This window comes from Edaphobacter sp. HDX4 (genome assembly GCF_036877565.1).
GTDB lineage: Bacteria > Acidobacteriota > Terriglobia > Terriglobales > Acidobacteriaceae > Edaphobacter.
In genome coordinates, this window is the sequence record NZ_JAEDXW010000011.1 from 1 (window position 1) to 172,400 (window position 172,400).

Consider the following 172,400-nt stretch of genomic DNA (forward strand, 5'->3'; position numbering starts at 1 on the left):
AGCAGGGAATTTTTCAGAGGAGAACTACTGGAATCATGATCGATCTCAAGGGTAAAGTCGCCGTCGTCTTCGGCCTCGCAAACAAGCGCAGTATCGCCTGGGGCATCGCGCAGAAACTCGCCGAGGCCGGCGCGACCCTCGCGATCTGCTATCAAAGCGAACGGCTGCAGCGCGATGCCGACGCCCTCGCAGCGGAGCTACCCGCCGCCAAGACCTACCAGTGCGACGTCTCTTCCGACGCCGAGATCGATTCCCTCTTCATCAAACTCAAAGATGACTATGGCAAGCTCAACATCCTGGTCCACGCGGTAGCTTTTGCCCCGCCTGACGAGATCAAGAGTGATTTCCTCTTCACCAGCCGTGAAGGCTTCCGCATCGCGCACGATGTCAGTGTGTACTCGCTCATCGCGGTCTCGCGAGCCGCGGTCCCTCTGATGACCGAAGGTGGTTCCATCATCACGCTCACCTACTACGGCTCTACGAAGGTCTTCCCCAACTACAACGTCATGGGTCTCGCGAAGGCTTCTCTTGAAGCCTGTGTGCGCTATCTCGCTGCGTCCCTGGGATCGAAGAACATCCGCGTCAATGCGATCTCAGCAGGTCCGATCAAGACCCTTGCAGCCCGCGGTATCGGCGACTTCACAAAGATTCTCGACGCCGTCACCGAACGCGCCCCCCTGCACCGAAACGTCGATCAGCTTGAAGTGGGCAATACCGCGCTCTTCCTCGCGAGCGATCTTGCCAGCGGCATCACCGGCGAAACCACCTTCGTCGATTGCGGTTACAACATCACCGGCCTCTAGCTTTCTCCATCACACCAGGAGCGAAAATGACTATCTCTGAAATTCTGCTGCAGGACTTCGATACCGAAATCTCAAATACGCGCCGCACCCTCGAGCGGGTTCCGGAAGGCAAGAACAACTGGAAGTGTCACGACAAGTCCATGGAACTCGGCAAGCTCGCCATGCACTGCGCCAGCCTTCCTCTCTTCGGCTCCTACATCATGCTCGATGACGGCATGGACATGGCAAATCCGAAACATCCACGGGCATCTTTTGAATTCACCACGCGCGAGGCGGCCCTGAAGAGCTTCGACGAAAACGCAAAGGCATGCCGCGACGCTCTTGCAGCTGCGACGGACGAAGCACTCTCCACTCCATGGAAGTTCTCCTTCGGCGACCAGCTCATCTCCAATCGGCCGCGCTCTGCCACCTTCCGTATGATGTTCTTCAACCACCTCGTTCATCACACGGCACAGCTGGGAGTCTATCTGCGTCTCAATGACATTCCTGTGCCCGCGCTCTACGGTCCCTCCGCAGACGAACAGTGGTCTCCCAAATAGATCTTCAGGGACGGCGGTAGATCACGCCATCCTTCATCACAAACCGAACCCTCTTCAGAGCGCCGATATCGTCCAGCGGATTGCCTTCGACTGCGATGATATCGGCGAAGTAGTTTGCCTTTAGCTCCCCTACCTTACCCGACCATCCCAGCAATTTTGCTCCGTTCAAAAGGTCCGCTCGAAGCACATCCGGGGCCTTCATCCCGTACTGCACCATCAATTCCATCTCCCTTGCCTGCGTCCCATGCGGGAACGGCCCAACATCGCTGCCTACCGCAAACGGAACTCCTGCAGCCATCTGCTTTTTGAACTCGGCTGCGTGCAGCTCCTGTTCTGCCTTCAGGCTTTGGACACGTTCAGGGGTCTTCGCATGTTCCGCAAAGTACTCGCTGATGGCAAAGGTAGGCACGGCGTAGATTCCCTTCTCACGCATCGCCTTCATCGTCGCCTCGCTTAGTACGTACGCATGATCGACTGAGCTGACACCCGCTTCCACCGCGAATCGGGTTCCCGGTTCGCCTGTAGCGTGAACGGCCACGCCTCGCCCCGATCCCCTGTCTCCTCCAGTTCGCTCCGCCTCCCGAACAGCGGCTGCGAGTTGTTCCCCGGTGTACTGGTATGGAGTTTGGAAGCGGCCTGCACTGATTGAATCCCGCCCTGTCTCATAGATCTTCGTGAAATCCGCTCCACCCTTCCTCTGTTCGCGAATCACCTTCACCAGATCTTCCGCTGAGTTGGCGTAATCTGCATTCGAGAGAACCTTTTGCGCGGGGTTGTAGCCAATCGCATCCTCGTGGCCGCCGAGAATGTCGATAGCGTTGCAACTCACCCGCATCCTGGGTCCGGGAATCAGACCCGTATTGATCGCGTTCCGGACAGCGACATCGGCACAGCCAGCGCCTTCCGTCCCCATATCGCGCTCTGCCGTAAAGCCTGCCATGAGATCCTGCTTCGCCGCTTCGGCAGCCATCAACACTCGCTCCGGAACGCTCTCCTCCACCGTCTGCAGGTCCTCTGCACCCGGATGAAGAAAGAGATGGACGTGCGCATCGATCAAGCCGGGCATCAGGGTCAAGTCACCGAGATCGATCCATTCAGCGCCCGCTGGCCGAGTCACAGAACTACCGATCGCAATAATCCTGCCACCCTCAACCAGAATCTCCGCCGGCGCAACCACCTTACTGCCGGCAACATCGAGCATCCTGGACGCGTGAAGCACCACAGGCTTTCCCGAGGGAGAAAGCTGCCCCTGACACGCAATTGCTAGAAGAGCAAAGATCGCAGATGCTGCAGACTTCTTCATGATGCCAGCAGCATACAGCAGCCCACAGCTCTAGCCTCGAGGAATCACCCTGCCTTCTCAGTAAGCTCAGCCCATCGAGCGTACAGGGTGTCGAGCTCCGACTGAGCCGACTCCATCTCACCCAGCGCCGTCGTCAACCTCTCCGCATCGACCGCAACCTCTGGGTCGTTGACCCTGTCCCGTGCCGCGTCCAGCCGGGCGTCCGCTTCCTCAACTCGCACTTCGATCGTGGCAAACTCCCTGGCTTCGAGATAGGAGAGCTTCTTTTTCGCCGATGCGACTGGCTTCGCCTCTTCGCGGTCGGCAGCCACCGCCTGTCTCTCCGGAGATTCTTCCTTTGCACCTGCCTGACCGCTTAAGAACCACTGTTCCCACTGGGGGTAATCCGCAAACACAGCCGCGTTCCCTCTTCCGTCAAGCCCGAGCACGGTCGTCGAAACACGATCGAGCATGTAGCGATCGTGCGTTACCAGTACCAGCGCGCCCTTGTACTCCAGCAGGCTCTCCTCTAGCACCTCGAGCGTCGTGATATCCAGGTCGTTGGTAGGCTCATCCAGCAGCAGAAGATCCGCCGGCTCCAGCATCAGCCTCGCAATCAGAACCCGGGCACGCTCGCCTCCGCTAAGTCGCTCCACCGGCTGGTTCAGCTGATCGCCCGAAAACAGGAACTTCTGCGCATAGCTCGCCACATGGACGACTCGCCCTTGATACATCACCGAATCGGAATCCGGTGCCAGGGCACGCCGCAGCGTCACTCCCTCCGGCAGCTCCCGCATCTGGCTGAAGTACACAATCCGCAGCGACCCGGCCTTCTGCACTTCTCCGTCAGAGGCAGATAACTCTCCGGTCAGCAATCTCAAAATTGTCGTCTTGCCGCTTCCATTCGGCCCAACCAGGCCGACCCGCGTTCCGTTCGCGAAGAGGAAGCTAAGGTGCTCCACAATCTGCTTGCCACCCAACTCAATGGAGACATCCTTCAGCTCAACCAGCCGTTTCGTCTGCCGGTCCGTCCCTTCAAAGCCAATCGTCGCCGTCGTACTTTGTCCCCTGCCGGAGACCTCCTTCAGCTGGCCGATCAACTGGTGCGCATTGTCGATCCGCGCCTTCGCCTTTGTGGCCCGTGCTTTCGGTCCACGGCGAAGCCACTCGATCTCCGTACGTACGCGATTCCGCAGAGACTCTTCCAGTCGCGTCTGCGACTCCAGGTAAGCCTGCCGCGCCTCGATAAACTTTGAGTAGCTCCCCTGCACCCGCAGCAGCCCATCCGCATATACGCGGTTCAGCTCTACGATCTCCGTCGCCACGTTCTCAAGGAAATAACGGTCGTGCGTAATAATGACCGAAGCAAAGCTTCCAGCCTGCAACAATCCTTCAAGCCACGCAATTCCTGCAAGGTCCAGGTGATTGGTCGGCTCATCCAGCAGCAGTACATCGGGCGCGGAAACAACCGCTTCTGCAATCGCCAGGCGCTTCCGCCAGCCTCCGCTCAACGTCGCTGCTTCAACATTCAAATCCGTCAGACCGATCCGTCCGCTGGTTTCGCGAAGCTTACCTTCACGCTCCCCCTCAGGGACGTGGCCTTGGACCAGCGCCGCCTCTAGAATCTCGCGCACAGTCTTGCGCGGGGCGAACGTGGACTCCTGCCTCACATAACCGATGCGCGCCCGCTTCCGGACCGCAACATCGCCCGAGTCGGCATCTTCCTCACCAGCCAGCACCTTCAGCAGCGTGCTCTTGCCGGCCCCATTGGGCCCAATCAGACCGATACGGTCATCATCAGAGACAGTAAATGCAATATCGCGAAACAGGGCAGTCGCACCAAAGCTCTTCGACAACCCTTGCGCATTCAGAATAGGAGGCATAACTCAGTTTAACGGCTGCAACCCGCCTGACGCCATTAGTCAAGATCGAAATCGCGCAGCGGCTTCTCTCCGAGAGGCGTCTCTTTCGCCTTCTTCACCGCCTCGGCGAACTTCTTCGCCAGCACATCGTCCTTATTCTTTTGCGCTTCGACCGACTGTTGAAAGATGCTGTCGCGCCGGGCATCTGCCTCGCGCAAAGCTTTGGCGGCCTCACCGAAATCTTCAAACATCTTCTTCTTCGGCGCAGACTTGTGCGAGATGATCGCTCGGCTGACCGGATCGACCTTCAGCATCGCCCCGCAGTCAGGACACATCACCTCAAACGGCTGATCACTCAGACCCATGACAGACTCCTCGTGCGTCATTCTAATGCTCTCGCCACCGAACCGGAAGCTCAGGCGAATCCCTCGCACGCATTTCCGTGCCTTCACGCAGCAGGACGTCTCTTCTTAGCGGCCGCCAATAGAAAATGCGGTCCCGAATCACAGGCCCGCATCGACGATGCTGCTCAAAATTGATATCCAGCGGAGCTAGAGGCGTACCACCACGTGGCCTGGACACTGATTGCTGGCCACTTGCACCAGTCGCTCGATCAATTCATCTCCGTAACGCGCCAGGAACCACACACCTGCGAGAAGCCGCTCCTGCGGGTGTCCATCCGGAAACAGATTCAACGTGATTGCAGCGGCATGCTTGCTCAGCGAAGCCTCTTTCTGCACCCCGTAGGTCGCCGCCATCCGCCGCAACCGATCCATCTGGTACCGCATCTTCGAGCCTGATGTCTCCGCCGCGGTCCCCAGCGACGAGTCGATCCCCCGCAGATACTCCGTAAGCGCATCCAGCTCCGTCTCCAGCGCATTGCCTACAGCAGCTAGCTTGCGCTTCAACGGAATCGGCATCGCGCGCGCACCCAGGCGCAGCGTCAGATCTTCGGCACTCGTCATAGCATCCGGCAACTGCACTTCATCCTTGTCCATGACAGTCGCAATCGACGGCTCAATCAGGGTTGCACTCAGGCGAGGCAATACAGGCGTCACCCGGCCCAGAATCTCGCGATACAGCACCTCGCTCTGCGCGAAATACGCAATCTCCGCCGGTCCGCCGACATAAGCCGCGGTCGGCAGCACCGTATCCTGGAACACCGGGCGCAGAAGTGCGTTCGGGCTCAGTCGCTCCGGGGCGTTCTCCAGAATCTCCAGCAGCGCCTGCTTCGTATACACGTGAGACCCGGCACGCCACTGCACCTCGGCCTCCGAACCCTCGCTCACCGGACGAAGCGCGACCCGCTCCCCCGTCCCCTCGTCCAGCAGAAAGAGCAGTGATGACGACTCAGACACCAGCACCTGTGCGTGATATCCGTGCTTCGTCAACTCCTCCGTCCGATCGATCAGTCGTCGACGCAGGCTATCCGAATGCTCAATTGCATGGCGCAGCGTCGATGCTCCCATTGCATGGAACTCACGACCCGCGGCATCCACGACGATCAGCCCCTGCGTGGCAAAGATGCGGGCGATCAATCGCCCAAACGCGTTTGCCAGGGTAGCGCCGCTCGAAAGATACGACTCGCGAATCCATTCACTGACAGGCGCATACTCCAGCAGCTCTGTCGCCCTCTCGACTGCCTCCTCCAGCAGCGGAGCTGTCTCTGCATTCAGCTCAACATCTCCCACCGGAACCGGGACCGGAACTCGCAGTCCCGCCTTGAGAATCTCTACGGCTGTCTTGGTAAGCAGCGCAGCCTGATCCACCTCAGCCAGATCGTGATCCTCGGTCGCCATCCAGAAGATCGGAACATGCTCCACGCCGGTGATGCGCGTCGCCTCCCGCGCTCGGGAGATAGCGGTGGATGCCTTCAACAACGTCAGCAGCGGGCCGCCAAACAGCACCACCTGCTGTCCCGTGACAACTGCGCGTGCCCCCGCTCGTAACTTTTCGATGTTGGCGATCGTCTCCGCACTGGCGCCGAATTCCTGGTTCTGCCGGAGCAGTTCGTTCGCTAACCGATCCCCCTCCACCGTCCGCAGAGAGCCCCTCATCCATCCGCCTGAAAACGGTCCACCTGACTCGCCTGATCCGTACCAGGAGCGAACCGGACTCTCCGCGTTGTCCCCCATCACCAGATAGTCGCGGTAAAGCTGCGATATGTGGGGCAACACCGTTATCGGATAACACTCAACGCTCATCCCGGTCCTTTATCCTCGAGTCGAGGTTCAAACGCCCGCAGACTCGATCTCAATCCGCGAAAGACTTACCTTGCCAATACTTTGCTTGATGTTCTTTATCTGATGCAACTGAAAGAGGCTGGTCACCTTAACTTCTGCTTTTGTTGGATGCCGATGGCGAAGCTCCCGATGCAGGATGATACCGTAGCCATATGGCAGCCAAGACAAAGATTACAAAGAAAGCGACGGCGGCCCACCCCGCCTCTGATCTCAAGGCAAAAGCCGGGAGCGCCTCCTCGAAACCAGCCGTTACTCGGTCCAAAGCCAGAACGAAGGTACTGTCATCCAAAGTCGTCTTCAAAGGTAAGGTCTTCTCCGTCTTTCGGGACGAGGTGATCGAGCCTGGCGGCAGCAAAAACATCCGAGAAGTCATTCGTCACAACGGCTCTGTCGTCATCCTCGCGATCGACGAGTCCAGGAACCCCTCAGACCCCGACGTCATCCTCGAACGCCAGTATCGCCACGCCGCTGGTCAGTTCCTGCTCGAGCTGCCAGCTGGCCGGGTTGAACCTGGCGAAGCCACCCTCGCTGCCGCCAAGCGCGAGATGATCGAAGAGACCGGCTATCGAGCCAAACGATGGAGCCTGCTCACCAAGTACTTTGCGAGTCCCGGCTTCCTCGGCGAATGGATGCAGATCTATCTCGCTCGCGACATCCGCGACGGCAACGCCCAACCCGAAGCCGACGAGAACATCGAGGTCATCCGCATGCCCTTGTCCGAAGCTCTCGCTCTCGCATCGCAGAACAAGATTCACGACGGTAAAACGTTGATCGCACTCATGCTTTACGATCGCCTGCGTCGCGAAAATCGTCTATGAATGACATCTTCCCGACAGACGTTAATCACGAACCGCCAGCAGTTACAGGGCCGTTCGCTCTTTTACAGAAAACCCGCCTCTGATCTTTTGCGTCACATTGACTGATTCGATAATGTCGCCTATGGGCCGAGTCATCGAATCGAATTGATTGCAAGGAGTAAGGGTCTTGGCACAGTACAAAGGCACCGTAAAGTGGTTCAACAACGCAAAGGGATACGGCTTCCTTGGCCGAGACGGAGGAGCCGATGTCTTCGTTCATTACACCTCCATCCAGCGAGATGGCTACAAGAGCCTGAAAGAGGGCGATGAGGTAGAGTTCGATATCATCCAGGGAGCAAAGGGTCCGCAGGCCGATCAGGTGTTCCGGGTTAAAGAGCAGCATCAGCAGCAGCTGGCCAGCTAACATCTTCTGTTCCGGCAGAGGCTGCGAAGATCCAGCAGGATCTTCTCACCGCGACCGGTTTGAACATCTTTTCCCAGGTAGACCGCAGGCAAAGTTTTACGTGTCTCCGCAAAACGGAGAGGATGCGGCATACTGACTCAGGAGCTTAGGCACGAAATAGCTCCGGTCAAACCTTCATGGACAATATCTCGATTGCACGTGTGCTGGACGAGACGGCTGCTCTGCTTGAAATCGATGCAGCCGATCCATTTCGCATCCGATCCTATCGCCGCGCTGCCGAAGCCGTCGAGCAGCAAACCACACAACTGGCTCTCCTCGCTGACGATCCCAAACAACTCCTCGGCATCGCGGGAATCGGCAAGGCCATGGCGGCCAACATCGTCGACATCCTCACGACCGGCTCCACTCCCCTCCGCGATGAGCTCCTGAAAAAATATCGCCCTTCGATGCTGGAGCTGCTCCGCCTTCCGGGCATGGGCCCAAAGACCGTCGCCCTCATCTGGTCCGCCCTTAACGTCTGCGACCTCGACGCCCTCGAAGAAGCGGCCAAGGCGGGCCACCTGAATAAGCTTCCCCGCATGGGCGAGAAGTTCACCACGAAACTACTCAAGGGAATCGAAGACTACCGCAAGAACTCCAGCCGTTTCCGCATCGATCAGGCTCAGGAGCAGGCAGAGCGTATATCTGCGCTCATCCGCGAGTTCCCCGGCATCGACGAGATAAAACCCGCCGGCTCGCTCCGCCGTGGCCGTGAAACCGTCGGCGACCTCGACCTTCTCGTCACCGGTCCCGCCTGCGAGCCCGACGTCGTAGCCGCCGCCGTGGAGCACGTCGCGACCCTCCCCCTTATCGACAAGCTCATCGCCCGCGGACAGAACAAGGTCAGCTTCACCCTCCGCAACAATCTTCAGGTAGATGTCCGCCTTCTCCCCCGAGCCAGCTATGGAGCCGCCCTCCAGTACTTCACCGGCTCCAAGATGCACAACGTGGCCCTGCGCCAGCGAGCCATCAAGCGCGGTCTGACCCTCAACGAGTACGCTCTCGTCCGCGTCGAAGACAACTCCATCGTCGCCGCTGCTACCGAGGAGCTCATCTACCGCGCCCTCGACCTCGACTACATCCCGCCCGAACTCCGCGAGAACTGCGGCGAGCTCGAGGCCGCCGCCAGCCACGCTCTGCCCGCCCTCATCACCCTGACCGACATTCGCGGCGACCTTCACATGCACACCGTCGAGACAGACGGCTCCAACAGTATTCGCGAGATGGCCCAGGCTGCCCTCGACCGCGGCCTCAAGTACATCGCCATCACCGATCACTCCAAAAATCTCGCCATGACCAACGGCATGGACGACCGCCGCGCCCTGGCGCACATCCAGCGAATCCGAGACGTCGACGCCGAGATGGAGGGCCGCATCCGTGTTCTGCCCGGCATCGAGGTCGACATCCTCGCCGAGGGAGAGCTCGACCTGGCCGACGAGACCCTTGCCCAGATGGACATCGTCGTCGCCAGCGTCCACAGCCGCTTCGATCAGCCCATCGAGCAGATGACCGACCGTATTCTCCGCGCGCTCGAAAATCCCTACGTCCGCATCCTCGGCCATCCCACCGGCCGCAAAGTCCTAAAGCGCGATCCCTACGCCCTCCATATCGAAACCGTCCTCAAGCGCGCCTCCGAGCTTGGCGTCGCCGTGGAACACAACGCCAGCCCCGCCCGAGCTGACCTCAACGATCTGCACCTCCGCCTCGCCAAACAGCATGGCTGCAAAATCTCCGTCAACACCGACGCTCACTCCACCTCTGAGCTCGACCAGATCCGCTACGGAATCACCCAGCTCCGCCGCGCCTGGCTCACCGCAGCCGACGTCCTCAACACCCAGCCATCCGCCGAGGCTCTTTTGCAGAACTTGCGAAGAACGGCTTCGTAAAGCATCACAAAGTTTAGCGGAGATTTGTCTTGGCAGAGTCAGTGATGTTCGATAGACTCCTTCCACACTAAAGATCAGGAAATCTCCATGAGTTCGTTCGCGGCCCGTAGCCGTTTTGTGTCTCTTTCTGCCCTCGTCCTGCTTCTCTCTCTGCTTCCCGTTCTTCAGGGATGTGGGGGAAATAGTAGTAGTCCATCGACATCAACGCCGACTACGACGACCCCACCGAACAATTCTACGCAGGCCGCTCCTGTTATCGCGAGCATCTCGCCTTCGACAGTCCAGACTGGTTCACCGGATTTCAAGCTGACAGTGACCGGGCAGAACTTCTTGCCTAGTTCCATTGTCCAATGGAATGGCGTATCGCTCACGTCCGTAACCACATCCGCAACAGAGATCACTGCAACGGTTACCGCGGCCAATGTAGCGTCCGTGGGTAATAACGCGGTCACAGTGGTAGATCCTTCCCCGCTGTCTCTGACATCCAACTCAGTCAACTTTGCCGTTACCGCTCCTGTCCCGACGATTACCGCACTCACTCCCTCCACGGCCATCGTGGGATCGCAGACACTGATAGTAACGCTCGCAGGAAGAAACTATGTCAGCGGATCGGTAGTGCAATTTGGCACGACGCCCCTCGCGACTACAGTTCTAAGCTCTACTCAGATCCGGTCCACTATCCCGGCAACGTTATTGGCCACGACCGGAAGCTATAACATCACCGTCGTCAATCCTGCCCCCAATGCGGCAACGTCGGTACCCTTCGTCTTCACCGTAACCCCGGTTCCTCCGCCCAGCATCACATCGCTCAGCCCTGCAACGGTAGTCGAGGGCGCTGGAGGATTCACTCTTACCGTAAATGGGCAAAATTTTCCGGCCGGTTCGACGGTCCAGTGGAATGGCACCACTCTGAGCTCGAATTATCTGGGCACCTCCACCGTCATGGCTACCGTCCCGGACAGTCTTGTCGCGACAGCAGGTACCTATCCAATCACGGTAGTCTCTCCCGGAAGCGGGTCGGGTAGCATCGTCAGCGCTGCTGCGAATTTTTCCGTCACTGCGTTACCCGAGGGAATGATGATTCTGGGGCAAACGGCAAATGACATCGTCGCCGATCCGATTCACCCTGTCATCTATGCCTCTGTACCAAGCACTGCGACGCAGAATGGAAACAACGTTCTAGCTATCGATGCCGCCAGCGGAACCATAATCAAGAAAGTTCAGGCAGGCAGCGAACCCAATAGAATGGCCGTCTCAGACGACGGTCAGTTCCTCTATGTCGCACTCGATGGCTCTTCCTCGGTAAAGCGCTTTTCGCTGCCTGACTTGACGGAAGACTTCACTGTTTCGTTAGGCTCAGATGCCTTTTTCGGAGCGAATGTCGCCCTCGATCTGGCCGTTGCTCCCGGCTCTCCTCATGTGTGGGCTGTAACATCGGGAAACCTTGGGGTCAGCCCCGCCGCACAGCAGGGTGTTTCGATCTACGACGATGCGGTCCGGAGAGGACCGAGCGTAGGCCGCAACTCTCCGCACGGTGGTTTCGACCTTCTCCTTGGGATCATCACATGGGGCAAAGACGACTCCGTCCTCTATGGCGCAAACAATGAATCCACGGGGTTTGATCTATACGTATTGCCAATTGGGACGGGTGGGATCGGAACGATTACCGATTACTCAGGTGCGATGCCGGGCTTCAATAACGGACATATTCGCTATGAGAAGTCAACCGGATATGTTTATGGAGAAAGTGGTTACATCGTCAACCCAGCAACAGGAAATGCCGCCGGCAGAATTGCCTTCAATGGCTCCATGGTCACAGACGGAAACTTGAAGCTGGCTTTCTTTGTGGGAGGAGCCTACGGAAGCGTGCCGAGCGGAACACTCGCTTCCTTTGATCTGTCCGCTCTAACCCCGGTCAATACACTACTCTTTCCAAATGTCAGTGGAACACCCGGCCGCCTCATACGCTGGGGCGCCAATGGCATCGCGTTCAACACCATCAACTACAACTACTCGGGAACAACCACAACGAAGACAGGTAAGATCTACCTCTATTCGGGAACCTTTGTGAAAGCGAATTAGTGATGGATCACATAGGTTAGGCCTGGATCGCGTTATCCTTATTACGTGGCACAATCCGCGACAACCCCGGCAGCACTCTCTTCTCGCAAAGCTGTAGCCGGCTCAAGCCTTCTTTCCGATTACGCGACCCTCTTCAAACTGCGTGTCTCGGTGATGGTTGTCATCACAGCGGGGGCAGGCTTCTATCTTGCTTCTCTGACCAGCGGAATCAGTCCCTTTCACGCCGGACTCATCCAGGCGCTTGCCGGTATCGCCGTCGTCACCTGCGGCTCCAGTGCCCTCAACCAGGCCCTTGAGCGCCGCACGGATGCTCTCATGCGCCGGACCTCCAACCGCCCCATGGCCGCCGGTCGAATCTCTCTCGCTCACGGCCTTCTCGTTGGGTTCGCCGCAATCTTCTTCGGTTCCCTCTATCTGGCGCACGTCACCAACCTGCTCACCGGAACCCTTACCCTCCTCACCGCCGTCGGCTACGTCGGAATCTACACTCCTCTCAAGCGCATTACCGTCGTCAACACCTTCATCGGGGCCTTCCCGGGCGCGCTTCCCCCGCTTATCGGATGGACCGCCGTCCGGGGCATCATCGAGTGGCCCGCGATCGCTCTCTTCGCCATCCTCTTCGTCTGGCAGTTCCCTCACTTCATGGCCATCGGCTGGATGTACCGCGAAGACTACGCCTCCGCCGGAATTCGCCTCACCCCAACCCAGCCGACCGGGACTTCGCCGCCCGTTCAACGGTCATCCAGTCCCTCTTCTATGCCGTCATCATGATTCCAGCCAGCATGTGGCCCACCTGGCTGGGGATCACCGGGAAGGTCTACGAAGTCGTCGCCGCCATCCTCTCCATCGGCTATCTCTGGTACACCATCCGCTTCGCCCGCATCACCCGCGACCCTGCCTCGCCAGAGTCTCGCAACTACGCCCGCGATCTTCTTAAAGCATCCGTCATCTACCTTCCTCTTCTGATGGCTGCCATGATGCTCGATGCGAAAGGACGTCTGCTCTTCTAATGAACGTACGCACGACCCAGCCGCCAGCGCACCTGCGCACGCCCCCCTCGATCATCGCCGCCATCATCGCAGTCAGCGCGGCAGCCAGCGCCTTCATCTGCTGGCTTGTCTACTTCCACGCCCCTACCGATGTAGCCGGAACCCAGCTCCGTTCGCTTCCGCTCGTGAATGCCATCCTCAACGCGCTCTCGACCGTGGCACTGGTCATCGGCTACCGGTTCATCCGCGCCAGGAAGATCCCGCAGCACCGCGCGGCCATGTTCACGGCCTTCGTCTTCTCGTCCATCTTTCTTGTCTCCTACCTGGTCAACTTCACCCTTCATGGGGAGACTCACTTCAACCGCCTCAGCGCCTGGTGGCCCTTTTACTGGAAGCTTCTGGCCTCCCACATCATTCTCTCCATCCTCGCGCTGCCGATGATCCTCATCACCTTCTTTCTGTCGCTGACGGGCCGGTTCCCCGCGCACAGAAGGCTCGCTCGCTACACCTGGCCCATCTGGCTCTACGTCTCCGTTACCGGCGTCATCGTCTACTGGATGCAGTCTGCGATCCACTAACCAAGCACGTTCTGATCTCATGACATCCCGGTCCCATGCAATCTGATACCCGAAAAATACTTCGAACCGGCCTCTGGATCTTCGGAACCGGAGTCGCCGCCGTTCTCGCAATCCACCTCTTCTTTGGTGGCATCGGCCGTCAGGGACCCCATACCAACTCCGGTTGGCTGGCCCTCATGGTCGCCATGGGCTGCCTTCCTACCGGCTCCCTCACCCTCATCCTCGCCCTCCTGAAACTCATAGGCGACCGGCGTCGTTGACGCAGTCACACATTCATCGCGCATCCAAACGCCCGTTACCCTCCCACAGCCAAGCGCTCGCTCCACCCCGCAGTCACCTCCCCGCCCGAACCTCGTATCCACACGCCGCCCTCACCAAAGTGTCATCCTGAGCGAAGCCCGAAGGGCGCAGTCGAAGGATCTGCGGTCCACAGCCGAAAGATCACCCAGGCACCAGTCCCAGCCATCGGCTCACCGGTGGAATCCGGCAAAAGACAAGCCTCTCCAGAAGCACAACCGCGACCAGCGATGCCGCCATCGCTGGCAGATAAAGCGCGAGTGCAACGACTACCGCGACCAGCCCAAACGTGAAATGTGGTCTGCCCAGTGGCAAAGGTGCCCCCAGCACCCCCACATTCCGCCGTCGCCACCACATCACCGTCGCGGAAACACTCAGAAGCACCAGTCCCATCGCTGTCGCGAGACTGATCAGCTGATTGACGATTCCAAACAGCTGCCCCTCATGCGCGGCGATTCCCACTCCCACAATGCGGTCGATAAGGTGCCTCTGATGAAAGTCTTCCCGGCTCAGAATGGTTCCTGTCGCTGAGTCAACCGAGATCGTCGTACGCAGCGTTCGATTCTGTGCATCCGACTTGATCGTCCAGGGTCCGTTCACCGCCATCGCAGGCATGACCTGTACCGGATAGGCCAGATTCAGTCTCGCCGCAACTGGAACAATCGTATTGAGCGGCCTGTAGGCTCCTTCCCCTTTCATCCGCGCCATCGCATGCCCCATATGTCCGGCATGCTCCGACACCTGTGCCGCCATGCTGTTCCGGTTCATCGCCTCGCGTTCTGCCAGGACACCGGAGCGGCCAGTGGTCCAGTCCTGTCGACTCACCGCAGTCCCCGTGAGAGAACGGATCTCCTTGAAGTACGCTCCCCAACCCTTCGCCCACGGCAGGCCGGTCAAAAGCAGAAACAATGCGAAGCCAGATACCCAGATCCCCGTGACCGCATGAAGATCTCTCCAGAAGATCCGTCCTCCTTTGTTCAGCCTGATCCACAACACACCGGCAAGCTTCTCCGTTCGCCGCGGCCACCACAGGTAAAGTCCGCTCACGATCAGCACAATCGCCCACGACGCTGCCAGCTCCACCACTCGCGAACCCCAGTCTCCCGCCAGCAGCTCCCCATGCAGACGGAAGATGATCTGCATCGGCCGCTTATCCTCGCTGATCACTTTAAGCACCCGCAGGTTCTCCGGATTCACATAGACCCGATACTCCTGCTTTCCCACCCCCACGATGACCCTTGCCGCCGCGTCCTCAGATGGCGGAAGCTCATAGTAATGGAGGCTCGAACCGGGCACGGCATCCATCCCCGCATTTGCAATCTGTTCAGGAGTCGCCCGCCTGCCATCCAGCGCAAGGTGATCGTACGGGCGGTCCAGCCACCGCTCAATCTGCGGCTTAAAAAGGTAGATCGAGCCCGTGCAGGCGAGCCAGATGACCAGCGGAATGCAGAACACGCCTGCATAGAAGTGCCAGCGCCACACCGCACGATAGATACGCCGCGACTGATCGGCGGCCGCTGGATGGAAGGACATCGTTGCCATACTTATCTCCCGGCAAACCGGCACGGCTATACCTCCGCCCTGCCGTCTGGTGTAGAAGCCAGATCCTGCGCCGCCGCACGTCAGGAAGATCATCTGATCTCCCGCGTCCGCCAGGTCAAGGACACGCTTCTGTGCAAAAACTTTTACTTCGCTATTGGGAAATCAGGAGAGAGAAGATGCCGGAGGGCCACGCTTCAGACGGCTGCGGTCGCGGGAGATGCGCCACTTGGATTCCGTCTGCGCCACACCGCAGGGATGACTCACAAGAGAGACCAGTATCACCCCGGCCCCGTCAGGCGTAGAGAGCTCCCGGTGCACCGCCGTCATAGCTTGAGGATAGAAGGGACACCTCTCCAGCGGGCTTCGGAACGTCGGTGTAGGCGACGAAGCAGTCTCGCCTGCCAGTGCCATACCGCCCATGCAGTGATGCTTACCACCCCGTCGGCAGCAGGCGGGGAGACGTTCGGCCGTGCTCCCGCTGCTTGCGAACAGCGGAGACGCAAGTGGCATCCCGAAGACAATCAGCAGCAAAATGGCGAGAGTTCGCTTCAATGATTTCATTGAATCACCCCAGCTCCCGGGCGGCAAGCAACGAATCGATCACCCCATCGCGCGATCTTCCACCATGGACTGCATCGGCGGAACCGTGCTCAGTTGCGTAAAGTAAACATCACCGTTGTGAACAGCCATCTTCCCCAGCAAGCTTCCCGCCATTTCAAACATCAAGGCCCAAAATGGGACATTGCTCTTCGGCTACTCTTGTCGCCAAAGCCTTCAAGCAACCCGTCTTCCAACACTTACAATCAAAGCATCTTATAGATCTGATGCAGATCTGAGAAAGAGGAGCAAGCACGGTGACCGGTCAGACGGAGGGATCTAATAACTCAAAGGAATCTAAGCCTCTGCCGACGGACGACGTACAAACCACTCCACACGATCCCGAGACGCACGGTCCCGAGATTCGGCTCCATACCGGAATCGCCGGTCTCGATGACCTCCTGCAGGGAGGTCTCCCACAGGGACACCTCTACCTCGTAGAGGGGGACCCCGGAACCGGAAAGACCACGCTCGCGCTGCAATTCCTTCTCGAAGGGGCAAAGCGCGGTGAGACCGGCATGTACATCACCCTCTCTGAGTCCAAGCGCGAGCTGGAACAGGTCGCGCATTCTCACGGCTGGTCTCTGGACAGCATCTCCATCTACGAGATGGTTCCCTCAGATGAAGATCTAAGTCCGGAAGCCCAGTACACCGTCTTCCACCCCTCTGAAGTCGAGCTGTCCGATAGTGTCACCGCCATCCTCAAGCAGATCGAGTCGGTAAATCCCCGGCGCGTCATCTTTGACTCCCTCTCCGAATTCCGCATGCTGGCCCGGGACCCCCTTCGCTATCGTCGCCAGATCCTTGCCCTCAAACGCCACTTCGCCAGCCGAAACTGCACTGTCATTCTGCTCGACGATCGCACCGCGGAAGGAAGCACCAGCGACCTTCAACTCGAAAGCATCGCTCATGGCGTCATCAAGATGATGTCCCTCGAGCGCGACTTCGGCATCAAGCGTCGCCGGATGGAAGTCGATAAGCTCCGAGGCTCAAGCTTCCGCGAAGGCTTCCACGACTACACCATCAAGACCGGTGGCCTTGAGATCTACCCGCGGCTGATCGCATCCGAGCACAAACCAGGTTTCGAGCGCAAAAATGTGCCCAGCGGCCTGCCTGAGCTTGACGAACTCTTCTGCGGCGGAATCGATACCGGCACCAGCACTCTTCTTATCGGCCCTGCCGGCTGCGGCAAGTCAACCATTGCTCTGCGCTACGCCGTCTCTGCGGCACAACGTGGAGAAAAGGCCATCATCTTCACCTTCGACGAAGCCCTCGCTACCCTTATTGAGCGGGCACGAGCGCTGGGAATGGACCCGAAGCCCCTCATGGAGGCTGGCCTGCTCGATATCCAGCAGGTCGATCCCGCCGAGCTCGCCCCCGGCGAATTTATCTCGCGCATCCGCAATCAGGTGGATCACGATCACCTTCGCGTCCTAGTCATCGATAGTATGAACGGCTTCCTCAACGCCATGCCACACGAGCAGTTCCTCGCCATGCAGTTGCATGAGCTGCTCGCCTATCTCGGCCAGCAGGGGATCGCCACACTTCTCACCCTCGCGCAACATGGATTCATCGGAGTTACGAACACCCCGATCGACGTCAGTTATCTTGCAGACACTGTGCTGCTCTTCCGCTACTTCGAACGCGCAGGTGCAATTCGTCAGGCGCTCTCCGTCGTCAAAAAGCGGAGCGGCCCCCACGAACGCACCATTCGCGAACTTCTGTTCCAGGAAGGAACCATTCGTGTAGGCCCGGCTCTAAGTCAGTTCGAAGGTCTACTCTCCGGCACTCCAACATTCACCGGAACGAAAGAGAATGCATCCGTCTCCGGTGAATGACACCAGCTCGCTCGAACGTCGAACCCTCGTCTTTGCTCCTACCGGGCGAGATGCCCGACTCATGGCTTCCTTCATGGAGCGCGCCGAGAAGCCATGCCATATCGTCAACTCTGTCTCCGAGTTGTGCCAGGAGATCCAGAACGGCGCTGCCGCCGCCGTCGTCACCGAAGAGGGCATAAACGGAACCGCCATCGATCAGCTCAGGCAGGTCCTCGAGCAGCAGCCTCCCTGGTCCGACTTCCCGCTCATTCTTCTGATCTCCGGTGGACGAGTCACCGCTGAAAGCGAGCGCTCCCGCGTGCTCCGCCTTCCCCTGGGCAATGTCCTTCTTCTTGAGCGTCCACTCCGGCCTGAAACTCTCCTCAGCACCGTTGAGATGGCCGTCCGTGGAAGACAGCGTCAATATCAGATCCGCGACCAGATCCAGCAGGTAGAGCGCGCACACGAGGCTCTTCGTCGATCCGAGAAGCTCGCCGTCACCGGCCGCCTCGCCGCCAGTATCGCCCACGAGATCAATAACCCGCTCGAGGCCGTAACCAACCTTCTCTACCTCATCCGCAGCGAGGCCTGCTCCCCGCAGATGCTCCACTACCTCGACATTGCAGACCAGGAGCTCGCCCGCGTCACTGAAATCTCCAAACACACCCTGCGCTTCTATCGCGAGCCCAATCAGCCCGTGCAGATCAACGTAGCCGATGTGCTCGAGTCCGTCCTGGCCCTCTACCACTCCCGGCTTGCTGCGGCCCACGTCAAAGCGGATAAGCAGTTCTTCGCTCAGTCCGTCATCGTCCGCGCAAGCGTAGGCGAGCTTCGCCAGATCATCGCCAACCTCGTCGGTAACGCTCTCGACGCCATGCGCAACGGCGGCACGCTTTGTGTCCGTCTCTCCGTCGAGAGCAGCCCACTGGATCCAGGTGCCAAGCGCGCCCGCATCACCATCGCCGATAACGGAACCGGCATCCCCGCCCCTCTGCTCTCCACCATCTTCGAGCCCTTCATCACCACCAAGGGCGAGACCGGGACCGGTCTGGGCCTCTGGGTCTCCGATGAGCTCATTAAAAAGAATGGCTGGTCCATGCGCGTCCGCAGCAGCACCTCACCTGAAAGCCACGGAACCATCTTCTCTCTGCTCATTCCGCTCCGCGAGCGGCAAACCCTCCATCAGGTCGACCCTCCCACTACAGATCGCGACTGATAGCATTCTCCAAACCTCAACTGGAGAGATGAGCGATCGATGAGCATCACCCGTAGAACTCTGGCCAAGCATGCCGCTCTAACCGCTCTTGCAGGAGCAGCTCCCGCCGGAGCCCACGCAATGGCGGTCGAAACCCCTGCACTCGCGCATTGGACGGAAGTCCACCCAGGCGTCTGGAAGGCTCGCATCGGTGTCCCCGAAAAGCACACGCCGGTATCCGGCAGAAACATCGCACCCCAGCTCGACGCATTTGACCGGCTGCCTCACTCACGTCTCCACTCCTCCTCTTTCCCCGCTTTCAGGCTCCGTTACCCAACGCGGCTGTCTTCTGCAGATTCCTTTGCAGCCACACGAGCTCGTCTACGGATTAGGCCTGCAGTTACTCTCCTTTGCACAACGCGGCAAAAAGAAGGTCGTCAGGGTCAACGCCGATCCCAAGGTCGATACCGGCGATTCGCACGCACCCGTTCCCTTCTACGTCACCACCGCCGGCGTCGGAATCCTGGTCGACACCGCTCGATACGCAACCTTCTACTTCGGCGACGCCAGGCCCAAGCCGGAGCAGGCCATCTCCAGCGTATCCAGTGCGAACCCCGATCCTGCCTACACCCACAACCTCGAAGACGCGGCCGCAGCCCAGGTAACCATCGAAGTTCCGCGAACCCGTGGCGTCGACGTGTACCTGTTTGCCGGCCCCACCATGCTCGACGCGGTCCGCCGCTACAACGTCTTCTCCGGCGGAGGCCATCTTCCTCCCGAGTGGGGACTGGGGTTCTGGTATCGATGTGACGCCAGGTCCACCGAAGACTCTGCGCTCGCTCTGGCAAGATCATTTCGCGAACGAAAGATTCCCTGCGACGTGCTCGGACTCGAGCCGGGCTGGCAAACCCACGCCTACTCCTGCACGTTCGTGTGGGAGAAGGAGCGATTTCCAGATCCCGCAAGATTCCTCGCACAAGCCAAGCACAGCAACTACAGGGTCAACCTCTGGGAGCACGCCTTCACCCACCCCGCCTCTCCCCTCTTTCCGCCGCTGCAGAAAAAATCCGCCGACTACGGCGTCTGGGGTGGGCTCGTTCCCGACTTCGCCGATCCGGCAGCGCGACAGATCTTCGGCAACTATCACGGCACGCAGCTTATCGACCTCGGCGTCAGCGGATTCAAATTGGACGAGTGCGACAACTCGGACTTCACCGGCGGATGGTCCTTCCCCGAGACGAGCCGGTTCCCCTCAGGACTCGATGGCGAACAGATGCACAGCCTCTTCGGGCTGCAATATCAGAAGACCATCTGGGATCAGTTCCTCTCCCGCGAACAGGCCACCTACAATCTCGTCCGATCGAGCGGAGCCCTCGCCGCTCCCTATCCCTTCGTTCTCTACAGCGATCTCTACGGGCATCGCGACTTCATTCGTGCGCTCGTAAACTCAGGCTTCAGCGGCCTCTCCTGGTGCCCCGAGGTGAGGGATGCCGTGAGCGTGGAAGACCTCCTCCGACGTCTGCAGAGCGTCGTCTTCTCTCCACTCGCAATGGTCAACGGCTGGTACATCAAAAGTCCGCCGTGGCATCAGCTCAATCGCGAGCTCAACAACTCCGGCCAGCAAATGGAAGACTGGGAAAACGTCGAAGCCCAATGCCGGGAGATCATCGGCTGGCGAATGAGCCTGGTGCCCTATCTCCTTTCCGCCTTCCATCGCTACCGACTCGATGGAACACCACCGTTCCGCGCGATGATCCTCGACTACCCCAGCGACCCCACCCTTCAAAAGGTTGACGATCAATATATGATCGGCGATCGCATGATGGTGGCTCCCATGTTCGCTGGAGAACCCTCACGCTCCGTCGTAATCCCCGCCGGTGAGAGCTGGCATGACTTCTGGACGGGGAAAGCCATCCCCGGCGGCTCCGTTCTCAAGCTCGATGCGGCCCACGACAAGATCCCTGTCTTCGTGAAATCCGGAAGCATCGTGCCCTGGGCAGACGTAGGACTCCATGCAGAGGCTCCCGAGGGCAAACGAATCTCGGCACGTCTCTACGGCGATGCCTCCAGGACCTTCACCATGGGCGACTCCCCCGATACCCTGCACCTGGACGGGAACCACTCTCACTCCACCATCCACTCCCCTCGCTACACCGTCTACGAGTGGAAACAGATCGGATAAACCTCGCTCACACCATAAAAGGCCTCCGCCAGCACTCGGCCTCCGGAGACGACCGCAGTCACCGTCTTAGCCAGAAGCCGCCCTCCGGCTAAAAGCAGTCATCGCAGCCGCACACAGCCATCGCAACCCATACAGCCGTCATTCTGAGCGCAGCGAAGAATCCCTGTATCTCGCCCGTGTCCGCCCACCATGCCTCCCCACAAAGACAGAAGAAAAGCCGACACGGAAAGCCTCTCACCCGCCTCCCTGACTCATCCTCTCGGAAAGTGTCGTCCTGAGCGAAGCCAATGGCAGTCTCATCGCCATGGGCGAAGTCGAAGGATCTGCGTTTTCCCTCCACCGGCACCGCACCAACGCAGGCGCGTCATCAGCATCCACCATCACCTGCTCGCTGAGATCACCGTGGTCCAGTGCCCCACCTTCACCACGAAGCGGCTAAGGTAGCTCCAGCGGAACACCTCTCCCGGCCACAAATGACTCTCAGCCAAAAGAGGCCCTGCCTCCAGCGACCCGTCGCCCCATCTGCTATCCTCAACCTTCAGAACTGAAACAAATCGGAGTATCTCCTCATGGCAAAAGGCGTAAACAAGGTATTTCTTCTCGGCAACGTAGGCAAAGACCCCGAGATCCGCTCCACCGCAGGCGGAACCATCGTCGCCAGCTTCTCGCTTGCAACCGCTGACCGCGCTAAAGACCAGCAGGGCAACTGGCAGGACAAGACCGAATGGCACAACCTGGTCGCCTTCAACCGTACCGCTGAGATCATCCGCGACTACGTAAAAAAGGGGACCCAGATCTTCGTCGAAGGCAAGATCCAGACCCGCTCCTGGGACGATAAGGACTCCGGCCAGAAGAAGTACAAGACCGAGATCCTCGTCAATGAGATGAGCCTCCTCGGCGGCGGACCCGGCCGCGGCGAAGGTGCCTCCTCCGGTGGCAGCAGCTACTCCCGCTCGAGCTCCAGTTCCAGCACCGGCACCTTCGATCAGCGCACCCCCTCGCAGCCCGACTACGCCGACCAGGGAATCACCGACGACGACATCCCCTTCTAAATCTGGAGTCCTTTCATCTGAAGGCCCTTCCGTCGAAGTTGCTTCCATCCGAAGTTGCTTCCATCTGAAGGTCCTTCCAACTAATGTTGCTTCCATCTGAAGTTCTCTCCAACGAAGAAGTGTCATCTTGAGCGAAGCCCCTGGCGGTCCTCCCGCCAGGGGCTAAGTCGAAAGATCTGCGGTTCGCTTCCCCCGGCACAAATCAGTCCGTATCTTTATCCCGGTGAGCCGCGTAAAGATCAATATGGATGACTCCGTCTTCGAATCCCGCGGCCCCTTCGACGCACGCTACCTCGCCTTCCTTGAGACGATCCCTCAGCTTCGCCCACGTCTGCACCGCTACTGTGCCCGCATGACCGGCTCGGTCATGGACGGCGAAGACATCGTTCAGGAGACCCTCTTTCAGGCCTACCGCAAGCTCGAAACCTTCGACGACACCCGCGATCTCACCCCTTGGCTCTTCCGCATCGCCCATAACCGGTGCATCGATCTTCTCCGCCGCCGTAAGGTTCGTCAGCAGGCGGAAGCCACCGCCATCCAGCCGGAGGTCTATCTTCCTCCCGACCCTGCCGAGCCGATCCCTCCGCAGTCCATCGAGCATCTCGTGCTTGCGCTGGCGCCCCGGGAGCGGGCCTGCGTCCTGCTAAAAGACGTCTTCGACTACTCGCTCGAGGAGATCGCCGCCCTCATCGATTCCACCATCGGAGCCGTCAAAGCAGCTCTCAGTCGCGGACGATCGAAGCTCGCATCCCTCCCACGGCAACCGGCTGCACCACGTATCCGTAAGCCCGAATCCTCGCGCCTGCTCCATCTCTACGTCGAGCGATTCAACCTCCGCGACTGGGATGGAATCCGGGAACTGGCCACAGCCGACGCCCGCCTCCTCGTCGCCGACCGCTACACTGGCCCACTCACCTCCGCACCGTACTTCGACCGCTACCAGCGCTCCACGACACCGTGGCGAATGGCGACCGGCACCGTCGACGGCCAGCCCGTCATCATCACCCTCCACCAACACAACGGCCAGTGGGCGCCTCACTCCATCATTCGTGCGGAGATCGAAGACGATCGCATCGTTCGTGTCGTTGACTACCTGCACTGCCCCTGGGTTCTCGCCGCTGCCGCCTCGGCTGACATCGATCCATCCTGGCGAGCTGCAGCTGCCGTGTAAGCCTTCGATGGCTGCACACAAGGTGTCATCCTGAGCGGAACCCCTCGCAGTCTCATCGCGAGAGGCATAGTCGATGCATCTGAGCGGAGCTTCTACCAGCAGTGTCATCCTGAGCGAAGCCAATGGCTGTCTCATCGCCATTGGCGAAGTCGAAGGATCTCCGGTTCGCCAGCTGCCGGGAATCTTCTCTCGGAAGTTCACATCCATTCAGAATAGGTCCCGCTCCAGCCCAACCATCTCCGTATCCTTCCCCACCCCACAGCCGTAATAGCGGGTAGAAGGAGAAAACATGCACACCACCGAAGCCATACGATTCGCCCTCACACTGTCCGATAAGGCCGTAATGGGAGCACTCGATCAGATCAGCGACGACCCCACCAGATTCCCTACTCCCAACGGCGGTTGCCATCCCCTCTGGGTCCTGGGACACCTCACACTCATCGAAAGCTTTCTCCCGGGAGTTCTCTACGGAGAGACCAACCCCGTCGGCGGCTGGCAGAAACTCTTCGGCGAAAACTCAGAACCGGTGGAGGACGCCAGCGCCTATCCTCCATTCTCCGAGATTCGCAAAAAATATCGCGAGCTGCGGGCCCGGAACCTCGAGATCCTCGCCTCCCTCACCGAAGCCGATCTCGACAAGCCCACCCTCGCCCCGCCTGCAGGACGCGAGCACGAATTCGCTACCTTCGGGTCCAGCTTTCTCACTATCGCTCTACACCAGGCGCTGCATCGCAGCCATGTAACCGATGCACTCCGTGCAGCCGGTCGCCTTACTCCGGCATTGCAGGCAGCCAGCTAACCGGGTGCTTGGCCCGCACGCATCCTTCATCTTCAAAATGAAGGATGCGTGTACGTCAGCCGGTAAACCGCACCGCTTCTGCGCCACAGGAGCAGCTCGTTTGCCAGATGGCACCGCTTCGTTTTGCGCAAGAGCGGGGCTCGTTTGCTTGAGGGCAGGCTCGTTTTGCGCAAAGAAGAGACCCGTCTTGCTTAAGGGCACGGCTTCAGCCGTGCCGCAAATTGCGCGACTTCCACGCGGCTTTAGCCGCTGAGATACTCTTCTCGCCGCCGACGACCAATCCGAGACTTCAACCCTCCGATCTACTGAAAACCGAAGCTGTCAAGCCACTTTCCACGTAAGCCGCACAAACCGGCCAAGATCCATCTGCCGATCAGTTTCCCCTACCCTGTTAAACTGAAATAACCACTAAGAAGCCCCAGAACACTCTGGGGCTTCTTTCATTCATATCGATAAGACATTTGGATTGAATAGTTTGCACGCAAACCATTTGGTTACAAGAATTTACGTTTTGGTCCAGACCTAAGTACCCTAATTTGAAGATTTTGCACAAAACCGACGGAGTGGCTAGAAGACAAACCGAACGCTGGTAGAGAACGCGTTGTTATAGGTGTGGAAGTTGGTGACAGCGGTCTGGAATCCCGCGCCCACCGTGATCCCCAGCCGGCTTCCCTCCACTCGACGGATGGGAAGCTTGCCGACGATGATGCTGGGCGAAAGAAACGTCTGCGTCTTCCCGTCTCGTGTTCCGCCGAAGTAACGCGTCGTATTTATCTCCAGCTCCGGAGAGAAATACTTCCCGATCTTGTATTGCGCGACAGAGTTCCACTGTACCGTCCGCCCGCTGGTTGCACTATGCGAGGTCGGCAGGCCTCCGCCAAGCGAGCTGAACAGCGCCAGCTTTCCAAAGCCCTTGCCGCCAATCACGCTCGGATGCAGCACCGAACTCGCAGAGCCGTTCTTGTAACTTCCCGTGGGGATCGTCCATGCCAGCGCCCCGCTCAGGATGTAGTTGCCCTGCTTCTCCGTCTTTGAGAGAAAGCGGTACTTTCCCAGCAGAGTCATATCGCCGAACCCGTCCTGCTGGCCGTTGCCGCCATGCATGACCCAGCCCGGAACCAGGATGTCAATCTGGGTGTTGGCAAAGGGAATCAGGTTGAAGCCCTTGCCGGCGCCAAAATGCCAGTCCGTCTCGCCGGCGGAGGTTCGCTGACGTGTGAAGTCACTGCGAAACACCTGCGCAAGGACCGGGAAGGGAGAGAACATGGGCACCGCCCACTTGGGCTGCGCCGCCTGGGTCTTGGTTGCACGGGCCTCCCACTTTGAAGCGAAGTCGTTAACGAAACCGTCCTGACCTTCGGCTGCGGAGGATGTAGCCAGCAGGATTAACGGCAATAGAATTCTGCGCAAAAAACAGCTCCTTCTATCCCGTTGTTTCATTTTTTCCTGCAGTGCCGGGATCCCTGTCTCCCGGCTTATGTCCGTTCATTCTATCCCAGACCGTCCAAGGCATCGCAATCTCCTGAACTACCGCTAAACTAATCTCATGCTCGACGAAGCGACCTTCCGCCGCGAATCTGACCAGGCTCTGGAATCCCTCAAACAATCCCTCATCCTCGCCGAAGAACAGAGCGATGCCGAGGAGATTCCCTTTGAAACCGAAGAGAAGAACGGCGTTCTCAACGTCCTCTTCGAGCACGACGGCAGCAAGTTCGTCTTCACGCCCAACACTCCCGTCCGCCAGATCTGGATCTCCGCCCTCACCACCAGCTTCAAACTGGACTGGTCGGAAGACGCTCACGCCTTCGTTCTTCCCAGGACCGGCGAGAATCTCAAATTGCTCACCCAGCGTCTGCTCCGCGAACACTTAGGTGACAGCTCCATCACGCTTCCCTGATCTCTCCAATCGGGGAAGCCTCGATGAAAAACGTGCGCGGGTCTGGACATCTGTGCAGAATATGTCACAATCCCTCTATTGCCTCTCGACCACGAAATCCCGCTCAAGCCGCCTTCGGAGCTTCCCACAGGTCACTCCGGTGAAGCCGCAGCCGAGCCGTCGACGAGGCAGACGCTTTCCGTTGCAATCATCACGCTGAACGAAGAGCAGAATCTGGCTCGGACTCTCTCAAGCGTGCAGTTCGCCGACGAGATCATCGTGGTCGATTCGGGCTCGACCGATCGCACCGTCGAGATCGCGCGCGACTACGAGGCAAAGGTCTTCTTCGAACCGTGGAAGGGATTCGCCAGCCAGAAGAACTCCGCCATTGAGAAATGCAGCGGAACCTGGGTTCTTTCTCTCGACGCAGATGAAGAGTTAACGCTCGAGCTGCAGCAGGAGATTCGCATCCTGCTGAGAAAAAGGCCGCCTGCGGACGCTTACATGATCCGCCGCCGCAATCTCTTCCTCAACGCATGGATGCGCCACGGCGGCTATTATCCCGACCCGAAGCTTCGACTCTTTCGCCGTCACGCGGCTAACTTCGCGCCGCCTGCCCGCTTCACGGAGCGGCCCGTCCACGAGACCATCGCCTTCGACGGCGTTCTCGACATCCTCCAGCACGACCTGATCCATCACGCGTATCCCACGATCGAAAGCTACCTCGATCACATGGACCGCTACAGCACCCTTGGCGCCCAGATCATCGTCGACAAGGGCAAGACCAGCCGCTCGTGGTGGAGCTTTTACTACAACATCTTCGTCCTTCCAACCTTCACCTTCCTCTGGAACTTCGGCTTCCGCCTTGGCTTCCTGGATGGCCGCGAAGGCTTCCTTCTGCATCTCTATCACTCCACCTACACCAGCTGGAAGTACGCGAAGGCCTGGCAGACGACCCGCCGATCTTAGCCCGCTCCATGCTACAAAGGACGCATGCCTCTGCGTCGCGCTCTTTGCGCTCTTCTGCTGACTGCTGCCCCGCTTCTTGCTCAGACCTCAAATCCGGCCATCCTCAAAGGAGCCGATCGCATAAAGGTCGACGATCTCAAGGGCGACATCTTCTTCCTCGCCTCTGAAGATATGGCAGGCCGAAACTCCGGCAGCCTTGAAGACCACATTGCGACCGATTACATTGCGTCCGAGTTCCTGCGTCTCGGATTGAAGCCCATGGGCGACAATAGCACCTTCTTCCAGAAGATGGACATCCTCACCGGACGCCCCGATCCCGAACACATCACGCTCAGCGCCACCGTCGACGGCCAGAAACACAGCTTCCGCTTCAACGAGGACTTCACGCTGGCACGCCAGAGCCTGCGCTCAGCCTCCAGCTGTGGTGATCTTGTCTTTGCCGGCTACGGCATCAGCGCTCCCGAATTTGCCTACGATGATTTTTCCGGCGTCGACGTCAAAGGGAAGGTCGCCCTGGTCTTCACCCGGGAGCCGCAAGCGGACGACCCACGGTCGAAGTTCATGGGAACCCTCGACAGCTATCACGCCTTCAACTGGCACAAGATCGAAGAGCTGAGAAAGCGAGGCGCAGCCGCCGTCCTCATCATCCAGGATCGCGTACCGCGCGACGTGAAACCCATTCCTCCGACGTCCCCCCGGCCCTCAGGAGAGCCATCCTACGCACTGGATGGGCAGATGTGGGATATTCCCGTCTTTCTTGTGAAGCGAACTATCGCCGATCAGCTCCTTGCTCCGAGCGGCAAGACCGCCGACCAGCTGCAGGCTGCAATCGACCAATCCGTTCATCCCGATTCCTTTTCGGTTCGCCAAAGTTCTGCCTGCCTCACGAAAAGCTACACTGGGGTGGCAAAGCACGAAGGACGCAACGTAGTCGCCATGCTGGAGGGTTCCGATCCCCGCCTGAAGTCTCAGACTGTGATCGTGACTGCACATCACGATCACATGGGTTCCTACAACGGCCATATCTACTATGGAGCCGATGACAACGCCTCGGGGATAGCCGGCCTTCTTGAGGTCGCCAGAGCGCTCACCCACAATGGAGTCCGCCCCAAACGCAGCGTGCTCTTCCTTGCGTATGACGCCGAAGAGCGCATCTTTCTCGGATCCTATTTCTACGTCACTCATCCGGTAGTTCCGCTCAACCAGACCGTTGCGACCATTAACCTCGACATGATCGGCCGCAACGAAGACGACGCGAACTGGCCGCCCCCTGCGGATCACAACGTCAACATGGTCAACGTGCTTGGTACGCGCTATAACCCCGCTCTGCGCCAGGTTATCGATCGGGAAAACGGTCGGGCTGGCCTGAAGCTTGACTACAAGATGGACGTCGTCGATCCCGACTCGCTCTGGTCCCGCAGCGACCATTTCTGGTTTGCGACCCTGCACATCCCCCAGGTGGAGTTTCAGACTGGCCTGCACCCGGACTATCACACGCAGAACGACACGTGGGATCGGATCAACTATCCCAAGCTGACCAGGATCGCGCGTCTCGTCTATCTCTCCGTCGCCGACCTCGCAAACTCCGATCGTAAAATCCCTTTTCTTGCCACCGGCCAGCAGACACAGAGCAGGCACGATCTACAACCTAAGTGAACTCGCGGTCGATTTCCAAACCGTATACTCTCTTCGAATGAGCCCCTCACCTATCCGCGTCCTTGTCGCCAAACCGGGCCTGGACGGTCACGACCGCGGTGCCAAGGTTATCGCGCGGGCATTGCGCGATGCCGGCATGGAGGTCATCTACACCGGCCTGCGTCAGACTCCGGAGAAGATCGTCTCGGCTGCAATCCAGGAAGACGTGGACTGTATCGGGCTCTCCATTCTTTCGGGTGCGCATAATGCCATCGTTCCCCGCATTGCGGAGCTGCTGCAGGCGCAGCACGCCGATGACATCCTGCTCGTTCTTGGCGGAACCATCCCCCAGGAAGACTTTCCCCAAATGAAGGAAAGCGGCGTCGCGGCCATCTTTGGCCCCGGCACGCCGCTTGAAGATACAGTCCAATTTATCCGCAGGCACGTCAAGCCGCGGGAGATGCTTACCAGCTGATCGCTTCGCCAAGGTGGAAGAAGCCAGCCGTCGGGCCATCAGGACCCAGGGTCGCCAACTCCACTTCCGTCTTTGCGCCGTCCACCACGTCCATCGGCGCAGCGTCCGTGCCAAGATCCGTCTTTACCCAGCCGGGATGCGCGGAGTTCACCTTGATGCCAGTCTCCTTGAGCTCATGGGCAAGGTGGACGGTGTACGAGTTCAGCGCCGTCTTCGAAGAGTCATACGCGAGCGCCTTGGCGCCGTAGATCGGCGAACCTTCGTTAGCGTGCAGCGTAAGAGAACCGAGGATGCTCGAGACATTCACAATCCGGCCTGCATCGCTCTTCTTGAGCAACGGAAGAAACGCGTTGGTGACTGCAATGACGGAGAAGAAGTTGGTCTCGAAGGTGTCGCGGAGTACCTGCTCTGAAACCGTCGAGCTGTTATTGCCACCGATCGGCTCAGTCATAACGCCCGCATTGTTGATCAGGATGTCGAGCTTTCCGTATTCCTTCTCCACCTTCTCGGCAGCAGCCTTGATATCCGCTGTATTGACGACGTCGAACTTGATCGCCTTCGCGTCGATACCGTCCTTCTTTAGGCTTTCGGCTGCAGCTTCGCCCCGGGCAAGATCGCGAGCCCCCAGAAGAACCGTGATTCCCTTCTTCCCCAGCTGACGGGCTGTCTCCAGACCGATTCCCTTGTTCGCGCCGGAGATCAGCGCAACCTTCTTATCAGTGCTCATCGTCATTTATCCTCACGGCGCCGTTGCTTCAGACACAGCACCTTCTAGCTTGAATTTAGGAGTTAGATGAGCCTCGCTGAAAAACGACTGGCATATTTCTCGGGCAGGGACTGCTTTTTCATCTCTCTGTCAACGACGACATGGATCGTTTCGCCTTCGCACAGCACAACGTCGTCTTCCACCCTGATGACCCTGTATGCGAACTTGATGACAGCACCGCGAGCGGCCGTCAGGCGCGTTTCAATCTTCAATTCGTCGTCATAGCGTGCCGGAGACTTGTACCGCGCCGAGACATCGACTACGGCGATTCCGAGGCCGTCCTCCCGCTCCATGGAGCGGTAGTCCATGCCCATACTTCGAATAAAGTCGACTCGTCCAACCTCGAACCAGACCAGATAGTTGGCGTGATAGACGACGCCCATCTGGTCGGTCTCAGCATAGCGAACCCGCACTCGTGACTCGCTCGTCACGGGCTTCTTCTCTGTTCCTTCGGTCATCTCTCCAGTTTATCGAAGAACAGAGCGGCTAGCGCTCCCAGACGGGCTTTCTCTTCTCCAGGAAGGCCGCCACGCCCTCCTGAAAGTCGTGCATCGCCCTGGCCTCGGCATTGGCCGTCATCGCATGTGCGATGGCCATGTCGAGCCACGCCTGGTTCTGCTTCGCCATCAGGCGCTTGGTGGCAGCCATCGCCTGAGGACTGTTCGCCTTCAACTTCTCGGCGAGCGCATAGGTGTGCTGTGCAAGCTCCTCTGGATGCAGGACAGCATTCACGAGCCCCATCTCCTCAGCCTCTTCTGCGGAGAAGAACCTTCCACTCAACATCAGATCGCGCGCACGCTTTTCACCCACCTGCAGCGTCAGAAACGCGGAGACCAGCGCAGGCACGAAACCTATCCTGACTTCGGTGAAGCCAAACTTCGCTCCCGGCGACGCAAGCGTGAAGTCGCAGATGGTCGCCAGTCCAGTCCCGCCTGCGATCGCAGGTCCCTGCACCATCGCAATCGTCGGCTTCGGCAGCTCATACAAGGTTCGAAACAGACGGGCCACCCGCTCCGCATCGGCCACATGGTCTGCGGCAGACTTATCGGCCATCTGCTGCAGATGCACCAGGTCCAGTCCCGCGCAAAAGGCATCCCCCGCCGCGCTCAGAACGACGACGCGGCAATGGCCATTGGCCGCCTTCTGCAATGCGGCGATAAGCTCTTCCTGCATCTCCGGAGTCATCGCGTTGCGGCGCGCCGGGCGGTTGAGCATGATCGTCTTGACGCCGTTCTCTTCACTTACCAGGATCGTCTTGTAGCTCATCTATCCTTCATCCCCTCATACCCGCACCGAATCCTACAGCAGTCGCAGCGCTATTGCACCTTGGCTCCGTACTTGCGCGCAATCTCCGCGTTTGCGGATTGCAGAGCGTCAAGCGGACTTATCGATGGAAGCTCGGCGCCAAGCGCGCGTAACTCTTCCAACACCATCTCGGTCGGCAGGTTGCCCACCAATACATCCTGCGCGAGCGGGCAGCCGCCCAACCCGCCAATCGCCGCGTCGAAGCGACGGCACCCGGCGTTGTACGCTGCGCGAACCAGCTCGCGAGCGCTCTCGTAACGCCCATGCAGATGGACGCCGATCTCTATTCCGTCATGCACCGCCATCACGTCGCTCACGACATCGGCGATCAGCTTCGGAGTCGCCATGCCCACCGTATCGGCCAGCGATATCTGCGTCACGCCGGAATCCACCAGCAGGTCACAGGCATCCACCACCTCATCGATCGACCACGCATCTCCATAGGGATTTCCAAACGCCATGGAGATATACGCCACCACATTCAACCCGGCCTTGTAGGCCAGCGTCCCGACCTGCTCCAGCGCTTCGAGCGATTCTTCCGGCGTCTGGTTCTGGTTGCGCTTCAAAAACTCCGGTGAGATGGAATAAGGAAACCCTAGCGTCTTTACGGCATCGGTCTTGATCGCGCGGTCAGCACCTTTAGCGTTCACGACGATCCCGATGATCTCGGTGTCGTCCGGCGGATCGAGATAGTCCAGCACCTTCTCGGAATCCGCCATCTGCGGCACCGCACCCGCCGAGACAAAGCTGACAGCGTCGATGTGCTTGAAACCCGCCGCAATCAGCACACGCAGGTAGTCCGCCTTTACCTCAGCAGGAATGTGCAAGGGCAGGCCCTGCCATGCATCGCGCGGGCATTCGATAATCTTTACAGCATTCGCCACAACAACATCCTTTCGTATTCCAGACACACATCATGTCGTCATTCTGAGGCGAAGCCGAAGAATCCCTGTATTTTGCCTTTGACGGAATCCAGCCCCGCAGAGAACGTTCTAGCTTTTGAATCTCTCCCACAGCATAATTGTCGCGATGAGTGCGACGTAACATGAGGCTACGAGGAGAGCACGTCCCCAGCCGTTACACACCTGGTCCCACTGAAGGTCTACTTTTCCAACCACCTTTGTCGATCCATCTCTTTTGGAGCACATGACCTTATAAGAACCAATTGGAATGAGTGGCATATATGCGACCTCAATCCATCGAGTAGCAATTCCAATAGTTCGACTTTTCCCGCTTTCGGATAAAGACTTACTACCTCTAAATCGCAAACCTGTACCACGGTTATATGGGTTACTACCTACTTGACTTTGAAGCTTTCCCTGCAGCATTTCATGCTGCATCGCTCGAACGTCTTTCGCAGAAAGATGGCGGAGGGCCAATTCTGCGTGCAATGCCGCATCCGCTTCGGTTATAAATCCACCTTCGGCTGCAAGACGGAGGAGTTCGGAGTCCGACATCTTTTGATATTGAGCTGCAAAATAAAATTGGTCTTTTGGGATTTCTACATTCATGTCTGCAGCACCCCCGGATTAAACTTCGCTACCTCCGGATTGACCGCACAAGCTTCCAGCGCCGTCATCAGCACCTCGCGCGTCTTCGCTGGATCGATAATCGCATCCACCCACATTCTCGCTGCGCCGTATCGCGGATCCGCCTGCGCGTCATAGGTCGCCTTGATCTCCTCGAAGATTGCCTTCTTCTCGGCTTCGGAGAGATGCTTCCCGCCGCGCTCCATCTGCTTCACCCGAACCTCAACCAACGTGTTTGCCGCCGAAGCTCCACTCATCACCGCATACCGCGCCGTCGGCCACGCGAAGATGAACCGCGGATCATACGCCTTGCCGCACATCGCATAGTGCCCCGCGCCGAAGCTGCCGCCCACAATCACCGTAATCTTCGGCACCACGCTGGTCGAGACCGCCGAGACCATCTTCGCCCCGGCGCGAATAATCCCGCTCCACTCCGCGTCCTTGCCCACCATGAAGCCGTTTACATCGTGCAGAAAGATCAGCGGCACAAGACTCTGGTTGCAGTCCATGATGAACCGTGCCGCCTTCTGCGCGCTCTCGGTGTAGATCACCCCGCCGAACTCTGTGCGCTTCGACCCCGCCTGCGGCCCCATCGCCACCGTCTGCTGCTGGTGTACCTTCTGATTGGCGACGATCCCCACGGCTCGACCGCCGATCCGCGCATACCCGCAGAGAACCGTGCGCCCAAAATCAGCCTTGTACTCGTCGAACTCCGACCGATCCACGAGCCGCGCGATCACCTCGCGCATGTCATACACGTTCGTCGCTGCCTTGGCAGGATCAGGATCAATCAGGCCGTACATCTCCTCCGCCGGGAACCTCGGAGCATCCTTCCCCTCGTCGAACGGAACCACACTGAACGGAGCCCCCGGCCTCACCCCAATCTTCCCCACCAACGACCGAAGCCGCGCGATGCAAAGATGGTCGTTCGGCTCTTTAAAGTCCACCGTGCCCGAGATCTCCGCGTGCATCGCCGCGCCGCCCAACTCCTCCGGATCACTCTTCTGACCAATGGCGGCCTGCACCAGCGATGGCCCGGCGAGAAACAGCCCTGAGCCCTCGGTCATCAGCACGCTGTCGGTCATCACCGGAAGATACGCTCCGCCGGCGACGCACATACCCATGATCGCCGTGATCTGCGGCACGCCCAGCGAACTCATCACCGCGTTATTGCGAAACACCCGCCCGAAGTCATCCTGATCCGGAAACACATCCTCCTGCAGAGGCAGAAACACACCCGCGGAGTCCACCAGATATAGCGTGGGAATACGGTTTTCGAGCGCGATCGTCTGGGCGCGCAGCACCTTCTTTGCCGTCATCGGGAAGAACGCCCCCGCCTTGACCGTCGCATCGTTGGCGACGATCATGCACAGCTTGCCGCTCACCCGCCCCAGCCCGGTCACGACTCCCGCCCCGGGAGCGCCGCCGAACTCCTCGTACATGCCATGCGCCGCCCACAGGCCAAGCTCCAGAACCTCCGTGCCTTCATCCAGCAGAAGCGCCAGCCGCTCCCGTGCCGTCAGCCTTCCCTTGCCATGTTGCGCCTCGATGGCCTTCCCCCCGCCGCCCTGCCGGATCACCGCCTCCTGCTCGCGCATTCCCTCGAGCAAAGACAGCAGCGCCGCCCGGTTCGAGGCAAAGCGTGCTGCCCTGACGTCCAGCCTGGACTCCAGCCGTCCCTCCGATCCCACATCCTCCGCCATCGCCACCGCCCTCAAAAGACTCGTCAGCATAGCATCTTAGCCAATGCAGCCGCCGCTTACGATCCATACCAGCGCGACTCATCCTGTACCCTGTCTCTGCGGAGGGCTCAATGCGGAGTACAATCTGCCTCGCTGGTCTGCTGGCTCTGGCAACCACCATGGTCAGCTGCCATCAGCCCACCGCACCGCAACAGGAGCCCACAGACAAACCGACCTCCGCTCCGGTCCAGACCGATACCCCTGCGCATCAGCCCGACACCACCGCCATCGATCAGTCCGTCTCCACCAACATCGGTGACCCGGCAAAGCTCCGTGAGGTCATGGCCACACTCCAGCAGGCCACCCGCAAGCACGACGCCCCAGCCGTCGCCGCACTCGTCAGCTACCCCATCACCATCGATCCCCACACCCCGCACGCCGTCACCATCCGTACGCCGCAGGCCTTCATCGCCCGCTACGACCAGATCGTCACGCCTCAGATCGGCCAGGTCATCGAGAATCAGAAGTACGAAAGCCTTTTCGTCAACGACCAGGGAGCGATGCTCGGAGACGGTGAGGTCTGGATCTCCGGAATCTGCAAGGACAACTCCTGCAAACAGGTCGACATCAGGATCAGGACGATCCAGAACACCGCAGGAAAACCGAAGTAGTGGGTGCCCCATCTTCGCCGCGCAGCGGCTAAGGTGGGCATTCGAGCGGGCCGGACCCGTTCTCTTATCATCAGAACCAGATGTTTACCCTTACCCCAACCGACGCCCTGCTCGTCATCGACGTCCAGAACGACTTCTGCCCCGGCGGAGCGCTTGCCGTCGAGCGCGGTGATGAAATCATCCCTCTCATCAATCTCCTCGGCCGACGTTTCGAGCACGTCATCCTCACCCAGGACTGGCACCCCGCCGACCATATCTCCTTCGCGTCACGCCACCCTGGCAAGCAGCCCTTCGAAACCATCGAGGTCGCTTACGGAAATCAGACCCTCTGGCCCGATCACTGCGTCCGGGGCACCCCCGGCGCCGAATTCCACCCCGGCCTCGACATCCCGCACGCCGAGCTAATCCTCCGCAAAGGCTTCCGACGCGAGATCGACAGCTACTCCGCCTTCCTGGAAGATGACCACACCACGCCCACCGGTCTCGCCGGATACCTGCGCGAACGCGGCCTCCAGCGCCTCTTCCTCTGCGGCCTCGCCTACGATTTTTGCGTCCGCTTTTCTGCTATCGACGGCACGGCGACGGGATTCGAATGCATTGTGATTGAAGATGCGACGCGGGCGGTCGGATTAGGTGAATCCATTGGGTCAACTCAGAGACATTTCGCAGATGCGCGAGTTCTGCAATTAACCGCACGGGAAGTGAAAAATGAGTTGGGTTGAACTTGATACCGTTGCAATCACGGAAACAATCATGTTTCTGAAACCGAAATTAGAATTGCTTGCCATTGCGGTCTTACTTACCGTTGCAACAACCATACTCATTCGGCGGAATAGGCTCTCATCAGGATGGGCACATAAAGTAGCTTTCGGTTTGGGACTTTGTCTTGCTGTTCCCACCGCATTGTCTATTCTGATCGCCGGTTGTTCGCTGATCTATATGGATAAACCTCACGTCTTCGTATCGCCAGATCGGAAGCACGTCGCCGACCTTACATACGAAGCAGGATTTCTTGGACGCGATTCCACGGTCGTGTCCATTCGGTCAAGCAACAACATGCATTCAGAGGAGGCATATCTCTATTTCGGTCCAAGTTCCTGGGAAGATACAACTATTCGCTGGCTGGATAATAAAAGTTTGGAGATCGGCTACTATCCTGACTCTGGCGGCCGAAGACAGGAATGCAACAATGCTGCTGCAGGAGTTCACATCTACTGCAAGCTTTTAATTCCCCGCCAGCCCTAATTCCCCTGCTCGTTCCTGCATCGCCTTCAAACAATTCCCCAAATGCTCCTCGAGCGAAATCCCCAGCAGCTCCGCTCCACCCGTAATATCCTCGCGCTTCACCGCCCGGGCAAACGCCTTGTCTTTCATCTTCTTCTTCACACCCGCCACCTCAACATCGTTGATTGACTTCGTCGGCTTCACCAGGGCGCACGCCGTCAGAAATCCTGCCAGCTCATCGCATGCAAACAGCGCACGCTCCAGGTGCGACTCCCGCGCCACACCGGAGTAATCCGAATGCGCCAGAATCGCATTGAGCACTGTCTCCGGCCAGCCCAGCTCGCGCAGATGATCGACGCCGACAAACGGATGCTCTTCGAGCGAAGGGTGCCGCTCATAGTCCATGTCGTGCAGCAAACCCGCGCAGGCATACTGCTCCACAAACGCCGCAGCCTCTGCACCGCTCAGCCCAAGCCGCTTGGCTCGCGGCGCCCGTAGCTCTCCGTGCATATCGATACCGCCATGCCGTGCTTGCGAAGCGAATCGCTCTTCGTCCATTCCTGCAGCAACTCCATGGCCTGCGCTCGTCCAAAGTTCATGCTCCGTCCCCTTTCGCTTTCACACTTCCCGGTACACTCCACAAGTTACTACTTTGGTTCCCTTCCGGGTTTTTCTGGCATTCTACTAAGAATCGGCGGTTTTCCTCTTGACTCCTCAGGAACCCCAGTGTCACTCTAGGCACATCCCATGCTTCGTTATCGGACATGGGTCGCGGTCCTTGCTCTGGGTCCGCCCGCGTCAAGACAACTTATGGCAACCATGATGGCACCCGTCGAGCAGCGTGAGGTCCTGCGCTGCGACCACTGCAGCCTGGTCCAGTTCCGCACAGTCAATTCCCTGTGCCGCCGCTGCCACAAATCGCTCGAGGTCGAAGAGCCCGAGCCGACGCCGGCACCGCTTTCGATTGTTTCCCCAGCCAGCGTATCGTCCGAAGGCCTGCAGGTAGCGAGTGCCGTGCGCGATCTTCGCCACGTTCGCAACCTGTCCCAGCGCCAGCTCGCCGCACGCATGAATGTGCCGCGAACCTACATCTCCAAGATCGAGAACGGGAAGGCCATGCCCACCCTCTCTTCGCTCGATCGCCTGGCTAAGGCCCTGCAGGTGGACATCTCCACCCTGCTGCGCGACCCCAGCACCCGGCATCGCGATGAGACCGCCGTGCTCATGAACGATCCTTTCCTCGCCGAGATCGCTGCCTATGTCTCGCAGCTCGATTCCCTGCAGCGTTCCATCTTCCTTAACCACGTTCGCGAACTGGCCGCAGGCCGCCGCCGCACCGCCTGACGCGGAGGTCCTCCCCGGGCTGCCGTACGTAACCTCCTTTGTGCCGCGTCTGACCCATTCCTGCAGGAAGCAGGTCAGGCGCGGCACCCTCCGCTCTCCCGCCTCCAAAACCTCTCCCAATCCGCAATCCACATAGGCGGTTCGTTGCGCAGCCCTTCCCGGTGTGCTAGCGTCTTGCTTTGTGAGGTAGTTTTTGCCGTCCAGTTTGCCAAGCCGCGTGCACGAGCTTTCCGCCGAGGAACAAAGTGTCTACCGGCAACTCGATCCCGACCGCATTCCCCAGCACATTGCCATCATCATGGACGGCAACGGACGCTGGGCGGGCAAACGTGCGCTAAAGCGCTTTCTCGGCCATCAACAGGGTGCCGAAAGCGTTCAGTACGTCGTCGAGACGGCATCGCGCATCAACCTTCCCTGGCTGACCCTCTACGCCTTTTCGCTTGAAAACAATCTTCGCCGTCCCAAGTCCGAAGTCACCTTCCTCATGAAGCTCCTCAAGAGCTACCTGATCGGCAACGTCAAGCGGATGAACGACAACAACGTCCGCATGGCCTACATCGGCCGCACCTACGACCTCCCGCAAGAGGTTCAGGAGACCATGCAGTGGGCGATGGAGTCGACGGCCAAAAACACCGGCACCACGCTCACCCTTGCACTCAACTACGGCTCCCGCTCCGAGATCGTCGATGCCGTCCGCCGCATCTTGACTGACCTGACCACCGAGGCTCACACCCGCGGCTGTTCGGTTGAAGACCTGCTCGGTGCCGGAGCCCTCGATTCTCTCGACGAGGCCACCATCTCGCGAGCCCTCTACACCGCGCATATGCCCGATCCGGACCTCATCATCCGCACCTCTGGCGAGCAGCGCATCTCGAATTTCCTGCTCTGGCAGATCGCTTACTCGGAGATCTTCATCACCGACCGGCTCTGGCCCGACTTCCGCGGAATCCATCTGCTTGAGGCTATCGCAGACTACCAGCGCCGCGATCGCCGCTTCGGTGGCTTAAGCGACAACTCTGACGAGAAGATCGACACCCTCCAGCCCGTCTCCGAACTCGAAAACGAGATCGCCACGGAGCTCCAGCCCCCGCGCGAACTCACTCGACGTTAGATATTTCTTTTTGAGGACAGTAACATCCGTATCATTTCAGCATGTTACATCTGCTGGCATCGATCGCTTTGGTGTTGTTAATCTCATCTGGCCCATTCTCCGCTCAAGTCTCGCAACCTGCTTACACAACTTTCACGCACCTGGAACCGCGTTCTTCGGGAAACTACAAACCGCCACCGCTTTCGCAGAACTCCATTGATGATGATCCTGGAATCCAGAAAGCAGTCACACATCTCTACACCGGCGATCTCCTCGGCTTTCGGACCGAGCTCCTGACACAGGCCAAAGCTGGCAATCCCGCAGCGCATCTTATGCTCGGAATACAGTACGTCCCGAAAGAGACGTTCGCACTACCCAGCCTCTCTAAGTGGCAAGCCAACATGGATCAGCGGCCGAAGATTGTTCCCGAGACGAAAATCTCGCCACTGTCTAAGATCTTTCCTCCGTCTTACTCTGAAGCGCTCAAGTGGTTGACCCTCGCCTCAGCTCAAGGTTCCGGTGAGGCAAGTGAGCTTGTAGCTCAAATCATCCTGCGTATGCTTGATGAGCATCAGGCTTCAACCTACACAGCCATCGACGCAGCCCACTACCGCAGCCTGGCGGTTCAGCAAGGCTACGATCTCGAAGATGTTTCAGTGCGCTGCCTTCGACTCACACGCAGCACCCGCGCCCTCACCTGCGACGCCCGTCCAGGCTCTTGTCCGACACCGGACGAGATGCAGGGGCTTCGGGGAATTGGTCTAGCCGGCACTCTTGAACCTGAGGGTGGCGCATCCAGCAGTATGACCTCAATTACGATGCACCCGGGCGGCCCTCCCGCGCGCGCCATCGTCATCATCGACCACAATATTGACGCAAAGCAGCGGCTTCCTCTTCCACGTCACGCTTCCACTATCTATGTCCAACAGGCCAAAGGATGGCTCGCCCTGCCCAAAGACGGCCCCGTGCTCAACCGGGACATCATTCTCACGCCAGGGGAAGATGCCTTCAACGCCGTAATGGTCTACGTCGAGGATGTTAACGGCGATGGTAGCGGTGGTATGTGCACACCGTCAATCGGTCCTTTTGCACGCTAATGGTTGACCCCAAGGATTGTGTCTTCAGCTCCTAGATCTTTCCCAATCACTGCTCTCCGGCAACTGCTTCAGCTGCTGAACAAACGGGAGTTGTCCAGGCGCTGAAGCTGGGATGTGCGCCAGCTTTCCGGTGGCTACCTCAGATAGCTCCCGAGAAGTGCCAGTGAAGCCGCTGATGTCGTCAGCGTAGTCCCCCACCCCAGAACATTCACTAGCAGAGTGTTCGTCTTATCCCCCATGACACGGCGGCTATTGGTCAGCAGCATGATCAGCAACATCAGCGGAGGCGTCGAAAACCCCTGCACGATTCCCGCGATCACCAGGGCCTTCATCGGATTAATCCCCAGAAAATTCATGGCCGCCGCCACAAGCATCACGCCCAAGATCGTTCCGTAAAACGTCTTTCCTTCGCTCAATTTAAGATTGAGTCCATCTCTCCGACCCAGGCTCTGACACACGTCATAGGCCGCACCCGTCGTCATCACGGGAATCGCAAGAAATCCCACCCCTACAATCCCCAGCGTAAACATCAGGCCGGCCGCGTGACCGGCTACAGGAGCCAGCGCCTGCGCTGCCTCCGCCGCTGTCTCGATCTCATGCTTACCTGACGCATGCAACGTCGCCGCCGTCGCAATGATGATGGAGTACATCACCAGCGCCGAGAAGAACATCCCCAGCGCGACATCCACCGCCGTTCTCCTGAGATGACGCTTGGTTGTTCCTCGCCGGTCCCGCAACTTCACCTGACCTGTAGCGATCTTCTCTTCCACCTCTTCGTTCGATTGCCAGGTAAACAAGTAGGCCGAAAGCGCTGTCCCGATCATCGCTACCAGAATCGCCAGCGATTCCCTGTTCAGCCGTATCGTCGGCCGGAAGATTGCCCTCACAATCTCATGAACGTCAGGATGCGCAAGAAACATGGAGGCGACATATGCCAACAGCGTAAGAGACAGCGCTCGGAAGACATTGGAGATCAGCCGGTACGATCCCCAGAGCTGCAGCGCAAGCGAGACCGCCGCCACGCCTGCCACCAAGAGTTTTGAAGAGACGGGGATAAGAAGATGGAGTGCCGCCGCAATTCCGCCGATATCCGCTCCCGCCTCAATCGTATTTCCAACGATGACGCAGGCCATAATCCCGTAGAGCAGCCAGCGGGGATAATGGCTCCGGATCACCGCGAACAGGCCCTGGCCCGTAACCTGTCCCAGCTTCGAGGAGAGATAGACCACCGCCACCATCATGGGTGGAAGGAAGGGCACGGTCCAAAGAAACGCGTAGCCGAACCCCGCTCCTGCCTGGGAGTAAGTCCCTACCGCAGAGCAGTCGTCGTCCGCTGCTCCGGTGATGATCCCCAGCCCGAACGAGCGCAGCAGGTTCCCACCTCTGCTATTCCTGCGCTCTCCCGCATCTACCGCTGTCTCGGGCACTGCAATAGGACGCTGCGATGGCGCCCAACGGTGGGCTGAGTCTCTCCTCAAAAACTGGAGGCTTACCTTGCTCACCAGACACAAACGACTTACCGAGACCTGAAGCAGGAAGGGTTAGACGGTCGCTATGCTTTTGTCCTTCTCCGGCAACTGCTTCAATTGCTGAATGAACTCGCTCAGCGCCGGGCGGATCTGCGCAAACAGCGGATCGTTGCGACGCGTCAGCGTCACCTCGCTGAAGAGCTTCAGCCCCACGCCGAGCGATGCAGCCGTTCCAGCGTCCATCGGGAACTTCGCCTGCACTCGCTCCACAATCGCCAGAATGTCATCGTGGTTCGCCGTGTAAAAGCTGAGGCTCTGGCCGTGAACTGCCTCGCCCTTCGCGTCCGACAGCTTCTCCACCGTTACGCGATAGCGATAGGAGTTCATCCGATCCTCTCAATCTGCTTGGCTGCAGCGTCGATGATGTCGGTAACCGCGTGGACCTGTTCCGTCGTCAGCGAACCCATCTTCATCCGCAGCGCCATCCGCAGATTCTCAAGGGCACGCTCGATCTGCTGGGGCCGCTGTCGGGCCGACTGCTGGCGCACGTTTTCAATCCGGGCGAACAGGGCATCGACGATCTCCTTGTTCTCGGCCAAAGCCTTGGAGCCCTCGTCCGTAATGCTGTATTGCTTGCGCGATCCCTCTGAAGCTCCAGTGATGTGTCCCATCTCCTCCAGCATGGTCAGCATCGGATACACCACTCCCGGGCTGGGAGCATACGTTCCCCCGAGCCGCTCTTCGATCGACTTGATGATCTCGTAACCATGACTCGGCTTCTCCGAGATCAGTTGCAGGATCACGTAGCGCAGATCGCCGGATCCGAACATCCGTCCCCCAAACGGCCCTCCGAAGCCTCTCCCACCTCGACCGCCATGCCTGCCTCGGCCAAAGTCGCCATAGTTTGCGCAGAATCGCTCCTGCAGTTGTTCTTTCATCCTGTGGAAGTCCCGGCCCCCACAGAACCCTTGTGCGTGTTCGTATTGATATTGATCTCTCATGTATCGAAATGTATCAAGATATATCTTGATACGTCAAGATGCTTAATTACTGTTACTTCACAACCGTGGATATACTTGTCTGAATCTCCATGAAGCGCATCCTCACCGCCATCGTCCTCATCCTTCTCGTCTTCGGCCTCATCTTCTTCGGACAGCTCTGGATGATCACCTTGGCGGCGGCCGTCGTCGCCGAGCTGGCAGTCTACGAGTTCCTCAAACTCGCCGCTGTCGGAGCCAAGGCGCACAACGCACAGCTTGGTATTCCCGTCTGGTGGATGGGCTTAGGTGCCGCGCTGGCCTTCGTCGTCACGCTGCCTAACTTTCCGGTGGAGGCACAGCTTCCCGTGCTCTCCGCGCTGACCCTTATCCTCTTTACCTGGAATGGCTTCCGGGCCCCGCTGGTTCAAGTCCTTCCCGACACTGCCCAGGGAATCTTCGGACTCATCTGGATCGCCTACCCGCTCACGCTGGTTCCCATGCTCTGGAAGCAGGAAGACGGCCCCGCGCTGTTGGTCTTCCTGATGATCTGTGTCTGGTCAGGAGACATCGCCGCGCTCTACATCGGCCGCGCCTTCGGCAAGCACAAGCTCGCACCCAGAATCAGTCCCGGAAAGACATGGGAGGGCTCCATTGCCTCCATCGTCGGCAGCCTTATAGCCGCCTCTCTTCTGCTCGGGGCCAGCGACGCCCTGACCGCGCGCGGTAACCTCATCCTGCACATCACGGAGCCGATCTGGCAGACGCTTGTCCTCGCGGCCATCCTCAATGTGGCGGCACAGGTCGGCGACCTCCTCGAATCTGCCATCAAGCGCGGTGCGGGTGTAAAAGACTCCGGAACCATGCTTCCCGGTCACGGCGGCATCCTCGACCGCATCGATGCCCTTCTGGTCGCCGCTCCGGTATTATGGTTCGCCCTGCTCCTCAAGGACTACTTCGGCCTGGGCAGATTCTAAAGTCCTCCAGGTCGCGTATCTGAGAAAATAGATCTCGTGAAAAAGCTCGCAATCCTCGGCTCGACCGGCTCCATCGGAACCTCTACCCTCTCCATCTGCGAGTCCTTCCCCGACCGCTACCAGCCCATCGCGCTCGCAGCGGGTCAGAATATTGACGTTGCCTTCGCCCAGTGCCAGCGTTGGCGGCCGCAGGTCATCTCCGTCGCGACCGAGCAGCTGGCGGCAACCCTGCAGCAGCGCCTCTCGACCGCCGGAATCACCGGCATCGAAGTCATCCACGGCATCGCCGGGACCGTCAGCATCGCCACCCTTCCCGAGGTTGACTTCGTCGTCTCCGCGATCGTGGGTGTCGCCGGTCTCGAAGCCACCTATGCCGCAGTGAAGGCAGGCAAGACCATCGGCCTCGCCAACAAGGAATGCCTCGTCGCCGCCGGAGAACTCATCATGGCAGCGGCGAAGGAGCACAACGTCGCCCTGCTCCCCATCGACTCCGAACACAACGCGGTGCACCAGTGCATGCGCGGCGGAACCCCGGCCGAGGTTCGCCAGATCTGGCTGACCGCCTCCGGAGGTCCCTTCCGCAACACCCCGCTTGCCGGCTTTGAGCACATTACTCCGGCTCAGGCTCTCAAGCACCCTACCTGGGTCATGGGACAACGCATCACCATCGACTCGGCCACCATGATGAACAAGGGTTTCGAGGTCATCGAAGCCTGCCGTCTCTTCTCCCTGCCCGCGGCACAGGTGCGGGTCTCCATTCATCCGCAATCGACCGTTCACTCCATGGTCGAGTACATCGATGGCAGCATCCTTGCCCAGATCTCGGTAACGGACATGCGCCTTCCCATCCTCTACGCGCTTGCCTATCCCGAACGGGTCGACGCCACCCCCGCTGCCGGCTTGCAATTTGACCTTGCGGCGTTGAGCCAGTTGGACTTCTCGGCTCCCGACCTCGACCGTTTTCCCTGTCTTCGACTCGCCTACGAGGCCGCCGAAACCGGCGGCGAGGCTTGCATCGCTCTCAACGCCGCCGACGAGATTGCGGTCGCCGCCTTCCTCGAAGGTCGCATTCCCTTCCTGGGCATTCCACGTACAATAGAACAGGTGTTGCAGCAAACCTCAGGCCGTCGCCCTTCGTCTATTCAGGACGTGCTCGACGCTGATCTTCGGGCGCGAGCGTGTGCCCGTGATGTAATCGCTCACCAGTTTTCAGGCGTAGTCCGATAAGCCGTATCGATTCTCCGAGCGAGGTCCCTTCTCTCCCATGTCTACAATCATTCAACTAGGTATCGTGCTCGGCATCATGGTGCTCGTCCACGAGTTCGGCCACTTTGCCGTCGCCAAGCTCTGCGGCATCCGCGTCGAGACCTTTTCCATCGGCTTTGGCAAACGGCTCATCGGCTTCCGCCGCGGCGAAACCGACTATCGCCTTTCTCTGCTCCCACTTGGCGGCTACGTCAAGATGTCCGGCGACAATCCGGGCGAGGCCCCCACTGACCCGGGTGACTTCAACGCTCATCCCCGCTGGCAGCGCATGCTGGTCGCCCTAGCCGGCCCCTTCGCCAACTTTATCCTGGCCTTCGGCCTCATGACCGGCGTCTCCATGCTGCACAACGAGGTGCAGGAGTACGTCACCGCCCCGGCCCGCACCGACTACATTCCCGCCAATACCGCCGCCTCCCGTACCGGGATCCACTCCGGCGATCTGATCGTCCACTACGACACCGTCGAGAACCCCACCTGGGATCAGGTCGCAATCCGTTCGCTCCTCAATCTCAACCAGACCATCCCCTTCTCGTATCTCCACGACGGTCAGAGGGTCGATACGAAGCTCTTCGTGGAATCCAAGGGCGGTCCCGACAACTTCTCGCTCGACGTTCTCGGTCTCATCCCCAAGATGCAGAACGTTCCGGTCAAGGTCGATGCGCTTGAGCCCAACATGCCGGCGGCTCGCGCAGGCCTCAAACCCGGAGACCAGATCGCCTCAATCGACGGCCTCCAGCTTCACTCTGTTCCCGCCCTCCTGGCATACCTGCAGGATCAGGCCGGGAAGCCCGCCTCTCTGATCGTCCTGCGCGACGGTCAGTCGGTGCCCATCCAGATCACGCCACAGTTTGCCGAGGTCGGCGACGGAACCAAGGACTACCGTCTCGGCTTCCGTCCGGTTCAGCCTCCGGTTAAGGTTGAGCGGCTTCCCTTTGGCAAAGCCCTTGCCGCGTCGTGGGACTACAACAAGAAAGGCTCGATGCTGATCGTCGAGGTCCTCAAGCGGATGTTCACCCGGCAGGTCTCCGTACGCTCGCTCTCCGGTCCCATCGGAATCGGCCAGCAGATCCACCAGGCCGCGTCCATGCCCGGCTGGATGCCGATCATCGGCCTGATGGCGTACATCTCGCTCAATTTGGGAATCTTCAACCTGCTGCCGATCCCCATTCTGGACGGCGGCATGCTCCTCTTCCTTGTCGTTGAATCGATCATGCGCCGCGACCTCAACCAGCAGCTCAAGGAGCGCGTCTACCAGGTCGCCTTCGTCTGCATCCTGGTCTTCGCCGCCATGGTCATCTTCAACGACATCAGCAAGCTCGACCTCTTCTCCAAGGTCAAGCCGTAGCCTAAACAATCCTCATTCTGAGGCAGAGCCGAAGAACCCCAGTATTTTGCTCCGGCTGCTGAAATTCAGGCGCCGCACTCACTGGCGAAGGAGAGAGGGCTATGTTGTGGCGCTAACTCGTTAACCTTGGGGTCTAGGCGTGATGAGCTTCCGCTGATTTCAACTTTGAGGAACTGCCGAGAGTGCCTTTGTCGCTGCGGCGCGCACACTCGGCGTCCTTCCGGTATCCGCCGCAATTCGGGAAAGAGACTGCTGATTATCTAAAACGACATCCTTCCCCATCGATTGGAGAGTTTCTATTGCAAGGGAGCTCGTCTGTTCGTCGGGATCATCCGCATAACGGGCAACTTCCTTTCCGATCGCGCGGTTGTGGGACCTTGCAACATGGGCGATAGCGTTCAGTAAGGTACTGCGACTAGCTGAGGTTTGATCCGTGCGTCTCATGAATTGCACAACAGCATTTGTACTATTGGCATCGTTCGGAGCAGCTTTTATAAGCAGCGTAGCTACGCCCGCGCCAATGGTTGAGACGGCGTCCTCTCTGGCGAGATAGTTTTGGAGAACTGGCACGAGTGGCGAGTTGGCGTCCAATCGCAAATTATCGATCGCCAACCCGGTAATTCTTCTGATTGGAATATCCGGGTCAGTAAGAAGTGCGGTGAATGTCGCGGTTTGTGCTGAGAGTAATGCCTGACCGTCAGGACGAGTTGTTATTTTCCATAAGGCCAACGCTGCTATACCACGGACGGAGGCATGGGGATCGCTGGTTGCGTTGAGAATCACCGGCAGGTCTCCTGCAACGGTTTCTCTACTAGCTTGCGCGAATCGGTCGAGTACGGGATCAGCTTCGTCGGTGTTCGTTATTCCGGCAGCGGCCTTTGCTCTTAGGTCGCGGAAAAGATTCTCAATTTCGTTTGTCTGAGCAGGCATTTGAGTGACTGCGACCGTCAACATCATGAATAGCGTGAAGATGAGTCGCATCTTGAATCTCATTTGACCACCGGGCCTATGGTTTAGGATTCAGTTTGTACTTTAATGGATCGGCCGGATGCCCCATTCATGCGGATCCATCGCATGAGTGGGCCATTCGCGCGGAAGCGCGAACCGCAGTCCATAGGCGCAGCGGTTTTCTCATGCAGGAACACAACCGCTCAAGCAATTCGGAGATGAACTGGCCTAATCATCATCATGTCCACTGACACGGCCACGGTTGTGAGGCAGAGCGGTCGGGCGCTCATCCAGCCCGGATCTCCCCCATCTGGTCTTGCTCATCGTCACCCCGGCGATCACGATCAGCAAAACAACGACAACTCCACCCCACAGGACAGGATTCATCTCAGACCTCCAGGCGTTCTGAGCATCGTCGTCCGACTCCGGTTGCTTCTCCCGCTCAGCCGGCCGTCTCTCGCGCCCGCAGTTCGGCAACAATCTCCTGTGCCGCCTTGCGTGCATCCTCCTCCCGGTCCGGAGGAAAGCTGATGGCCCCCACCCTGGCGTGCCCGCCGCCGCCATAGCGCTCGCAGATTGTGGCCAGGTTCGCCAGCTTCTCCGCAGGCAGCGGTGTCCAGGGATTCGTTCCCACAGCCACCTTCGTCCGGAAGGACGACTTACTCAGGCCGACATTGTACGTCCCATCCGGAAATAAATAATACGGAATAAATTTGTTGTATCCCTCGGTCGGATGATCAGTGATATCGAACGTGATTACGCCTCGCTCCATCGAGGCGCGCTCGCGAATCAGCTCGAGCGATGCCCTGTGCTTTTCCATCAGTGGTCCCAGCAGCTCCTGCACAAACGGCTGGTCTAGCACCTCCTGCAGGGGCATCTCCGTCAGTAACGGAATCAGCTTCTCGCCTAACGAAGCATCCTGTGTGCTCTCGATCACCATCGTCAGCTTCATCGCCGGAGCCGCCATGTCGACCGCCGCTGTCGCGTTATCGTACTTGGCCCCGTCGACGATATCGGCCCAGTAGATCAGCTCCTGCAACGGCTCTACATTGAAGCCGAACTTCGTCGCACCGATATGTGCAATCAGGCTCGTGCACGAGATGTAGTTGGGGTCGTAGAACTTCCGCATCGTCTCTGAGCCGTCCGCCTGCCCCCGCTGAAAATCCGCGTGGTCCTCCGGCGTCAGAAATGCACTCAGGTGATGGTCGAACCACCACGTCACCTTCTTCGAAGAAGAGTATTTGAAGTCGACGATCGCATTGTCGCCGTCGATAAACTCGCCCTCGTCAAACAGCGCACCGGCCCGGTGCACCAGGCCGTGATACGCGAACTCCGTACCCGTCTTTATGCACTCCCGGTAAAACCGCGTAAACACCGACGCCGAGCATGCGCCATCGAAACACTTATCGTGATAAAAGACCTTGCAATCCAAACGAAATCCCTCATGAGACGAACGCAATCATGGCCGCGTCCGAAGCCTCTAGCATATCCGATCCCCTCGACGAGTCCTCAAGTCCCGCAGGCATCGTCATCGGCAACTGGTCGAGTGCGGAAGCTATCTTCGCACCAGATCTTCTCCCCGAGATCAAAGCCCCGCACCTCTGGAGATACGCTCCCCTCGATGCACGGCTTCCTGTATTCTCTCCTGAAAACCAGGAGAAGAGGCCCGTTTGTCCGAGATCATCCCCATCGACCAGGAGCAGCATCCGCTCTCGCGCATCTTCTTCGGCCCCTTTGGTCTGCGCGCCGGGTGGAGCCTTCTGATTGCCCTCATCCTCTTCCTCGCGCTCATGTGGGGATTCTCCTCAGCGCTTCGCATCACGCATCTCGTTCCCGCCCACACGGTAGAGCACACCCCGGGACCGCTGTCCGTCTTCCTCTCCGAGGCCACCGCCTTCCTCGCCATCGCAATCGTCACCGTGATCATGTCCCGGGTAGAACACCGTCCGCTCGCCGTCTACGGTCTTGGAGGCAGCCGCAAAGCCTCGCGTATGCTCTACGGCGTCGTCACCGGCCTGATTGCGATCTCGCTCCTCGTCTTCATCCTCCTCAATTCCGGCCTGCTCATCATCGACCAGCGGCTCCTCTTCGGCTCCGAGGTCGCCCGCTACCTTCTGCTCTGGATACCTGGCTTTCTGGCCATCGGACTCTTTGAGGAGTATCTCTTCCGCGGCTATCTCCAATACACCCTCGCCCGCGGCCTCTCCGGAGTCGCACCGCTTCTTCCCGGTGACCCCGATCCCCGCACCGTCGGCTTCTGGATCGCCGCAGTCGTCGTCTCCTTCGGCTTCGGTGCCGTTCACGGATCCAATCCCGGGGAAAGCCCCGCAGGCCTCATCTGCGCCGGCGCAGCCTCGCTCGTCTTCTGCTTCAGCCTCTGGCGAACGGGATCGCTCTGGTGGGCCATCGGTCTGCACGCCGCCTGGGACTATGGCCAGTCCGTACTCTTCGGTGTCTCCGACTCAGGGGCGCTCTTCGATCACCGCCTGCTCCAGACCCATCCCGTCGGCGCTCCCCTGCTGAGCGGCGGAGCCACAGGCCCTGAGGGCAGCATCTTCTGCCTCATTCCGCTCCTTCTCCTCGTCGCCGTCATCCACCTCTCGCAGCGACGGCCCGAAGAGAGCTACGCCCTCCAGATGCCTGCACTCTCGCATCAGCTAGAAACCACCGCGGAGACCTTGCCACCTGCCTCGACCCCTACTTCTTGAGCTCGAACCTTGTCTCTTCCAGATCCAGTTCGCGCTCCAGCCTTCGCAGCACGTCATCGCTGATCCGTCCCTCATCTCGCAGCCCGATGATCGTCGTCCGCTCCACCTGCACCGCTGCTTGTGCCGCGCGACTTAGCGCGTGATACACCTCTGCTTTCGATGCCTCACGATCCTCTTCGTCGCTCACCTCGGCCAGTCTGTGCTCGTAGCGATCGATCAGGTCCTCGTACGCATGCTCAAGACCGTCCGCCGCCTGACGCTTCCCGTCTTCCAGATAAGCGATTGCGTTCCTGATCGCCTGTTCGCGAGCATAGCGCTCCTCCGGCTCAATTCCATGTTCTCCCGCCAGCCCCAATGCCCGGATCACCGAAGGCAGCGTCAGTCCCTGCAGCACCAGCGTTACCAGGATCACCGAGTAAGTCAGAAAGACGATCAGGTTCCGCTGTCTGAACTCCACTCCGTTGATGAACTCCGGAATCGAGAGACCGGCAGCCAGCGCAATAACGCCCCGCATGCCCGTCCATCCGATGACGAAGCTCTCCCGCTGCGTAATGTCCTCTTCTTGCGGATACCGCCACTTCCGCATTGCGTTCGAGAATCTGATCGCAGGCGTCACCCATACCAGTCGCAGCACAATCAGCATCCCGCTGAAGATCGCGCCATACTCTACCAGCGTCAGCCGGGTAAACCCGCCCTGGATTCCTGCCAGCACATACGGAATCTGCAGCCCGATCAGCAGAAAAACGATTCCGTTCAGCACAAACGTCATCGCCTGCCAGGCGCCCATCACCTGGATCCGCACCGCGGGTGAGAACAGCCGCGCACTCTGCCGGCTCAGGTACAGTCCTGCCGCCACTACTGCGAGCACGCCCGAAGCCTTCGCCTCCTCGCCCGCCAGGTAGGCGGTATAAGGAATGATCAGGCTCAACACCAGCTCGATCGGTCCGTTATCGATGAAGCGCTCGAACTTCGAGACGATAAAGCCGATCAGCAACCCGATCCCCAGCCCTCCGAGGATCAGGTAGATCAGCCGGAATATTCCCTCTTCCACCGACGGAAGATTCCCCTGCTCCAGCAGGCGCAATCCCACCTCCAGCGCCAGCAGGCCCGTCGCATCGTTCAAGAGACTCTCGCCCTCGAGGATGTCCACGATACGGCGCGGCAGTCCCAGCGTCTTCGCCACCGACGTCGCTGCAATCGCGTCCGTAGTCGATAGCACCGCACCCAACAGGAATCCCGCCTTCCAGTCGAGCGCTGTAATGAAGTGGTCTGAAAATTCGGCAACTCCCCACACCGTGAACCCGACCAGCCCTATTGCCAGAAAGGAGATGATCAGCAGGTTCTTCCGAAAGTCCCTCCACGAGACCGTCCACGCCGCGGAATACAACAGCGGCGGCAGAAAGATCACGAATACGAGATTCGGATCCAGCGGGATCTTCGGCATGTGAGGCACAAAGCTCAGAACCAGCCCCGCAAGCACCAGCACGATCGGATACGGCACCTTCAGCCGATGCGCCATCACCGCAAAGCCCGCCACCATAAGCAGCAGCAGCAGCCCGACTCTCTCTACTGCATGCAGACTGACGACTGACTCCAAAGTGGCTCTCCCCTTTTATCTGTATGTGCTGTCTCGACCTCAGTAAAACAAACTTGCCCCCCTCGTGTCGCGCTCTCTTCCGCAGCAGTGCACAGCAAAGCCTTCCGTTCCACCATCGCCCTGCATTTAGACTTTCCATAACACGATGAGTCTTCCTCAGCCCCAAGATGAGCCGATCCTGATCAAGCGTCGACGACGCGACGATTCTGCCCAGCCGCACAGCCTCTCACGGTACTTCACCATCGGCCTCTCCATCCTGCTCATCCTCGGACTCACGGCCTTCTTCGCCGCCCGCAGTTACGTTCACTACATCCTCACATCCTCGCTCCCGCAGATCGAAGGGGCTCTCGCCGTTCCCGGCCTCTCCGCTCCGGTCGCCGTTCAGCGCGACGCTCACGGAGTTCCCCACATCCGTGCCGCCTCCATGGACGATCTGGTCTTCGCTCAGGGCTTCGTCACCGCGCAGGACCGTCTCTTCCAGATGGATCTCCTCCGCCGCCACGCAGCCGGCAATCTCGCCGAGATCCTGGGGCCGTCTCTCCTGCAGCACGACCGCATCCAGCGATTCCTGCAGCTTCGCGCCACCGCCGACCGCGCCGTCTCCGCCCTCCCCAAAGAGCAGCTTCACTTTCTCGAGGCCTACGCCCGTGGCGTCAACGCCTCCATCGCCATCCAGCAGAACCACCTTCCCCTCGAGTTTCGTGTCCTGCGCTACAGTCCGGCCCCCTGGACCCCTCGCGACTCCATCCTCATCGGACTGGTCATGTATCAGGACCTCACCAACCGTTTCGCCACCAGTCTCAGCCGCGAGGCCATCACCGCGCGCCTCCCGCCGCAGCTCGTCGACGATCTCTATCCTGTAGGCTCCTGGCGCGACCACCCGCCCGAACAGCCCGTCGTCGATCTCACCGCTCCTCAGGAGCTCCCCGACATCCCGCTGGACGAGTCCCAAACCAAGCTCCGCCGCCCCCAGTTGCCCGGCGCGTCCCCCGCCGATATCCTCGCGCTGTCCCAGGCTCTGCGCACTCCGGCCTGCGACGGGTGCGTTGCAGGCTCCAACGATTGGGCTGTCTCCGGGACCCGCACCGCCACTGGAAAGCCGCTGCTGTCCAACGATATGCACCTCTCGCTCTCGGTGCCGGGAACCTGGTATCAGACCGACCTCGCCGCTCCCGCTGCCTCCGGCAGCTTCCACGTCGCGGGAGCATCCCTGCCCGGCTTCCCCTTCGTCATCGTCGGCCATAACGACCACATCGCCTGGGGCTTTACCAACCTCGGCGCCGACGTTCAGGATGTCTTCATCGAGCATCTCCGCGGCTCCGGCTCCTCAGCCGAGTTCGAATCAGCCGACGGCGCCTGGCACTCCATCCTGCACCAGACAGAGATCATCCACGTTCGCGGCAAACCTGACGTCGAGCTCGATGTCACCTCAACCCTCCACAGCGGTGAACCCACCCCCATCATCTCTCCCCTCCTCCCCTCCGAGAAGCGATCCCTAGCGCTGCGCTGGACCATCTACGATCCATCGACTCTCTCCGCTCCCTTCTTCCACATCGCCTCGGCCACTGACTGGCCCAGCTTCCTCGCCGCCTTCGCCGACTTCGGCGGCCCCTCTCAGAACGTCGTCTACGCTGACGATCAGGGGCACATCGGCTACCACGCCGTAGGCGCAATCCCCATCCGCGGAAACCCTCTCGCGCATTCATCTCTAACGACGCCACCCCCGGCACCCTCTCCACAGCCTGTCCCATCCACCCCGGATTCGGGGGCTGCCGCGACTGCTGCTCCGTCGACCCCGCCATCCAGTCCGCTCAGCCCTGTACCCGTCGATGCGGTCACCGGGCACTATGACTGGCTCGGCTACGTTCCCTTCGTGCAACTGCCGCAGTCCTTCGATCCTCCAAACGGCGTCCTCGCCACCGCGAACGCCCGTATCTCGCCCGACTCCTATCCCTACACCCTCACCCTCAACTGGGCCGCGCCTTACCGCAACGAGCGTATTTGGAAGGTCCTCCTCAGCCGCGAACACCTCACTGCGGCCGACATGCTCACCCTCCAGACCGACGTCTACTCCGATCTCGATCACAACATCGCCCAGCGGCTCGCCTACTCCATCGACCACTCCACGACCAAAGACAAGCGCCTCCACCAGGCCGCCGACCTGCTGCGAAACTGGAACGGGCAGGTCGATGCCAGCTCCCCCGCGCCTCCCATCGTCAACGCCGCCCGCGAGGCCTTGTGGCGGCTTCTGCTCGAGCCCCGTCTCGGCTCGCAGCTCCAGACTGACGTGCAGGGCGACTCCCTTCCCCTCTGGAAGCTCTACACCTGGGGCGAGAAGAGCTACGCCGCCGAGCAGATCATCATGCACACACCCGATCGCTGGCTGCCACCCGGCTACACCAACTGGAATGAGCTTCTCACCGCGGCCGTCGACCGCGGCCTCGCCGACGCCCATGCTCCCAGCGATCTCTCCCGCTGGCAGCACGGGCAGGCCTACCCCATCGACCTCGAGCACCCGGTCTTCTCCCGCTCTGCCTTCCTGCGCGCGCTCATTCACCTTCCCATCGGCACCGGCGTCAAACCGCTCAGCGGAGACACCAGCACCATCAAGCAGGTAGGCCGAACCTTCGGCCCCTCCGAGCGCTTCACCGCCGACCTCTCCGACATCGACCGATCCACCTTCAATCTCGTCCTAGGAGAGTCCGGCAATCTGGCCAGCCCCTGGTTCATGGATCAGTGGCCCGCCTGGTACAACGGGACCACCTTCCCGATGCCCTTCACCACACCCGCCGTCAACGCGGCCACCCGCCACACCCTGACGCTTCAGCCCCAGTAGACCGGGACTCTTACTCCCCGCGATCGGGCCACCCATCCCACAGCCTGCGGGGCCGTGGGCGTCTCTACACTCGAAATGCCCGAAGCAAAACTTCCCATGAAACGCCAAGTAAGAAACTGAAAAACGGGCTATGGATGAGCGCCAGGCGGGTAAGAAAGCGCAGAGCGGGAAGAAATGGCCAAACCAAAAAGTGTCATCTCGACCGGAGCGGCGAAGCCGCGTAGTGGAGAGATCTGCGTCTCCACCCCATTTCCCCATCACGAGAACCAACCTACCGCCACAGCTTCCCGCAAAGACCCAGACGATTTAGCGCCAAGCAGACAAGAAGCACCAAACCAAAAGTGTCATCTCGACCGAAGCGCCAAAGCCGCGTAGTGGAGAGACCTGCTTCTCCACCCCATCCTCCACCAAGAGAACCACTCCAACAGCCCCCGTGCAAAGACACACGCCAGCCAAGCCGCCAAACCTCCCAACCGACCACCCCTTCGCGATACCCTGAATCCATGCCTCGAGACCGCCGGCCCCTGATCCTCATTCCCGTGGCCGCGCTCATCGCTATCGCACCCCTCATCCTCCACGGCTGCTCCTGCGGGCACGACTTTGACTTCCACATCATCAACTGGTTCGAAGCCGCCCGCCAGCTCGCCCACGGAACCTTCCCCCGCTGGGCCGACACCCCCGCCTGGAACGCCGGCGAACCCCGCTTCGTCTTCTACCCTCCCCTCTCCTGGCTCCTGGGAGCCGCCCTGGGCCTACTCATGCCGTGGACATGGACTCCCATGGCCTTCACCTGGCTCGCCCTCACCCTCGCCGGACTCTCCCTCCACCACGCAGTACGCAGCTACGTCTCCCCCAATGCCTCTCTCATCGCGGCTGCCGTCTATCTGGCCAACCCCTACATCCTCTACACCGCCTACGAACGCACCGCCTACGCCGAGCTGCTCGCCGCCATCTGGCTTCCGCTCGCTCTGCACGCCGCTCTCGAGAAGCGAGTCAGCATCCCGGCCCTCGCCGTTCCTATCGCCCTGCTCTGGCTCAGCAACGCCCCCGCCGCCGTGATGGGCTGCTATGGAATCGCATTCATCGTCCTGATCCGCATCGTCCTTCCCGGGGAGGCCTCACCCCTTCGGCTGGCCCTGAACTCCGCCATCGCAACCCTGCTCGGCCTCGGGCTCAGCGGGTTCTACCTTCTGCCTGCGGCGTGGGAGCGAAGATTGGTCCAGATCAACCTCGCCATCCTTCCCGGCCTCCGTCCCTGGGACAACTTCCTCTTCCAGCACACCGCCGATCCCGAGCATGACGCCGTTCTCCGCATCGCCTCCATCGTCGCCGTGACGCTGTTCGCTCTTAACGCGCTGGTTCTTCTCTGTCTCTTTCTCGCGCGCTCGAAAGCCACGGAACCGACCTCCTCCACCGACCTCAGGCTCACCGGACGCCTTCGTACCATCCTCCTGCTCCTGCCGGTCGTCATCTTCGCGATGCTCACCCCGATCTCCGCTCCGCTCTGGCGTCACCTTCCCGAGTTGCAGTTCCTCCAGTTCCCCTGGCGCCTCCTGGCCGTGCTCGGCGTCACCTTCGGATTCAGCCTCGCCCTGACGCTCTCCCGCGTCCGCCTCCCCGGCACTCTGGTCGCCCTCGTTGCCGCCACTGTTCTCAGCCTGACCGGGTATCACGCCTTCCACCAGTACTGCTATCCCGAGGACACCGTCGCCGAGCGCCTCGCCATCTTCCAATCCCCAAACCCCGGTACCGACCCCACCGACGAGTACACCCCCCGCACCGCCGACAACGACTTCCTTAACCAGCAAAACGCCGGATACTGGTTAGCAGAAAATCCCTCGCTTCCCGCTCCCGCCTCCCCTCATCCCGAACCCGCCCCGCGAGACCTAAATCTCGCTCCGGCGACTCCAACCAATCTGATCCTCAACCTTCGCAACTATCCCGCATGGGAGATCACCCGCAACGGAAGCCTCATCACCACCCGCCTGCCCCGCCGGGACGGCCTCATCACCATCCCCCTGCCTGCAGGACCATCGCACATCGAGGTCACCTACTCCACTCTCCCCGACCAGAAGCTCGGCTATCTCCTCTCCGCACTCTCAGGAATAACGCTGGCTGGCCTGATTCTGAAGAAACGTCGGCAGCATCGCCGCGTCTAAACAGGAACGACCCTTCACCCTGATTTATCATCACCATCAGATGAACCCCTCCGTAAATGATCTGCTTCGCTCTGGTGTCGAGCTTACTGACGCCGCTCTCGAGCGCCTTCTGCCCTCTCCCGATACCCTGCCCCACTCCATCCATCGCGCCATGCGCCACTCCATCTTTGCCGGAGGGAAGCGTCTTCGCCCCATCCTCGCAATGGAGGTCGCACGCATGACCTCAGGAGCCGGAGAGATTCCCTCGGGCGCAGCCGATCTCGGCGCAGCCATCGAGATGATCCACACCTACTCCCTCATCCACGACGACCTGCCCGCGCTCGACAACGACGACCTTCGCCGCGGAAAGCCCACCTGCCATGTCGTCTTCGGCGAAGCCATCGCGATCCTTGCCGGCGATGCTCTCCAGACCCTCGCCTTCCAGACCATCGCCGCCCTTCCCGTACCTCCGGCAACGACCGTCCCCATCCTCCGTGAGGTCTCCCTCGCCATCGGCACCGGCGTCGGTCCCAACAGCCCTCTTCCTCCCGGTATGATCGGCGGCCAGGTCGTTGATATCGAATCGGAGGGCAAAGCTCCCACGGCGGAGCTGGTCGAATCCATCCATCGCGCCAAGACCGGAGCCCTGATCACCACCAGCATCGTCTCCGGCGGCCTCTACGGCCTCGCTCAATCCGAACATGACCACCACGCCGACACCATCGGCCGCCTGCGCGTCTTCGGCGAGAAGGCCGGTCTCGCCTTCCAGATCGTCGACGATGTTCTGGACATGACTCAAAGCTCCGAGGAGCTGGGTAAAACCGCCGGTAAGGACACAGCCAGCATCAAGGCCACCTGGCCCGCCGTCTTCGGTATCGAACGGTCGCTCGAAGACGCCGAGGAACTGATTGCCGATGCGTTCGCCGCCCTCGAACCCTTTGGCAAGGATGCGGAGACCTTAAAGGCGCTGGCGAGCTATCTCGTGGAGCGCAAGCACTGAGGTTTCGGCTCGCGCATCCGGAGAGGCATCGCTCCGGATGGCTCAGCTAATCCTGAGTCTTGGAATGGTGGGTAAACCGGGGCAGAATAAACTCTTGGGCCAGCGCATTGGCGATTCGTCCGCCGGTCGTGACCGCCACACTGGTGAGAGTCTGGCTCGCTCCACGGTCCGCAGGCGGATAGTAGATATTCGATAGCGAAGCCGAAGCCAGATCACCCCCAATGCTGGAGTAGTTGAACCCGTATTTGCCGTTATCCCCCTTGCACCAAAAGGGAGCCGAGATCGCATGACTAAAACGGGACTTCTTCGTTCCAGTCCCCTGATAGAAATAACGCGGATCCTGGTGCAGCAGCGAGGGAAGAATCGCGCCGCCGATCATGATGTCGGTGACGCCACTGGCATACACAGCTCCGAAGCGCTGGCCATAGCCCTTCGCTCCCTGGACAAAAGCGGTATTATCCGACGCCTGGTACACGCCGGCAAGAAACGCAGCTCCGCCGATTGTGACTGCATCCGTTGCTGTCCGGGTCGCAAGCTGGAACTTCAGCTTGGTCGTAAGCGGCACGGTTCTGGGATCGTAGGCGACGTAGAAGTTTGGAATGACGCCTAAGACGCGTTGCTTCTCTGCAGCCTTTACCTGCTCCGCAGCAAGCTGCTCTATGGAGACCGCACTTACCGTAGTCTCGACCACGGCAATTGTCAGCTTGATCTGCGCCAGGTCGAAGTCCTCTCCCGGTTTCAGGGTAACTGCAGGTGAGGTCCAGTCCGCAAAGTTCTTCGCCGTCACTCTAACTCGATAAGGGACAGCGGAATGAACATCCTTGAGTACAAAGAATCCATCATCGTTTGTGGAGACGGCAGCTCGGCCGGATGCGTCCGGTCCATCAAGCGTAACGGTCGCGCCCGGCACGATATCGCCGTTCGTATCGGTTACGGTGCCGATAATACTTCCGGCCTGAGGCTCCGGCGCGGAGACTTGCTCGCATAGCGCAGGAATCGATGAAAGAAGAAGAAGAGAGATGCAAAAAAATCGAAAGATGCGCATAGTTAAACTGTCTTTAGACAAGACGATGCGACATCCTCGAACGATTCAGGATTTTACCGGTTTGGTAGAAAAGAAGGCAATTTTTAAGTTTTGGGCCGAAGTCCCTGCCACCCTGCGACCGAAAGGATGTCAGGCAACGGTATCTCCGTCCAGTTGCCGCGCTCCACGGTACTCCTCGTCGGTCACGTGCCTGCCCCAGACCACGTTCTTGCCGGACTCGTCCGACTCCTGCATTGCCAGGTGCACCATCGTGTGAGTGGCATCCGCTCCGTGCCAGTGATTCTTGTTCGCCTCGATCACGACGACATCCCCCGAACGGATCTGCTGCGCCGGCTGCCCCCCAGCTGGACCCAGCCGATGCCCGAGGTGACATGCAGCACCTGCAGAATCTCCATGCCGCAACTTTAGCACCCGTTCGCTGCAGCACAGGCAACAGCTATCATCAGAGCAGGAATGCTGACCGAATCTGACATCCTCTCCGCACTCGGCGACTGCTACGATCCCGCACTGCCCTGCAACATCGTTGACCTCGGCCTTGTTCGGTCGGTGCAGGTCGCTCCCGACCCACAAGCCCCTGGCGCAGGCATTGCGGGTGTGCCCCAGAAGCACCGTATTCGCGTGGAATTCTCGCTGACCAATCCAACCGATGACTCCGAGGCACAGCTCGGCGCGCAGATCCGCAATCGTCTGGCAGGATTGGAAGAGGCTGGAGACGTCACTGTAGCCTTCGTCCCGGAGCCGGTCTGGAACCCCCAGCAGATTACTCCCGCAGGCCGCCGTATTCTAGGTCTGGACGGCAACCGCAATCTCGTTCAGATCCGCTAGGAGCTTATGTCTTCGAAGTCCACCCGGTCCAAGGTGCAGCCCATCCGTCCCCGCGATCTCCTGAAACCCACCTCGATTCCCATTCATCCCTTCGACCAGACGTATGGAACCGATACCAGCGGTCTCGTTCCGGCGAAAGATCTCGTCACCGGACATCCCAACGACGAGCATGTCACCGCGTACTATGCCGTCGCGCCCTCAATCCTTCGTTCCCTAGTCGAAAAGTGGAGAGAGACCGCACCTTCACATCACATCACCGACTACACTTTTCTCGATTTCGGTGCTGGCAAGGGCAGGGCCGTTCTCCTCGCCAGTCAATTTCCCTTTCGGCAGGTCATCGGCGTGGAGCTGAATCCTGCCATGGCGGCGATCGCCGAAGCCAATGCAGCCATCTGGCTTCAGGCTCACTCTTCTGACCCAACCTCCGGCGCAATCACGCCCATTCAGATCATCGAGGACGATGCCCTCAACGTGCCCTTGCCCGCGATGCCTGCGATCATCTTCCTCTTCCACCCATTCGAAGATCCGGTGCTCAAAGCGCTGCTCCGCCGCATCGAGTCGGCGTTCCTTGGCCGCGCCGGCGATCTCGACATTCTCTACGTGAACGCGGAGCATGGAGCAGTCCTCAACCAGCATCCGGCTTTTCAGCTTCTGTGGCAGGGACAGGTTCTCATGAGCCCGGACGATCACGCTGCGGATCTCGAGGCCATCGCCCAGCAGACGGAATACGGCTCAACCGGAGACGAGCTCTGCGCCATCTACCGCTTCGTCGGCCGCGGCAACAAAACCTGATCTTTGACGGAAGGCGCGCTAAAAGGAAAAAGACACCTGGTTCTATCCAGGTGTCTTCTCCGAAACTCGTTGATGCTCTATCGAGCGCTCTTAGGCGAGAACTTCAATGCCCATCGAACGAGCGGTGCCACGAATGGTCTTGGCGGCAGCCTCGACCGAAGCGGCATTCATGTCCGGCATCTTCTGCTTGGCGATCTCGAGAATTTGCTTCTCGGTGACCTTGCCCTTCTTCTCCTTGTTCGGAGTTCCGGAGCCCTTCTCGATGCCCGCAGCCTTCAGCAGAAGCACGGGAGCCGGAGGCGTCTTGGTGACGAAGCTGAAGGTGCGATCTGCATAGACAGAGATCACGACGGGAACCGTAAGGCCAGTCAGAGCCGGGTCCTTGCTGGTGCGCTCGTTGAACTGCTTGCAGAACTCCATGATGTTGACCTGCGCCTGACCAAGCGCGGGACCGACCGGGGGAGCAGGAGTAGCCTTGCCCGCCATAATCTGAAGTTTGACGTATCCGGTAATCTTCTTCGGTGCCATTCGGGTAAATCCTCTTACGATTCCAGCGGCAGCCTCGCGGCCGACTCGCTTAATTTAATATTTCCAACTCACTTCCAGATCGCCAGACTTCCGGCGACCCCAAATCTTTACTCGACCACTTTGTCGACCTTCGAAAACTCGATCTCAACCGGGGTAGAACGGCCGAAGATGCTGACCATAACCTTGAGGGTCTGCTTGTCTTCGTTGATCTCATCGACTGCGCCGGTGAAGTTGGCGAATGGGCCTTCGTTGATGCGGACCTGCTCGCCCCTGTCGAACTTAATCTTGAGGCTTGGCTTCTCCTTCGAGACATCCGAACGGAAGATGATGGAGCTGACTTCCTGCTCGGAGAGGGCGACCGGATTGTCTCCGGTACCAAGGAATCCTGTGACCCGGGGTGTGTTCTTGATCACATGCCAGAGATCGTTGTCGAGATCCATCTCGATCAGAACGTAACCAGGAAGAAAGACGCGCTCGATGGTGTACTTCTTACCGTTGCGAAGCTCCGTCACCGGTTCGGTCGGAATCATGATGCGTCCGATTTTGTTCTGCAGACCGAAGGCACTGATGCGGCTCTCAAGCGATTCACGGACCTTCCGCTCGAAGCCCGAGTAAGCGTGGATGATGTACCACTTGAAGTTCTCGTTAACCGGAGGCGCCAGTTGATCAGTCGGCTGCTCGGAGGACGAATCCTCGCCTGCAATTTGCGTGTCGGGGTTCTGCTCTTCCGGATTCTGCTGCTCTTCCGCCATGGTTATGCCTTTTTCACGCATCGTGGTTCTGTCTCTGCCTCTCCGCCGCTAAGCGGAAACCCTTATTTTGAAGCTACGCCGAGGACTGCTTCGACCGCGCGCCCGATGATGTTGTCTACCAGCCAGAAGTAAGCCGCGAAGATGAAGACAGTAACAATGACCACGCCCGTTGTCGACTGCACTTCTGCACGCGCCGGCCAGACTACCTTGCGCATCTCGCTTCGTACGTCTCTTAAAAAGCTGCTTACGCGATCCGGCAGCGACTTCATCTGCTGCATGCCGGTGTTGGTCTGTTCAGCTACCGCTACTGTCTTGGCCATAACGCCGCCTCAAATCTTCTGTAACTTCTGACTTCTTTTTCCCAGCCTGCCCGAAGATCCGGGAAGGTGGCGGGGGAGCTCGGATTCGAACCGAGAAGTTCGGTTTTGGAGACCGACAGTTTAACCGTTGAGCTTACTCCCCCGGTTTGCGCCTGGAGTGTCCATTTTCTGGACGCTCCAAACGACGAAGACGGTTAAGAGCTGTTATTTCGTCTCTTTGTGTGCCGTGTGCTTGCGGCAGGTATTGCAGAACTTCGAGAACTCAAGCCGGCCCGTGGTCGTCTTCTTGTTCTTGGTGGTGGAATAGTTCCGGTTCTTGCAATCGGGGCACTGGAGGGTGATGATCTCGCGCATGGTTGTCTTCTCCTTCAAACGTGGCCAGTCACTTCGACTGGCAAGCAACTTGCCGGAATTGCTCCCGACACGCCGCGACGCAGGGGATGATGGTCCCTGCAACCAACTCCTGAGTTTTAGTACGAAAGAAGAGCGGTCAGGCCACGCTCATCCTTATTTATTATCCACCAAAACCAGGATTTCGGAAAGCCGATTCAGTTCAAAAATCATCTGGCACAGCGACCGATTTGAATATCCTCCACGTCCATTGTCACATCATAAAAATCCAGTGGGGCGACGCCATGATGGAGCTGTCCCACCAAGGTTACGGAACAGGTGGATGGCGTATGTAAGAGAAGTTGGCAATCAGGACGTTCAAAGCACCAGAGACGAATCCTGGGAACATTCTTTTCGATCTGCGCGTCAGGATCGTCGTCGGGCACGCCAGCGTTCGGAGATACTTCGATCGATTGATCCAAAGCTATGTAGACAAAGGAAACTTTAGGGTCGGTTTTCGGAGTTTCTCCAAATCCAGGAGGTCCGTACTGCCAACTGGCATGAAGATGACCTGTCAGCGTTGTTTTCGGTGTTCCGTAGTGCAACATCGCCGGTGCAGACCTGGCGCTCAACCCAGCGAGCATTGCAACTAATGCCAGCGCTAATTTTTGGGATTCCATATTCGTGCTTGAACTGTATCTACCACAAAACAGCGGCGAGCCGGAGCTCGCCGCTTTCCTGATTCAATTTCGCATCCAGCAGAACATGCGCGAAGCGCGTCTCCTGCCGTCCGCAAAGGACTACTTGATGATCTCGGAGATGGTACCGGCGCCTACGGTTCGTCCGCCCTCGCGGATCGCGAAGCGCAGGCCCTTCTCCATGGCCACCGGGGTGTGCAGCGTGATCTCCAGCTGGATGTTGTCGCCCGGCATCACCATCTCGGTGCCCTCAGGAAGCTTTGCCGATCCCGTCACGTCCGTCGTGCGGAAGTAGAACTGAGGACGGTAGCCGTTGAAGAACGGGGTGTGACGTCCGCCTTCTTCCTTGCTCAACACGTAAACCTCGCCCTTGAACACCGTGTGCGGTGTGATCGATCCCGGCTTGGCCAGAACCATCCCGCGCTCCACGTCTTCCTTCGCCGTGCCGCGCAGAAGAAGGCCGGCGTTGTCGCCTGCAAGACCCTCGTCCAGCTGCTTCTTGAACATCTCAACGCCCGTGACCGTCGTCGCCTGCGTGTCGCGGAAGCCGACGATCTGTGCTGCATCGCCAACCTTGATCTTGCCGCGCTCGATACGGCCCGTCACCACGGTGCCACGGCCGGAGATCGAGAAGATGTCTTCGATCGGCATCAGGAACGGAAGGTCGACCATGCGGTCAGGCTGCGGTACGTTCTTGTCCACCGCCTCCATCAGCTCGTCGATCTTGTCCTCCCACTGCTTCTCGCCGTTCAGAGCTCCCAGTGCAGAGCCACGAACCACAGGAACGTCGTCGCCCGGGAAGTCGTACTTCGACAGAAGCTCGCGAACTTCCATCTCCACCAGGTCAACCAGCTCCTCGTCTTCTACCGCATCGCACTTGTTCAGGAACACCACGATGTACGGCACGCCAACCTGGCGAGCCAGCAGCACGTGCTCCTTGGTCTGCGGCATCGGACCGTCGGTCGCTGCCACCACCAGGATCGCGCCGTCCATCTGCGCCGCTCCCGTGATCATGTTCTTGATGTAGTCGGCGTGGCCAGGGCAGTCCACATGAGCATAGTGACGGTTCGCCGTCTCGTACTCCACGTGCGACGTCGCAATCGTGATACCGCGCTCGCGCTCCTCAGGAGCGTTGTCAATCGTGTCAAACGATCGAAACGAGTTCTTCGGGTTGTGCTTCGACAGCACCTTCGTGATCGCCGCCGTCAACGTCGTCTTGCCGTGATCAATGTGACCAATCGTCCCTATGTTCACATGCGGCTTCGACCGGTCAAATTTTTCCTTCGCCATTACTCTCTCCGTCTGGTAGTTGGCCGGCACAAGCCGGCGGGGTTCACATCAAATACTTCCAAAACCGTCTCAGTAGTACGCGTACAGCCGGAAGAACCTCTGCCGAAGCTCAGGAGCGACACGCTCCAGGCTGGCCAGATACAACTCTCGAATCTGTCCCTGATCGCCGTCGGGGATGCTGGCATACTCGGCTGCCGTCTTCTTTCCCAGGAGGCCCTTCTTGAGGACCTCTTCGAAGTCACGGATACGAACTCCCTGACGATCGAGCGACCTCAGGAACTCTGCGACCTTGCTCGTGGAAAACGCCGACTCGATCGCCGACTTCACTGCGCCGAAGGCGACAGGGTCTGCGATCGGAAGGACCGGTTGCTCATTTAGCGTGCTCAACTAATTCTCCTGCGGCTACCTTCAACTCTTTGGAGCGGGAGACGGGAATCGAACCCGCGACCAACAGCTTGGAAGGCTGTGACTCTACCACTGAGTTACTCCCGCATCACTACAGAACCGTCCATTTCGGACGGTTCGGAAAACTGGAGCTGATGATGGGGCTTGAACCCATGACCTCTCCCTTACCAAGGGAGTGCTCTACCACTGAGCTACATCAGCATGCTGCAACGAAAACCAATCTGCCAAACTCTTTTATCCTATCGCGAACGGAGCCATCCGAGCGCTACGCGAAAGGCAAAAAAACCTAACAGGACCATCGTAAGCGACTGATACTTTCCCGGCTCCATGGTCCGCCAGGCAAGTATCGCCAGAACCCCAAGCACGGCCAGCGCAACTGCCATTCTTCCACTGCCGGAGGGGCTGAAGTCCACTTACGTTCCCCTGTCACTTCCTGCAACTGCTTCTACCAACTACCCAAACTTAGTGGTGCACAGGGAAGGATTCGAACCTTCGTAGCGCATAACGCGGCAGATTTACAGTCTGCTGCCATTAACCACTCGGCCACCTGTGCACACTCCCTGCCCTGCCTTGCGCCGCACAACATCCTCAACCGGTCAGGACTCGCTCCCGACCAAGCTCCCGTGCAGGCAAGCTTTCCATCCCTGAAGGTCTCCGGAGGTCTGCATGGCCAGAACGGCCGGACAGTACAACCAAATCCAATCTCTTCTTCGGCTGTGGAATCTGGAGCTGGCGAAGGGACTTGAACCCCCGACCCTCTGATTACAAATCAGATGCTCTACCAGCTGAGCTACGCCAGCCCGAAACAGCCTTGTTTGCCCTCTGTGACACTTGCTGGCTGACGCGCAGACGTGCCTGCGCAGAGTGCGCCGCAGAGCTAACTTTAGCACAGCAGCCGGTCAGTCGCAAACCACTGCAGGCAGGCAGATTCAGCGGTTTCCCACAGCCTCGGCCAGCAGCAGCTCCTTAGCGGCAGCGCGCTCCCACGGAGCGGCGATTCGAACCGAGGCCATGCCTGCAGCCGTGGCCGCATCGATGCCCATCTGCGCATCCTCGAACACCAGGCAATGCTCCGGCGCAACGCCAAGACGATCCGCCGCTAGCAGGAAAGGCTCGGGGTGCGGTTTGCCGTGCTTGTAGTCTCCGGCGCACACAAGGGTCTCGAATCGATCCAGCAGATTCAGTGCCGTCAGCGAGGCACGTACCGAGTCGTGAGTGCTTCCCGAGACCACCGCGAAGGGAACCTTGCCATGACCGGCCTCGATATGTTCAAGGACCTCGGGAACGGGTCTCATCAGGGGCAGATTCGAGTAAAATAGCTCCTCTTTGCGTCGCTGCAGCTCCTCAATGGGCATCGACAAGCCGTGCCTTTGATTGAGCGTGGAGATAATCTCCACTACAGGCATGCCGCCCCACTCGTAGAACAATTCTTCCGCGAACTCGCAGTTCCACTCCGACAGCACTTTCTTCCAGGCGAGGTAATGGAGTGGCATCGAGTCGGCGATGGTACCGTCGCAGTCGAACAGATATGCCTTGAAATCCCCTTCGGGCAGTTTCAACCTGATCAAGAAAATCTCCCGGCTCTCCCTGCTTGCGTCGAAAGCCTATCTCTATGATGACAGATGATGCAATGGGATTCATCGCAAAAGATGACGGTAGCTCCTGTCATCTCCGTTGGTTGCGGCGCAGGCTCTGGCCCGTCCAACATCCCAGGATCATTGCTCCGGAGGTCGTTTTCCATGTCGTTTCTCTCCCGGCTGATGACCGGTCTGCTGTTTTTTGCTCTTTCCGGGTTGGCCTGCTTTGCTCAAAACGCCGAGCCTCCGCAGCCGGCTGAGGGCCCGATGGTGACCTCCCCTGCCCACGCGAAGACTCTCACCAACGACTCCATCGTTCGGATGGTGGGCGCCGGTCTCAGCGACGATCTCATCCTGCAGGCAATTGCGGCACAGCCCGGCCAGTACAAGACCGACGCAGACGCCCTGATTGATCTCAAAGATGCCAACGTATCCGAACGCGTGATCACAGCGATGATCAACAAGGGACGCAAGCGCCTCACGACGGAGACTACTGCTCAAGAAGATCCGGCTCCGCCTCCAATTTCGGAAGTGAGCGAGATCGGCGCCTATTACAAAGATCGAAGTGGCGCATGGCAGCCTCTGCAGACAGAGGTGGTGCACATCAAATCCGGTGGCTGGCTGAAATCTACAGCGACCCACGGAATCATCAAGGAGGATCGCAACGGGCACCTCAACGGGCGCGAATCAAAGCTGGCGCTGCAGGCGCCGATTGAGATCCTCATCTATGCCGCGCCCAGCGTCGATATCGCCGAATACGATTTCCTCCGCTTCCGCGTGCATTCCGATAATCGCGAGTTCCGGTCGCTGACAGGGGGAGTCTTCCACTCCACCGGCGGGGCGGACCGTGACGAGGTTCCATTCCACGCCGTCAAAGCAGGCGCCCGCACCTGGAGGTTTACCGTCGGTGCCGCAGTCGGAGGTGGCGAATATGGCATACTTCCGCCCGGCACCGGCAACGTGACCAACGGCGGAAAGATCTATACCTTCGCCATCACGGAATAGATCCCATTGCTCTCTTGCTCCGGACGGAGTAGAAAACAGAGAGGATGCCAGATTCCTCCTCTCTGACCCGACGCTGCGATGCGTAAGTCAACACGATATTCCCTGCTGCTGGTGACAGCGCTGATCGTTGCGCTGATCGTCGCTATCCTTCTGCGCAAGGCCGCGCCTCCTGAAGCTGCACGGCTGCTGCCTGAATCCGACGCGATCGTCTACGTGAACCTCAAGCCCCTGCGGCTGGCGACACACTTCGATCGCACTCCCGTCACACGCACATCGGAGTATCAGCAGTTCGTCGACGCCACGGGAATCGTTCCCGAACGCGATATCGACGCGGCCGCCTTTGCACTGCATCGAATGGACGATCCAAATGGACCGAACGGACCCGTCGGCTACTCTGAGGTCTTCGAAGGTCGATTCGATGGCGAGCGCCTCTCGCGCTATCTCGACTCCATTGCCACCGCACGGGAGACCTACGCGGGTCACACGATCTACACCGTCACCATCCACGATGGTGAGGTCACCCGGCCCCTGCGCGTCGCCCAGCTCGGTTACGACTCCATCGCCGCCTCGAATATGCCGACGGAAGAGCAGATCCACTCCATCCTCGATCGGCATCGCTCGGCAGCTTCACCCTTCTCCGGCTCTTCCCTGCTATCGGAGCGCTATCGCGACGTTCCCATCCTGTCCAGCGCCTGGGGCATAGGACACATCGGCCTGCCCTTCTCCGACCGCGGCTACCTCAGCATCTTCGGATTGCAGCTTCCCCTGCCAGAGGACACAACCTTCGTCGCGAGCCTGCGTTATACCGGTACGCTGCGGCTGCGCATCGAGGAGATTCTGCCTTCGCCCGAAGAGGCCGCTGCATCCGCGCAGAAGCTGTCCGTACTCCTGGGGCTTCTGAAGTCGTTGCAGCAGATCCAGCCACGCAATCAACAGGACGCAGCCGTTATTCGTTTGCTGACATCCATCAAGATGGACCAGCGCAAGGATCGGGCGATCCTGACCGCAACTGTTCCAATGGAACTGCTGCAATCGCTTTCGAGCAACGCTGGGCCTGCGCCTTCAGACATGCACTAGGCTGCACAACCGGCAGCGAGTTTCCTGCTTAGTTGAGTGTGTGAATTCTCAGGCACAGAAACGAGTGATCCGACGGGCACCCACTTCCGCACTCACGTCGATCGGTGTGTGATCACTGAGATAGGACAGCAAGGCACCGATGCAGCTCTCATCGAGCTTGCGGCCAGACAGATCATTCAGGATCGGTAGTATCTCGGCAAAGCTGAGCCCGGGGCGATAGGGCCTGTCTTCAGACAAGGCTCCATAGACGTCCGCGACCGCGATGATTCGGGATTCGATCGCAAGATCACAGGCCGAGAGCCGGTTGGGATATCCACTGCCATCCAGCTTCTCGTGGTGCTCCCCGGCGACCACCGCGATCTCACGGAAAGGCGCGATCTGCTCGAGAATTTGCCGTGTGAGGCCGGGATGCTGCCTTACGATATTCCACTCTCGATCGGTCAGTTGCGTCTTCTTATCGAGAATCTTGTTGGAGATGCTGAGCTTGCCCAGGTCGTGCAAGAGAGCGGCTCGCCAGACCAGTCGTACACGATGAGGCGGGAGGTGAAGATATTCCGCAATCCCGCGAGCCAGCTCGGCTACCCCGATGGAGTGCCGGAAGGTGAAGTGAGATTTCGCATCCACGATCTCTGCGAATGCCTCGCAGATTCTGTCGATCTGATCTTCGTCCAGGCGGTGCTTCTTGTTTGGGTCGAGAGCCAGGACGGCGGCTCGTGTCGCCTGCGGGTCGTCTTCTCCCCTGCACCCCTCCCAGAGAACGCCTCGGCGGTGCAGCGCGACTGCCGCATCCACTAACTCCGGATCGAACAACCTTCCACTCCACTCCTCAAGCGTTTCAATCGCGACACGGGAGTTGCGGCCGATGGAAAACATGTCCAGGTGCTGGGCGACCGCAGCCACACGCGCGAGCTTCGGGATCTCGCCACCGCACAAACCATGCGGAGTTCCGGATCCGTCCCAGTGCTCTTCAAGATTATTAACTGCATCTGCAGCAAGGGACCCCATTCCCAGCTTGCTTACGATGCTGGCGCCTCGATCGCAGCGCAGGCCCAAGACCTCTTCATTGCCGACGTCCTTGAGCAGAAGCGCGTAGTAGAGGCTTGCTTTCTGTTCAGAGGTGAACCCTGCCTCTACCGCGATGCGCATGCCCAGCACACAGGTTCGAAGCGCATGACCGTGCACAGCCCCGTCCGTCAGCTCGATGGCGAACGAAAGTGCGGAGATTATCTCAGAGAGGGAGATCGATTCCCCTGACTCCGGGATCAACTTGCAAAAAGAGGCTGATGTCTCGCCCATAGGTTGATTCCACTCCGCAAAAAGCGCTGCTGGCGACGTTGGGAATCTGTGAAGGCGAAATCACGTCCTAACGATCGGTGGCCGTCAAAGATCCACTCCCGACTATAGGGACGGTGATTACGTCTGCCACTAGCACGAAAGATGCAGGACTCGCGGCATCGGGTGGCCCGACAATCCGGAAATACATGAAAACGCAAGACAAGTTCGTTCAGGCTTCCTTTCAGGTGAGGAATACCTGTCCTCCTTGTCGACAAAATTTGCCGTACCCACGATAAGACCCACGCTGCTCAATGAGACTTGCGCATCGTCTTTTCCGCCCCGTACAGCGCGAGCAGTGGATGACGCACGACCGCGCGAAACTCATAGTTCGCCGCTGGGGGAAGGCCAGTCAGCTCCGCGGAGAAGGTTCCCGGATGCGTCAGGTTCTGGAGCGGCATGGCGACCCACGGCGCGGTGCGGGCATGGACATCTTCGCCATCGATAGAGCGGTATTCGAAGCCTACCTCCAGTGATGTTGCTTCTCCCATATTCAGCAGCTCACCTTCGAGCTTGTAGCTCCCCGTAGAAGGGTTCCACTGATAGGCCGCCGTCTGCACTCGCGGTGGCACCAGCGCAGGCTCTGCGTGAGTGATTCGCAGCACGATCGGATTTGGCCACTGCTTGTTGTCCAGCATCCGCTGTGAGCGCATAGTGTGAATGTGCAGGCCGTCGCTCTCCATCCGGAAGGTCGTCTTCGGAATCACCTTCGGGGCATACTCCAGGACTTCACCGTTGGCTCCCAGCACGCTAATCTCGGTCTGGGGCGTGGCTTTGACCGAGTGAAGCACCACATCCTTCCACTCGCCTATCTTCCACGGTGTAGCGGGATCCACGATGGCATACAGGGCGCTCCCATCCTTCTTCTTCGTAAACCAGACATCGCCCTCGTTGGTGATGATCCATGGCCGCACGCTGTAGATAGCTTCGGAGTTCACGAACATCCACGCGGCAATCTCACGCAGTCGCTCCTCCTGCTCGATCGCCAGTTCGCCGTTCGGCTTGGGCCCCACGTTCAGAAGAAGGTTGCCACCCTTGGCACGCGTCTCAATCAGCAAACGGATCAACTCATGCCCGGACTTGTAATGATCGTTCTGGGGCTGGTACTGCCATGCATCTCCCATGGTGATGCACGACTCCCAGGGTTCGTCGAAGGCCTGCCCTGGAATGGTCTGTTCCGGCGTCCGCATGGCTCCGCGAGTCACGACAATGTTCGGCTGCAGCTTCCACGCCAGCTGGCGGAGGCTGGTCGCCTCACCGTCGAAGAAGAGCGCATCGATCGGGCCGTAGTGAGTCAACAGCTCCTTCAGCTGTGCACTGTCATACTGCAGCAGCCCGGGATTGTGGCTTGGCTGGACAGCTTCCACCCCACGCTGCAGCATCTTGCCATTTTTGTGCAGCCAGTAAAAATCGTCAGGAGAGAAGTAGAGCCCCGGCGCAATACCCTGCTCGCGAAACGCCTTCAGTACCTCGGCCGTGATATCGCGATGGAAGGGCGTGTTCATGATGTTGAACGGCGTCGTGTCCGTCGCATACATTCCGAAGCCGGAGTGATGCTTTGCCGTAAAGACCACGTAGCGAACCCCGGCTAGCCGAGCCAGGCGCGCCCACTCGGACGGATCGAATCGGGTGGGATCGAAGGTCTTGGGCAGATCGTTGAAGAAGTGGTCGACGTAATCATTAGAGGCGCCCACGAGAGAGTGGCTGATGCTCAACCCGAGCTGGCTGTCAACGCTCCAATGAATAAATAGACCGAACCCCTGATCCCGAAACCATTCCACGCGATCCGGCTTATTCAGCGAGCTGGTGTAGTCGGTATTCTCACCGACAATCGCCTTTCCCTGCGCGAACACTCGCTGCGCAGGAAGGCCGCACATCACCGCAATCAAAAGGCTCTGCAGGGCGTTGTTCACCATGATCGCTTTCTTTCCTAAACCAGAATCCAGACAAGCACCGAGCCTGCCTTGGAAGTCAGATCTCTCTTGCCGGTAAGTCATCACTCTAAAAGTTGTTTCACGGGCAGTATATGGCTTTTACAGAAAACAGTTGAGGCAGGCTCCGCAACGAAGCCTGCCTCAAGTTCTCTTGTGACTTCTAAGGACGCCTAGCGGTCGAATCCCGCGGCCTTCGCCGATCCGATCGCCGGGGCGGAGGACACAGCGGGCGCAGTGCCGTCGTCACCGAGCTGCGCCATCGTCATCCGTAGATATTTGTGCGGATTGACAGGTGTATTGCGAATCCGGACCTCGTAGTGGACATGGTTTCCGCTGGGACCGGTGACTCGTCCGCTGTGCCCGACATATCCGATTACCTCGCCGCGGGTCACCGTCTGCCCAGCCATGACCGCAAAGCCAGACATGTGGCCGTAGAGGGTCTCCAATCCGTGACCGTGATCGATCGTTACCTCGCGCCCGTAACCGTTCTCAACCTCTGCCGACTTCACCACGCCATCCGCCGTTGCACGAATCGGAGTTCCGCCCGGGGCGGAGATATCAATGCCCTTGTGAAATTCGCCTTCGCCGTTGCCGAGGACCGGATCTTCGCGCTGGCCGAAGCTGCTGGTGATCGGCCCCATCACTGGCCAGAGGGAGGGAGCGTAGGCTGCAGCCTCCCGATCCAGCGGGGAGAACCCACCAAAGGCACTGGGTCCGGTCCCATATCCCGGCCGATTGATTCCAGTAAGCGCTCTGGCCGCAGCCCCACTCAACGCCTGGTTCCGCAGAGAGTAGAACGCGTCGACCGACTTGTAATAGCTGTCATCGTTGAGACTCGCCGTCTCAGCCAGGGGAGCATTTGCGACAGCATCTGCAACTGCCGCGGCGTGACGATGCCCGGCTCGGCCCGTCATTCTTCCCATTGGAATCGCCAGCTTGCTTGCGGTCAGGCCATAAAGAGCCGAGACTTCGCTTGCCAGTGAACCCAGCGAAGCAGCCTGAACGTCCTTCTCATGGGCGGCCTCTTCGAGATGCACATAGTCCTTCTGCAGCGCATTGTGGTCCTGGCGCAACTGATTGAAACGAGCCGTCTTGATCAGCATTCGGGAATAAGATCCTGCAAGCCCGGTGATCGTAAACATGCCGATGATCGCTGCGGCCACGAAGAGATACGCGTAGTGCAGAGGCACCGGAACCTTATTCAGGCTTCCATCCTCGTCGCGGCTCACGAACATGATGTAATAGCGCTTTTTAAGCTTCAAAACACGACCCGGGCTCGAATATGACCACAACTACGGCACGAAAAGTCCGCACTCCCGTATCCCGACCAACAAATGAGGTTTACCAATCGGTATTCTGGAATCGCGAACTCTCTTGAGCGACCCCTTCAGGGTAACAAACCCACGATTAGCCATGCAACCAAATCTCCGCAGCTGTCGTCTCAAGTTGCAAAATTTGCATGGTTGCCAGGAAGGTCTTAAATTAGGGCTATCGGCTCGTCCATTTATCCTCTTCAGAATGTTCAAAAAGAAGGCAGAACCCGCTGGAGAACTGGCGCTGATCGAACAGATCCGTCGCACATTTCCCGTCGGACGCACGAACGCTGTCACGCTAGGTATCGGGGACGATTGTGCCATTCTTAGGCCCCCTGACGGGCACGAGGTCGTCGTCACGACGGACTTCACCCTGGAGAACCGGCACTTCCGGCGGGACCTCCATCCGGCTTCCTCGGTTGGGCATCGATGTCTGGCTCGCGGTCTCAGCGACATCGCCAGTATGGGCGCAAAGCCCCTGGCGGCCTTTCTTTCCATTGCGCTTCCCGGAACCATGCTCACCACTGCGCGCGGCCGCCAGTGGATGGCGGAGTTCTTTGCCGGTATGCGGTCGCTCGCTCGTCGGCACAACACGCCGCTGGCGGGTGGGGATACCTCGCAGTCGCCCGACGACCTTATCCTCGCCGACATCATCCTTATCGGCGCCGCGCCCCCTGGGCGATCCCTCCGGCGCTCCGGAGCCCGTGCAGGAGACCTGCTCTATGTAACCGGGTCGCTGGGCGGTGCCCATACGGAACTCACCGCCCTGCTCAAGACAAAGCGCAGATCTCAGGCCCGGAGCTCCGAGGTACATCCTCACCTCTTTCCGCAGCCTCGGCTCTCTGTCGGCGCCTACCTTTTACACCACAGACTTGCCACGGCAGCCATCGATCTGAGCGACGGCCTCTCCACGGATCTCACCCATCTGTGCGAATCTTCGAGGGTCCGCGCCGAAGTTGACGCCGGCGCTCTTCCGCTCCATCCCCTGACCAGCCGACTGGATCCCCAGCAAGCCATGCACGCCGCCTTGAACGGTGGGGAAGACTACGAACTTCTGTTCGCAGCAGATCACGGTACTGCCATTCCTCGCAGAATCGCCGGAGTTCCAGTTACCCGTATCGGAACCCTCTTGCCTCGAAATGCGCGCAAACCCCTCCTCACACTTAGTACCCCGGACGGAAGCTCTGTTCCCCTGAGGGCCGCGGGTTGGGAGCACTTCGTCTCCTGATCGCGCGTCCATCTCACTCCGCGCATCGCCTTACAATCGACTCATGCGCGAAGCGACAAAGATCATCCGCTCCACTCTCACCCGCGCCGCCGCTGGCGAGCCTCTCCACGCCGGTCCCGTCTTTGCAGCCCCTTACCACGCGCCCGGAGATCCCTCCTCCATTCCCTACACCTATGCGCGCTCACATAATCCAACGTGGACGCATCTTGAAAAAGCGATCGGCCAGATGGAGTCCTCCGAGGGCTGCCGCGCCTCCGCTCTGGTCTTTGCCTCAGGAATGGCCGCCTGCACCGCTGTCTTCGGAGCGATTCTCCGGCCGGGCGATGTCGTTGTGCTTCCTTCGAACGCCTACTTCGCCGCGCGCACGCTGGCTCAGCAATACTTCGGTCAGATGGGAGTAGAGATTCGGCTTGCCCCTACTGCCGGCAACGCTCAGCGGGAGCACCTGGAAGGCGCGAAGCTGCTTTGGATCGAGACGCCAAGCAATCCCACCATGGACGTCTGCGATATCGCTGCACTATCGCAGGCCGCACACCGGGCGGGAGCGCTCGTCGCCGTGGATAACACCACGCCCACTCCGCTGGGGCAGCTTCCACTCGCTCTCGGAGCCGACATCTCTGTCGCCTCCGACACGAAAGCCATGACCGGCCACAGCGACATTCTCATCGGTCACGTCGCCGTGCGCGATCTCGAGCTGCGCCAGAAGATCGACCAGTGGCGCACCCTAACGGGAGGCGTTCTTGGCCCCATGGAGGCGTGGCTTGCTCTGCGCTCCATCGCGACCCTGCCCCTTCGGCTCGAGCGCGCCTGCAGCAATGCACAGCGAATCGCGGAGTTCCTCATGACCAGATCCGAAGTGGAGCAGGTTCTTTACCCGGGCCTCACCTCACATCCGGGCCACTCCATCGCCAGGCAGCAGATGCGATACTTCGGCCCCGTCCTCAGCTTCATCCTGCGCGACAAGGCCTCCGCCGAAACCTTCCTCAGTAAATCCAAGCTGCTTACGGACGCCACCAGCTTTGGAGGCGTTAGCTCCTCCGCAGAACGCCGCGCCCGCTGGGGAGGAGATCAGATCGCGGAGGGCTTCATCCGCATGAGCGCAGGCTGCGAAGATATCGACGACCTTCTGGAGGACATCTCGCTGGCACTGGACGCAACGCGATGAGCCTTATCGATCGTTCTGGCTCTGCCTTTTCGCACACATGGTCGGCAGATGTCCTGAAGGCGCCCCCGATGATCGCGCCTGCCCGGCAGTTCACCTATCCAAGGCAGATCGCGGGAGAAGAGGACGCACTCGCGCGGGGTGCCCTCATCCTGATGGTCCGTCCGACCAGTGGAGGATCCTTTCTCGCAACCTGCGCTCTCGGCTTTACCGATGCATCGATGCCGACGGGCGTGTATGCCTGCCCGAACCCCGCCGAGCTCTGCGCAGTCGCAGGAGGATATGCATACATCATCGATACAGAGCAGCCGGAGCGCTCGACCCACATCCCCCTCAAGCCCGTCGTGGAAGTGCTCTCGATTCCTTCTCACCATCTGCTTGTCTTCGTGGGCTTCCACAAGCTCTACGCATGGGGTCCTGAAGGTGAAGCGTGGAAGACAGATCGTCTGAGCTCGGAGGGAATCCGCATAACCGGTACAGAGGACGACACTCTCCATGGCATGGGCTGGGATATGTTCATCGATCGAGACGTACCCTTCACTGTTGATCTTAAGAATGGCCAGCATCAAGGCGGCGCCCTGTCGAACCGCTGAACGCTTCCCCTTGGAACCGAGCGGCAGATTGCCTGCACTCTCCGTTACTCCTGCGGCTTTCTCGCGAAGAAACTGAGTGCAGCATCTCCCTGCTTCAGAACTCGCACCCGCTCCAGTGCTCCATAGCTTTCCTCAAGGGCTGAGCTTGCGCGGTGCTCACTGACGACCCGTGCATCTTCCGCCAGGATGACCGCCCCGCGTCCCCCCAGGAAGCTGAGAATGCGGCTGTACTCCTTGTCTTCCTCGTAAGGCGGATCGAGAAACACCAGATCGGCCTTCTCTCCACGTCGAGTGAGTTCTTCGAGCAGCGGCATGGCTCCGCGAGCTTCGATGACATAGCCGCCGGTAATCTTCAGGCCCGCGAGATTCTCTCGAATCGACTTCACTGCAGGCGCAGCACTCTCGGCAAACCATACAAAAGCCGCATCCCTGCTCAGTGCCTCTATCCCTACCGCTCCTGAACCGGCGTACAGATCGACAAAGCGGGCCTCCGCCATTCTTTGTGAAAGGACGTTGAACAGCGTCTCCCGCAAACGATCGCTCGTTGGCCGGGTCTTCATTCCCTTTGGCGCCACAAGCGGACGTGATCGAAACTTCCCGGCTATCACACGCATCTTTCCCTCACATGAAGTCGCGCGCATACAATGATAAGTATGCGCGCGTGGTCTTTCTCGATCGGCAAACTTCTGGGCGTGGAGATCCGCATCCACACATTCTTTCTTCTGCTGCTCGGGCTCGCCATCAGTTACTCCTCGGTCTCCGGTACAACCGGCGCTCGCGGCTTCGCGCTCTGGCTGATTCTTGTGCTTGCGGTCGTCGTTCGCGAGGTCGCTCGAGCTATCGCGGCCGCGTGGTTCAACCTGGATCTGCGCACCATTCTGCTTCTTCCCACCGGAGGACTGCAGCAGTACGGAACCCCAGAGGCTACGGAACACGCAGCCACGTCCGCTATCGGTAAACGCCTGGGACTTGTCGGGCCCATCGCCAATCTCCTCTTCGGACTCTTCCTTGCCGGCGTCATCCTCACGGTAGCGCCTGAGCTCAACCTGCTCGAACGGCCGTGGCTCACGCCAGCCCACCTGGTGCGGGCTCTCGTATGGATCAATTTGCTTCTTGCGGCGGTTAACCTGCTCCCTGCGGCTCCGCTGGACGGTGGCCGTATCTTCCGCGGAGAGTTCGCGCGCAACCACGGCATGATGAAGGGCTCCCGTGCAGCGGCGGGCCTGGGACAGATCCTCGGAGTCGTGCTCGCCATCGCGGGCTGCATCCTGCCCAACATGTGGCTCATCATGATCGGAGCTTTCGTCTTCATCGGAGCTCATATGGACGATGCCAGCATTCTTCTGAGCTCCGAAAACGATCCCGTTCTCATGCGCGATGTCATGCTGACCGACTACAGCACACTGTCAGCCTCCGACACCCTTGAGGAGGCGCTGCAACGATCCGTTCATACATTGCAGGATGTCTTCCCCGTCGTTCGCGGCAGCAGCCTTGTCGGGGCGGTCTCGCGCCAGGGCATCGTCGAAGCCCTCCAGTCCGAGGGCAATGGCTACGTGCAGGGCGTCATGACACGATCCTTCCAGATCGCCCAGCCTGACGACTCTCTGGTCAAGACACTGCGACGCATCATGGGCGGCAAAGGCGCCCAGCTCGTTCCAATCATGGACGGCAATCGCATGGTCGGCATCATCACGCCCCAGAACCTGGCCCATTCCATGGGTCTGCTCAGCGCACGGCGTCGCCTGACACAGCAGGAGCAGCGCCAGGACTAGTTTTGCCGTTGCACCCCGCTTTCCCACACTGCCGATGAATTTCTCCTCCTCGAATCAGGATCACGATCCGCCGCTGGCGCCCGGACTCTATCTTGTCGCCACGCCGATTGGAAATCTGGAAGACATCACACTGCGAGCACTGCGCGTTCTGCGCTCCGTGGATCGCATCGCCTGCGAAGACACGCGACAGACGCAGAAGCTCCTGAATCACTTTGCAATATCCACCTCGACCGTGAGCTATCACCTGCATAACGAGGGCTCACGCGCGGAAGAACTGGTCGAGCAATTGCGGCAGGGCGCGCGCATCGCGATCGTCTCCGACGCCGGAACCCCAGGCATCTCCGACCCGGGTCACGAGCTTGTCACCGCAGCCATCGCAGCAGGTGTTGCGATCTATCCCATTCCCGGTGCGAATGCAGCCACCAGCGCACTGATCGCCAGCGGCCTCTCAACGGAACAGTTCCTCTTCCACGGCTTTCTGCCCTCCAAGGAAGGCCAGCGCCGCACTGCGCTCGAGCAGCTCACCCGCGATGAGGTGACACACATCTTCTACGAAGCTCCGCATCGGATCGTCGCGACCCTCGCGGACTTGGAGACTGTCTTCGGAGCTTCACAGCCAGTTGTCATTGCGCGCGAGCTAACCAAGCTGCATGAGGAGTTCCTGCGCGGTTCGGTCGGAGAGATACGCACGCAGTTGGCTGCGCGTGCCTCTGTCCGGGGAGAGATCGTCCTGCTCTTCTCTCCCGTCCGGCAGACATCGGCGCCGTCCGCGCGCAGTATCGCCAGCGAGGTTGCGGCGCTTATGCAATCCGAGTCTCTCTCCGAAAAGGATGCGCTCAAGCGAATAGCCCGCGAGCGCGGGATCGGCAAGAGCGAAGCCTACCGCGAGCTGCAGCGCGAACAGAACCGCCTCCGCTAGTTCGGGTGCGGCTCCTGAAGACGGGAGAGCCGCCTACTCGCGCCCTTTTACCCGGTCGTACATATACAGATCGCTGGTCGTTCCCAGGGACTCGTTATAGAGGCTCAGGCCGCCGATCGCCTCTTTCAGCTCTTCGGTGAACTCATGGAGCGAGCGCAGGTGGTCCGCCGTCGCCGGAATCTCCAGCTTCGAGGTCTTGAAGAACTTCTGGTAACCGCGGTCCAGCAGGCGGGCGATCTCGCCGTTCAGCAGGATTCCGGGGCGCACCAGGATCTCCGGCGTCCCGTCGGGAGCCGCGGCAATATCAGCCGCGCACCCATATTTCCGCACCTGGAACGCGTTGGGCGTCCGCCTTGCACCATCTTGCGCCGGAGCCACATCAAATCTTTGACCGCCAAGAACGGAGAGAACATCGTTGAAGCTTCGCTGCTGGGACTTTTTAGCCATAAGTGCCATCATTTAGACTCAAAGTTAACTGTCGCATATCCGTGGACAGGCATCAATCTACGGACAGCATCAGATCGGGAAAACATGATCGCCACCGTCAAACAGCTCGGCTCGACCATCCTTGAACGCATCGGCAATACACCGCTGATCCGCCTCGACAGGCTGACCGCGCACCTTGGAGACGCGGCATCCGGGATCCAGCTTCTCGGCAAAGCGGAATGGGCCAATCCAGGAGGCTCCGTAAAAGACCGCGCCGCCTCCTCTATCGTCACAGATGCTCTCAACCGGGGACTCCTCGGCAACGGCAAGGGGCTCCTCGACGCCACCAGCGGAAATACCGGCATCGCCTACGCCATGTTAGGTGCCGCCCTGGGGTTTCCGGTCACCCTCTGCATGCCTTCCAACGTCTCGCCGGAACGCAAGAAGTATCTGGCCGCCTACGGCGCCAACATCATCTGGACCAGTCCGGCCGACGGATCGGACGGAGCCATTCGTAAGGCACGCGAGCTTGTCGCCGAACAGCCCGACCGGTACTTCTACGCCGATCAGTACTCCAACGACGAGAACTGGCGTGCCCACTATCGCGGGACCGCCAACGAGATCTGGCACCAGACCGAAGGACAGATCACCCACTTCGTCGCAGGCCTGGGAACCTCCGGAACCTTCATGGGAACGACGCGTCGGCTCAGAGAGCTCAATCCCGCGATCCGCTGCATCTCCATGCAGCCCGATTCGGCCTTCAACGGACTCGAAGGACTCAAGCACATGGCCACCGCGATTGTGCCGAGGATCTATGACCCGTCGCTCGCCGATGCCAACATCGACATGGACACCGAGGTGGCCTACAGGATGGCCCGGACGCTCGGCCGCAAGCACGGCGTTCTGGTAGGAATCTCGGCCGCAGCAGTCGTCGCCGCTTCGCTTCAGGTCGCTGAGCAGGAGGCACGCGCCGGCCGCGATGCCGTCATCGTCACCATTCTCCCCGACTCCGCGGAGAAATACATGAGCGACCGCTTCTGGCAGGAGCAGAACTGAGGAACATGCTCCATATTCATTACAAAGACTATGGCGCTCTTCGCGCCCACGGCGAAGAGACCTATCCGCACGAGTGCTGCGGTGTGCTGCTCGGCAAGTCGGCCGAAGACGGCAACCACGTGCACCAGATCATCCGCGCAGGCAACACCCGCACCGACTCTGCCCACAACCGCTACAACATCGCTCCGCAGGAGCTGGTGAAGATTCAGCGCCAGGCCCGCTCGCTTGGACTTGATATCGTGGGCTTCTATCACTCCCACCCCGATCACCCGGCGCAGTGGTCTCCCACCGACTTTGCCGAAGCCCACTGGATCGGCTGCTCTTACGTCATTACAGCCGTCGAAAAAGGTAAGGCCGCCATCACCAACTCCTTCTTGCTTACCGGTACCAGCGAAGAAGACAAGAAATTTGAAGATCAGCCCGTTGAAATCGACGTGGTTGAAGCTATATCCGCACAGAAAGGTCAGCCATGAACATCCACATCCCAACTCCGCTCCGGACGTACACCGGAGGAGCTGAGACTGTCGCCATCCCCGGCGGTACCATCGCCGAGGTCTTCAACCAGCTCACCTCGCAATATCCCGAGCTCAGACAGCAGCTTTTCAGCAACGACGGCAAGCTTCGCTCTTTCGTCAACGTTTACCTCAACGACGAAGATCTCCGCTATCTTCCTGAAAAAGAGGCCACTGCCGTCGCCACAACCGACGAGCTGACCATCATCCCCTCCATCGCTGGCGGTTCCGACCGCATCTCGTCCACAACCCTTTGTTGTAGCTGTTGTTCCCTCCTCTAGCTCCATCCCCCACACAATTTGTGAGTCGTCATTCTGAGCCGCAGGCGAAGAATCTCTGTAGCTCTTTGCAGGATGCCAAAGGCATATCAGCGTACAGACGAATGACTTACGACCGCTGAAGGCGTTTGAGCCCTTCCAGCCGTAAAAGCATCTAGAATTAAGGAACACCTCGAAGGAAAATCCGAATGCCAACAGCCATCGAAGAAGCCGTCCAGCTCCCCAAGCTCTCCAACGAAGAGATCGCCCGCTACTCCCGCCACCTCATCCTTCCCGAGGTTGGGATGGAGGGCCAGCAGAAGCTTAAGGCCGCGAAGGTCCTCTGCGTCGGCACCGGAGGCCTCGGCGCTCCGCTCGCACTCTACCTCACTGCCGCGGGAGTCGGAACCATCGGCCTCATCGACTTCGACGTCGTCGACGAATCCAACCTGCAGCGCCAGATCATCCACTCGCAGTCCACCGTCGGCATGCTCAAGGTCGACTCCGCCGAGCAGATGCTCAAGGGCCTCAACAAGAACGTCAACATCGTCAAGCACAACACCATGCTGACTTCGGCCAACGCCCTTGAGATCTTCAAGGAATACGACGTCATCGCCGACGGCACCGACAACTTCCAGACGCGCTATCTCGTCAACGACGCCTGCGTCCTGACCGGCAAGCCCAACGCCTACGGCTCCATCTTCCGCTTCGAGGGCCAGGCATCGGTCTTCGCCACTGAGGAAGGTCCGTGCTACCGCTGCCTGTATCCGGAGCCGCCACCGCCCGGACTCGTTCCCTCCTGCGCAGAGGGCGGCGTCCTCGGAATCCTGCCCGGACTCGTCGGAGTCATCCAGGCGACAGAGGTCATCAAGCTGATCCTCGGCATCGGCGAGCCTCTCATCGGTCGCCTTCTGCTGGTCGACGCCCTCGGCATGGGCTTCCGCACGCTGAAGCTGCGCAGGAACCCCAACTGCCCCGCCTGCGGAACGCACGAGATCAAGGAACTGATCGACTACGACCAGTTCTGCGGCATCGAGAAGCCCACCTCAGTCGGCCCGCTCGAGGTCTCCCGCGACAAGGCGGTAGCAGATGCAGCCATCGTGGACGGCATCCCGCAGATTACCGTCGAGACGCTCAAGAAGAAGCTCGACGCCAAGGAGAACATCTTCGTCCTGGACGTCCGCGAGCCGCACGAGTACCCCATCGCGAACCTCGGTGCTCCGCTGATCCCGGTCGGAACGATCGAGTCGCGCCTCAGCGAGATAGCCGAGCACAAGAACGACGAAGTCATCGTTCACTGCCGCTCTGGCGCCCGCAGCCAGAAGGCCGCACTGGCCCTCAAGGCCGCCGGCTTCACCAACGTCTCCAACCTCAGCGGAGGCATCCTGGCCTGGGCCGACAAGATCGACCCGTCGATGCCGAAGTACTGAGTCGCATCCTCCATCTGAGAAAAGCCCGGCGCTAATGCCGGGCTTTTCCAGTTTTGCCCCTGTCCACATCGCGTCCTGCATCTGATAGGCGTGCCCTATGCGCCATCGTTTCCAGGCCGAGCAGTGGCTGCCATTTCCGATAGAGGATGTCTTTCGCTTTTTCTCCAAACCAGACAACCTGCCGAAGCTCATGCCCCGCTGGCAGCATGCCCGCATCGAGAAGATGCAGCTCGTTCCCCCTCCCCTGCCTGACCCCGACAAGGATGCCGCCCTCGCAGGCGCAGGGTCACGCATCCTGCTCAGCTTTCGTCCGTTCCCTTTATGTCCTGTCCGGCTCCGCTGGGATGCACAGATCGCCGAGTTCGCATGGAACCAGCACTTCAGCGATCTGCAGATCAAGGGACCCTTCGCCTATTGGCTCCATCGGCACTCCGTCCAATCCTCGGCCAGCAACGGACCTACGGGGCCAGGAATCCTCGGTACGCTCCTCCACGATGAAGTCACCTATGAGATCCCGCTCGGCGCACTTGGCGCGGTTGCCAACACCCTATTCGTGAGGCACCAGCTCCGTCGCATGTTCGCCTATCGGCAGGCGCGCACCCTCGAGTTACTCTCTGCTGGCAAGCACTCTCGATGAACCGCCAGACAATCTCAGCGATTACTAGAGCGTCCCTCAGCAAGCCTTCATCGAAGCGAATAGCTCCGCATGCGCCGTCAGCTTTTCCTTCACCGTCGCCTGGTCCACAGCGAGCGACGAGTTGCCTTCCTCGTGCGTTCCTCCCAGCAGAATTCCATCATGACGCGAGAACATATATAGGTCCTCGAACAGCGCAGCATAGGTCACCTCGGGCTGGGGCAACAGGAACGTCAGCTGACCGCGAACCGGCACCAGCTCCTTGTCGTCGAACAGCGTCTTCGCCCCCAGCCCCGTGCAGTTGAAGACCAGCTTCTCCTTCAGCGACCTGACCTCTGCCGTTGACTTCAGTTCGCGTCCCACCACCTTGCCGTCCGCCACGCGGAAATCCGTAATCAGCGCATTCAGCAGCATCGGCGGCTCCATGATCATCCCGTCATACTGTGCTGCATATCCAATCCGAAACGGATTCTCCTCCTGCTTCAGCAGGCGATGTTCCGGCAGCAGAAGATCGAGTCCGCTTACAATCCTTGGCCGGTCCCGGCCGCGATTCGATTGGATCGGTGTGCGCGACACGGAATAGTTCCTCATCCAGCGAACACCATAGCGCGGGTCAGTCGTTATCTGATAACGCTCATAGGCATACTTCGCAGCCGCCAGGTACTGATCGGTAAAGCTCTCGCTCACCTTGAGCGCATCGTCATACACGCTCGCCGGATACCATTGGCCTCCAGCGATGTTCGACGTCGTGTCCGGCGGCATCGCCTTCGTATAGATCGTCACCGGGAATCCTGCATCCTGCACCATCCGCGCCGTCGTCAGCCCGATGACACCACAGCCCAGCACCGCCACAGGCCCGGTGTGTCCCTTCAGGGCAAGATCGGTGGCTAGCTTAGCCGTCCCCCAGCTCAGTGTGATTCCACCGCCGCCATGACCGTAGTTGTGCACCACAACCGTATCTCCCAGCTGTTCGCGCTCGACCCGGAACCCCGACCGCCGATGCGGACGCAGCCCCACAACCGTCCGGATCACGCGATCTTCCGAGACATGCACCGGAGGAATATGGCATGCGCTCTCCGGCAGATTGACCGGCGCCAGCGCCGCCTGGTTCATCGCAGGGTTGAAGATCGCCGGATTCTTCCGGGCACATCCCGACAACATGGCAGAGGCTGCAGCAAGATTTGCGGTACGCAAAAAGGTACGACGGTTCACACGGTCTCCTGGCACATCAAGAATTGAAGTTGGAAGGCTTGCAGCCATCTGCTCGGACAGCCACAGCTTTGTTTGTGCAGTGCGAACATCTGCCCTAGCGGCGGGCAGCGCGCAGCACTTCCTTGTTCCCATCATTTTTCGCGGGCTTCAGTCCCAGAATGCCACATACGAAGTCATACACGTTCACATTTTTGAACGACGCCAGTTTCACTCCGGGTTCGATATCAGGACCCTCCGCGTAGAAGATCGCCTTCATCTCAGGAAACTTCGCTGGATCGAACCCGTGCGCCCCCACGCCCTTGATCTCCGCAGTCTTCGCCTTCGCTGTGATAGCGACCAGCTCCGTCGGCACAATCACCGGGTCGCCTTCGCGAGGATTGCCATCAAATTCAAGTCTTCCTGGAACCTGCTTCCTCCGATACACCTCAAACCGCGGATCGTGAGTTGCCTTCAGCTGCTGATAGATTCTCTTCTTTTCCGATTCAGTCTTCGGATAGATCCTCTCTCCTGCCGTCGGCACATCCTTCAGGTCCACCAGCTTATTCAGCGACAACCATCTTCGATCTCTAAGTCTTGCCATGCCATGGTCCGAGACCACAATCATGTCCACAGGCAGCCCGGTAGCCTTCAGCTTCTCTTCCAGCTGTCCCATCAGCGCATCCATATGGTGCACGGCATCGCGGCACTCGGTTGAATCCGGACCGAAGTCATGCCCCGCATGATCCACGTTGGAGTAGTAGACCGTAATCAGATGTGGCCGCTCCGTCTCGGGGAGCGACAACCACTCCATTACCTGTGCAATGCGCTTCTCGTCGTCGAACTTGTCATCGAACGGCACCCAATAGCTGGGGCGCTTTCCTGCAATCTTCGCATCCGCCCCCACCCAGAACATTGCTGCCGACCGCATCCCCTGCCGCTCAGCCAGCGACCACAGAGGCACACCGCCATACCAGCTTCCGTCGCCGTTTGAGGCAGGGTCCTTGTAGTAGTACCTTGCGTCGTTCCGCTTGGGATCGAGAAACTCGTTATCGACAATTCCGTGATGCTCCGGATACAGCCCGGTCACAAGGGTGTAGTGATTAGGGAAAGTAAGAGAGGGAAAGCTCGGAATCATCCCCTCAGGTGCGCTCGCGCCCTCTGCGGCCATCTTCAGCAGGTGCGGTGCGCCCCACTTCTCTGCGTAATCCCAGCGAAAGCCGTCCAGAGATACCAGCACCACATAATGCGCCTTCTCGGTCCGGGTCGAATTCAGCGCGTTCGGCTCATGTCGCACCGGCGCCACATCTGCGGCCGCTGCAAATCCTGCCAGCAGCACGATGGCGAAACACACTCTTAAACCCAACTTCATCTCCGTCCTTCTCAGCGCTGTCTCCATCCTTGCGCACAGAAGCCGAACATTACTCCGGCTTGTCTTCCGCAACCAGCATCTGCAGATTCAGGGGACGCTCCAGCATGCAGTCCAGCTTCGCAATCGAGTTGATCGCCTTATCGATCACACTGGTCAGGCAAGGTTCGGTCGTCACTACAAACGGCAGCCTGTGCTTCGGATAGCCCGGCTTCTGCAGCAGCGAATCGATGTTCGCTCCCACCTTCGCCAGCGCACCCGCAATCGAGGAGACGATGCCCGGCTTGTCATCCACAACAAAGCGCAGATAGTGCGGCGCCAGAAACTCGCTCGTCACCTGTCGCTTCCGGACCGGCAACTCCACTGCCTTTGCACCCTGCGACACCGCCAGCAGATCCGATACCACCGCCACTGCGGTCGGCTCGCCACCGGCGCCATGGCCGGAGAACACGACATCGCCGCCATAGCTTCCACTCGTCACCACCATGTTCTGCGTTCCGTGCGACCACGCCATAGGCGAGCTCAAGGGAATCAGCATCGGGGCCACCCGCGCATGCACCACCGTGCCATCCGCCTGCGCGCGCGACACCTGGCGAATCGTGCAATTCAACTCCTTCGCATACACAAAGTCGATCGCCTCGACCGTCGAGATCGTCTGCGTCGCGACCTCATCGGGATTCAGTTCCGCATGCAGCGCAATCCTCGACAGGATGCAGAGCTTCGCTCGCGCATCGAATCCATCCACATCAGCCGAAGGATTCGCCTCGGCATATCCCAGCTGCTGCGCGTCCTTGAGTACCGTCGCATACTCGGCGCCAGCCTCCATTCTGCTGAGGATGTAGTTGCAGGTCCCGTTTACGATTCCGCTCAGGCGGGTGATACGGTCGCCGCCCAGACCCTGCAGGATTCCCGGAATCACCGGGACTCCACCGGCCACAGCCGCTCCATAGACCAGTTGCACGCGGTGCTGCGCCGCCAGCTTCTGCAGACTTACGCCGCGATACGCGATCAGCTGCTTGTTCGCCGTGACCACATGCTTGCCCGCGGCAAGCGCCTTGCGCAGCCATCCCTCAACAGGATTCAGACCGCCCATCAACTCGATCACCACGTCCACATCGGACTTCAACACATCGTCGATGTTCTCGGTCCACTTCGCGGTCGCAGGCACAAACTTCGCCGCTGCCGACTCGCGCTTGCGGCCGACATTGCGGTTATAGACATGCGTCAGCGTAACTCCCGCAAACTTCTGCCCGGCCAGCACCTTTGCGACAGAGCTGCCCACCGTGCCGAAGCCCAGTAACGCTACCTTCACTCCGCCCTCACTCTTTCGAGCCGCAACCTTCGTCTGCTTCTTCTGCTTTGTCGTCATCACCCTCGCCCAGTCGTTCGTCTCAATATTCCACACGCGCGGTAGATCTCCTCCACGCCTCGAAGCTCTCTGTCGCCCGTTCTTCAAGAAGTCGCTCTTCAGGAAGCGTCCTCTGACCGGTCATCTTCTTCATCTCGCTGTAGAGAAAAGCATCGTCAAATCCCGCCGCAGCAGCGTCATTCGCCGTCGCGCTGTAAAAGATCGCGTCCATACGTGCCCAGTAGATCGCCGCCAGGCACATCGGGCACGGCTCGCAGCTCGTATAAATGGTGCATCCCGTCAGGCAGAAATCGCCCAGTTCCCTGCACGCATTCCGAATCGCCGTGACCTCTGCGTGGGCCGTCGGATCGTTGGTCGCCGTCACCTGGTTGGCGCCTGTTGCAATGACCTGCCCTTCGCGGACGATCACCGCCCCAAACGGCCCTCCGCGTCCCGAGGTCACATTAGCGGTTGCAAGCTCAATCGCCTGCCTCATGAACTCTGGATTGCCTTGCATCTGGGATCCGTGTCCTCGCCGCGCACGCCATCACGAAACAGCGGGCACTTCCAACCTGAAATCTAACCCAATTATTCCACAGCGAGTTAAGGCCACCGCATCGGCAGCACCTCAATCGGCTTCCATAGCAAAACGACTTTAGTCCCTGAAGGACGTATCTTTGCTAAGCTGCTTGCTAAGCAGCATGGCCATCCAATCCATCAATCCGGCGAACGGCAAACTGCTCCGCAGCTTCGAAACTCTCTCCGACGAGACTCTTTCTGAAAAAATAACCCTCGCGGCCGAGACCTCCCGCACCTTTCCCTCCGTTCCGCTTGAGCACCGCGCCCTCTGCATGAGCAAGCTCGCATCTCTGCTCGAGCAGGAGGCCGACGAGATCGCCCCCATCCTCACCCTTGAGATGGGCAAGCCCATCCACTCCGCCCGGCAGGAGGTCTCCAAGTGCGCCATCGGCTGCCGCTACTACGCCGAGAACGCCGCCCGCATCCTCGCTCCCGAGCCCATCCATACCGAAAACTCGAGCTATGTCCGCTGGGACCCGCTCGGCGTCGTCCTGGCCATCATGCCGTGGAACTTTCCCTTCTGGCAGGTCTTCCGCTTTCTCTCACCCGCCCTCATGGCAGGCAACGTCGGCCTTCTCAAGCACTCTCCAAACGTTCCCCAATGTGCTCTCCTTATTGAATCCCTCGTGCGCCGCGCCGGCTTCCCCCGCGGCTCCTTCCAGACACTTCTCATCGAGGTCAATCAGGTCGAACGCGTCCTCGCTGACGCCCGCATCGCCGCCGTGACCCTCACCGGCTCCGTCGCCGCCGGGCGAGCCATCGCAGCCCAGGCCGGGTGGCTCATCAAAAAGTCCGTGCTCGAGCTCGGAGGCTCCGACCCCTTCCTCGTCCTTCCCTCCTGCGATCTCGACGCCGCCATCGAAACCGGCGTCCGCGCCCGCCTCATCAACAACGGCCAGTCCTGCATCGCCGCCAAGCGATTCATCGTGCACGAGTCCATCTACGACGCATTCGAGCAGCGCTTCATCGCCGGTATGGAGGCCATGAAGATCGGCGACCCCATGAAGGAAGACACCGACATCGGCCCGCTCGCTACGCCAAAGATCGCCGAGAATCTCGAGGCCCAGGTCAACGCCGCCATCCAGGCCGGTGCCCGAGCGCTGACGGGAGGTCAGCGCATGCTCGGCGACGGCAACTACTTCGAGCCCACCGTGCTCGTCGACCTTCCCCGCTCCAGCGCTGTCTACCGCGAAGAGTTCTTCGGACCCGTCGCCCTCCTCTTCAAGGTCTCCTCGCTCGATGAGGCCATCGAGATCGCCAACGACACTCCCTTCGGCCTCGGAGCCTCCGCCTGGACCCGCGATCCCGCCGAGCAGCAGCGTCTCGTCGCCGAACTCCAGGCAGGAGCCGTCTTCATCAACGCCATGGTAGCCAGCGACCCCCGCCTTCCCTTCGGAGGCATCAAGCACTCCGGCTATGGCCGCGAGCTCTCCGCCGCCGGCATGCGCGAGTTCCTCAACGCCAAGACCGTCGTACTGGCTTCACCCGCACCAAACTCGCGCTGAACTCCCGATCGCCCGGATCAGCATCCTCAGCAACGACGGACGAAATTGGTAAACCTCACAACATCCATGCCCCACTTGCTTATCCTTCTCATCTCAGCCATCAGCATCGCCCTGATGTTGATCCGGCCCAGAAATATCCCTGAGGTGTATTGGGTCGGATCCGGCGCTCTCCTGCTCGTCGTGCTCCGTCTCATTCCCCTGCGCCTCGCCGGGAAGTCCATCGCGGAAGGCACGGACGTCTATCTCTTCCTGATCGGCATGATGCTGCTCTCCGAGCTTGCACGAGAGAACGGAGTCTTCGACTGGCTGGCCTCAGTGGCCACACAGGCAGCCCGGGGCTCCTCCGCTCGGCTCTTTACGCTCATGTATGGCATAGGCACCATCGTCACCGTCTGCATGTCGAACGATGCCACGGCGGTCGTGCTGACTCCTGCCGTTCTGGCGGCGGTGCGGCGCTCGAAGGCGCAGCCGCTCCCATTCTTATTCGCGTGTGCGATGATCGCGAACGCCGCCTCCTTTGTGCTGCCCATCTCCAACCCCGCAAACCTCGTCGTCTTCCGCTCCGGAATACCGCCGCTCGGCAGCTGGCTCCTGTCCTTCCTGGTGCCGTCCATACTCTCGATCATCGTCACCTTCCTCGTGCTCCGCTGGTACTTCAGAGAAGACCTTGCCCAACCGATCGAACTCTCCAGGCACGAGGTAAACCTCAGCGGGAACGGCAAACTCGTCCTCGCCGGACTCGCGTCTGTCGTCGTCGTGCTCCTCGTCACCTCTTCGCTGGACAACGACCTCGGACTCCCCACCTGCATCGCTGCACTCTGCGTAACCGCGGTCCTCTGCCTCAGGACCCGATCCAATCCGCTCCCCTTATTGCGGCAGATCAGCTGGGCCACACTCAGCCTCGTTGCTGCCCTCTTCATCCTGGTGGATGCCATCGAGAGCATCGGCGCTCTCCATTACACCCAGGCTGCTCTCCATCGTGCCGAGACTCTCGGAACAACCATCGGAGCGCTCGCCACCGCCTTCATCGTCGCAGTCGCCAACAACCTGACGAACAATCTCCCGCTCGGTCTGATCGCGGGAGCCACACTCACCGCAACCCACACTCACGGCGTGCTCGCCAACGCCGTCCTGATCGGAGTCGATCTCGGGCCCAACCTCTCCGTCACCGGCTCGCTCGCGACAATCCTCTGGCTCCTCGCCCTTCGCCGGGAAGACCTCCATGTCAGCATGTTGGACTTCCTCAAGGTTGGCGCAATCGCCATGCCTGCAGCCCTGTTCGCAGGCATGGCCGGTGCCCTCGCAATGCATGCCATCTTCCCTGCAACCGCAGCGGGCCCAAAGCAGACACGCCAGGAAAGCAGGTTGAGATACTATCCTTCCTCACCTTTGGTAGAGCCAACGGAACCAGTTTTCAGCCCTGGCAAAATCAGCTCTGCGCCTTGATGATGCTGATGTCTCCCTTGCGTTCGATGACCGCGTATTTGATCTGATCTTCCCGTTCCAGTCCCTGCGCGCGAGCAGCCGCCATCACGTCCGCCTCCTGCACGCCGTGGTGCATCATGCGTTTCCGGTGCCACTCACCGTTCTCGAAGATCAGCACCGGAGTTCCGTCCACAACTCTCCCGAACTTGGGAAACCGCTGCTTCAGCGCCGTCACCACCACGTGCATCAGGGCAACCGTAGCAACCGCAGTCACTGCATTGGTCAGCGAGCGATCGTCCGTAACGACCGCCTGGATGCTGATGCCTCCGATAAAGAAGATCAGCACAAACTCGAAGGGCGTCATCTGCCCTCCCGGGCGACGGCCGATCGCCCTTACGACAATGATGAGTGCCCAATAGGCAAGCGTGGCTCGAACGACAGTTCCCATGACGTCTCCTATGGAAGAGCAAGTGCCCGAAGGAACAGATCGTGCTGCGGATCCGTCTTCAGCTCTTCTTCATAAATTCCCGGCGAACTCACCTCGTTGGCGAAGAAGATCAAGGTCGGCTTCGTAGGGTCCGAGACCGGAAAGACATAGCCGATGCCATCATCTCCCGGCAGCGAAACCGCCGGTTGCGGGATGATGCGCTGCAGTCCCATCCGCTCGATCATCGCTCGATTCAGCCAGAGATAAATCTTGCCGTCGCGATACAACTGTGGCTCAACCCGAACCGTCATCACACCAGGAGTCTTGTACCGGGCAATACGCTCGTAAACTACCGTCAGCGCTCCATCCGGTGTGCCGCTCTGCTTGTGTGCCAAGGGTCCACGTCCACTTAGTCCCGTAAGCCCCAGGATCATCGCGATCGCAAGAAAGACCCACAGGCCCAGTTCGATACGCCACCACTGCGCTTCAAAGTCACGATCGTATCCCAGAGTCAGTTCGTCATTGACCTTCGAAAGTCCCGACTCCTCCACACTCCGCTCTTCTTTGGAATCCTGTACCTCTGGCATATCTCAATCCCCATTTTTAAAGGGGCTTGCCATCTTCTCCAGCCTTACCGTGCAGGCCACGTCGCGTGTCGTTCCTGGCCAGCCGTTCTCATGGCCAGGTAGATACGGCATATAAGCCGTTCAGCAATGAACGATCATCACGGGCAGAAGAAGGTAACACCCTGTCCGAGGACATCCTGGCGACCCGCCTCTGGAAAGGTCGGCATCTGCCTTATGATGTGCGTTCAACGCCTCGGAAAAATTCCCTCTCACTGCCACAGAAAGATGCAAAGATGACGCGAAACGTCGTATGCCACACACCAACTTTAGGCAGGTCAGCACTCACGCGCTGAACGGCTCCATCCCTGTGAGGACACGCCGAAGAACACACCCGCTGCCGCGATGCCTCCAATAAATTGATTTGACTGCAGTCACGGCCCAGCTTACGATTCATCCGTCGCACGATCGAGCATCTTCGCTGCGAGCACCCCTCCGGCCCATCGCCATCCATCTCAGCTCCCGGCCAGCAATACTCCCGCGAATCGGGATAGCACCGGCCCTTCGTACGCCACCTCCCGGCCCCGGCCCAGAAATTACGATCACGAGCCTATCAGGACCATCCTGACGCCTCTTCGTGCGTCCAGCATCGTTCCCGGCTCACGAAACGGAGAGAAGAATGAAGCGTAGAGAATTCATCAAGTCAACCGCCGCAGTTGCAGGCGCAGGTGTCGCCAGCCGCCTTGGCTTCGCGCAAAACCAGACCGAGCCGGGCCCCAAACCGAACATCATCTTCATCCTCGTCGACGAGCTTCGGTGGCCGTCCGTCTTCCCCATCGGAGTCAATGACGCTGAGACTTATTTCAGGCGCTTCATGCCCAATCTCTACAAGTACGTCTGGAGAAGGGGAGTCAAGTTCTCGAACTATCACACTGCGGCGAACGCCTGCACCCCGGCACGAGGCACCATCATCACCGGCCTCTACTCCCATCAGAGCTGGTTGATGACCACCATCCTTAACAATCCTCTCTGTCCGGTCCTCAACCCTGCGTTTCCTACCTACGGCAGGCTGCTTCGCACCGCAGGCTACACCACGCCATACTTCGGCAAGTGGCACGTCTCCGTTCCCTCCGGCCCCAGCGATACCCAGGCCTATGGATTTGACTGGAACAGCCCTCCGGATCCTACGGGAAGCAATCTGCAGGGAACCTACGGTGACTTCATCGACAGTCCGCAGTTTCACAACGACGCCTATACCGCCGATCAGGCCGTCTCCTACCTGCAAAACGTCAAGACCACCGACGCACCGTTCTGTCTGACCGTCGGATTCGTCAATCCGCATGACCGGGAGTTCTTCCCCGCCGGAACCGAGTTCGTCACCTACACAGACCTCTTCGCTCGCTACAACGATCGTCATCCTTCCAATCAGCTTGCCCAGTTCATCGACTTCTCTTCCACCCCGCCGCTGGTCAATTGGAGAACCAACAAGCTGAAGTCACCCCCGCCGTATGGGTATCCGCTCCTCCCGCCAAACTGGGAGTCCCCCAACCAGTACGCCCAGCGTAAAAAGCCCACTACCCACACCTATATCCAGGAGTTCTCAACCGCTGTCTGGGGAGGCATCACGCCCAACCCGCTCCAGTTCGGCTTTCAGGTCAAACCCTACGGCAAGGGCGATCTCGGTGTTGGAATCGGCGAGTCGCCCTTCTACTACTGGCAGCGCGGACTCGACAGTTATACCCAGGTCACCCAGATCGTCGATCAGCAGATCGGAGCCGTCCTCGATCAGCTGCAAAAGCTGCCGCAGAGCGTCATCGACAACACCGTCATCGTCTTCGCCTCCGACCACGGCGAATACAGCGGCGCTCACGGCTTCGTCCAGGGGAAGATCGGCACCGTCTACGAGGAGTGCCTCCACATCCCTCTCATCGTGATGGATCCAAGCGGTCGCTTCACCGGAGACACCAACACGGTCCGCACCGGCCTCTGCTCCTCGGTCGATCTTCTGCTCATGCTGGTAACCATGGGTTACAAGGGCAACACCCACTGGCTCACCCAGGCACCCTATAACCAGATCTATGCCAACCGGCACGACATGTACTCCATGCTCAAATCCCGCTGGGCTCCGGGCAGATCCTACGTTCTCTTCGCCACCGACGAGATCGCGCCCGGATACTACAACTTCAATCAGTCGCCCACCAACATCCTCGCGCTTCGCACCAACACGTCCAAGGTCGGGGTCTACTCCGACTGGAAGCCCGCCTCAACCACCATCGACCCCAGTACCGTACAGCTCGAGTTCTACGACTACTCCACCCGGGGTGGTCAGCTTGAGCTCGACAGCCGTCCCAACGACTACCGCGCGGAACAGGGCTACGACCAGCTCACCCAGAACTACATCCCCAACGAGTTGGCGGCTCCCCTCCCCGGGAGTCCCCTCGATCCCAGCTCCCTCCGTTTCCAGCAGATCAAATCCGAGATCCAGCACCTGGTCTTCCGCGATCTGATCGAGAACGAGTCCGACAGTACGTGGAAGACCGGCAACGGTCTCTTCAAACTGCTGGGCTATGGCGGTCCCTTCTAAAACAAAGTTCCAGATGGAGTTCCTCTTCAGAGGACTCCATCTGGAACCAACCTTCTGACGCAAGCTTCCCTAAGCTCCGCCCGACGAGTTCCCATCTCTAGCTGCGAATAAACTCCAGCAGGTCCGGATTGAGAACATCCGCATGCACCGTCAGCATTCCATGCGGATAACCCGGGTAGATCTTCAGCTTCGCGCCCTTAATAATCTTCGCCGACAGGACCCCCGCATCCGCGTACGGCACAATCTGGTCGTCGTCGCCATGCATCACCAGCGTCGGAACCGTGATCGCCTCGAGGTCCGAGTTGAAGTCCGTCTCCGAGAATGCCTTGATACACTCATAGTGCGCATTGGCCGCCCCGATCATACCCTGACGCCACCAGTTGTCCACCACTCCCTCAATCACCTTGGCTCCCGGACGATTGAAGCCATAAAACGGCATCGGCACCTCACGGTAGAACTGCGCGCGGTTCGCTGCAAGCTGCTTGCGGAGATCGTCGAAGACCTCCATGGGGAGTCCGCCGGGATTCTTGTCACTCTTCACCATGATCGGCGGAACCGCGCTGACCAGAACCATCTTGGCCACACGCCCCTGACCATGACGCGCCACGTAACGTACCACCTCGCCACCACCTGTCGAATGTCCGATGTGAATCACATCCTTCAGGTCGAGCGCCGTCGTAAGCTCCGCCACATCCGCCGCATAGGTGTCCATCTCGTGGCCACCCGAGGTCTGGGTCGAACGTCCGTGACCGCGCCGGTCATGCGCAATCACGCGATATCCATGCTGGAGGAAGAACATCATCTGCGCATCCCAGTCGTCCGCGCTCAAGGGCCAGCCATGATGGAACACAATCGGCTGCCCCGTGCCCCAGTCCTTGTAAAAAATCTGAGTTCCGTCTTTGGTCGTGATAAACGGCATATCTTTCTCCTTATGGTTCTGAATAGGAAATGGTTGGAATGGGCCTTTGGAGGAAACTCATCTGATTATGCTGCAGGTCGGTCAAGATACAGTGACAGGCACTCCACGCTCCTGCCGCTTCTGCCGGGCAGGCCGCCCTTGGGCGAAGACCCGGCTGTCAAGACCGTATAAGAGCTAACCTCCACAAACCAGTACCGATACAAGATGCCGATTCATTGTTGGTATCCCGATATACTTTAAGAAGCCGAAAGCCCGGGCTCACCTGAAGGATGAGTCATCAAAGATTCTGTTGGGACGAGTTCGCCCATTAGCTTTGCGGAACCTTCACTTCGATGTTGGTCCAGACCTAAGTTCTGTCGATTGAAGATTTTGCGCAATAAATAGGGGGAGGGGTCCCCTCGGCCCGGACAGTGAGAAAATAGAAGAGATGTCCAGCGAGCCAAACAACACGATCGCAGTCGCCATGTCCGGCGGAGTCGACTCCTCGACCGTCGCCGCCATCCTGCGCTCGGAAGGACACGACCTCGTTGGCCTCACCCTCCAGCTCTGGAATCAGCGCCGCCTCGCGGGGCATGAAGGCATGCCGGAAGCGGTTCAGGGCCGCTGCTGCTCGCTGGATGACGTCTACGACGCTCGCGCCGTCGCCGAGCAGCTTGGTATCCCCTACTACGTCGTCAACCAGCAGGAACGCTTCGAGGCCGATGTCGTCCGCCCCTTCGTCGACGAGTATCTCGCCGGGCGCACGCCGATTCCCTGCACCCTCTGCAACAACCACCTCAAGTTCGACCAGCTCCTGCTCACAGCGCGCCAGATCGGCGCCGACCGCATCGCCACCGGTCACTATGCGCGCAATCACTTCGATCCCGCGCGCAATCGCTGGATCCTCTCCCGCCCGGCCGACCATACCAAGGATCAGACTTACTTCCTCTTCGGCCTGACCCAAGAGCAGCTTTCGCGAACTCTCTTCCCGCTCGGAGAGATGCAGAAGCCCGCAGTTCGCCAGATCGCTCAGGACTCAGGCCTCTATGTCGCCCAGAAGCCCGACTCGCAGGAGATCTGCTTCGTTCCCGGCGGCGATTACAGCACCTTCCTCAAGGCCTATCTCGAGGAGCAGCATGAGGCGATGCCCGATCTCTCGGGCGAGCTGGTATCGAGCTCAGGCGAAGTCATCGGGCATCATCAAGGCATCCACAGCTTCACGGTCGGCCAGCGCAAAGGACTCGGCGTAAGTTCTCCGAATCCGCTGTACGTCCTCGCGATTCATCCTGATTCTCACCGCGTCACCGTGGGCGCAGACGAAGAACTGCTATCGCGGGAGCTCACGGCCAACCGCCTCAACTGGATCTCCATTCCTGGTCTTGCTCCGGATGAAGAGGTTCGCGTAACCGCGAAGATCCGGCATCGTCACACACCCGCCCCCGCAACCCTCAAAGGTGTCGGGCAGGACAAAGTTGCCGCGGTGTTTGACGAGCCTCAGCGGGCCATCACTCCAGGACAGTCAGTCGTCTTCTACCAGCAGGATGAGGTTGTAGGCGGAGGCTGGATCCTCTGATCCAGACGAGAACAGCCTGGCAAATCAGAGCCGAGGCTCTTCTTCGCGGAAGCGTCGCGCACCCGACGCAAACGGACTGACCTCGCCCGCTGCCGGCTCTGGATAAACAGCATGCTCTGGATAAACAGTATGTGGTTTCCGGCGGCCGCCGACGAGGACGTCGATCCCGGCCTTGAGACCGTTCATCAAACCGTGAAACTCCTTCACCGGAACGGAGACGCTCTTCTGCAACGTAGTAGCGATCCCCGCAGTCGAGTCCAGAACTGAGGTCACCATGCCGTCAACCCGGGCGGTCTGAGCTAGCGCACGGTGATTAACCTCGGAGAGCGTGGAATCGAACTCGGATGCCTTTTCACGCACGATATTGGTGGTTTCAACGAGATTGTCGGTCAGGGTACGAAACTTCGGCTGCAGCTCGTGAACCATCCCCTGGGCGCCTTCGATGACCGGAAGCGACTTCGACCTGATCTCTTCAGCGATGGAGAGCAGTTGTTTCCTCGTTTTAGCGGCGCCAATGGCCGCCACAATAACAACCGCGGCCTGGGCCACCATGGCTACTGCAACCATGGCAACAAAGAACATCAGGAGCCGCGAGTTGCCGGACGAGATTGATCCCGGATCCTCGAGCCAGTTTGCGAAGATCATCATGCTGCCTCTCTCATAAACCTGCCAATACGAAGAACGGGGCTGAGCACCTCATGGTGCTTAGCCCCAATTCAAAGTTTCCGTTTAGGACTGCTCGGTCGAACTGGCATACGCCTGCTTGCCCGCATCGATCGCCGCACTCACCTTATCCTGCTGCTCGTGAATCAGCCCCTTGCCTTTTTCAACGTACTCGGACCACTGGCTTCTGCCACGGTCGTAGTATTCCTTGCCGCGATCCACGTACTCATTGACCTGCTGTTTTCCCTGCTCGGCGAGCTGAGTTGCGCGGTCGCGACCCTGAGCCGCGTATTCCGCTGCGCGCTCCTTCGCGTCCATAGCGCTGGCCAGCAACTCATCCCTCGTCTCACGCCCCGACTTTGGCGCGTAGAGAACACCGACCAAAGCTCCTATGCCCAGACCTGCGAGAAACCACCCCAGTCCATTTGCGCCGTTGTCGATATCTGACATTGCCTATCTCCTCTTTCTTTCTCTTATCTCAGATCGGGAGCCGATAGGGCCCGCTGTTCCACTGAACCTGTTATATCTCAATAACTCTTCGGAGTTGAACAGTTTACGTGCGCTCCGGAGGTTTGAGAGGCTTCAAGTTCCGGTTCCCATCGTGCCGTCTAACCCTGGCAAACCGTCTTACGAGTGGATGCCCCCGGCATGCGGAGGGTTGCGCGCGCCCGCTTGTGGCCCGGATGGAGCTCCTTCTGACGCTTTCTAAGCCACGCTATTCCGGGCGATGCCAAGAGCTAAATGTTGGTCAAAGAGGCTCACCCCAACTTTTTTCGTTACAGTCCGAGTCCCTGAGACTGATTTAGAGTCTTTGAAGGTAGCAAAGCTTTGCTTTGCATGAAAGAGATCAACTCTGATGAACATTCACGATATCGGTATCTCCCCACGCAACTTCGCTGTAGCAGCTCTTCTCACGGTGGGCCTTGGACTTACGGGGTGCAAGAGCAATACCCCCGCCGCACCTGCCGTCGATGATGGGAGCCTGAACAAAGAGGTCCAAAGCCGCCTCTCCTCGGATGGAGCACTCGCATCCGAATCAATCCAGGCCGGGGTTGAGAATGGAGTTGTCACGCTTAACGGAAGTGTCAGCAGCGAGGCCGCACGTTCCTTGGCAGCTGCCGACGTCGCGCAGATCTCCGGCATCAAGACCGTCGTGAACAACCTGTCGGTCCAGGCACCGGCCCCGATGGCCGCAGTTCCACCTCCTGCCGTGGCTCCGAAACCCAAGGTTGAACGGAAGCCGGAAAGCGCGGAAAACAGCTCTGCCGAACGGCGACGAGCCCACCACCCTGCTCCCATAGAACGCGAGACGGCCGAGACGGCACCGCCACCGCCTCCTCCTCCGCAGCCAGCCCCTGCACCAATCGCGGCTCCCACACCCGCTCCTCCTCCGCCACCCGCATTTCGGACAGTCACGATCCCAGCCGGAACAACCATTCCTGTGCGGATCACCCAGCCGCTTGACAGCGGGACAACACAGCAGGGACAGAGCTTCTCAGGCACGGTTGCCACCGACGTCATGGCGGACGGGTTGGTCGCAATCCGCCAGGGCACCGGCGTAAACGGGCGCGTCACCGCCGTTCATGAAGCAGCCCACTACAAGGGCAGCTCTCTTCTCTCCATCGAACTGGTCAGCATCAACCGCCACGGCGATTCACTTTCCGTCGCTACTGAGCCATACACCGTGGAGGGCAAGGGACGAGGCAAGAATACGGTGGCGAAGGTGGGCGGTGGTGCTGCAATTGGCGCAATTATCGGTGCTATCGCAGGCGGTGGCCGGGGTGCGGCTATCGGTTCAGCCGCCGGCGCCGGCGTAGGTGCAGGAGCCAACACCGTCACCCGTGGCGAACAGGTAAAGATACCCTCAGAAAGCCTGGTTAACTTCGCTCTGACCAACACTCTAACGTTGCGAGTTCCCACATCGGACACCCTGAGCACCCCCAGCAACCATCAGAGGCGCCGTCCGATCAGTTCTGACCCGGCAGGACAGGACCAACCCCAGTAACCATCGTCTTGTCTGGAGCATCATAGCGTTTAGCAGAGTGGGCCCCTTCCGCAAGGAGAGGCCCGCTTTTCCCGCTGGGAATCTGCCACTCGTATCGGTGTAGACTCAGCTTTTTCAGCAGCAAACATGAGCGACCGTGGTGGACATTTACCACCACAACCCATGCGAGGTATCTGCCTTGACGCAGGCATCGAACAAATCGGGGAAGCAGCCAAAGGGATATCTGACCTTCACCCTGCATGCGCATCTTCCCTATGTCGTAAACCACGGAACCTGGCCGCATGGCATGGAGTGGCTCCACGAGGCTGCGGCAGAGACCTATCTACCCCTCCTTAGAGTTCTCCGGAATCTGGAACGGGACCAGATCCGGTTCCAGTGCAATCTCAATCTCTCGCCCATCCTGCTGGAGCAGCTCTCTCATCCTGTCTTCATCGCCGAATTTCCGAAGTACCTGACCCGGAAGATCGTCGCTGCCCGTGAAGATGAGGCCTTCTTTATGCAGTCGGGAGAGGCGCATCTCGCCGAAACGGCACGATTCTGGCATCGCTTCTTCCAACAAGCTCTTGATGATTTTCGTGCTCTTAAGGGAGACATCGTCACCGGCTTCCGACACTTCAATGAGACGGGCCTGATTGATGTCATCACGTGTGGTGCAACTCATGGCTACATGCCCCTGCTTGGCACAGATGAAAGCCTGCGAGCACAGGTTCGAACGGCAGTAAAGACCCACATCCGCCACATGGGCCGTCATCCCCGGGGCATGTGGACTCCGGAGTGCGGCTATCGACCAGCCGGCTTCTGGAACTATCCAGTGGGTTTTGCCGATGGGTCTCCTGCGCTGCCAGGTTTTGAACGCATTGGTGTGGAAGAGGCTCTCTCTGAGAGCGATATCGAATTCTTCTTCGTCGACACGCATTTAGTGGAGCACGGGAAACGGATTCCGTCACCCTATCAACTTCTCCATGAGCTTGCCGTCGCGGGCGAGCAGACGAAGGTCGATGCGGACTATCGTGCACTTTATCAGCCCTATTATGTGGATGGTCCGTACGATAAGCGCCATGCCACTACAGTCTTCCCCCGCGATCCACGCACCGGAATCCAGGTGTGGTCCGGTGACTCCGGCTATCCAGGAGACGGTGTTTATCTCGATTTCCATAAGAAGCGATGGCCGGGCGGTCACCAATACTGGCGTGTAACCGGTCCCCGCGTCGATCTTGGAGATAAGCAGCCCTACAATCCGAAGGAAGCAGAAGAACGAGTCAAGTCTCACGCCTCCCATTTCGTCCATCTTGTCTATGAGGCGCTGAAGTCCGGCTTCGACGATCCGGTACCGCCCATTCTCTGTGCGCCCTTCGATGCCGAGCTATTCGGGCATTGGTGGTTTGAAGGCACATTGTGGCTGGAAGCGGTTGCGCGGATTCTGCACGACTACGATACGGGGCTCGAGATGATCTCGTGCTCAGAGTATCTTGACCGCTATCCGCGGGCTGGATTGATCGCCCTGCCGGAGGGATCGTGGGGCGCTGGTGGTCATAACGATGTCTGGATGAATCCGGAGACGAGCTGGACTTACACCCACCTCTACCCGGCTGAGTTGTTCACTCGGGAGGTTGCGACCAACGGTGCATGGCGCAGTTCGGAGCTGGGCTGCCGGATCGCGCAGCAGCTTTGCCGGGAACTTCTGTTGTTGGAGTCTTCGGACTGGCAGTTCCTTGTTACCACGGGTGCAGCGAGAGACTACGCGGAGATGCGCTTCACCACGCATCACGACCAGTTCAACGAGGTGAAGAGCTTCTGGCAGACGTTTGAAGCGACAGAACATCTGACTCTGGCGCAGGAGGCGCGGCTTGCAGAGATCGAGAGGCGGGACAGCGTGTTTCCCGATATCGATCCGGGTTTCTGGGCCAAAGGCGCGAAGGAGGAGCAACACCGCGCCTCACCGGAGACTGAGGGATCGCGTCCTGCCCACCAGGCGCACGTCGTCGCTCCTGGTTCATCGGCAGCTCGAGAAGACACACCGTCTGCCACATAGAATGTGGAGGTGACGGAGATATCCTATCCAGGGAGAGGTGAAAGAAGGAGGTCCGTTCTGGCTCTCTGGCACCTTCTCTCCCTGGATGCTCCGTCTGTGGCTGTGATGTGGACATGGTTTATCGCGCACCTGAATCATGTACACCTTCGCTGGTCTTCTCTCGCTGCAATGGCCGCTGCTGTCTGGACGCTCTACGCTGCGGATCGGCTACTCGACGCTCTTTCTCCGACGAGCGAAACGCTTGAAGCGCGCCATCATTTTCATAGCGACCATCGTGCCGGATTTATGGCTGGAATCGCGATCGCCTCCGTCCTGCTGGCATTTCTTCTGCCGGGTATTCCAGAGCAGGCGATTCGGCTTTACCTGGTGCTGGGAGGTCTGGTCTTTGGCTACTTCGTCATCATTCACGTGGTCGGAAGCGCACATCGTCTACCGAAAGAGATTGCTGTGGGGGTGTGTTTCGCTTCGGCGACGTTTATCCCGACGGTCGCACGGGATCCCGCTCTCCGAATACCACTACTCCCGGCGGCACTGCTGCTGGCAGCGCTGTGCAGCCTGAACTGTCTGTTTATCTATGCCTGGGAGCATCCGCAGCCGGGAGCTCAGCAGCCTCACCCAATCACAGCGCTGGCACTGCGTCATCTTGCTGGACTGACGGTCATAGTGCTCGTCATCAGCACAGGTCTCACGGTATTGGATCACGGGGTCTCGGTATTTCTCCATGCTGCCCTTGCACTCGCGGCATTAGCTCTTCTGCTGGTGCATCTGCGGCGTCATCAGATGGAAAGGGTGGAACTTCGCGCAGCGGCAGACCTGGCATTGCTGACTCCGCTGCTGATGGTGCCGTTCCTATGATGGATCGTACGAGCTTCGATCGCATTGCACGGCCGTATCGCACGCTTGAGTACCTTACCCTTGGCAAGAAGCTCGCACGGACACGGATGTACTTTCTGCCCGACTTGGTTCACGCGCGGAAGGCGCTTGTTCTGGGAGATGGAGATGGCCGGTTTCTTGCAGCGCTGCTCGCTGCGAACAAGAATGTGGAAGCGACAGCGATCGACAGCAGCAACGAGATGCTCCGGCTTTTGCGCGATCGCTGCTCAGCTTTTTCGAGCAGGCTCAAGACCGTTCAGATGAACGCTCTCTCCTTTACACCTCCCCAAGACGCCCGATACGACCTTGTTGTAAGCCATTTCTTTCTGGACTGCTTTACGGAGCCTCAGCTCAACGAATTGATCCGGTGTATCACTCCGGCGCTCGAGCCAGGCGCTCGATGGGTGGTCTCTGACTTTCGCATACCAACGGGGATCATGCGGCTGCCGGGATGGTTCCTTGTGCGCAGCCTGTACCTCGCCTTCCGTCTGCTCACGGGACTGCGCACGACGAAGCTGCCGCAGTACTCATCGTGCCTGTTGGAAGCTGGATTCACACTTGTCGAGCAGCGATTGTTTCAGGCAGGAATGCTGAGTGCAGAATCCTGGCAATTCTCTGAGCGATCTTAAGAAAGCAAAGCTAACCGCACATCTGCAAAAGCGTAGTATGGGTGTCACTCGGGGTAGGTTTTCCGCATCCCATTGAAAGTAATCAGACTTCGGCCTATGACGCGTCCTTATCTCGCTGCCGCTCTTCTGCTCGCCACGCCGGCGTTGCTGGCGCAGCAGAGCATTGCTACGAACTCTCCCGATGGAAGGCCGCTTTCCGAACGTGTGGTCGCCTACACGATCGATGCGCGGCTGGATACAGATAAGAAGACCCTCGATGCGACCGAGACACTGACTTACCGCAACCTGACAGGTCAGCCCCTGACGAGCTTCCCCTTTCATCTTTATCTAAACGCGTTTCGACCTGAGTCCACCTTTACCGCGGAGACACGGGCTGGCGGTGGGATTCGAGATTCGCTCGGTGATACCTATCCGAAGGAAAAGATCGGTGGGATTACTGTCTCACACGTCGATGCTGATGGATTTGGCGATCTGACTGGCACTCTTCACTTCACGGCTCCCGACGATGGCAATCTTAACGACCACACCGTTGCCGAGGTTGTCCTTCCCCGCCCGTTAGCGCCGAATGAATCGGTCACCTTCCATCTGACCTTTCATGACAAATTTCCGGTCTCGGTTGCACGAAACGGCTATAAGCGTGACTTCATCATGGGAGGGCAGTGGTTTCCAAAGATCGGCGTGTTTTGGCATGGCTCCTGGAACTGCCATCAATACCATGCGACGACCGAGTTCTTCTCGGACTTCGGCACCTACAATGTGCGTCTGACGGTTCCTCGTCGCTACACCATCGGAGCAAGTGGAGTTCCCACCGGCACTCAGCCGAACTCCGACGGGACGAAGACGCTCAGTTTTTATGGTGAAGACATCCATGACTTCGCCTTCGCAGCCAGTCCGAACTTTGTAGTGTCCGATTCGATCTATCTCTCTTCACTAGGACCGGTCCAGATCCGTATCCTTGCTCTTGCTGCGCATCCGCGAATTGGGCAGCGGTATATGGACATCACGCGTGGAGCGCTGTCGGAGTTCGAACGACGATACGGGCCTTATCCCTACAAGATCATCACCGTGGTCGATCCCGAGCCTGGCTCGGAGATGGAAGGCATGGAGTACCCGACGCTGGTGACTGGAGATGGCTCGTGGACGGGGATCTTCGAGGCTGCGGAGCTAACGGTTGAACATGAGTTCGGCCATCAGTACTGGTACGGCATGGTGGCCTCAAACGAGTTCGAAGAGGCGTGGCTGGATGAAGGAATCAACTCGTATACGGAGGTGAAGGTGCTTGCCGCGCTTCTTGGCGAGAACACCTCCGCGATCCGTCAACGCTATGCGAATCTGAGCGATCGGTCGCTGCAGCGCTTCTCTTATCTGACAGCTCCGGACTACGATCCAGTCACACGCTTTGCATGGAAGTTCCGCAACGAACAGTCCTACGGTGCCGTGACCTATGGAAAGACCGCAACCTTACTGACAACGCTGGAGGGAATTATCGGTAAGGACACCATGGATGAAGCGATGCGTACTTACTTTGAGCGCTACCGCTTCAAGCATCCGACGACCGAGGACTTTCTGCGAACGATCGAAGAGGTCGCTGTCGCTCGCGGCAAGGCGCAGCCACTCTCCGGCGGCAATACATCGAGCCAAGCGAATGTAGTTACTCCCTGTACGATAGAGATTCGCTCACCGGCGGCGGGACCACTAGCGACTACCACACCGTTCACTCGCCTCAGTCCCTTCATTCCCGCGGAGACCTCACCGGGCACATCGATCCCCTGCCCTCCCGCTGTGCCTCCATCCAGTTCTTCAGGCAAGTCAACCTACGTTCCTACGACGCTTCGGCCATTCTTCGATCAGGCAGTTTATGGAACCGAGATGCTTGATTACGCCGTTGACAGCTTCTCATCGGAGCGCGCCCGCTGGTGGGAACCGCCGGTCGCGAACGCCAAACAGGCTCAGTATCTTTCCACCGTAACCCTCCGCCGGAAGGGGGACTTTATCTTTCCTGTAACCGCTGAGGTCACATTCGACGACGGCACTCATCTTCGCGAGCATTGGGATGGCGCTGACCGCTGGAAGCGTTTCACCTATTCGCGTCCAGCGAAAGTTGTTACGGTCGAGTTGGATCCTGACCACGTCATTCCGCTCGACGTGATCTCTTCAACAATAGTTTCTCTGAAGTTGGCAACAGCATCCCGGCCCACAAGCTGACTGCTCTCTGGGCAGCGTTCCAACAAGTCCTGGCTCAGCTGGTCTCCTGGATCGTCTGAGCCATCCTGTATTAGAAATCGAAGGACAGCTTCTGAAAGGCACCGCCAATGCCCCGAACCCGCAGCATCTTCTTCCATGGTCTCGGCATCGCCCTACGCCGCTTTCCGGCATTCCTCTGGACCTATGCTTTCAACCTCGGCCTCTCGCTGGCGTTTTGCTTTCCTCTGTACAGGCAACTCTCAGGCATTCTCAACCATTCGCTCGCTTCTCAGCGAGAAGCTTCAGGGTTTGATGTTTCCGTTGTGCTGAACACCGCAATGCGCATTCGCGGCGATCATCCGAGTGACTTGAATGCCATGACAAGTCATGGCTCGGTTCTTGCATATCTTCTGATCTATTTCCTTCTGGTTCCCGGAACGCTATCTATTTACCTGCGTCGCAAACCGGCCAAGCTGAGTAGATTGCTTCGGCACGGAATCCTTCACTTCTGGAGATTCGTGCGCATCACCATACTCACTGTGCTTGCCGGTTTAGTAATCCTCGGTCCGCTCTTCGTTCTGCAGAGACATTGGGCTGCTTTCATCGACGATCGCTTCGTAGGGCGAACGTCCCTGATCCTCACTTTTGCCGGTGCCGTAGTAATTCTTCTGATCGCTTCCCTGCTCCGGCTCTACTTCGACCTCGTCGAGGTTTACACGGTTCAGCTTGGTATGCACAATCGATTCTCAGGGCGCCCCGATCGCCGGGTTCGGCGGACGCTTGGGCCGGCATTTCGTCTCCTGCGCGCTCACCTGGCCCGTGCGTGGATCGTCTTTCTGGTTCTCGCGCTGGCAGGTTTCGCCTCTGCCTTCCTCGCTTCGCGGATTGCCATGCATATGCTCGCGCAGCCACGCTCCTGGATGATGTTCCTCGTTGCACAGCTCGGTTTGTCCATCCTGTTGTTTATGCGCTTCTGGCAGCGTGGAGCCGAGACATCCCTGGTAGCGCAGCACCCCATTATGACCGACGAAGACAGCTACCCTGCTCACGAAAGCTCTTCCTACAAGCGTTCGATTCCCATCGCAACGAAGATCCCGCCCCCGCCACATGAATCGTCCTCAGATCATCCTCACCATGTTGAGATGATCTACAACTCCGATCCTCTCAACGCCATCTATCCTGCTCCGTTGTCAGCGGACGACCCGCTCGTACAGTCAGGAGAGCGAGAACAGCCTCTCGCGACTCCGGACCCGATACCCAACCCGGAGCCCGCTTCTCCCTCCCTGGAAGAGCCGGACCCCGGAGTCTTCCATCATGAGCCCGCACATCCAGACAGCCGGCGGGAACGACTGTCGCAAGACAAAGATGACGATCACAGAATAGGCTAGGCAGCGATCTGTTATAGACCCTGAGATCCTTACTGGGATTAGAAAGGTGTCTGCTTTAAAATCGGTAAGACGATATGAATCTTTATATTCTTCGACATGCATCTGCCGGTGAGCAACGGCCAAATCCTATTCTCGATCGCAAACGCCCGCTCGATAAAGATGGCAAGCGATACTGCCTGCAGTTGGCGAATGTCCTCAACGAACTTAAGCTGCAATTCGACCTGATTGTGTCGAGTCCGCTGAAGAGAAGTGTGCAGACGGCTTCACTGGTCGGAACAGAGATGGGCTACGAGTCCCAGATTCTTATATCGAATGCACTTTCGCCCGATGCATCGTTTCGCGATTTTCAAAGGCTGCTTGCCGAGTGCCGTGGGTATGAGAATCTGCTGGTGGTCGGCCACAATCCTAACCTGGTTCAGTTTCTCGCCGGTGTAGTGGTCGGTCCCGATGCGACTACACTCCCCCACCTCCGTCTGCGGAAAGGTTCTCTGGCGCGAGTCACGTTCGACCGTGGCCCAGCAACGCTGCAGTGGCTGCTGGACCCGCGACCTGTGCGCGCTCTCTACACCACTTCGACGAAGAGCTCGCGCCGAAAGATTTCACGGAAGTAAGCGGCCTCTTTTTTGACCGACCAGGCCTCCAACTCCGCTCCGCCGCGGGTGGGAGCAAGCTCCAGCACAATTCGCTTGGGATAAACGTGTACGCGGATCCGCAGGGTCGCGCTTGCACGGTCCTGGTTGAGCGCAACCGCCAGTCGGAGGAGCACGATGCCGCGGATCACATTCATATGTTCTTCAAGAGGGATGGTCCTCATGACCCGATCCATGGCGTCGGGGCGAGTCTTCCCAAGATAGCGGGCCAGAGCGCTTACGATCGACCTCTGCTCGGGAGAGAAGCCAAAGATCTCGGAGTTCGCAATGATGTATTGCGTGTGCCGGTGATGCCCCTGGTGGTTCATGAACTTGCCCACATCCTGCATCATCGCTGCCGATTCTAGCCACAGCCGATACTCTTCCGGAAGATCGTGGACACGCGCGAGAGCACGGTACAGCTCGACAACGTGCTGCCTTACCGGCTCGACCTGCCTCTGCTCAATACCATAACGACGGCACACCTCGAGAACGCCGGCCCAACGTTCACTCTCAATCTTCTGATGAACGGATGCACGAAGGTCAACATCGCCCAGCATCTGGGCCAGCATCCCATCTCGTAGTCCCAATGCAGAGTAGCGAAAGGTCTTGAGACCGAACCTTTCCATCAGAGTTGCGTAGACGAGCGCGCCGCCAACGATAATCTCGGAACGGCGCGGTCCGATACCGGGAACAGCAGCTCGCTGCTCGTCACGCATCTTTACCATCCGATCTGCGAGCGCCCGAACCTCATGAACCTCCGCAGTCAGCGCGCCCACATGTTCAACCCGTCGGTTGGCCAGAGACTTCTTCTTCTCTTTGAATCCTGCTTTCTTGCGAAGGTAGCCGCTGGCTTCGGCAAGGGCCGCCGCCGTTCCCGATGTCGCAATGACGAGGCTGACTCGGGGCGTTCCTATTTTTCGGGCGGCCTTTTTTAGTTCCCGGTCGATGAACTGTTTCAGACGAACCACATCTTCTCGAGCAGGCGGGTCGGTCGTAAGAAACTCCTGCTGCAGCCGAACCGCACCCAGCGGGAGACTGACCATCGATTTGATACGGCCACCGTCGGAGATCGTAACTTCGCAGCTGCCTCCGCCCAGGTCGATGAGCACACAACGTCCCCGGGCTCCGACCTCATGCGTTACCACTCCCAGGTGAATGAGGCGCCCTTCTTCCAACCCGGAGATGACTTCGACGTTCCAGCCAGTGGCGGACCGTACCCACTCTGTGAATGCGTCGGCGTTGCGTGCGTCGCGCATGGCGCTGGTTGCGACCACGCGAACCTTATCGGCGACATGCAATTGCACTGCTTTGTGAAATCGCTTGAGGGCGCGGATGGTCGCTGCCATCGCCTCCGGCGAAATTGCACCTGTCTGGAAGACGCTCTCTCCAAGGCGCGTAACCTCACGATCTTCGTGCAGGGTCTTCAGCCGGTGCATCTGCACCTCGGCGATCTTCAAACGACACGAGTTAGACCCGATATCCACCGCTGCAAATGTGGGCATCTCACCTCACCTTCCGAAATGCGCGAAATCTATCCCCACAAGCAAGATACATCTCTAAAACAGAGATCACACGAAACTGGTCGAGGATTCCTGATCCAAGCGAACTCCCCGTTTTCGAGAAGCGCGATTTATCCTGAAAGAAGCACTCTCTACGATGACAAGCCCAACCATCTCCGCCCCGGCTACCACCTCACCCTCTTCTCAAACCCAGTCTTCGGCTGGGCCGACAAGATCGGTAGCGTTACTCGTAATCTCTTCGTTGTGGATGGTGATCTTCTTTGCATCGCTTTTCGCGCCTCCTCTATTGGACGACGCTGACGCTACTCACGCGAATGCGGCTCGCAACATGGTCCTCACAGGGGATCTCGTTACCCTAAAGGTGAACGGGATCCGTTATCTTGAGAAAGCTGCGCTGCCATACTGGCTCGATGCGATCAGCTTTCGCATCTTCGGCTTCAACACCTTCGCTGCGCATTTGCCGGAAGCGATTGGTGTTCTTCTGCTCGGCCTACTGGGATTTCATTGGAGTCGCCGTGCCTATGGCGACCGCACTGCCTTCTATACCGGCCTGATGATTCTTACCTCGACCGGTGTATTTCTCTTCACGCGTATCTACATCCCTGAAGTCCTGCTGACGCTGTTTCTCTCCATATCGCTTTACTGCCTGCTGCGTGCGCTTGAGAACCCCTCTCCTCGTCGCAGCCTGCATGCCTACACGATGTGGGCTGCTCTCGCATTGGCTGTCCTCACGAAGGGGCTTGTCGCACTTGTATTTTTCTTTGGGGCAGCGATGATCTACCTGCTGCTGACAGCACAGTGGCGCAACCTGAGCAGAATCAAGCCAGTCACCGGCCTCTTGCTTTTTCTGCTGATCGCAGCTCCCTGGCACATCCTCGCGGGTCTTAGAAACACCGGTGGCATGAACGGCCATGGGTTCTTCTGGTTTTATTTCGTCAACGAACACTTCCTCCGGTTTCTGGGCAAACGCTATCCGAAGGACTACAACAAGCTGCCGGGTTATCTTTTCTGGAGCCTGCACCTTGTCTGGCTTTTTCCCTGGAGCCTCTTTTCTCCACTCGCGGTGATCCAGGGTTGGCGACTTCGAAAGCGTTCTGCAGCGGCGAACAGCTTCGCGTCGAACACCACATGGCTCCTCGGCATCTATGCCGGACTTGTTCTCGTCTTCTTCTCCATTTCAACCAATCAGGAGTACTACACCTTTCCCGCGTATCTGGCTCTGCTTACGTTGATGAGCGCAGCCGTTGTGCTGTCTGAGAAGACCTACGATCAGGACCAGGCATCACGTCGATGGATTACCGTTGCCCATGCCACCTATACCATCATTGGACTAGCTGCCGCGGTCGCGCTCGGCTATGGGCTCTGGAGTTCTCGCAAGCTGCCATTCGTTCCGGATATTGGCGAACTGCTGGCACATCGGGGAGTTGGAGACTACACGCTCTCCATGTCCCATTTCTTTGATTTAACCGGTCCCAGCTTCGCTGCCCTTCGCCTTCCTGCATCGCTGGCTGCCCTTTCGTTTGCCTTCGGTCCGGCGATCGCCTGGTTGCTTCGCAGCAGACGGCGTCACCTCGCTTCGACCACAACGATTGCACTTTCTTCAGCGATCTTTCTGATCGCTGCTCACATTGCGCTCATTCGTTTCGCGCCTATGCTTTCTTCTGCAAATCTCGCACAGAAGATCCAGAAGCTGGAAGACGATCATCTTGTTTCGCGAGACAGTCAGATTCTTCTGTTCGGTGACCAGGCCTACGGATCCTCAATTCCCTTCTATCTTGGAAAGATCGTCTACCTTGTGGACGGCCGATCCACGTCAATGCTCTTTGGCTCCACCTTCCCCGATGCTCCGCCGATCTTCCTGACTCATGAGCAGCTTCTGAAGAGTTGGGGAACTGGCCAGCGCAAGATCCTCTTCGTGCCGCTGGAAAAACGCGACGAGATCGACCTCCTTCTCGGTAACAACAAGGTCCTCCTCGCCGAAACCTCCGGTAAGGCTCTCTTCACAGACCGTCCCCTCGATCACCCGTTGAATCATCAGTGAATCCAGGCATAGCCCAATTCGCCGTGACTCATCCACAACCGACTGCTGAGTTTTCCGCTCCTACGCCGGCTGCAGGATTCGCTCGCGATTCGCGCCCCTGGAGCCTGCGATCGGTCGCAATCATCGCGCTCGCGTGGCTCATCCTTCAGATTGGCGGACTCTTCACCCCAGGTCTGCTCGATGACGTCGACTCGATCTACACCGAAATTGCGCGCGAGATGCTCGTGCGGCACGACTACGTCACCCCCTACATAAACGGTGTGCGGTTCTTCGATAAACCGCCCTTGATGTACTGGATGGCCGCTGCCTCCATGCGTGTCTTTGGGTATCACGACTGGGCGGCACGTCTTCCGCTTGCGATGGGAGTGCTTGCACTCCTTCTTGCGGTCTACGCGCTCGGCATCCGGTTCTTCCGCGATGTGTCTCCCGCACACGCCCCGGACCGCGGAGGCTTCTACGCGGCCCTCGCGCTGGCCACAAGCATCGGCCCCTATCTTTACACGCGGTTCTACATCCCTGACATTCTTCTGGCGCTGTGGATGACACTTGGAGTTCATCTCCTTCTGATTGCACTTGATCGCGTCCGCGATCAACGATCGGCGCTTCTGCCCTGCCTCGGTTTTTCCGCTGTGATGGCGCTCAACGTCTTGACCAAAGGCCTGATTGGCCTTGTGTTTCCAATCACGTTCGTTCTCGGTTATCTCGCAATCACGCGACAGCTTCGCGTTCTGTCGCGGCTTCATCTAGCTACGTCGAGTTTGATGTTTCTCGTCATCGCAGGACCATGGCATGTCCTGGCTGCGCTGCGCACGCCTTCTATCTCACTCCCCGCTGGTCAAGGCTTGCCTGAACACGGAGGCTGGGCATGGTTCTATCTGTACAACGAACACATCGCCCGCTTCCTTGGACGCCGCATCCCTCATGACTACGGGCAAGTTCCGGTTCCACTCTTCTGGGTGCTCACCGCGCTCTGGGTCATGCCGTGGACGCCATTTCTTTTCCCCGCAATTCAGAGCCATATCCGCGATTTGCGCAACCGTAAGACTCTGGGATTGCGCCATCGATCCGAGGCTGCGCGATCGCTGCTTCTTTGGGCGGCCATCGTTCTTGGCTTTTTCACCGTCTCGAGCCGGCAGGAGTACTACAGCCTTCCTGCGATTCCTGCCCTGGCTCTGATGGCAGCCGGACTCCTCGCCCGCGCCGAGGCTTTTAACGACAAAGACAGTGCCTTCGCGCGCAAAGCCACTCTAGGCTGGACCCTCTGGTTCCTCCTCCCCTTTACAACACTGGTTGCGCTCGTCTGCGGTTATTTCGCTATGACAGCGCCGCGGCCACCGGCAGGCACCGATATCGCTGCCCTGCTTGCGGCGAATCCTGAGTTTTATAACCTCTCACTGGGCCACGTCTTCGATCTCACCACAGCCGCCATGGGCTTGTTCCGCGGCCCCCTGATCGTCGTTGCTTCAGGCATGCTGATCGTCGGAGTCGCCAGTTACCTACTTCGCCGACGAGCTCTTCCTTACGCGGCCAACCTGACCTTGGCCGCAGCAATGACAGTCACCTTACTGGGAGCTCACGCGGGACTGAGCCGCTTCTATCCAATCCTGGGCTCGAAAGATCTCGCTCTCGCCATTAACCATGCGGGACTTCAGCCGCAGGATCAGATCATTCTGGATGGCGAGCTCACCTCAGGCTCATCGCTGATCTTCTATACCCGCCATCAGATCCATCTGATCAACGGCAACGTCAATGGCCTGTGGTATGGAGCCTTCTGGCCCGACTCACCTCACATCTTTGAGACCGAAGATACGCTTCGGAGTCTGTGGTCAGGTCCAGGCCGTGTCTTTTTGTTCACCTATCATCCGGCGGCCAGAACCAGGGATCTTGCCAGCTTCCGCAACGTACGGACTATCGCGTCTGCCGGCGGCAAGACGGTTTTGACCAACCGCTAACCCGAGTTACCCTGCGCAATGTTGCGGGAAAGCTCTCGATCAACCGATCTCTGAGTGAGCAATGCGTTCGCTAGCGGCTCTCGACGCGACCGCCCTCGCCGAGCCGATACGTCTGCCCGCGATAGTAGAAGCGATCTCCGCCATAGCTTCCCAACCAGAGCACACTTCCCAACAGATCGCGGAATGGATAGAGCAGCATTCCGTGGAGCCAGTCAGCATCTCCCATCATCTTGAGAACGGTTCCGGCCTGCACCCAGCGATTTACGATCATCGCCAATAACCATGCCACTCCAAGAGCTGGATGTCCGCTAAGCACTCCCCAAAGTAGCCCCATGATGCCGAACGGCATCGCAAACGTCAGGCCGCTGCCAAGGTGTCCCCAGGGCCTTGACCGGCGCGTGCTCTGCATCCAGCGCAACTGGTTTCGGAACGATACCCAGAAGGGCGTATCTTCGACCAGCAATCGGATAACGTGACTCGCCAGCAGAACCCCTATGCCTCGTGTAGCGAGCCGATTTCCCAGTACAAAATCGTCTGCATAGAACTGACCCAGTTCTTCGAACCCTCCAGCCTCAGCAAAAGACTGCTTCCTGACTGCCATGGTTACGCCGAGCGCAAACTTGGTCCCCTCGAGCATATCGGCAACCATCACGCCAGAACTCATCTCGACGCTCTTCCCGACAGCATCGAGACGAGACGAGAGCCGAGCCGCGGAGCCGCGATGCACCGTTCCCAGGTAGATGCTCGAAGCCAGACCTACCTTCGAATCCTTGAGGTTCTGTACCATTTTGCGCAGGTAGTCTGGCGCGACTCGCGCATCCGCGTCACTGGTGATGTAGAGATCGTGATCTGCAATGGAGTCCAGCTTCGCAAGAGAGAACACCTTCGCGTTATGAAAGTGGGCAGGCGGTTCGCCACAGGTTACATACTTTGCGTTGACGTGCGGGAACCGTTGGCCCACCTGCCGGGCAAGTTGAAGGCCAGGATCGCTGTCGTGCCGCGCACAGAAGAGCAGCTCAAAGGAGGGATATTGCTGCTCAAAGAAGGACTCGATGTTCCTCTCAAGTCCGTCTTCCGTACCGTGCAGCGGTTTGAGGACGCTGACTGGCGGCAGGAAGGTCGAAGTTATGGCAGCCTGTTCCTCTCGCCTGCGGCGCAGACCGAACCGGATAGCTGCGACCAGTACCATCATGCAGTAGATGGTCGAGGTCACAGAACCAATAGCGGCTATCCAGAACACAATCTGTACTAACAAACTCATTTCGTTCCCTACAGACCTGCAACTTACTCGCAAACTTCGAGTTTATCGCAGCCGGTGGGGAGGAGACCGGCGCAACCTGCTTCACCAAAATGGAACGACCGTCTGGGACCTAGTGGGCACCAACAGGAGCTTTCCCTGGTTTGACCTTTTTCAGCATCCACACTGCAACCACGCAGGCAAAGCTTAGCAGCGAAAGCCAGCGAAAGACATCGACAAATGCCCAGTTCGACGCCTGTCGCTGCAGCTCGCGGTAAAGTGTCGCCTGCGCCGGGGCAGTCGCATTTGCCGGACCGAAGAAGCCTGAGAGAAATCCGGTCGTACTTTGCAGTGAATTTTGAAACTGCTGCCCTGTGACCGGCACCGAGTTGATGATCAGGTTCTGATGCACGGCCGACCGGCGCGTCAAAAGCGTCTGTGCGACAGAAATTCCGATCGACCCGCCCACATTTCGCATCAGGTTGAACAATCCGCTGGCATTACCGATCTGCTCATTCGGAAGCGTTCCGTATGCAGCCGTAGTGATCGGAACGAAGACAAAGCTAAGGCCAAATCCCGTAATAAGGATGGGAATCAGAAGCGACGTCGGCGAGAGCTGCAATGTGACGTTCCCGAAGTACAGGGTCGTGAGCCCAAAGACGACAAATCCGAAGGTCAGCAGGAGACGCGGATCTACCTTGTTGGACAAAAAACCAATGATAGGCATTCCGCAGATGGCTCCCAGGCCGCGGGGCGCTACGACAATTCCAGCCGTGAAGGCCGTGTATCCCATCAGTTCCTGGAAAAACAGCGGAAGTACGGTAACGGTGGAGTAGATTGCGACTCCAAACAGAAAGATCAGAAGGCATCCGATAGCGAAGTTCCGGTCCATCAGCACCCGCAGATTCACCAACGGGTTCTTCTTACGCCACGATATCCAAATCCACCATACGAAAGCGGTAATCATGAAGCAGAATGCCCAGCGTATCCAGGTAGCGCCAAACCAGTCATCCTCCTGCCCCTTATCGAGTATGACCTGCAGGCATCCCGTCCACACCACCAGGGTCCCGAAGCCAAGATTATCGAAGGGAGGAACCTTGGCATTCTTGATGTAAGGCGGGTCGTGAACGAAGCGGCTGATCATGAAGACCGCAAGGATCCCGACCGGGATATTGATGTAGAACGCATAGCGCCAGGAGTACGTATCGGTTAGCCAACCTCCCAGCGTGGGTCCAAGCACGGGGGCGACGACGACACCAAAGGCAAATACGGCTGCTGCCGCTCCTCGCTTAGCCGGTGGAAATGACTCAAACAGGATGGCCTGCGAGAGGGGCTGCAGAGCCCCGCCCCCCGCACCCTGGACGATGCGGGCAAGCAGCATCAGTCCCAGAGTAGGCGCGGCTCCGCAGGCAAAACTAGCGATGGTGAAGACGATGACGCAACCCACAAGGAAATTTTTGCGACCAAACCGCAGCGAACACCAGTTGCTGGCCGGGAGAACAATCGCATTTGCAACCAGGTAGCTGGTCAGCACCCATGTTGCCTCGTCATTTGAGGCGGAGAGAGATCCTGCAATGTAAGGGAGCGCGACCGAGGCGATCGCCGTATCCAGCACCTCCATAAAAGTCGCGAGCATCACCGAGGCTGCGATAAGCCACGGGTTTACTCCTTGCGTGACTTCGCCGGAGTGATCGGCTGGTGCGGTCGCAGCAGTGGACATCGGGGAGTCCTTCCGTTAGGGAAAAAGTAACAGATGTAGGGTTCGTATTCGAAGAATCGACGCCGAAGGGAGCAGCGATACTCCAAAATCGGATATGACGCAGAAATCTAGTCGTGGGGTGGATAACGGGCGGCGAAAAGCCTTTACTATGAGCAGATTTGTTCGTATCTACCCTTTCCTCGCCGGGATGCATCCAATTTGAAGGTACCTTTGCTCCTCCTGAGGCGGGCTCCAGGATCCAGATCCGTTTAGACCGAACGCTAGATAAAAGCATAAATTGCTATAGAACAAGTACTTATAACCTATGGGGGAACTGCCAGACAGGTTATGAGTTTCGATGCATCTTCCTGCTTGAAATCACATCATATATATTGACAGTAAGTGACTCAAGGTGGAATGATCCACTTGTGCAACAAGTTTTGGGCAGCTTGGCTGCGATTGGGAGAGATTAGCGATGGGAAAAATTATAGGTATTGACCTGGGAACCACGAACTCGTGCGTGGCTGTTATGGAAGGCGGCGAGCCGAAGGTAATCCCGAATGAGGAGGGCGGCCGTACGACCCCTTCGATTGTGGCTTTCACGAAGAGCGGAGAGCGGCTCGTGGGTCAGGTGGCGAAGCGTCAGGCCATAACAAACCCTGAGAACACCGTGTATTCAATCAAGCGCTTCATGGGTCGCCGTTACGACGAAGTTAACGATGAGATGAAGATGGTCCCCTACAAGGTGGTCAAGCAGGGGGACCACGTGGCCATCAGCGCTCAGGGCAAGGAGTACACTCCGCCTGAAATTTCGGCCATGATCCTGCAGAAGCTTAAGAAGGCGGCAGAGGATTATCTGGGTTCCAGCGTCACCGAAGCGGTCATCACCGTTCCGGCCTACTTCAATGATGCTCAGCGCCAGGCCACTAAGGACGCCGGCAGGATCGCTGGACTCGACGTTAGACGTATCGTGAACGAGCCAACGGCAGCGGCTCTGGCCTACGGTCTGGATAAGAAGAAGGACGAGACGATCGCCGTGTATGACTTCGGCGGCGGCACGTTTGATATTTCGATTCTTGAGGTTGGTGAGGGCGTAATCGAGGTGAAGTCGACCAACGGCGACACCCACCTTGGCGGCGACAATCTGGACCAGCGCATCGTCGACTGGCTCATCTCGGAGTTCAAGACGGAGAGCGGTCTCGACCTGACCTCCAAGGGCAATGAAATGGCCCTGCAGCGCCTCAAGGACGCAGCGGAACGTGCCAAGATTGAGCTTTCGACTGCGCAGGAGACCGAGATCAACCTGCCGTTCATCACGGCAGACGCCAGCGGACCGAAGCACCTTGTTCGCAAGCTGACCCGCGCCAAGCTCGAGAGCCTGGTGGACGATCTGCTGCAGAAGTCCGTCGGACCCTGCAAGCAGGCGATGAAGGACGCCGGTGTCGACGCCAGCAAGATCGACGAAGTCGTACTGGTTGGCGGACAGACCCGTATGCCCGCGATCCAGAAGCTGGTGAAGGACCTCTTCGGGAAGGAGCCTCATAAGGGCGTAAACCCGGACGAGGTTGTTGCAATCGGCGCAGCGGTTCAGGCCGGCGTGCTCGCAGGCGACGTGAAGGATCTTCTTCTGCTCGACGTTACACCGCTGACCCTCTCGATCGAGACGATGGGTGGCGTGGCAACTCCGATGATCGCCCGCAACACGACGATCCCGACCAAGAAGACCGAGACCTTCTCCACGGCAGCCGACTCGCAGACCGAGGTCGAGGTTCACGTTCTCCAGGGCGAGCGTCCGATGGCAGCGCAGAATCGCACTCTGGGTAAGTTCAAGCTGAGCGGCATCCCACCGGCTCCGCGCGGCGTACCGCAGATCGAGGTGACCTTCGACATCGATGCCAATGGAATCCTGAACGTAACGGCGAAGGATAACGCCACAGGCAAGGATCAGAAGATCACGATCACCTCGAGCTCGGGTCTCAGCAAGGACGAAGTCGAGCGCATGGCGAAGGACGCAGAGGCTCACGCAGCCGAGGACAAGGAGCAGCGAGACACGATCGAAGCTCGTAATGGTCTCGACTCGATGGTCTACAACGTGGAGAAGATGCTCAAAGACGCTGGGGACAAAGTCTCCGGATCGGACAAGAGCGATGTGGAAGCTGCTCTCGAGGACGCGAAGAAGACGCTTGCAGGCACGCCGAAGGCAAGTGAGCTAAATGAGGCCCGTGAGCGTCTAACAACTGCGAGCCATAAGCTTGCCGAGGCGATGTATAAGGCCAATGCTGGTCAGCCCACAGAGCAGGCAGGGCAGGCGGCACCGGCTGAAGAGCCGAAGAAAGATGAGGAAGTGATCGACGCCGAGTATGTGGACGTCGACGAAAAGAAGTAACCACCATAGATCGTTTTGGTGGTTAGCGGTCGCAGGAAGAGAGGGGCAATCCTCTGGCAGGTTTGCCCCTCTTGCTTTATCAAGGCCCCGATGGATTGTAGGTTTGCACCACTTACTTCCAGGAAAGGTAGTTAACGTGAACAACGGCAGGAATCGTAATGAAGTCTCCGATCTGAACTGGTTAGACAGCCTGGAATTCAATCGATATACAGGAGGCAGTGCGATGACCGAGACAATGTGGAGATGTGATCAAGTTCGTGCGGGCCAACTTTACAACCGCATGATGTTCGATACGCGCGAGGAAGCGGAGCGCTTTGTCCGCAAGATGCAGCAGATGGAACCGGACCAGATGTTCTCGATTGAAGCTATCGAAGCCAGGCAGGTCTGGAACTAAAGCATCACCTCGGTTAGGAAGCGATTTTTCAATTCGAAAGCGCTAGTGGTTTTCAGGCGACGGTAGTCTCTGGCATGGACCAGTACCGTCGCCATCGCTTCTTCTGGGAGCCTTGGAGACAGCACGAATGCCTGAAGGAAATGAGATTCACCGCTGGGCCGAGCGTCATCAGGCCGCCTTCGGTCAGAAGACCGTTCGAGTGGATGGTCCGCAGGGGCGCTTTACAGATGCGGACGTAATTGACGGCCGTAAGCTTCAGCGCGTGATGGCAGTCGGGAAACATCTGGGCTATGACTTTGGCAAGGACCGGATCCTACACGTCCACCTCGGATTACAGGGAGACTTCACGGAGGGATCGGGACCTCTGCCGCCCGCAAAGGGAGCTCTCCGGCTTCGGATGTGGAGCGCAGCGGCGATCAAGAAGGCTCCTGTACCCGGAGAGGGTAAGCGTCATGCGTGGTATTCGGACGATGACGGCACAGGACATCTTGAACCTGAGCAGATCGGCTGGATAGAGCTGCGCGGTCCCACGGACTGCTCCATCTACACGCAGGAAAAGTGGAATCAGCTTCTGGAACGTCTTGGTCCCGATCCTTTGAACGGCGACGAGCCGGACAGGATGCTCGCGAAGGTGCGCAAGAGGCGCAAGTCGATCGGAGAGCTGCTGATGGACCAGACCCTGTTCGCCGGAGTCGGAAACATCTTCCGCGCAGAGCTGCTGTACCGAGCGCGGCTGAGTCCATTTCGCCCCGGCAAGGACGTAGAAGAACAGCTTCTGAGGTCGATATGGAAGGATGCAGGGGTACTGATGCCTGCAGCAATGATCGACCGAAGGATTGTGACAACCCTGCCGGAACATCGTCCGCATAAGAAGGGGAAGGTGCTGAAGGAAGAGGCTCATTACGTCTATCGGAGGAACGGGCTTCCCTGCTTTGTATGCGAGACGGTGGTCAAGAAACAGGAGGTTGCCGGGCGAAATCTTTTCTGGTGTCCGACCTGCCAGGCAGAATAACGCACCTATTGCATGACGAGGTAGGTATGAAAGGTTTTGTTGAGGGTGTAGTCGATCGGATAGTAGGGATAGGGAGCCCTGGACTGGAGAAAAGCCTGTTGCTCAGCGCTCTGAGGCGACCCATCCGGGAGGAACTCTCGTTCTGTGAGCCTGGAGGGCGGAAGAGCAGCAATGAGCCTGCGATTAAGGAAGAAGCGGATGCCGTGTATATAAACCGGCCTGTATTGAGTGAGGAATTCGGGATATTCGCCCAGTTTCGTGGCCTTGGTAAAGACCTCATGGACTTCGATGATGTCGGGCTGACGCTGCTGCAGGATATAAGGCCGAATGGCGGCAAAGCGCTGGTGAGCCAGCGTGCGATCACACAGAAGTCCGAGATCGATGACCTGCACATTCCTGGAAAAGAGCATCACGGCTCCCATATCGGGAGCGGCGTAGGTCAGGTTTTTCCTGCCGGATATCCGCTGGAGATCCGCGAGGATGGGTGCTGCAACGCCAACCCGGTCAACAGTGATCCGAGGCATGTACACAGGAGCTTTCTCAGAACGTAGCGGCTGGATACGAGCCTGCATGCGAGCAAGGGTAAGGATGCACAGAACAACCGTCACCCATCCCAAGACCCTGGGATTCAGTTGAGGCAGGACTGGAAGGAGCAGCAGACCGATAAGGAAGGGCCAGGCGCTATAGAAGGAACGGGATGGTGGCCCCCAGTTAGGCCCTATCGCAGTGCTGAGCACAAAGGAAAAGACGAGATACCAGAGAAGGAAGCGCAGCTGCCAGGAGTTCGAGAGAGACTGCCTGATTCGGACGACCGGAGCGAAGGAGCCGGGAGCTGTGAGATATCGATAGAGGAGAAAGCCCGCCAAGAGCAACAAGAGCACCTTGCAGGTATAGAGGATAAGAAGCGGTTCGAGAAGATGGAGAACGATCCCCTGATGAAGACTGGCTGCAGAGTACGGGAAACTCTGCTTGGCTATGACAGTGTTCGGTAAGAGATCTCCAAAGTAGAGCCAGCGGGCAAGATTGGAGGCGACGAAGAGAACGGTCCAGCATAGAACGGGATACCTGTTACGCGAGAGGCTCCGTTCGGCCAACACAAACGGTACGAGCAACCAGGCTGCCTCCCATCGAGTGAGAAGGAGAGCAGAGCCGGCAAAGATGTACCAAAATCGCCCGGCTCGACTGGTCGCAGGCAATAGAATCAACATCATCAGCACGAGGACAAGGATGATAGGAGTTTCCATTCCGTTAATGGTTTCGTAGAACATCAATGTGCACCCAACAGTTCCCGCGACCATGTTGGCGAGTACCTCTGAGGTCCACGAAGAGAACCAGTACCGAATGAAAAGAATATTTGCGAGATTTAGCAGGAGAGTAGAGATTTTGGCGAATGCGAGCAGTGCGGCGGGGCTGGCGATAAACTTCGCAGCTGCAGCCATGAGCAGCATCCAAAGCGTGGTGGAATATCCTTCCACGATCCCTGAGCCGGGCGTGGGTTCGATTCGTCCTGTATGGGCAAACGTCTGCGAGAAGCCTAAAGTGATGGCAGCGTCATCCCAGGTAATTGCCCAAAAGCGCCATGCTACGAAGATTTGAGCGAAGAGGCCGATGAGAACAAGGACACGGGAGGACCACAGCGCCAGGCGAGATGAATCTACCGGGTCGTTGGTGCGGTCGACAACAGGACTGACAGCGGCTTCGGCGAAGCGCATAACGGCGCCCTCTCTTGTAGATTATCGAAGATGTGGGAATTAGTAATTGGAACAGACCTGTAATTCAGGTAAATGAGCGAAGAGAACTATGGCGACGACAAAGACAAAGGATTACTACGGAATACTCGGTGTAAAAAAGACGGCTACTGCGGATGACATCCGAAAAGCGTTCCGCAAGGCTGCCCGCAAGTACCATCCGGACGTCAATCCGGGGGACAAGAAGGCGGAAGAGAAGTTCAAGGAGATTTCGGAAGCCAACGACGTTCTGAGCGACGAGAAGAAGCGGAAGATCTACGACCAGTTTGGTTTCTACTCGGACTCGATCGACCCGGCTGCGGCGGAAGCTGCAGCTCGTGGGGGCTATGGCGGGCCGGGAGGGTTCGGCGGAACAGCTCAGGGAGGTCGAGGCGGCGGCCAGGAGGTTCCCTTTGACTTCGAGGGCTTCGACTTTTCGGATTTTGCCGCAGGCGGTGGCCGTCAGGAAGCAGGGGGCGGTGGTTTCCGGGACATCTTCAGCCAGATGTTTTCCGGCAATCGAAATGCGGCAGCGCGGGGCCCACAGCCCGGGACTGATCTGGAGTACCAGGTCAGCGTAGACTTCTGGACCGCGATTCGCGGTGGTGTGGCTCGGCTGGAGATTCAGCGGCAGGAGGTTTGCCCGACCTGCAAGGGTAAGTCCACTACAGGCGGAAGCATGGAGTGCCCGGAGTGCCACGGATCGGGCCAGGTCACCCAGATGGGCGGCCGGATGAAGTTCAATATTCAGTGCCCACGCTGTGGAGGCTCCGGCAAGATACAGAACACGTGCCCTACCTGCGATGGGGAAGGAGTGGTAACTCGGCGAGAGCCACTCGAGTTCCGCATCAAGGCCGGAACACGGGACGGTCAGAGGATAAGGCTGGCCGGCAAAGGCAATGCCGGGATCAACGGCGGCGCAGCGGGTGATCTTTTCCTCATTATCAAAGCGGGGCCACACCCGGTCTTCACACGTTCGGGTGATGACATTTATGTGACTATACCCGTGACGATCACGGAGGCCTCGCTCGGGGCGAAGATCGATGTTCCGACGATCGATACTCATGAGGGCGCTGGAAGAACGCAACTTAAGATCCCACCGGGAACCCAGACAGGGCAAAAACTTCGACTGCGCGAAAAGGGAGTTCCCTCTGCGGTTCACGAAGGCAGACGCGGAGATCAGATCGTCGAGGTACGGATCGTCGTTCCCAAAATCCAGGATGAACGTTCGAAGGAGATCTTGCGGGAGTTTGCCAAACTCAATCCGGAGACACCACGGGAAGAACTCTTTACAAAGATCTAACTACATAACAGGCTGATTCGACGAATGAGCCCAGGGAGCAGTCGTCACGCTCCCTGGCTCATCTCCAGAGGCATCCTGCTGCGATTTAGGCAAGGTAGATCCGGCCGCACGAGGGCTGGGCAGTACGAACTCGTTAGCTAGAGAGGCGAGGCGCTGAACGGCCTCAGGTGCGACGCCCACCGCCCGGGCTGCGAGCCATGCCTGCGGGGTAATCGTGATCTCAGCTCTTCCCTGCGCAACGGCGCGATAGATGCTGTTCGCCGCGTGCTTTACCGAGGCGGCTACGATCGGAGTAGTAGCGGCCAGGTTGAACCATCGCTCTTCCTTTCGCCTATCGCCGACAAACTTCGCGTGAGTATGTCCGCCGGTCCGCATAAGACCGGGGCAGACGGTGGTGACAATGATGCCTTTGTGCCGTAGTTCAGAATGAAGACCCTCGGAAAAGCCTACGAAGGCAAACTTACTGGCGGTGTAAGGAAGCATGTGCGGCACGGCGACCTTACCCCCGATAGAACCGATGTTGACGATAGCGGCAGGATTGCGACGGTCGCGCTGAAGCATGAACGGAAGCGCTGCCTGGATGACATAAAGACCGGCGAAAAAATTCGTCTCCATGGCGTCGCGATAGGCCCGGATGGGTTGGTCTTCGACCGGTCCTACCTCGATGATCCCGGCGTTGTTCACGAGGACGTCGATACGGCCAAAGTGGCCTATCGCGTGTTCGACCAGATTTCTGGCCTGAGATTGATCTGTCAGGTCTGCGGGAATGAGAAGGACATCTTCCTCTGCCAGGATCGCGCCGCGCTTTAACAGGCTATTGCGAGCCGCAGTAAGCTCATCGACATTGCGGGCAGTGAGTACAAGTTTGTTCCCAGCACGGGCAAACCGCTCGGCAATGGCGAAGCCGAGGCCACGTGAGCCCCCGGTTACAAGGACGATGCGGTTTTCGGTTCCACGTGTATTTTGGCTTCGGCGTCGCTTGATATCCAAAGCGCAAGCGACTGATGCAGCCGCAACTCCAGTGAGCACTTGAAGAAGATGAGTTCGCCTCATGTTTGGTATCCCGTCCCTTGCCAGCGTCTGACCAGCATAGCTAATTTTGTTTGACGCCGATTTGAATCATCAGGCTAGACTTCTGCTTAAGAAAAGATTTAGGACGAGAACAGAGGCGAGAGCAATGGCAACCAAGCGCAAGAGCAAGGGTGCATACATGATCTCGGCAGTCGCCGAGATGTACCAGATCCATCCTCAAACGCTGCGGCTGTATGAGCGGGAAGGACTGCTGCGTCCCTCTCGCAGCGAGGGAAATACGCGGCTTTACACAGACGAAGACCTGGAGCGCCTGGAGTTCATTTTGAATCTGGCGCGCGATCTGGGCGTTAATATTGCGGGGATTGCGGTGATTCTGCAGATGCGGGAACGCATGGAGGAGATGAATCGGCAGATGCAGGGATTTGTAGACTACGTCCGCACCGAGATGCTCTCAAGGATGCAGCAGGAATCTTCCTCCGGGCTGATTCCGATGCGTCGGCCGGTTGTGGTTCCTCCGTCTGCGACCACAAAGAAGCGAAGGCCTTCCGAGTAGCGGCCCGGTTCTTGATGGTTGTGGGTCCAACGGGTGCTTCGGTCGCACTCTGGCAGGCGAAGGAGGGGCAGAATAGTTGATCCAGGACCGCCAGTCTGCTCCGGCCACTACTGGGGATTGGTCGGGGATGATGTTCCCGAACTTCCGGAGCCGAAGCCGAAAGAGGAGCCTCCTCCGGGCGAGGAGTTCTGGCCAGGCGATGAACCGCTCGGAGAACTCGAGCCAAAGCCAGAGGTGGATGAACCTGACCCAAAGGCGGAGTTTGTGCCGCCCCCCAGCAGAGCCGCTTTGGCTTTCATCTGTTCGATACGTGGATCGTAGATAAACTCCCACTTCTGATAGCTGGGCTGCTCGTTAAGGACTGTGATTGACGTCCCGGAGTGAGAGAGGCCGACACCGACGATGGGCGCACCTCCACCGGAGAAGCTGGTCGCCGACTGGCTCCCGATGCCAGTGGAAGAGCCGGTGGATTCCGAGGTTCCGCTGGATGACACTGTTGGTCCAGAGGCAGACGGGGAGCCCGGACTGGAGGTGGACGATGGACTGAGGCTGAATCCAGTCCCTGAGCCGCTGGAGAGCGCTGTTCCACTGGAGGTACCCAGCCCTGAAGAACCGGCCTGAGTTCCATTCACTGTAGAGCCTGGCTGGCCGGAGACCATGGACGAGGCAGCTCCAAGACCACCTGCCCCTCCGGCGACCCCCGCCAATGGCTGACCGAAGAAGCCCTTGACCGTGGTTTTAGCCTCGCCGACATGGATCAACCTCCAGTCGGCCTTTCCTGTCATCGGATCGGTGTATTTCTGCCGCAGGAACCGGATATTTGAGGTCTTTTCCAACTGATCCATGGTTCCTGGATAACGTCCGAACTTGCGATAGTAGAGCTGTACCGCACGCACATACTCGTTTCCACGGTGAATCGCCTCTACTTCGCGCTGTCGACGGAGATCACGGGCGACCTTAGGGGCGGCGACGCTCAACGCCAAAAATACGAGAAAAATCAGGACGATAACGCCAACCAGCATGAAACCCTGCTCGTCTTCTCGCTGCGAATTTTGCTCGATGAAGTGCATCGCGGATTCCTAGCGCGCAATCAAAGGCAGAGATTGCCGATTGTTGTTGGCCATATCTTCTACTAGAACAGAATTGGCCGAGACGGTCAGAATTCTATACCGGCGTTGCACAACATCTCCATCCGCGGCCAGGAATACATCGTCCCCGTGCAGCAGAAATGCCTTCCGCTTTCCTGCGGATGTTGTCTCAGTGCCAAAAAACTTTAGATCGATGGGTGGCGGCGGCGGGGGACCGGCAGGAGGCGTGTACACAAGTGCGTTCGATTTGGGACGAGCCGGCGCAATCGGCTTCGGAATCTCGACCGGGGCGGAGGCAGCAGAGAAGATGTTGCGCCCTGTACCGGAATAGACCAGCCGCTCAGCGACGAGCATCGGCCCCATGTTTAGCGTCGGATCAAGCTGCGTCGCAGCGCTACCTACATTCTTTGCCACGCCGGTTGAATGGGAGGCGGAAGAGGGAGGAGCCTGCTGTACGACCGGCGACGCAGGATGCGGGACAGGCGAATCGTCAGAGAGCTGATAGTAGAGAATTCCGGCTGCCAGCAGAAGAAATACACCGATGGAGAGTGCCTTTTTTTGTGTGTCGGGAGTCAATCTCATCGTGTCTCCCTTCCCGATGCCGGATCGGTGGCGTCGGCGCGGCTCTCGCGTGCGGGTCCTTTTGCAGGTCGCAAATACGTTGTTAGCCCAAGCCGAAGGCCCACCGTGCCGCTTTGTTGTCCTGTAAGCGTGACCCCGCGAATCAAAAAGAACATCTTGTCGCGTTCGAGCGAATTGATGAAGAGAACGAGAGGACGATAGTCTCCGCTGAGACTCGCGTCCATACGAATCTCCGTCATAGCTCCGGCAGCCCCGGTGAGTACCGGCGAATCAACATACTGCACACGTGTGAGTTTGACTCCCTGCTTTTGAGTCAAGGCGCCAAGCTCGGCGAGGACTTCGGAGTAAGCTACGGGCAATCGCTTTTCATAAAATTCATCGGAGTCGGTGGTCGCCTTCGACAGCTTGTTGTCGAGACCTTGAAGTGGTCGTGTAGCGATCTCGGCAGTCTTCATCGCGACCGTCTGTTGCTCAACAGCGGCAGGATTCTGGCTGCTTGCGGTTCTCCAGGCAAATGCCATCTGAACCAGGAGATACAGATTGACGAGAACAAGCAACGCAATGACAGCGTAATAGAGGTTAAGCGGCTTGAGAAAGAGACGTGCCCTCTGCGAGGCGTTCTGCATGTTGGCGAATGCTGTGACTTTCGTGGAGGTCGTCATCGCCGTTCTCCCGTCTGGCGTCGAGTCGAGGGTGAGCCTTTGGGAGCACTCGCTCGTGAAGAGCCTGAAGGCACAGTTGAGTGGGTCGACTGCTGATGTTCGTTCGCTTTGTTCTTTATGTCTGCTGCTGTCGCCTCTGGCAGCGGATTATAGCCGCTATAGATATCGAATTCGACCGCGCCAGTTGCCGTTGAGGCTGCTGTGGCGCTTCCCTCCTGGACCTGTGAGGACTCGTTGGCAAGACGCGGGGAGATAAAGCGCTGCGACTTTTCGAGGTTTCGCACGAGCTCGACGGCTCGATCCCGTTCACCACTTACACGCAAGCGGATATTTACTTCGCCCGATTTCGTCGCTGCAGGTTCGATACTGGTCACTTGGACGCCTGCAGGCAGGACTCGTTCAAGGTCCATCATGACGGCCGTCCAGCTGAAGCTCTTCTTGGCGAACAACGCATTGAGGAAACGACTGCGCTCGAGGACTGCCATATTTTGCGGCTGCCGCATCCGTGCTTCATTGCGCTGCCGTAGCTGCTGATAGCCCTGGGTTCTCGTCTTTAGGGCATTCATCTGGGCCTCGGCTTCGCGTGCCTTCACGTTCAGAAAATGAAGGGCAACGCCCAAGGCAACAGCAGCCAACGTGAGCGCGGCAATGGACAGACGAAGTTTTGCATAAAGCGGGCGCAACTCTATAAACGGACGCGTTGCAAGATTGACCGTAATTCGCATCAGCTTTTCAGCGCTCCCCTCACGCCTGCGAGCCAGCTTAGAGATACATGGCTGGTAGCGGCACCTGCTGCCAGGATTTCCGGACGGGAAACCTCTCGGACCTCCGCGCCTTCGAAGCCATTCTCTTCAAGGATCGTCCGCAGTGTGTCTGCCTTGATGGTGCCAGCGGAAAGGATGATCTCCGGAGCAGACGCCAGCGTGTCTTCATAGTAGGCCACGGCTACGCTGACTGCCTGTGCAACCTCGCGGGCAGCCATCGCCGACTCGGCGGAGGCAAGCACATGAGCCTCGATAGCAGATTCGGTCGCGATTTGGTCGTCTCCTGCGCTCAGTAGGCTGAGCGTTGAGGCGCTCGCAGCTTCGAAGCTCGCGGGGAGTTCGTCAGCAAGCTCGAGAAAGCGATGAAGCAGAAGACCCCCCCCATGCACGATCGCGGTGGTGATGCCTCCACGGCCGGCATTGACAACAAGCACAGGAGTCACCTGCTGCTCAACTCCGGCCAGGGTAGCGAGCGTACTGGGCAGTACAGCGCCTGCGCGATACCCCGCGGCTGTCACCGCCTCTTCATACTCCTCCAGAATCTCGCGCGGCATTGCGACTGCGAGGACTCGCACGAGGTTCTTCTCCGTCGCCATGACCTGATAGCTCAGGGCTGCATGCTCGCTGTCAAACGGCAGCAGCTTCTTGAGTCGGAAGCGAATGACCGCCAGCGCTTCTACCGGTTTCGCTGGAAGAGCATCGAAGTCCAGCAGCAGAACACGGACGGTTGCATCTGGAACGACAAGGGTGACGGGGCGACCCCGATCGCCCGAGCGTCCTCCAACAGCGTCGAGAGCCTCTCGCAAAGCCGTGACGACCTGATTACGATCGAGCAGGTTACCCGGCCTGAGGCCCACCGCAAGCGCTGTGTGGTCCAGCGGACTTGCGGCGATCTCCGTAATGACCGCAGCGGCATTCTCGGCCCTGGCGGCCACAATACCTTCCGGCCTCAGCTCTACCGCAAGCCGGGGTCGTATGCCCAAATTTTTCGGGAAGATCTCCATTCCGTCTCAGCTTACCTTGTTCTTCATCCTGACTGCAGTGTCCTGAGACTAACGTCCCGACTCGATGAAAGTTACCTTGTTGATCTCTTTCAGGGTTGTGATACCGTCGCGCACACGTTCGAGCGCTGAATCGCGCAAAAAAGCCATTCCTTTATCCCTGGCCTTCTTGCGGATCTCGCTGCCGGGTTTTTTTGCCAGCAGCATCTCGCGAATTTCATCGTCCAGTTCGAGCAGCTCGTGGATCGCCGAGCGACCCCGATAGCCCGTTCCTCCACACTCTATGCAGCCGGCTCCCTCGCGAAAACGGAAGTTACGCCATTGGTCGACATGAAGCCCGCTTGCGAGCAGCTCCTCATCGGAATAGTAGACATCCCGGACGCAGAAGTCACACACCTGGCGCACCAGCCGCTGCGCAAGAATGCAATTCAAAGCCGATACAAAGTTATACGGTTCCACCCCCATATTCAGGAAGCGCCCGAGAACATCGACCACATTGTTTGCGTGCACCGTCGTGAAGACGAGATGACCTGTAAGGGCAGAGTTGATCGCGATCTGTGCTGTTTCCGCATCGCGAATCTCACCGACGAGTATCTTGTCCGGATCGTGCCGAAGAATAGAGCGCAAGCCCCGGGCAAAGGTGAGACCCTTTTTCTCGTTGACCGGAATCTGGGTAATGCCGCGAATCTGGTATTCGACAGGATCCTCGATGGTAATGATCTTGTCTTCTTCGCTTTTGATCTCGTTCAGAGCAGCGTAGAGCGTGGTCGTTTTACCGGAACCGGTGGGCCCGGTCACCAGCACCATTCCGTAAGGTTCTTTGATGTAGCGGCGGAAACGCTCCAGATCGTGCTCAGCGAAGCCGACCACATCGAGCGAAAGCTTCTTGAACTTTTCGCTCATCGATTCCTTATCCAGTACGCGCAGCACGGCGTTCTCTCCGTGAACCGTGGGCATAATGGAGACGCGGAAGTCGATCAGGCGTCCTTTATACCGAACACGGAAACGGCCATCCTGAGGGACGCGGCGCTCGGCGATATCCAGTTCGCTCATGACCTTGATACGGGAGAGAATCGTCTGGTGGTGCTCTCGTGCAATTGGTGCCATGGCCTGCTGCAGTACACCATCGATACGGTACTTGACCAGAAGCGAGTCGTCGAAGGTTTCGAGATGAATATCGGAAGCGCGACGCTCAAGGGCAGTGAAAATCGTGGTATCAACCAGACGGATGATCGGGGAGATGTCATCCTCGCTGGTCAGACGCTCGATTGAGATGTTTTCGTCTGGATTTTCTTCACTGGAGAGAACATCGAAGGCGAGACCTTCGCTGGCTTCTTCCAGAACACGCTGCGATTGCTCTGTCTTCTTGAGCAGCTCGGTAATCTGCGACAGGGTTGCGACACGTGTTACGAGCCGCATCCCGAGAAGGCCCGCAATCTCATCCAGCACCATCAGCCTGGATGGGTCGGAGACAGCAATGGCCAGACGCGTGCCCACCTGTTCCAAAGGAACGAAGTTGTAGCGGAACATCATGTCCACCGGGACGCGCTTGAAGAGATCGTGTTGGATCTTGAAGTTCTTCAGGTCGATAAAGTCGGCATGATATCTCCGCGCCAGAGCCTGTGCACGCTCGAGTTCATCCATCCCCAGATCATTGATCGGGATCGCCAGCGGAATATTTGCCATACCTCTAAGACTCCTATGCTTGTGGAACCGTCAACCCTGGAACCGCAGGGCTGGCTTCAGACAACCTGAAACCCTTGGTTTGCAACTCAATAAACAACCGTTTTCAGGTCTCTCTCAGCTGGTCCCCTTTACCGGCCCCTCTTCACCAGCCATTGAACTAGTTAATGGTACTATCCGGCTCCCCCGCTTTGCCTGAAGTATTCGACCCTGAAAATCCTTTTTTCGGAGGAATTCGACATGAGCGACGCCGTATCTCCAATTCCAAATTTCGCCAACCGGACACCTAACTGGTCTATTTTCCTAAGCATCCTCCTCATTCTGGCTGGTTTTTGTACGCTGCTGATTCCCTTCATGGGGGGAATTGGAGTCACTCTATTTGTCGGCTGGGCGCTGATGATAAGCGGAATCGCCCACCTGGTATTTGCCTGGAAGGGACATACCACCGGCACTCGAATCTGGGAACTTCTCGTGGGACTGGCATATCTCCTTGCGGGAATCTACCTGATCGCGCATCCGGTAGCAGGGCTGGCCTCTTTAACCCTCCTGCTCGCCTTCTATCTGTTTTTCGAAGGTATCTTTGAGGTTATCGCGTTCTTCCAAGTGCGCTCCCGGCCGGGAACAGGTTGGCTCCTCTTCGACGGCCTTGTAACCCTCCTGCTCGCCATCATGATCTGGCGCCAGTGGCCCTTCAGTACAGTATGGGCAATCGGCACTTTGGTGGGTATCAGTATGATTTTTAGCGGCTTCTCCCGCCTGATGCTCTCAATGGGAGCCCAGAGAGTGTTGAAAGCTTTTTAGAAGACTACTCGCCGGAAGAGTTGAGAGACTGAATCAGAGCGTTGGCGCTTGAGCGATAGAGCCGTCAAGGCTGATCAGAAGCACGTCGACATCAGTCGAATCTCCTTTTGAGGGACCCGATCGCTCGCGCATTCAGGTTGTGCTTCAGAAAGGCATGGATTTGATACAGGAATGACGTGAAGTTTAGCGAAGCTCTGCCTTAGTGACCACTCATTCCACTTGCGCCGAGGCTGAAGATTGGAAGATACAGTGCGATGAGGATAGTGATAACCACAATGCCCATGACGACCAGGATGAGAGGCTCAATCAGACTCATGGCTGCAGTGAGATTCGTCTGTACGTCTTCCTCGAAGAACTCTGCAACCGAGTTCAACATCTGAGGCAGAGCTCCCGTGGATTCACCCACTTCAATCATCTCGATCGCAAGCTCGGGAAATACCCGCGTGTTTTCCAGGCTCCGTGAGAGTCCCTTGCCTTCGCGAACGGTCTCCACGGAACGGATAATGGCACTTGTGACCTGGCGCGAATCGATAGACCGCGCCGCGGTTTCGAGAGAGGGCACCAAGGGCAGACCTCCCGTGAGCAGGGTCGAGAGCGTTCTTGCGAAGAGACCTACCTGATACTTGAGCCATACGTCTCCGAAGACAGGGATGCCTATGCGGATGCGATCGATCAGCATCGCGCCAGCGGCGGTCTTCGTCCATCGAAAAATCAGATAAACGAGAGCACCGAGCACAACGGCGAAGTAGATTCCATAGTGTTGGGCATTTCTCCCGAGATCCATCAGGAAGAGGGTCAAGGCCGGAAGCTGCGTGCCAAGTTGGTCGTATAACTGCCCAAACCTCGGAACCACGAAGCTGATGAGAAAGATAAACAGGCCGATCACCATCACAACGAGCAGAGCTGGATAGATCAGGCTTGCCTTCAGCTTTTTGCGGAAGGTAAGCGAAACCCTCTGAAAATCAAGATAGCGCTGGAGCACTTCTTCCAGATTTCCTGAGCGCTCACCCGCCAAGAGGGTCGTCGTATAGACGAGCGGGAAGCCGCCCTGCGCCTCAAAGGCCTGAGAGATAGACTCCCCCGTTTTTACGCGGGCCGCGACATCCTCGAGCTGGCTGCGGAACTGGGGAAGTTTCTGCCGGCGGCCCAACAACTCGAGCGAGCCGAGAATAGGAAGGCCAGCTCGGATAAGAGTCAGAAACTGCTGGTTGAAGATGAGAAACGTCTCGAGCTTTACCTTCTTGCGGCTACCCGCAAGATTCCCTCTCGACTTGACGGAGTAGACGTAATATCCAGCCTGCGTAAAGCGGGTTCGCAGTTCCTCGGCAGTGGCAGCCATGTGGGTCTGCTCCATCACACGCCCACGCTCATCCGCCAGTCGAATTACAAACTCATTCATGGAAAGCTACGAGACCTGCTTCTCTAAAACTCTATGTTAGACGTTAGGAAAGGGCCTTATACAACAAGAGCCCCGGACGCCGGGGCTCTTGTTGTTCGATACTGATTTAGAACTCCTGCTTTAGACGCTGAAACTGGAACCGCATCCGCAGGTCGACTTGACAGCAGCATTCTCGAATTTGAACCCAGCTGCTTCGAGCGTTTCGACGTAATCGACAGTACAGTTGACCAGGTACATGGCGGAAGTGGCATCGACGAATACCTTTAAGTCGTCGAATTTCAGCACCTTATCCATCATGCCCGCCTGATTCTCGAAGGACATTGAATATTGAAAGCCTGAGCAGCCTCCACCGACTACGCCGATCCGCAATCCGGCGGGAACCGGATCCTGCGTCGCCATGATCTCCCTCACCTTTGCAATCGCGTTGGCGGTGAGAGTGACAGGGTGCGTGGAAGCAGGAGTACCAGTAACGACTTCAGCGGTAGGGTTGACGGTTGCAGTTGACATCGAATCTCCTTGTCTTTTCTCCAGACAGTTTAAGTGTATGCTCCCTGTATCACAGCGGCAAGCGTACTGGCAGCCGATGGGCGTCGCATAGTCGTTAGATGCTTTTCGAACGATACGGATGCAGGTTCCGAAACTGCTAACCTTTATTTCGGCGCTGTTCCGGCTAGTCGTAATCCTATGAAACCACTCCTTTTCCTCGCCAATGCCTTCATCAATACGTTTGGGATCACTCAGCCCTCGGAAGCAGCGGCTAAAAGAGCGTCGCAGTTTATCGCGGTCCTGATCGGGCTCGTGATCTTCGTCTTTCTGGGAGTAGCTGCTTTTGGCATCTATCTGATGTCGCGACCTTAAGTCATTCAGCAAGACTCCGGAAGAACAGCCACTAAGAAACCAGCCTCGTCTTTCCTGAGGACAATAGGTGGTGATCGCTCTTTGTCTAGGGGAGAGTCGCCAGGAACCTTTGTAGGCAATCGGCCACAAAAAGCTGGTTCTTCTTCGATGGACCGGAGTAATATGCGCTCGGACGGCCCTCGCTGCCATCCGAGCCTGCTGCCGGCCCGTCAATGGCCCAGCCCGGATCGCCCAATTTCGCTGACCCTGAAAAGGGCGGAGGGAGATGTTATGAGTGCAATACCCGTGATGCTCATTATCTGGGGAGTTGTGGCAGCCTGTTTCCTGGCGCTGCTTGCCTACCGCGGACAGCTGACTCGTTATGAGGAAGATCAACTTTTCCTCGGCGAGAGCGAAACGCACGAACAACAAGAACAGAACGAAATCATTCGGAAGGTTAACAAGATCGGCCCGGCCATTCGCGTTCTGGGATTTGCCGCAGCCGCGATGACGATCAGTATCGTAGGAGTGTTCACCTACGACGCGTGGCAGCGGCTAAGATAGTCGCGCCCACAGGACGTTTACTCCCCCAACAAGAAAGGGGCAAGCCAGAAGGCTTACCCCTTTCACCCATCGATCAGACTAGGCGTTATAGGTGGTCGAAGAAACCCGGCCGCCCGTCCCGGTCCAGTTAGTGTGGAAGTATTCTCCGCGAGGCTTGTCGACACGCTCATAGGTATGAGCGCCGAAGAAGTCGCGTTGCGCCTGCAGCAGGTTTGCCGGAAGGCGCTCAGTACGGTAGCCGTCGTAGAACGAAAGGGCTGTTGAAAAAGCCGGCGTGGGAACACCGATCTCAATGGCGTGCACAATTGCCTTACGCCACGACCAACCATACTTATTCAATGCACTCGAGAAGAAATCATCGAGCAGCAGGTTCTGCAGCTTGGGATTTTTATCGAATGCAGCCTTGATGTTTCCGAGGAATGCGCTGCGAATAATGCAGCCACCACGCCACATCAGCGCGATGCCCCCCATATTCAGCTCCCACTTCTGCTCCTGCTCGATTGCGCGAAGCAGCATGTATCCCTGCGCATAGCTGACCATCTTGGAGCAGTAGAGGGCGCGGCGTACGTCCTCTATAAACTCCTTCTTCTCGGAGACGGTACGCACCTTCTTGGGGCCTTCAAGGACCTTCGATGCAGCGACACGCTCATCCTTGAGCGCCGAGAGGCAGCGCGCAAAGACGCTCTCGCCAATCAGTGTTACCGGCTGCCCGAGATCGAGCGCCGAGATAGCGGTCCACTTGCCAGTTCCCTTCTGTCCCGCAGTGTCCAGAATCTTGTCGATCATTGGAGATCCGTCTTCGTCTTTCTTTGCGAAGATCTTGCTTGTGATCTCTATCAGATAGCTGTCGAGCTCGCCTTTATTCCAATCGGTGAAGATCTCGCTTAGTTCATCCGGCGTCAATCCCAATGCGTCCTCGAGCAGCTGGTACGCCTCGCAGATCAACTGAATGTCCCCGTATTCAATGCCGTTATGAACCATCTTGACGTAATGTCCGGCACCATCTGGACCGACCCAGTCGCAGCAGGGCGAACCGTCTTCCACCTTGGCTGCGATCGCCTGGAAGATCTCTTTAACGTGCGGCCATGCGGCAGGATCTCCACCGGGCATGATCGACGGACCGAACCGCGCGCCTTCCTCGCCTCCCGAGACGCCGGTGCCAACGAACAGGATTCCCTTCTCCCCGAGTTCTTTTCTACGGCGATTGGAATCTGTAAAGAGCGAATTTCCTCCATCGATGATGATGTCGCCTTTTTCCAGGTAAGGAAGGACATGTTCAATAGTCTGATCGACGACATCGCCGGCTTTGACCATCAGCATGACGCGACGCGGACGCTTGAGCAGTTTACAGAGTTCCTCAGCAGAGTGAGCTCCGACGACCTGGGTTCCCTTCGCCTCATGATTGATAAACTCATCGACCTTCGAGGTCGTGCGGTTGAACACGGCCACTTTGTACCCATGGTCATTCATGTTGAGCACAAGGTTCTGGCCCATGACAGCCAGACCGATAAGACCTATATCGCAAGTTCCATCAGACATTCAATTTCTCCACAATGATTCCTCGCCGTCGAGGCGAAAGAGATTGGATCAGGTTTCACGTAAGCAGCGAAGCGGACCGGCCAGAATCGCTACCGGTTTTGTCTTTTTATCATAGGGAGATGACGGCAGGACAGAGCCGGAGTCTTCTCCTGCGCTTCTCGCAAAAGGGAAAGACACCGCGTTAGCGATGTCTTTCCCCGGAACAGACGGTTCTTCACGAGCTTAGAAATAGAGTCTCGCTCCCAACTGGACCAGTCTCGGGAAGCCCAGCGTACCGGTAATCTGGCCGGCGGAGGCATTGCGGGTGGTACCGCCGCCGACTGAGAGGGTCGGCGTGGAGAATTGAGGAGTGTTGAAGGCGTTCAATGCTTCAGCGCGGAACTCAGCGTGTACCCGCTCTGTCACATGGAAGTCCTTATTAAGCGAGAGATCGGAGTTGATGTAGCCCGGCCCGTAGCAGCTGCTGGTACGCGCTGCGGAGCCGTAGGAGTATTGGGGTGAAATCGAGTAAGCATTGGCGTTGAAGTAGCTCTTCAGACGATCCTCAGGGCGCCCGGACTTACAGGGATTCATTCCCGGAATCAGGCTCGGCCGCTGGGCGCCGTTCCCAAACGCGGTGTTCGCATTGGTTTGCGTAATGGCAAGAGGCGCTCCATTCTGCATGATCATGACGTCGTTGAACCGCCATCCACTGACAACGAGATCCATCCAGCGGTTGACGCCTCCCAGGAACATCTTTCCACGACCGAAGGGAAGCTCATAGGTTCCGGAGACGGTGAAGCGGTTGGGAATGTCGTTGATCGCCCGCGAGTACTCCGGCGCAAGGTTGTAGGAGTCCTGAGGGCCATTGTTTCCAGAGTTGAGAGTGCTCGAAGCCCCCCAGAGGTTATCCCAGTTTGAGGACCAGGTGTACGAAGCCAGGATAGTCAGGCCCCTGTTGAAGCGCTTCTGTACCTTGACGGCGAGCCCGTTGTAGTCGGACACGCCGGTGCTCTGCGCCAGGGTGATGCCTTGATACTGCGGGAACGGCAGAAGCGTCTGGTAGCGAGCGACAGTACCTCTGCCCCAGCCGCCCACACCTGCATAAGGATTGGTAACGCCAGTGCTCAGAGCAGAACCCAATGCGTAGCGACCATCCGGAAGTTGGTTGATGTTACGGCTGTTGGTGAGATTACGGCCATGGCCGCCAATGTAGCCGATCTTGAGTGCGAATCCGAGCGGAAACTCGTGCTCCATTGCCAGCGAATAGCTCTGAAAGAGGGGCGAGCGCCGATACTGGTCGATCAGCGATAACGTGCTTCCGATGCTGGTCGCGAGTCCGTTGGCGTTGCCGGTTGGCGTGGTCTGAAGGGACGGATAGGGATTGCTCAAGCTGATAGGCGCATTCGTAGCTGTCTGCGTAGGGATCGAATTTGTCAGGTTATAGCCCGGGGCGTAGCTGTTGCTGTTGCTATAAACCTGCGGGATATAAAACACTCCATAGCCGCCCTTGAGGACGGTACTGCTATCGAGGGCGTAGGCGAAACCAGCGCGGGGATTATATTCGCTTCCCATGTTCCCGGTATTGGTACCATAACCGTTCTGACCGGCGAACATCACACCACCCGTCGCCTGGATTCCGCTGTTGTAAGCGTTGTAGGTCGCCGTCCGATCAAAGCCAACCGAAATCTGGTTGTTCCGCTCGTGAATTCCGTTTTCGTGCTCATAGCGGAAGCCAAGATTCAGGGTCAATCTCGGAGTCATACGGTAATCGTCTTGGAAGTAAACCGCCTGGTAGGGGGTGTTGTACGCCAACCTTGACGGAACGATGATGGAACCCGTCGTCGGATAACCTTGCAGTATGTCTGCAGCGGCGGCACCGGAAAGGGCGTTGAACGTGAACGTCCCTGATGTATCGCTGAGGCTGGTGAAGGTAACACTGATCGACCGGTAGTTATAGCCGACTTTGAAGTTATGCTTGCCCCACGACTTGGCTACACCGGCGACGAAGTTGCGAGAGAAGAATACCGCCGGTCCCGAGTTCGAGGTACCCTCGCAAACGAGGGTGGTTCCGTTGGGGCAGCTTCCATCGGTTACGATTCGAGGAAACGCCTTCTTCGACATGGCAGAAGTGTAGTAGCTCGGAAAGCCCAGCGTGGACTGATCGAAACCGGAGCTGATGTCCTGCGTGTCATTGGGAAAGCGATTGAACCCAAAGCCAACCGTCAGTACGGTAGTGGGATTCAGCGTTATGGTGTTCTGAATACCGGTTGCGTCGACTTTGCGGTAAAGAAGGTACGAGCCAGAGTAGCTGGCCGCCGTCTGTAACGGATTGCCGCCCGGTTCCTTGCTCCCGTAGTGCATGTAGTAGAAGTCAGCCAGCCACCAGTTGAAGAACTGGTGCGTCACCTTGCCGATAAACTCATCAGCGCGGTCGCCGAGCGTGTCGCCACCATTGAAGTTGGGCTGCCCAAGAGCAGTGATGGAGGTGTTAGGAACAGGGTAAGCCTGAATGAGCTTAAGGCCAATGGGGTTGACGTTGGTGATCTTGTTGCCCGGATAGTAGGTGGTTCCGCCTGCCGCAAGATTCTTGATACAGGTGCCACTCAAACAGGTCTTTCCATCCGGGGACACGGTACCGATTTCGGAGAAGTCACCTGTGCGCTGAAGATTCGTCGGAACAGCAAACGAGGTGTTGTTCACGAATGGCGAACGCTGCCGGTAGCCCTCCTCCGTGATAGCGAAGAAGGTCTTGTCCTTTCCGCCCAGCCAACGAGGTAGAGGTATCGGACCGGAGAGGCTGCCGACGTAGGAATAAAACTCTGCGGCGCGCGCGGTGTGTTGTTGCGATTGTTGAAGAACGTGTTTGCGCCCCAGTTGGTCTGGCGGGTCTCGCCCATCAGTACGCCATGAAGTGCGCTGGAACCAGACTTCAAGGTGGTATTGAACATGCCGCCGCTGGTGCGGCCGATCTCGGCGTCATAGGTGTTGGACTGAATCTTGACTTCTTCCACCGACTCCAGAGATGGAATGATGACGGCGCGGTTATTGAAGTCGGTGATCGGCACACCGTCAACCGAATAGTTGTTGGAACTTGCGGGAGCACCCGCAATAGAGATCGTCGAAGAACCGCTTTGATCCTGGAAACGTACAAAACGCGGGTCGCCGACCGGAGCAACCGCGTTGTCGAGCTTGGAGAAGAGGAACGGATTGCGACCGGGATTCGGCAGATTCTGCAGCTTCTGCGCGTCGATCATCTGTCCGCCGTAGGAAGTCGTATTGTCGACCACGGGATCTGCAGCTGTCACCTCGATGCTCTGACTGGTGGAACCGAGCTCAAGCGCAACATCGTGGCCGATGGTGTTTCCCGCATCGACCGTGAGCCCTTTTGCCTCGGATCGCTTGAATCCGTCGCTCGTGACCGTGACGGAATAGGTGCCAGGCTGGACGGCGCTGAAGGCATATTCACCGGATCCGTTGCTCACCGTAGTTCGCGAAATCTTGGTGGTATCCGACGTCAGAACGACGGTCGCTCCCGGGATACCGGCTCCCTGAACGTCTGCAACGATTCCACGAACCGCTCCGTAATTCGACTGCGCAAAGGCAACAGTTCCGAACGTCATCAGGAGCACAACCACTAGTAGATAGCTGTAAAAACTCTTTTTTAAGCAAACCATCATTCGGCCTCCAGCGGGGAATTCAACACATGTGGGGGTCACAGCCTGTTCGTCCAGGCCACGGGAGAAAGAAATTTCAAAAGCAGACAGAGAATCAGCGACGTCCGTTTAGAGACACCGGGGTCGCCTGCGCGTTCAAGCACAGTAGCGCCATCGTCCGGATATCAATACGGACCAAAACGTATGTTTTAGCGAATGCTGTAGATAACTGCGGGGGTCTCTACAATCTGCTCACCGGCTACGCCGCCGGCTTCTTTGTCAGGCAAATTGAACGGAGCAGGAGGACTGACGTTGTCTCTGCTCATCCCTTGCATCAGTACGAAAGGGAGCTAAAGATACACTTCTTAGAGCAAGGCTCTCGCAGAAGCGGCGACCTTACCCAACGTGGACAATAGCCTTTGTGGTATTGCATCTAAGCGTATCGGACACGGTATGAGGTGTCAATAAAAATGTTCACCCAATCTTGAAGCGCGCCGGTCGGAAACTATGCCCAAACGAACTGCTCTCCCTTTCATATTTTCTTCTGGAAGGCTGCAAGTGATGTTCACTTCGCCTTTCCATTTGCCTTTATGGTGTAAGAAACGGAATTGAATCTAGCTGCTCAGAAAGGCACCTTCTCCTTGCTAACGCAACGTGTGTCTGCCGCCGCTTTTGCCCTTCTTGTTCTTCCTCTTTCCGCCCAGCCGCATAAAGTGACTCAAGCAGAGGTAGATCGCATCACCAGAGATGCCATTCTCATAGATACGCACAATGACGTAACTTCGCGCACCGTCGAAGGGTACGACATCGCTACTCCGAATACTCACGGACAGACCGATCTTCCCAGGATGAAGGGTTTCCTGGGGGCAGAGTTCTTCGCGGTCTTTGTGGGAGCCGATTATGTGAATGGCAACCATTCAGCAAATCGGGCTCTCGAGATGATCGACACGGTACGAACCGACGTCATCGCAGCTCACCCCAACGATTTTGTATTCGCGACAACTGCTGACGACATCGTGCGCGCTCACAATGAGCACAAGATTGCTGCACTGATGGGAATCGAGGGTGGCCATGCTATCGAAGATTCGCTCCGGCTGCTCCGCGACTACTATGCCCTGGGTGTCCGCTATATGACCCTGACACATTTCAACACCAACAACTGGGCAGATTCGCAGGGCGACGTTGACAATCCCAAGGTGGTCCATCACAACGGCCTCACACCGTTCGGTAAGGATGTTGTGAGAGAGATGAATCGGCTGGGAATGATGGTTGATATCTCCCATACCGCTGACAAGACCTTCTGGGATGCGCTCGAAACTTCTTCGGCACCCATCATCGCTTCGCACTCAGGATGCCGCGCCGTCACCAGCTATACCCGCAATATGACGGACGAGATGATCAAGGCGCTTGCGGAAAAGGGCGGTGTTGTCCAGATCAACTTCGGTTGCGAGTTCCTCTCGCAGCGCTACTTCAATGATTCCAAACCGCTGCAGGCCTCGATGCGGGAACAATACATGGAAGCGATGAAGCTCGAAGACCCTGCAGCTCGATCTGCCGCGATCGGAAAGCTTCGTGCTGAGTTCAGCGGCAAAGTACCACCGGCTACCCTGGCCGACGTAGTCGCGCAGGTCGATCACGCAGTGAAGGCAGGAGGTATCGATCACGTCGGCATCGGAACCGATTTCGACGGTGTGGCATGTGTACCGCCAGAACTCGATTCTTACAACAAATTTCCGGCTCTCACGCGAGCTTTACTTGAGAAGGGTTACAGCGCAGAGGACATCAAAAAGATATATGGAGGAAATCTTCTGCGCGTGATGCGAGCTGTAGAACAGCGCGCTCGAGAGCTTCGCTCCACTCCAACGATCCATTCTGAAATTTCGAAGAAGTAACTCGAGCTGAAAAAGCCGGGGCCACGTGGCCCCGGCCTTTCTTCTTGCCTTTTAATTACTCTTCACTGCGATCACTTCAATCTCAAGCGCTGCCCAGGGAGCTGCAAGCGCCGCGACCTGAAACGCAGACCGTGCCGGTTTATTGGGCTGCTCTTTCGTACCGAAGAACTTCACGTATTCGGATTGCATTCCAGCGAAGTCCAGCTTACCGGTCTTTGGATCTGGCCCCAGGAAGACTGTCATCTTGACAACGTCTTTCATGTCGAGACCTTGTTCTTTGAGCGCGGCTTGGATCTTGGCGAAGACGCTGGCCGCCTGCACCTTCGTATCGCCGTACTCTGCTGCTGTGCCCTTTGCAGGATCCGCAGGAGTTACAGGCGATGCGAGTTGTCCGCTCAGGTAGTACGTATCTCCAGCCCATACGCCTTTCGCAATGGCGCCTTTTTCATCCTGGATATGTTTGACCACTGTCTGCGCGTAGCTTGGTGCAGACGACAATGCGCACGTCGCCAGCAGGGCTACGGCTAACTTCATGTTCTTCATCACACAAATCTCCTTATCGATCGTTTTCTGTCGTGAAGCCCCATACCGGCGACGCTATGCTGAAACTGCCTGGCGATGATTGCCTTCCAGTCGTGCGGCTTTGACCTTATCGCATATCATCTGGACTGCTCGCCTGCCACTGAGCGCGGCGCCCTCCTGCCAGCCGACAACGTGGCTGGTGTGATCGCCTGCAAAGTAGATGGGCCCGTCGGGCTGTGTGATGACGTCATAGTCGGCTGGAGAGATCTGGCCGATCCAGGAACCTTCATTCCACTTGATATGCTTCCAGCCGCAAAAGATGGGCTTTTCAAGCTCTTTGCCGTGGCCAGGGTGCAGCTTCTCAATGGAAGCGCGCGAGGCCTCAAACTTCTCCTGCATACTGAGCTTGTCAAACCCGCCGGTCGTCTCATCCATATAACCTGCGACGACGATACCGCGATCGCTGAACATGGATGCGCTGGGATACCAGACAGGGCTTGGACCTGCTGACAGGAACGACAGGCCCCCGTAGATGTTGTAATCCATCTCCCAGAAGCGCCGTGATTCCCACGGAACCTTACACGAGCCACGGTACGCAGATCCGCCGCGGTCGACCGCACCACGATGTGCCGGATCGAGATCCGCTTTAATCTTTTTGAGAATCGTCAGCGGCATTGCGCACACTGCGTAATCCGCTTCGAGGCTCTTGCCGTTGCCGTATCCGATGCGAACGCCTTTGGCGGTCTTCGCAATCTCTGTAACCGGAGCATCGTAAACGACCACTGGGCCAAGATGTTTTGCAAGCGCGATGGAGATCTGTTGCATGCCGTTGACTGGCTGGAACATCGTCGCCTGCCAGTCCCAGGCTTCCTCGTAGAGCTCTGCATTCCAGAAATTCGCATCCAGCAGTTCATGAATGCTCAAGGGGTGGTTGTCCACCACCATTGTCTCCGGGCCAGCGCCGGGATACCGCGTGATGGCAGCGCGATCCGACCCGACATATTTACCGCTCTTATCGAGGGGACCGTAGACCTTCAGAACATCCGTCAAACGCTGACGATCTTCCGTACTCAGCTCCTGATCGAGTGCACCGCCGGCGATTGCCTTCGTCAGCAGTTCGCTCACCTGGCCGCGCGTGTCGTTGATGGCCTTGCGCTGACAGATTGCCTTGCCGCCGTTGACCTTATCGCTTTGCAGCAGCGTAGAACGCGAGGTGTTGACCTCCACTTCCAGAGGGACCTTGAGCTCGCGACAATAGCCAAGCATGGTTCCATGGACCGAAGGAAGCCGCGCCGGACCCATGTTTTGATAAAGCCCTTCGCTCCAGGTGATCGGCTGCTTGGTTCCGTCAACAAACTCGACGACGTCACCATTTCTGGCGCTCCACGCTCTTCCACCGGGACGCTGACGTGCTTCGAGCAAGACCACGTCGTAGCCCAGCTTCTTCGCCTCGTAGGCGGTCACCAGTCCGGCGACTCCGCCGCCCAATACGACCAGCTTTACTCCCTTGCCTGTTCCTGCTGCAGCGGCAATCGGTTCGGGTGCCAACGCCTTCATTGGCATCAGTCCCAACGACTGCATGGTTAAGAACGCAGCGCTGTATCCGCCAGCCTGCCCTACACGCATAAGAAAATCGCGTCTGCTGATTCCCATCGAAAGACACCTCGCCCTGGAAGGATTTGTCATCAACTCCCCTGTCGCCGGAGAAAATTGAAAGACCTGATTGTCGAAAGAGATGGAGCTTCGCCGGAGAGGCATCGTGGCCAGTCGCGAAGAGCTGTATAGATTCAAATAGCTGTAGCTTCACTGTAACGTAATCGACAGGAGCTCGCCACCAAACTCTTCCTAAAAATTAGGGCAAAGATCTGCAATGAATTCATTGCCATACCTCTCCGCAGCCACCCAACTTCCGGGGGTCCGGATGGATCCCTTCCTCTTCGCGGCCAAGAATAGACTTAAGCCGCGTGGGAGGGTTCATCCGATATGAATGACTCCCTGACTGCCGGGCAAGTGCCCGTCCACAGCTTGCCATACACGTACTTCGCCCAATGCCGAAGGCCGCGCTCGGGAGTCTCCTGCATCCATTCCCGTACCGGCACGCGAAACCCGCTCTTCGGCCGGTTCAGAATCTCCGCGGGAAGCGGCTTTTGTAAAACCTTGGCCATCGTCGACTTCCGCGGAGACAGAAGGCTGGCCCGCAATGGCGCTAATTTTTGCAGCAGCGCCATATCCACGAAGGGCACACGAATTTCGAGAGAATGCGCCATGCCTGCCCAGTCCGCGTCACGCAGCAGCTGAGTGCGCATGTAAAAGCTCATCTCCAAAGCGGAAACACGCAGAAAGTTCGCCTGCTCTCGGGAGGTACCCTGCAAATCTCCGAGGGGCTGAACCAGCGCATTCATCTTCTCAATCGACCCAAGCTCCCGCCATCCCGTTCGCACCATCTCCGGATCCAGAAACTGCGGCAGCTCCCACGGCATGAACAGGCCTCGGCGCAACAGGTAAGCTCCACCCCAGGACCCGCCGTATTCGAACAGGCTGGCGTACTTGGGCGAAGTAAAGCGCTGCATAAGCGGCGCGGTTACTCTATGCCAGGCGTGCGCGACCACAGGAACTGAATTGACCGCGCTCACCGCGTAGACCGTTGGAGGAATCTGTCTGAAGCTCGGATATCCCCCGAAGATCTCATCGCCGCCAAGACCGCTTATCGCAACCTTGAACCCGTACTCCCGCGCCAGCCAGCTGATGAAATAGGCATTTACACCGTCAATCGTGGGCTGGTCCATCTGCTGCAATAATCTTTCGCGATGTTCGACAAACGTAGCCTGATCGATAAAGCGCGTGGAATGGGGCAACGCATATTCCCGAGCGACTCGAGCTGCGAGGGAAGTTTCGTCGTGGTCAGTCCCCCGCAGCAGGTCGAAGCCAAGGGTCAGCGCCTCCACATGACGGCCGTTCTCCGAGGCCAGCGATGCGATCACTCCCGAATCGAGCCCTGCGGACAGGAAGACCGCCACTGGAACATCGGCGATCTCATGCATCTGTACGCTCTCCTTCAGGGCATCGTGCAGACGCGAATCGCGTTCAGCCTCGCTCTTCGGCAGCTCGCTCGGATGAAACTGCGTGAACGCTTCTACCGGAGAGCTGAATCGTCGCGGCCCAGAGATACCATCCCTGCCTGCGCATAGCCATGTGCCGCTGGGAAGGCAGTGAATGCCGCGGTAGAGAGTAAACGGCTCCGGCACCGATCCCCACACGAAGAATCCCACATGAGCCGCACTCTGTTCCCGCAGATCTATGCCGGGAGCGTCGAGCAGCGCTTTCACCTGCGACGCAAAATACAGGCAGCCGTTGCCCTCCGCATAATAAAGCGGCTTAATCCCGAACGGATCGCGGGCCAGAAACAGCTCTTGCGCTTTCTCATCCCAGATACCGAACGCGTACATGCCGCGCAGTCGGTGCAGCATGGCCGCTCCATACTCCGCATACATCTGAAGCAGGACTTCTGTATCACCCGTCGTTACAAATTGACACCCCTTTCCCTCGAGTTCCCGGCGCAGCTCTCGATAGTTGTAGATCTCCCCGTTGAACACTACCGTATAGCGTTGATCCGCCGAATGCATGGGCTGATCCGATCGGGTATCCAGGTCGATGATCGATAGGCGGCGATGGCCAAGCCCCACCTTCTCCTGAGAAGAGATCCATTGACCCATCGCATCAGGGCCGCGAGTCGCCATCTTGTGAGTGATGGCTGTAAGACTCTCCCGCAGATCTACGGAATTTGATCGAGAGCTGAAGATCCCTGCAATGCCGCACATCCCATACTCCATGACAACATCTGTCTATGAAGACTCCCGGTCAATCGCTGAAAGCGAGCGCTCAGGGGAACTTCATGCAGGGACTATAAGGCTCCGCTTTCCCGAAAAACACCGGAAAATATTCCGGGTTACCAAAGATTCGGCTCTTCTGAAGGTGATTATCCAGTTGCTCTCACAGGCATCGTCCTCTGCTTCCGCTCGAAGAATCGCGCCCGATCTGGACCCGCACTTGTGCCGTGCTGATTGCGATGGGCCGTTGAGACCCGCATAGTCGCATCGCTCCCCCAATCACAGTACAATTCAGATGGCGGGGCGTCAGTTCCTGACTCAGGCCGCAACCAGAGTTATTGGAATGGCTGTCCGTCAGACGCTTGACCCATCAAACAATGCAAGACCATGTGCGAAAGTGGCGAAATTGGCAGACGCACCAGACTTAGGATCTGGCGGGGCAACCCGTGGGGGTTCAAGTCCCCCCTTTCGCACCAACTCTTTTGGAAGTGACCGGATGAATCAGCAAAAACCCACCGTAGAACCCAGGCTCAACCTCTCCCACACCCCGGACTACCGCGAGGGATACGCAAATAGCGTTCAGGTCCGCATGTCAGTGTGGGACTTCCAATTGGTCTTCGGAACTATGAGCCAGGACTCTCCAGATGAGCTTACGGTCAAAAACTTCCAGGGAATTTATCTGAGCCCCCAGCAGGCCAAGGCGCTGCTGAACATACTCACCCACAACGTGGGACAGTATGAGCAGACCTTCGGAGCCATTGCTCTCGACCAACAGGTTCCACAAGCTGGCGGCCCTGTCCACTAAGAGGCGCGTGCGATCCTCTTCGAATCCCCGCCGCAGCCCTGCCGACCTTTCAACTGGGCTGCTGTTCCCTCTTTTCTTTGCGGCTGTCTACCTCAGCCACCTCACACTGCTGCGTCTTCCCTACTTCTGGGACGAGGCTGGCTACTACATTCCCGCCGCCTGGGACTTCTTCCGGACCGGCTCCCTGATTCCCCAGACGACACTTTCGAACGCTCACCCTCCTCTTCCTTCCATCCTTCTCGCTTCATGGTGGCACCTCTCAGGTTTTGTCATCAGCGGCACACGAACTCTGATCGTCATGGTCACGGCGACGGCACTGGTCGCGATCTTTCGTCTTACCCGTTCCCTGCTCAACACTTCGGCTGCGGCAGCGACCGTTGTCCTCACAGCAACCTATCCCATATGGTTTGCTCAAAGCACGCTGGCTCATGCCGACATGTTCGCTGCCGCATTCACTCTCTGGGCGATAGCGCTTTACCTTGAGCCAGACGCTGAAAATCAGATCCTCGTCTCGGGACTCTTCTCCTTCGCCGCGCTCTCGAAAGAGACCGCCATCGTTACCCCGCTCGCTCTCGCCGGCTTCGAGCTCTACCTCCTGGTACGTGAGAAGAACTCCTCAGAGCGTCGCTCCCAGATGCTCTGGGTTGCGTCGCTTGTCTCTCCGGTTCTTCCACTCGCAGCCTGGTACGCCTATCATCGCCATCGCACGGGATTCATCTTCGGCAATCCCGAATACCTTCGCTACAACGCGACCGCAAATCTGGGACCGGCACGAATCCTGCTTTCCCTCTGGCACCGGCTGCTGCACCTGACCACACACATGAATATGTACGTGCCGGTCGTGTGCGCGATCGCCGTCCTTTTCGTACCTCTGAAGCCATCCACCGCCCGGCATCTGTCGCGCCGAACCACAGCTGCGATATTCACAGTGATTGCTGCCAACTGGGTCGCTTTTTCCGTGCTGGGCGGAGCTCTACTCACGCGTTATCTGCTACCCATCTATCCTCTTATCCTTCTCTTGTGCGTCGCTGCCTGGCAGCGGCATATCCGAAAGTGGTGGTTGCTCTTTGCGCTCAGCGCTGCAGCGTTTGTTGCCGCCATCTGGATCAACCCACCCTACGCCTTCGCTCCGGAAGACAACCTCACCTACCGCGATATGATCGTTCTGCACCAGCGGGCCATCGCGCTAATCGAACATCGCTATCCAGCCGCCACCGTCCTCACCGCCTGGCCTGCCAGTGCGGAACTGACCCGGCCCGAGTTGGGTTACGTCCACAAGCCCCTCAAGGTAGTCTCACTCCAGAACTTCGCTTTCGATCAGATTGCCCAGGCAGCGCAGGACCCCGGAAGCTACGATACGGCGCTCATCTTCTCCACCAAGTGGGAACCTCCACCCAATCAGCTCAATCTGGGCAAAGCGAACACCAGCGCAGACGCAAAGTACTTCGACTTCCACCACGATCTCACGCCCTCCGAAGCTGCCGCGATGCTCCACGGAGAGATCGTCTGGCAGGCACGGCGCAAGGGAGAGTGGGCCGCGGTGCTTCGGTTCCCTCGCGCCGTTAATGCATCGGTGACTCTGCCGACAAGACCCTAGTAATCACTCTGCGCTTCGGTTTACAAGGATCTGATTGAGCGCCTTGCCGTCAATATCTTTCAGATGAAGATTCAAGAGCTCAGCAATCGTCTCCTCAGCCTCAGCTTCCCTGCGAGCCAGTCTTCGCTTCATGCCGCAATCATCCTGCGCTGTGATGATTACCAGTCCATAAAGGGCATGTTCCCGTCCCCTTACACCTCGTCTGAACCCCCTGTCTGTCACGCATGGAAGCTCTATACTCTAGCTGTGCTCAGGTTTCCCTCATCTCGTTTCGTGTCTCGCGGTCTCTTGCTCTTCGTCGCACTCCTTTTGTTCACCAACTCAGCCTTACTGGCGCAGCAGACCGACCAGGCGGCGGCACCCACCGGTCGAGTCATTCTGGTGCTTCCTTTTGAGAACCGTTCGGGACAGGCAGACTTGGCCTGGATCGGGGATTCTTTTCCCGACACACTCAACCAACGACTCTCTTCCGCGAGCTTCTTCACCATATCTCGCGAGGATCGCCAATATGCCCTCGATCACCTCGGATTTCCCGCCAACTTCCGCCCCACACGCGCAACCACCATCCGCATTGCCCAGACGCTTGATGCCAACTACGTAGTGATTGGTTCTTATAACGTCGCAAATGGCCGTATCTCTGCCCGGGCACAGGTGCTTTCAGTCAATGAGTTGAAGATGTCCCGGCCCTTGGAAGACTCCAACGATCTGCGCCGGCTCTTTGACGTGCAGAACACCATCGCCTGGAAGATTGCCAAAGATATCGACCCGCAGTTCAATGTCGCGCAGCAGACCTTTCTCGCCGGCTCCGGTCAGGTCAAGCTAAGTGCGTTTGAAAACTACATTCGCGGTATCGGCACCGCCGCGCCACAGGAGCGGATCAAGCGCCTCCAGCTCGCCGTGCAGGAATCTCCTGGTTACGCTGCGGCACTGCTTGCGCTTGGCAAAACTCAGTACATGGAACGCGACTACGATCGCGCCGCCGCCACGCTCGGGAAGATTCCACACAATGAGCGTCTCGCGCTCGAGGCCAACTTCTATCTCGGCCTCGCACGGTTCAACTCTGCCCGCTATGCTGAGGCGGAACAGGCCTTCAGCTTCGTGGCCACTCGTCTTCCCCTGCCAGAGGTTGTCAATAACCAGGCCGTCGCTCTCAGTCGCCAGGGCCATAATGCGACAGCTTTGTTCCAGCGAGCCGTTGCCGCCGACCCGAAGGACCCCGACTATCACTACAATCTTGCGGTATCTCTGTATCGCTCCGGGAACCTTGGCGAGGCGCAACGCGAGTCGATCTGGTTCTTAAGCTTCGGCCTGCCGATACCGAAGCCTCCAGTTTAAAGTCCCTCATCGCTCGCGGAGTTCCTTCGAAACCCGCAATCTCGGCTAATGTCCCGACGGCAAAGACCAGCAATTCAGCAGATCCCAGCTTCGAGCCTCTCGAGCGCATCCGCCGAACCTACTCCGAAGCCTCGTTCCGCCAGGCCGCCTTCCAGATCGACCAGTTGCGAGCCGCCCGCATGGCAACGCTGCCTCCAGCGGAGCAGGCTACACAATACGTACAGATGGGGAGCGACTACCTCGCCCAGGGGCTCATCCCTGAGGCTGAACGAGAGTTCCAGTCCGCACTCTCCGCGAGCCCCACCAGCGCGCAGGCTCGTGCAGGACTGGCCGAGGTCCGCGAGCAGAGCGGAGATGCGGCCGCCGCTCGCCAAGAGGCACAGGCATCCATCAGGCTGAAGCCCAATGCTCCCGCGTATCTTGTTCTCGCTCGCCTGGAGCTGAACGGAAACCAGGCCGCTGCCTCCGCCGCCGACGTTGCGCAGGCGCTAAAGATCGATCCCACCAACACTGCCGCCCTCGGGATGAAACAGGCTCTCGCCGCACGCGGACAAACTCTTCCCTGAGACCCTCATGACACGAAGCTGCCAACGCGACCTCTTCTTCAAGCAGATCTGTTGGCTCGTTCTCCTGCTCCTCTCTGCACCATGCGCGCTTGCTTCACCCGAACCGGTCCTCAAGCTAACCCTGCACGACACCATCCAACCTGTCTCGGCCGGTTATCTGGAGCGCGGACTCGCTGAGGCAGATCGCCGTCATGCGCCAGCGGTTCTTATCTCCTTGGGAACCCCCGGGGGGTTGCTCAGCTCAACCCGCGAGATGGTGCAGGCCATAGAGCGCTCCCGCGCGCCCGTCATCATCTACATCTCGCCCTCAGGCAGCCGAGCTGGCTCTGCCGGATTCTTCCTGCTCGAGGCCGCCGACGTCGCCGCAATGGCCCCGGGAACGAATGCAGGAGCAGCCCATCCGATCGTCGAAGGCCGGCAGCTCGATCCCATCCTCAAGGAGAAGATCGAGAATGACGCTCTTGCCTTTCTTCGCTCCTATATCTCCCGCAGAGGGCACAATCTGTCTGCGGCGGAAGATGCGATCCGGACCTCCAAATCCTACAGCGATGACGAAGCCCTCGAGCTCAACCTCATCGACATTACGGCTCCTGACGACGCCACTCTTTTGCGCAAGCTTGACGGAAGGCAGATTCATCGATTCGATGGCTCTCTCCAGACGCTTTATCTGGCGGGCGCACCCATCGTCCTACTTCCACCCTCCCTTCGCGAGCGCCTGCTCAGCCGTCTCGCCAACCCCGATCTGGCAGTCCTTGTGCTTGTGCTCGGCGCGCTGCTGATCTACCTCGAATTCAACGTTCCGGGTACCATCGTTCCGGGAGCGCTGGGAACGCTGTTTATCGTGCTTGCACTCTTCGGCCTCAACCTGCTCCCGATCCATCACACGGCAGTCTTCCTTCTGCTCGCCGGTGTCGCCATGTTCCTCCTCGAGGCGCAATTCCCCAGCCACGGTGCTCTGGCGCTGGCAGGAACCCTCAGTTTCACAGCGGGGCTTATGACGCTTGTCGATGGCCCAATTCCGGAACAGCGAGTTCATACCTCGACCGCAGTCGCCGCCGGCCTGGGTTTCGGCTGCATCTCATTCCTTCTTGCATGGATCGCCCTGCGAGCCCGTCGCAGCAAAGTCCTCACTGGTCCTGAGACGATGATCGGAGCGATCGCCATCGTCAGAACCTCAGCCATCGAAGACCAGTCTGGGAGAGATTTCCAGGTTGAGATCCGCGGCGAACTTTGGGAGGCCCGGGTTATCTCCGAGGATCTCTCTCCACCGCTCCCGAACTCTGAGGTTCGCGTGAAAGCCGTCGAGGGACTCATGCTGCTGGTCGAGCCGGTCCGTCACAAGGCGCAGCACAACACGTCAACCGTCGATCCAGAGTAGACTAATTAGGCAACACTTTTCGTTTCAAGGGAGTACTTCGCTGATGTCGATCGCGTCTTGCCCACTGCGTGTGTGGAGCCTCGTTTTTTGTCTGTTTGCAACCCTTGCAACATCGTCGGCCAACGCCCAGGCCACCGCAGGCAATCCCACCCTCGACAAGCACCTATCCAGGCTTGACGTTGCCGTCAGCGGCATCGGATCCTTCACCAAAGATGTCAAGGGGAACAACTACCTCGACCAGAGCATCGATCAGAAAGCCAGCTCTACGCTCGGGGCCCTGGTGACAGTGCGGTACACCAAATCGGCTTACATCGGCGGCGAGTTCAACTATACCTACGCCCGTTATACGCAGAACTTTTCGAACTACATCATTGGCGGTGTTCAGAACAACGCCAGCGAATTCTCTTTGGGCTACGTCATGCATCCTGACCACGAGCTCCTCGGCACAAAGCCCTTCATCGCGGTAGGCGCGGGAACGACAGAGTTCAAGCCCACCCCCAACGGCGGACAGGGACTCCGTACCCAGGCTCGCGCGACCTACTACTATTCCGTCGGTCTGGAGAAGGAACTCACGCCTCACTTTGGACTCCGCGCTCAGTTCCGCCAGGCATTCTTTAAGGCTCCCGATTTCGGTCAGAACTTCCTGACCATCCAGCAGCAAACATGGACCATTGAGCCTGGTTTCGGATTCGTCATTCACTTCTAGGAGTAAGCTGTCATTTGCCGAGACCGTGCCAGTTGCCAGGCTCATCCTCGAGATCGAGATCCCTCACGCTCAGTCTCTCAAGGACCGACGGCAGGTGGTGCGCTCACTTAAGGATCGTTTGCGTCATTCGTTCAACCTCGCGATTGCAGAGCTGGATTCCGGAGAGATCTGGAATCGCGCCAGCCTCGGCATCGCCGTCATCTCAGCTTCTCAAAGCTATCTCGCTGGGCAGTTGCAGCAGATTGACCAGGCCGCAAACCGCCTGACCCAGGCCCTGGGAGCGGAAGTAACAGATTCTTATGCTGAATTTCTTCAGGATTAGCGGAGTTATCCACGAAACGGACCCTGAAATCCACCTTTCGCATTAGATATACAAAGCTAGGTCTGATAGTCTAACGAGTTCACTAAGGCAGAAACCGTATGGCAGAACAACGAGCTCGAGCACATCACCGCAATCGCGTCGCAAATACTTTCTCGGAAGAGATCGGGGCAATGCTGGAAGGCGAGCTCTCCGATCCAAGGATCGCTCCGAGCTACGTAACCGACGTCGTCCTCGCCCCTGGGGGCAAATCTGCTCGCATCTATGTTGCGGTCCACGGCAACGAGCAGGAAGAAGAGTCCACGCTTGCGGGCCTGATGACCGCCCGAGGCTACATCCGCTCACAACTTCGCGATCGCATGGGCGTCCGCCACGTTCCCGACCTCACCTTCGCCATCGACCGATCCCAGAAGATGACCGGCAGAATGGAAGAGCTTCTGAGCCGGATGAAGAAACGAGAAAAGAAACAGGCCTCCGCGGATGTGGAAGCTTCACAGGCGGCGACCGGCTCATGAAGATTGAAGAACCCATTCCTGCTCTTCTTGAGCAATTCCGGTCTCATCCGCGTTTCCTGATTACCTCGCATGCGCGGCCGGACGGCGACGCAATCGGCTCAGTTCTCGCTATGGCGGAGATACTTGAGCAGATGGGGCGTGAGTGCATCGTCGTATTCGCAGACGAAATTCCCGGCATCTATCGCACAATGCCCAACATACACCGGGTCCGGCTTACGAGAGACGCGCGCGCGGTCGAGCCCGATCTCGCAGTTCCGGCGGTTGTGCTCGAATGCGACGGAATCCCTCGAACCGGCCTCGCCGGTCTCGAAGGACGTCCCCTGATCAACATCGACCATCACGCCAGCGGACGTCCGTTCGGAGTAGCGAACTGGATTGAAGAAGACGCGTGCGCCGTCGCTGCCATGGTCTACAAGCTGGCCATCGTCGCGGGAGTCAAGATCACTCCCTCCATGGCGACCTGCCTTTATACCGCAATCATCTCCGACACCGGATCGTTTACCTATTCGAGCACTACGGCCGAGACCTTCGCCATTGCGCATGATCTTTCGGCTCACGGCGCTAACCCGAGCCAGATCGCGCGCGACATTTACTTCTCCAATCCTGAGAGCAAGATTCGTCTGCTTGGGACTGCCCTCTCGAACCTGCAAACTGAGGGCCCGGTAGCATGGAGCTGGGTGACCAGTCACGACATGGATCGCGCAGGAGCGGGCGCAGAGGACTGCGAAGGGGTCGTGAACTATCTGATCAGCATCGCCGGCGTCGAGTCGGCCGTCTTTCTGCGGGAGATTCCCTCCGCGGATCAGTACCGTCTGAGCATCCGCAGCAAGGGTAAGATCGACGTCGCTCAGATAGCCGAAAGCTTCGGCGGCGGAGGCCATCGAAGCGCCAGCGGCTGCACTCTGGATGGACCTCTCACGGTCGCGACAGAGCGAATCCTTCAACAGCTTAGAACTGGACTCTGTTAGCCTTGTCTCGTTTCTCTTCCGAAATGATTGATTCTTCACCATCGACCGGACAGGGCCCGAAGGCCACGCATGCATCGCACGGTCGACTGTATCGTCTCTGGCATCGTCCGGAAGCGGCCGTTCCTCGCGAACTCCTGATTCTCGTTCTGGTCAGCGGCTTTCTCCTCCTCTATGGCCTCGTTCCGATGTTTGGAGGCGACCAGCTTGGCCTTGTCGGAGCCGACGAGCCTCGCTATGCGCAGGTGGCGCGCGAGATGCTGGAGGCGCATTCGGCAGCCTGTCATGAGGTCAACGCCAAGATCGTACCGCGCAGCCTCCGCCTTGCGGATCTCAGAGCCTCCTACCACTGCCTTGCGGGAGGGACCGTCACCCCCATCCTCTATGGGCAGCCCTGGCTCGAAAAGCCCGCGCTCTACTACTGGCGCGCCATGGGATTCTTCAAAGAGTTCGGGGTTTCGGACTGGTCCGCTCGACTGCCATCCTCTTCCGGGGCATTCGCCCTCATCGTTCTTATCTATCTGCACATGCGCAGATTCCGCCCCGGAGGTCATCTTGCTGCGGCCCTGATTACGACCTCGTGCATCGCCATCGTAAGCTTCGCCCGGGGTGCGTCGACCGACATGCAGCTTGCCGCGCCATTCTGTATCGGAATGCTGGGCTGGTATGCGTGGTACGAGACAGGCAAGAAGTTCTGGCTCTTCGATCTCTACTTCTTCGGCGCTGCGGCGACCCTTGCGAAAGGCCCGGTAGCTCCCTTTCTTGCACTCGCCATCATCCTGCTGTTCGCCGGCCTGCGCCGTGAGTGGTCCGTTCTGCGCCGGACAATCTGGCTACCCGGCGTGGCGCTCTACTTTGCGATGGTGCTCCCCTGGTTTCTAGCGGTCCAGCATCACAACCCGACCTTCTTCCGGGTCTTCTTCAAGGAACACAATCTGGAACGGTTTGCGACGAACCGTTACCAGCACCACCAGCCGTTCTGGTACTACGTCGCCGTGCTAATTATCGGGCTGATGCCGTGGACGGCGATCGCCATTCGAGCCCTGATCGATTCCATCGAGGTTTCGATCGCGGAGTGGAAGGTGCGGCACAATCCCAAACGTTACCTGGGCCATACCCGAGCCGGGGATGCCTTCCCGGAGTTTCTGGTTCTCTGGGCTCTGTTTCCGATCGTCTTCTTCTCTTTCTCCGGCTCCAAGCTTCCTGGCTACATCCTTCCCTCCATTCCTCCTCTGACGATCCTTACCGCCGACTATCTGAACCGTGTGCGCCACTGCGGCCTGCCTCGCTGGCTTCTGTGGGCTCACTCAGGCACCTGCGCTGTGCTGGTGTTCGTCCTGACGCTGGCTCCGCAGCACATGAAGTACGAGACCCTGGTGCCTGCGATGGGCTGGCTTGTGGCCGCTGGCGCTGCGGCGCTCGCATTTGCGCTGCTGGTCTTCCTGGTCATCCGGCGCTGGGGAGTCTCCCAGGTCACCAACGTGACGCTGCTGCCGGCGCTGGCCGTGCTGGTCTTCCTTCTCGGGTTTCACGGAAGGGATCTGGACATCAACTACTCGGCCCGTCCGCTGGCCCAGGAGATTGCGCAGAAGGCGCCGGGCATCAAGATCGTCGCTGTGGAACAGGTCCGGCGCGACATCGATTATGGAATCGCTTTTTACAGGAATGAGGCGACCGTTCATTACGAGCAGGACGGCGTTCCTGCGCAGGAGCACGTGCTGGTGATTCCGACCAAGGACAGCGCCACTCTCGAGCATTATCTTGCCGGACGCATGTATACTCCGCTATTCCTGTACGACTCGCAGGGACTTGAGGCCTATCGGGTTGCCGCGCGGCCCTGACGAGGAAGCATCCCGGCCGAAGGATTTCGTGCCGGAGCAGGATGAATTTCTGTAAGCTCAACGGAGACTTCCGCTCCCGTTGCGGTGTAGTTCTTTCCGATGCCGGTTGCTACCCAACTCGAACTGCTGGATCTGCGGCAGTTTTCCGCGCGCCAGCTTCGTCCGCTGCTGGAGGCGGAGGCTGAGTTGTGGCAGGCGAGGCTTCGCTGGGATTATCGAAGCTCAACCGAACTTCTGCTTCAGTATCTGGATTCGCGCATTCTCCCCGGCTTTGTCGCCCTTGACCGCGGACGGATCGCAGGCTACACCTTCTGTGTCTACGAAGGACAGAAGGCGGTCGTCGGAGATGCCTTCGCCCAGACGACGAGCGAGGAGCAGAGCCTGTATGTTGCCGATGCCCTGCTGCGGAAGCTGCTGGACCTGCTGCTGCACTCGCCCAGCATCTCGCGGATCGAATCGCAGCTCCTGCTCTACGACGCCGGGCGGATGGATGCCGGGTTCAACGAAGCCGGTTTTGTTCGTCATCCACGGCTGTTCATGGAACTTGAGTTGAACCGCAGAGAGCAGCCACGCACCAGCCGGATAGAAGGCGTGGAGCTGATGCCGTGGTCATCGCTCTATTACCAGGCCGCGGCTGAGCTGATCCATGATGCGTATGGGCGACACGTGGACGCGGAGATCAACGACCAGTACTGCACGCTGCACGGCTCTCTTCGCTTCCTGCACAACATCGTCCGCTTTCCGGGCTGCGGAGTCTTCGAAGAGCGGGAATCATGGCTGCTGCGCGACGTGGCCACGGGAAGGCTGGCGGGGATGATCCTCTGCTCGCGAGTCGGGCACGATGTGGTCCATATCACCCAGCTTTGCGTCGCTCCATCGCATCGAGGCAGAGGCCTGGGTCGAGCCCTGCTGAACCATACCATCGAGAGCCTGCGGCGAGGGGGCACGGCAGCGATCACTCTGACCGTGACCGAGTCGAACCAACCGGCAGTGACGCTCTACGAGGAGGCAGGATTCACAGTCCGGCATCGCTTCGACGCCATGGTCCTGTCCCGAGACTCCGCGAAGTGGACGCGAAGCTAGCCACCCCCTGATATTTGCGCAAAATCTTCCAAACAAATAGCTTAGCTTCGGACCACCTGCGTAAATTCCTGATTCTAAAGGGCGAATCTTGCAAAATCTTGATTGCGCAAGACTTACAGGAAATCCGTCAAGCCCAGATCACGCCGAGGTACCGACCCCTCTATTTGCTTGCAGGGTTCTCGGCTACTTCCATTTTACCGAACAGAGGAAATTGATCGGCAATGGATCGGCGTGTGTTTTCTGTAGTTTGCCTGGGAATGAGCTTGACAGGTATATGGCGGCGGCCGCTCTCAGAACAGCCGAACGCGAGGCAACCTGCTGGCGGTTCTCCTCGCGTTCAAGGCTGTGGATGACTACTCGACGTGATAGTTGGGAGCTTCGCGGGTGATGATGACGTCGTGTACGTGACTCTCGCGGAGACCGGCCCCGGAGATGCGAATGAAGCGCGCGTTGTTTTGCAGCTCTGTGATCGACGCGCAGCCGAGATATCCCATTCCGGAGCGGAGACCACCGACCAGCTGGTAGACCATGCCTTCGAGCGGCCCACGGTGGGGCACGCGTCCCTCGATTCCCTCAGGGACGAACTTTGCGAGGCGGTTGGAGCTGGAGGTCTCGCGGGCCGTCAGGTTCTGGCGCTCAGTGGAGGCCTCGGAGATATCGTCCTTGCTCTGGAAGTAGCGCTCGCCGGAGCCCTGGGCCATGGCCGAGAGCGAACCCATGCCGCGGTAGGCCTTGAAGGAGCGGCCCTGGTAGAGGATGGTCTCGCCGGGAGACTCGTCGACTCCGGCGAAGAGCGATCCCATCATGACGACGGAGGCTCCGGCAGCGATGGCCTTGGTGACGTCGCCCGAGTACTTGATGCCGCCGTCGGCGATGATGGGGATGTCATTCTCCTGCCCTGCCCGGAAGGCCTCGGAGATGGCTGTGATCTGCGGCATGCCTGCGCCGGTGACCATGCGGGTGGTGCAGATGGAGCCGGGTCCGATTCCAACCTTGACGGCATCGGCACCTGCCTTGATGAGAGCGAGAGCGCCTTCGTAGGTGGCCACATTTCCGGCGAGAACATCCATCTCGGGGAACTTCCGCTTGGTGTCGCGAACGGCCTCCAGCACGCGAGAGGAGTGCCCGTGGGCAGAGTCGATCGCGAGGGCATCTACCCTTGCGCGAACCAGCTCTTCGGCACGCTCGAGGAAGTCTCCGGTCGCCCCGATGGCTCCGGCGACGCGCAGACGTCCCTGGGAGTCCTTGCTGGCGTTGGGATACTTCAGCTTCTTCTGGATGTCCTTGACGGTGATCAGGCCCTTGAGCTCGTACTCGTCGTTGACCACCAGCAGTTTTTCGACGCGATGCTTATGGAGGATCTGCTCGGCCTGTTCGAGGGTCGTTCCCACCGGGACGGTGATGAGGTTTTCCTTGGTCATCACGTCGGAGATGGGAATGTCGGTGCGGGAGACGAAGCGGAGATCGCGGTTGGTGAGGATCCCGACCAGCTTCTTGTTCCTGGTGACAGGAACGCCCGAGATCTTGTAGCGGCGCATGACATCGAGCGCGGCGGCGATGGGTTGATCAGGATCGATGGTGACGGGATCGACGATCATTCCGGACTCGGAACGCTTGACCTTGTCGATCTCACCGGCCTGCTGCTCGATGGTCAGGTTCCTGTGAACCACTCCCATTCCACCCTGCTGCGCCATGGCAATGGCAAGACGCGACTCGGTAACCGTATCCATGGCAGCCGACAGCAGAGGGGTGTTGAGGATGATGCGGCGGGTCAGCTGGGTCTGGGTGCTGACCTGGGTGGGAATGACTTCGCTGTAGGCAGGTACGAGGAGAACGTCGTCGAAGGTAAGGGCTTCGGGAAGCGGAAGATTGATCATGTCTCTTTTAGGTGATGGTAGAGGCCTTGTGGAAGGCGCGTGGCCGTTGGAGTTTTAATATTCGATTGTATGGGAGGGGTGAGGATGCAGCAAACCGCACCAGCTTTGGGGTCCGGAATCCGCATACGATTTAGCCATCTCCTGAAGGCTGCCCTTCGGCGGACCGGGGGTTATTCTTGCCTCGGCTTTCAGGCCATTGAAATGAACCGGGCTATCCGGGCGTGGCGCGGGGCGGTTCTCCAGGCGGATACTGGTCGGAGAGCGTTATTCTTATCTACAGAACGTTCGGTTCGGCCGGGCTTCTCCGATTCATCGGAGTTGGCCATGAGAACGACAGATCTCACGGATCTGCACAACAGGGCCTCTACGCCCTCGACACATTCCCACAGCAGCTGCCCGGAGGCATCGGCTCCTTGAACCCATCGATCGGCTTCGTTCTGCTTACGCACCAGAATCCCTCGCAGATTCTGTTTCTGTGCCAGCAGCTCACCCGGCTCTTCGATGCCGCTCCTATCGTGATTCACCACGACTTCAGCAAATGCGACGTGAACACGTCGCTGTTTCCGAAAAACGTCAGCTTTGTGGAGGACTGGGAGACCACACGGTGGGGGGGATGGGGCGTTGTGGGAGGGCAGCTGAAGGCGACCCGCCAGCTTTACTCCCGGCATAATCCCGACTGGTTTGTGGTGTTGAGTGCTTCCGACTTCCCTGTTAAATCGGCCAGCTACATCCTCGAGGATCTTTACGGCGGCGGCTTCGATGCGTACCTCTATCATCGGCCGATCGGACCGTGCCGGCTGCCTCTACCTCCGGAGGGATTCGGCGAGGAGAACTTCGCCCATCCGGCATGGGAACGTCTGGCCTTCGAGAGATATGTGGCGATCGGGTTCGGGTTTTACAAGCTTGCGACGCGCCTGAAGTGGAGGAAGAAAGCCGTCTATCTGCGGCAGAGATTCTTCATCGAGCGGTTTACGCCGTTCGACGGCTCGATCGGCAGCTTCGCAGGCGACTTCTGGCTGACGGGTAATCGTGCGACGGCAGAGGCCATGCTCGAGGACAGTGCGTTGAATCGCAAACTTATCGATCACTTCCGTCGGCGCCCAAATCCCGATGAGGGATTTCCGCATACGCTGCTGTGCAATGTTCCGGGCCTGAAGATCTCGGCGGATAACAAGAGATTCACGGACTGGGCGGGGCAGGTCAATCATCCGCGCACACTGACGCGAGACGATTTTCCCCGCCTGCGGAGTTCGTCCGCTCACTTTGCTCGCAAGTTCGCCTTCGACCCGGAGGCGCTGCTTGAGCTGAGTCTGTCCCTGACGCCCGAGCAGGTGGGGTGAGAGAGGCCGAGAGCGAAAAGGCGACCGACGCAGACGCGCCAAGGAGAAGGCTGGGCGGTTGGAGCTGGTTTGATATCTCGAAAAACTCGATGTATCATACAAGTTGCAGCGTTTTTTCCGTTGTCCGACAGAGGCCGTGAACGTACCGGCGAAGGACGGAAGAGATGAGTGGGCCAAAGCCCACTTTTTATTTGCTCTGAAATATGTCCTTCTCCGAAGCCGGGCGAGGACGCGGGACAGGCGGCAAGAAGAACAGGTATGGCGCTGAATCTAGACACAATTCGGACCACGGCAGAGCGCGTCGCCGCCTCCCACCACCTTGAAGTGGTGGACCTGGAGTTTCAGGGCGGGGCCAAGTTCCGCACCCTGCGGGTGTTCATCGAGAAGGACGCGGAGGAGCGTGCAAAGCTGGCCGCCAAAGCGTCTGAGAACGCAGAGGGAGATGAGACCCTTCCCCGCGGTGTTCCGGCAGAGATGCTGTCGGGCGTAACCCATGAGGATTGCGCAGCGTTTGCCCAGGACTTCGGCACGGTTGTGGATGTCGAGGACCTGATACCGGGAGCGGAGTATACGCTCGAGGTTTCGAGTCCCGGATTGGAGCGGAAGCTTCGCGGTCCGGAGGATTACGTAAGGTTTAGAGGCAGCCTGGTGAAGGTGCAGACGTTTACGCCGGTGAGTGACAACCGGCACTGGCAGGGGCGATTGACAGGATTTGCAGGAGACGTTTTGACTCTGGACCTGTCGGCAGTGAAGCAGAAGGGCAAGGCAAAGAAGGCGGTGACGGCCACAGTGGTCGAGATCCCGCTGGCAAATGTGGAGAAGGCGCAGTTAGTGGCTGAGATTTAGCCCGGCTGCAGCATCAGAAGAAAACAGGAAAGACGAACGCCCCGGGGAAGAAGCTCCACCGGGACCATGAAGGGCAGATAACGATGGCAAGTGCTTTGTATCAGTCGATTGAGATGTTGAGCCGCGATAAGGGAATCGATCCGGGTATCGTTATCGGCGCGGTCGAGGACGCAATCGCGCTGGCGACCCGCAAGTACTACAAGACGCAGGAGAACATGCGCGCCGAGATGGACCGCGAGAGCGGCGAGATTCGTGCTTATGTGTTCAAGACGGTAGTTGAAGGTCCGGAGCAGGTGGAGGACGAGACCAACCAGATGACGCTGGAGGAGGCTCGAGCGCTGGCTCCTGAAGTGGAAGTGGGCGCAGAGCTCAGGTTTTACAAGGACACGACTCCGCTGGGCCGCATTGCGGCGCAGATGGCGAAACAGGTGATCTTCCAGAAGGTTCGCGAGGCCGAGCGCGACACTGTATACAACGAGTACAACCATCGCGCGGGCGAGGTGCTGACCGCTACCGTCAAGCGTCTGGAGCCGATGGACGTGATCTTTGACCTGGGCAAGGCCGAGGCGAGGATGCCCAAGCGTGAGCAGAGCCGCCTGGAGCAGTTTGCCGTGGGCGAGCGCGTCCGGGTCGTCCTGCTGCGCGTGGATCGCGCGGCAAAGGGACCGCAGGTGATTGTCTCGCGCGCCGCACCCACTCTTGTGCAGAACCTGTTCCAGAGCGAAGTTCCAGAGATTTATGACGGGACGGTAAGCATCAAGGCCATCGCTCGCGAGGCGGGTGAGCGGACCAAGATCGCCGTGCAGAGCCGCGACAAGGATGTAGATCCGGTCGGAGCCTGCGTCGGTATGAAGGGCATGCGCGTCCAGTCGATCATCCGCGAGCTGCGGGGAGAGAAGATCGACATTATCGAGTACTCCGACGAGATTACGACGTTTGCAGAGAAGGCGCTGCAACCGGCGAAGGTGAGCCGCGTCTCAATAACAGACCTCGGCGAGAAGCAGCTTGAGGTGATCGTGGACGACACGCAACTGTCGCTGGCGATCGGCAAGAAGGGTCAGAACGTACGGCTGGCGGCGAAGCTGCTGCAGTGGAAGATCGACATCAAGAGCGAAGAGGAGAAGCGCCAGGAGGTCGAGCAGCAGATGACGGCCATGGGCGGCGGACCTTCGACTCCGATCGAGCAGGTGACGGAGCTTGGTGATGCGATCCTCGAGAAGCTGATTGCAGCAGGTATTACGACGGTTGAGTCGCTGGCGGATATGACTCCGGAGCAGCTGGAAGAGGTTCCGGGCATTGGAGAGAAGACGGTCGAGAAGATCTCGGTCGCGGTTCGCCATTACTTTGGCCAGTACGAAGAAGGGGAAGAACGGCCGGCGGGAGCTGAGGCTGCACCTGCCGCGGAGGAGGAAGAGTCCATGGAGAAGACACCAGAAGAGATTCTTGCCGGTGAGGCAGGACAGGGACGGGCGGAAGAGGTCGGCGGCCTTTCGGCTGAAGATCTGATTGACGCAGAGGAAGAGAATTCTGAGTCGGATGCATACAGCGATGCAGATGCCCGTGAGGAGGCGATCGAGTTGAACAACGATTCGGTCGACACCCTTGTGGACGAGTCGCAGGATCTTTCCGACGAAGGCATTGACGATGGACGCGACCGTGGCTAGCCGCGGAACCGAGGCGCTGTACCGCGGGTACAGCAAGTTCAGAGATAATAGATGTATTGACTATTCCTACCTCGAAGAGGCGTACATGAGCAGCTAGGGCGATAGGGAAGCGAAAAAGGGACGGATGAGCAAAGTTCGAATCAACGATCTGGCACGTGAGCTGGAAGTGAAAAGCAAGTCGATTCTGGATGCCCTGACGGCGGTTGGCGTCACGGAGAAGAAGACCCACTCCAGCTCCATCGAATCTGATGAAGCTGACAAGGTACGTGGGTACCTCAGGGGTGGAAGCCGCGGAAGCGGGCAGTCGAGGCAGTCGGCCGATCGGCCGAAGTTTGACCTGTCGAAGGTATCGAAGCCCGGAGACGCGCTGAAGGCGATCCTGGAGCGCAAGCAGGCAGAGGCGGCTGCAAAGGCAGCTCCGCCGGTGATGGCACGGCCTGCGGTCGTCCATCCTCCTGCGCCGCCAGCAGCCCCGCCCCAGCAACGGCCCGTGGTAGCGACGGTCACCAGCAGTGCGGCGAGCACACCTGCTCCCAGCACTCCGGCAGCGACTACGCCACCGGCGACTCCGGGGCCGCGAAGAATCGTTCCCCAGCCCCGCCAGGCAGTAAACATGGTGGCACCGCCGCCTGCGGCTCCTGCGATTGCTAGCAGGCCCCCTGCGGGTCCTGTGGTTGCGCGTCCTGCTGCGGCTCCTGCTGCCGGTCCCTCAACGGGATCACCGGCACAGACTGCTCCACGTCCCGGAACCCCTGCTGGTGTCCCACCGGTGGTTGCGACACCCCCCAAACCGGCTGCGCCAGCGGCGGCACCCGCCGCTCCTGCTCCTGTGGCAGAGGCTCAGGCGAGTCAGGCAGCTCCTGCTGCACCGGCGGCCCCTGCCGCTCCCGCGGCGGCAACTCCTGCGCCAGCGGCGACAACCCAAGCTCCGGCACAGCCCCAGGCTGATTCTGCGCCTGCGGCCGCTCCGCCTGCAGCCACTCCGCCCGCAGCACCTGCTGCTGCAGGGCCACCGGCGCCACCCGCACGCCGCGTCATTATGCCGCAGACGGGTCCGCGTCCGATTTACACGGCTCCGGTGCCCGCTCCAGGAGCGCCGCCACGGAACCGCCCCATCTTTGAACGCCCACGGCCGCAAAGCGGCGGTCCGGGAGGACGCCCGACGCTGCCTCCGGGAGCACGGCGCCCGATGCATCCTACTCGCACCTTCCCCGGTGGACCGGGCGGTGGCCCCGGAGGTCCGGGAGGACGTCCCGGCTTCGGCGGACCGGGCGGTCGGCCCGGCTTTGGTGCACGTCCCGGCTTTGGTGGACCTCGGCCCGCTGGAGCACCAGGAGGATTACTTCCTCCGGGTGGAGGTGAGGCCCCCGCCGGACGTCCAGTGGGTCGGCCAGCCCAGAGGCGTGGTGGCAATCAGCGCTACGAAAAGAGCAAGGAAGGCCCGATGAAGGGCTTTGCACCGCCGCCGCGTTTTGGCGGTGCCCAGATTCCGCAGCAGCCATTGCCGATCACCCGTACCATCACGGTGACAGAAGGCATCTCGGTAAAAGATCTGGCCGAGAAGCTGGATATTCGCGGTAAGGACCTGATTGCAACGCTGCTGATGCGGGGCGTGTTTGTGACCGTGAACCAGTCGCTGGAAGGCGAGCTGGTGAAGGACGTCGCGCGCCAGTTTGGTGCCGACACGAACATCATCACGGTGGAAGAGCAGCTGGAGAACGAGGCGATCGAGGGCTTCCTGGAAGACACGACGGGAATGACCGAGGTCGTGCGCTCGCCGGTAGTCACGGTGATGGGTCACGTCGACCATGGAAAGACCTCTCTGCTGGACGCCATCCGTCTGACGGATGTGGCAGCCGGAGAAGCTGGCGGAATTACACAGCACATCGGCGCGTACAAGGTTCACGTGACGAAGCCGGACTCCCCTGCTTTCGGACGCGAGATCGTGTTCCTGGATACTCCGGGTCACGAGGCCTTTACCCGCATGCGTGCACGCGGCGCGAAGGTGACGGATATCGTCGTCATCGTGGTCGCAGCGGACGACGGCGTGATGCCGCAGACGCTTGAGGCGATCGATCACGCGAAGGCGGCCAATGTGCCGATCATCGTGGCGATCAACAAGATCGACAAGCCTGAGGCGAATCCTGATCGCATCAAGCAGCAACTGGGCGAGCGCGGTCTGCAGCTGCAGGGCTGGGGCGGCGACGTTGAATATGTCGAGGTCTCTGCGAAGAAGCGCATCAACCTGGACAAACTGGAAGAGATGATCTGCCTGGTCGCAGACGTGAACGAGCAGAAGTCGCAGCCGGATCGTCCTGCAGTCGGAACGGTCATCGAAGCGAAGCTCGATCGCGGACGCGGCGTGGTCGCCTCGATCCTGGTACAGAACGGCACTCTGCGTACCAGTGACAGCTACATCGTCGGCAACACCTTCGGCAAGGTTCGCGCCATGTTCGACGACCGTGGACGCGCGATCAGCGAGGCAGGACCCTCGACCCCGGTCGAGATCCTGGGCCTTGAGGCCATCCCTGACGCGGGCGATACCTTCCTCGTCATGGCTGACCGCGACCGCGCGAAGGAGATTGCACGCTACCGCACGATGAAGGATCGCGAAGCACAGCTGGCCAAGAGCTCGCGAGTTTCGCTCGAAGGATTGGCGGAGCAGATCAAGCAGGCCGGCATGAAGGACCTGAACCTGATTCTGAAGGGCGACGTGCAGGGCTCGGTCGAGGTTCTGGCCGATTCGCTCGAGAAGATGTCGACCGAGAAGGTTCGCGTTCGCGTCCTGCGTGCAGGCGTTGGCGCGATCACCGAGTCGGACGTGCTTCTGGCTTCGGCATCCAACGCTGTCGTGATCGGCTTCAACGTACGGCCGGATCGCAAGGCCGCCGATATCGCCGAGCGCGAGAACGTCGAAATCCGTCTCCACTCCATCATCTACGAGCTGCAGGACGAGATGAGGAAGGCGATGTACGGGCTGCTGGAGCCTGTGTTCAAGGAGAACTACCTTGGACGGGCCGAAGTGCTCAACGTCTTCAAGATCACGAAGGTCGGCCAGATCGCAGGCTCCATCGTTCGCGACGGGCTTATCCGACGCGATTCGCAGGTGCGTCTGCTCCGGAACGGAGACGAGGTCTGGAAAGGCAAGATCTCTTCACTCAAGCGATTCAAGGACGACGTCGCGGAGGTTCGCCAGGGTGTCGAGTGCGGTATCGATCTCGGCAACTTCAAGGACATTCAGGTCGGGGACATCATCGAAGCCTTCACCACCGAGCGCCTGGCGGCGGAGCTGGGCCAGACTGCCGCGGAACGCAAGGCAGCTGCTGCTGAATCCGTCAACGCATAACAGCATCTACCAACAAGCAAGTGAAGAGGCCGGGAGAGATCCCCGGCCTCTCTTTTTTGGCGGCTATCAATGCCCATCGATACGCGCGGGTTTGAGATATATGCTCAAGCTGAAGTAAGACAGAAACGGCAGAGATTCTCTCCCTGGTCAAAGCTCTCCCCAAGAGGGCTATGTCCTGCTTCAGGTGGCGCAACGAGGTTATGAAAAGCAGAGTGCTGATCGCAGCCAAGGAGTTTCAGCAGGAACAGGGTACTCCTAGTTGCCAGTTGCGGATGAATGAGTGGCTTGGCGATTTAGCAGCAATTGAGAGTTGTTCCAGCGAAAGTTCCGTGTTGCCGACCACACGCTTGGAACTCGAATAAAAACCAGATTGCGGACACGAAGACCACACTTACGCGGCCCTGTCCTGTTGCTTTCAGCCCCTGACAGGCGGTACGGTGGAGCCGTGGCGGCGATCCCATTCACGCGTCTCTTCGGCACGGGCGGCGGCCGCCGCGCGGTCAAGTCGATCGTGTCGCGCCGGACATTCGACGATGTGATTCTGCCGCCCGCGACTAGGCGCGCGCTTGACACCGCCCTAGCGCAGGTGACACAGCACGATCTGATCTTCAACCGCTGGGGCCTCGGCGACCGGCATCCCACCGGGCTCGCGCTCGCCTTCAACTTTGCTGGTCCTCCGGGCACTGGCAAGACGATCTGTGCCGAAGCCATCGCGCACTCGCTCGGCCGGCGGCTCCTGCTCGTCCGCTATGCCGAGCTCGAGTCCATGTGGATGGGTGAGACGCCGAAGAACGTAGCGGCCGTTTTTCGGGCGGCGCGTGACGAGCGGGCCGTGCTGCTGTTCGACGAAGCCGACGCCATCGCCGCGCGCCGGTCTAAATCAGTCGATCACGGGACTCAGCGCGAATCGAACACCACCGTCAGCGTGCTGCTGCAGGAGCTGGAGTCATACAACGGCGTAGTGATATTCGCCACGAATCTGGCGGCGAATTTCGACCCGGCATTCGAGCGGCGCATCCGGACACATGTCCTGTTCGAGATGCCAGGGGAGGCCGAGCGCGCCCAGATTTGGCGCGTGCAGTTGCATCCTTCGCGGACGCCGCTCGCGGCCGACGTCGATTTCCAGGCGTTGGCGCGCCGGTACGATGTGAGCGGCGGTGACATCCGGAACGCGGTGCTGAAGGCGGCGCTTGCGGCCGCGGCTGAGCCCGTTCCCGATTCGGCGAAACGGATTCATCAGCACCACTTCGAGGCGAGCATCGAGGAAGTGATTGCCGGCAAACGGGTAATGCGGCAGTCGCTGTTTGCAGACGAGACACTCGTGGTGCCGGAGGCGAACCTCCTCGGCGGCGCGACGACGTCCCCCGCATCGCCGCTTGTGACGTACGCCCTGCCCGGCGCCGCGCTGCTCGTGGCCCTCATTGCACTCGCGGTGGCCCTGCTCAAGTAAATTGAAAGCGGTAGTTATGGGCCCACTCGTGTCCGGATGACCGGCAACCCGGAAGTTTGGACCCCAATTGATGAGTTCAGGGCGAAGCACTCATTGAGGCCATCTTGGCGAGCACATCGTGGATTTGGCGCTCATCGAGAAGACGAGCATCAAGCTTGCGCTAGATTATCCTGGCCTTGTTGCACATACGAAAGCCCAGACGCGTTCCCAAGAATCTTTCCCGGGTGCATCTGGGTTTGGTGTTACGCTCGCATCCCATGAACCCTCCGAGCGCCCTCGGAGAGGGTCGACCCAACCGGATAGAGTTCAGATCGAGCCAGCCGGCGTAACGGCGGGAAAGTCCTTCTTGGGATCGAATACGTTATTGAAAAAGTTCGTCAGGGAGTACATGGCCACCAACGCGACGATCTCCATGACGTTCGCATCCGTGTAGCCGACGTCACGGACGGCTTTCAGATCGGCGTCACTGACCTTGCCGCGGGTCTCGATGACTTTGCGTGCAAACTGGACGGCAGCGTCTCGCTTAGGGTCGCTGGCATGGCCCTTCCGAGCGAGAATGATTTCATCGGCCGGCAGCCTGGCCATATGCTCGGCCGTAAAGCTGTGAACCGTCAGGCAGTAGTTGCAGCCATTCACTTCGGAGACAGCGAGGCCGATGCTGTCACGCGTCTTCACGTCGAGCGCCTTGCTCAAGGAGCCGAGCAGGGCGGCCCATGAGTTGAACGCGATCGGGCTCTGCGCGAAGGTCGCCATCATATTTGGGGTAAACCCGATGTTCTTGGTGAATGTATCGAGGATCGGTTTCGAATGCGCCGGCACCTGTTCCGGCATTAGAGCTTCAGCTCTTGGCATCATAGGCTCCGCTAGTTATCGGTTTAACGAGAAGTTAGACGAGTTCCAGCACATCGGCCACCGGCCGACGCGGCTTCTGCGGCCAGTTTCCCGGACGCTCGGCCCCTATGGACAACAGCATGACCGGCACTTCGTTTTCGGCCAGTGCGAACTCACGATGCACCGCTTCGGCATCGAAACCGATCATCGGCGTCGAACCCAGGCCCAGCGAGCGGGCCGCATAGATCATCGCCGTCGCGCCGATGGCGCCGCTGCGTACTGCCTCGTCACGTTGGCGATGCGGGTAATCGAAATACAGATCGCGTGCGGGGATTTCCCATTCCGGCACCATCGCTTCCGGCATGATGCCCGCTTCCACCAACGGTGCCAGGCGCTCTGGTATTACGCTGGAATCGGCCAACTGGCCGCAGACGATAAAGGTAACGGCAGCATCTTTGATCGGGGGCTGATTCCAGGCGATCGGACTCAGTCGAGCCTTGGCTTCAGGCGTGCGAACGGCGACGAAGCGCCAGTTCTGCATGTGGAAGGATGTAGGAGCGCTGGTGCCGATTCGCACTAGTTCGCGGATTTGATCGTCACTCAAGCTGACGGCAGGATCGTAGTACTTGGTGGCGCGGCGGCTCAAGATACATTCGATGACGGCATTGGTCATGGTGTTGGTCATGGTTATTGCGTCGGTCATGGTGATTCCGTTGATCATGGTGACTCCTATGGGTGAAGGGAGAGGTTGAAGTACAAGAGCGTTTTCGCGTGTCGCTCAGGAGCGAACGCGGATGATCGTCTTCCCTTTGGCAGGCTCAGTCCACTGCCGGGCTGGCGCGCACCCGCGGAACGATCTTAGTTGTCAGATAAAGCGGGAATGTCGATCTCGATGTCTGCCACGTTGTTCAAGAAGTTGGTCAGGGTGTATCGGGCTGCCAATGTAGTCAGCTCAACAATCTCTGTATCGGAATACCCAGCTACCCGGACCGCCGCGAGATCAGCATCGTTCACCTTTCCGTGTGTGTCGATAATTCGTCTGGCGAATGCAGCAGCAGCCGCTCTCTTTGCATCGCCGGACTTTCCTTCGAGATTGAGCGAGATCTCGTCAGGTAATGTCTGAGAATTGGCATGGGTGATGAAGCAGTGGGTGGCAACACAGTAGTTGCAACCATTGGCCATCGAAACAGCTAACGCGACCGCTTCTCGCGTCTTCGCGTCGAGGACATGCGACATCGTGGTTTGGATGTCTACATACGCCTGCAGAACACTCGGGCTCAAGGAAAGCAATCGAAGTCCATTTGAAAGAAATCCCAAACGCTGTTGCATTTCGTCGAGAATTTTGTGCGTTTCGGTGGGAGCTTGCTCCCGTGTGGGAAGTAGGATTCGTGCCATGGCTCGTAATTCCTGTGAGTTCAATTGATAGAGGTTAAGATCTGGTCGCATGTACAGGCGGGGAGAATAGACCTTGGGCTTAGGCAATCCCCGCGTCCCTACGGACGAACTCGGATGATTGTCTTTCCCTTTCGTTGCTCAGTCCGGTTGAAGGCAGCAACAGCATCATCAAGGGCAACCACGTTGCCGATATTTGTCCGCAGCCGTCCGTCGCGCAAACGCCGGACGATCTCATTCAGTTGCGCCCGATCGGACTCAACAACAAAGTCGACCGTCCGTCCATTGGACGGCCGTGCCTCGGTCGGACTGGTGATAGTCACGAGCGCTCCTCCCGCGCGAATCACCCCCGCAGACCGCTTTACGATGTCGCCGCCAATGACATCGAACACCAGATCGACTTCGCCTATGTCTTCCAAAGTGTCGTTGTCGAGGTCGACGAACTCCTGTGCGCCAAAGTCGAGAGCCGTCTGACGGCCTGCAGCGTGCCCGGTGCCGATGACGTATGCGCCCGCATCACGCGCGAGCTGGGTCGCCATCGAACCGACTACGCCGGCCGCACCGTGTACGAGGACGCTCTGCCCCGCCTGAAGACGGCCGTGTTCGAACAGCCCCTGCCACGCGGTCAGGCCCGGCATCACGAGGGCCGCGCCCACGGTGAAGTCAACGTCACCCGGAAGCGGTGCGAGGTTGCGTGCCTCGACGGCTACATACTCCGCCAGCGCGCCGTCGCGATACCAGTCCGTGAGGCCGAACACCCGTTGTCCGATCGACAGCCCCGTCGTGCCGTAGCCAAGAGCGGTGACTACTCCGGCAAGTTCGTGTCCGGGGATTGAAGGCGTCCGGTCGCGGCCGACGCGATCGGTCCAGGTCGAGGGCCATGTCAGCTCATCCCCGGTAAATCCCGACGCATGAACCTGAACAACGACGTCGTTTATCGCCGCCTGCGGCTCGGGGCGCTCTACTAGCTTAACCCCGGCCATTCCTGCTGCTTGATCCGTAGCTACAATCCCCTTCATCGGTCACCTCCACATGTCGAGTTCTCGCCTGTAAGATCGCCGCTCCATGCTTGTTTCATAGGAATTGTCCCCTTGGTAAATAGAAGTTGGTGATGTTCATGTTCGATTCAAAAGCTTGTCTAACGTGAATCTGTCAGGCTCCCAGAAGGCCAGTAAGAATGCTGCAGCGGCCGCCGAGAAGACCGAATAGTCGAATGGCGTCTTGAGGCCAAGACCTGTGACCATGCCTATTGCAAATGACAACAGGAGAAGACCGGAGAGGACGGAGGCCATTCATATTTTGAAGCCTGCGACGAGCAATATCCCTAAGAGCGTCTCCGCGACGGTAGCTGTCCATGCGAACGATACCGTCAATGAACTGGGGAACAGAGACGTCACCGCGCCCGTGTATCCTACGAAACGAGCGAAATTTCCCCAAGATACATTCTTTGCTCCATATGGCCCCCAAAAGCCAAAACGATCAGCCACAGCAGATAGAAAGGAAGCTCCTAACGCAAACCGTGCGAACAGACGGACAATCTCTCTACCTGTCTCGGTGAGTTGCTCGGTTTTTGAATTCATACGTGCCTCCACGTAAGGAATATCGCTTTAGGCAAAATGGTTTCCATCGGAGAAATACAATGCTCGCGTCCAAAGCTAGTGAACGGGAGTGAGAATCGGTGCTCCCTCATTTTTGATAAAAAATACAACGAATTTCGCTGGTTTCGTCTTACTCGCGTTACGGCTTACGGTATGAATGTCTTCAGGTGATTCGTAAAATACCTGCCCGGGACCAAGCCGCTGAAGCGTGCCTCCGCGAACCTGCATCTCAACTTCCCCTTCGAGAACATAGACAACTGCATGCGCATCATGCCGGTGGATCGCGTCGACGGCTCCTGGAGCGTAATTGACAGTAATGACTTCAATTTCTTTACCCGGTGCTTCCGGAAGCTCTTTCGTCAGGAGCGTATTCACTTGCTGGCCATGCGTCACTGTGGCGAAACCGAAGATAAAGATGGACATAGATAGGATGAGCTTCTTCATGTTGGGCATCACTTCTGTCCTTTCGGGATGATGTGCTGCGGTAACCGACTTAACTGATCTTGGGTGGTTGATACTCACCTGGGATCGTTCGGAAACCTATCGCAAGTCGATTCCAACCGTTGATCGTGATGATCGCCAATGAGAGGTTGACCAGTTCTTCTTCGCCAAACTCCTTTCGGACTTCGGCATAGACTTCATCCGGCGCGCGGCCCTCCGTGATAAGAGTTAGCGCGTTGGTCCATGCGAGAGCTGCGCGTTCGCGGTTGGTAAAGAAGGTGGTTCCTCGCCATGCAGACAAGGCGTTGAGACGTTGCTCCGTCTCACCATTCAGACGTGTGTCCTTGGAATGCATATCAATGGAGAAGGCACACCCATTGATCTGGGAGACTCTCATCTTGACCAGTGCCAGGAGAGATTGCTCAAGCTTCGATGACTTATTTACGAAGCTCTCCAATCCAAGCATCGCATGGTAAGCAGCGGGTGAAACCTTCGCGGGCTCCAATCTCATCTTCAAGACGTGTTCCCCTTCCACAGTCAGGCTATACTGAGGTGGAATGACCAAACAGGCCATAATCTTCTAGACGACCAGTCCATAACAGGTGCCCAAAACCGTGCCGAAGATAGAGACATTTCAAGATCTGCTTTTAGCACCACGACAGGATGGCCAGGAGATTTGGCGTTGGCTCTATACGGAGCTGCGCTCCGCAATTATTGATGGTCGATTGAAGTCTGGAGGGCGATTGCCGTCCACGAGAAACCTGGCAGCACAATACGGCATTGCTCGCGCTACAGTCGTGGCAGCATTCCAGCAACTTCAGGATGAGGGATTCGTTTCGTCCGAAGTGAGTGCTGGAACATTTGTCGTACCGGCGCCGGGATGGGAGATGGCCTTTCCGACGAAACGAAGATCTTCCCAACAGGTGATGTCCAAGGCAACCATAGCGAAGCGTACGCAGAGTCTTCTGAAAACCACATTCTTCTTGCAAGCGTCGCATTCCATCGGCAAGGCTTTTAGGGGCTACGAGCCGGCTATCGACCTGTTTCCAGTCGAACTGTGGGCGCGGATTGCGGCGCGCGTTTATCGCAAAGCACCCCGTTCCTTGTATGGGCAAGGTGATGCTGGTGGTTATCCGCCGCTGCGAAGAGCCATCGCCGAATATGTGGGCCAGTCCCGCGGAGTACGATGTTCCGCTGAACAGATCATCGTGACTTCGGGCGCGCAGCAGGCGTTGGACCTCTTGGCGCGAGTGCTTCTCGATCCCGGCGACGAGGTGTGGATGGAAGATCCCGGGTACCCTGGAGCTTGTCAAGCCTTTCAGAGCGCTGGCGCGAGTGTGATTCCCATTCCAGTTGATGGGGACGGTATAAATGTTGCAAGAGCGATCAAGTCATCTCCTGCCGCCCGCGTGGTGTACGTAACACCAGCCAATCAGTTTCCCCTTGGAACTGTCATGTCGGCAGAGAGACGAGTCGAACTTCTCTCCTGGGCCGCGCGTGCGGGGGCATGGATTATCGAAGATGAATACGACGCGGAATATCGTTATTCCGGGAAGCCGATTGCCTCACTGCACAGCCTCGATAAATCTGGATCGGTCATTTATGTTGGAACATTTACGAAGATGCTCTTCAACGCTCTTCGCATTGGGTTCATCGTTGTTCCGGAACGGCTAGTCGAAGCATTTAGAATCGCACGAAGCTTCCTCGATCGACATGCCCCGACGTTAGAGCAGGCCGTGCTCACGGAATTCATCAACGAAGGTCACTTCGGCCACCACGTTAGAAAGATGAGGCAGGTCTACTCGGACCGTTCGCTGCTACTTGCAGAAGAAGCAAATCGGCGTCTTTCCGGTTTGCTCGATGTAGAGCACGCGCAATCTGGGATGCGTACCGTGGCCTGGATCAAAACACGTGTCACCGAAAGGGTGTTGACTCGACGGGCAGAACAGCTGGGATTGGAAGTAGTTCCAATCTCCTCATATGTAAGCATGTACGAGCAGAAGCCCGCGTTGCTACTGGGCTTCGCTGGATGTAGCGCAAGTGAAATAAAGAGGGGCGTTTCGGTTTTGGAAGCTATGCTCTCTCGATGAATCCGTACTAACGGACGCTCCAAGCGTATTGCCCTTTCATTTCCTCCAAGTATTGTGTAAAGTGCTGTTTCAGCAAACCGCTGCCAGATTCGACCGTTGTTTCGTCCTGCTTGTGATGGAAGACCGTCTATCCTCATGCGTGCAGAAATGGTCGGCATCTCAACCATGATTTGCCAAGAAATGCGGAAGACGACGGACTCTCAAATGACGATTTGAGGACAAACCGCTTTTCCAGAACTGCCCGTCTGGAAACGCGGTTTGGCGATAATGCACTCACCGGGGGCCAGTTCCATCTCCGGATGGCGACACACTGTCCGGAACCACCCTTCGGCACTTCCCAGAGACCCGGTTTGGGATAACTTCCGGGTTGCCGACAACTCGGAAGCCAACGGACAACATCCTGATTGTGCGGGTAGTGCTGGAGGCGAACTGGAACAGATCCAATTCCTCTTGGGTCAAGTTTCGATCCAGACCACAGAGCGGTATCTGGGCTGCAAGCAGCGCACTCGGTCTGCGGTGAACGACAGAATCGGGATCGAAGTCGGCGCCACGGTTGCCGAGCTCTTACCGCGTATCTCCGCAGCGC

At 58.6% G+C, this 172,400-nt stretch carries 158 protein-coding genes and 6 tRNA genes; 87 read left to right on the forward strand and 77 right to left on the reverse strand.

Translation table 11 applies throughout. The annotated features are described in order from the left end of the window. Positions 1 to 35 precede the first annotated feature (35 nt). Together JAO29_RS11815 and JAO29_RS11820 are read left to right on the forward strand one after the other, a co-directional pair. Positions 36 to 803 carry an enoyl-ACP reductase FabI gene (locus JAO29_RS11815; RefSeq protein ID WP_334268579.1) on the forward strand — a complete coding sequence of 256 codons (768 nt, stop codon included), beginning with the start codon at positions 36 to 38 and terminating at the stop codon, positions 801 to 803. Between the two features lie 26 nt (positions 804 to 829). Continuing rightward, complete coding sequence (locus tag JAO29_RS11820; RefSeq protein ID WP_334268425.1) at positions 830 to 1,342, forward strand: DinB family protein; 513 nt, start codon at positions 830 to 832, stop codon at positions 1,340 to 1,342. 4 nt (positions 1,343 to 1,346) lie between these two features. On the opposite strand, the gene JAO29_RS11825 is transcribed toward JAO29_RS11820, so the two are convergent. The 4 genes from JAO29_RS11825 to bshC all read right to left on the reverse strand — a co-directional run bounded on the left by JAO29_RS11825 (position 1,347) and on the right by bshC (position 6,690). After that, positions 1,347 to 2,645: a metal-dependent hydrolase family protein gene (locus tag JAO29_RS11825; RefSeq protein WP_334268426.1), complete on the reverse strand. Its 1,299-nt coding sequence runs from the start codon at positions 2,643 to 2,645 to the stop codon at positions 1,347 to 1,349. A gap of 44 nt (positions 2,646 to 2,689) precedes the next feature. After that, positions 2,690 to 4,507: an ABC-F family ATP-binding cassette domain-containing protein gene (locus JAO29_RS11830; protein WP_334268427.1), complete on the reverse strand. Its 1,818-nt coding sequence runs from the start codon at positions 4,505 to 4,507 to the stop codon at positions 2,690 to 2,692. 35 nt (positions 4,508 to 4,542) lie between these two features. Further along, a complete protein-coding gene (locus JAO29_RS11835) occupies positions 4,543 to 4,872 on the reverse strand; it encodes a hypothetical protein (RefSeq protein ID WP_334268428.1) in 330 nt (109 codons plus the stop codon). A 165-nt stretch (positions 4,873 to 5,037) separates the two neighbouring features. Continuing rightward, on the reverse strand, positions 5,038 to 6,690 hold the full coding sequence (gene bshC / locus JAO29_RS11840; protein WP_334268429.1) for a bacillithiol biosynthesis cysteine-adding enzyme BshC: 1,653 nt from the start codon (positions 6,688 to 6,690) through the stop codon (positions 5,038 to 5,040). Positions 6,691 to 6,881: 191 nt separating this feature from the next. Between bshC and JAO29_RS11845 the strand changes: the two genes are divergently transcribed. From JAO29_RS11845 to JAO29_RS11880, 8 genes are all read left to right on the forward strand, one after another. Further along, complete coding sequence (locus JAO29_RS11845) at positions 6,882 to 7,547, forward strand: NUDIX hydrolase (protein ID WP_334268430.1); 666 nt, start codon at positions 6,882 to 6,884, stop codon at positions 7,545 to 7,547. 166 nt (positions 7,548 to 7,713) lie between these two features. Then, positions 7,714 to 7,950: a cold-shock protein gene (locus JAO29_RS11850; protein ID WP_334268431.1), complete on the forward strand. Its 237-nt coding sequence runs from the start codon at positions 7,714 to 7,716 to the stop codon at positions 7,948 to 7,950. A gap of 176 nt (positions 7,951 to 8,126) precedes the next feature. Next, a complete protein-coding gene (gene polX, locus JAO29_RS11855; protein WP_334268432.1) occupies positions 8,127 to 9,875 on the forward strand; it encodes a DNA polymerase/3'-5' exonuclease PolX in 1,749 nt (582 codons plus the stop codon). 87 nt (positions 9,876 to 9,962) lie between these two features. Then, positions 9,963 to 11,957: a hypothetical protein gene (locus JAO29_RS11860; RefSeq protein WP_334268434.1), complete on the forward strand. Its 1,995-nt coding sequence runs from the start codon at positions 9,963 to 9,965 to the stop codon at positions 11,955 to 11,957. Positions 11,958 to 12,002: 45 nt separating this feature from the next. Beyond that, on the forward strand, positions 12,003 to 12,728 hold the full coding sequence (gene cyoE, locus JAO29_RS11865) for a heme o synthase (RefSeq protein ID WP_334268435.1): 726 nt from the start codon (positions 12,003 to 12,005) through the stop codon (positions 12,726 to 12,728). Further along, positions 12,725 to 12,967, forward strand: a complete 243-nt coding sequence (locus JAO29_RS11870; protein WP_334268436.1) for a hypothetical protein — start codon at positions 12,725 to 12,727, stop codon at positions 12,965 to 12,967. The genes cyoE and JAO29_RS11870 overlap by 4 nt, the downstream gene beginning before the upstream one ends. Further along, on the forward strand, positions 12,967 to 13,524 hold the full coding sequence (locus tag JAO29_RS11875; RefSeq protein WP_334268437.1) for a DUF420 domain-containing protein: 558 nt from the start codon (positions 12,967 to 12,969) through the stop codon (positions 13,522 to 13,524). Before JAO29_RS11870 ends, JAO29_RS11875 begins: the two co-directional genes overlap by 1 nt. A 35-nt stretch (positions 13,525 to 13,559) precedes the next feature. Further along, a complete protein-coding gene (locus JAO29_RS11880; protein WP_334268438.1) occupies positions 13,560 to 13,784 on the forward strand; it encodes a hypothetical protein in 225 nt (74 codons plus the stop codon). A 181-nt stretch (positions 13,785 to 13,965) separates the two neighbouring features. On the opposite strand, the gene JAO29_RS11885 is transcribed toward JAO29_RS11880, so the two are convergent. Both JAO29_RS11885 and JAO29_RS11890 read right to left on the reverse strand, forming a co-directional pair. Next, complete coding sequence (locus JAO29_RS11885) at positions 13,966 to 15,363, reverse strand: PepSY-associated TM helix domain-containing protein (protein ID WP_334268439.1); 1,398 nt, start codon at positions 15,361 to 15,363, stop codon at positions 13,966 to 13,968. A gap of 162 nt (positions 15,364 to 15,525) precedes the next feature. After that, entirely contained in the window at positions 15,526 to 15,924 is a 399-nt protein-coding gene (locus JAO29_RS11890; RefSeq protein ID WP_334268440.1) for a hypothetical protein, read from the reverse strand. A 293-nt stretch (positions 15,925 to 16,217) separates the two neighbouring features. Between JAO29_RS11890 and JAO29_RS11895 the strand changes: the two genes are divergently transcribed. The 6 genes from JAO29_RS11895 (at position 16,218) to JAO29_RS11920 (ending at position 24,176) form a co-directional block, all read left to right on the forward strand. Then, entirely contained in the window at positions 16,218 to 17,798 is a 1,581-nt protein-coding gene (locus tag JAO29_RS11895; RefSeq protein WP_334268441.1) for an ATPase domain-containing protein, read from the forward strand. Further along, positions 17,791 to 18,993, forward strand: coding sequence for a sensor histidine kinase (locus JAO29_RS11900; RefSeq protein ID WP_334268442.1), 1,203 nt, complete (start codon positions 17,791 to 17,793; stop codon positions 18,991 to 18,993). The genes JAO29_RS11895 and JAO29_RS11900 overlap by 8 nt, the downstream gene beginning before the upstream one ends. 340 nt (positions 18,994 to 19,333) lie before the next feature. Then, positions 19,334 to 21,154: a TIM-barrel domain-containing protein gene (locus tag JAO29_RS11905; protein ID WP_334268443.1), complete on the forward strand. Its 1,821-nt coding sequence runs from the start codon at positions 19,334 to 19,336 to the stop codon at positions 21,152 to 21,154. Between the two features lie 569 nt (positions 21,155 to 21,723). Next, complete coding sequence (locus JAO29_RS11910) at positions 21,724 to 22,206, forward strand: single-stranded DNA-binding protein (RefSeq protein ID WP_334268444.1); 483 nt, start codon at positions 21,724 to 21,726, stop codon at positions 22,204 to 22,206. 244 nt (positions 22,207 to 22,450) lie between these two features. Continuing rightward, positions 22,451 to 23,377, forward strand: coding sequence for a sigma-70 family RNA polymerase sigma factor (locus tag JAO29_RS11915; RefSeq protein ID WP_334268445.1), 927 nt, complete (start codon positions 22,451 to 22,453; stop codon positions 23,375 to 23,377). A gap of 289 nt (positions 23,378 to 23,666) precedes the next feature. Further along, complete coding sequence (locus JAO29_RS11920) at positions 23,667 to 24,176, forward strand: DinB family protein (protein ID WP_334268446.1); 510 nt, start codon at positions 23,667 to 23,669, stop codon at positions 24,174 to 24,176. Positions 24,177 to 24,743: 567 nt separating this feature from the next. Here the strand turns inward: JAO29_RS11920 and JAO29_RS11925 are convergent. Beyond that, entirely contained in the window at positions 24,744 to 25,586 is an 843-nt protein-coding gene (locus JAO29_RS11925) for a hypothetical protein (RefSeq protein ID WP_334268447.1), read from the reverse strand. A gap of 136 nt (positions 25,587 to 25,722) precedes the next feature. On the opposite strand from JAO29_RS11925, the gene cyaY reads away from it, so the two are divergent. The 4 genes from cyaY to JAO29_RS11945 all read left to right on the forward strand — a co-directional run bounded on the left by cyaY (position 25,723) and on the right by JAO29_RS11945 (position 29,131). Next, entirely contained in the window at positions 25,723 to 26,073 is a 351-nt protein-coding gene (gene cyaY / locus JAO29_RS11930) for an iron donor protein CyaY (protein ID WP_334268448.1), read from the forward strand. Between the two features lie 78 nt (positions 26,074 to 26,151). Continuing rightward, complete coding sequence (locus JAO29_RS11935; protein WP_334268449.1) at positions 26,152 to 27,021, forward strand: glycosyltransferase family 2 protein; 870 nt, start codon at positions 26,152 to 26,154, stop codon at positions 27,019 to 27,021. A 24-nt stretch (positions 27,022 to 27,045) separates the two neighbouring features. Then, positions 27,046 to 28,677 carry a M28 family peptidase gene (locus JAO29_RS11940; RefSeq protein ID WP_334268450.1) on the forward strand — a complete coding sequence of 544 codons (1,632 nt, stop codon included), beginning with the start codon at positions 27,046 to 27,048 and terminating at the stop codon, positions 28,675 to 28,677. Between the two features lie 37 nt (positions 28,678 to 28,714). Beyond that, positions 28,715 to 29,131 (forward strand): cobalamin B12-binding domain-containing protein, encoded by a 417-nt coding sequence (locus tag JAO29_RS11945; protein WP_334268451.1) that lies wholly within the window; start codon positions 28,715 to 28,717, stop codon positions 29,129 to 29,131. Here the strand turns inward: JAO29_RS11945 and JAO29_RS11950 are convergent. The 6 genes from JAO29_RS11950 to JAO29_RS11975 form a co-directional block, all read right to left on the reverse strand. Next, positions 29,121 to 29,858, reverse strand: a complete 738-nt coding sequence (locus tag JAO29_RS11950; protein ID WP_334268452.1) for an SDR family oxidoreductase — start codon at positions 29,856 to 29,858, stop codon at positions 29,121 to 29,123. The two genes, JAO29_RS11945 and JAO29_RS11950, sit on opposite strands and share 11 nt — an antisense overlap. Before the next feature lie 62 nt (positions 29,859 to 29,920). Further along, complete coding sequence (locus JAO29_RS11955; RefSeq protein ID WP_334268453.1) at positions 29,921 to 30,355, reverse strand: acyl-CoA thioesterase; 435 nt, start codon at positions 30,353 to 30,355, stop codon at positions 29,921 to 29,923. Positions 30,356 to 30,383: 28 nt separating this feature from the next. Beyond that, entirely contained in the window at positions 30,384 to 31,163 is a 780-nt protein-coding gene (locus tag JAO29_RS11960) for an enoyl-CoA hydratase/isomerase family protein (RefSeq protein ID WP_334268454.1), read from the reverse strand. A 50-nt stretch (positions 31,164 to 31,213) separates the two neighbouring features. After that, the gene (locus JAO29_RS11965) at positions 31,214 to 32,086 is read right to left on the reverse strand and encodes a hydroxymethylglutaryl-CoA lyase (RefSeq protein WP_334268455.1); all 873 of its coding nucleotides are present in this window, start codon (positions 32,084 to 32,086) and stop codon (positions 31,214 to 31,216) included. 108 nt (positions 32,087 to 32,194) lie between these two features. Continuing rightward, a complete protein-coding gene (locus tag JAO29_RS11970; protein WP_334268456.1) occupies positions 32,195 to 32,713 on the reverse strand; it encodes a hypothetical protein in 519 nt (172 codons plus the stop codon). Continuing rightward, positions 32,710 to 34,464, reverse strand: coding sequence for an acyl-CoA carboxylase subunit beta (locus tag JAO29_RS11975; RefSeq protein WP_442886379.1), 1,755 nt, complete (start codon positions 34,462 to 34,464; stop codon positions 32,710 to 32,712). Before JAO29_RS11975 ends, JAO29_RS11970 begins: the two co-directional genes overlap by 4 nt. Before the next feature lie 80 nt (positions 34,465 to 34,544). On the opposite strand from JAO29_RS11975, the gene JAO29_RS11980 reads away from it, so the two are divergent. The 3 genes from JAO29_RS11980 (at position 34,545) to JAO29_RS11990 (ending at position 36,329) form a co-directional block, all read left to right on the forward strand. Beyond that, positions 34,545 to 35,084, forward strand: coding sequence for a hypothetical protein (locus tag JAO29_RS11980; RefSeq protein ID WP_334268457.1), 540 nt, complete (start codon positions 34,545 to 34,547; stop codon positions 35,082 to 35,084). 80 nt (positions 35,085 to 35,164) lie between these two features. After that, the gene (pncA, locus tag JAO29_RS11985) at positions 35,165 to 35,806 is read left to right on the forward strand and encodes a bifunctional nicotinamidase/pyrazinamidase (RefSeq protein ID WP_334268458.1); all 642 of its coding nucleotides are present in this window, start codon (positions 35,165 to 35,167) and stop codon (positions 35,804 to 35,806) included. Further along, the gene (locus JAO29_RS11990) at positions 35,793 to 36,329 is read left to right on the forward strand and encodes a hypothetical protein (protein WP_334268459.1); all 537 of its coding nucleotides are present in this window, start codon (positions 35,793 to 35,795) and stop codon (positions 36,327 to 36,329) included. Before pncA ends, JAO29_RS11990 begins: the two co-directional genes overlap by 14 nt. Here JAO29_RS11990 and JAO29_RS11995 read toward each other — a convergent pair. Next, positions 36,309 to 36,866, reverse strand: coding sequence for an HD domain-containing protein (locus JAO29_RS11995; RefSeq protein ID WP_334268460.1), 558 nt, complete (start codon positions 36,864 to 36,866; stop codon positions 36,309 to 36,311). The genes JAO29_RS11990 and JAO29_RS11995 overlap by 21 nt on opposite strands. A 252-nt stretch (positions 36,867 to 37,118) precedes the next feature. Here JAO29_RS11995 and JAO29_RS12000 point away from each other — a divergent pair, with 252 nt between their 5' ends. From JAO29_RS12000 to JAO29_RS12010, 3 genes are all read left to right on the forward strand, one after another. Further along, complete coding sequence (locus tag JAO29_RS12000) at positions 37,119 to 37,652, forward strand: helix-turn-helix domain-containing protein (RefSeq protein WP_334268461.1); 534 nt, start codon at positions 37,119 to 37,121, stop codon at positions 37,650 to 37,652. 193 nt (positions 37,653 to 37,845) lie between these two features. Further along, positions 37,846 to 38,763, forward strand: coding sequence for an isoprenyl transferase (locus tag JAO29_RS12005; RefSeq protein ID WP_334268462.1), 918 nt, complete (start codon positions 37,846 to 37,848; stop codon positions 38,761 to 38,763). Positions 38,764 to 38,804: 41 nt separating this feature from the next. After that, complete coding sequence (locus JAO29_RS12010; protein WP_334268463.1) at positions 38,805 to 39,839, forward strand: hypothetical protein; 1,035 nt, start codon at positions 38,805 to 38,807, stop codon at positions 39,837 to 39,839. A 134-nt stretch (positions 39,840 to 39,973) separates the two neighbouring features. Here the strand turns inward: JAO29_RS12010 and JAO29_RS12015 are convergent, their stop codons facing one another. The 3 genes from JAO29_RS12015 to JAO29_RS12025 all read right to left on the reverse strand — a co-directional run bounded on the left by JAO29_RS12015 (position 39,974) and on the right by JAO29_RS12025 (position 42,246). After that, the gene (locus JAO29_RS12015; RefSeq protein ID WP_334268464.1) at positions 39,974 to 41,266 is read right to left on the reverse strand and encodes an Nramp family divalent metal transporter; all 1,293 of its coding nucleotides are present in this window, start codon (positions 41,264 to 41,266) and stop codon (positions 39,974 to 39,976) included. Between the two features lie 114 nt (positions 41,267 to 41,380). Next, positions 41,381 to 41,695 (reverse strand): DUF3861 domain-containing protein, encoded by a 315-nt coding sequence (locus JAO29_RS12020; RefSeq protein ID WP_334268465.1) that lies wholly within the window; start codon positions 41,693 to 41,695, stop codon positions 41,381 to 41,383. Continuing rightward, positions 41,692 to 42,246 carry a PadR family transcriptional regulator gene (locus JAO29_RS12025; RefSeq protein ID WP_334268466.1) on the reverse strand — a complete coding sequence of 185 codons (555 nt, stop codon included), beginning with the start codon at positions 42,244 to 42,246 and terminating at the stop codon, positions 41,692 to 41,694. Before JAO29_RS12025 ends, JAO29_RS12020 begins: the two co-directional genes overlap by 4 nt. 152 nt (positions 42,247 to 42,398) lie before the next feature. On the opposite strand from JAO29_RS12025, the gene JAO29_RS12030 reads away from it, so the two are divergent. Genes JAO29_RS12030 through rseP form a run of 3 tightly spaced genes read left to right on the forward strand, consistent with a single transcriptional unit; the run spans position 42,399 to position 45,873 of the window. Next, a complete protein-coding gene (locus JAO29_RS12030) occupies positions 42,399 to 43,262 on the forward strand; it encodes a phosphatidate cytidylyltransferase (protein WP_334268467.1) in 864 nt (287 codons plus the stop codon). Between the two features lie 36 nt (positions 43,263 to 43,298). Next, entirely contained in the window at positions 43,299 to 44,489 is a 1,191-nt protein-coding gene (locus JAO29_RS12035) for a 1-deoxy-D-xylulose-5-phosphate reductoisomerase (protein ID WP_334268468.1), read from the forward strand. Positions 44,490 to 44,526: 37 nt separating this feature from the next. Then, positions 44,527 to 45,873 carry an RIP metalloprotease RseP gene (rseP, locus tag JAO29_RS12040; protein ID WP_334268469.1) on the forward strand — a complete coding sequence of 449 codons (1,347 nt, stop codon included), beginning with the start codon at positions 44,527 to 44,529 and terminating at the stop codon, positions 45,871 to 45,873. A 159-nt stretch (positions 45,874 to 46,032) separates the two neighbouring features. On the opposite strand, the gene JAO29_RS12045 is transcribed toward rseP, so the two are convergent. The 3 genes from JAO29_RS12045 to JAO29_RS12055 all read right to left on the reverse strand — a co-directional run bounded on the left by JAO29_RS12045 (position 46,033) and on the right by JAO29_RS12055 (position 48,253). Next, positions 46,033 to 46,866, reverse strand: a complete 834-nt coding sequence (locus JAO29_RS12045) for a hypothetical protein (protein ID WP_334268470.1) — start codon at positions 46,864 to 46,866, stop codon at positions 46,033 to 46,035. A gap of 183 nt (positions 46,867 to 47,049) precedes the next feature. After that, positions 47,050 to 47,208: a hypothetical protein gene (locus JAO29_RS12050; protein WP_334268471.1), complete on the reverse strand. Its 159-nt coding sequence runs from the start codon at positions 47,206 to 47,208 to the stop codon at positions 47,050 to 47,052. Positions 47,209 to 47,263: 55 nt separating this feature from the next. Continuing rightward, the gene (locus JAO29_RS12055; protein WP_334268472.1) at positions 47,264 to 48,253 is read right to left on the reverse strand and encodes a DHH family phosphoesterase; all 990 of its coding nucleotides are present in this window, start codon (positions 48,251 to 48,253) and stop codon (positions 47,264 to 47,266) included. A gap of 238 nt (positions 48,254 to 48,491) precedes the next feature. Here JAO29_RS12055 and JAO29_RS12060 point away from each other — a divergent pair, with 238 nt between their 5' ends. Further along, on the forward strand, positions 48,492 to 49,529 hold the full coding sequence (locus JAO29_RS12060; RefSeq protein ID WP_334268473.1) for a CPBP family intramembrane glutamic endopeptidase: 1,038 nt from the start codon (positions 48,492 to 48,494) through the stop codon (positions 49,527 to 49,529). Here JAO29_RS12060 and JAO29_RS12065 read toward each other — a convergent pair. Continuing rightward, the gene (locus JAO29_RS12065) at positions 49,519 to 51,126 is read right to left on the reverse strand and encodes a Na+/H+ antiporter (protein WP_334268474.1); all 1,608 of its coding nucleotides are present in this window, start codon (positions 51,124 to 51,126) and stop codon (positions 49,519 to 49,521) included. The two genes, JAO29_RS12060 and JAO29_RS12065, sit on opposite strands and share 11 nt — an antisense overlap. Positions 51,127 to 51,271: 145 nt before the next feature. Here JAO29_RS12065 and JAO29_RS12070 point away from each other — a divergent pair, with 145 nt between their 5' ends. The 3 genes from JAO29_RS12070 to JAO29_RS12080 all read left to right on the forward strand — a co-directional run bounded on the left by JAO29_RS12070 (position 51,272) and on the right by JAO29_RS12080 (position 57,100). Next, positions 51,272 to 53,962, forward strand: a complete 2,691-nt coding sequence (locus JAO29_RS12070) for a penicillin acylase family protein (RefSeq protein ID WP_334268475.1) — start codon at positions 51,272 to 51,274, stop codon at positions 53,960 to 53,962. 503 nt (positions 53,963 to 54,465) lie between these two features. Further along, positions 54,466 to 56,121, forward strand: a complete 1,656-nt coding sequence (locus tag JAO29_RS12075; RefSeq protein WP_334268476.1) for a 6-pyruvoyl-tetrahydropterin synthase-related protein — start codon at positions 54,466 to 54,468, stop codon at positions 56,119 to 56,121. 40 nt (positions 56,122 to 56,161) lie between these two features. Then, the gene (locus JAO29_RS12080) at positions 56,162 to 57,100 is read left to right on the forward strand and encodes a polyprenyl synthetase family protein (protein ID WP_334268477.1); all 939 of its coding nucleotides are present in this window, start codon (positions 56,162 to 56,164) and stop codon (positions 57,098 to 57,100) included. Between the two features lie 46 nt (positions 57,101 to 57,146). Here the strand turns inward: JAO29_RS12080 and JAO29_RS12085 are convergent, their stop codons facing one another. Both JAO29_RS12085 and JAO29_RS12090 read right to left on the reverse strand, forming a co-directional pair. Next, on the reverse strand, positions 57,147 to 58,145 hold the full coding sequence (locus tag JAO29_RS12085; RefSeq protein ID WP_334268478.1) for a carboxypeptidase-like regulatory domain-containing protein: 999 nt from the start codon (positions 58,143 to 58,145) through the stop codon (positions 57,147 to 57,149). Between the two features lie 129 nt (positions 58,146 to 58,274). Continuing rightward, positions 58,275 to 58,547, reverse strand: coding sequence for a hypothetical protein (locus tag JAO29_RS12090; RefSeq protein WP_334268479.1), 273 nt, complete (start codon positions 58,545 to 58,547; stop codon positions 58,275 to 58,277). A gap of 51 nt (positions 58,548 to 58,598) precedes the next feature. Here JAO29_RS12090 and JAO29_RS12095 point away from each other — a divergent pair, with 51 nt between their 5' ends. Together JAO29_RS12095 and JAO29_RS12100 are read left to right on the forward strand one after the other, a co-directional pair. Beyond that, complete coding sequence (locus JAO29_RS12095; protein ID WP_334268480.1) at positions 58,599 to 58,970, forward strand: metal-sulfur cluster assembly factor; 372 nt, start codon at positions 58,599 to 58,601, stop codon at positions 58,968 to 58,970. Between the two features lie 6 nt (positions 58,971 to 58,976). Continuing rightward, the gene (locus JAO29_RS12100) at positions 58,977 to 59,762 is read left to right on the forward strand and encodes a class I SAM-dependent methyltransferase (protein WP_334268481.1); all 786 of its coding nucleotides are present in this window, start codon (positions 58,977 to 58,979) and stop codon (positions 59,760 to 59,762) included. A gap of 90 nt (positions 59,763 to 59,852) precedes the next feature. Here JAO29_RS12100 and rplK read toward each other — a convergent pair whose 3' ends face one another. From rplK to JAO29_RS12170, 14 genes are all read right to left on the reverse strand, one after another. Then, positions 59,853 to 60,290, reverse strand: a complete 438-nt coding sequence (gene rplK / locus JAO29_RS12105) for a 50S ribosomal protein L11 (RefSeq protein WP_334268482.1) — start codon at positions 60,288 to 60,290, stop codon at positions 59,853 to 59,855. A gap of 107 nt (positions 60,291 to 60,397) precedes the next feature. Beyond that, positions 60,398 to 61,063 carry a transcription termination/antitermination protein NusG gene (nusG, locus tag JAO29_RS12110; protein WP_334268483.1) on the reverse strand — a complete coding sequence of 222 codons (666 nt, stop codon included), beginning with the start codon at positions 61,061 to 61,063 and terminating at the stop codon, positions 60,398 to 60,400. 41 nt (positions 61,064 to 61,104) lie between these two features. After that, entirely contained in the window at positions 61,105 to 61,362 is a 258-nt protein-coding gene (secE, locus tag JAO29_RS12115) for a preprotein translocase subunit SecE (protein ID WP_334268484.1), read from the reverse strand. 67 nt (positions 61,363 to 61,429) lie between these two features. Continuing rightward, a tRNA-Trp gene (locus tag JAO29_RS12120) sits at positions 61,430 to 61,505 on the reverse strand. Between the two features lie 61 nt (positions 61,506 to 61,566). Then, complete coding sequence (gene rpmG, locus JAO29_RS12125; RefSeq protein WP_158786509.1) at positions 61,567 to 61,716, reverse strand: 50S ribosomal protein L33; 150 nt, start codon at positions 61,714 to 61,716, stop codon at positions 61,567 to 61,569. Between the two features lie 206 nt (positions 61,717 to 61,922). After that, entirely contained in the window at positions 61,923 to 62,372 is a 450-nt protein-coding gene (locus JAO29_RS12130; protein ID WP_334268485.1) for a hypothetical protein, read from the reverse strand. A 120-nt stretch (positions 62,373 to 62,492) separates the two neighbouring features. Continuing rightward, complete coding sequence (tuf, locus tag JAO29_RS12135; protein WP_334268486.1) at positions 62,493 to 63,680, reverse strand: elongation factor Tu; 1,188 nt, start codon at positions 63,678 to 63,680, stop codon at positions 62,493 to 62,495. Between the two features lie 69 nt (positions 63,681 to 63,749). Then, a complete protein-coding gene (locus JAO29_RS12140; protein WP_334268487.1) occupies positions 63,750 to 64,067 on the reverse strand; it encodes a hypothetical protein in 318 nt (105 codons plus the stop codon). Positions 64,068 to 64,097: 30 nt separating this feature from the next. Continuing rightward, positions 64,098 to 64,172, reverse strand: a tRNA-Gly gene (locus JAO29_RS12145). 39 nt (positions 64,173 to 64,211) lie between these two features. Then, a tRNA-Thr gene (locus tag JAO29_RS12150) sits at positions 64,212 to 64,286 on the reverse strand. Positions 64,287 to 64,324: 38 nt separating this feature from the next. After that, positions 64,325 to 64,468 carry a hypothetical protein gene (locus tag JAO29_RS12155; RefSeq protein WP_334268488.1) on the reverse strand — a complete coding sequence of 48 codons (144 nt, stop codon included), beginning with the start codon at positions 64,466 to 64,468 and terminating at the stop codon, positions 64,325 to 64,327. Positions 64,469 to 64,551: 83 nt separating this feature from the next. Then, a tRNA-Tyr gene (locus JAO29_RS12160) sits at positions 64,552 to 64,638 on the reverse strand. A gap of 171 nt (positions 64,639 to 64,809) precedes the next feature. Then, positions 64,810 to 64,885: transfer RNA gene (locus tag JAO29_RS12165), tRNA-Thr, on the reverse strand. A gap of 129 nt (positions 64,886 to 65,014) precedes the next feature. Beyond that, positions 65,015 to 65,653 carry an HAD family hydrolase gene (locus tag JAO29_RS12170; protein WP_334268489.1) on the reverse strand — a complete coding sequence of 213 codons (639 nt, stop codon included), beginning with the start codon at positions 65,651 to 65,653 and terminating at the stop codon, positions 65,015 to 65,017. Between the two features lie 171 nt (positions 65,654 to 65,824). Between JAO29_RS12170 and JAO29_RS12175 the strand changes: the two genes are divergently transcribed. Together JAO29_RS12175 and JAO29_RS12180 are read left to right on the forward strand one after the other, a co-directional pair. Then, on the forward strand, positions 65,825 to 66,667 hold the full coding sequence (locus JAO29_RS12175) for a hypothetical protein (RefSeq protein WP_334268490.1): 843 nt from the start codon (positions 65,825 to 65,827) through the stop codon (positions 66,665 to 66,667). A gap of 78 nt (positions 66,668 to 66,745) precedes the next feature. Then, positions 66,746 to 67,744 (forward strand): hypothetical protein, encoded by a 999-nt coding sequence (locus JAO29_RS12180; protein ID WP_334268491.1) that lies wholly within the window; start codon positions 66,746 to 66,748, stop codon positions 67,742 to 67,744. 48 nt (positions 67,745 to 67,792) lie between these two features. Here JAO29_RS12180 and JAO29_RS12185 read toward each other — a convergent pair whose 3' ends face one another. The 3 genes from JAO29_RS12185 to JAO29_RS12195 form a co-directional block, all read right to left on the reverse strand. Then, positions 67,793 to 69,040 carry an HD domain-containing phosphohydrolase gene (locus tag JAO29_RS12185; protein WP_334268492.1) on the reverse strand — a complete coding sequence of 416 codons (1,248 nt, stop codon included), beginning with the start codon at positions 69,038 to 69,040 and terminating at the stop codon, positions 67,793 to 67,795. Between the two features lie 287 nt (positions 69,041 to 69,327). Beyond that, complete coding sequence (locus tag JAO29_RS12190) at positions 69,328 to 70,992, reverse strand: alpha-L-fucosidase (protein WP_334268493.1); 1,665 nt, start codon at positions 70,990 to 70,992, stop codon at positions 69,328 to 69,330. Positions 70,993 to 71,180: 188 nt separating this feature from the next. Next, positions 71,181 to 72,245: a M23 family metallopeptidase gene (locus JAO29_RS12195; RefSeq protein WP_442886384.1), complete on the reverse strand. Its 1,065-nt coding sequence runs from the start codon at positions 72,243 to 72,245 to the stop codon at positions 71,181 to 71,183. Positions 72,246 to 72,528: 283 nt separating this feature from the next. Between JAO29_RS12195 and thiL the strand changes: the two genes are divergently transcribed. From thiL to JAO29_RS12210, 3 genes are all read left to right on the forward strand, one after another. Beyond that, complete coding sequence (gene thiL / locus JAO29_RS12200) at positions 72,529 to 73,551, forward strand: thiamine-phosphate kinase (protein WP_334268495.1); 1,023 nt, start codon at positions 72,529 to 72,531, stop codon at positions 73,549 to 73,551. Between the two features lie 43 nt (positions 73,552 to 73,594). Continuing rightward, a complete protein-coding gene (locus tag JAO29_RS12205; protein ID WP_334268496.1) occupies positions 73,595 to 74,716 on the forward strand; it encodes a cystathionine gamma-lyase in 1,122 nt (373 codons plus the stop codon). 68 nt (positions 74,717 to 74,784) lie between these two features. Beyond that, complete coding sequence (locus JAO29_RS12210; protein ID WP_334268497.1) at positions 74,785 to 75,306, forward strand: hypothetical protein; 522 nt, start codon at positions 74,785 to 74,787, stop codon at positions 75,304 to 75,306. A 44-nt stretch (positions 75,307 to 75,350) separates the two neighbouring features. On the opposite strand, the gene rsmD is transcribed toward JAO29_RS12210, so the two are convergent. Continuing rightward, entirely contained in the window at positions 75,351 to 75,947 is a 597-nt protein-coding gene (gene rsmD, locus JAO29_RS12215) for a 16S rRNA (guanine(966)-N(2))-methyltransferase RsmD (RefSeq protein ID WP_334268498.1), read from the reverse strand. Between the two features lie 12 nt (positions 75,948 to 75,959). Between rsmD and JAO29_RS12220 the strand changes: the two genes are divergently transcribed. Then, positions 75,960 to 77,078, forward strand: coding sequence for a CBS domain-containing protein (locus JAO29_RS12220; protein ID WP_334268499.1), 1,119 nt, complete (start codon positions 75,960 to 75,962; stop codon positions 77,076 to 77,078). A gap of 34 nt (positions 77,079 to 77,112) precedes the next feature. Then, positions 77,113 to 77,997 (forward strand): 16S rRNA (cytidine(1402)-2'-O)-methyltransferase, encoded by an 885-nt coding sequence (rsmI, locus tag JAO29_RS12225; RefSeq protein WP_334268500.1) that lies wholly within the window; start codon positions 77,113 to 77,115, stop codon positions 77,995 to 77,997. Positions 77,998 to 78,030: 33 nt separating this feature from the next. Here rsmI and JAO29_RS12230 read toward each other — a convergent pair whose 3' ends face one another. Then, positions 78,031 to 78,444, reverse strand: coding sequence for a hypothetical protein (locus tag JAO29_RS12230; protein ID WP_334268501.1), 414 nt, complete (start codon positions 78,442 to 78,444; stop codon positions 78,031 to 78,033). Between the two features lie 84 nt (positions 78,445 to 78,528). On the opposite strand from JAO29_RS12230, the gene JAO29_RS12235 reads away from it, so the two are divergent. The 5 genes from JAO29_RS12235 to JAO29_RS12255 all read left to right on the forward strand — a co-directional run bounded on the left by JAO29_RS12235 (position 78,529) and on the right by JAO29_RS12255 (position 82,315). Next, on the forward strand, positions 78,529 to 79,479 hold the full coding sequence (locus tag JAO29_RS12235; protein WP_334268502.1) for a PLP-dependent cysteine synthase family protein: 951 nt from the start codon (positions 78,529 to 78,531) through the stop codon (positions 79,477 to 79,479). Positions 79,480 to 79,484: 5 nt separating this feature from the next. After that, the gene (locus tag JAO29_RS12240) at positions 79,485 to 79,952 is read left to right on the forward strand and encodes a M67 family metallopeptidase (protein ID WP_334268503.1); all 468 of its coding nucleotides are present in this window, start codon (positions 79,485 to 79,487) and stop codon (positions 79,950 to 79,952) included. After that, positions 79,949 to 80,272 carry a MoaD/ThiS family protein gene (locus JAO29_RS12245; protein WP_334268504.1) on the forward strand — a complete coding sequence of 108 codons (324 nt, stop codon included), beginning with the start codon at positions 79,949 to 79,951 and terminating at the stop codon, positions 80,270 to 80,272. Before JAO29_RS12240 ends, JAO29_RS12245 begins: the two co-directional genes overlap by 4 nt. A gap of 185 nt (positions 80,273 to 80,457) precedes the next feature. Continuing rightward, entirely contained in the window at positions 80,458 to 81,678 is a 1,221-nt protein-coding gene (gene moeB, locus JAO29_RS12250) for a molybdopterin-synthase adenylyltransferase MoeB (RefSeq protein ID WP_334268505.1), read from the forward strand. Between the two features lie 97 nt (positions 81,679 to 81,775). After that, on the forward strand, positions 81,776 to 82,315 hold the full coding sequence (locus tag JAO29_RS12255; protein WP_334268506.1) for an SRPBCC family protein: 540 nt from the start codon (positions 81,776 to 81,778) through the stop codon (positions 82,313 to 82,315). 36 nt (positions 82,316 to 82,351) lie between these two features. On the opposite strand, the gene JAO29_RS12260 is transcribed toward JAO29_RS12255, so the two are convergent. The 4 genes from JAO29_RS12260 to JAO29_RS12275 form a co-directional block, all read right to left on the reverse strand. Next, the gene (locus tag JAO29_RS12260) at positions 82,352 to 83,524 is read right to left on the reverse strand and encodes an FAD-dependent oxidoreductase (RefSeq protein ID WP_334268507.1); all 1,173 of its coding nucleotides are present in this window, start codon (positions 83,522 to 83,524) and stop codon (positions 82,352 to 82,354) included. Positions 83,525 to 83,618: 94 nt separating this feature from the next. Next, positions 83,619 to 84,872, reverse strand: a complete 1,254-nt coding sequence (locus JAO29_RS12265; protein ID WP_334268508.1) for an alkaline phosphatase family protein — start codon at positions 84,870 to 84,872, stop codon at positions 83,619 to 83,621. Between the two features lie 49 nt (positions 84,873 to 84,921). After that, positions 84,922 to 86,238 carry a homoserine dehydrogenase gene (locus tag JAO29_RS12270; protein ID WP_334268581.1) on the reverse strand — a complete coding sequence of 439 codons (1,317 nt, stop codon included), beginning with the start codon at positions 86,236 to 86,238 and terminating at the stop codon, positions 84,922 to 84,924. Between the two features lie 22 nt (positions 86,239 to 86,260). Next, positions 86,261 to 86,734, reverse strand: coding sequence for a nucleoside deaminase (locus JAO29_RS12275; RefSeq protein ID WP_334268509.1), 474 nt, complete (start codon positions 86,732 to 86,734; stop codon positions 86,261 to 86,263). A gap of 184 nt (positions 86,735 to 86,918) precedes the next feature. On the opposite strand from JAO29_RS12275, the gene JAO29_RS12280 reads away from it, so the two are divergent. Together JAO29_RS12280 and JAO29_RS12285 are read left to right on the forward strand one after the other, a co-directional pair. Then, entirely contained in the window at positions 86,919 to 88,301 is a 1,383-nt protein-coding gene (locus JAO29_RS12280) for an NAD-dependent succinate-semialdehyde dehydrogenase (protein ID WP_334268510.1), read from the forward strand. 66 nt (positions 88,302 to 88,367) lie between these two features. After that, complete coding sequence (locus JAO29_RS12285) at positions 88,368 to 89,747, forward strand: arsenic transporter (RefSeq protein ID WP_334268511.1); 1,380 nt, start codon at positions 88,368 to 88,370, stop codon at positions 89,745 to 89,747. Here the strand turns inward: JAO29_RS12285 and JAO29_RS12290 are convergent. Beyond that, positions 89,731 to 90,174 carry a DUF421 domain-containing protein gene (locus tag JAO29_RS12290; protein ID WP_334268512.1) on the reverse strand — a complete coding sequence of 148 codons (444 nt, stop codon included), beginning with the start codon at positions 90,172 to 90,174 and terminating at the stop codon, positions 89,731 to 89,733. The two genes, JAO29_RS12285 and JAO29_RS12290, sit on opposite strands and share 17 nt — an antisense overlap. 8 nt (positions 90,175 to 90,182) lie before the next feature. After that, positions 90,183 to 90,740, reverse strand: a complete 558-nt coding sequence (locus tag JAO29_RS12295) for a hypothetical protein (RefSeq protein WP_334268513.1) — start codon at positions 90,738 to 90,740, stop codon at positions 90,183 to 90,185. A 655-nt stretch (positions 90,741 to 91,395) separates the two neighbouring features. On the opposite strand from JAO29_RS12295, the gene JAO29_RS12300 reads away from it, so the two are divergent. Then, the gene (locus tag JAO29_RS12300) at positions 91,396 to 93,300 is read left to right on the forward strand and encodes a sulfatase-like hydrolase/transferase (RefSeq protein ID WP_334268514.1); all 1,905 of its coding nucleotides are present in this window, start codon (positions 91,396 to 91,398) and stop codon (positions 93,298 to 93,300) included. Between the two features lie 97 nt (positions 93,301 to 93,397). Here JAO29_RS12300 and JAO29_RS12305 read toward each other — a convergent pair whose 3' ends face one another. Further along, positions 93,398 to 94,219 (reverse strand): alpha/beta fold hydrolase, encoded by an 822-nt coding sequence (locus JAO29_RS12305; RefSeq protein ID WP_334268515.1) that lies wholly within the window; start codon positions 94,217 to 94,219, stop codon positions 93,398 to 93,400. A gap of 427 nt (positions 94,220 to 94,646) precedes the next feature. On the opposite strand from JAO29_RS12305, the gene mnmA reads away from it, so the two are divergent. Continuing rightward, the gene (mnmA, locus tag JAO29_RS12310) at positions 94,647 to 95,771 is read left to right on the forward strand and encodes a tRNA 2-thiouridine(34) synthase MnmA (RefSeq protein ID WP_334268516.1); all 1,125 of its coding nucleotides are present in this window, start codon (positions 94,647 to 94,649) and stop codon (positions 95,769 to 95,771) included. 24 nt (positions 95,772 to 95,795) lie between these two features. Here the strand turns inward: mnmA and JAO29_RS12315 are convergent, their stop codons facing one another. Both JAO29_RS12315 and JAO29_RS12320 read right to left on the reverse strand, forming a co-directional pair. Beyond that, entirely contained in the window at positions 95,796 to 96,419 is a 624-nt protein-coding gene (locus tag JAO29_RS12315; RefSeq protein ID WP_334268517.1) for a hypothetical protein, read from the reverse strand. A gap of 81 nt (positions 96,420 to 96,500) precedes the next feature. Continuing rightward, the gene (locus JAO29_RS12320) at positions 96,501 to 96,884 is read right to left on the reverse strand and encodes a YtxH domain-containing protein (protein ID WP_334268518.1); all 384 of its coding nucleotides are present in this window, start codon (positions 96,882 to 96,884) and stop codon (positions 96,501 to 96,503) included. Positions 96,885 to 97,290: 406 nt separating this feature from the next. Between JAO29_RS12320 and JAO29_RS12325 the strand changes: the two genes are divergently transcribed. From JAO29_RS12325 to JAO29_RS12355, 7 genes are all read left to right on the forward strand, one after another. Continuing rightward, positions 97,291 to 98,439: a BON domain-containing protein gene (locus tag JAO29_RS12325; RefSeq protein WP_334268519.1), complete on the forward strand. Its 1,149-nt coding sequence runs from the start codon at positions 97,291 to 97,293 to the stop codon at positions 98,437 to 98,439. A gap of 178 nt (positions 98,440 to 98,617) precedes the next feature. Then, a complete protein-coding gene (locus JAO29_RS12330) occupies positions 98,618 to 100,471 on the forward strand; it encodes a glycoside hydrolase family 57 protein (protein ID WP_334268520.1) in 1,854 nt (617 codons plus the stop codon). Positions 100,472 to 100,576: 105 nt separating this feature from the next. Further along, a complete protein-coding gene (locus JAO29_RS12335) occupies positions 100,577 to 101,326 on the forward strand; it encodes a hypothetical protein (RefSeq protein ID WP_334268582.1) in 750 nt (249 codons plus the stop codon). After that, on the forward strand, positions 101,323 to 101,973 hold the full coding sequence (locus tag JAO29_RS12340) for a class I SAM-dependent methyltransferase (RefSeq protein ID WP_334268521.1): 651 nt from the start codon (positions 101,323 to 101,325) through the stop codon (positions 101,971 to 101,973). The genes JAO29_RS12335 and JAO29_RS12340 overlap by 4 nt, the downstream gene beginning before the upstream one ends. Positions 101,974 to 102,069: 96 nt before the next feature. Then, a complete protein-coding gene (locus tag JAO29_RS12345; protein WP_334268522.1) occupies positions 102,070 to 104,178 on the forward strand; it encodes a M1 family metallopeptidase in 2,109 nt (702 codons plus the stop codon). A 107-nt stretch (positions 104,179 to 104,285) separates the two neighbouring features. Then, entirely contained in the window at positions 104,286 to 105,545 is a 1,260-nt protein-coding gene (locus tag JAO29_RS12350; protein ID WP_334268523.1) for a hypothetical protein, read from the forward strand. 74 nt (positions 105,546 to 105,619) lie between these two features. Continuing rightward, positions 105,620 to 106,156 carry a SixA phosphatase family protein gene (locus JAO29_RS12355; protein WP_334268524.1) on the forward strand — a complete coding sequence of 179 codons (537 nt, stop codon included), beginning with the start codon at positions 105,620 to 105,622 and terminating at the stop codon, positions 106,154 to 106,156. Here the strand turns inward: JAO29_RS12355 and JAO29_RS12360 are convergent. Continuing rightward, complete coding sequence (locus tag JAO29_RS12360; RefSeq protein WP_334268525.1) at positions 106,108 to 107,679, reverse strand: Ppx/GppA phosphatase family protein; 1,572 nt, start codon at positions 107,677 to 107,679, stop codon at positions 106,108 to 106,110. The genes JAO29_RS12355 and JAO29_RS12360 overlap by 49 nt on opposite strands. Before the next feature lie 154 nt (positions 107,680 to 107,833). On the opposite strand from JAO29_RS12360, the gene JAO29_RS12365 reads away from it, so the two are divergent. Together JAO29_RS12365 and JAO29_RS12370 are read left to right on the forward strand one after the other, a co-directional pair. Continuing rightward, the gene (locus JAO29_RS12365) at positions 107,834 to 109,738 is read left to right on the forward strand and encodes an ArnT family glycosyltransferase (protein WP_334268526.1); all 1,905 of its coding nucleotides are present in this window, start codon (positions 107,834 to 107,836) and stop codon (positions 109,736 to 109,738) included. Next, entirely contained in the window at positions 109,735 to 111,690 is a 1,956-nt protein-coding gene (locus JAO29_RS12370) for an ArnT family glycosyltransferase (RefSeq protein WP_334268527.1), read from the forward strand. The genes JAO29_RS12365 and JAO29_RS12370 overlap by 4 nt, the downstream gene beginning before the upstream one ends. 70 nt (positions 111,691 to 111,760) lie before the next feature. Here the strand turns inward: JAO29_RS12370 and JAO29_RS12375 are convergent, their stop codons facing one another. Beyond that, on the reverse strand, positions 111,761 to 112,951 hold the full coding sequence (locus JAO29_RS12375) for a glycosyltransferase (protein ID WP_334268528.1): 1,191 nt from the start codon (positions 112,949 to 112,951) through the stop codon (positions 111,761 to 111,763). A 109-nt stretch (positions 112,952 to 113,060) separates the two neighbouring features. Then, complete coding sequence (locus JAO29_RS12380; protein WP_334268529.1) at positions 113,061 to 114,647, reverse strand: DHA2 family efflux MFS transporter permease subunit; 1,587 nt, start codon at positions 114,645 to 114,647, stop codon at positions 113,061 to 113,063. A 454-nt stretch (positions 114,648 to 115,101) separates the two neighbouring features. On the opposite strand from JAO29_RS12380, the gene dnaK reads away from it, so the two are divergent. From dnaK to JAO29_RS12395, 3 genes are all read left to right on the forward strand, one after another. Next, entirely contained in the window at positions 115,102 to 117,012 is a 1,911-nt protein-coding gene (gene dnaK / locus JAO29_RS12385) for a molecular chaperone DnaK (protein ID WP_334268530.1), read from the forward strand. Between the two features lie 136 nt (positions 117,013 to 117,148). Next, the gene (locus JAO29_RS12390; protein WP_334268531.1) at positions 117,149 to 117,406 is read left to right on the forward strand and encodes a hypothetical protein; all 258 of its coding nucleotides are present in this window, start codon (positions 117,149 to 117,151) and stop codon (positions 117,404 to 117,406) included. Positions 117,407 to 117,533: 127 nt separating this feature from the next. Continuing rightward, positions 117,534 to 118,418: an Fpg/Nei family DNA glycosylase gene (locus JAO29_RS12395; protein WP_334268532.1), complete on the forward strand. Its 885-nt coding sequence runs from the start codon at positions 117,534 to 117,536 to the stop codon at positions 118,416 to 118,418. A 5-nt stretch (positions 118,419 to 118,423) separates the two neighbouring features. Here JAO29_RS12395 and JAO29_RS12400 read toward each other — a convergent pair whose 3' ends face one another. Further along, on the reverse strand, positions 118,424 to 120,130 hold the full coding sequence (locus JAO29_RS12400; RefSeq protein ID WP_334268533.1) for a hypothetical protein: 1,707 nt from the start codon (positions 120,128 to 120,130) through the stop codon (positions 118,424 to 118,426). Positions 120,131 to 120,218: 88 nt separating this feature from the next. On the opposite strand from JAO29_RS12400, the gene JAO29_RS12405 reads away from it, so the two are divergent. Then, entirely contained in the window at positions 120,219 to 121,448 is a 1,230-nt protein-coding gene (locus tag JAO29_RS12405; protein WP_334268534.1) for a J domain-containing protein, read from the forward strand. Here JAO29_RS12405 and JAO29_RS12410 read toward each other — a convergent pair whose 3' ends face one another. Then, positions 121,449 to 122,501, reverse strand: a complete 1,053-nt coding sequence (locus JAO29_RS12410; protein ID WP_334268535.1) for an SDR family NAD(P)-dependent oxidoreductase — start codon at positions 122,499 to 122,501, stop codon at positions 121,449 to 121,451. Positions 122,502 to 122,625: 124 nt separating this feature from the next. On the opposite strand from JAO29_RS12410, the gene JAO29_RS12415 reads away from it, so the two are divergent. Next, complete coding sequence (locus JAO29_RS12415; protein ID WP_334268536.1) at positions 122,626 to 123,033, forward strand: MerR family transcriptional regulator; 408 nt, start codon at positions 122,626 to 122,628, stop codon at positions 123,031 to 123,033. A gap of 107 nt (positions 123,034 to 123,140) precedes the next feature. Here the strand turns inward: JAO29_RS12415 and JAO29_RS12420 are convergent, their stop codons facing one another. The 6 genes from JAO29_RS12420 to JAO29_RS12445 all read right to left on the reverse strand — a co-directional run bounded on the left by JAO29_RS12420 (position 123,141) and on the right by JAO29_RS12445 (position 128,816). Then, entirely contained in the window at positions 123,141 to 124,103 is a 963-nt protein-coding gene (locus JAO29_RS12420; RefSeq protein WP_334268537.1) for a type II secretion system protein, read from the reverse strand. A gap of 9 nt (positions 124,104 to 124,112) precedes the next feature. Further along, positions 124,113 to 124,703, reverse strand: a complete 591-nt coding sequence (locus JAO29_RS12425) for a hypothetical protein (RefSeq protein ID WP_334268538.1) — start codon at positions 124,701 to 124,703, stop codon at positions 124,113 to 124,115. Beyond that, complete coding sequence (locus JAO29_RS12430; RefSeq protein WP_334268539.1) at positions 124,700 to 125,365, reverse strand: hypothetical protein; 666 nt, start codon at positions 125,363 to 125,365, stop codon at positions 124,700 to 124,702. The genes JAO29_RS12425 and JAO29_RS12430 overlap by 4 nt, the downstream gene beginning before the upstream one ends. Further along, the gene (locus JAO29_RS12435; RefSeq protein ID WP_334268540.1) at positions 125,362 to 126,090 is read right to left on the reverse strand and encodes a PilN domain-containing protein; all 729 of its coding nucleotides are present in this window, start codon (positions 126,088 to 126,090) and stop codon (positions 125,362 to 125,364) included. Before JAO29_RS12435 ends, JAO29_RS12430 begins: the two co-directional genes overlap by 4 nt. Further along, complete coding sequence (gene pilM, locus JAO29_RS12440; protein WP_334268541.1) at positions 126,090 to 127,112, reverse strand: type IV pilus biogenesis protein PilM; 1,023 nt, start codon at positions 127,110 to 127,112, stop codon at positions 126,090 to 126,092. Before pilM ends, JAO29_RS12435 begins: the two co-directional genes overlap by 1 nt. Before the next feature lie 69 nt (positions 127,113 to 127,181). Further along, entirely contained in the window at positions 127,182 to 128,816 is a 1,635-nt protein-coding gene (locus tag JAO29_RS12445; protein WP_334268542.1) for a GspE/PulE family protein, read from the reverse strand. A gap of 237 nt (positions 128,817 to 129,053) precedes the next feature. Between JAO29_RS12445 and JAO29_RS12450 the strand changes: the two genes are divergently transcribed. Then, complete coding sequence (locus JAO29_RS12450) at positions 129,054 to 129,614, forward strand: HdeD family acid-resistance protein (protein ID WP_334268543.1); 561 nt, start codon at positions 129,054 to 129,056, stop codon at positions 129,612 to 129,614. Positions 129,615 to 129,813: 199 nt separating this feature from the next. Here the strand turns inward: JAO29_RS12450 and JAO29_RS12455 are convergent, their stop codons facing one another. Both JAO29_RS12455 and JAO29_RS12460 read right to left on the reverse strand, forming a co-directional pair. After that, the gene (locus JAO29_RS12455) at positions 129,814 to 131,013 is read right to left on the reverse strand and encodes a type II secretion system F family protein (RefSeq protein WP_334268544.1); all 1,200 of its coding nucleotides are present in this window, start codon (positions 131,011 to 131,013) and stop codon (positions 129,814 to 129,816) included. A 120-nt stretch (positions 131,014 to 131,133) separates the two neighbouring features. Further along, the gene (locus JAO29_RS12460; protein WP_334268545.1) at positions 131,134 to 131,520 is read right to left on the reverse strand and encodes a HesB/IscA family protein; all 387 of its coding nucleotides are present in this window, start codon (positions 131,518 to 131,520) and stop codon (positions 131,134 to 131,136) included. 177 nt (positions 131,521 to 131,697) lie between these two features. Between JAO29_RS12460 and JAO29_RS12465 the strand changes: the two genes are divergently transcribed. Further along, entirely contained in the window at positions 131,698 to 131,871 is a 174-nt protein-coding gene (locus tag JAO29_RS12465) for a hypothetical protein (protein ID WP_334268546.1), read from the forward strand. 270 nt (positions 131,872 to 132,141) lie between these two features. After that, the gene (locus JAO29_RS12470) at positions 132,142 to 132,414 is read left to right on the forward strand and encodes a hypothetical protein (RefSeq protein WP_334268547.1); all 273 of its coding nucleotides are present in this window, start codon (positions 132,142 to 132,144) and stop codon (positions 132,412 to 132,414) included. A 78-nt stretch (positions 132,415 to 132,492) separates the two neighbouring features. Here JAO29_RS12470 and gnd read toward each other — a convergent pair whose 3' ends face one another. The 3 genes from gnd to JAO29_RS12485 all read right to left on the reverse strand — a co-directional run bounded on the left by gnd (position 132,493) and on the right by JAO29_RS12485 (position 137,612). Next, positions 132,493 to 133,953: a decarboxylating NADP(+)-dependent phosphogluconate dehydrogenase gene (gene gnd / locus JAO29_RS12475; protein ID WP_334268548.1), complete on the reverse strand. Its 1,461-nt coding sequence runs from the start codon at positions 133,951 to 133,953 to the stop codon at positions 132,493 to 132,495. A 222-nt stretch (positions 133,954 to 134,175) separates the two neighbouring features. Then, positions 134,176 to 136,719: a carboxypeptidase regulatory-like domain-containing protein gene (locus JAO29_RS12480; protein ID WP_442886385.1), complete on the reverse strand. Its 2,544-nt coding sequence runs from the start codon at positions 136,717 to 136,719 to the stop codon at positions 134,176 to 134,178. After that, positions 136,632 to 137,612: a carboxypeptidase-like regulatory domain-containing protein gene (locus JAO29_RS12485; RefSeq protein ID WP_334268550.1), complete on the reverse strand. Its 981-nt coding sequence runs from the start codon at positions 137,610 to 137,612 to the stop codon at positions 136,632 to 136,634. The genes JAO29_RS12480 and JAO29_RS12485 overlap by 88 nt, the downstream gene beginning before the upstream one ends. 584 nt (positions 137,613 to 138,196) lie before the next feature. Here JAO29_RS12485 and JAO29_RS12490 point away from each other — a divergent pair. Beyond that, positions 138,197 to 139,480 carry a dipeptidase gene (locus JAO29_RS12490; protein ID WP_334268551.1) on the forward strand — a complete coding sequence of 428 codons (1,284 nt, stop codon included), beginning with the start codon at positions 138,197 to 138,199 and terminating at the stop codon, positions 139,478 to 139,480. A gap of 51 nt (positions 139,481 to 139,531) precedes the next feature. Here the strand turns inward: JAO29_RS12490 and JAO29_RS12495 are convergent, their stop codons facing one another. The 3 genes from JAO29_RS12495 to asnB all read right to left on the reverse strand — a co-directional run bounded on the left by JAO29_RS12495 (position 139,532) and on the right by asnB (position 143,820). Next, positions 139,532 to 140,023 (reverse strand): Rid family hydrolase, encoded by a 492-nt coding sequence (locus JAO29_RS12495; RefSeq protein ID WP_334268552.1) that lies wholly within the window; start codon positions 140,021 to 140,023, stop codon positions 139,532 to 139,534. 54 nt (positions 140,024 to 140,077) lie between these two features. Next, on the reverse strand, positions 140,078 to 141,655 hold the full coding sequence (locus tag JAO29_RS12500) for a flavin monoamine oxidase family protein (protein WP_334268553.1): 1,578 nt from the start codon (positions 141,653 to 141,655) through the stop codon (positions 140,078 to 140,080). 302 nt (positions 141,656 to 141,957) lie between these two features. Beyond that, on the reverse strand, positions 141,958 to 143,820 hold the full coding sequence (gene asnB / locus JAO29_RS12505) for an asparagine synthase (glutamine-hydrolyzing) (protein ID WP_334268554.1): 1,863 nt from the start codon (positions 143,818 to 143,820) through the stop codon (positions 141,958 to 141,960). A 400-nt stretch (positions 143,821 to 144,220) separates the two neighbouring features. Here asnB and JAO29_RS12510 point away from each other — a divergent pair. The 12 genes from JAO29_RS12510 (at position 144,221) to JAO29_RS12565 (ending at position 154,939) form a co-directional block, all read left to right on the forward strand. After that, a tRNA-Leu gene (locus JAO29_RS12510) sits at positions 144,221 to 144,305 on the forward strand. 20 nt (positions 144,306 to 144,325) lie between these two features. Further along, positions 144,326 to 144,634, forward strand: a complete 309-nt coding sequence (locus JAO29_RS12515) for a DUF3467 domain-containing protein (protein ID WP_334268555.1) — start codon at positions 144,326 to 144,328, stop codon at positions 144,632 to 144,634. Positions 144,635 to 144,641: 7 nt separating this feature from the next. After that, positions 144,642 to 146,231 (forward strand): glycosyltransferase family 39 protein, encoded by a 1,590-nt coding sequence (locus tag JAO29_RS12520; protein ID WP_334268556.1) that lies wholly within the window; start codon positions 144,642 to 144,644, stop codon positions 146,229 to 146,231. A gap of 63 nt (positions 146,232 to 146,294) precedes the next feature. After that, positions 146,295 to 147,566 carry a tetratricopeptide repeat protein gene (locus JAO29_RS12525; RefSeq protein ID WP_334268557.1) on the forward strand — a complete coding sequence of 424 codons (1,272 nt, stop codon included), beginning with the start codon at positions 146,295 to 146,297 and terminating at the stop codon, positions 147,564 to 147,566. A 179-nt stretch (positions 147,567 to 147,745) separates the two neighbouring features. After that, entirely contained in the window at positions 147,746 to 148,132 is a 387-nt protein-coding gene (locus JAO29_RS12530; RefSeq protein WP_334268558.1) for a tetratricopeptide repeat protein, read from the forward strand. Between the two features lie 7 nt (positions 148,133 to 148,139). Further along, positions 148,140 to 149,510, forward strand: coding sequence for an NfeD family protein (locus JAO29_RS12535; RefSeq protein WP_334268559.1), 1,371 nt, complete (start codon positions 148,140 to 148,142; stop codon positions 149,508 to 149,510). Between the two features lie 43 nt (positions 149,511 to 149,553). Continuing rightward, entirely contained in the window at positions 149,554 to 150,216 is a 663-nt protein-coding gene (locus tag JAO29_RS12540; RefSeq protein WP_334268560.1) for an outer membrane beta-barrel protein, read from the forward strand. A 25-nt stretch (positions 150,217 to 150,241) separates the two neighbouring features. Beyond that, a complete protein-coding gene (locus JAO29_RS12545; protein WP_334268561.1) occupies positions 150,242 to 150,538 on the forward strand; it encodes a DUF503 domain-containing protein in 297 nt (98 codons plus the stop codon). Positions 150,539 to 150,636: 98 nt separating this feature from the next. Further along, on the forward strand, positions 150,637 to 151,050 hold the full coding sequence (gene rbfA, locus JAO29_RS12550) for a 30S ribosome-binding factor RbfA (RefSeq protein WP_334268562.1): 414 nt from the start codon (positions 150,637 to 150,639) through the stop codon (positions 151,048 to 151,050). Then, positions 151,047 to 152,018 (forward strand): DHH family phosphoesterase, encoded by a 972-nt coding sequence (locus tag JAO29_RS12555; RefSeq protein WP_334268563.1) that lies wholly within the window; start codon positions 151,047 to 151,049, stop codon positions 152,016 to 152,018. Before rbfA ends, JAO29_RS12555 begins: the two co-directional genes overlap by 4 nt. 23 nt (positions 152,019 to 152,041) lie before the next feature. Beyond that, positions 152,042 to 153,856 (forward strand): ArnT family glycosyltransferase, encoded by a 1,815-nt coding sequence (locus tag JAO29_RS12560; protein ID WP_334268564.1) that lies wholly within the window; start codon positions 152,042 to 152,044, stop codon positions 153,854 to 153,856. 99 nt (positions 153,857 to 153,955) lie between these two features. Continuing rightward, positions 153,956 to 154,939, forward strand: coding sequence for a GNAT family N-acetyltransferase (locus JAO29_RS12565; RefSeq protein WP_334268565.1), 984 nt, complete (start codon positions 153,956 to 153,958; stop codon positions 154,937 to 154,939). Positions 154,940 to 155,292: 353 nt separating this feature from the next. Here JAO29_RS12565 and guaB read toward each other — a convergent pair whose 3' ends face one another. Further along, the gene (gene guaB, locus JAO29_RS12570; RefSeq protein ID WP_334268566.1) at positions 155,293 to 156,816 is read right to left on the reverse strand and encodes an IMP dehydrogenase; all 1,524 of its coding nucleotides are present in this window, start codon (positions 156,814 to 156,816) and stop codon (positions 155,293 to 155,295) included. A gap of 413 nt (positions 156,817 to 157,229) precedes the next feature. On the opposite strand from guaB, the gene JAO29_RS12575 reads away from it, so the two are divergent. From JAO29_RS12575 to JAO29_RS12595, 5 genes are all read left to right on the forward strand, one after another. After that, on the forward strand, positions 157,230 to 158,156 hold the full coding sequence (locus JAO29_RS12575) for a beta-1,6-N-acetylglucosaminyltransferase (RefSeq protein WP_334268567.1): 927 nt from the start codon (positions 157,230 to 157,232) through the stop codon (positions 158,154 to 158,156). Between the two features lie 258 nt (positions 158,157 to 158,414). After that, positions 158,415 to 159,002: a ribosome maturation factor RimP gene (gene rimP, locus JAO29_RS12580; protein WP_334268568.1), complete on the forward strand. Its 588-nt coding sequence runs from the start codon at positions 158,415 to 158,417 to the stop codon at positions 159,000 to 159,002. A gap of 83 nt (positions 159,003 to 159,085) precedes the next feature. After that, on the forward strand, positions 159,086 to 160,666 hold the full coding sequence (gene nusA / locus JAO29_RS12585; protein ID WP_334268569.1) for a transcription termination factor NusA: 1,581 nt from the start codon (positions 159,086 to 159,088) through the stop codon (positions 160,664 to 160,666). 124 nt (positions 160,667 to 160,790) lie between these two features. Beyond that, complete coding sequence (gene infB / locus JAO29_RS12590; RefSeq protein ID WP_334268570.1) at positions 160,791 to 164,012, forward strand: translation initiation factor IF-2; 3,222 nt, start codon at positions 160,791 to 160,793, stop codon at positions 164,010 to 164,012. A 445-nt stretch (positions 164,013 to 164,457) separates the two neighbouring features. Continuing rightward, positions 164,458 to 165,462, forward strand: a complete 1,005-nt coding sequence (locus JAO29_RS12595; protein ID WP_334268571.1) for an ATP-binding protein — start codon at positions 164,458 to 164,460, stop codon at positions 165,460 to 165,462. A gap of 306 nt (positions 165,463 to 165,768) precedes the next feature. Here JAO29_RS12595 and JAO29_RS12600 read toward each other — a convergent pair whose 3' ends face one another. The 6 genes from JAO29_RS12600 to JAO29_RS12625 form a co-directional block, all read right to left on the reverse strand. Beyond that, positions 165,769 to 166,293, reverse strand: coding sequence for a carboxymuconolactone decarboxylase family protein (locus tag JAO29_RS12600; RefSeq protein WP_334268572.1), 525 nt, complete (start codon positions 166,291 to 166,293; stop codon positions 165,769 to 165,771). A gap of 55 nt (positions 166,294 to 166,348) precedes the next feature. After that, on the reverse strand, positions 166,349 to 167,014 hold the full coding sequence (locus JAO29_RS12605) for a nitroreductase family protein (RefSeq protein WP_334268573.1): 666 nt from the start codon (positions 167,012 to 167,014) through the stop codon (positions 166,349 to 166,351). Between the two features lie 137 nt (positions 167,015 to 167,151). Further along, positions 167,152 to 167,688 carry a carboxymuconolactone decarboxylase family protein gene (locus JAO29_RS12610; protein ID WP_334268574.1) on the reverse strand — a complete coding sequence of 179 codons (537 nt, stop codon included), beginning with the start codon at positions 167,686 to 167,688 and terminating at the stop codon, positions 167,152 to 167,154. Positions 167,689 to 167,786: 98 nt separating this feature from the next. Continuing rightward, entirely contained in the window at positions 167,787 to 168,704 is a 918-nt protein-coding gene (locus JAO29_RS12615) for an NADP-dependent oxidoreductase (RefSeq protein WP_334268575.1), read from the reverse strand. A gap of 636 nt (positions 168,705 to 169,340) precedes the next feature. Then, positions 169,341 to 169,727 carry a cupin domain-containing protein gene (locus JAO29_RS12620; protein ID WP_334268576.1) on the reverse strand — a complete coding sequence of 129 codons (387 nt, stop codon included), beginning with the start codon at positions 169,725 to 169,727 and terminating at the stop codon, positions 169,341 to 169,343. Positions 169,728 to 169,776: 49 nt separating this feature from the next. Further along, the gene (locus JAO29_RS12625; RefSeq protein ID WP_334268577.1) at positions 169,777 to 170,235 is read right to left on the reverse strand and encodes a carboxymuconolactone decarboxylase family protein; all 459 of its coding nucleotides are present in this window, start codon (positions 170,233 to 170,235) and stop codon (positions 169,777 to 169,779) included. A 103-nt stretch (positions 170,236 to 170,338) separates the two neighbouring features. Between JAO29_RS12625 and pdxR the strand changes: the two genes are divergently transcribed. Further along, positions 170,339 to 171,814, forward strand: a complete 1,476-nt coding sequence (gene pdxR / locus JAO29_RS12630) for a MocR-like pyridoxine biosynthesis transcription factor PdxR (RefSeq protein WP_334268578.1) — start codon at positions 170,339 to 170,341, stop codon at positions 171,812 to 171,814. The last annotated feature ends 586 nt before the right edge of the window (positions 171,815 to 172,400 follow it).

What these genes read in the sequence shown, in the direction of transcription:
- JAO29_RS12420 (WP_334268537.1), bottom strand. Translation starts at nt 124,103, where the DNA reads ATGCACTTCATCGAGCAAAATTCGCAGCGAGAAGACGAGCAGGGTTTC.
- JAO29_RS12400 (WP_334268533.1), bottom strand. Translation starts at nt 120,130, where the DNA reads ATGCGCTTCGCCGAAGCCGCTGTCAGTCCTGTTGTCGACCGCACCAAC.
- JAO29_RS12095 (WP_334268480.1), top strand. Translation starts at nt 58,599, where the DNA reads ATGCTGACCGAATCTGACATCCTCTCCGCACTCGGCGACTGCTACGAT.
- JAO29_RS11820 (WP_334268425.1), top strand. Translation starts at nt 830, where the DNA reads ATGACTATCTCTGAAATTCTGCTGCAGGACTTCGATACCGAAATCTCA.
- JAO29_RS12050 (WP_334268471.1), bottom strand. Translation starts at nt 47,208, where the DNA reads ATGAATCCTGTCCTGTGGGGTGGAGTTGTCGTTGTTTTGCTGATCGTG.
- JAO29_RS11915 (WP_334268445.1), top strand. Translation starts at nt 22,451, where the DNA reads ATGGATGACTCCGTCTTCGAATCCCGCGGCCCCTTCGACGCACGCTAC.
- JAO29_RS12280 (WP_334268510.1), top strand. Translation starts at nt 86,919, where the DNA reads ATGGCCATCCAATCCATCAATCCGGCGAACGGCAAACTGCTCCGCAGC.
- JAO29_RS12270 (WP_334268581.1), bottom strand. Translation starts at nt 86,238, where the DNA reads ATGACGACAAAGCAGAAGAAGCAGACGAAGGTTGCGGCTCGAAAGAGT.
- JAO29_RS12305 (WP_334268515.1), bottom strand. Translation starts at nt 94,219, where the DNA reads ATGCCGTTTATCACGACCAAAGACGGAACTCAGATTTTTTACAAGGAC.
- JAO29_RS11920 (WP_334268446.1), top strand. Translation starts at nt 23,667, where the DNA reads ATGCACACCACCGAAGCCATACGATTCGCCCTCACACTGTCCGATAAG.
- JAO29_RS11970 (WP_334268456.1), bottom strand. Translation starts at nt 32,713, where the DNA reads ATGAATGTAGAAATCCCAAAAGACCAATTTTATTTTGCAGCTCAATAT.
- JAO29_RS12295 (WP_334268513.1), bottom strand. Translation starts at nt 90,740, where the DNA reads ATGCCAGAGGTACAGGATTCCAAAGAAGAGCGGAGTGTGGAGGAGTCG.
- JAO29_RS12615 (WP_334268575.1), bottom strand. Translation starts at nt 168,704, where the DNA reads ATGAAGGGGATTGTAGCTACGGATCAAGCAGCAGGAATGGCCGGGGTT.
- nusA (WP_334268569.1), top strand. Translation starts at nt 159,086, where the DNA reads ATGGCAAGTGCTTTGTATCAGTCGATTGAGATGTTGAGCCGCGATAAG.
- JAO29_RS12025 (WP_334268466.1), bottom strand. Translation starts at nt 42,246, where the DNA reads ATGAAAGAACAACTGCAGGAGCGATTCTGCGCAAACTATGGCGACTTT.
- JAO29_RS12450 (WP_334268543.1), top strand. Translation starts at nt 129,054, where the DNA reads ATGAGCGACGCCGTATCTCCAATTCCAAATTTCGCCAACCGGACACCT.
- guaB (WP_334268566.1), bottom strand. Translation starts at nt 156,816, where the DNA reads ATGATCAATCTTCCGCTTCCCGAAGCCCTTACCTTCGACGACGTTCTC.
- JAO29_RS12600 (WP_334268572.1), bottom strand. Translation starts at nt 166,293, where the DNA reads ATGCCGGAACAGGTGCCGGCGCATTCGAAACCGATCCTCGATACATTC.
- JAO29_RS11845 (WP_334268430.1), top strand. Translation starts at nt 6,882, where the DNA reads ATGGCAGCCAAGACAAAGATTACAAAGAAAGCGACGGCGGCCCACCCC.
- gnd (WP_334268548.1), bottom strand. Translation starts at nt 133,953, where the DNA reads ATGTCTGATGGAACTTGCGATATAGGTCTTATCGGTCTGGCTGTCATG.
- JAO29_RS12300 (WP_334268514.1), top strand. Translation starts at nt 91,396, where the DNA reads ATGAAGCGTAGAGAATTCATCAAGTCAACCGCCGCAGTTGCAGGCGCA.
- JAO29_RS12540 (WP_334268560.1), top strand. Translation starts at nt 149,554, where the DNA reads ATGTCGATCGCGTCTTGCCCACTGCGTGTGTGGAGCCTCGTTTTTTGT.
- rbfA (WP_334268562.1), top strand. Translation starts at nt 150,637, where the DNA reads ATGGCAGAACAACGAGCTCGAGCACATCACCGCAATCGCGTCGCAAAT.
- JAO29_RS12240 (WP_334268503.1), top strand. Translation starts at nt 79,485, where the DNA reads ATGCTCCATATTCATTACAAAGACTATGGCGCTCTTCGCGCCCACGGC.
- JAO29_RS12555 (WP_334268563.1), top strand. Translation starts at nt 151,047, where the DNA reads ATGAAGATTGAAGAACCCATTCCTGCTCTTCTTGAGCAATTCCGGTCT.
- asnB (WP_334268554.1), bottom strand. Translation starts at nt 143,820, where the DNA reads ATGTGCGGCATTGCAGGGATCTTCAGCTCTCGATCAAATTCCGTAGAT.
- JAO29_RS12290 (WP_334268512.1), bottom strand. Translation starts at nt 90,174, where the DNA reads ATGGGAACTGTCGTTCGAGCCACGCTTGCCTATTGGGCACTCATCATT.
- JAO29_RS12565 (WP_334268565.1), top strand. Translation starts at nt 153,956, where the DNA reads ATGCCGGTTGCTACCCAACTCGAACTGCTGGATCTGCGGCAGTTTTCC.
- JAO29_RS12485 (WP_334268550.1), bottom strand. Translation starts at nt 137,612, where the DNA reads ATGATGGTTTGCTTAAAAAAGAGTTTTTACAGCTATCTACTAGTGGTT.
- JAO29_RS12325 (WP_334268519.1), top strand. Translation starts at nt 97,291, where the DNA reads ATGAACATTCACGATATCGGTATCTCCCCACGCAACTTCGCTGTAGCA.
- JAO29_RS11975 (WP_442886379.1), bottom strand. Translation starts at nt 34,464, where the DNA reads ATGCTGACGAGTCTTTTGAGGGCGGTGGCGATGGCGGAGGATGTGGGA.
- JAO29_RS12195 (WP_442886384.1), bottom strand. Translation starts at nt 72,245, where the DNA reads ATGTTCGTGAGCCGCGACGAGGATGGAAGCCTGAATAAGGTTCCGGTG.
- JAO29_RS12445 (WP_334268542.1), bottom strand. Translation starts at nt 128,816, where the DNA reads ATGGCAAATATTCCGCTGGCGATCCCGATCAATGATCTGGGGATGGAT.
- JAO29_RS12415 (WP_334268536.1), top strand. Translation starts at nt 122,626, where the DNA reads ATGGCAACCAAGCGCAAGAGCAAGGGTGCATACATGATCTCGGCAGTC.
- JAO29_RS12360 (WP_334268525.1), bottom strand. Translation starts at nt 107,679, where the DNA reads ATGCCCACATTTGCAGCGGTGGATATCGGGTCTAACTCGTGTCGTTTG.
- JAO29_RS12285 (WP_334268511.1), top strand. Translation starts at nt 88,368, where the DNA reads ATGCCCCACTTGCTTATCCTTCTCATCTCAGCCATCAGCATCGCCCTG.
- JAO29_RS11885 (WP_334268439.1), bottom strand. Translation starts at nt 15,363, where the DNA reads ATGGCAACGATGTCCTTCCATCCAGCGGCCGCCGATCAGTCGCGGCGT.
- JAO29_RS11890 (WP_334268440.1), bottom strand. Translation starts at nt 15,924, where the DNA reads ATGAAATCATTGAAGCGAACTCTCGCCATTTTGCTGCTGATTGTCTTC.
- JAO29_RS12320 (WP_334268518.1), bottom strand. Translation starts at nt 96,884, where the DNA reads ATGTCAGATATCGACAACGGCGCAAATGGACTGGGGTGGTTTCTCGCA.
- pncA (WP_334268458.1), top strand. Translation starts at nt 35,165, where the DNA reads ATGTTTACCCTTACCCCAACCGACGCCCTGCTCGTCATCGACGTCCAG.
- JAO29_RS12605 (WP_334268573.1), bottom strand. Translation starts at nt 167,014, where the DNA reads ATGATCAACGGAATCACCATGACCGACGCAATAACCATGACCAACACC.
- JAO29_RS12455 (WP_334268544.1), bottom strand. Translation starts at nt 131,013, where the DNA reads ATGAATGAGTTTGTAATTCGACTGGCGGATGAGCGTGGGCGTGTGATG.
- JAO29_RS12340 (WP_334268521.1), top strand. Translation starts at nt 101,323, where the DNA reads ATGATGGATCGTACGAGCTTCGATCGCATTGCACGGCCGTATCGCACG.
- JAO29_RS12000 (WP_334268461.1), top strand. Translation starts at nt 37,119, where the DNA reads ATGGCAACCATGATGGCACCCGTCGAGCAGCGTGAGGTCCTGCGCTGC.
- JAO29_RS12185 (WP_334268492.1), bottom strand. Translation starts at nt 69,040, where the DNA reads ATGGGCGAGACATCAGCCTCTTTTTGCAAGTTGATCCCGGAGTCAGGG.
- JAO29_RS12245 (WP_334268504.1), top strand. Translation starts at nt 79,949, where the DNA reads ATGAACATCCACATCCCAACTCCGCTCCGGACGTACACCGGAGGAGCT.
- secE (WP_334268484.1), bottom strand. Translation starts at nt 61,362, where the DNA reads ATGGCCAAGACAGTAGCGGTAGCTGAACAGACCAACACCGGCATGCAG.
- rsmI (WP_334268500.1), top strand. Translation starts at nt 77,113, where the DNA reads ATGAATTTCTCCTCCTCGAATCAGGATCACGATCCGCCGCTGGCGCCC.
- JAO29_RS12355 (WP_334268524.1), top strand. Translation starts at nt 105,620, where the DNA reads ATGAATCTTTATATTCTTCGACATGCATCTGCCGGTGAGCAACGGCCA.
- JAO29_RS12465 (WP_334268546.1), top strand. Translation starts at nt 131,698, where the DNA reads ATGAAACCACTCCTTTTCCTCGCCAATGCCTTCATCAATACGTTTGGG.
- JAO29_RS11980 (WP_334268457.1), top strand. Translation starts at nt 34,545, where the DNA reads ATGCGGAGTACAATCTGCCTCGCTGGTCTGCTGGCTCTGGCAACCACC.
- JAO29_RS12030 (WP_334268467.1), top strand. Translation starts at nt 42,399, where the DNA reads ATGAAGCGCATCCTCACCGCCATCGTCCTCATCCTTCTCGTCTTCGGC.
- JAO29_RS12100 (WP_334268481.1), top strand. Translation starts at nt 58,977, where the DNA reads ATGTCTTCGAAGTCCACCCGGTCCAAGGTGCAGCCCATCCGTCCCCGC.
- JAO29_RS11945 (WP_334268451.1), top strand. Translation starts at nt 28,715, where the DNA reads ATGAGCCCCTCACCTATCCGCGTCCTTGTCGCCAAACCGGGCCTGGAC.
- JAO29_RS12205 (WP_334268496.1), top strand. Translation starts at nt 73,595, where the DNA reads ATGCGCGAAGCGACAAAGATCATCCGCTCCACTCTCACCCGCGCCGCC.
- JAO29_RS11830 (WP_334268427.1), bottom strand. Translation starts at nt 4,507, where the DNA reads ATGCCTCCTATTCTGAATGCGCAAGGGTTGTCGAAGAGCTTTGGTGCG.
- rimP (WP_334268568.1), top strand. Translation starts at nt 158,415, where the DNA reads ATGGCGCTGAATCTAGACACAATTCGGACCACGGCAGAGCGCGTCGCC.
- JAO29_RS12375 (WP_334268528.1), bottom strand. Translation starts at nt 112,951, where the DNA reads ATGAGTTTGTTAGTACAGATTGTGTTCTGGATAGCCGCTATTGGTTCT.
- JAO29_RS12210 (WP_334268497.1), top strand. Translation starts at nt 74,785, where the DNA reads ATGATCGCGCCTGCCCGGCAGTTCACCTATCCAAGGCAGATCGCGGGA.
- JAO29_RS12020 (WP_334268465.1), bottom strand. Translation starts at nt 41,695, where the DNA reads ATGAACTCCTATCGCTATCGCGTAACGGTGGAGAAGCTGTCGGACGCG.
- thiL (WP_334268495.1), top strand. Translation starts at nt 72,529, where the DNA reads ATGTTCAAAAAGAAGGCAGAACCCGCTGGAGAACTGGCGCTGATCGAA.
- JAO29_RS11990 (WP_334268459.1), top strand. Translation starts at nt 35,793, where the DNA reads ATGAGTTGGGTTGAACTTGATACCGTTGCAATCACGGAAACAATCATG.
- JAO29_RS12315 (WP_334268517.1), bottom strand. Translation starts at nt 96,419, where the DNA reads ATGATGATCTTCGCAAACTGGCTCGAGGATCCGGGATCAATCTCGTCC.
- JAO29_RS12070 (WP_334268475.1), top strand. Translation starts at nt 51,272, where the DNA reads ATGAGTCTTCCTCAGCCCCAAGATGAGCCGATCCTGATCAAGCGTCGA.
- JAO29_RS11870 (WP_334268436.1), top strand. Translation starts at nt 12,725, where the DNA reads ATGATTCCAGCCAGCATGTGGCCCACCTGGCTGGGGATCACCGGGAAG.
- JAO29_RS12515 (WP_334268555.1), top strand. Translation starts at nt 144,326, where the DNA reads ATGAATCAGCAAAAACCCACCGTAGAACCCAGGCTCAACCTCTCCCAC.
- JAO29_RS11960 (WP_334268454.1), bottom strand. Translation starts at nt 31,163, where the DNA reads ATGAGCTACAAGACGATCCTGGTAAGTGAAGAGAACGGCGTCAAGACG.
- JAO29_RS11875 (WP_334268437.1), top strand. Translation starts at nt 12,967, where the DNA reads ATGAACGTACGCACGACCCAGCCGCCAGCGCACCTGCGCACGCCCCCC.
- bshC (WP_334268429.1), bottom strand. Translation starts at nt 6,690, where the DNA reads ATGAGCGTTGAGTGTTATCCGATAACGGTGTTGCCCCACATATCGCAG.
- JAO29_RS12470 (WP_334268547.1), top strand. Translation starts at nt 132,142, where the DNA reads ATGAGTGCAATACCCGTGATGCTCATTATCTGGGGAGTTGTGGCAGCC.
- JAO29_RS11955 (WP_334268453.1), bottom strand. Translation starts at nt 30,355, where the DNA reads ATGACCGAAGGAACAGAGAAGAAGCCCGTGACGAGCGAGTCACGAGTG.
- JAO29_RS12075 (WP_334268476.1), top strand. Translation starts at nt 54,466, where the DNA reads ATGCCTCGAGACCGCCGGCCCCTGATCCTCATTCCCGTGGCCGCGCTC.
- JAO29_RS12560 (WP_334268564.1), top strand. Translation starts at nt 152,042, where the DNA reads ATGATTGATTCTTCACCATCGACCGGACAGGGCCCGAAGGCCACGCAT.
- JAO29_RS12235 (WP_334268502.1), top strand. Translation starts at nt 78,529, where the DNA reads ATGATCGCCACCGTCAAACAGCTCGGCTCGACCATCCTTGAACGCATC.
- JAO29_RS12190 (WP_334268493.1), bottom strand. Translation starts at nt 70,992, where the DNA reads ATGGTGAACAACGCCCTGCAGAGCCTTTTGATTGCGGTGATGTGCGGC.
- nusG (WP_334268483.1), bottom strand. Translation starts at nt 61,063, where the DNA reads ATGCGTGAAAAAGGCATAACCATGGCGGAAGAGCAGCAGAATCCGGAA.
- dnaK (WP_334268530.1), top strand. Translation starts at nt 115,102, where the DNA reads ATGGGAAAAATTATAGGTATTGACCTGGGAACCACGAACTCGTGCGTG.
- moeB (WP_334268505.1), top strand. Translation starts at nt 80,458, where the DNA reads ATGCCAACAGCCATCGAAGAAGCCGTCCAGCTCCCCAAGCTCTCCAAC.
- JAO29_RS11825 (WP_334268426.1), bottom strand. Translation starts at nt 2,645, where the DNA reads ATGAAGAAGTCTGCAGCATCTGCGATCTTTGCTCTTCTAGCAATTGCG.
- JAO29_RS11995 (WP_334268460.1), bottom strand. Translation starts at nt 36,866, where the DNA reads ATGGACGAAGAGCGATTCGCTTCGCAAGCACGGCATGGCGGTATCGAT.
- JAO29_RS11860 (WP_334268434.1), top strand. Translation starts at nt 9,963, where the DNA reads ATGAGTTCGTTCGCGGCCCGTAGCCGTTTTGTGTCTCTTTCTGCCCTC.
- mnmA (WP_334268516.1), top strand. Translation starts at nt 94,647, where the DNA reads ATGTCCAGCGAGCCAAACAACACGATCGCAGTCGCCATGTCCGGCGGA.
- JAO29_RS12620 (WP_334268576.1), bottom strand. Translation starts at nt 169,727, where the DNA reads ATGAAGAAGCTCATCCTATCTATGTCCATCTTTATCTTCGGTTTCGCC.
- rpmG (WP_158786509.1), bottom strand. Translation starts at nt 61,716, where the DNA reads ATGCGCGAGATCATCACCCTCCAGTGCCCCGATTGCAAGAACCGGAAC.
- JAO29_RS12625 (WP_334268577.1), bottom strand. Translation starts at nt 170,235, where the DNA reads ATGAGATTGGAGCCCGCGAAGGTTTCACCCGCTGCTTACCATGCGATG.
- JAO29_RS12085 (WP_334268478.1), bottom strand. Translation starts at nt 58,145, where the DNA reads ATGCGCATCTTTCGATTTTTTTGCATCTCTCTTCTTCTTCTTTCATCG.
- JAO29_RS12350 (WP_334268523.1), top strand. Translation starts at nt 104,286, where the DNA reads ATGCCCCGAACCCGCAGCATCTTCTTCCATGGTCTCGGCATCGCCCTA.
- JAO29_RS12395 (WP_334268532.1), top strand. Translation starts at nt 117,534, where the DNA reads ATGCCTGAAGGAAATGAGATTCACCGCTGGGCCGAGCGTCATCAGGCC.
- JAO29_RS12265 (WP_334268508.1), bottom strand. Translation starts at nt 84,872, where the DNA reads ATGAAGTTGGGTTTAAGAGTGTGTTTCGCCATCGTGCTGCTGGCAGGA.
- JAO29_RS12410 (WP_334268535.1), bottom strand. Translation starts at nt 122,501, where the DNA reads ATGAGGCGAACTCATCTTCTTCAAGTGCTCACTGGAGTTGCGGCTGCA.
- JAO29_RS12430 (WP_334268539.1), bottom strand. Translation starts at nt 125,365, where the DNA reads ATGACGACCTCCACGAAAGTCACAGCATTCGCCAACATGCAGAACGCC.
- JAO29_RS11880 (WP_334268438.1), top strand. Translation starts at nt 13,560, where the DNA reads ATGCAATCTGATACCCGAAAAATACTTCGAACCGGCCTCTGGATCTTC.
- JAO29_RS12405 (WP_334268534.1), top strand. Translation starts at nt 120,219, where the DNA reads ATGGCGACGACAAAGACAAAGGATTACTACGGAATACTCGGTGTAAAA.
- JAO29_RS12130 (WP_334268485.1), bottom strand. Translation starts at nt 62,372, where the DNA reads ATGGAATCCCAAAAATTAGCGCTGGCATTAGTTGCAATGCTCGCTGGG.
- JAO29_RS11835 (WP_334268428.1), bottom strand. Translation starts at nt 4,872, where the DNA reads ATGACGCACGAGGAGTCTGTCATGGGTCTGAGTGATCAGCCGTTTGAG.
- JAO29_RS11910 (WP_334268444.1), top strand. Translation starts at nt 21,724, where the DNA reads ATGGCAAAAGGCGTAAACAAGGTATTTCTTCTCGGCAACGTAGGCAAA.
- JAO29_RS12220 (WP_334268499.1), top strand. Translation starts at nt 75,960, where the DNA reads ATGCGCGCGTGGTCTTTCTCGATCGGCAAACTTCTGGGCGTGGAGATC.
- rplK (WP_334268482.1), bottom strand. Translation starts at nt 60,290, where the DNA reads ATGGCACCGAAGAAGATTACCGGATACGTCAAACTTCAGATTATGGCG.
- rseP (WP_334268469.1), top strand. Translation starts at nt 44,527, where the DNA reads ATGTCTACAATCATTCAACTAGGTATCGTGCTCGGCATCATGGTGCTC.
- JAO29_RS12180 (WP_334268491.1), top strand. Translation starts at nt 66,746, where the DNA reads ATGCGTAAGTCAACACGATATTCCCTGCTGCTGGTGACAGCGCTGATC.
- JAO29_RS12535 (WP_334268559.1), top strand. Translation starts at nt 148,140, where the DNA reads ATGACACGAAGCTGCCAACGCGACCTCTTCTTCAAGCAGATCTGTTGG.
- JAO29_RS12155 (WP_334268488.1), bottom strand. Translation starts at nt 64,468, where the DNA reads ATGGCAGTTGCGCTGGCCGTGCTTGGGGTTCTGGCGATACTTGCCTGG.
- JAO29_RS12080 (WP_334268477.1), top strand. Translation starts at nt 56,162, where the DNA reads ATGAACCCCTCCGTAAATGATCTGCTTCGCTCTGGTGTCGAGCTTACT.
- JAO29_RS12365 (WP_334268526.1), top strand. Translation starts at nt 107,834, where the DNA reads ATGACAAGCCCAACCATCTCCGCCCCGGCTACCACCTCACCCTCTTCT.
- rsmD (WP_334268498.1), bottom strand. Translation starts at nt 75,947, where the DNA reads ATGCGCGCGACTTCATGTGAGGGAAAGATGCGTGTGATAGCCGGGAAG.
- JAO29_RS11950 (WP_334268452.1), bottom strand. Translation starts at nt 29,858, where the DNA reads ATGAGCACTGATAAGAAGGTTGCGCTGATCTCCGGCGCGAACAAGGGA.
- JAO29_RS12045 (WP_334268470.1), bottom strand. Translation starts at nt 46,866, where the DNA reads ATGAGATTCAAGATGCGACTCATCTTCACGCTATTCATGATGTTGACG.
- JAO29_RS12380 (WP_334268529.1), bottom strand. Translation starts at nt 114,647, where the DNA reads ATGTCCACTGCTGCGACCGCACCAGCCGATCACTCCGGCGAAGTCACG.
- JAO29_RS12230 (WP_334268501.1), bottom strand. Translation starts at nt 78,444, where the DNA reads ATGGCTAAAAAGTCCCAGCAGCGAAGCTTCAACGATGTTCTCTCCGTT.
- JAO29_RS12010 (WP_334268463.1), top strand. Translation starts at nt 38,805, where the DNA reads ATGTTACATCTGCTGGCATCGATCGCTTTGGTGTTGTTAATCTCATCT.
- JAO29_RS11940 (WP_334268450.1), top strand. Translation starts at nt 27,046, where the DNA reads ATGCCTCTGCGTCGCGCTCTTTGCGCTCTTCTGCTGACTGCTGCCCCG.
- JAO29_RS12525 (WP_334268557.1), top strand. Translation starts at nt 146,295, where the DNA reads ATGAAGATTCAAGAGCTCAGCAATCGTCTCCTCAGCCTCAGCTTCCCT.
- JAO29_RS12495 (WP_334268552.1), bottom strand. Translation starts at nt 140,023, where the DNA reads ATGAAGAACATGAAGTTAGCCGTAGCCCTGCTGGCGACGTGCGCATTG.
- JAO29_RS12335 (WP_334268582.1), top strand. Translation starts at nt 100,577, where the DNA reads ATGTGGACATGGTTTATCGCGCACCTGAATCATGTACACCTTCGCTGG.
- JAO29_RS12255 (WP_334268506.1), top strand. Translation starts at nt 81,776, where the DNA reads ATGCGCCATCGTTTCCAGGCCGAGCAGTGGCTGCCATTTCCGATAGAG.
- tuf (WP_334268486.1), bottom strand. Translation starts at nt 63,680, where the DNA reads ATGGCGAAGGAAAAATTTGACCGGTCGAAGCCGCATGTGAACATAGGG.
- cyaY (WP_334268448.1), top strand. Translation starts at nt 25,723, where the DNA reads ATGCTCGACGAAGCGACCTTCCGCCGCGAATCTGACCAGGCTCTGGAA.
- JAO29_RS12610 (WP_334268574.1), bottom strand. Translation starts at nt 167,688, where the DNA reads ATGGCACGAATCCTACTTCCCACACGGGAGCAAGCTCCCACCGAAACG.
- polX (WP_334268432.1), top strand. Translation starts at nt 8,127, where the DNA reads ATGGACAATATCTCGATTGCACGTGTGCTGGACGAGACGGCTGCTCTG.
- JAO29_RS12530 (WP_334268558.1), top strand. Translation starts at nt 147,746, where the DNA reads ATGGCAACGCTGCCTCCAGCGGAGCAGGCTACACAATACGTACAGATG.
- JAO29_RS12500 (WP_334268553.1), bottom strand. Translation starts at nt 141,655, where the DNA reads ATGGGAATCAGCAGACGCGATTTTCTTATGCGTGTAGGGCAGGCTGGC.
- JAO29_RS12425 (WP_334268538.1), bottom strand. Translation starts at nt 124,703, where the DNA reads ATGAGATTGACTCCCGACACACAAAAAAAGGCACTCTCCATCGGTGTA.
- JAO29_RS12345 (WP_334268522.1), top strand. Translation starts at nt 102,070, where the DNA reads ATGACGCGTCCTTATCTCGCTGCCGCTCTTCTGCTCGCCACGCCGGCG.
- JAO29_RS12460 (WP_334268545.1), bottom strand. Translation starts at nt 131,520, where the DNA reads ATGTCAACTGCAACCGTCAACCCTACCGCTGAAGTCGTTACTGGTACT.
- infB (WP_334268570.1), top strand. Translation starts at nt 160,791, where the DNA reads ATGAGCAAAGTTCGAATCAACGATCTGGCACGTGAGCTGGAAGTGAAA.
- JAO29_RS12275 (WP_334268509.1), bottom strand. Translation starts at nt 86,734, where the DNA reads ATGCAAGGCAATCCAGAGTTCATGAGGCAGGCGATTGAGCTTGCAACC.
- JAO29_RS12435 (WP_334268540.1), bottom strand. Translation starts at nt 126,090, where the DNA reads ATGCGAATTACGGTCAATCTTGCAACGCGTCCGTTTATAGAGTTGCGC.
- JAO29_RS12175 (WP_334268490.1), top strand. Translation starts at nt 65,825, where the DNA reads ATGTCGTTTCTCTCCCGGCTGATGACCGGTCTGCTGTTTTTTGCTCTT.
- JAO29_RS11815 (WP_334268579.1), top strand. Translation starts at nt 36, where the DNA reads ATGATCGATCTCAAGGGTAAAGTCGCCGTCGTCTTCGGCCTCGCAAAC.